177 protein-coding genes and 4 tRNA genes (1 of these 181 only partly in view) are annotated in these 204,738 nt (G+C 32.3%); 106 read left to right on the plus strand and 75 right to left on the minus strand.

Annotated elements, in window-relative coordinates:
• Positions 1-2,316 carry the 5' portion of a TonB-dependent siderophore receptor gene (locus GKZ86_RS02780; protein ID WP_154781584.1) on the minus strand. The gene continues 531 nt to the left of window position 1, outside the view, so the window shows 2,316 of its 2,847 coding nt (coding positions 1-2,316); its start codon is at positions 2,314-2,316; the stop codon falls past the left edge of the window.
• 529 nt (positions 2,317-2,845) lie between these two features.
• On the opposite strand from GKZ86_RS02780, the gene metK reads away from it, so the two are divergent.
• Both metK and GKZ86_RS02790 read left to right on the plus strand, forming a co-directional pair.
• The gene (metK, locus tag GKZ86_RS02785; protein WP_154781585.1) at positions 2,846-4,096 is read left to right on the plus strand and encodes a methionine adenosyltransferase; all 1,251 of its coding nucleotides are present in this window, start codon (positions 2,846-2,848) and stop codon (positions 4,094-4,096) included.
• 157 nt (positions 4,097-4,253) lie between these two features.
• A complete protein-coding gene (locus GKZ86_RS02790; RefSeq protein WP_154781586.1) occupies positions 4,254-6,023 on the plus strand; it encodes a DUF4153 domain-containing protein in 1,770 nt (589 codons plus the stop codon).
• A 61-nt stretch (positions 6,024-6,084) separates the two neighbouring features.
• On the opposite strand, the gene GKZ86_RS02795 is transcribed toward GKZ86_RS02790, so the two are convergent.
• The 3 genes from GKZ86_RS02795 to GKZ86_RS02805 all read right to left on the minus strand — a co-directional run bounded on the left by GKZ86_RS02795 (position 6,085) and on the right by GKZ86_RS02805 (position 12,058).
• On the minus strand, positions 6,085-8,319 hold the full coding sequence (locus tag GKZ86_RS02795) for a hypothetical protein (RefSeq protein WP_154781587.1): 2,235 nt from the start codon (positions 8,317-8,319) through the stop codon (positions 6,085-6,087).
• A 95-nt stretch (positions 8,320-8,414) separates the two neighbouring features.
• On the minus strand, positions 8,415-11,108 hold the full coding sequence (locus GKZ86_RS02800; protein ID WP_154781588.1) for a carboxypeptidase-like regulatory domain-containing protein: 2,694 nt from the start codon (positions 11,106-11,108) through the stop codon (positions 8,415-8,417).
• Positions 11,109-11,152: 44 nt separating this feature from the next.
• On the minus strand, positions 11,153-12,058 hold the full coding sequence (locus GKZ86_RS02805) for a GLPGLI family protein (RefSeq protein ID WP_154781589.1): 906 nt from the start codon (positions 12,056-12,058) through the stop codon (positions 11,153-11,155).
• A gap of 222 nt (positions 12,059-12,280) precedes the next feature.
• On the opposite strand from GKZ86_RS02805, the gene GKZ86_RS02810 reads away from it, so the two are divergent.
• Both GKZ86_RS02810 and GKZ86_RS02815 read left to right on the plus strand, forming a co-directional pair.
• Positions 12,281-13,096, plus strand: a complete 816-nt coding sequence (locus tag GKZ86_RS02810; RefSeq protein ID WP_154781590.1) for a hypothetical protein — start codon at positions 12,281-12,283, stop codon at positions 13,094-13,096.
• On the plus strand, positions 13,096-13,710 hold the full coding sequence (locus GKZ86_RS02815; RefSeq protein ID WP_154781591.1) for a deoxynucleoside kinase: 615 nt from the start codon (positions 13,096-13,098) through the stop codon (positions 13,708-13,710). Before GKZ86_RS02810 ends, GKZ86_RS02815 begins: the two co-directional genes overlap by 1 nt.
• A 183-nt stretch (positions 13,711-13,893) precedes the next feature.
• Here GKZ86_RS02815 and GKZ86_RS02820 read toward each other — a convergent pair whose 3' ends face one another.
• The 5 genes from GKZ86_RS02820 to GKZ86_RS02840 all read right to left on the minus strand — a co-directional run bounded on the left by GKZ86_RS02820 (position 13,894) and on the right by GKZ86_RS02840 (position 21,609).
• Positions 13,894-16,464: a sodium-translocating pyrophosphatase gene (locus GKZ86_RS02820; protein ID WP_154781592.1), complete on the minus strand. Its 2,571-nt coding sequence runs from the start codon at positions 16,462-16,464 to the stop codon at positions 13,894-13,896.
• Between the two features lie 113 nt (positions 16,465-16,577).
• Positions 16,578-17,108: an inorganic diphosphatase gene (locus tag GKZ86_RS02825; RefSeq protein WP_055097158.1), complete on the minus strand. Its 531-nt coding sequence runs from the start codon at positions 17,106-17,108 to the stop codon at positions 16,578-16,580.
• A 108-nt stretch (positions 17,109-17,216) separates the two neighbouring features.
• A complete protein-coding gene (locus GKZ86_RS02830; RefSeq protein WP_154781593.1) occupies positions 17,217-17,816 on the minus strand; it encodes a DNA-3-methyladenine glycosylase in 600 nt (199 codons plus the stop codon).
• Between the two features lie 246 nt (positions 17,817-18,062).
• Positions 18,063-20,567, minus strand: a complete 2,505-nt coding sequence (locus tag GKZ86_RS02835) for a DUF5686 and carboxypeptidase-like regulatory domain-containing protein (protein WP_154781594.1) — start codon at positions 20,565-20,567, stop codon at positions 18,063-18,065.
• Positions 20,568-20,631: 64 nt separating this feature from the next.
• Positions 20,632-21,609 (minus strand): pyruvate dehydrogenase complex E1 component subunit beta, encoded by a 978-nt coding sequence (locus GKZ86_RS02840; RefSeq protein WP_056244882.1) that lies wholly within the window; start codon positions 21,607-21,609, stop codon positions 20,632-20,634.
• Between the two features lie 490 nt (positions 21,610-22,099).
• On the opposite strand from GKZ86_RS02840, the gene GKZ86_RS02845 reads away from it, so the two are divergent.
• The 4 genes from GKZ86_RS02845 (at position 22,100) to GKZ86_RS02860 (ending at position 25,710) form a co-directional block, all read left to right on the plus strand.
• Complete coding sequence (locus tag GKZ86_RS02845; protein WP_154781595.1) at positions 22,100-22,846, plus strand: electron transfer flavoprotein subunit beta/FixA family protein; 747 nt, start codon at positions 22,100-22,102, stop codon at positions 22,844-22,846.
• A 138-nt stretch (positions 22,847-22,984) separates the two neighbouring features.
• On the plus strand, positions 22,985-23,953 hold the full coding sequence (locus GKZ86_RS02850) for an electron transfer flavoprotein subunit alpha/FixB family protein (protein ID WP_154781596.1): 969 nt from the start codon (positions 22,985-22,987) through the stop codon (positions 23,951-23,953).
• Between the two features lie 164 nt (positions 23,954-24,117).
• A complete protein-coding gene (locus tag GKZ86_RS02855) occupies positions 24,118-24,741 on the plus strand; it encodes a bifunctional nuclease family protein (RefSeq protein WP_154781597.1) in 624 nt (207 codons plus the stop codon).
• 117 nt (positions 24,742-24,858) lie between these two features.
• Complete coding sequence (locus tag GKZ86_RS02860; protein ID WP_154781598.1) at positions 24,859-25,710, plus strand: thymidylate synthase; 852 nt, start codon at positions 24,859-24,861, stop codon at positions 25,708-25,710.
• Positions 25,711-25,745: 35 nt separating this feature from the next.
• Here the strand turns inward: GKZ86_RS02860 and GKZ86_RS02865 are convergent, their stop codons facing one another.
• Positions 25,746-26,042 carry an isoamylase early set domain-containing protein gene (locus GKZ86_RS02865; protein ID WP_154781599.1) on the minus strand — a complete coding sequence of 99 codons (297 nt, stop codon included), beginning with the start codon at positions 26,040-26,042 and terminating at the stop codon, positions 25,746-25,748.
• 241 nt (positions 26,043-26,283) lie between these two features.
• On the opposite strand from GKZ86_RS02865, the gene GKZ86_RS02870 reads away from it, so the two are divergent.
• The 4 genes from GKZ86_RS02870 (at position 26,284) to GKZ86_RS02885 (ending at position 29,151) form a co-directional block, all read left to right on the plus strand.
• Positions 26,284-26,631: a 2TM domain-containing protein gene (locus GKZ86_RS02870; protein WP_154781600.1), complete on the plus strand. Its 348-nt coding sequence runs from the start codon at positions 26,284-26,286 to the stop codon at positions 26,629-26,631.
• Between the two features lie 11 nt (positions 26,632-26,642).
• Positions 26,643-27,125 (plus strand): dihydrofolate reductase, encoded by a 483-nt coding sequence (locus GKZ86_RS02875; RefSeq protein ID WP_154781601.1) that lies wholly within the window; start codon positions 26,643-26,645, stop codon positions 27,123-27,125.
• Between the two features lie 573 nt (positions 27,126-27,698).
• Entirely contained in the window at positions 27,699-28,430 is a 732-nt protein-coding gene (gene ubiE, locus GKZ86_RS02880; protein ID WP_154781602.1) for a bifunctional demethylmenaquinone methyltransferase/2-methoxy-6-polyprenyl-1,4-benzoquinol methylase UbiE, read from the plus strand.
• Between the two features lies 1 nt (position 28,431).
• Entirely contained in the window at positions 28,432-29,151 is a 720-nt protein-coding gene (locus GKZ86_RS02885; RefSeq protein WP_154781603.1) for a porin family protein, read from the plus strand.
• Between the two features lie 9 nt (positions 29,152-29,160).
• On the opposite strand, the gene GKZ86_RS02890 is transcribed toward GKZ86_RS02885, so the two are convergent.
• Entirely contained in the window at positions 29,161-29,889 is a 729-nt protein-coding gene (locus tag GKZ86_RS02890) for an RNA methyltransferase (protein ID WP_154781604.1), read from the minus strand.
• Between the two features lie 37 nt (positions 29,890-29,926).
• Between GKZ86_RS02890 and GKZ86_RS02895 the strand changes: the two genes are divergently transcribed.
• From GKZ86_RS02895 to GKZ86_RS02915, 5 genes are all read left to right on the plus strand, one after another.
• Positions 29,927-32,482: a BamA/TamA family outer membrane protein gene (locus GKZ86_RS02895; RefSeq protein WP_154781605.1), complete on the plus strand. Its 2,556-nt coding sequence runs from the start codon at positions 29,927-29,929 to the stop codon at positions 32,480-32,482.
• A gap of 59 nt (positions 32,483-32,541) precedes the next feature.
• Positions 32,542-33,609, plus strand: coding sequence for a class II fructose-bisphosphate aldolase (fbaA, locus tag GKZ86_RS02900; RefSeq protein ID WP_154781606.1), 1,068 nt, complete (start codon positions 32,542-32,544; stop codon positions 33,607-33,609).
• A gap of 111 nt (positions 33,610-33,720) precedes the next feature.
• Positions 33,721-34,575 (plus strand): acetyl-CoA carboxylase, carboxyltransferase subunit beta, encoded by an 855-nt coding sequence (gene accD / locus GKZ86_RS02905; RefSeq protein ID WP_059114903.1) that lies wholly within the window; start codon positions 33,721-33,723, stop codon positions 34,573-34,575.
• Between the two features lie 82 nt (positions 34,576-34,657).
• Entirely contained in the window at positions 34,658-35,278 is a 621-nt protein-coding gene (locus GKZ86_RS02910) for a hypothetical protein (RefSeq protein WP_154781607.1), read from the plus strand.
• 197 nt (positions 35,279-35,475) lie between these two features.
• Complete coding sequence (locus GKZ86_RS02915) at positions 35,476-35,868, plus strand: helix-turn-helix domain-containing protein (protein WP_154781608.1); 393 nt, start codon at positions 35,476-35,478, stop codon at positions 35,866-35,868.
• Between the two features lie 184 nt (positions 35,869-36,052).
• Here the strand turns inward: GKZ86_RS02915 and GKZ86_RS02920 are convergent, their stop codons facing one another.
• Positions 36,053-37,300 carry an ABC transporter permease gene (locus GKZ86_RS02920; RefSeq protein WP_154781609.1) on the minus strand — a complete coding sequence of 416 codons (1,248 nt, stop codon included), beginning with the start codon at positions 37,298-37,300 and terminating at the stop codon, positions 36,053-36,055.
• Between the two features lie 164 nt (positions 37,301-37,464).
• Here GKZ86_RS02920 and purH point away from each other — a divergent pair, with 164 nt between their 5' ends.
• From purH to rodA, 6 genes are all read left to right on the plus strand, one after another.
• A complete protein-coding gene (purH, locus tag GKZ86_RS02925; RefSeq protein WP_154781610.1) occupies positions 37,465-38,991 on the plus strand; it encodes a bifunctional phosphoribosylaminoimidazolecarboxamide formyltransferase/IMP cyclohydrolase in 1,527 nt (508 codons plus the stop codon).
• A 55-nt stretch (positions 38,992-39,046) separates the two neighbouring features.
• Entirely contained in the window at positions 39,047-40,075 is a 1,029-nt protein-coding gene (locus GKZ86_RS02930; RefSeq protein WP_007804822.1) for a rod shape-determining protein, read from the plus strand.
• Between the two features lie 102 nt (positions 40,076-40,177).
• Entirely contained in the window at positions 40,178-41,002 is an 825-nt protein-coding gene (gene mreC, locus GKZ86_RS02935; protein ID WP_154781611.1) for a rod shape-determining protein MreC, read from the plus strand.
• On the plus strand, positions 40,995-41,501 hold the full coding sequence (locus GKZ86_RS02940; RefSeq protein ID WP_154781612.1) for a rod shape-determining protein MreD: 507 nt from the start codon (positions 40,995-40,997) through the stop codon (positions 41,499-41,501). Before mreC ends, GKZ86_RS02940 begins: the two co-directional genes overlap by 8 nt.
• Positions 41,498-43,465: a penicillin-binding protein 2 gene (gene mrdA, locus GKZ86_RS02945; RefSeq protein WP_154781613.1), complete on the plus strand. Its 1,968-nt coding sequence runs from the start codon at positions 41,498-41,500 to the stop codon at positions 43,463-43,465. The genes GKZ86_RS02940 and mrdA overlap by 4 nt, the downstream gene beginning before the upstream one ends.
• A gap of 15 nt (positions 43,466-43,480) precedes the next feature.
• Entirely contained in the window at positions 43,481-44,716 is a 1,236-nt protein-coding gene (rodA, locus tag GKZ86_RS02950) for a rod shape-determining protein RodA (protein ID WP_154781614.1), read from the plus strand.
• A gap of 331 nt (positions 44,717-45,047) precedes the next feature.
• On the opposite strand, the gene GKZ86_RS02955 is transcribed toward rodA, so the two are convergent.
• The 6 genes from GKZ86_RS02955 to xrtF all read right to left on the minus strand — a co-directional run bounded on the left by GKZ86_RS02955 (position 45,048) and on the right by xrtF (position 49,791).
• The gene (locus GKZ86_RS02955; protein WP_154781615.1) at positions 45,048-45,728 is read right to left on the minus strand and encodes a DedA family protein; all 681 of its coding nucleotides are present in this window, start codon (positions 45,726-45,728) and stop codon (positions 45,048-45,050) included.
• A gap of 134 nt (positions 45,729-45,862) precedes the next feature.
• Positions 45,863-46,228, minus strand: coding sequence for a heavy-metal-associated domain-containing protein (locus tag GKZ86_RS02960; RefSeq protein ID WP_154781616.1), 366 nt, complete (start codon positions 46,226-46,228; stop codon positions 45,863-45,865).
• Between the two features lie 34 nt (positions 46,229-46,262).
• Positions 46,263-48,269 (minus strand): TonB-dependent siderophore receptor, encoded by a 2,007-nt coding sequence (locus tag GKZ86_RS02965; RefSeq protein WP_154781617.1) that lies wholly within the window; start codon positions 48,267-48,269, stop codon positions 46,263-46,265.
• A 105-nt stretch (positions 48,270-48,374) separates the two neighbouring features.
• Positions 48,375-48,773 (minus strand): hypothetical protein, encoded by a 399-nt coding sequence (locus tag GKZ86_RS02970; RefSeq protein WP_154781618.1) that lies wholly within the window; start codon positions 48,771-48,773, stop codon positions 48,375-48,377.
• A gap of 45 nt (positions 48,774-48,818) precedes the next feature.
• Positions 48,819-49,265, minus strand: coding sequence for an exosortase F system-associated protein (locus GKZ86_RS02975; RefSeq protein ID WP_154781619.1), 447 nt, complete (start codon positions 49,263-49,265; stop codon positions 48,819-48,821).
• Positions 49,255-49,791: an exosortase family protein XrtF gene (gene xrtF, locus GKZ86_RS02980; RefSeq protein WP_154781620.1), complete on the minus strand. Its 537-nt coding sequence runs from the start codon at positions 49,789-49,791 to the stop codon at positions 49,255-49,257. The genes GKZ86_RS02975 and xrtF overlap by 11 nt, the downstream gene beginning before the upstream one ends.
• A 71-nt stretch (positions 49,792-49,862) precedes the next feature.
• Between xrtF and GKZ86_RS02985 the strand changes: the two genes are divergently transcribed.
• The 9 genes from GKZ86_RS02985 (at position 49,863) to GKZ86_RS03025 (ending at position 61,840) form a co-directional block, all read left to right on the plus strand.
• Positions 49,863-50,318: a GAF domain-containing protein gene (locus GKZ86_RS02985; RefSeq protein WP_154781621.1), complete on the plus strand. Its 456-nt coding sequence runs from the start codon at positions 49,863-49,865 to the stop codon at positions 50,316-50,318.
• A gap of 35 nt (positions 50,319-50,353) precedes the next feature.
• Complete coding sequence (locus tag GKZ86_RS02990) at positions 50,354-51,049, plus strand: hypothetical protein (RefSeq protein WP_154781622.1); 696 nt, start codon at positions 50,354-50,356, stop codon at positions 51,047-51,049.
• 217 nt (positions 51,050-51,266) lie between these two features.
• Positions 51,267-51,533, plus strand: coding sequence for a 30S ribosomal protein S15 (gene rpsO / locus GKZ86_RS02995; RefSeq protein ID WP_055097227.1), 267 nt, complete (start codon positions 51,267-51,269; stop codon positions 51,531-51,533).
• Between the two features lie 163 nt (positions 51,534-51,696).
• A complete protein-coding gene (locus GKZ86_RS03000) occupies positions 51,697-53,832 on the plus strand; it encodes a polyribonucleotide nucleotidyltransferase (protein ID WP_154781623.1) in 2,136 nt (711 codons plus the stop codon).
• 179 nt (positions 53,833-54,011) lie between these two features.
• Positions 54,012-54,782: a hypothetical protein gene (locus GKZ86_RS03005; protein ID WP_154781624.1), complete on the plus strand. Its 771-nt coding sequence runs from the start codon at positions 54,012-54,014 to the stop codon at positions 54,780-54,782.
• Position 54,783: 1 nt separating this feature from the next.
• Entirely contained in the window at positions 54,784-57,558 is a 2,775-nt protein-coding gene (locus GKZ86_RS03010; RefSeq protein WP_154781625.1) for a TonB-dependent receptor domain-containing protein, read from the plus strand.
• A gap of 10 nt (positions 57,559-57,568) precedes the next feature.
• Entirely contained in the window at positions 57,569-58,792 is a 1,224-nt protein-coding gene (locus GKZ86_RS03015) for a DUF4249 domain-containing protein (protein WP_154781626.1), read from the plus strand.
• Between the two features lie 46 nt (positions 58,793-58,838).
• Positions 58,839-60,062, plus strand: a complete 1,224-nt coding sequence (locus tag GKZ86_RS03020; RefSeq protein WP_154781627.1) for a DUF4249 domain-containing protein — start codon at positions 58,839-58,841, stop codon at positions 60,060-60,062.
• A 20-nt stretch (positions 60,063-60,082) separates the two neighbouring features.
• Complete coding sequence (locus GKZ86_RS03025) at positions 60,083-61,840, plus strand: hypothetical protein (RefSeq protein ID WP_154781628.1); 1,758 nt, start codon at positions 60,083-60,085, stop codon at positions 61,838-61,840.
• 93 nt (positions 61,841-61,933) lie between these two features.
• Here GKZ86_RS03025 and GKZ86_RS03030 read toward each other — a convergent pair whose 3' ends face one another.
• The gene (locus GKZ86_RS03030) at positions 61,934-63,004 is read right to left on the minus strand and encodes a fatty acid desaturase (RefSeq protein WP_154781629.1); all 1,071 of its coding nucleotides are present in this window, start codon (positions 63,002-63,004) and stop codon (positions 61,934-61,936) included.
• Positions 63,005-63,109: 105 nt separating this feature from the next.
• Between GKZ86_RS03030 and GKZ86_RS03035 the strand changes: the two genes are divergently transcribed.
• The 3 genes from GKZ86_RS03035 to rpe all read left to right on the plus strand — a co-directional run bounded on the left by GKZ86_RS03035 (position 63,110) and on the right by rpe (position 66,014).
• Positions 63,110-64,072, plus strand: a complete 963-nt coding sequence (locus tag GKZ86_RS03035) for a hypothetical protein (RefSeq protein WP_154781630.1) — start codon at positions 63,110-63,112, stop codon at positions 64,070-64,072.
• Positions 64,073-64,154: 82 nt separating this feature from the next.
• Complete coding sequence (locus tag GKZ86_RS03040; protein ID WP_007804760.1) at positions 64,155-65,018, plus strand: RNA polymerase sigma factor RpoD/SigA; 864 nt, start codon at positions 64,155-64,157, stop codon at positions 65,016-65,018.
• A gap of 333 nt (positions 65,019-65,351) precedes the next feature.
• Entirely contained in the window at positions 65,352-66,014 is a 663-nt protein-coding gene (rpe, locus tag GKZ86_RS03045) for a ribulose-phosphate 3-epimerase (RefSeq protein ID WP_154781631.1), read from the plus strand.
• Here rpe and GKZ86_RS03050 read toward each other — a convergent pair.
• Positions 65,991-66,800 carry a DNA/RNA non-specific endonuclease gene (locus tag GKZ86_RS03050; protein ID WP_370456748.1) on the minus strand — a complete coding sequence of 270 codons (810 nt, stop codon included), beginning with the start codon at positions 66,798-66,800 and terminating at the stop codon, positions 65,991-65,993. The two genes, rpe and GKZ86_RS03050, sit on opposite strands and share 24 nt — an antisense overlap.
• A gap of 85 nt (positions 66,801-66,885) precedes the next feature.
• Positions 66,886-69,069 (minus strand): carboxy terminal-processing peptidase, encoded by a 2,184-nt coding sequence (locus GKZ86_RS03055; protein ID WP_154781632.1) that lies wholly within the window; start codon positions 69,067-69,069, stop codon positions 66,886-66,888.
• A 216-nt stretch (positions 69,070-69,285) separates the two neighbouring features.
• Here GKZ86_RS03055 and surE point away from each other — a divergent pair, with 216 nt between their 5' ends.
• The 6 genes from surE to GKZ86_RS25415 all read left to right on the plus strand — a co-directional run bounded on the left by surE (position 69,286) and on the right by GKZ86_RS25415 (position 74,096).
• Complete coding sequence (gene surE, locus GKZ86_RS03060) at positions 69,286-70,065, plus strand: 5'/3'-nucleotidase SurE (RefSeq protein WP_154781633.1); 780 nt, start codon at positions 69,286-69,288, stop codon at positions 70,063-70,065.
• Entirely contained in the window at positions 70,058-70,330 is a 273-nt protein-coding gene (locus tag GKZ86_RS03065; protein ID WP_154781634.1) for a hypothetical protein, read from the plus strand. The genes surE and GKZ86_RS03065 overlap by 8 nt, the downstream gene beginning before the upstream one ends.
• A 68-nt stretch (positions 70,331-70,398) precedes the next feature.
• Positions 70,399-71,514 (plus strand): lipid-A-disaccharide synthase, encoded by a 1,116-nt coding sequence (gene lpxB / locus GKZ86_RS03070; protein ID WP_154781635.1) that lies wholly within the window; start codon positions 70,399-70,401, stop codon positions 71,512-71,514.
• A gap of 9 nt (positions 71,515-71,523) precedes the next feature.
• Positions 71,524-72,012: a C40 family peptidase gene (locus GKZ86_RS03075; RefSeq protein WP_154781636.1), complete on the plus strand. Its 489-nt coding sequence runs from the start codon at positions 71,524-71,526 to the stop codon at positions 72,010-72,012.
• A 45-nt stretch (positions 72,013-72,057) separates the two neighbouring features.
• On the plus strand, positions 72,058-73,317 hold the full coding sequence (locus tag GKZ86_RS25410) for a ComEC/Rec2 family competence protein (RefSeq protein WP_228526513.1): 1,260 nt from the start codon (positions 72,058-72,060) through the stop codon (positions 73,315-73,317).
• A 269-nt stretch (positions 73,318-73,586) separates the two neighbouring features.
• Positions 73,587-74,096: a hypothetical protein gene (locus tag GKZ86_RS25415; RefSeq protein ID WP_228526514.1), complete on the plus strand. Its 510-nt coding sequence runs from the start codon at positions 73,587-73,589 to the stop codon at positions 74,094-74,096.
• A 10-nt stretch (positions 74,097-74,106) separates the two neighbouring features.
• Here the strand turns inward: GKZ86_RS25415 and GKZ86_RS03085 are convergent, their stop codons facing one another.
• The 6 genes from GKZ86_RS03085 to GKZ86_RS03110 all read right to left on the minus strand — a co-directional run bounded on the left by GKZ86_RS03085 (position 74,107) and on the right by GKZ86_RS03110 (position 81,402).
• Entirely contained in the window at positions 74,107-74,556 is a 450-nt protein-coding gene (locus GKZ86_RS03085) for a thioredoxin family protein (RefSeq protein ID WP_154781637.1), read from the minus strand.
• A 272-nt stretch (positions 74,557-74,828) separates the two neighbouring features.
• The gene (locus GKZ86_RS03090; protein WP_154781638.1) at positions 74,829-75,287 is read right to left on the minus strand and encodes a thioredoxin family protein; all 459 of its coding nucleotides are present in this window, start codon (positions 75,285-75,287) and stop codon (positions 74,829-74,831) included.
• A gap of 224 nt (positions 75,288-75,511) precedes the next feature.
• Positions 75,512-75,979 (minus strand): thioredoxin family protein, encoded by a 468-nt coding sequence (locus GKZ86_RS03095; protein WP_154781639.1) that lies wholly within the window; start codon positions 75,977-75,979, stop codon positions 75,512-75,514.
• A gap of 52 nt (positions 75,980-76,031) precedes the next feature.
• Entirely contained in the window at positions 76,032-77,516 is a 1,485-nt protein-coding gene (locus GKZ86_RS03100) for a peptide MFS transporter (protein ID WP_154781640.1), read from the minus strand.
• A gap of 1 nt (position 77,517) precedes the next feature.
• The gene (locus tag GKZ86_RS03105) at positions 77,518-79,194 is read right to left on the minus strand and encodes a peptide MFS transporter (protein ID WP_154781641.1); all 1,677 of its coding nucleotides are present in this window, start codon (positions 79,192-79,194) and stop codon (positions 77,518-77,520) included.
• A gap of 36 nt (positions 79,195-79,230) precedes the next feature.
• The gene (locus GKZ86_RS03110; RefSeq protein ID WP_154781642.1) at positions 79,231-81,402 is read right to left on the minus strand and encodes a S9 family peptidase; all 2,172 of its coding nucleotides are present in this window, start codon (positions 81,400-81,402) and stop codon (positions 79,231-79,233) included.
• 181 nt (positions 81,403-81,583) lie between these two features.
• Between GKZ86_RS03110 and GKZ86_RS03115 the strand changes: the two genes are divergently transcribed.
• Together GKZ86_RS03115 and GKZ86_RS03120 are read left to right on the plus strand one after the other, a co-directional pair.
• Complete coding sequence (locus tag GKZ86_RS03115) at positions 81,584-82,897, plus strand: hydroxymethylglutaryl-CoA reductase, degradative (protein WP_154781643.1); 1,314 nt, start codon at positions 81,584-81,586, stop codon at positions 82,895-82,897.
• An 18-nt stretch (positions 82,898-82,915) separates the two neighbouring features.
• The gene (locus GKZ86_RS03120) at positions 82,916-83,830 is read left to right on the plus strand and encodes a GYDIA family GHMP kinase (RefSeq protein WP_154781644.1); all 915 of its coding nucleotides are present in this window, start codon (positions 82,916-82,918) and stop codon (positions 83,828-83,830) included.
• Positions 83,831-83,844: 14 nt separating this feature from the next.
• On the opposite strand, the gene GKZ86_RS03125 is transcribed toward GKZ86_RS03120, so the two are convergent.
• The 7 genes from GKZ86_RS03125 to GKZ86_RS03155 all read right to left on the minus strand — a co-directional run bounded on the left by GKZ86_RS03125 (position 83,845) and on the right by GKZ86_RS03155 (position 90,913).
• Positions 83,845-84,282, minus strand: a complete 438-nt coding sequence (locus tag GKZ86_RS03125; protein ID WP_154781645.1) for a hypothetical protein — start codon at positions 84,280-84,282, stop codon at positions 83,845-83,847.
• Positions 84,283-84,683: 401 nt separating this feature from the next.
• Positions 84,684-86,783 carry a peptidylprolyl isomerase gene (locus GKZ86_RS03130; protein WP_154781646.1) on the minus strand — a complete coding sequence of 700 codons (2,100 nt, stop codon included), beginning with the start codon at positions 86,781-86,783 and terminating at the stop codon, positions 84,684-84,686.
• Between the two features lie 108 nt (positions 86,784-86,891).
• Positions 86,892-88,151, minus strand: a complete 1,260-nt coding sequence (locus GKZ86_RS03135; RefSeq protein WP_154781647.1) for a hemolysin family protein — start codon at positions 88,149-88,151, stop codon at positions 86,892-86,894.
• Between the two features lie 3 nt (positions 88,152-88,154).
• Positions 88,155-88,349, minus strand: coding sequence for a hypothetical protein (locus GKZ86_RS03140; RefSeq protein ID WP_154781648.1), 195 nt, complete (start codon positions 88,347-88,349; stop codon positions 88,155-88,157).
• A 10-nt stretch (positions 88,350-88,359) separates the two neighbouring features.
• A complete protein-coding gene (gene lptC / locus GKZ86_RS03145; protein ID WP_154781649.1) occupies positions 88,360-88,911 on the minus strand; it encodes an LPS export ABC transporter periplasmic protein LptC in 552 nt (183 codons plus the stop codon).
• A 51-nt stretch (positions 88,912-88,962) separates the two neighbouring features.
• Positions 88,963-90,186: a hypothetical protein gene (locus tag GKZ86_RS03150; protein ID WP_154781650.1), complete on the minus strand. Its 1,224-nt coding sequence runs from the start codon at positions 90,184-90,186 to the stop codon at positions 88,963-88,965.
• A complete protein-coding gene (locus tag GKZ86_RS03155) occupies positions 90,179-90,913 on the minus strand; it encodes a type III pantothenate kinase (protein WP_154781651.1) in 735 nt (244 codons plus the stop codon). Before GKZ86_RS03155 ends, GKZ86_RS03150 begins: the two co-directional genes overlap by 8 nt.
• A 99-nt stretch (positions 90,914-91,012) precedes the next feature.
• Between GKZ86_RS03155 and GKZ86_RS03160 the strand changes: the two genes are divergently transcribed.
• The 4 genes from GKZ86_RS03160 (at position 91,013) to GKZ86_RS03175 (ending at position 93,538) form a co-directional block, all read left to right on the plus strand.
• A tRNA-Phe gene (locus GKZ86_RS03160) sits at positions 91,013-91,088 on the plus strand.
• 50 nt (positions 91,089-91,138) lie between these two features.
• On the plus strand, positions 91,139-91,483 hold the full coding sequence (locus tag GKZ86_RS03165; RefSeq protein WP_154781652.1) for a GIY-YIG nuclease family protein: 345 nt from the start codon (positions 91,139-91,141) through the stop codon (positions 91,481-91,483).
• 315 nt (positions 91,484-91,798) lie between these two features.
• A complete protein-coding gene (locus GKZ86_RS03170) occupies positions 91,799-93,298 on the plus strand; it encodes an MFS transporter (protein ID WP_154781653.1) in 1,500 nt (499 codons plus the stop codon).
• Between the two features lie 12 nt (positions 93,299-93,310).
• Positions 93,311-93,538: a DUF6814 family protein gene (locus tag GKZ86_RS03175; RefSeq protein WP_154781654.1), complete on the plus strand. Its 228-nt coding sequence runs from the start codon at positions 93,311-93,313 to the stop codon at positions 93,536-93,538.
• A gap of 72 nt (positions 93,539-93,610) precedes the next feature.
• On the opposite strand, the gene GKZ86_RS03180 is transcribed toward GKZ86_RS03175, so the two are convergent.
• The 4 genes from GKZ86_RS03180 to GKZ86_RS03195 all read right to left on the minus strand — a co-directional run bounded on the left by GKZ86_RS03180 (position 93,611) and on the right by GKZ86_RS03195 (position 101,975).
• On the minus strand, positions 93,611-96,487 hold the full coding sequence (locus GKZ86_RS03180) for an alpha-amylase family glycosyl hydrolase (protein WP_154781655.1): 2,877 nt from the start codon (positions 96,485-96,487) through the stop codon (positions 93,611-93,613).
• 78 nt (positions 96,488-96,565) lie between these two features.
• Positions 96,566-97,315, minus strand: a complete 750-nt coding sequence (locus GKZ86_RS03185; RefSeq protein ID WP_154781656.1) for a SusE domain-containing protein — start codon at positions 97,313-97,315, stop codon at positions 96,566-96,568.
• Positions 97,316-97,333: 18 nt separating this feature from the next.
• Positions 97,334-98,962 carry a RagB/SusD family nutrient uptake outer membrane protein gene (locus GKZ86_RS03190; protein ID WP_154781657.1) on the minus strand — a complete coding sequence of 543 codons (1,629 nt, stop codon included), beginning with the start codon at positions 98,960-98,962 and terminating at the stop codon, positions 97,334-97,336.
• Positions 98,963-98,999: 37 nt separating this feature from the next.
• Positions 99,000-101,975, minus strand: a complete 2,976-nt coding sequence (locus GKZ86_RS03195; protein ID WP_154781658.1) for a TonB-dependent receptor — start codon at positions 101,973-101,975, stop codon at positions 99,000-99,002.
• 235 nt (positions 101,976-102,210) lie between these two features.
• Between GKZ86_RS03195 and GKZ86_RS03200 the strand changes: the two genes are divergently transcribed.
• The 12 genes from GKZ86_RS03200 (at position 102,211) to GKZ86_RS03255 (ending at position 117,974) form a co-directional block, all read left to right on the plus strand.
• On the plus strand, positions 102,211-103,242 hold the full coding sequence (locus tag GKZ86_RS03200) for a LacI family DNA-binding transcriptional regulator (RefSeq protein ID WP_133507574.1): 1,032 nt from the start codon (positions 102,211-102,213) through the stop codon (positions 103,240-103,242).
• A 178-nt stretch (positions 103,243-103,420) separates the two neighbouring features.
• Positions 103,421-104,941, plus strand: coding sequence for an MFS transporter (locus GKZ86_RS03205; protein WP_154781659.1), 1,521 nt, complete (start codon positions 103,421-103,423; stop codon positions 104,939-104,941).
• Positions 104,934-105,593 carry a beta-phosphoglucomutase gene (gene pgmB / locus GKZ86_RS03210; RefSeq protein WP_154781660.1) on the plus strand — a complete coding sequence of 220 codons (660 nt, stop codon included), beginning with the start codon at positions 104,934-104,936 and terminating at the stop codon, positions 105,591-105,593. Before GKZ86_RS03205 ends, pgmB begins: the two co-directional genes overlap by 8 nt.
• A 43-nt stretch (positions 105,594-105,636) precedes the next feature.
• Entirely contained in the window at positions 105,637-107,940 is a 2,304-nt protein-coding gene (locus tag GKZ86_RS03215) for a glycoside hydrolase family 65 protein (RefSeq protein ID WP_154781661.1), read from the plus strand.
• A gap of 29 nt (positions 107,941-107,969) precedes the next feature.
• Positions 107,970-110,084 carry a glycoside hydrolase family 97 protein gene (locus GKZ86_RS03220; RefSeq protein WP_154781662.1) on the plus strand — a complete coding sequence of 705 codons (2,115 nt, stop codon included), beginning with the start codon at positions 107,970-107,972 and terminating at the stop codon, positions 110,082-110,084.
• An 82-nt stretch (positions 110,085-110,166) separates the two neighbouring features.
• Complete coding sequence (locus GKZ86_RS03225) at positions 110,167-110,994, plus strand: hypothetical protein (protein ID WP_154781663.1); 828 nt, start codon at positions 110,167-110,169, stop codon at positions 110,992-110,994.
• Between the two features lie 12 nt (positions 110,995-111,006).
• Complete coding sequence (locus tag GKZ86_RS03230; protein ID WP_154781664.1) at positions 111,007-111,552, plus strand: hypothetical protein; 546 nt, start codon at positions 111,007-111,009, stop codon at positions 111,550-111,552.
• 28 nt (positions 111,553-111,580) lie between these two features.
• Entirely contained in the window at positions 111,581-113,455 is a 1,875-nt protein-coding gene (locus tag GKZ86_RS03235; RefSeq protein WP_154781665.1) for a glycoside hydrolase family 13 protein, read from the plus strand.
• A 132-nt stretch (positions 113,456-113,587) separates the two neighbouring features.
• On the plus strand, positions 113,588-115,174 hold the full coding sequence (locus GKZ86_RS03240) for an alpha-amylase family glycosyl hydrolase (protein WP_154781666.1): 1,587 nt from the start codon (positions 113,588-113,590) through the stop codon (positions 115,172-115,174).
• A 144-nt stretch (positions 115,175-115,318) separates the two neighbouring features.
• A complete protein-coding gene (locus GKZ86_RS03245) occupies positions 115,319-115,996 on the plus strand; it encodes a glycerophosphodiester phosphodiesterase family protein (protein WP_154781667.1) in 678 nt (225 codons plus the stop codon).
• A 117-nt stretch (positions 115,997-116,113) separates the two neighbouring features.
• Positions 116,114-117,322: an NAD(P)/FAD-dependent oxidoreductase gene (locus GKZ86_RS03250; RefSeq protein ID WP_154781668.1), complete on the plus strand. Its 1,209-nt coding sequence runs from the start codon at positions 116,114-116,116 to the stop codon at positions 117,320-117,322.
• Between the two features lie 4 nt (positions 117,323-117,326).
• Positions 117,327-117,974, plus strand: coding sequence for an HAD family hydrolase (locus GKZ86_RS03255; RefSeq protein WP_154781669.1), 648 nt, complete (start codon positions 117,327-117,329; stop codon positions 117,972-117,974).
• A gap of 39 nt (positions 117,975-118,013) precedes the next feature.
• On the opposite strand, the gene GKZ86_RS03260 is transcribed toward GKZ86_RS03255, so the two are convergent.
• Both GKZ86_RS03260 and GKZ86_RS03265 read right to left on the minus strand, forming a co-directional pair.
• A complete protein-coding gene (locus tag GKZ86_RS03260; RefSeq protein WP_154781670.1) occupies positions 118,014-119,006 on the minus strand; it encodes a tetratricopeptide repeat protein in 993 nt (330 codons plus the stop codon).
• A 53-nt stretch (positions 119,007-119,059) separates the two neighbouring features.
• Complete coding sequence (locus GKZ86_RS03265; RefSeq protein ID WP_154781671.1) at positions 119,060-119,536, minus strand: TspO/MBR family protein; 477 nt, start codon at positions 119,534-119,536, stop codon at positions 119,060-119,062.
• A gap of 163 nt (positions 119,537-119,699) precedes the next feature.
• Here GKZ86_RS03265 and GKZ86_RS03270 point away from each other — a divergent pair, with 163 nt between their 5' ends.
• From GKZ86_RS03270 to GKZ86_RS03295, 6 genes are all read left to right on the plus strand, one after another.
• Positions 119,700-120,782 carry a diphosphomevalonate/mevalonate 3,5-bisphosphate decarboxylase family protein gene (locus GKZ86_RS03270; RefSeq protein WP_154781672.1) on the plus strand — a complete coding sequence of 361 codons (1,083 nt, stop codon included), beginning with the start codon at positions 119,700-119,702 and terminating at the stop codon, positions 120,780-120,782.
• A gap of 46 nt (positions 120,783-120,828) precedes the next feature.
• Positions 120,829-121,083, plus strand: a complete 255-nt coding sequence (locus tag GKZ86_RS03275; RefSeq protein ID WP_154781673.1) for a hypothetical protein — start codon at positions 120,829-120,831, stop codon at positions 121,081-121,083.
• Positions 121,084-121,132: 49 nt separating this feature from the next.
• Positions 121,133-122,071 (plus strand): mevalonate kinase, encoded by a 939-nt coding sequence (locus tag GKZ86_RS03280; RefSeq protein ID WP_059114834.1) that lies wholly within the window; start codon positions 121,133-121,135, stop codon positions 122,069-122,071.
• Positions 122,072-122,132: 61 nt separating this feature from the next.
• Positions 122,133-122,723 (plus strand): DUF502 domain-containing protein, encoded by a 591-nt coding sequence (locus GKZ86_RS03285; protein ID WP_154781674.1) that lies wholly within the window; start codon positions 122,133-122,135, stop codon positions 122,721-122,723.
• A gap of 63 nt (positions 122,724-122,786) precedes the next feature.
• On the plus strand, positions 122,787-123,743 hold the full coding sequence (locus GKZ86_RS03290; protein ID WP_154781675.1) for a geranylgeranylglycerol-phosphate geranylgeranyltransferase: 957 nt from the start codon (positions 122,787-122,789) through the stop codon (positions 123,741-123,743).
• A gap of 331 nt (positions 123,744-124,074) precedes the next feature.
• Entirely contained in the window at positions 124,075-124,983 is a 909-nt protein-coding gene (locus GKZ86_RS03295) for a pseudouridine synthase (RefSeq protein ID WP_154781676.1), read from the plus strand.
• A gap of 80 nt (positions 124,984-125,063) precedes the next feature.
• Here the strand turns inward: GKZ86_RS03295 and GKZ86_RS03300 are convergent, their stop codons facing one another.
• Positions 125,064-125,660 carry a DUF937 domain-containing protein gene (locus tag GKZ86_RS03300; RefSeq protein ID WP_154781677.1) on the minus strand — a complete coding sequence of 199 codons (597 nt, stop codon included), beginning with the start codon at positions 125,658-125,660 and terminating at the stop codon, positions 125,064-125,066.
• 280 nt (positions 125,661-125,940) lie between these two features.
• The gene (locus GKZ86_RS03305) at positions 125,941-126,441 is read right to left on the minus strand and encodes a DUF456 domain-containing protein (protein WP_154781678.1); all 501 of its coding nucleotides are present in this window, start codon (positions 126,439-126,441) and stop codon (positions 125,941-125,943) included.
• Between the two features lie 47 nt (positions 126,442-126,488).
• Between GKZ86_RS03305 and GKZ86_RS03310 the strand changes: the two genes are divergently transcribed.
• Entirely contained in the window at positions 126,489-126,872 is a 384-nt protein-coding gene (locus tag GKZ86_RS03310; protein WP_154781679.1) for a hypothetical protein, read from the plus strand.
• A gap of 37 nt (positions 126,873-126,909) precedes the next feature.
• Positions 126,910-127,395: a hypothetical protein gene (locus GKZ86_RS03315; protein WP_154781680.1), complete on the plus strand. Its 486-nt coding sequence runs from the start codon at positions 126,910-126,912 to the stop codon at positions 127,393-127,395.
• A 55-nt stretch (positions 127,396-127,450) separates the two neighbouring features.
• Here the strand turns inward: GKZ86_RS03315 and GKZ86_RS03320 are convergent, their stop codons facing one another.
• Together GKZ86_RS03320 and GKZ86_RS03325 are read right to left on the minus strand one after the other, a co-directional pair.
• Positions 127,451-128,554, minus strand: a complete 1,104-nt coding sequence (locus tag GKZ86_RS03320; RefSeq protein WP_154781681.1) for a glycosyltransferase — start codon at positions 128,552-128,554, stop codon at positions 127,451-127,453.
• Positions 128,551-129,495 carry a lysylphosphatidylglycerol synthase domain-containing protein gene (locus tag GKZ86_RS03325; protein WP_154781682.1) on the minus strand — a complete coding sequence of 315 codons (945 nt, stop codon included), beginning with the start codon at positions 129,493-129,495 and terminating at the stop codon, positions 128,551-128,553. Before GKZ86_RS03325 ends, GKZ86_RS03320 begins: the two co-directional genes overlap by 4 nt.
• A 142-nt stretch (positions 129,496-129,637) precedes the next feature.
• Here GKZ86_RS03325 and ruvC point away from each other — a divergent pair, with 142 nt between their 5' ends.
• The 10 genes from ruvC (at position 129,638) to GKZ86_RS03375 (ending at position 136,292) form a co-directional block, all read left to right on the plus strand.
• A complete protein-coding gene (ruvC, locus tag GKZ86_RS03330; RefSeq protein ID WP_029271706.1) occupies positions 129,638-130,192 on the plus strand; it encodes a crossover junction endodeoxyribonuclease RuvC in 555 nt (184 codons plus the stop codon).
• 75 nt (positions 130,193-130,267) lie between these two features.
• Positions 130,268-131,152: a DUF6252 family protein gene (locus GKZ86_RS03335; RefSeq protein WP_154781683.1), complete on the plus strand. Its 885-nt coding sequence runs from the start codon at positions 130,268-130,270 to the stop codon at positions 131,150-131,152.
• Positions 131,124-131,345, plus strand: coding sequence for a hypothetical protein (locus tag GKZ86_RS03340; RefSeq protein WP_154781684.1), 222 nt, complete (start codon positions 131,124-131,126; stop codon positions 131,343-131,345). The genes GKZ86_RS03335 and GKZ86_RS03340 overlap by 29 nt, the downstream gene beginning before the upstream one ends.
• 34 nt (positions 131,346-131,379) lie before the next feature.
• Positions 131,380-132,240: a hypothetical protein gene (locus GKZ86_RS03345; protein ID WP_154781685.1), complete on the plus strand. Its 861-nt coding sequence runs from the start codon at positions 131,380-131,382 to the stop codon at positions 132,238-132,240.
• Between the two features lie 60 nt (positions 132,241-132,300).
• Positions 132,301-133,458, plus strand: coding sequence for a radical SAM family heme chaperone HemW (hemW, locus tag GKZ86_RS03350; protein ID WP_154781686.1), 1,158 nt, complete (start codon positions 132,301-132,303; stop codon positions 133,456-133,458).
• 87 nt (positions 133,459-133,545) lie between these two features.
• Positions 133,546-134,313 (plus strand): cyclase family protein, encoded by a 768-nt coding sequence (locus GKZ86_RS03355; protein ID WP_154781687.1) that lies wholly within the window; start codon positions 133,546-133,548, stop codon positions 134,311-134,313.
• 59 nt (positions 134,314-134,372) lie between these two features.
• Positions 134,373-134,771, plus strand: a complete 399-nt coding sequence (locus tag GKZ86_RS03360; RefSeq protein ID WP_154781688.1) for a GNAT family N-acetyltransferase — start codon at positions 134,373-134,375, stop codon at positions 134,769-134,771.
• Entirely contained in the window at positions 134,771-135,121 is a 351-nt protein-coding gene (locus GKZ86_RS03365; protein WP_154781689.1) for a DUF4260 domain-containing protein, read from the plus strand. The genes GKZ86_RS03360 and GKZ86_RS03365 overlap by 1 nt, the downstream gene beginning before the upstream one ends.
• A gap of 8 nt (positions 135,122-135,129) precedes the next feature.
• Positions 135,130-135,501, plus strand: coding sequence for an MmcQ/YjbR family DNA-binding protein (locus GKZ86_RS03370; RefSeq protein WP_154781690.1), 372 nt, complete (start codon positions 135,130-135,132; stop codon positions 135,499-135,501).
• A gap of 71 nt (positions 135,502-135,572) precedes the next feature.
• Positions 135,573-136,292, plus strand: coding sequence for a PH domain-containing protein (locus tag GKZ86_RS03375; RefSeq protein WP_154781691.1), 720 nt, complete (start codon positions 135,573-135,575; stop codon positions 136,290-136,292).
• 120 nt (positions 136,293-136,412) lie between these two features.
• Here GKZ86_RS03375 and GKZ86_RS03380 read toward each other — a convergent pair whose 3' ends face one another.
• Entirely contained in the window at positions 136,413-137,513 is a 1,101-nt protein-coding gene (locus tag GKZ86_RS03380) for a DUF4407 domain-containing protein (RefSeq protein ID WP_154781692.1), read from the minus strand.
• A 232-nt stretch (positions 137,514-137,745) separates the two neighbouring features.
• Between GKZ86_RS03380 and GKZ86_RS03385 the strand changes: the two genes are divergently transcribed.
• Both GKZ86_RS03385 and GKZ86_RS03390 read left to right on the plus strand, forming a co-directional pair.
• The gene (locus GKZ86_RS03385; RefSeq protein WP_154781693.1) at positions 137,746-140,556 is read left to right on the plus strand and encodes a TonB-dependent receptor; all 2,811 of its coding nucleotides are present in this window, start codon (positions 137,746-137,748) and stop codon (positions 140,554-140,556) included.
• Positions 140,557-140,629: 73 nt separating this feature from the next.
• A complete protein-coding gene (locus GKZ86_RS03390; protein ID WP_154781694.1) occupies positions 140,630-141,688 on the plus strand; it encodes a phytase in 1,059 nt (352 codons plus the stop codon).
• A 123-nt stretch (positions 141,689-141,811) separates the two neighbouring features.
• Here the strand turns inward: GKZ86_RS03390 and pckA are convergent, their stop codons facing one another.
• On the minus strand, positions 141,812-143,416 hold the full coding sequence (gene pckA / locus GKZ86_RS03395) for a phosphoenolpyruvate carboxykinase (ATP) (RefSeq protein ID WP_154781695.1): 1,605 nt from the start codon (positions 143,414-143,416) through the stop codon (positions 141,812-141,814).
• Between the two features lie 206 nt (positions 143,417-143,622).
• Complete coding sequence (locus GKZ86_RS03400) at positions 143,623-144,009, minus strand: DUF423 domain-containing protein (RefSeq protein ID WP_154781696.1); 387 nt, start codon at positions 144,007-144,009, stop codon at positions 143,623-143,625.
• Positions 144,010-144,201: 192 nt separating this feature from the next.
• On the opposite strand from GKZ86_RS03400, the gene GKZ86_RS03405 reads away from it, so the two are divergent.
• Positions 144,202-145,566, plus strand: coding sequence for a saccharopine dehydrogenase family protein (locus GKZ86_RS03405; protein ID WP_154781697.1), 1,365 nt, complete (start codon positions 144,202-144,204; stop codon positions 145,564-145,566).
• 165 nt (positions 145,567-145,731) lie between these two features.
• On the opposite strand, the gene GKZ86_RS03410 is transcribed toward GKZ86_RS03405, so the two are convergent.
• Both GKZ86_RS03410 and GKZ86_RS03415 read right to left on the minus strand, forming a co-directional pair.
• On the minus strand, positions 145,732-146,406 hold the full coding sequence (locus GKZ86_RS03410) for an energy transducer TonB (protein ID WP_154781698.1): 675 nt from the start codon (positions 146,404-146,406) through the stop codon (positions 145,732-145,734).
• Positions 146,407-146,544: 138 nt separating this feature from the next.
• Positions 146,545-147,933, minus strand: a complete 1,389-nt coding sequence (locus GKZ86_RS03415) for a dipeptidase (protein WP_154781699.1) — start codon at positions 147,931-147,933, stop codon at positions 146,545-146,547.
• A gap of 108 nt (positions 147,934-148,041) precedes the next feature.
• Here GKZ86_RS03415 and GKZ86_RS03420 point away from each other — a divergent pair.
• Positions 148,042-148,123 (plus strand) — tRNA-Leu (locus tag GKZ86_RS03420).
• A gap of 125 nt (positions 148,124-148,248) precedes the next feature.
• Positions 148,249-150,294 (plus strand): ATP-binding protein, encoded by a 2,046-nt coding sequence (locus GKZ86_RS03425; protein ID WP_154781700.1) that lies wholly within the window; start codon positions 148,249-148,251, stop codon positions 150,292-150,294.
• A 209-nt stretch (positions 150,295-150,503) separates the two neighbouring features.
• Here GKZ86_RS03425 and GKZ86_RS03430 read toward each other — a convergent pair whose 3' ends face one another.
• The gene (locus tag GKZ86_RS03430) at positions 150,504-150,737 is read right to left on the minus strand and encodes a hypothetical protein (protein ID WP_154781701.1); all 234 of its coding nucleotides are present in this window, start codon (positions 150,735-150,737) and stop codon (positions 150,504-150,506) included.
• 86 nt (positions 150,738-150,823) lie between these two features.
• Between GKZ86_RS03430 and GKZ86_RS03435 the strand changes: the two genes are divergently transcribed.
• From GKZ86_RS03435 to GKZ86_RS03450, 4 genes are all read left to right on the plus strand, one after another.
• On the plus strand, positions 150,824-151,054 hold the full coding sequence (locus GKZ86_RS03435) for a helix-turn-helix domain-containing protein (protein WP_154781702.1): 231 nt from the start codon (positions 150,824-150,826) through the stop codon (positions 151,052-151,054).
• 11 nt (positions 151,055-151,065) lie between these two features.
• Entirely contained in the window at positions 151,066-151,821 is a 756-nt protein-coding gene (locus GKZ86_RS03440; RefSeq protein WP_154781703.1) for a hypothetical protein, read from the plus strand.
• A 117-nt stretch (positions 151,822-151,938) separates the two neighbouring features.
• A complete protein-coding gene (locus GKZ86_RS03445) occupies positions 151,939-152,412 on the plus strand; it encodes a YcxB family protein (RefSeq protein WP_154781704.1) in 474 nt (157 codons plus the stop codon).
• Between the two features lie 404 nt (positions 152,413-152,816).
• Entirely contained in the window at positions 152,817-153,233 is a 417-nt protein-coding gene (locus GKZ86_RS03450) for a hypothetical protein (protein ID WP_154781705.1), read from the plus strand.
• Positions 153,234-153,324: 91 nt separating this feature from the next.
• On the opposite strand, the gene GKZ86_RS25420 is transcribed toward GKZ86_RS03450, so the two are convergent.
• From GKZ86_RS25420 to GKZ86_RS03505, 12 genes are all read right to left on the minus strand, one after another.
• Complete coding sequence (locus tag GKZ86_RS25420; RefSeq protein ID WP_228526516.1) at positions 153,325-154,017, minus strand: hypothetical protein; 693 nt, start codon at positions 154,015-154,017, stop codon at positions 153,325-153,327.
• A gap of 138 nt (positions 154,018-154,155) precedes the next feature.
• Positions 154,156-154,908: a hypothetical protein gene (locus GKZ86_RS25425; RefSeq protein WP_228526517.1), complete on the minus strand. Its 753-nt coding sequence runs from the start codon at positions 154,906-154,908 to the stop codon at positions 154,156-154,158.
• A 1-nt stretch (position 154,909) separates the two neighbouring features.
• On the minus strand, positions 154,910-155,962 hold the full coding sequence (locus tag GKZ86_RS03460) for an HlyD family secretion protein (protein WP_154781706.1): 1,053 nt from the start codon (positions 155,960-155,962) through the stop codon (positions 154,910-154,912).
• A gap of 93 nt (positions 155,963-156,055) precedes the next feature.
• The gene (locus tag GKZ86_RS03465) at positions 156,056-157,447 is read right to left on the minus strand and encodes a TolC family protein (RefSeq protein WP_230328234.1); all 1,392 of its coding nucleotides are present in this window, start codon (positions 157,445-157,447) and stop codon (positions 156,056-156,058) included.
• Between the two features lie 230 nt (positions 157,448-157,677).
• A complete protein-coding gene (locus tag GKZ86_RS03470) occupies positions 157,678-158,499 on the minus strand; it encodes an AraC family transcriptional regulator (protein WP_154781707.1) in 822 nt (273 codons plus the stop codon).
• A 368-nt stretch (positions 158,500-158,867) separates the two neighbouring features.
• On the minus strand, positions 158,868-158,963 hold the full coding sequence (locus GKZ86_RS25590; protein ID WP_154781708.1) for a GIY-YIG nuclease family protein: 96 nt from the start codon (positions 158,961-158,963) through the stop codon (positions 158,868-158,870).
• A 62-nt stretch (positions 158,964-159,025) separates the two neighbouring features.
• Positions 159,026-159,099, minus strand: a tRNA-Asp gene (locus GKZ86_RS03480).
• A gap of 600 nt (positions 159,100-159,699) precedes the next feature.
• Positions 159,700-159,773 (minus strand) — tRNA-Asp (locus GKZ86_RS03485).
• Positions 159,774-159,859: 86 nt separating this feature from the next.
• Positions 159,860-160,786 (minus strand): DUF58 domain-containing protein, encoded by a 927-nt coding sequence (locus GKZ86_RS03490; RefSeq protein ID WP_154781709.1) that lies wholly within the window; start codon positions 160,784-160,786, stop codon positions 159,860-159,862.
• On the minus strand, positions 160,783-163,359 hold the full coding sequence (locus GKZ86_RS03495; protein ID WP_154781710.1) for a M1 family aminopeptidase: 2,577 nt from the start codon (positions 163,357-163,359) through the stop codon (positions 160,783-160,785). Before GKZ86_RS03495 ends, GKZ86_RS03490 begins: the two co-directional genes overlap by 4 nt.
• Before the next feature lie 215 nt (positions 163,360-163,574).
• Positions 163,575-164,165, minus strand: coding sequence for a DUF4082 domain-containing protein (locus tag GKZ86_RS03500; protein WP_154781711.1), 591 nt, complete (start codon positions 164,163-164,165; stop codon positions 163,575-163,577).
• A gap of 46 nt (positions 164,166-164,211) precedes the next feature.
• Complete coding sequence (locus GKZ86_RS03505; RefSeq protein ID WP_154781712.1) at positions 164,212-164,739, minus strand: hypothetical protein; 528 nt, start codon at positions 164,737-164,739, stop codon at positions 164,212-164,214.
• Positions 164,740-164,941: 202 nt separating this feature from the next.
• On the opposite strand from GKZ86_RS03505, the gene GKZ86_RS03510 reads away from it, so the two are divergent.
• Together GKZ86_RS03510 and GKZ86_RS03515 are read left to right on the plus strand one after the other, a co-directional pair.
• Positions 164,942-165,649, plus strand: a complete 708-nt coding sequence (locus GKZ86_RS03510) for a LytTR family DNA-binding domain-containing protein (protein WP_154781713.1) — start codon at positions 164,942-164,944, stop codon at positions 165,647-165,649.
• Entirely contained in the window at positions 165,646-167,721 is a 2,076-nt protein-coding gene (locus GKZ86_RS03515) for an ATP-binding protein (RefSeq protein WP_154781714.1), read from the plus strand. Before GKZ86_RS03510 ends, GKZ86_RS03515 begins: the two co-directional genes overlap by 4 nt.
• Before the next feature lie 251 nt (positions 167,722-167,972).
• Here the strand turns inward: GKZ86_RS03515 and trxA are convergent, their stop codons facing one another.
• On the minus strand, positions 167,973-168,290 hold the full coding sequence (gene trxA / locus GKZ86_RS03520; RefSeq protein ID WP_041516662.1) for a thioredoxin: 318 nt from the start codon (positions 168,288-168,290) through the stop codon (positions 167,973-167,975).
• Between the two features lie 262 nt (positions 168,291-168,552).
• Here trxA and GKZ86_RS03525 point away from each other — a divergent pair, with 262 nt between their 5' ends.
• Positions 168,553-171,015, plus strand: coding sequence for an AsmA-like C-terminal region-containing protein (locus GKZ86_RS03525; protein WP_154781715.1), 2,463 nt, complete (start codon positions 168,553-168,555; stop codon positions 171,013-171,015).
• Between the two features lie 260 nt (positions 171,016-171,275).
• Here GKZ86_RS03525 and GKZ86_RS25430 read toward each other — a convergent pair whose 3' ends face one another.
• The 4 genes from GKZ86_RS25430 to GKZ86_RS03540 form a co-directional block, all read right to left on the minus strand.
• Complete coding sequence (locus GKZ86_RS25430; RefSeq protein WP_317173540.1) at positions 171,276-172,310, minus strand: DNA/RNA helicase domain-containing protein; 1,035 nt, start codon at positions 172,308-172,310, stop codon at positions 171,276-171,278.
• Positions 172,297-173,256 carry a DNA/RNA helicase domain-containing protein gene (locus tag GKZ86_RS25435; protein ID WP_230328235.1) on the minus strand — a complete coding sequence of 320 codons (960 nt, stop codon included), beginning with the start codon at positions 173,254-173,256 and terminating at the stop codon, positions 172,297-172,299. Before GKZ86_RS25435 ends, GKZ86_RS25430 begins: the two co-directional genes overlap by 14 nt.
• Positions 173,249-173,455 (minus strand): helix-turn-helix domain-containing protein, encoded by a 207-nt coding sequence (locus GKZ86_RS03535; RefSeq protein WP_089477728.1) that lies wholly within the window; start codon positions 173,453-173,455, stop codon positions 173,249-173,251. Before GKZ86_RS03535 ends, GKZ86_RS25435 begins: the two co-directional genes overlap by 8 nt.
• A gap of 302 nt (positions 173,456-173,757) precedes the next feature.
• Complete coding sequence (locus tag GKZ86_RS03540; RefSeq protein WP_154781716.1) at positions 173,758-173,991, minus strand: hypothetical protein; 234 nt, start codon at positions 173,989-173,991, stop codon at positions 173,758-173,760.
• A 443-nt stretch (positions 173,992-174,434) separates the two neighbouring features.
• Here GKZ86_RS03540 and GKZ86_RS03545 point away from each other — a divergent pair, with 443 nt between their 5' ends.
• Positions 174,435-174,749, plus strand: a complete 315-nt coding sequence (locus tag GKZ86_RS03545) for an HPF/RaiA family ribosome-associated protein (protein WP_154781717.1) — start codon at positions 174,435-174,437, stop codon at positions 174,747-174,749.
• A 195-nt stretch (positions 174,750-174,944) separates the two neighbouring features.
• Here GKZ86_RS03545 and GKZ86_RS03550 read toward each other — a convergent pair whose 3' ends face one another.
• Positions 174,945-175,607: a hypothetical protein gene (locus GKZ86_RS03550; RefSeq protein WP_154781718.1), complete on the minus strand. Its 663-nt coding sequence runs from the start codon at positions 175,605-175,607 to the stop codon at positions 174,945-174,947.
• 365 nt (positions 175,608-175,972) lie between these two features.
• Here GKZ86_RS03550 and GKZ86_RS03555 point away from each other — a divergent pair, with 365 nt between their 5' ends.
• The 5 genes from GKZ86_RS03555 to GKZ86_RS03575 all read left to right on the plus strand — a co-directional run bounded on the left by GKZ86_RS03555 (position 175,973) and on the right by GKZ86_RS03575 (position 180,127).
• Positions 175,973-176,464, plus strand: a complete 492-nt coding sequence (locus GKZ86_RS03555; protein ID WP_154781719.1) for a nuclear transport factor 2 family protein — start codon at positions 175,973-175,975, stop codon at positions 176,462-176,464.
• A 262-nt stretch (positions 176,465-176,726) separates the two neighbouring features.
• Positions 176,727-178,109 carry an ammonium transporter gene (locus GKZ86_RS03560; RefSeq protein ID WP_154781720.1) on the plus strand — a complete coding sequence of 461 codons (1,383 nt, stop codon included), beginning with the start codon at positions 176,727-176,729 and terminating at the stop codon, positions 178,107-178,109.
• 138 nt (positions 178,110-178,247) lie between these two features.
• On the plus strand, positions 178,248-178,925 hold the full coding sequence (gene trmB, locus GKZ86_RS03565; protein WP_059114995.1) for a tRNA (guanosine(46)-N7)-methyltransferase TrmB: 678 nt from the start codon (positions 178,248-178,250) through the stop codon (positions 178,923-178,925).
• Between the two features lie 41 nt (positions 178,926-178,966).
• Complete coding sequence (locus GKZ86_RS03570) at positions 178,967-179,605, plus strand: LysE family transporter (protein WP_154781721.1); 639 nt, start codon at positions 178,967-178,969, stop codon at positions 179,603-179,605.
• Between the two features lie 195 nt (positions 179,606-179,800).
• Positions 179,801-180,127: an MGMT family protein gene (locus GKZ86_RS03575; protein WP_154781722.1), complete on the plus strand. Its 327-nt coding sequence runs from the start codon at positions 179,801-179,803 to the stop codon at positions 180,125-180,127.
• A gap of 142 nt (positions 180,128-180,269) precedes the next feature.
• Here the strand turns inward: GKZ86_RS03575 and GKZ86_RS03580 are convergent, their stop codons facing one another.
• Together GKZ86_RS03580 and GKZ86_RS03585 are read right to left on the minus strand one after the other, a co-directional pair.
• Complete coding sequence (locus GKZ86_RS03580) at positions 180,270-181,595, minus strand: PAS domain-containing sensor histidine kinase (protein WP_154781723.1); 1,326 nt, start codon at positions 181,593-181,595, stop codon at positions 180,270-180,272.
• Positions 181,596-181,735: 140 nt separating this feature from the next.
• The gene (locus GKZ86_RS03585; protein ID WP_154781724.1) at positions 181,736-183,091 is read right to left on the minus strand and encodes a sigma-54 dependent transcriptional regulator; all 1,356 of its coding nucleotides are present in this window, start codon (positions 183,089-183,091) and stop codon (positions 181,736-181,738) included.
• Between the two features lie 158 nt (positions 183,092-183,249).
• Here GKZ86_RS03585 and GKZ86_RS03590 point away from each other — a divergent pair, with 158 nt between their 5' ends.
• From GKZ86_RS03590 to GKZ86_RS03600, 3 genes are all read left to right on the plus strand, one after another.
• Positions 183,250-184,494: an efflux RND transporter periplasmic adaptor subunit gene (locus GKZ86_RS03590; protein ID WP_154781725.1), complete on the plus strand. Its 1,245-nt coding sequence runs from the start codon at positions 183,250-183,252 to the stop codon at positions 184,492-184,494.
• Between the two features lie 107 nt (positions 184,495-184,601).
• A complete protein-coding gene (locus GKZ86_RS03595) occupies positions 184,602-185,309 on the plus strand; it encodes an ABC transporter ATP-binding protein (RefSeq protein WP_154781726.1) in 708 nt (235 codons plus the stop codon).
• Positions 185,310-185,438: 129 nt separating this feature from the next.
• Positions 185,439-187,874, plus strand: a complete 2,436-nt coding sequence (locus GKZ86_RS03600; RefSeq protein WP_154781727.1) for an ABC transporter permease — start codon at positions 185,439-185,441, stop codon at positions 187,872-187,874.
• A 91-nt stretch (positions 187,875-187,965) separates the two neighbouring features.
• On the opposite strand, the gene GKZ86_RS03605 is transcribed toward GKZ86_RS03600, so the two are convergent.
• The gene (locus GKZ86_RS03605; RefSeq protein ID WP_154781728.1) at positions 187,966-189,591 is read right to left on the minus strand and encodes a murein L,D-transpeptidase; all 1,626 of its coding nucleotides are present in this window, start codon (positions 189,589-189,591) and stop codon (positions 187,966-187,968) included.
• Positions 189,592-190,003: 412 nt separating this feature from the next.
• Here GKZ86_RS03605 and GKZ86_RS03610 point away from each other — a divergent pair, with 412 nt between their 5' ends.
• The 4 genes from GKZ86_RS03610 (at position 190,004) to GKZ86_RS03625 (ending at position 192,537) form a co-directional block, all read left to right on the plus strand.
• Positions 190,004-191,134 carry an Mrp/NBP35 family ATP-binding protein gene (locus tag GKZ86_RS03610; protein ID WP_154781729.1) on the plus strand — a complete coding sequence of 377 codons (1,131 nt, stop codon included), beginning with the start codon at positions 190,004-190,006 and terminating at the stop codon, positions 191,132-191,134.
• Positions 191,135-191,219: 85 nt separating this feature from the next.
• Complete coding sequence (locus tag GKZ86_RS03615; protein WP_026982674.1) at positions 191,220-191,459, plus strand: NifU family protein; 240 nt, start codon at positions 191,220-191,222, stop codon at positions 191,457-191,459.
• Positions 191,460-191,674: 215 nt separating this feature from the next.
• A complete protein-coding gene (locus tag GKZ86_RS03620) occupies positions 191,675-192,160 on the plus strand; it encodes a hypothetical protein (protein ID WP_154781730.1) in 486 nt (161 codons plus the stop codon).
• 59 nt (positions 192,161-192,219) lie between these two features.
• Positions 192,220-192,537 (plus strand): 2Fe-2S iron-sulfur cluster-binding protein, encoded by a 318-nt coding sequence (locus GKZ86_RS03625; RefSeq protein ID WP_154781731.1) that lies wholly within the window; start codon positions 192,220-192,222, stop codon positions 192,535-192,537.
• 182 nt (positions 192,538-192,719) lie between these two features.
• Here GKZ86_RS03625 and GKZ86_RS03630 read toward each other — a convergent pair whose 3' ends face one another.
• The 3 genes from GKZ86_RS03630 to GKZ86_RS03640 all read right to left on the minus strand — a co-directional run bounded on the left by GKZ86_RS03630 (position 192,720) and on the right by GKZ86_RS03640 (position 196,798).
• Entirely contained in the window at positions 192,720-193,709 is a 990-nt protein-coding gene (locus tag GKZ86_RS03630) for an aspartate-semialdehyde dehydrogenase (protein WP_154781732.1), read from the minus strand.
• A gap of 171 nt (positions 193,710-193,880) precedes the next feature.
• Positions 193,881-194,261 (minus strand): large conductance mechanosensitive channel protein MscL, encoded by a 381-nt coding sequence (gene mscL / locus GKZ86_RS03635; protein WP_154781733.1) that lies wholly within the window; start codon positions 194,259-194,261, stop codon positions 193,881-193,883.
• Positions 194,262-194,329: 68 nt separating this feature from the next.
• On the minus strand, positions 194,330-196,798 hold the full coding sequence (locus GKZ86_RS03640; RefSeq protein ID WP_154781734.1) for a bifunctional UDP-N-acetylmuramoyl-tripeptide:D-alanyl-D-alanine ligase/alanine racemase: 2,469 nt from the start codon (positions 196,796-196,798) through the stop codon (positions 194,330-194,332).
• Positions 196,799-197,182: 384 nt separating this feature from the next.
• Between GKZ86_RS03640 and GKZ86_RS03645 the strand changes: the two genes are divergently transcribed.
• Positions 197,183-197,788: a hypothetical protein gene (locus GKZ86_RS03645; protein WP_228526518.1), complete on the plus strand. Its 606-nt coding sequence runs from the start codon at positions 197,183-197,185 to the stop codon at positions 197,786-197,788.
• On the opposite strand, the gene GKZ86_RS03650 is transcribed toward GKZ86_RS03645, so the two are convergent.
• Positions 197,783-198,517, minus strand: a complete 735-nt coding sequence (locus GKZ86_RS03650; protein WP_317173534.1) for a porin family protein — start codon at positions 198,515-198,517, stop codon at positions 197,783-197,785. The two genes, GKZ86_RS03645 and GKZ86_RS03650, sit on opposite strands and share 6 nt — an antisense overlap.
• A gap of 184 nt (positions 198,518-198,701) precedes the next feature.
• On the opposite strand from GKZ86_RS03650, the gene GKZ86_RS03655 reads away from it, so the two are divergent.
• The 3 genes from GKZ86_RS03655 to GKZ86_RS03665 all read left to right on the plus strand — a co-directional run bounded on the left by GKZ86_RS03655 (position 198,702) and on the right by GKZ86_RS03665 (position 203,666).
• Positions 198,702-199,055, plus strand: a complete 354-nt coding sequence (locus GKZ86_RS03655) for a hypothetical protein (protein WP_154781735.1) — start codon at positions 198,702-198,704, stop codon at positions 199,053-199,055.
• Positions 199,056-199,212: 157 nt separating this feature from the next.
• The gene (locus GKZ86_RS03660) at positions 199,213-201,423 is read left to right on the plus strand and encodes a TonB-dependent receptor (protein ID WP_154781736.1); all 2,211 of its coding nucleotides are present in this window, start codon (positions 199,213-199,215) and stop codon (positions 201,421-201,423) included.
• A gap of 134 nt (positions 201,424-201,557) precedes the next feature.
• Complete coding sequence (locus GKZ86_RS03665) at positions 201,558-203,666, plus strand: prolyl oligopeptidase family protein (RefSeq protein ID WP_154781737.1); 2,109 nt, start codon at positions 201,558-201,560, stop codon at positions 203,664-203,666.
• The last annotated feature ends 1,072 nt before the right edge of the window (positions 203,667-204,738 follow it).

Here is a 204,738-nt window from a genome sequence, read left to right on the forward strand (position 1 = left end):
ATTATAACTTAAAGCAAAGTCATTTCTAATAGTGAAATCCGGGATTACATTATATTTTTGAGAAATTACAACATCAACTCCTTTTGTTTCAGAGTTAATTCCGTTTGTCCAGAACGAAGCTCTTTCTACACCTTTTAAGTCAAATGCTTCCTGAAACAAAGTCAATGCATTTGCTTGTTCAGGCGATGTTGCTGCTGTTATCTGTGCATCTGTTGGTCTTGCATATTGTCCTGTTAAAACAATTCTGTCGTCGATTCTTGTAAAATAAGCATCTGTAGCAATTGTGATGTTTGCATCTGGAATTTTGAATGTAAATCCTGTACTGATACTTTTAGATTTTTCTGGTTTTAAATTTTCTACACCAATACTTTTTGCTGCCTGAGAATCGTTTGTAAAATAACCAACCTGATAAGGCGAACCGTTGATAAATTGTGTTGAGCTTGCTTCAAAATATTTTTGCTGCAATGATGGCGCTCTAAAACCTGTTTGCCCTGAAATTCTCCAGTTGATGTTGTCTGTCAATTTTAAAAGAGAAGCCAGTTTAAAAATAACCGTGCTTCCAAAATCAGAAAAATTCTCGTAACGTGCCGCTCCATTCAAAAGCCATTTTCCAGTAACATTTAATTCTAAGTCAACATAAGCCGCGCCACTTTTTCTGTCTTTTTCTTTGGCATCAGTTGGTTGAAATCCAGAAAATCCCTGCGCCCCTGCTCCACGTTTGTTGCCAAAAAAGTCCGTTACAATTAATGGTGAATTACTTGGTAAAATTCCTGAAACTAAAGCGCCGTTTGTATCATATAAACCGTATGAAGCTTCGTCGCCTTGTTTTATCTGATAATTTTCATATCTAAATTCTCCACCAAAAGCTACGTTCAAACCTCCCAAAACATCAAGTTTTTTGCTTAAATCTAAATTGGTTGTACTTTGTAGAAACGAAACTTTACCAGCATCAAAACCGTTTGGAGAATTGGTTCCTAAAGTAGCATTAATCGAATTGTTTACATCATATTGAAATGAATTTGTTCCGAGATTTGAGCTGATATCAGTATCAAAACCAAATAATTGAGTTGTAAGCCCTAAAGCCGCAGACGCATCTAATATTTTAGATTCAATTTCCGGTAAAAATCCGTTTGCATACACTTCCGTGAAAGTTCCTGAACCATTTGGAAGTCTGTTAAAAGCATACGATTTTCCGTTTCTATACGAAAGTCCACCAAAAGAATATAAAGCTGTTGTTTCTGTTAACGGATATTTAGTATTATAATATAGTTGTCCCGAAGCCAGCTCTGACTGACCAACACTCATATTATAATCGCTTCTTTCCTGACCTCTAAAATTGATTTCATTATTAGTAACATCAAAATTCAAAGCGGTTTGCAATTGCCCAATTGTCGTTGCAGATGAAATTGCTGTTTGCTGAGCCGGCGTAAAATAGCTTACTTGTGGTGCGTATTGCTGCAATGAACTAATAATTTGAGCAGAATTTGGCGTACTATTAATATTTCCAAATAATGAATTTATACTTACTCCGTTTTGTGCCGCTCTGTATTCTACAGCATTGTAGGCATTAAAAATACCATTGTTTCTAATTCCTGCCCTGCTTGTTGCCTGTCTTGTTACGACACTTCCGGTTAGGTTTAAAAAACTTCCTTCTTTACCCAAAGAAGTTCCGTAGTTTAAATCGGCCTGCACCGTTTGTCCGTCAGAACCACCTTTAAAATTATTGGAACCCGAAGATATGTTGGCGCCATATTGAACATCTCCGGTAAGATAATTGGCGTTCTTTTTTAATACAATATTAATAACGCCTGCAATGGCATCAGAACCGTACTGTGCTGCTGCTCCATCTCTTAAAACTTCGATTCTTTCGATCGCAAAAGACGGAATGGCATTTAAATCTGTCCCAACAGAACCTCTTCCCGGAGATCCGTTTATGTTTACTAACGAACTGGTGTGTCGGCGTTTTCCGTTTACTAAAATCAAAACCTGATCTGGTCCTAAACCTCTTAATTGTGCCGGATCTACGTGATCTGTAGCATCTGCTGTTGATGTTGCATTACTGGTAAAAGATGGTGCTACATAATTTAATATTTGGGTTACACTGGTTTGCGGTGCGCCTTTTGTGATTTCAGAAATATTAAAAACATCAACCGGAACTGGAACATCCGTTTTTACTCTGTTTTTACTTCTTGATCCAACTATGGTAACTTCTGATAATTCGTTATTCTTTAAAGAGTCCTGCTCGGTTTTATTATCCTGAGCATAAAGGCCTGAAAATGTCAAAAGACCTAAAACTGCGAGTACATTTTTTTTCATTTGTTCTTTTTGATTCGTTAATATCTGGCTTAAAATGGTTTTATCGTTTGTTATTTTTTGGCATAAAAAAAACCTCTGCGGTTAGCAGAGGTTTCTATATATGTGTTTGAAAAAAAACTACAATAGTGTCTCTGCGGAAGATTCCGGCATCATACAAGACATATTGCAAATTGTTAATTTCATTTTTTTCTTTCTATTTTGGTGAGGCAAATGTGCAAACTATTTTTTAATCGACCAAACAAAAACAGAAATAATTTCTATTACCCTATCAAAATAGTATATTATGTTAAATTTCTGCCTTTAAAAATAAAAAAAGTTAAAGTTTAATTTGCAAATCAAAATGGTTTTATACCTTTGCACGCGAATACAGAGGAAAAATTTGAACTGATTGCAACCTCTTCATAATGAAACGGTTCGTTATGAATACTGAAAGATTGATTTCAGTAGTAAAAAATGCTAAAGCAGAAACTCTCCTTTAGCCTTTTTCAGCAATTATTTTCCTCGCTTAATTTTAATTTAATAAATTATTATGGCTTATTTATTTACGTCAGAATCTGTTAGTGAAGGGCATCCAGACAAAGTTGCAGATCAAATTTCGGATGCATTAATTGATAACTTCTTGGCATTTGATGCTGACTCGAAAGTAGCATGCGAAACTTTAGTTACAACTGGTCAGGTTATTTTGGCTGGTGAAGTAAAATCGAATACCTATCTTGATGTTCAACAAATTGCTCGTGAGGTAATCCGTAAAATTGGATATACTAAAAGTGAATATATGTTTGAAGCGAATTCTTGTGGAATTCTTTCAGCTATTCACGAACAATCTGCAGATATTAATCAAGGTGTTGACAGAGCTAAGCCAGAAGAGCAAGGTGCAGGAGATCAGGGAATGATGTTTGGTTACGCAACTAACGAAACTGAAAACTACATGCCATTGGCACTTGATTTATCTCATAAATTATTACAAGAGTTAGCTATTTTAAGACGTGAAAACAAAGAAATCACTTATTTACGTCCAGATGCTAAATCTCAGGTAACTTTAGAATACAGCGACGATAATAAACCAACTCGTATTGATGCAATTGTAATCTCTACGCAACATGATGATTTTGAAGAAGAAGCTACAATGTTGGCAAAAATCAAAAAAGATATTGTTGAAATTTTAATTCCAAGAATCATTGCTAAAAATCCTGCTCACGCACATTTATTCAATGATAAAATCAACTACCATATTAACCCAACAGGAAAATTCGTTATTGGAGGACCTCACGGAGATACTGGTTTAACAGGAAGAAAAATTATTGTTGACACTTACGGTGGAAAAGGAGCTCATGGTGGTGGTGCTTTCTCTGGAAAAGATCCGAGTAAAGTTGACAGAAGTGCTGCTTATGCTACACGTCATATCGCTAAAAACTTAGTTGCTGCAGGTGTTGCTGACGAAATCTTAGTTCAGGTTTCTTACGCAATTGGTGTTGCTCAACCAATGGGAATTTTCATTGAAACTTACGGAACTTCTAAAGTAAATTTAACTAACGGTGAAATTGCTAAAAAAGTAGAAGAATTGTTTGACATGCGTCCTTACTTTATCGAACAACGTTTAAAATTAAGAAACCCTATTTATAGCGAAACTGCTGCTTACGGACACATGGGACGTACACCAGAAGTTGTAACAAAAACTTTCCACGCTCCGGGCGGGCACGAAAAAACGGTTACTGTTGAGTTATTTACTTGGGAGAAACTTGATTTTGTAGACAAAGTAAAAGCTGCATTTGGCTTATAATTATTGATTCATACGATTATTAATTCTTAGATCTCAGGATCAATTTCTTTTTAATCTTACTTAATATTACCCCGAATTCTATTCTTTAGAGTTCGGGGTTTTTATTTGGTTATTTGGTTGCATTTGCTTTTCTTAGTACAAAATAACTGACCAAAAAATGAGTAAACTTCCTTCGTTACAAAACGTGCTAAATGCCACAAAAAAAACTATTCTGAGATTTCCGTTAGAAATTATAGCTGCTATTATCGGAACCGTTTCTGCCATTATTCTTATCGAATTAAAATACAACGATCCTAATCAAGAGTTTTATCAAAAAACGATAATGAGTTGTTCATTATGCCTGGTTTGGTTTCTCGCTGTAAGTTTGTTTTTTGCTTCTAAACAAAAAAACAATATAATACGATATCTTATTAGTTTAGCTTTTGGAGTTCTACTAACTGCTTTTGTATTCAATTTTAGAGAAAGAATTTCTGATGTTGAAGCACAAGAGTTTTTTGTACTCAATCTTGCATTACATCTGCTTGTTTCGTTTGCAGGGTTTCTGCCAAAAAAATACAATCAGGAAGAGTTTTGGGAATTTAACAAACAGCTTTTTTTGCGAATATTAACTTCGGGCTTATACAGTATTGTTCTTTACGGTGGTTTAGCATTAGCCATATTAGCCGTTGATCAATTATTTAAAGTTGAATTTGATAGTAAAATCTATGGCTATTTGTTTTTTACAATTGCAGGAATCTTTAATACGATTTTCTTTTTAAGCGGCGTTCCTGAAATCAATAACGAAGAAATTCCGTTACGTTTAAATTATCCTAAAGGGCTTAAAAATTTCACACAGTATGTTTTATTGCCATTAATAAGTATTTATTTGGTGATTTTAATTTGTTATGAAGCCAAAATCCTTGTCACACTTTCATTACCTGTAGGTTGGGTTTCTTATCTTGTTTTGGCATTTGCCATTGTCGGAATTCTTTCTTTTTTATTGGTTCTCCCAATTGCGAATGAGAACGGAAATTTATGGATGCGAACTTTTAATCGCTGGTTTTATTTCTTATTAATTCCATTATTGCTATTATTATTTTGGGCGATTTTATACCGAATCAATCTTTACGGATTTACGCACGAACGTTATTATGTTTTATTATTATCAATTTGGTTAGCGGTTGTTGTGGGGTATTTTTTAATCTCAAAACATCCAAAAATAAAATTCATTCCTATAAGTATGTGCCTTGCGGGATTGTTTTCTATTGTTGGTCCACAAAGTGCTAATTCTGTCTCAAAATATAGTCAATTATCTAGATTTGAATCTTATATACAAAAAGGAGATGGTAAAAAACTAACTTTTGAACAGGAACAGGAATTAAGCAGTATTGTTCATTTTTTAGATAAAAATTATGGTTTTGAGGTTATGCTTCCGTATGCGCATAAAAAATTAGATGCTCTTTACAAAAAAGATAAAGATCCAGGATCAAGCATAATAATGGAAAACTTAGGTTATGAATATCGATCTGAATATGATAGAAAAGATGATATAAACAGTTCTTTTAATTATTATTTCTATCAAAATAATCACAATGAAGTAACTAATATTCATGGATATGATTTCATATTCACAATATCTGATAATGATAGTTTTGATGCGACTACAAATATTGATAATACTGTTTATTCAATTAAAACAAAAGCAAGAGATTATGGTCAGGATCTAATAATCAATCAGGATATAGTTCCTCTTAAAATAAACGACTTTATCATTACAAATTCTGATTTTAGAAGAGATTATGATCATAAGAAAAAAATTGAACAAAAAGTAGAGAATTCAAAATACACTATTTTAATGACTTATATAAGTGCTATTGGTTCCATAGAAAACAAGAAAAAAATTCCTGAAAATTACCAAATCAAAGTAATGGTAGGCATCAAAAAATAAAATAAAAAACCCGACAAGATTTTAAATTTTGTCGGGTTTCTTTTTATATAAATTTTGGAGCCTAATACGTTCCGTTTTGCATTTTGCTTAATGTTTCTCGTATTTCAGTAGCGGTTTGTTCTTCAACTTCGGCAGTTAAAAATTTTACTGCTAATTCCTGAGTTGCGATTGCTTTATCTTTTTGACCGTCTTTATAATACAACTGCGCCAACGTATCTAAATAATACGGATTGTTTTTAGTAACAACCAAACTGTATTCTGACCAACTTATAGCATCTTTTATAAAACCATTATTTGCTGGTTTTAATACTGTTGCCCAGGCAGCTGTGTTAACAAGATTAGAATGATAATCTTTAAAAGAATTCCATCCGTTGTACGAGTAATCAGAATCTGTATCTAAACGTGTAAACATCTCGTCTAGTCTTTCAATTGCATTTCCTTTTTCAGTTGATAAATACGTATTAAAATAAGATTTAAACTCTTTTAAGAAAGCAATATCATCAATACTATTTTCGCTGTCTGCATTCAAATAATCGAAATAATTTTTATAGCAATCAAAACTTCCTTTACCGGTTGCAATCAATTTTTTATAAATCGCAATTATTTTATTTTGATTTGCTTTTCCTGCAACACCTTCTTGCGTTACATAACTATTTTGTTGCAAAGCAGATGAAATTTCAAAACTTAAGCTTCCTTTTAATAATGCCAAAGCGTTTCCGTTTTCATCTTCTATATTCATTTTCTCTATCGCATCGTAATGTTTTAACAAATAATCAATTGCTAAGAAATCGGTATCATTAAAAACGCGCTCTTCATTAAAAAACTGCTTCGTAAAACCTACGTTTTTAATTTCTCTCAAAATAGTTTCTACCAGCTCTCTGTTTGGTTTTGTGTCTTTTTGATGTGTCTCGATTAATTTTTTCCAGATTTGGGCAACTTCTTTTTTATCCAAAGTAACTTTTGCAATTTTAAAATCTGCCGGATTTACTTCTGGCGTAACGGTAACGGCATCAGTTGTTTCATAATCATAAGGTATGTCAAGTATCGAAGCTTTATAAAAAGCTGAAACAACCTCAACATCTGTTACTTTTTTATTTTTAGCTGCTTTATTAAAAGCGTAAAAAGCACTTGCTCTTTGCAGTTTTTTGGTAAACTCGTCATAATAGGTAAACTCTGATTTTTTATCTATTAAATTCGATTTTGCAGTTGCTAAAACATCTCCGTCTCCGTTTAGTATTATCAAACCTGGACTATCTGATATTTTATTGGTTTTAAGCCATTTTTTATCATCGGCTGTAGCCAAATAATAATTAAAAACATCATATTGCGCATTGTAGGCATCATACATATAATAGCCAACTTGTGTTTCAAGATCTTTTAAAACTGCATCAAAATCAGCTTTTGCTGTTGGATTTTTACTATCGGTATAAACTACCAAAAATTTACTTTTGGCAATTTTAGTGGCGGCAATAGCACTTTTTAAATTATTTTCTGTTTTAAATTTAAAATTATATTGAGATGTAATAACGGCAACAGCGGTATCAACAGTTACATCTTGTCCAAAATCTTCGTTAATTAAAGCATCTTTTCCAGGATAAGTCCAGTTTAAAACACTTTTATTTTCAATTGGTTTAACTGTTGGCTCAGCGTCAGGCTGCGCCTCTTTTGCATTTACAAATACTAACGGATTTTTTCCTCCTTGTTCAGAAATTTTTAGCTCATTTGTGCTTTTATCCAAAAAACCGGCGAGGTTTAAATTGCCTAAAGCATCAAGTTCATATTTTATGGTTATTTCTGAAACATCTTTGGGCAAAGCATATTTAGAAATTTTACTTTCAGTTTCATATCCTTCGTATACCAGATATAAATAATCTGCACGGTCTATTTCGAAATCGACATTAATATTGATCCAATCAGGATCTACTTTAGTTTTAATATCGTTGAGTTTTTGGTATTGAACCGGCTCAGAACCATTTTGTGTTCCTATGTAAAAAGAATAAATTGAAGGTTCTAAAAATTTAATTTTAATTTTTTGAGCTTTTTTATCGTTTTTGAAACTAAGATTAAATGAGTTTTCGGCTTTTTCAGTTTGAACAAATAATAAAGAATCGCCTTTGATTTTGTATTCGCCAGAATAAAAAACCAATTCGTATTTGTTATTTTCGAGTAAGTTTAACTTGATTTTTTGACCTTTATTCGTCGAAACATAGGTTCCTTTTTCTAATGTTTTTGTTTGCGAGAAAGAAACAAATATCACACAAAAAAACAATAAGAAACTCCATATATAATTGCGCATAATATAAATTTTGGCTTGTTAATATTAAACGTAAAGATATTCGATTATTATCGAAATCAAGTCCCTTAAAATCCAAAATAGATACTTAATAGATACTATAAATTGTATTTCATCGAAAAGATAATATAACGCGGCTGAACGGTATATTGCGAAACTCTTGTAGAGAACTGCGAAAAACTGTCGTCGTTAAGGTATTTTGTATTTAGTAAGTTTGTTGCTGAAACTTTATACTCCCATTTACTATCCTTTTTTTGATAAATCAAGCTTGCACTTAAAAAATCATATTCATTATTAACCGTTTTGCTGGTATTGTAATAATGGTAAAATTCATATTCTGAAACAAACGAAAAACTATTCAGAAAGTAATAATCTATTCTTGCAAAAGGTTTATCTGTATAATAGGTAGAGCCACTATATTTATTAATTAAGGCATTGTAACCTAATTCAAGATTAGGCATATTTTTGTAGTTTGTTGATGCTTTTACGGTGTAACTCTGCGTAAAACTTTCTGTAGTTGCTAATTTATCATTTTGAATATTATTGAATTTTGACCAATTTAAACTGGCATTTGCAGAGGCTTTATAATTCTTTAAAAAAGAGCGGCCGTAATTTCCCATTCCTGAAAAAGTTTCATCGGCCAAATTAGAATTATAAGGATTTGATTCCTGATTAATTCCGGTAAAATCTGCGCTGGTTTTTATAGCGTCAACTTTTTTCGTGTAAACAGCATTCGCAAAAATATTCTCGAAATTGAACATATTATATTTGAAGTAACGCAATGTATGCACTTGAGAAGTTGCATTTTCTAATAAACGATTTCCTCTGAATAAACTACTGTAATCTGATAATACATAACCCGAAGCCAATTGATTAACATCTGTAAAATCATTTGATAAAGCGAAATTATACGTCAGTGTTTCTGATTTTTTGATTTGATAGAGCGCAAAAAAATCAGGCAAAACTTTGGTAAAATTCTGCGAATAATCTGTTCCCAATTGTGCATTTGTCATTGTGTACGAATGCACGCTAAAACCTGGCGTTAAAGTAAATTTACCTGTTAATATTTTATAATGAAAGCCCAGAAATACATCATTAAAATTATACTTTACCTGATTATTATTTTCAGGATCATTTAAATCATTTCTGTCTCCATTATCCAAGATTTGAAAAATATGAGAGTTGAAATCCTGATGTGAATATGTATTTCCTAACGTAATATTGATATTACTTTTTGGCGTTACCATGTAGTAATAATCCAATTTTGCATCTATTTTATTGGTTTTTACAAATCGATCCTGATTTAGGTCGTTTCTTTCATTTACCTGAACTGGAATATAACCTGACAAAATAAAAGGTTGTGTTCTTAAATTGGCATTATAAAACGGATTTTCGTCCTGATATAAATGCTGCATTTCAAAAGCAAAAATGTTTTTATCGCTTTGCGTATAATACAAACTAACGTTTTGATTTATTGATGTTGGATTTTGCTTTTTGGTAGTAAAAATGGTTTCTGTATCTGAAATATTGCTTACCACAGATTCGCGTAACAAATCTGTATCTTCATTTTGTTTCGATAATTTCGTTAAGATGTCGTAATCAAACTGAAGTTTCGTGTTTGGTTTATAACTCGAACTCAATTTAAACAATCCTAAATTATTTTTTTGATGTGTTAATTCATCTCGTTTTTGTTGATCGCCAGAATCCAGAATAGTAGTCTGCGATTTGGTTTCAAGATCTGTTTTTGATGTAGAAAGAATTCCAAAACCACTAATATTCCAATTTTTTGTTGGCGAATATGCGAAGTTTGTGGCTCCAAATTTTGTTTCGATTTCTTTGGCGCGGTTGTTTCTCAAAATCGAAATTCCTAAATCATTTGATGAAACATTAAAATTGCTTCCGCCCTTTTTCATCATGTTTTTAAACCCGCCCGTAAACTTAAAATAATCCTGCGCCGTAAGTGGCAATTCGCCAATATTATTAAAATTGGTAATTACGTTAACGCTGTATTTGGGACTATAATAAAACAATTTCGGATTAATAATATATCGGCTATCAAGTTCTGCAACGCCAATTCCTGCGGTCATGTCTCCAAACCAAAAGTTCTTTTTTCCTTCTTTCAGTTTAATATTCATGGCAACATTATCCTGATCATTTTCAAGACCTTTTAATGCGCTGACTTCATTATAATTTCTTAAAACCTGAATTTTGTCAATAGCATCAGCAGGAATATTTTTAACGCCTAATTTGGTATCTCCATCAAAAAAATCTTTGCCTTCGACCATCAACTTACTGACTTTTTTTCCTTCAACTTCAATTTCTCCATCGGCATTTACCTCAACGCCGGGCAATTTTTTCAAAACATCTTCCAGTTTTTTTTCTGTTCCGGATTTAAAAGAATCTGCGTTGTATACAATGGTGTCTCCACTTATCGAAACAGGCATTTCCCGAACAATTTCAACGCCTTCAAGCTCGATTCCGGTATCATCCATGACAATATTCTGAATAATGTTCGTCGTTTGTGTTGCAATCGAAATCTCTTTTGATTTCATACCGAGATAACTTACTTTAACCGTATAAGCTGTATTCGGTTTTAAAGTCAGTTGAAACCTTCCTTTATCATTGGTAATTCCATAAGAATCCATTGCTTTTGTAGCATTATTTACAGCCATAATATTGGCCATCTCTAACGGATTTTTTTGTTCGTCCTGAATAAATCCATCAAAACGTACACTTTGAGAAAAGGTAACTGAAGTGCATAAAATAGCGAAGAAACAAAGGATCTTGTTCATTAAGGAAATGATTAAAATAAGTGAATTTTAGAATTAAGAATCTATTATCTTCCCATCATTGGCGGCGGTCCGCCGGCACGACCGCGATTCATTTCTCTAAATTCTTCCATCTTTTTAATTACGGTATCATCATAATCTTTTTGCGAAATTACTTTTCCTTTTTTAGATGGTTTTATCTCGACCTTATCTTTGGCATTCAAAACAATTTTCGAGCATAAAATAGTGGTTCTTCCGTCATTTACTTCTAAAATTAAACCTGGTAAGCCCCAATAATTTTCAGGCCCTTGATTTACCGGAACTTCAGGCGTATACCAGGCAATTATGGCAACTTCTTTTGGCATTTCAAAATTATCTTCAAAATTGGTTTTTGTTTCTCCCGAAGTTTTTTTGGCTTCGTCCTTTTTATCTTCAGTTTTTTTGTCGTCGTTATTTTTAGGCCTGAAATTTCTAAAGTCGGTTTTACTCGCTGGTTTTACAGCCGTTGCTTTATAGCAAGTATAACCTCCAATTTGTTTCGTTTCCTGTTCTAGTTTCCAGTTTAATTTTGGCAGAGAATCTACAACCAGAAATTCTTTTCCCATAAACTCTTTATCAACTGTATACGATTTGCTTTTTACATCTTTATAAAAAGTTCCGCCTCCGCCCATAAACGAGTTCATCATAACACGCATTCCACCGCCTTGTTGTCCGGGAGTTTCCAGTTTTTCTTCTTCTTTATAAATAGAAGCTGATTTATCAAAATTCAGAATAAAGGTTTTCTCCAGCATTTGTTTCATACGCTCTTCCATGTTTTTCTGCATTTCGGGCGTAATATCGCGGTTTCCACGCATCCCTTCAAATTTAGGCGCTTGGGTTTTTGACTCATAAACAGCCATTCCCTGAAAATCTTTTTGTGCTTGTGCCTGACTAAAAGCAAGCATTAAAAGCAAATAATATGATAGTTTTTTCATTAGATAGTTTTTAAATAAGGTAAGTCTAAAAAAACTTACTCTCAAATGTATTATTAATTTTAAAATCCTGAAAGTTAAATATATCAATACCGATAAGCTATAGACAAAATTGCTAATAAACTAGACTATTGCAATTTAAAGGACAAAATCGCTCTAAATCTTTAAATTGAATCGTTCCTAATTTAGTTTTTTGTAATTTGGCTCGTCAAAAAAGCTATTATTATGAACAAAACAGTGTGCAAAATTTTCTTCTTACTTTTCATCGCCTGTTCTTCTTCAGCTATTTTTTCACAAAATCAAAAAATAAGCGCGACTTCTCTTTCTCATTTTAAACTTGATGCTGATGACTTTTTAGGTTATGATTCTTTTGGATATTCGTATCAAATTAAAAACAATGTCTTTAGTAAAACCAAAGGAAATGAGGTTTTTGAATACAAAAGCATTTCTCTGGGAAACATTACTAAAGTTGATCTTCAAAATCCGCTTAAAATCGTTTTGTATTATGACGACTTTAATACTGTTTTGTTACTCGACAATCAGTTAAATAAAATTACGGAGATTAATTTTTCTCAAAATGCAATTCCAATTGTAGTAAATGCAATCGGAATGTCGACTCAAAACCAATTATGGGTTTATAATGCTTTGAACCAGCAAATAGGTCTTTTTGATTATTTAAAAAATGAATATAAAACGGTTTCTACGCCATTAACAGAAACGATAAAATATTACCAAACTGATTTTAATACTTTTTATTGGATTGATAAAAAGAACAATTGGTTCTCTTGTAATATTTTTGGAAAAACAACTTCGTTAGGAAAAGTATCTGATTTTGATACCATCGAAATTATTAATGCACATCAATATATTTTCAGCAAAGGTAATTTGTTGTATTTTAAAGACATTACTGACACAAATTCAAGTACAATTTCTGAAATTGAAATTTTAGAAAAAACCTTTGATAAATTCTGCTACAAAGACCAAATTTTATCTATTTTTACAGCTAAAGGAATTACAAATTATAAAATCGTAACACCGTAATGCACATAGCAATAGCAGGAAATATAGGCGCAGGAAAAACTACTTTAACTAAATTATTAGCCAAACATTTTAAATGGGAGCCTCATTATGAAGATGTAGTAGATAATCCGTATTTAGATGATTTCTACCACCAGATGGAGCGTTGGTCGTTTAATTTACAGATATATTTCCTAAACAGTCGTTTTCGTCAAGTATTACAGATTCGTGAAAGTGGAAAGAAAATTGTTCAGGATAGAACTATCTATGAAGATGCTTATATTTTTGCTCCCAATTTATATTCGATGGGATTAATGACGAGCCGTGATTTCGAAAATTATACTTCTCTTTTTGAATTAATGGAATCTTTGGTTAAAGCTCCGGATTTATTGATTTATTTAAGAAGTTCTATTCCGAATTTAGTTGGACAAATTCACAAACGCGGACGTGATTACGAAAACTCAATTTCGATCGATTATTTGAGCCGTTTGAACGAAAGATACGAAGCCTGGGTTCAGACTTATACTAAAGGAAAATTATTGATTATTGACGTTGACAATATCAATTTTGTTGATAATCCGGAAGATCTTGGAAATATCATTAATAGAATTGATGCTGAATTGAATGGGTTGTTTTAGAAACACGAATTTCACAGATTTGCACGAAATAAAAAAATGCCTCTAATATATTAGAGGCATTTTTTGTTATTTCCTAACAGGTTTTCAAAACCTGTTAGGAAAAATATTCTTTTTTATTCTGTGATCCAAACAATACCTAACAGGTTTTGAAAACCTGTTAGGATAGATCTAGAATAGCTAAAATTATTTCGCAGCTTCAATTTTTGCTTTTACTTCTGCTTCGGTTCCTTCGTAAACTTCTGTAGTTGTTTTTCCGTTTTCAGTTTTGGTTACAGTTCCTACGGTAACGCCATTAGTTGTTGCTAAATTAACTTCAAGTCGGTTTTCATCATGTTTGCTTGTATCAAAACAACTTGTTTTTTGATTTACGTATTTTCCGTTCGCGTCATAATGAGCTAAACATTTTGCAGTTTCTTCGGCTGTACATCCTTTTTCTTTGCACATTTTAACGCATTCTTCTTTGGTCATTTTTGAGATGTCTCCACATTTAGAATGAACATCAGTACTCATTTCAGTCTTCATGCAACACTTCATCTCTTTAGGAGGCAATCCACAATGCGGAATATATGTTTGAGAAGCACGACCTTCTCCTAAAATTGGAGCAATCACTAAACCAATTAAACAGGTTAATTTGATTAAGATGTTCATTGATGGCCCGGAAGTATCTTTAAACGGATCTCCAACAGTATCTCCGGTTACGGCTGCTTTGTGTGCATCTGAACCTTTATACGTCATTTCGCCGTTGATTAAAACTCCGGCTTCAAAAGATTTCTTGGCATTGTCCCAAGCTCCTCCGGCATTGTTTTGAAAAACTGCCCAAAGCACTCCTGAAACTGTAACTCCAGCCATATATCCTCCCAACATTTCAGCGATTAACTGATTGTTATCTCCGTAAACTAATTTACCTAATAGTACAATTGCAATCGGAAAACCAATTGTCAGGATTCCCGGCAACATCATTTCGCGTAAGGCGGCTTTTGTTGAAATTTCAACACATTTACCGTATTCCGGTTTTCCGGTTCCTTCCATAATTCCCGGAATTTCCTTAAACTGACGACGAACTTCGTAAACCATATCCATTGCGGCTTTTCCAACAGAATTCATGGCTAAAGCCGAGAAAACTACCGGAATCATTCCACCCACAAATAACATGGCTAAAACTGGCGCTTTAAAGATGTTGATTCCGTCAATTCCTGTAAAAGTTACATAAGCAGCAAATAAAGCTAAAGATGTTAAAGCAGCTGATGCAATCGCAAATCCTTTTCCGGTTGCTGCGGTTGTATTTCCTACTGAATCTAAAATATCGGTTCTTGTACGAACTTCTTTTGGCAATTCGCTCATTTCTGCAATTCCTCCGGCATTGTCTGAAATTGGTCCAAAAGCATCAATTGCTAACTGCATTGCAGTTGTCGCCATCATTGCCGAAGCTGCTAAAGCAACTCCATAAAATCCTGCCAAAGCATACGAAATCCAGATTGCTGCTGCAAATAATAATACGGTTGGAAAAGTAGAAATCATTCCCGTTGCCAAACCTGCAATTACGTTTGTTCCTGCTCCGGTTGATGATTTTTGTACAATCGCCATAACAGGTTTTGTACCTAATCCTGTATAATATTCTGTAACTGATGAAATAGCTCCACCAACAACTAAACCAACTAAAGTCGCGTAGAAAACACGCATTGACGAAATATCTTTAGAACCTTCTCCAAAAAACGTCATTTGCATTGTTTCCGGCAACATATATTGTACTAAAAAGAAACAGGCAATTGCTGTTAAAACAATCGAAACCCAGTTTCCTATATTTAATGCTTTTTGTACTTGAGCTTCTTTGGCATTATCATCTGATATTTTTACCAAAGTAGTTCCTATTATTGAAAATAGAATTCCGAAACCGGCAATTGCCATTGGAAGTAAAATTGGACCAATCCCGCCAAAGATATCCTGAATGTTTCCACCCATATCTTTGATGACGTAGTTTCCTAAAACCATTGCAGCTAAAACTGTTGCTACATACGAACCAAATAAATCGGCTCCCATTCCTGCAACATCTCCAACATTATCTCCTACGTTATCTGCAATTGTTGCAGGATTACGAGGATCATCTTCCGGAATTCCTGCTTCTACTTTACCTACTAAATCAGCTCCAACGTCAGCAGCTTTTGTGTAGATTCCTCCACCAACTCTGGCAAACAAAGCAATTGATTCTGCACCAAGCGAAAAACCTGCTAAAGTCTCTAAAACTTTAGTCATATCTTCAGATGAAGTCCAAACCCCATTCATGAATATTTGAAAGAAAACAATAAAGAATCCTGTTAACCCTAAAACTGCTAAACCTGCAACGCCTAAACCCATTACGGTTCCGCCGCCAAAAGAAACTTTTAAGGCTTGCGGTAAACTTGTACGTGCGGCTTGTGTTGTTCTAACATTTGTTTTAGTGGCTATTTTCATTCCCATATTCCCAGCCAAAGCCGAAAAAAATGCTCCAAAAATAAATGCTACTACGATTAAAATATGTGTGGTTGGAACAATAAAAGAAATTCCGGCTAAAGCTAAACTGGCACCAATTACAAAAAAAGTCAGCAATCGGTATTCTGCTTTTAAGAAGGCAAGGGCGCCTTCGTAAATGTGATCTGAAATCTCTTTCATTTTGCCATCACCAGCATCTTGTTTTAAAACCCAAGTCCTTTTTATTCCCATGAAAAGTAATCCTATAATTGCCATAACGATTGGCAAGTAAATCATAAATGCATTCATAATGTTTTAATGGTTTTGGTTAATAGTCAATAAACTAACTAAAACGAATTTAAACAAAAAAGCAATACTCCTGACGGGAGTATTGCTTTTTTTATAATAGAATAGGGTTAAAATTATTTAATACTAAATAATCCCTCTGGTTTGTTCTCAATATCATTAAAACGCTTTGTACACTCTGCAATAATTGCGAAAGCTTCGTTTACGTCTCCCCATCCTTCTACATCTACTTTTTTGTTTTCAAGATCTTTATAAACCTGGAAGAAGTGCTCGATTTCTTTTACTAAGTGCGGGTTCATATCTGAAAGGTCAGTTAATGAATTCCAGATTGGATCAGAAACTGGTACACAAATAATTTTTTCGTCCGGTCCTTTATCATCTGCCATGTGGAAAACACCAATTGGTTTTACTTCCATAACACATCCAGGGAAAGTTGGTTCGTTTACCAAAACCAATACATCAAGAGGATCACCATCAAGAGCTAAAGTTTCAGGAATAAATCCGTAATCAGCAGGGTACATCATTGAAGAGAATAACATTCTGTCGAAACGCATTCTTTTGATTTCAAAATCGTACTCATATTTATTTCTGCTTCCTCTTGGTATTTCGATTAATACATCGAAAGTCGTTAGTTTGTCTGCGGTCATTTTCGTTTTTTATTATATCTATAATTGCGACTGCAAAAGTAACCAAAGAATCCTTTTTTACAATAAAAAACAATGTAATATCTTCATTAAGTTTTCAAAAACAAGCAATTAATATGTGATTTTTCGATTTCGCTTATTCAAATAATAATGCCAGAGCAAATATGTAGCATAAGATCGATACGGACTCCATTGTTCTGCATGAATTTCCATCTCTTGTTTATCATGGATATTGAGTAATTCTTTGATGGTATTTATGACAGCAATATCTCCAAGTGGAATTAAATCCGGTTCTTGTAAACAAAACATTAAGTAGATATCAATTGTCCAATTTCCGATTCCTTTTAACTTTATAAGTTCTTCCCGAACTTGTTTTGCAGATTTTACGGCTAAACTTTCTATATCTAAATCTTTGTTTAAAACGGCTTCTGCCAGGATTTTAATGTATTTTGTTTTTTGGCGGCTGACTCCAAGATTTCTGTATTCTTCATCGGACAGAATTACCATCGATTCAGGAGTACAGGTTGTATAGGCTTTTATTTTTAAGAATGTGGCTTTCGCCGAATCTACAGAGACTTGTTGCTCGAGTATTAACAAAACTAAAGTTTCAAAACCCTGAGGACGTTTTGGGATTTGTGGTAATCCGTATTTCTCTATGATTTCCTGAAATATTGGATTTTTGGTTGATAAATAGTCGATGGCTTCTTGCATTGCTTTAGTTTTTGATACTGAATCAAAATTAAGAAAAATGAAGTCAACTCTCACAAAGTTGCAGAGATGCAAAGTTTTGTTTCTCGCAGATTTGGCAAATTAAGCAGATTTATTCTTTTCAAATGGTAATTAAAATCTCTTTAATCTGCCAAATCTGCGAGAAACAAAACTTTAAACTACAAAAAAAGTCGCAAAGATTTTAAACCTTTGCGACTTTGTAACTTTGATCCTTTGTACCTTATATAATTAGAAATAGAATCCGAACGATCCTTTTACTGCAAATTTATTAGCATCAGGAGTATTTAAATAACTTCCTCTCCAGGAGAAATCGATTCTGAAAACTTTGAAGATATTTCCAATTCCGGCGTTATATTCCCAATATACATTCTCTGGAGCATTGTAAACCTGATCAGAAGCATTGATAGCTCTGTTAGCATCAGAAATTGTTCCGTAAACTCCTTTTACACCAACAAATTCTCTCCAATTCAGTTTTCTCATAAATGGAATTCTGGCGAATAATCTTCCTCCAAAATCATGGTTCCATTGTAAAGTGGTATATTGATCGGTTATGAATTCGTAGAAATTCAGGTTACTAAACGTATTTTCGATTGTAAAATAAGTTTGGTTTCCAGGAATTACACTCATTAATCCTAACGGAATTGTTCCGAAAGTTTTTCCGGTTTCCAGAATGATATTTGATCTTCCTAATGGCCCAATAATAATTGGCTGCTTGTAATATAATTGTATTTTTTCATAAGCAAAATCACTTTGCATTACACCTTTTAGTCCATAACTAAAATTGACAAAGAAATGGGTGAACGGACTATCAACAAGATCACGTTCTACACCAAAGCCAATCGTTTTACGTTTTGGCATCAATTCGAACTGAACATTGGCTTCAAACTGTTTTACTTCGCTTGCAATAATTCCCGCAGGATTTGTTGGAGTTGGCAAAGTGGTATAATAATCTAAACTAAACGTTGGCGATGCTGATGCTAATGTTCTATAAGATATACCAGCCGAAACTACAAAGTTTTTAATTGGCTCCATTTCTACGGAAACGTTGCTCAAATTAATATTGGTTAATTTCCCGTTACTTCCCGTTGTAAACAAGGCAGATGAAGCAAAACTTCGTCCTAAAATATCGTTTGTTGTGGTTAAACTGGCTCCAATTTGCTCAATGTCACGCCTGTTTCCTCCAGAAATAATAACTCGGTTTTTCTTATCAACCATCCATTTTCCTGAAGCTCCGTATTTGAATTTATTATCATCAAAACCGTAAGCCGTGTATGCTTGTAAACGCCAAGGATCATTTGGTCCAAAATACGTCCTTCCTCCTACCCTTAGTCGTAATCCTTCGACTTCATTATAACCAAATGTTGAAAAAATAGGTCCGTAATCGAAGTTTTTAAATTCGACATAGCCGCTTCCTAAAATCGAGACGAGACTATACAATTGTTTAAATCGCTTGACGGTTTGTAGCGTGTCAAGCATTTTATAAATTCCTTGTTCGTCTTTGTTTAATTTCTCAAAACGATTTTCTTCCCAAAATTCATCCGGCCGTTCATAAACAACATTGTCTATAAAATTGACTTCTTCTTTATAAAACTTATCCGGTTTTGGGATATTAAATTTATGATTTCTAAATAAGGTTGTTCGTTTTCCGTAAACTCCTTTTGATTTTTCTTTTTTATTCAAAGCAAAATCAGACATCATATAATCTCTTGTTAATAGAAAAACAGAATCGTTTTCTACTTCAAATTCCTGTTCGATATAAATATCTTTTACCCAGTTAATATTGGCACTTTTGGTAACGCCCATATTAATTTTTTTGATAGCAAAAGTGGTGTCATTTACCCAGAAATCTCCTTTAAAGGTTAATTCGTTTTTTCGCCTCGGATAAAAAACAATATTATAACACCATTTTTTGTCGATATAAGCACTGTCTTTCAGAACATAATTATAAACATCAATTCCGGTTCTTGAAAGTGGGCTTGTAAAACTTTTATCAAAAAATTTAAGGTGATTATCGTAAATATTATAATCTGAATAAAGATCTTTTACAAAAGCCAAAATCTGCTGATTTCCGTTAAATCCGGATGTTTTGCTTCCGTTAAGATTTTCTTTTACTTTCTTTAATTTATTATCTCCGTAAACATCATATACTGATTCGTTGATAAAAATTGGCAAATATGTTTTTCCCGTAACATCTGATGTATCAACATGATCAAACACAAACTCCATTCCTTTAAAGAGTTTGTTTTTCATAAAAGCACTGTCGATCGTGTTCATGTCGAACTCGACTTTCTCGTACTTTTGCATCTGATATTGATTGAATTGGTAAAGTCCGTTTTTACGCTTTCTTTCCCAAATTTTTCTCAAAATATCCAATGCCGGATTATTTTTCTTAGATGTTTTTCCGGTAAAAATTACAACTTCGTTTAGTGCTTCGGCTTCACTTAAAACAATTTTAAATTCATAATTAACTGCTTTTTCTAACGGAACTTCTTTATCTGAAAATCCTGCCGATGTAACTAATAAAGCGGTATAAGTATTTGGCGATTCCAGATAAAAACGCCCGTCTTCGTTAGAAACGATTCCGGTATTTGAACCTTTGAAAACAACATTTGCAAACGGAATTGGCTGATTCGATTTGTCCAAAACAATTCCACTCACTTTAGTTTGTGCAGTAGCAATATTTGCGAGTGCAAATACAAAAAATAGGCTAAGTAAAATTAGTTTTTTTATCATCTGGCAAAAAAAAACTTCATCAATTAATATGAATGATGAAGTTTTATATATATCGTTTAATTTACTATTTGTACAATACTTTCTTAACTGCTTTTACTACATCAGCTGCATTTGGCAACCAATCTTTTAGTAAAACAGGAGAGTAAGGTGCAGGCGTATCTGCAGTTGTAATACGTTGAATTGGCGCATCAAGAAAATCAAAAGCTTGTTCTTGTACGATATATGTGATTTCAGATGAAATACTGGCAAATGGCCAGGCTTCTTCTAAAATTACTAAACGGTTTGTTTTTTTAACCGATTTAAGAATAGCATCTTTATCCATAGGACGTACTGTTCTTAAGTCGATAATTTCGCATGAAATTCCTTCTTTAGCTAATTCATCAGCAGCAATAAAAGCTTCTTTGATGATTTTTCCGAAAGAAACAATAGTAACGTCTTTTCCTTCACGTTTAACATCAGCAACTCCAAGTGGAATTGTGTATTCTCCGTCTGGTACTTCACCTTTGTCACCATACATTTGCTCAGATTCCATGAAAATTACAGGATCATTATCGCGAATTGCAGATTTTAAAAGTCCTTTTGCATCGTAAGGAGTTGATGGTACAACTACTTTAAGACCCGGAGTATTAGCAAACCAGTTTTCTAAAGCTTGAGAGTGAGTTGCTCCTAATTGACCTGCAGAAGCAGTTGGCCCACGGAAAACGATTGGCACATTAAATTGTCCACCAGTCATTTGGCGCATTTTAGCAGCATTATTTATAATTTGATCAATACCAACTAAACAGAAGTTGAATGTCATGTACTCTACAATAGGACGACAGCCGTTCATTGCTGAACCTACTGCAATTCCTGTAAAACCAAGCTCAGCAATTGGAGTATCGATTACTCTTTTTTCGCCAAACTCAGCAAGCATTCCTTTTGAAGCTTTGTATGCTCCGTTGTATTCTGCAACTTCTTCGCCCATTAAATATATGGATTCATCGTGACGCATTTCTTCGCTCATCGCTTCACAAATGGCCTCTCTAAATTGTATTGTTCTCATATTTATATTGTATGTTGAATTTTCTGAAGAGCAAAAATAAATATTTTAAATAACTTAAAAGCATAAATTGAATTTAAAATCACATGAACTTCTTTCCGGATTTAGGTTTTAACTTTTTAATCTTTATTGTACTATTTACGAAATCGATATAATACACAATATATGGCTTAAAAATCATTTTACACAAATTCTACTTTATTTGTGTAAATGTAAAATTTAATGAAATCGGGTTTTAAAACAAACTAACTTAAAAATTGGCGCAAATAATATCAACTTTACCCTTCTTATAGCTTTTCAAAAATTGCAAATTTCCTAAGAATCAGTTGAAATGACTGCATTTTCATTTTTGTTTTACGATAAAATACCAGTAAAAATCCACAATCTTCGAAAACGTAATAGTTTTTAAAAAATATTATGCATGCATAGTATATTATTCCGATTTTAATTTCTAAATTTGTAAAAGAATATTATAAATATAAAATATATACTTATGAAAATATTAGTTTGCATCAGTCATGTACCTGATACTACTTCAAAAATCAACTTCTCCAATGGTGATTCAGAATTCGATACCAATGGTGTACAATATGTAATTAATCCTAATGATGAGTTTGGTTTAACTCGTGCCATTTGGTTTCAGGAACAACAAGGTGCTACTGTAACTGTAGTAAATGTTGGAGGTCCTGATACTGAGCCAACTTTGCGTAAAGCATTGGCAATTGGTGCAAATGAAGCAATACGTGTAAATGCTAATCCAACTGATGGTTTCTTTGTTGCAAAACAACTTGCTGAAGTAATTAAAACAGGCGGTTATGATCTTGTAATTGCAGGAAAAGAGTCTTTAGATTATAATGGTGGAATGGTTCCGGGAATGATTGCAGGAATTTTAGGTTCTAACTTTTTAAACTCTTGTACAAGTGTAACTATTGATGGAAACAATGTAAAAGCAGTTCGTGAAATTGATGGTGGAAAAGAAACTGTAAGTACTACTCTTCCTTTAATTATTGGTGGACAAAAAGGTCTTGTTGAAGAAAAAGATTTACGTATCCCGAACATGAGAGGAATCATGACTGCGAGAACTAAAGCTTTAACTATTCTTGAGCCAGTTGACGCTCCGGTAAACACAAAAGCGGTAAAATTTGAAAAACCAGCTCCAAAATCAGCAGTAAAATTAATTTCTCCTGATAATTTAGATGAGTTAATCAATTTATTACACAACGAAGCTAAAGTTATTTAAGATTGTAGAGTTTAGATTTTAGATTGCTGAATTGCAATACGAAATCTAAAACCAACTTAAATCGTTAATTTAAAATAACAATCATTTTAGTTCAGATTTTCGAAATCTGAAATCTAAAATCTAAAATCTAAAATTATCATGTCAATATTAATATATGCAGAATCTGCAGAAGGAAAATTTAAAAAAGTTGCTTTTGAATTAGCTTCATACGCTAAAAAAGTAGCTGAAACATTAGGAACAACAGTTACAGCTTTAACTGTAAACATTAGCGACGTAAGCGAATTATCTAAATACGGAGTTGATAAAGTATTAAAAGTTACAAACGATAAATTAGCAGGTTTTACAGCTAAGGCTTATGCTGACGTTATCAAACAAGCTGCTGAAAAAGAAGGTACAAAAGTAGTTTTACTTTCTTCAACTACAGATAGTATTTATCTTTCATCATTAGTTGCAGTTGCTTTAAATGCAGGTTTTGCTTCTAACGTTGTTGGATTACCATTGAGCACTTCTCCTTTTCAGGTAAAAAGAAATGCTTTCTCAAACAAAGCTTTCAATATTACTGAAATCAGTACAGATGTAAAAGTTCTTGGTTTGGCTAAAAACTCTTATGGAATTTTCGAAAGCGCAGGATCTGCAACTGTAGAAGATTTTAATCCATCAATTGGAGATAATGACTTTGGAGTTAAAGTAGAATCTGTAGAAAAAGTAAGCGGAAAAGTTTCTATCGCTGATGCTGATGTTGTAGTTTCTGGCGGACGTGGACTAAAAGGTCCTGAAAATTGGGGATTAGTTGAAGATTTAGCGGCTGTTTTAGGCGCTGCAACTGCTTGTTCTAAACCAGTTTCAGATTTAGGATGGAGACCTCACAGCGAGCACGTTGGACAAACAGGAAAACCGGTTGCTACTAATTTATATATTGCAATTGGAATTTCCGGAGCAATTCAGCATATTGCAGGTATCAACTCATCAAAAGTAAAAGTGGTTATCAATAGTGATCCTGAAGCTCCTTTCTTTAAGGTTGCAGATTATGGTATTGTTGGAGATGCATTTGAAATTGTTCCTAAATTAACAGAGAAATTAAAAGCTTTTAAAGCACAACATTCTTAATTTAAAAATCTCTATAAAAATATAGCTGCCTAAAAATAAGATAATCGTATCTTTGCTTTAGGTGGCTTTTTTGTTCCATATTTTTTGATTAAAATTGCACCTTTATTTTTTAATTTAAAAAAGTACTAAAATGTGGCATTAATTGCCCTTTTTTACCCTTATATATGAGTCTAGTAAAATTATCCATAAAAGGAATATCATACAGCCAAACTCAAAATGGCGCCTATGCCTTGATTTTGAATGAAGTTGATGGCGAAAGAAAACTGCCAATTGTAATTGGTGCTTTTGAAGCTCAGTCAATTGCTATTGCCTTAGAAAAAGAGATAAAACCTCCTCGCCCGTTAACGCATGATTTATTCAAAAACTTTGCAGAAAGATTTGATATTGTTGTCAAACAAGTCATTATTCATAAACTTGTTGATGGTGTTTTTTATTCAAGTTTAATTTGCGAAAGAGATAAAATCGAAGAAATTATCGATGCCAGAACTTCTGATGCGATTGCATTGGCTTTACGTTTTAATGCTCCGATTTTTACTTATAAAAACATCCTGGATAAAGCCGGTATCTATTTAAAATCAAATACTGCCGAAACAGATCAGGGATCTCAGGAAATTGATGATGTGCTTTCGAATCCGGAAACTTTTGGTCATGAAGAAGAAACAAATCAATCCGGAGATGTTTATGCCAAGCATAGTTTAGAAGAACTAAACGATCTTTTAGATCAGGCGGTTTCTCAGGAGGATTATGAAAAAGCAGCTAAAATTAGAGATGAAATCTCGAAAAGATAGTTATAAGGCTGTAAGCCGTAAGCTTTAGGCAATAAGCTTAAAGCGCAAACATAAAAAAACAAGCTGAAAGCATTAGGAAAAAAGCCTAAAGCTTAAAGCCTAAAGCTTAAAGCAATAATGAAACAATACTTAGATTTAGTAAAACACGTTTTAGAAAACGGGAATCAAAAAGGAGACCGAACAGGAACCGGAACAAAAAGTGTTTTTGGTTACCAGATGCGTTTTGATTTAAGTGAAGGTTTCCCAATGGTTACAACCAAAAAATTACACTTAAAATCTATTATATACGAACTGCTTTGGTTTTTAAAAGGCGATACCAACATCAAATATCTTCAGGAAAACGGAGTTAAGATTTGGGATGCCTGGGCAGATTCTAACGGGGATTTAGGACCGGTTTACGGACATCAATGGCGTAACTGGAATAGTGAAGAAATTGATCAGATTTCTGAATTGATTACGGAACTAAAAACAAATCCGAACAGCAGAAGAATGCTTGTTTCAGCATGGAATCCTTCAGTTTTACCGGATACCAAAAAATCATTTGAAGAAAATGTTGCGAATAATAAGGCTGCGTTGCCTCCTTGTCATGCTTTCTTTCAATTTTATGTAACAAGTCCGGATCTTGAAAAAGGTGAGACAAAAGGAAAATTATCTTGTCAATTGTACCAACGAAGTGCTGATATATTCTTGGGAGTTCCTTTTAATATTGCTTCTTATGCGCTTTTAACGATGATGATTGCTCAGGTTTGCGATTTAGAATATGGTGAATTTATTCACACTTTTGGAGATGCGCACATTTATAACAATCATTTTGAGCAATTAGAACTTCAATTAACCCGTGAACCAAAACCATTACCAAAAATGATTTTAAACCCAGCGATTAAAAACATTTTTGATTTTGATTATAATGACTTCACTCTTTTAGATTATGAACCGCATGCGGGCATAAAAGGAAGTGTTGCTGTATAAAACATAGAAATCCGCTTAAAATTTAAGCGGATTTTTTATACTACCAAAACACTATTTTCACTTCCTGCAAAATCATTCCATTTGTATGAATCTGCTTCAGGGTCGTTCACATAACTTCCGTCAATTACATATTTAAATTCATAAATAGCATCTTTAACTAAGTCATAAGTAGCTTTAAAAGTTCCGTTTTTTAGTTTGCTCAAGGTTCCTTCTTCAGCATTCCAATTATTGAAATCTCCCACAACAGCTGCTGAATTTGCTTCTTTAGCTTCTACAGAAAATGTAACTTTAACCACTGGTTTCGTTTTAATAAATTGTTTCCTCAAAGACATAACTGTTTAATTTTTAGATTTATACAATAAAATTACAGAATAAATCTTACACTTTAATATTGCAATAATCGATTTGCGATAATAGCAAAAAGGCAATATCATTTTAGCTATATCCATAATTAAATGCACTAAAATTTTTACAATTCAAATTCAAAACTGTTTCTGAAACAAATATTGTGATTCTAAAACAGTGTGGTTTTCAAAATAAATTTTAACTTTATAAACTCATTATTTAGATGTTATGGAAAAAGAAGTGCACGAGCAATACGAATATGCCCGAAGAAGATTAAGACAAAAAAAAATACTCTATTTTCACTTTGTACTTTTTCTTATAGGTAGTTTATTTTTATTTATAGCAAATAAATTTTTTGGCTTTGGCGTTAGCGAAACTGAGCCAAACTGGTGTATCTGGGCTATAACAATATGGCTTTTTATCTTTATTTTACACTTTATAAAAGTTTATATTACTGATAGATTCATGAATAAAAAATGGGAAAGAGAACAAATTGACAGACTTGTTGCTTTACAGCAAAAAAGAATCAGTCAATTAGAATCGAAGATAAATGAGGATACCGATAATAAAATTTAGTTACCATTACCATGATTATAATGATAGCGGCTGTTGCCGAAAATAATGCTCTTGGAAAAAACAATGAATTAGTTTGGCACTTACCAAATGACTTTAAAAGATTTAAATCGCTTACGACTAATCATCACATTATTATGGGAAGAAAAACTTTTGAAAGTTTTCCAAAACCATTACCTAACAGGGTTCATGTTGTGATAACACGTCAAACCGATTATCATCCTGAAGGTTGTATTGTAGTAGACAGTATTGAAAAAGCCATTGCTGTATGTCCTGAAAATGAAGATTCATATATTATTGGTGGAGGCGAAATTTATAATTTAGCTTTACCGTATTCAGATATTATTGAAATTACCAAAGTGCATCATGCCTTTGAGGCCGATACATTTTTTCCTGAAATTAATAAAAATGAATGGCAGCTTGTAGAAACTGAAGAAAATTTTAAAGATGAAAAACATCTTTATGACTACACTTACGAAACTTACATTCGATTATAAAACAAAAAACATCCTCTAAAGAGGATGTTCTTAGTAAAAATGATTTTTAGCTTAGGACTTATTCAAGAAATAGTTTTGGTAAACTAAAGCTCCAGTTATTAAAACAACTGAAACTAATTTATATATTAATTCTTTTGAGAGACATCTCAAAAAAGGCCTTTAATACCAAATACCACGAAGGTATTAAAGGCAAAGAAAATTAAAATTTCCAAAAACAAATTTAATCCTAAGAACGTATTTTGCACTTTAAAATAGTGTTGATATCACTACAACACTTTCAAAACTACTTTCAAGAACAAATGAAATACCAGCGCAAAAAAAGCAATCATTTGATTTAATCCTAAAGCCGCTATCAATCATTAAAATTTAAAATATTTAACAGGACAAAATTGACTAAAAAATCTAACTGTCACAATACCCACTTTCCGTGATTTTTTCAAAATACCTGTTTTCCGTGATAACTTAAAAACAAATCCGGATCAAAAAAATATTTTCTAAAACATTTGATTTACAATTTAAAAAACCCAATTACAGTTACGTTGGATTATACTATATTTGCGTAAATTAAAAGTAATGAGCGAAAAAGTAACTCCGTATAAAGATTCAACATTAGGCAAAAAAGAACAAGTTGCCCAAATGTTTGATACTATCTCTGGAAACTATGATAATTTAAACCGTGTAATTTCATTTGGAATTGACATTAAATGGCGTAAAAAAGTATTAAAAATAGTTTCTGACACGAAACCAAAAATCATTCTTGACATCGCAACAGGAACAGGAGATTTGGCTATCTTAATGGCAAAAACAAATGCTGAAAAAATTATTGGTTTAGATATTTCGGCAGGAATGCTTGAAGTTGGAAAAAAGAAAGTAGAAGAAAGAAAACTATCGAATGTTATTGATTTAGTTTTAGGAGATTCTGAAAATATACCTTTTGAGGATAATTATTTTGATGCCATAACAGTAGGTTTTGGAGTTCGAAATTTTGAGAATTTAGAAAAAGGTTTTTCTGAAATTTTAAGGGTTTTAAAGCCAAATGGTGTTTTTGTAATTTTAGAAACTTCGGTTCCGGACAAAACTCCATACAAGCAAGGTTATAAATTTTACACCAAAAATATACTTCCAATAATAGGAAAATTGTTTTCTAAAGATAATTCAGCTTATGGATATTTGTCTGAATCTGCTGCTGTTTTTCCATACGGAGAAGCTTTAAACAATATTTTGAGAAAAATTGGGTTTATAGATGTTGTGGCTATGCCTCAAACTTTTGGAGTTGCAACCATTTATTCTGCTTCTAAAAAATAGTATGAAAAAAACAGTAATCTTACTTTTATTAGTCTTAACGACAAACGGATATTCGCAATTTGCTAAAAACATGTTTAGCAAAGATCCTATTATTAACCTCGAAAACTGGCAAAAACAACGCCTTTATTTTGGCTATTATTTGGGCTTTAATAGTTTCGACTTTAAATTTGATTACAAAACTCCTGTACCTCAAGATATTCAGGTTAAAAAAACAACTGGCTTTAATGTTGGTGTTGTTGCTGATTTAAGATTACAGGAATATATTAATTTACGTTTTGAACCGGGTTTATATTATACAAAACGCGATTTATACTATCCAGAATTATTTGAGCAAGGTAAAAATGCTTATTTAAGAGAAGTAAGCAGTACCTATATTCATTTTCCTTTATTATTAAAATTCTCCGCTTTACGAACCGGAAACATCCGTCCGTATTTAGTTGGTGGAATGTCTACTACGCTAAATTTATCTGCCAACTCAAAATCTAAAGATGATAATTTTGAAGGCAAGTTTAGAGTAAAACCGTGGACTTCAGCTTACGAACTTGGTTTTGGAATTGATATTTTCTCAGAATATTTTATTTTCTCTCCTTCTATTAGAGGAATGTTTGGTATTACTGATGAATTAATTCGCGATAATCCTGCAAATGGACCTAGTGGATGGACGGATAATATTGATTCTATGAAATCCAGAGCGATTTTAATAAATTTTACTTTCCATTAAAACAAATTCTTAACTATTTCGTTTAAATTCACTAAGAATAATTGCTGTTGCAGTAGCTACGTTCAGACTTTCAGTTTTTTGTAGCTCTCCAAACCTTGGAATTGTGAGTCGGCTTGTAACCATTTTTTCAATTTCTGCAGAAATACCATTGGCTTCATTACCCATAATAATGATTCCATTTTGAGGCAGATTTGACTGATAAATGTTTTCTCCGTCCATAAAAGTTCCAAAAACCGGTAATTCTGTTTGTGCGATAAAGGTTTTCAAATCCACATAATTTACATTTACTCTGGTAATTGATCCCATTGTGGCTTGCACTACTTTTGGATTATAAATATCGACGGTTTCTTTAGAACAAATAATTTGTTTGATGCCAAACCAGTCGCAAAGACGTAAAATCGTTCCTAAATTTCCGGGATCACGAATATCGTCTAACGCTACAATTAAACCTGAGTTGATTATTTTATTTTCTGATGGAATTTTAAAAACCGCTAAACAGGTATTTGGAGTTGTTAAAGCACTTATTTTTTTAAGGTCTTGCTCATTAATAAGCGTTCGTTTTGAAGATTGAACGGTTTCAAAATCATTTTGCGTGGTGTATAAATGCTCTAATTCAAAATTGGATTGCAACAGTTCTTGAATTACCTTTACTCCTTCGGCAAAAAATAATTGATTTGCAAAGCGTTGCTTTTTTTGATGTAAACCTGTTATAAGTTTTATTTGGTTTTTACTAACCATAAAATAATGTACTTTTGAATTAAATATTTAAAAACACTTGAAAAAGAATTCCACAAAAATAGTAGCATTTATTCTAATAGCAATATTTATTTCTGCTTGTAATGCCGTAAAAAGAGTTCCGGATGGAAAAAACCTTCTTGTAAAAAATAATATTCTTGTAAATGGTAAGTCTACAAATGACGAAACCGCATCAAACCAAATGTACCAAAAACCAAATGGTACTTTATTAGGCTACAAATTACGTTTGAACATGTATAACTTAGCCAATCTAAATCCAGATTCTACTTATCAGGCAAAGTTTAAAAATAATCCGGGCTTATATGAACGCCAGTCTAAAATATTATCTGCAAAACAAGTAGACCGACTTGGACAGTCTTTTTTATATAAAGGAATTCATGAATTTTTAAAAAACACTGGTGAACCACCTGTAATTATTGATACCGTAAAGACACAAAAATCTTTAGTACGTTTAAAATTCTATTATTTCAACAATGGTTTTTTTAATGTAAAAACAGATTATACGATTGACAGTATTGGCAGAAAAAAAGCACAGGTAAATTACAACATTACTACCGGACCAGGTTATAAATTAGATTCGATTAAAACGAATATTTTAACTCCGGTATTAGATTCTTTGTACAAAACAAACAATGAACCTTCTCTTTTAAAATCCGGAAATCAATTTAAAACTTCTGATTTTGAAGAAGAAAAAGCCCGTATTACGACTTATTTCAGAAATCATGGCGCTTACTTTTTTCAACCTACTTATATCAATTATAATATTGATACAATTGGCAAACAACACAAAGCTGATGTAACTTTAATTATCAATAACAATAATATTCAGGAAAGAGATTCAAGCAGAACTGAGCCTTTTAAATTGTATAAAATTAGCGACGTAAATATCTATACGGATTATTCGCCTACTAATGCAAAAACAAAAATTAACGATAGTACCACTTATAACAACTTTAATTTATACAGTTATAAAACCTTAAAATATAAACCGCGCGCCATTACCGACGCTATTTTTATTACAAAAGGAAGTACTTTTTCAGATACACGTACAACGCTTTCATCCCGATATTTAAATAACCTGAAAATTTTTAATTATCCTTCGATACAATATGAAGTCGATAAGCGAGATTCTACAGCACAATCTTTAATTGCGAATGTTTATTTAACGCCCAGAAAAAAATACAGTTTTGGAGCCACTTTAGATTTTACACACTCTAATATTCAGGATTTTGGAATTGGAGCCAGTATTTCTGAAACCATTAGAAATGTCTTTAGCAGGGCTGAAACCTTAGAAATTTCGGCACGTATGAATATTGGTTCATCAAAAGACATGGCCAATCCTAACAATAATTTCTTTAATGTTTCGGAATATGGAATTGATACAAAACTTAATTTCCCTAGAATATTAATGCCTTTTGGCACTGAAAAAATTATTCCGAAAAGGATGATTCCATCTACAAGTATTGCTGCCGGTTTTTCAAAACAACGAAATATTGGTTTAGATAAAGAAAATTTTACAGGCGGAATAGCTTACAATTGGTCTCCAAAACGTCGTAATACCGTAAAACTTGATTTACTGAATGCGCAATTTGTTCGTAACTTAAATCCTGATAATTATTTTAGAGTTTATACTTCTTCTTATAATGAATTAAATAATATTGCCAGTACTTATAATACCGTTCCGGCAAATGTTGATGGTGATGGAAATTTAGTTATTTCGCAAGGAACAACTGATTTTACCCGAGAAGTTTTAACCGGAAATACAGCACTAACACCTGCAAATCCGGAATATAAGGATGTTGAAAGTATTGAAGAACGAAGAATTCGATTGACAGAAAACGACTTTATTCTAGCAACGAGTTATACGTTTACTACAACAACAAAAAAAGATCTTGCTGATAATACTTTTTATCAATTTAAAACAAAAATAGAATCTGCAGGTAGTTTATTATCTGCCATTTCAAATGTTGCAGGTTTATCTAAAAATACCAGAGGAAATTATGAAATATTTAATCTGGAATATTCAGAATATATTAAAGCGGAGTTCGATTATATTAAACACTGGGATTTTGGTAAGGAAAAAGTATTAGCATTTAGAAGCTTTTTTGGAATCGCAATTCCTTTTGGAAATTCAGATTATATTCCGTTTTCACGAAGTTATTATTCAGGAGGTTCGAATGATAATCGTGCGTGGCAACCTTATTCATTAGGCCCGGGAAGTACCAATGCAATGAACGATTTTAATGAGGCCAATATGAAGATAGCATTGAGTGCAGAATTTAGGTTTAAAATTTTTGGTGATGTTAAAGGAGCTATCTTTGCAGACGCCGGAAATATCTGGAATGTGCTCGATAATGTGATTGATACGAAAGCAAAATTTGACAACGTAAACGATTTAGCTGAAATTGCTTTGGGTTCAGGATTTGGTTTACGATACGATTTAAGCTTTTTTGTAGTTCGGCTCGATTTAGGCTTCAAGACCTATAATCCGGCGCATGAAGAAGGAGATCGTTGGTTCAAAGAATACAATTTTGGTCACTCGGTTTTAAATTTTGGAATAAATTATCCGTTCTAATGCTAATTAATTCTTATTTTTGCAACCTAAAAACTAAAAACAACTATAAAAAAATTACAATGGCACACAACATTAAACCCGGAGTAGCTACAGGAGATCAAGTTCAGGAGATTTTTAATTATGCAAAAGAAAAAGGTTTTGCTTTACCAGCTGTAAACGTTACTGGTTCTAGCACAATCAATGGAGTTCTTGAAACTGCAGCGAAACTAAACGCGCCAGTTATCATTCAATTTTCAAACGGAGGAGCACAATTTAACGCTGGAAAAGGATTATCTAACGCTAACGAAAAATCAGCAATCGCTGGTGGAATCGCAGGAGCAAAACATATTCATACTTTAGCAGAAGCTTACGGTGCAACTGTAATTTTGCATACTGACCACTGTGCAAAAAAATTATTGCCTTGGATTGATGGTTTGTTAGATGCATCTGAAAAACATTTTGCAGAAACAGGAAAACCATTATTCAGTTCTCACATGATCGATTTGTCTGAGGAGCCAATCGAAGAAAACATTGAGATCTGCAAAGAGTACTTAGCAAGAATGAGTAAAATGGGTATGACATTAGAAATCGAGCTTGGTATTACAGGTGGTGAAGAAGATGGTGTTGACAACTCTGATGTTGATAGCTCTAAATTATATACACAACCAGAAGAAGTAGCTTATGCTTATGAAGAATTATCTAAAGTAAGTCCTAAATTTACTATTGCTGCAGCTTTTGGAAACGTTCACGGTGTTTACAAACCAGGAAACGTAAAATTGACTCCAAAAATCTTAAAAAATTCTCAGGATTTCGTTCAAAACAAATTCAAAACTGGTCCTAACCCGGTAGATTTCGTTTTCCACGGAGGTTCAGGTTCTACACTTGAAGAAATCAGAGAAGGAATTAGCTACGGAGTTATCAAAATGAACATTGATACAGATTTGCAATTTGCATATACTGAAGGAATTCGTGATTATATGGTTAAAAACATTGACTATTTAAAAACGCAAATTGGTAACCCAGAAGGTGCTGAAGTTCCTAACAAAAAATATTATGACCCAAGAAAATGGGTACGTGAAAGCGAAGTGACATTCAATACAAGACTTGAGCAAGCTTTTGCAGATTTAAATAACGTAAATACGCTTTAAATTTTAGATTTTTGATTTTAGATTTCAGACTTCTAAAAAAAGCCTGAAATCTAATTTTTTGAATCAGATTGAAAATCTAAACTTTAAAATCTACATTCTAAAATTAAAAAAATGGCTTGGTTTAAAAGACAAGAAAAAGGAATTACGACCGCTACAGAAGATAAGATGGACGTTCCGAAAGGATTGTGGTACAAATCTCCTACCGGAAAAATTATTGATGCTGACGAATTAGCCCGAAACTTATTTGTTAGCCCTGAAGATGATTTTCACGTTCGAATTGGAAGCGCAACCTATTTTGAAATTTTATTCGACAACAACGAATTTGTTGAGTTAGACAAAAACATGACATCAAAAGATCCTTTGCATTTTGTGGATACAAAAAAATATGCAGAGCGATTGAAAGATGTAATGGAAAAAACTCATCTTAAAGATGCTGTTCGTACCGGAGTTGGAAAATCTAAAGGAAAAGAACTTGTAATTTGCTGTATGGATTTCGCTTTTATTGGTGGATCTATGGGAGCTGTTGTAGGTGAAAAAATCGCAAGAGGTATTGATCACGCGATCAAAAACAAATTGCCTTTTGTTATGATTTCTAAATCTGGTGGAGCTCGTATGATGGAAGCTGCTTATTCATTAATGCAATTAGCAAAAACATCTGTAAAATTAGCGCAGCTTGCTGAAGCTGGTTTACCTTACATTTCTTTATGTACAGACCCAACTACAGGAGGAACAACTGCATCTTACGCCATGTTAGGAGACATCAATATCTCTGAGCCAGGCGCTTTGATTGGTTTCGCTGGTCCGCGTGTTGTTCGTGATACTACAGGAAAAGATTTACCAGAAGGTTTTCAAACTGCTGAGTTTCTTTTAGAGCACGGTTTCCTTGACTTTATTACACCAAGAAAAGATTTAAAAGACAAAATCAACTTATATATTGATTTGATTCAGAATAGTACAATTAGATAGTTTTCGAACTTCTTAACATATAAAATCCCATTCGCTTCGGCTGATGGGATTTTTTTATATCTTTATTTTAAATCTTATTTCTATGACGAGAATTTTTATTGGTATTATGATTTGTTTGCTCCTTATGAGTTGTGGCAAGAAAGAAGAAAAAACAACTGAACAAAATTTTACTTATATTATTTCCAAAGAGAATGAGAAATACTTAAAAGAATTAAAAATAAAAAAGATTCCTCCGCCTCCTCCAGGATTCTACGGATACAATCAAATCATAATAGATACAAACAATAACTTCTATTTCTATCAAAAAGAAACTATAGGCTGGCATTGTGTTCAATCGCCGTCAGATACAATTCCGGATTTCATCAATATTGAACCTAATGATATTATTAAAATACCTAATCATAGTTTAAGCGATTTCATTAAAGAAAACATTGCCAACAAAGATGAACGACATACAATGCTTGTATTTGCATCTCAAAACGACACAATTAAAAATAAAGACTTCGAAAAGACTTTAGACTTTTTAAATAATCCATCAGCTAGCAAAATAAAATATTTCACTATAAGAAGATCTACACAGGAAGAAGATACTGTTTTAAAGTATAAAAAAAACAATCAGCCTTACTACTCAGATAATATAAAATGGGATAATAAAAGAATCACATTCCCTTTCATAAAACCGAAATTGAATCGTTCAAACTAAGTAAAAAATATTTCTTAGCTTTTAACTTTAGCTAAACACATTCATACTTGTCTGAAAAATTGTATTTTTGTTTATAATATAACAGTAAATAATAGTTTTGCACCCCAGTTAAGCTATTAGAAAATGTATTAAACATAAATTCACCTGTTTTTTACTAAGATCGATTTTCTTTGAAGCAATATAAATATCTTTGAACTATGAGCATAGCAACAAAACCAAATCATATAGGACGAAAAATTAGCCGTATTCGTGAACTTAAAGACATGAAGCAAGAAGCTTTGGCTCAGGCTTTAGGAACTAATCAACAGGCAATTTCGGCTATTGAAAACAGCGAAACAATAGAGGATGGAAAACTCGCCGATATAGCAAAAGCACTTGGAGTAAGTGTTGAAGCTATAAAAAACTTTACTGAAGAAAATATGATTACTTATTTCAATAATTTTTACGACAATAGTTTTGCACATGGAATGACTAGTCCACACAATTGTACATTCAACCCATTAGACAAAGTAGTTGAACTTTATGAACGTTTAGTTCAGGTAGAAAAAGAAAAGAATGAATATTTGGAAAAATTATTAAAAGAGAAATAATCTTTTTTAAAAATATACTAACTTAAAAATCCTAAGGAAAATATTCTTGGGAATTTTTTTATATAAATTTCAAAGGAATAAATTCCCATTGCTACAAAACAAATCTCTCCTACGAAACATTACATGTATAATCAAAAACCTTAGAACCTTAACAACTCAGCATCTCGGAACCTTGAACAAAAACCTACATTCCTGTTCGAATTGCTTCAACAGGGTCAAGATTTGCGGCTGAAATTGCTGGCAAAATCCCTGAAATTAATCCGATAAGTGCGGCAAGAGTTGTTCCTAAAACAATATTTCCAAAACTTAAAACAAATTCAAAATCGAGTACTTTAGTTAAGATCAGGGCAATTCCCCAAACCATTATCAAACCTATAACTCCACCAATTACAGAAAGTATTATTGCTTCAAACAAAAATTGAAATAATATAAAACGATTTTTAGCTCCAAGTGATTTTTGAATTCCAATTAAATTCGTTCTTTCTTTTACGGAAACGAACATAATATTAGCGATTCCGAAACCTCCAACCAAAAGAGAAAATCCGCTAATAATCCACCCTACAACATTCATCTGACCAAGAATTCCATCAATAAAATCAGTAAATCCAGAAAGTACATTGATGAAAAAATTATCCATCTCCCCTGCTTTCATTCCGCGAATTGCTCGTAATTTTTGTGCAACTTCGGCTTTATAAGCATCCATATCAATACCTTTTACAGGTTTCAAAACAATTACCGGCGTCATGGCATCGTTGTCACCGTACATTCTGCGTAAAAAATTTGCCGGAAAATAAACCGAAGTATCATTACTGTCTCCAAAAAATCCTGCACCTTGTTTTTTCATTACACCAATAACGGTAAAACGTTGTCCGTATAAACGAATACTTTTTCCAATTGGATCGCTTGCACCAAAAAGTCCATCGGCAATATCATATCCTAAAACAATCACCGCAGTTCCTGAATTTGATTCTGATTCATTGTAAAATCTTCCTTTATCAAAACTTAAACCGTCAATATCGACCATTTCAAAAGAAGACGGAACCATATTTACATCGGCAACGGTTTTTGAATCGTATTTTAAACTTTCTCGGTTTACAAAAAGCTGATAACCTACCTGATCTGTATTATTTAGTGAGTTTTTTAAGTTGATATACTCATCATATTTTACGTTTGGAAATTGCTCTCTTTTCCATTGTGGAATTTCAGATGGCCCGAAGCAATATTTCATTAAATAAATCGTATTTTTATCTAAGCTGCTCAAATCTTTAGAAATTTTTCGGTCTAAAGAATCAACGGCAGCTAATACGGCAATAATCGAAAAAATACCAATTGTAACGCCCAATAATGATAATAAAGTTCGTAACTTATTATTTCGTAAAGCGTTTATGGCAAAGCTCAAACTTTCTTTTAATAATCGTAGATAAAGAAGCATATGATAGTATTTTTCAATAAAGTAAAATTCAATAAATTAAAATCAAAAACCTAATAAAAGTTAACTTACTCATCAGTAGATTTTTTTAGCATAATGTTACATTAATTTCTTTAAAATAATATTTAAAAAAACTACTTTTGCAGTCTGAAAATCATAACTACACAATGAGCACAACTAAAACAATACAATCAGCATTAATATCAGTTTTTTCGAAAGATGGATTAGAACCAATCGTTAGAAAATTACATGAACAAAATGTTACACTTTATTCGACCGGAGGAACTGAAGATTTCATTAAAAACCTTGGAATTCCTGTAGTTCCTGTTGAAGATATTACTTCTTTTCCTGAAATTTTTGGTGGAAGAGTAAAAACATTACACCCGAAAATTTTTGGCGGAATTTTAAATCGTCAGGATAACGAAAGTGATGTTCAGCAAATGAAGGAATTTGATATTCCGCAAATTGATTTGGTAATTGTTGATTTGTATCCTTTTGAAAAAACAGTTGCTTCTGGTGCAAGCGAACAAGATATTATTGAAAAAATTGATATTGGTGGAATTTCATTGATTCGTGCCGGTGCAAAAAACTTTAAAGACACTGTAATTGTGGCTTCGGTAAACGAATACAGTTTACTTTTAGATTTGATTACGGAGCAAAATGGAGCAACAACTCTTGAAAACAGAAGATTGTTTGCAACTAAAGCTTTTCATGTTTCATCTCATTATGATGGCGCAATTTTTAATTATTTTAATACAGACGAAACCATTTACAAAGAAAGTATTGCAAATGGTCAGATTTTAAGATATGGAGAAAATCCTCACCAAAAAGGATTCTTTTTTGGAGATTTTGATGCAATGTTTAAAAAAGTTCACGGAAAAGAGTTATCTTACAATAATCTATTAGATGTTGATGCTGCAGTAAACTTAATTAATGAGTTTAAAACTGACGGACCAACATTTGCAATTTTAAAACATAACAATGCTTGCGGTTTAGCTTCAAGAAAAACAATTAGTGAAGCTTATTTAGCAGCTTTGGCTTGTGATCCTACATCTGCTTTTGGTGGAGTTTTGATTGCAAACACTAAAATCGATTTGGCTACAGCTCAAGAAATCAACAAATTGTTTTGTGAAGTTGTAATTGCTCCAAGTTATGATGATGATGCAATTGAGGTTTTACAAGAAAAGAAAAACAGAATTATATTAGTTCAAAATGAAGTTGAATTACCGTCAAGACAAGTAAGAACATGTCTTAATGGTTTGTTAATTCAGGACAGAAACAATATTACAGATAATAAAGAGCATTTAAAAACCGTTACTATCACAGAGCCTACTGCTCAAGAAATAGAAGATTTGATATTTGCTTCAAAAATTTGTAAAAACACAAAATCTAATACGATTGTTTTTGCAAAAAACGGAACATTAATTTCTTCAGGTACTGGCCAGACATCAAGAGTTGATGCTTTGGTACAAGCTGTAGATAAAGCTAAAGCTTTTGGATTTGATTTAACAGGCGCTTCAATGGCAAGTGATGCATTTTTCCCATTTCCGGACTGTGTAGAATTAGCCAAAAAAGTAGGAATTACCGCAGTAATTCAGCCAGGAGGTTCAATAAAAGATGAATTAAGCATAAATTATTGCAATGAAAATAATGTTGCAATGGTATTTACAGGAACACGTCATTTTAAACATTAATTTGTTTAACTTTGTTCAAAATAATTTTTTAACATTTTAAACCCCTAAAAAACTTATGGGATTTTTTGATTTCATGACCGAGGATATTGCGATAGACCTTGGTACCGCAAACACTTTAATCATACATAATGATAAAGTTGTTATTGATAGTCCGTCGATCGTTGCACGTGATAGAATATCAGGCAAAATCATTGCTGTTGGTAAAGAAGCTAACATGATGCAGGGTAAGACACATGAAAACATCAAGACCATAAGGCCATTGAAGGATGGTGTAATTGCAGATTTTGATGCTTCAGAAAAAATGATCAATATGTTCATTAAAAGTATTCCGGCATTGAAAAAAAGAATGTTTACTCCAGCCTTAAGAATGGTAGTATGTATTCCGTCTGGTATTACTGAGGTTGAGATGAGAGCTGTAAAAGAGTCTTGTGAAAGAGTAAACGGAAAAGAAGTTTATTTGATTCACGAGCCTATGGCTGCAGCAATTGGTATTGGTATTGATATCATGCAACCAAAAGGAAACATGATTGTTGATATTGGAGGTGGTACAACTGAAATCGCCGTTATTGCATTAGGCGGAATTGTATGTGATAAATCTGTAAAAATTGCAGGTGACGTTTTCACAAATGATATCGTTTATTACATGCGTACACAACACAATTTATTTGTTGGAGAAAGTACTGCAGAAAAAATAAAAATTCAAATTGGAGCTGCTATCGAAGATTTAGATGGACCTCCTGAAGACATGTCAGTTCAAGGTAGAGATTTACTTACGGGTAAACCAAAACAAGTTGATGTTTCTTATAGAGAAATTGCTAAAGCATTAGACAAATCTATTCAACGTATTGAAGATGCTGTAATGGAAACTTTATCTCAAACTCCTCCTGAATTAGCTGCTGATATTTATAACACAGGTATTTATCTTGCAGGTGGTGGATCGATGTTAAGAGGTTTGGACAAACGTATTTCGCAAAAAACTGATTTACCGGTTTATATTGCTGAAGACCCTTTAAGAGCAGTTGTTCGTGGAACTGGAATGGCGCTTAAAAATATTGCAAAATTTAAAAGCATCTTAATAAAATAAGATCTAAAAATAATTCTTTATTAGAGTTGAATTGAATCATTCAACTCTAATAAAATTTGAAACCCAAAAGCATATCCTGAAACAAAATAACCCGAACAAGAAATGCAGCAAATTTTTAATTTCATTATAAAAAACAGTAATCGATTGCTGTTTTTGCTGCTTTTAGGTATTTCGTTGGTACTCACAATTCAATCTCATTCATTTCATAGAAGCAGAGTAATCAATTCCGCCAATTTTTTAAGCGGAGGTGTTTATGAAAGAATCAATCGCGTAAACGAATATTTGAATTTAAGAACTGAGAATGACGAACTGGTACTTGAAAACGCAAGATTAAAAAGTCTTTTATTTAATAAAGAAGACACTACAAAAATACCTTTGAGTGATAGCATAAAAGGAGTAAAACCTGCTGACATCATTGTTTCAAAAGTTATTCATAATTCATACAGCACACACGAAAACTATATTACTTTAAATTCCGGATCAAAAGAAGGAGTTAAGCAAGATATGGGCGTTATCAACAGTTTAGGAATTATTGGTGTTGTAGATAATACTTCGCCAAATTACTCAACTGTAGTGAGTATTTTGAATATGAAATCTCAGATTAATGCGAAAATTAAAAAATCAAATCACTTTGGTTCTTTAACCTGGGACGGAAAAAGCACAGGATTTGTTCAGTTAGAAGATGTTCCTAGATTAGCTTCTATCAAAAAAGGAGACACTATTGTTACCGGAGGACAATCTGTAATTTTCCCTGAAGGAATAAATATTGGAACAGTAGATGTTGTATACAAAAAAGAAAATACAAGTTTTTATGTTATAAAAGTTAAACTATTTAACGATATGACGAATCTTGGACATGTTTATATCATCAAAAGTAAAGACAGAGAAGAACTTATTAATTTAGAAAAAAAGGAGAAAGATGAATAGCGCATTGTTAGTCAATATTTTTCGATTTATTGTATTACTGGCAATTCAGGTTGTTATTTTTAATAACATGAATTTTTTAGGATACATAAGTCCTTTTCCTTATATTCTATACATCATACTCTATCCGGTAAACAGTAACAGATCAGGATTAATAATCTCGAGTTTTTTACTTGGTCTTACCATGGATATGTTTTGTAATTCTGGCGGAATCCATGCAACAGCTTGTGTTATTTTAGCCTATTACAGACCTTATATTTTCAAATTCTCTTTTGGACTGAGCTACGAATATCAAACTATTAAATTAAATGAATCACTTACACCTGAACGTTTTTCATTTATTTTAGTATCTGTTTTGCTTCATCACATCATACTTTTTGTACTTGAAGCTTTTCAATTTAAATTTGTCTGGGATATCTTATTGCGAACATTATTTAGTTCGATTTTTACGATAATCATTTCAATCATAATAATATATCTTATTAAGCCTAATAGAAGATGAGAAAAGTCCTGCTGCCCTCTTTAATTATTATTGCAGCATCTTTGCTAGTGATCAGGATCTTTTATTTGCAAATTATTGATGATTCTTTTAAATTAAAATCAGAAAATAATGCAATAAAAAAAGCGTATGACTATCCTGAAAGAGGATATATATACGACAGAAATGGTAAGTTATTAGTAGCAAATCAGGCTTCTTATGACATCATGGTTATTCCGCGAGAAATTAAGAAAGATCTAAATGTTACTGAATTCTGCAACTTACTAAGTATTGCTCCTGAAGAATATTATAAAAGAATTGCAAAAGCTAAAGTATATAGCCCACGATTACCATCAGTTTTTCTTGCACAATTAAACAAGTCAGAATTTGCTGCTTTTCAGGAAAAAATCAGAAAATACGATGGTTTTTATTTCCAGAAAAGATCTCTTCGTGATTACGAAGTAGATTATGGCGCTAATATTTTTGGTTTTATCACACAGGTAAATGAAAACTTGATTGCTAAAAACCCTTATTACAACAGTGGGGATTTAATTGGAAAACAAGGTGTTGAAGAAAGTTATGAAGAAATTTTACGCGGTATAAAAGGTGTAAAATACATTCAGAAAGATAAATACAACCGAGAAATTGGTTCTTATAAAGATGGAAAATATGATACCATTGCCGTTGCCGGAGAAGATATCAATTTAACTATAGATGCTGAACTTCAAAAGTATGGCGAGGAATTAATGATTAATAAACGAGGAGGAATTGTTGCCATTGAGCCTAAATCAGGTGAAATTTTGGCATTAGTAACTGCTCCGTCATACGATCCGGGCATTTTGGTTGGAAGACAACGTTCTAAAAACTACACGCTTTTATATCACGATTCTATTGCGAAACCTTTATATGACAGAGGACTTCTGGCGGAATATCCTCCTGGCTCTCCATTTAAAATATTGACTGGTTTAGTTGCTTTACAAGAAGGCGTTATCAATGAACAGACTACTTTTATGTGTCACCATGGATTTAGTTATGGTGGTGGTCGTTTTATGAAATGTCACGGCTTTGGCCCACATCAATTGCATAACGGTATATACAATTCCTGCAACACTTATTTTGCAAATGCTTACATGCTAACCATTAATAAATATTCTGATCCGGGTAAAGCAGTTGACGTTTGGAGTGATCACGTAAAAAGTTTTGGTTTGGGCCAGTTTATGGGATATGATTTACCAACTGGTAAAAAAGGAAATATTCCAACATCTAAAACATACAAAAAAATATACCCTAATGGAGGCTGGAGAAGCACAACAATTATATCCAACTCTATTGGTCAGGGAGAAGTTTTGATGACGCCTATACAATTAGCGAATATGATGGCGACTGTGGCCAATCAGGGTTACTATTATACGCCTCATATCATTAAACAGATTGAAGGCAAAAAAATAGATGCTAAATTTACCACTAAACACGAAACGACTATTGACAAAAAATATTTCCCTCCAGTTATAAGCGGACTATTTGATGTATATAACAAAGGAACAGCTTATGCTCTTAGAGTAGAAGGCATCGATATTTGTGGAAAAACAGGTACCGCAGAAAACTTTGCTAAGATTAACGGAAAAAGAACTCAGCTTAAAGATCACTCTATTTTTGTTGCCTTTGCTCCAAAAGATAATCCTAAAATTGCTATTGCAATTATGATCGAAAACGGAGGTTTTGGTGCTACAGTTGCAGGGCCAATTGCGAGTTTAATGATTGAGAAATATCTAAGAAAAAAGATTACAAGAAATGACTTAGAAGTGCGTGTTTTAAACAAAAGTTTAGCAAGCGAATATGCCAAATTAGGAGGAATGAATGATGCAAGTGCTATCGAATCGACTCCTAAAGATTCTGTTTTAAAAGCTAAAATTGTTGTTCCGAAAGTTCCAACAGCACCAAAAACAGAAGTTAAAAAAACAACAGTAGACACTACTAAACAGAACTAACAAGGATTATTTCAAATGAAAAATCAAAGTGTAAAAAATAATATTGACTGGATAAGTGTCTTTATCTACATTGCCTTAGTAACATTAGGGTGGTTAAATATTTATTCCTCTTCATTATTATCAACTGACGGAACGTATCAGAAACAATTAATTTTTATTGGATGTACTATTCCTCTAATTTTTGTTGTGCTGTTTGTTGATGGAAAATTTTACGAAAAGTACGCCAGTATTATCTTTGGAGTAGCCTTATTATCGTTAGCCGGATTGTTTCTTTTTGGAAAAACTATTGCCGGTCAGAGATGTTGGTATGCCATTGGAGGCTTTACAATACAACCATCTGAATTTGCAAAAGCAGCAACATCATTAGCATTAGCAAAATATCTGAGTGATACTCAAATTAATTTAAAGGAAACAAACAGGCAAATTCAGGCATTAGCTATTGTATTTTTACCCGTTATTTTGATTCTTCCTCAACCCGATCCCGGAAGTGCATTAATATATAGTATTTTTATCGTCGTTTTGTTTAGAGAAGGTTTGCCTTCATGGTATGTCTGGACAGGTTTTATTACTATATTATTATTTGTATTAACCCTTGTTTTAGAGCCCTATGTCGTAATATTAATCGCACTGGGAGTTTTAATCATTATACATTTTAAAGGTAGGGCGGTTGATCGAAATTTACTTTTAAGTGCAATACTTTTAGCATTAATTTCCGGTTTCGTTTTATCTGTGGATTATGTTTTTGATAATGTTTTCAAGCAACACCATAGAGATCGTTTTAATATCTTATTAGGAAAAAGTGTCGATATGAAAGGTATCGGATACAATACTAATCAATCTGAAATTGCAATTGGATCCGGTGGCTGGATAGGAAAAGGTTTTCTGGAAGGAACTCAGACTAAAGGAGGTTTTGTTCCTGAACAACATACCGATTATATTTTTACAACCGTTGGTGAAGAATGGGGCTTTGCAGGATCTCTTGTTGTTATTCTTCTTTTTGTTGGATTACTTTTAAGAGTAATTTATTTAGCGGAAAGGCAAAAGACAAAATTCAGTAGGGTTTATGGTTATTGCGTTGCAGGAATTCTCTTCACGCACTTTTTTGTAAACATTGCCATGGTGGTTGGAATTTTTCCAACAATTGGAGTCCCCCTACCTTTCTTTTCATACGGAGGTTCCGGACTTTGGGGATTCACAATTTTGTTGTTTATTTTCTTAAAAATGGATGCTAATAAGGTAAATGAATGGTAGTTTAGTTTAATAATTTATTATTTACAGAATTATTAAAAACTTTCATCTCTCATCTCAGATAATTAAAATTTAATTTTGAAGCTCAGCAGAATTTTCAAGATTAGATTATGTTTCCTGATTAAATAACATAGAAAATCATTCTTATAATTTCATTCTAAAAACATAGCCCACGGTTTCAACCGTGGGAAGGCAATATATTATTATCGCTCCATATCCTACTTTGAGATATAAATTAAAAAACATTAAGTACACGGATTTCAAACCTGAATACCATAAAAAAAGTCCGAAGCTTAAAACTTCGGACTTTTTTTATTTTATATTTTTTTACTCATTATATTTTTTCAACTGGTCTTTTCTTTAATAGTTTAAGTAAAACCGGGAATGTAGAGATTATAACTATAATGATTATAATATATTCTATATGTTCTTTTAGATCTATACCTTGTTTAAGGAATACTCCATATAAATAATGTCCTGAAAAAATTAATATGAAAGACCACAAAAATGAGCTCAAAATATTATAGAACATAAATTTCTTTTTATCCATAGAAACTATACCGGCAATAATTGGTGCAAAGGTTCTGAAAATTGGTAGAAAACGAGCATAAATAATTGCTTTACCACCATACTTTTCAAAGAAATCTTTTGATTGTAAAAGATATTTCTTTTTAAACAAGAAAGTATCTTCTTTTTTAAATAAGTAATATCCGCTTTTAGCACCGAACCAATAACCTGTCATGTTTCCAAAAACTCCCATAACGGCTACCAAAACGGAAAGTATAAAAACGTTTAGAAAATCATTAGGAATATAAACCACATTTTGAATTAGGTCACGACTGTAGATACCTGCTAAAAAAAGCAAACTATCTCCTGGTAGAAAAAAACCTGCGAAAAGCCCTGTTTCAGCAAAAATTATAAACAGAACAATATACAAACCAATTTGAAAACCTCCAATACTTAAAGTAATATAAAATTCAGGGTTGATTAATTGGGTCCAATCAAAATTATTCATAAAATGGTTTGGTTACATTTATAGTGTGTGAAAGTAACAATAATTTACTTTAACCACAATAAAATACGGTTTTTTAAAGATAAATTAACTATTCAAAAAAGGCCCGGACATTAAAATCCGGGCTATAAAAATAGCTATCTCTCATACTTACAACACGTATGCAAATTATCATAATCTTCCTGAGATGCTTTTACTTCTTTGGTATCATGACCTACTTTTGCAATCGCTTTATTTAAATCAGTTGGCGAACATTTCTCTTCGTTTAATATAACGGTCAGCTGATGAGAATTAATATCCCAATTTGCAGTTTTTACGCCTGGAACGCTAAAAGCAGCTTTTTCGATTCGCTTTTTGCATTGCTCACAGTTCCCGTTTACTTCTGTCGTGTATTTTAAATTCTTGTTCTTTTTAGTTTGAGCCTGAGCTGAAAATCCTAAAAAGGTGATCATTAGTATTAAAGCTATATTTTTACTTATGCTTTCGTGAATCGCTGATTTCATTTTGTTTATTATTTATTGTTATTGAAATTGATTTCTATTTTATTTTAAATCGCAATCCTGCGTAATACATCTGTCCAAAAATTGGAGCATAAGCTACAGAAGCATCAAAGTTAGGGCCAAAAGGATCATTGGCTCCTAAAATTGCTTTTTCTTGTTTATAATTCCCGATATTTTCGCCACCAATATAAACCTCAAATACAGAAGAAAAAACTCTTGTAACCTGTAAATTCATAACAGCATAAGAAGGTGAAAAATCGGTAAACTGATCTTCTACAGGATTTGTTGCGGTGTAAGGTAATTGTTGTTTTCCTGACCAATTAAACGTGTAATCAAATTTCCATTGCTTATCATTATTCAAATTGGTTTCATATTCAAGATTCCCTAAAAAACGATGTTTCGCCTGTAAAGGACGTTGGAATGTTCCTCTTAAATAATCGGTTTGAATATCATAATATTTATAAGCTGTTCTTAAATTCAAATTATGAATTAACTCATAATTAAATTCTATCTGCAAACTGTTTGCAAACGAATTTCCTTTTAGATTATAGAACAAAACTTGCTGTGGACTTTGCATTACATCGACAACGGCCTGATTTTGAAAATCGGTTCGGTAAAGATCGAAACCTGCTTCGGCATTTTTATTGAAAATTTTGAATTTCTGAGAAAAGCTAATGCCGTAATTCCAGGCTATTTCAGGATTTAAACCATAAATTTTTCCATTATTATCTAAAATCGAAAAAGTTCTTGAACTTGCAAAAAGCTGTTGATTTTCTGCAAAAATATTAGCAGAACGTTTTCCTCTTCCTGCAGAAAAACGAAGAACCCCATCCTTCCAAGGATTGTATCGTACATGCAAACGCGGTGTTACAAAAAAACCTAATCTATTATGATTATCAACTCTTCCGCCTAATATCACACTGAAATTATCGGTATTATCGTAAGTGTATTCAAAAAATGCTCCAACCGAATTATCAATTCTGCTATAATCATTTACATTCACAAACTCTTGGTATTGATCATACGTAAAATTTAATCCCGTTGTAAATTTATGCATTGTATTATTGATAATCGAATTGAAAATTAAGTTCGAATAAAAACTGTTCTGCTTAATATCATATTGGTTTAAACCAAAGTAAGAATCTTGATTATGGCTATTAAAAGCATTTTGAAAGCCAATACTCTGATATGGCATATCTTTAAAAACATATCCAATTTTTGTAGAAACTTCAAAACGTTCTGTATTTATTTCTGAACCCCAATGATTGGTTGTTCCACGATCTCTGTCTTTATCAAAATCAACTTCGCCAGTTTGTTTTTTATCATTCATATATCTAAAATTGATAAAACTTACCAAGCCACTTTCGGGATTATAATATTGATATCGATTTAAAACATTAATTTGTTTCCCTAATGGATTATCCAGAAATCCGTCGTTATTCATATCGTTTTTTGCCACGCGTGTATTTCCGTGAACAAACAAACTTGTGGCCCATTTATCAGATAATTTTTTATTGAAATGGGTATTAAGTTCAAAACGAGAATCTGTAGATCCGTAAGCGTTTAGAAAAAACGGAATATCACTTAAAGGTTTTAAAAGTTCTGTATTGATTTGGCCTGAAATACTTTCGTAACCATTAATAACGCTTCCGGCACCTTTGGTAATCTGAACACTTTCGATCCAGGTTCCAGGCGTAAAAGATAATCCATATGCTTGGGAGGCACCACGAACGGAAGGAATATTTTCTTCGGTAATCATCAAATACGGACTTGTTAAACCCAGCATTTTTATTTGTTTGGTTCCTGTTAAAGCATCTGAGAAATTAACATCTATTGATGGATTGGTTTCGAAACTTTCGGCCAAATTACAACATGCAGCTTTAAGTAGTTCTTTACTTGTAACTAAAGTTGTATTAGAGGTAAGTGTATAGGATTTTTTAAGTCCTTTTTGTTTTTTTGTAATCTTTACTTCTTCCAAATCTTCTTGCGAAAACACAGAAACAGATAGTAAAAGCATAACAAAAAGTGTTATATTTTTTTGCATAGAAAATGATTTTAATATTATTTAGAATATCTGAAGTTTTCAATAAGTGAAAAACATTCAAATAAGTAATACAAGCCATATATGGCTTGATTCTAAATATTAAAATCAGGAATAAAAAATATATTGATGGTATAACTTGAATAAGGGGGGCGCATTCGCATCAGAATAATACGAAATGATTTGATTGCTCTTGAAATTCGGAATTGATAAAAAAGCAATTGGCTTAAATTCCTGAATTACTGCAGGAAAAGCAATCTGAAAAAAGAATATTTTAAAAGTAGCATCATCTGATTTTTTTTCAAAATGAACCACTTTGTCTTTACAACAAGAAGATTTTTTTTCGGATGCGCCACAGCATTTTTTTTCTGGTGCGGCAGAAGCTGTTGTATTTAAAGAAACGGAAGCAATTTTACCTCCACAATAATGCACATCAAAAGCAAACCCAATGTTGGAAACCAACAATAGGAACGCTAAAAATAATCCGGTGCACTTTCTTAACTTCATATTGCAAAACTATCTAAAAGACTTGAAAAAAGATGTAATAAAATGTTATTTTTTAAGATTTTGCTGCTGATAATAAAATGCAGGAATAAAAAGTAAGACAAATATGGGCTGAATAATAAATCTTCTAACATAAAAAAGAAGCCAGCTCCCATCAGGATAATAATTAAGAATTGCCAAAAACATTCCTAAAAGAAATATTAAAAAAAACACATATAAAAAAATGCTAAACTTAACAATATCAATATCCTGAAATAAGGAATAAATCAATAACACTGACAAAATAGTGTTTAAAAAATATCGGAATAAAAGTCCTTCAAAGAGTTTTAAAGCATCAACTTGCGGAAAAGCCATATCTTTAATTTCACCACTAAAATAAGGCAAAAAAGGATCATAAAACAATTCTCTTTCAAAAGCCCTAATAATGGCAAAACACAGAACAACTATGATTGCAATTATTATTTTCAACTTATGTTCCAGAATTTTATTTAGCATATTTTGAAAATTTATTCACCCAAATAATCCACAAAAGAAAAACTAATCCGTAAATTATTAACGGAAACAGAACTCCGTGCAAAATATGTTCTTTTTCAGGAAAATGAAATAATAAAATCGTTAATGACGCAATTCGAATAACATTTAATACATATATAATAAGGCCTCCAAATAGAATAAAAATTAACGTTGTTTTAATTTTTCCGGAAAAAGCAATTACGAAAGAAATAAATAGAATAATAACACTTACAGCATTACAGCCTTCAACAATTCTAAGTGTGTACTTTTTATTATACCAAACCTCAAGACAAGGATTCGAAATGCTTTTAAAAATATTTACATCAGAATTAAATAAGTGCATTAGCTGATCGACATTACGACCAACAATATTGCTTATTCCGTCGATATCATTTGTTTCAAAACTATTTAGATAATATCTATAAGCCACTGTAAGTAAGATATAAGCAGCAAAAAATGTGCTTATGAAAATTAAAAACGGCTTAAATTGAAGTAAATATTTTCTCAAAGGATTTTTTTTTCAAATTTATGCTTTTTTTGAGTTCAGCTTTAAATACTTTTGTATAAAATTTTTATACTATGACATTTCAGGAATTACAACCAAAAATAAGTGCTATTGTAGCCGACACAAATCTAGTTAGAGACGAAAAACTATTAACTATCTGCCAATTACTAAACGAAAACGTTGAATATTATAACTGGGTTGGTTTTTATTTTGCCAATCACGAAAACAAAACTTTGCACTTAGGCCCTTATGTAGGTGCTGAAACCGACCATACTGTTATTCCTTTTGGAAAAGGAATTTGTGGACAGGTTGCTGAAAGCAATGCCAATTTTGTTGTGCCGGATGTAGCTGCTCAAGACAATTATATTGCTTGTAGCTTTACTGTAAAGTCTGAAATTGTGGTTCCTTTATTTGTAAATGGAGTGAATATTGGCCAAATTGATATTGATAGCCACGTTATAGATCCTTTTACAGAAGCTGACGAAAGATTTTTAGAGTTTGTGAATCAAGAGGTTGCTAAGTTATTCTAAAAGACCTTTTTTAATGTATAAAAAAATAGATCTGAATGAAAAAAAATGTATTCATTATATTTCTTCTTATAAGTTCAGTCAATCTATTTGGGCAAATTAATCTTGTTTCAAAGAAAATTTTCCTTGACTCATTAAATCGTGAAGCTACACCCGAAAACTATGTCTACACAAGAGTAATAACTAATTATTCTCAAAAAAGCGCGCGCTACGTTGTAACCGATTTTTACAAAAACGGAAGAAAAAAAATGACGGGCTGCACTTTAGATAAAGGCATTTTAAAAAAGGATGGAGAGTTTATTTATTATTTTAAAAATGGATCGAAAGAATCTGTTGTAAATTATTCTGAAGATCATAAAGTTGGCAAAGAAATTAATTGGTACGAAAACCAAAGTAAAAAATCTGAGAAACAGAATTCGTGGAATCCTAAAACCAAAACATCTCAAACTTTAATTCTTAATTTTTGGGATGAAAATAAAAATCAAACCGTAGTTGATGGAAATGGCGAATATGAGGAAAATGATGGCATTATAACTCAAAAAGGAATTATTAAAAACGGTTTAAAACAGGGTGTTTGGATAGGAAATGATGCTTTACGCAAAGTTTCATTTACAGATAATTATGATCAGGGAATTCTAATTTCGGGAACAAGTGTAGACGAGAACAATATAAAACTTTCCTATTCTTCTTTAGCAGAAAAACAAACTGGTAAAAAGGTTCTTAAATTAAAATAAGTTTTAGTTTGATAATTAGCCTCGAAACCAATCATAAATAGCTATATTTAAAACCAAACTACTTTAAAATCAGCAAAAAAGGATTATTTACACCTGAATTTGATTAATTATTAAAATTTTCAAAGTTTAAATTTATTTTTTCGGAAAAAAGATGTAATTTTGCACCCGTCTTACAAAGGATGTATGACATACATAAAAATCATTAAATAATATTGGAATGTATTTAACTAAAGAAAAGAAGGAAGAGATTTTTGCACAACACGGTGAAGCAACAAACACTGGAAAAGCAGAAGGTCAGATTGCATTGTTCACTTACAGAATTTCACACTTAACTGAGCACTTGAAAAAAAATCGTCACGATTACAACACTGAGCGTTCACTTGTACTATTAGTAGGTAAAAGAAGAGCTTTGTTAGATTACTTGAAAAAGAAAGAGATCAACAGATATCGTGAGATTATCAAAGTATTGAATATCAGAAAATAATCAATATAGAAAAGAGGTGCGAAAGTGCCTCTTTTTGTTTTTACATTACAAGCATTTTATAAGAAAAAAAGTTTGGTTTTTCATTGGGTTTTAGATTAACAACAACTACACACAACAACTACAACACAACTAAAACCCATTGTATAACCAATAAGGAAAAATTATGATTCCACAATTATTTGTAGAAAAGATCGATTTAGGTGATGGAAGAAGCATCACAATCGAGACGGGTCGTTTAGCTAAACAAGCTGACGGTTCGGTAGTAGTAAGAATGGGCGACACGATGATACTTGCAACAGCAGTTTCAGCTCGTAGCGCTAACCCAGCGGTAGATTTTTTACCATTAACGGTAGATTATCGCGAAAAATTTGCAGCAGCAGGTCGTTTCCCTGGTGGTTTCTTCAAGAGAGAAGCTCGCCCAAGTGATAGCGAAGTATTAACAATGAGATTAGTAGACCGTGTTTTACGTCCGCTTTTCCCAGACGATTACCATGCTGAAACGCAAGTTATGATTCAATTAATGTCTCATGATGAAGAAGTTATGCCAGACGCTTTAGCTGGTTTAGCAGCATCTGCAGCATTAGCAGTTTCAGACATTCCTTTTTATAACTTAATTTCAGAAGTACGTGTTGCACGTATTGACGGAAAATTTGTTATCAATCCAAGCAGAGAAGATTTAGAAAAATCTGATATCGATATGATGATTGGAGCTTCTATGGATTCTGTTGCAATGGTTGAAGGAGAGATGAAAGAAATCTCAGAAGCTGAAATGGTTGAGGCAATTAAATTTGCTCACGAAGCTATTAAAGTTCAAATTCAGGCACAATTACGTTTGCAAGCTGCTTTTGGTAAAAAAGAAATTCGTACTTACGAAGGTGAAAAAGAAAATGAAGAAATTTACAAAAAAGTAAAAGCTGCAGCATACGATAAAATATATAATATTGCAAAAGTTGGTTCAGCTAAACATGAAAGATCCGCTGCATTTGCTGAAGTAAAAGAAGAAGTAAAAGCTTTATTTACAGAAGAAGAATTAGCTGCTGATGGAGATTTAGTTTCTAAATATTTTTACAAAACAAACAAAGAAGCTGTTCGTAATGTAGTATTAGAATTAGGTGTTCGTTTAGATGGTAGAAAAACTACAGATATCAGACCAATTTGGTGTGAAACTGATTATTTACCAAGAGTTCACGGTTCATCTTTATTTACACGTGGAGAAACTCAAGCATTGGCTACAGTAACTTTAGGAACTTCCAGAGAAGCAAACCAAATCGATTCTCCATCTGAGCAAGGTGAAGAGAAATTCTACTTACACTATAACTTTCCTCCTTTCTCAACTGGTGAAGCAAAACCATTAAGAGGAACTTCAAGAAGAGAAGTTGGTCACGGTAACTTAGCTCAAAGAGCTTTAAAAAACATGATTCCTGCTGATTGTCCTTACACAATTCGTATTGTTTCTGAGGTTTTAGAATCTAACGGTTCTTCTTCTATGGCTACAGTTTGTGCCGGAACAATGGCTTTGATGGATGCTGGAGTTCAAATGGTAAAACCAGTTTCTGGAATTGCTATGGGATTAATTACTGACGGTGAGAAGTTTGCTGTATTGTCTGATATTTTAGGTGATGAAGATCATTTAGGAGATATGGACTTTAAAGTAACCGGAACTGCTGACGGTATCACTGCTTGTCAAATGGACATTAAAATTGATGGTTTACGTTACGATATTATGGAGCAAGCTTTAGGGCAGGCACGTGAAGGACGTTTACACATTTTAGGAAAATTGACTGAAACTATTGCTGCACCAAGAGCTGATGTAAAAGCTCATGCACCAAAAATCATTACCAGAACTATTCCTGGAAACTTTATTGGAGCATTAATTGGACCTGGTGGAAAAGTAATTCAGGAATTACAAAAAGCTACAGGAACAACTATTGTAATCAACGAAGTTGATGAGCAAGGTGTTATCGAAATCTTAGGTACAGATCCTGCTGGAATTGAAGCAGTATTGGCTAAAATTAAGTCAATCACTTTCAAACCTCAAATGGGAGAAGCTTATGAAGTAAAAGTAATTAAAATGTTAGATTTTGGAGCTGTGGTTGAATATACTGCTGCACCAGGAAATGAGGTTTTATTACACGTTTCTGAATTAGCTTGGGAACGTACTGAAAATGTTACTGATGTTGTAAACATGGGTGATGTATTCGAAGTAAAATACTTAGGTGTTGATCCTAAAACGAAAAAAGAAAAAGTGTCAAGAAAAGCGCTTTTACAAAGACCTCCACGTGAGGACAAAAAAGAGTAATCAGATCTTAGTTTACTAAAGGTTTATTCATAGAAAACCCCAATTCATTTATTTGAATTGGGGTTTTTCGTTTAAACCATAAACATTATATTACAATTTAACACCTTAACTCAATTTTTGTAACATTTTTTTGATACTTTTGAAATTACCAAAACAAAACATTAAAACCATACAATCCTTTGAAAAATTATCAAAAAAAATCTGCATTCCTTATTTTATTTGGATTATTCATAAATATTTACTCTATACACAGCCAAACAAATAATGACGTCGCTTTGTACAATTGGTTTGATAAAGCTGTTGGCAAAGAAAACTTAGAGCTTTATAATGGACCACGTCATATAAACTTTTACAGAACATTTGACAAGAGCCATAGTTATTACATTTCAGAAGATTACAGCAATGGTAATCTCAATTATCAAGGTCAAAATTATTACAACCTCAACCTCAAATATGATGTTAATAATGACCTTTTAGTTTTGAAATCTGTTGGCGAATACGAATATTTAGGCATAAACCTAATCAAAGAAAAAACTGCTTATTTTACTCTTCAAAACAAAAAATTCATTAATATCGAAATTAATAATCCTGAACATCCTGCTTACATGACTGGTTATTATCAGGAAATTGTTTTTTCGAAGAACAACACACTTTACATAAAACATCATAAAAGAAGAGAAAAAGTTATTGATGCTCAAAAAATCTCTGATGGAAGTAATGCAAATTCATCAGATAGATTTAAAGAAAAAAACGAATTTATACTGAAGTACAAGAATGAATACTACAAAATAGGTTCAAAAAGCGATGTTATAAAAATTTTCCCTGAATATAAAGGCCAAATAAAAAAATATTATAACAATAACAGTCAGTTAGAGGAATCAGATAATAAACTTTTTATTGAAAATTTAATAAAAGAAATAAACAATCTTCTTCCTAATGCTTCCAATTAAAATGAAAAAAATTATACTCGCCCTATTTTTATTAACTTTTCATGCATTATCATTTAGTCAGGAAAAAACAAATAAAATATCAATCGAATTTAATAATGCTGACATAAAAACAGCTTTAGAAAACATTGAAAAATCTACAGGTTATAAATTTTACTTTGATCAGAATTGGTTTAATACTAATCCTATTATAATTAATAAAAGTTATAATAATATCTCCGTTGAAGATTTATTGAATAGTATTTTCGAAAAAACTGATTTTAATTATTTTTTTTCTGGTAAAAAAATAATTTTAACAAAAAACAGTATAATCTATGATACGTTGCCGAACGATTATTTTGAAACTCCAACAATTTCTCAAACTAATAAAACGGAAAACAAAACTTCAGCAAAACCAATATTTAAGCAGCAATATGATACAATAAGTAATAATGTTGCTTCAAACGTAACTTACATTGGAAAAGAAAAAAAGTCAGGAGAATCAAAATCATACACTATTTCAGGTTTTATAAAAAACAAAAAAACAAATAAAGTACTTTCTAATGTAAGTATCAAGGTACGTGATAAAAACACGAGCACAATTACTAATGATGAAGGTTATTATACTATTGAAGTACCGTATGGCCTTAATTATATTGAAGTAGAATCAATAAATCATAAAAAAGACATAGAAGCTATTATGGTTTATGATAATGGTAAGTTAGACATAAGTCTTTATGAAAATATAAATGAATTAGACGAAGTAATTATAAAGAAAAATGCAGATAAAAATGTCAAAAACGTTATTGCAGGAGTTTCAAGTATTGATGTTGAAGGGATAAAAAACATTCCTTTAGTGCTTGGTGAAAGAGATATCTTTAGAGTAGCTACAACTTTACCCGGAATAAAAACAACTGGAGAAGGTTCTGCAGGATTTAATGTCAGAGGAGGAAAAGACGATCAAAATTTAATACTTTTAGATAATGCTGTTCTATACAATACATCACATTTTCTGGGATTTTTCTCTGCTGTTAATCCATACACTACAAGCAAAGTAGATATTTATAAAGGTAGTATTCCTTCAAGATTTGGAGGAAGATTATCATCTGTTTTTGACATTACAACAAAAAATGGCAATCCTGAAAAATTTTCCGGAGAAGGAGGAATTGGATCTGTAACCAGCAATCTTTCTATCGGAACTCCAATAATAAAAAATAAATCAAGTTTATTGGTTGGCGTAAGAACTACGTATTCTGAATGGATTTTAAAAAGTCTCAAAGATGAATCTTTAAAAAATAGTGAGGCAGCATTTTTTGATGGAATTCTAAAATACAATCACAAGATAAGTCCTAATAATAATATTGAATCTACATTCTATTACAGTAAAGATCGTTTCAGCATCTCTTCAGATTCGGTTTATAAATATAGTAATGCATTAGTTTCATTAAAATGGAACCATTCATTTAACTCCAAAAGCAAATTAGACTTAATATTGACAAATAGTGAATATAAATTCAATATTGATTATGACAATGGCGGATTAAATTCCTTTGATTATGGATATAAATTAAATGAAACTCAATTTATTATAAACGGAAATTACACGTTTAATAATAAACATGCATTTAATTATGGTGTTTCAAGCAAGCTTTATAATGTTTCTCCGGGTTATTTAAATCCTAAAGACCCTGCATCGACCATAATTCCAATAAAAATAGATGATGAAAAAGCTTTAGAATCTGCTATTTATTTTGCAGACAACTATACTTTAACCGAAAAAATATTAATCAGCCTTGGATTGCGTTATTCAACATTTTCAGCTCTAGGTGAATCAACACAGAGAATTTATGAAACCAATGCTCCGATTAATGACAATACAGTAATTGGAAGTCAATATTATAAAAAGAATGAAGTTATTAAGACATATGGTGGTTTTGAACCAAGAATAGCTATGCGTTATTTATTTACTGATGATTTTTCTGTAAAAGCAAGTTATGATAAAACTTTTCAATACATTCATTTGTTAACAAATAATACTACCCAATCGCCCACAGATTCATGGAAGTTGTCTGACTTGAATATAGCTCCACAAAATGCACAACAATTTTCGTTAGGATTTTATAAAAATCTGGATAATGATAATATAGAATTAAGTATTGAAGGTTACTATAAAAAATCTGACAATATTCTGGATTATAAAGTAGGATCTGAATTATTATTAAAGGAAAACACTGAAACACAACTATTACAAGGCGAAGGAAAAGCGTATGGAGTTGAATTATTGCTTAAAAAAAATGCAGGAAGACTTAATGGCTGGCTTGGATACACTTATTCACGTACATTTATAAAATCAGACAGTCCGTTTAACGAAGAAAAAGTTAATAACGGCAAGTATTTTCCAACGAATTTTGACAAACCTCATGAAGTGAGTGCTGTGTTAAATTATAAATTTACAAAAAGGTATAGTTTATCAAGTAACTTTGTCTATCAATCAGGAAGACCTATTACCTATCCTATTGGTAGTTATGTTTACAACGGCTTAGAATATACATTGTATAGTGACAGAAACAAATTTAGAATACCAGATTATTATCGATTGGATGTTGGTTTTAATATCGAAGGAAATCACAAAATTAAAAAGTTATCACATAGTTTCTGGAATATATCAATCTATAATCTGTTAGGAAGAAACAATCCGTACTCTATATTTTTTGTTACAACAAATGGTGAGATAAAAGCATATAAAACGTCGATTTTTTCAGTGCCTATCCCAACCATAACTTACAATGTTAAATTTTAATATAAAATAAATGGAATTTATAATTAGACATACCAAACTTTTATATAAAACATTTGTTTTAATACTTTTCTGTCTTACCGTTGGTAGTTGTACAGAGCAATATGTCTTTCAAAATAGCAAAACATTCGAAAGTATACTGGTAGTTCAGGGAAATATTACAAATGAATTAAAAAAACAGGAAATTAAGATTACCAGAACCTATCGTCTTGAAGAAAATGGTCCAGCTTTTGAAAAAGGGGCAATCGTTTATGTAACCGATAGTGAAAGTAATACTTATGAATTTGAAATTGAGGATTTTTCCGGACTTTATGTTTCAAAAAACCCTTTTCAGGCAGTTTCTGGAAGATCTTATCAATTAAACATTACAACTACAGACGGAAAATCATATTCTTCATCATCTGAAACTTTAACTACTGTTAATGAGATTAATGTAGAACCAAAAATTGAAACTATTGATGGTAATAAAGGAGTCCAAATAGTTGTTAGCAGCAATGATCCAAGTGCAAAATCGCGATTCTACAGATACGAATATGAAGAAACATATAAAATAGTATCTCCCTATTGGTCACCAAACAAACTCATAGTAGACCCTAATGACTTAAGCCAAATGCCAAATTTCTTAAGGGTTCCAAGAGATAAGGAAACAAGAGTTTGCTATTCAACAAAAAAATCAGACGATATAATCTTATTGAATACAGTAGGCTTAAGTGAGGATAGAATTAATTTGCCAATACGTTTTATAGATATTAAAAACCCTATTATTAGTGAGCGATATAGTATTTTAGTACGCCAATATGTTCAAAATTTAGAATCATATACTTTTTACAAAACATTAAAAAGTCTTTCTACTTCTACAAGTCTCTTTTCACAAGTTCAACCAGGGTTTAATTATGGAAATTTAAAATCAACTGACGATCCTAACGAGAAAATAGTAGGTTATTTTGAGGTATCATCTATTTCATCAAAAAGAATTTTCTTTAATTTTAGAGATATCTTTATTGATGACCCCAACTTTCCTCCATTTTTTGTTGATTGTACACCAGTTGAGTTAGCTAACTGCTGGGTTCAGTATTGCTCAGGATATACAATTCTGGCCTTAGTAAGATCATCTAACCCATCATTTGTATATTACTCAGACAGAGATAATTTGGCAACGATTATATTTGTTCCTCCACCTTGTGGAGATTGCACTTCAATTTCATCTAACATTAAACCTTTATTTTGGATAGATTAAAAAAGTAGTATCAATAAATTATATTGTTAAAAATTTACGGAAATTAATGAAATTTATAATTCGACATATCGACCGCTCGAAATTTGTTTTTGTACTTCTTTGCCTTTCTCTTGGCAGTTGTACAGAACAATATATTTTTCAAAATAGCGCTACATTTGAAAGTATACCCGTGGTACAGGCAAATATTACCAATGAATTAAAAAAACAGGAAATAAAGATCACCCGAACATATCGTCTTGAAGAAAACGGACCAACTTTTGAAAAAGGAGCAATTGTTTATGTAACCGATAGTGAAAATAATACTTATGAATTCGAAGCAGAAGATTTTTCTGGACTTTACATTTCAAAAAAACCTTTTCAGGCAGTTCTGGGAAGAACTTATCAATTAAACATTACAACTCAAGATGGAAAATCATATTCTTCGTCATCTGAAACTTTGACTCCTATTAATGAAATTCAGGTTGAACCAAAAATCGAAACAATAGACGGAGAAAAAGGAGTACAAATAGTTGTTACTAGCTATGATCCAAATGGAAAATCACAATTTTACAGATTCGAATATGATGAAACCTATAAAATAGTATCTCCCGATTGGAAGCCAAATAAACTGATTTTAGATCCAAGTAATCCGGGTCCGGACTTCACTTATCTTAGTGTCCCTAGAGATAATAGCGAATCAAGAATATGTTTTACGACAAATAAATCAGACGATTTGATGTTAATAAGCAATGTTGGTCTCAACGAAGATCGTATCAATTTGCCAATACGTTTTATAGATATAAAAAGTCCGATGCTTTATGAGAAATACAGCATCATAGTTCGTGAATATGTTCAAAATTTAGCATCTTACACGTACTACAGTACCTTAAAAAAACTTTCCTCTTCTGAGAGTCTATTCTCACAAGTTCAACCGGGGTTTAATTATGGTAATTTAAAATCAAATGACAATTCTGACGAAAAAATAGTTGGTTATTTTGAAATATCATCAGTTTCATCAAAAAGAATCTTTTTTAAGTTCAGAGATATATTTATTGACGATCCATATCCTCCGTTTATTGCTGATTGCAGTCAGACAATAGAATTATCAAATTGCTTTACAACTAAATTTTGCAGAGGCCCGCAAATATACTTGATAGTTACTGGGTCTGGAACAGAATATGTCTATTATGCAACTCTTAATAAAGGTGCTTCTTATGTTTTTACTCCTGCACCTTGTGGCGACTGTACTAAAATTTCCTCTAACATTAAACCTTTATTTTGGATAGATTAAAAAAAATAACCAGTATCATAATGCTAATAGCAATTCATACATTCGCTATTGCACAAAATCGTTTGCCGAACAAAAATGAAATTATAAGTAAATCTACTAATGAAAGTATTTTTGTTCATTTAAACAATACGACATTAATTGTGGGCGAAACATTACACTGTAAATTGTATAGTCTAAACCCAGTAAACAATACTTTCAGTAAAATAAGCAAAATTGCATATGTGGATCTTGTTAATAATGAGAACCAGATTATTTTTACGAATAAAATTTATCTGGATAACGGCAGAGGACAAGGTAATTTTTTTATACCAACAACAATTGAAACAGGCAGTTACAAGCTTATAGTTTATACAAATTGGATGTTAAACAAGATTGACAACAAAGTCAATACGACTGATCTTTTATTAATTAATCCATACATCGTTAATAAAAAAGCAACCTCTTCAAAAGATTCTCGCTCGCAAAAGAGTCAAGCAGAAACTTTAGGAAATAATTCAGTTGCTGAAAATTCAGATAAAGACAATGGTTTCGCAATAGAAATTAATAAAAGAACGTTTCAGGAAAGAGAACAAGTTTCCTTAAAAATAAAATCATTTATTTCTAAAGATTTTAAAGGAAGTTACTCTATCTCTGTAAAGAAAATTGATGATCTTCCGTTTAAAAAACAAATGACTGCTTCTGAATTTGTAAAATTTAAATCTACTAACGAACTAACAAATGCGTTAAAAGATTCAATCCTATTTCTTCCCGAACTTCGAGGAGAAATAATATCAGGTACTATTATAAACAATAAAGACCCAAAACAGGTTGCCGGTAAAAATATAGCATTGTCATTACCTGGTAAAGATTTTGCATTTAAAATTGCTAAAACAAACCAGTTTGGAAGATTTAACTTTATTCTGGATAAAGATCCAAACTTCACTAACGCTATTTTTCAGGTCTTCGAAAATGATAAAAATGACTATAAAATAGAGATTGACAATAACAGAGGTTACAATAAGTTGTCTGAGTTAAAAATTGCTGATGAGCTTAACCTAACTGCTGATTATAAAAACAGCATCGAACAAAGATCAATAGCGAATCAAATTGAGAATGCTTATTATTCTTTAAAAAAAGACAGCATACCTACTAATTCAAAAGCAATCCCATTTTACCAGCCTTTATCAAAAGAATATATACTAAGCGATTATACCAAGTTTCCTAGTTTGAAAGAAACAATTACAGAAGTTCTAAAAGAAGTATATTACCGTGAAAAAGACAATAATTACTCTTTAGGGGTTAGGGATGTGAATTATGATATGAATTATTTTTCTGAACCAGCATTGGTGTTAGTTGATGGGTTATTAATTCAAAATGTCAACGAGTTATTTAATTATAAAACAGAAAACATATATAAAGTTAATATCGTTCCGGGTATATATTTTTATGGCCCAAAGGCTTTTAACGGAATTATAAACTTTACGACCAAAAATAATGATTACATAACTTCAGCTAAAGGAGATTATATTTTAAAAACAGAAATCCAAAGGCCTCAGAATACTATATCAGCATTCAAGCAAGATTATACTGACAAAGAGAAATATGACAGAATTCCGGATTATAGATATCAGTTGCTTTGGCAACCGGAAGTATCTTTAGAAAACCCGGAAACTACAATTACTTTCTTTACTTCTGGTGTGTCAGGAACATTCGAAATAAATTTAGAGGGATTTACAAATGAAGGAATCCCTGTATCGTTAAGAGAAACTTTTGAAGTAAAAGATTCGACAGCAAATTAAAATTAAGTTCTAAAAAGAAAATCTCATACTTAAAAAAGCCCAATTCAAATAATGAATTGGGCTTTTCCATTTTTATAAAGTTATTCATCATAATTAAGCTCTACCCATTTTATGAAGATGTTTAAAATGAGAAAACATCATTTCAAATAGTGTTTTATGATGATAAGGCTGCTTATACTCTTTTGTAGTTTCTTCAATTATTGCATTTATCTCGCTATAATTAGTATGGCAGATATTAGGAAAAAGATGATGAGCTGCATGACAATTTGAGCCACCACTTAAAAATCTTGCCCAACCTTTATTTGCATCCCAATCACAGCTCGTATGAAGTTGATGAACGGCCCAAGTATGTTCAAGAAACTCTCCTTCTGGTTGAGGATAATCTGCACCATCAAAAAAATGCGTACCAACAAGCATAATAATAAATACCATAGATGTAAAAGCGCTGGCAGTAAGATAAGTTACAACTATAAAACTCCACGAAAAGTTAGCATACCATAATGGAAGAACGAGAACTAAAGAAAAATAAAATATTTTATAAAGTATAAACCTGATATACAAATCAATTTTAGAAACTCCTCTTTTCATCCAATTATATTCGTTTGAAAATAAATAAACCCAATCACTCATAAAAACAGAATGCAACAAAGTGAACATATAAACAAATGGCGCATAATAAGCCTGATATCTATGCTTTGGTTTCCATGGATGAGTTGGACTCAATCTTAAAAAAGGATTTTTATCTATATCAATATCACTTCCTTCTACATTTGCATATAAATGATGCGATCGAATATGTCTTAATCCCCAGAGTAACGGATCGATTCCTACAGTAAGAAAACTAAAAAAATGCAAAATCGAATTTGCCTTTTTACTTTTGAATGCAGTGTTATGAGATGCATCATGGCCAAAACTAAAGCCTATTAACAATCCCGATAACTGAAAAATTACATATAAGACCCAAAAATTTATTTTGCTTATAGAATCCAAAAATAGCATCCCGTAAGACAGATAGCAGATTAGTGTCCAAAATATACCTTTGAACCAAAATTTCGTATCTCCATAAGAAACTGTTTTAGTCTTAAGTTTTTCATTTACTCTTTGTTTTAAAGTAGAAAAAAATAGTTTTTCCTCTTCAGATTTATTGAAATATTTAGCTTTCATATTTGTTCTCTTTTTAAAATTACAGAACAAACCTATTGCAATTATCACATGTAAAATTGCTAAAATCAATAAACATATTTATTATATTTGTGATTATCGCAAATTATGAAATATCAAGAATTATTTTTGAAGGCAATTAGAAGCAAAATTTCAAAGTCAGCTTCTTTAATTGATGAAATAGCAACTGTTCTGGAAATTAGCTATGATGCTTCGCATCGAAGAATATCCGGAAAAAGTAAGTTTTCTATAGACGAAACAATTAGATTGGCTAATCATTTCAGTATCTCTTTAGATAACTTATTCATGAAAGAAGAAAAAGTTATTGTCGAAAAAACAATAGAAATCGAAACATTGAAAGACATGTTACAATACTTCAAAACATCGGCAGAACAAATTCAGATACTGACCAAGAGTCCAGACACCGTGCTCTATTATTCTGCAAAAGATATTCCGTTATTTTATTTTATGGATGGAACTATTTTATCAAAATTTAAAGCTTTTGTATGGATAAATCTTTTAAATACAAACCAGAAGAAGGTTGCTTTTGAAAATTTTATTATTGATGAATCTTTTACAGAATACATGGAGAAACTAAAAAATGTATATGAAAATGTAACTGTCAATGAAATCTGGAATGACACAACCATCAATAGTAGCTTACAACAAATATTATATTTTCACGAAGCCGGATTATTAAATCTTAAAAACGCCAATGCATTGTGTAAAGATTTAAAGAGAATAATAAATTTAATTCAGGAAAAATCTAATCAGCCACAAAACAAGTTTACAATTTATTATAATGAGCTTATTTTATTAAATAATAATATGCTGATTGAAACCGGAGAAAAATTAATGATGTTTGTTCCTTATACTCTTTTGGGCTATTTTATTACTGATAATGAAGATAGTTGCAAAAATGTGCATCAGTTTTTTAAACAGCAAATTATCAACTCAAAACCTTTAAATCAGTCTGGAATTAAGGAGCAAAACATGTTTTTTAATAGAGCTATTCGAAAAATAGACTATTATATGGACAAAATAAATACACAAGTAGATTTACTTTTTTAAAAAAAAATCATTTTGTTGTAACTTTTTCGTAACTCTTTACGTATAACCATTTGTACACTTTAAAAAATAAGGAGACAATACAATGAGACAACTTAAAATCACCAAGCAGGTAACTAATCGTGAAACTGCATCGTTAGATAAATATCTACAAGAAATCGGAAAAGTTGACCTAATTACCGCTGATGAAGAGGTAGAATTAGCACAAAGAATAAAGGCTGGTGATCAAAGAGCTTTAGAAAAACTTACAAAAGCCAACCTACGTTTCGTAGTATCGGTTGCTAAACAATATCAAAACCAAGGTTTAACACTTCCTGATTTAATTAACGAAGGAAACTTAGGTTTAATTAAAGCGGCTCAACGTTTTGACGAAACTCGTGGTTTCAAATTTATCTCTTACGCAGTTTGGTGGATTCGTCAATCGATTCTACAAGCTTTGGCAGAACAATCACGTATCGTTCGTTTACCATTAAACAAAATTGGTTCTATCAATAAAATCAACAAAATGTACGCATTATTAGAGCAATCTAACGAGCGCCCACCTTCTGCTGAAGAAATTGCAAAAGAACTTGACATGACTGTAAATGACGTAAAAGAGTCTATGAAAAACTCTGGTCGTCACTTATCTATGGATGCACCTCTTGTTGAGGGTGAAGATTCTAACCTTTATGACGTTTTACGTTCTGGAGAATCTCCAAACCCGGACAGAGAGTTAATTCACGAATCATTACGTACTGAAATTGAGCGTTCATTAGAAACATTAACTCCTAGAGAAGCTGATGTTGTTCGTTTATATTTTGGTCTTGGAGATCAACACCCAATGACTTTAGAAGAAATTGGAGAAACTTTCGACTTAACTCGTGAGCGTGTTCGTCAGATTAAAGAAAAAGCAATCCGCAGATTAAAACATACTTCAAGAAGTAAAATTCTTAAAACTTATTTAGGCTAATTTAGTCTTAAAGTTAGAAAGTTCATAAAGTCCAAAAGTCTCTTTTAACTTTAAGACATTTGACTTTCGGCTAAACAGTAAACAACAGTTTGATTGACTGTTCGTTTTTTGATTGATGATTGAAACTCCGGCTGATTACCGGAGTTTTTTATTTTCTTTTTCAAGCATTAAGATATTAAGAGTCATTGAAGAAAACATCTTTAATTATCTAAAAAACAAGCCAATTAAGCATTCAAAGCTTAATTTTCTTAATACTTAATGGTTCGAAAAAATTTCATTTTAAGCAAACTAAAATCTACCTTTGCAAAAAAACAACACACATAACTACACACAATGAAGAATACACTTATTGCTCCTTCTGTTCTTGCAGCTGATTTTGCCAATTTACAACGTGACATCGAAATGATCAATAACAGTCAGGCTGATTGGTTTCATATTGATATTATGGATGGAGTTTTTGTTCCCAATATTTCTTTTGGAATGCCAGTTCTTGAAGCTATTTCAAGACATGCAAAAAAAACAATCGATGTACATTTAATGATCGTTGATCCGGACAAATACATTAAAACTTTTGCTGATTTAGGAGCAAATATTTTAAGCGTACATTATGAAGCTTGTACACACTTGCACAGAACTTTACAAGCCATTAAAGCGGAAGGAATGAAAGCTGGAGTTGCCATTAATCCACATACTAATATCGATTTATTAGAAGATGTAATTAATGATATTGACTTAGTTTGTATTATGAGTGTAAATCCTGGTTTTGGAGGACAATCATTTATAGAGAATACTTACGATAAAGTTAAAAAACTAAAAGCTTTAATAACACGCAAAAACGCTTCGACAATTATTGAAATTGATGGCGGTGTAACCAACAAAAATGCAAAACAACTAGTAGAAGCCGGTGCAGATGTTTTAGTAGCAGGAAGCTTTGTATTTAAAGCCGAAAACCCAACACAAACTATCGCTGACTTAAAAGTCCTTACTACTTTTTAAGTTTTTCAAATTCGGAAAGAAATCAATTCCGGTCATTTTTTCTAAAGTTTCAATAGGAACAACGAAGTCATAAAGTGACTTATCGCTATCTTCATTCGGAATTAAAAAAGCGATTGCTTTATGTTCTTTACCTGATTTAGCTAAAATGATTTTATAAAAATATTTAGGAACAGATACTTTTTCTGTTCCTATTTTTTTATCCGAGTCTTTCAAAATTCCTCCCGTTACAACATACACATCATTGTACTTTTCTGCCCAATAACGGGTTTTCTGCTCCAATCTATTCCAGATTCCACTATTAAAATCATGTTTTTGAGGAGAAATATTCGATGTGTAAAAAGTGTCATTATAAGCATCTTTATCAAACTCCATATCTCCGGCTGGGCAAAGATGGCCTTTATCATAACCTGATTTTTTATAATTTCTCCAATCAGCAGAACCTGTGGTTACTTTTGGATCTTCAATAAAATATGGCCTTTTAAAATCGTTGTTTTTTAAATATTCTTTCTTTAACTCATACGCAACCCATTCCGCCTGCTCGAATTTCTCGTTGTATGATAATGTGTAATACTTGTGTTTTACAATTTGATTTGTTGTCGATGTAGGCAAATAAGTAACATTATATCCTGAATCTGTATTGTTTTGATTGTATACAAAACCAGATGACGCATCTTTTACAGAATCATCTTTTACAATCTCTTCCTTATCCTCTTCCTTATTTTTTATTTCATTTTTACAAGAAAACAATGCCAAACCAATCAAACTAAATACAAAACTCTTCATCATATTATTTTAACTTAAATTCATAAAAAAACGCTCCGTAAATATAAACTTTCGGAGCGTTCAAATAACAAATTAATTTTCTGAGAAATTAAGATTTTACTAATTTATCTTTTTTCATTTTTGTTGGAGCACCTTTAACAGCGCTGCTTCCAGATTGCAAATCATCTAAAACATTCAATGCTTCTTCAACATATACATCTTTAGATAATGCCTGGTGCCAAGCTTCTCTTTTTTCTTTTAAAGTAGCATCATTTTTAATTTCAAGTTCTTCGTAAGGCAAAGATTTAAAAACCAAATTATTTTTATAATCTGAAATTGGTTTGTATTTTTTACCTTCATTTTCAACCTGCTCCTGAGTAGCTTTAAAACTATTGATATTTAAGCTATAAGTATTCTCTTTATTCTTAACATCAATCCATTTTGCGTTGTCTTCAATTAATTTAAATTGAGCACTTTGGGCAATTCTTGTTGTACTATTTGCAATTGCCTGATTGAATTTTTGATTTCCTGACCAAGTATTATAATCTGCCTGATCGATTTTATCCCAAGGCATTGCATTATCAATATCACGTTCTCCCATTTTTAAATAAGCATAACGATCCGGCATAACAACATCACTATGAACTCCTTCTAATTGAGTTGAACCTCCATTGATTCTGTAAAACTTTTGACCTGTAATTTTCAAAGCTCCTAAATCACCATAATTCGTATTACGAACAAATTGATTTAAATCAAGAACATTTTGAACAGTTCCTTTTCCATAAGTTTGTTTACTACCAATGATAATACCACGTTTGTAATCCTGGATTGCAGCAGCCAAAATCTCTGAAGCCGAAGCTGAGAAACTGTTTACCATAATCACTAATGGTCCGTCCCACTCTATTTTTTTATCTTTATCGTATAAAACTTCTTTCTTTTTTCCTGCAGATTTTACCTGAACAATTGGTCCTTCTTCGATAAATAAACCGGCAATATCAACAACTGTAGATAAAGATCCACCACCATCATCACGAACATCAAGTACGATTCCGTTAATATCTTCTTTTTTCAATCTCTCTACTTCAAGAGCGATATCTTTTCCGGCATCACGACCGTCTTTATTTTCAAAATCGATATAAAATTTAGGCAAATAAATTACTCCGTATTTTAAACCATTCTTTTCTACAATACTAGATTTAGCATACGTTTCTTCAATTTCAACAACGTCTCTTATTATTGAAATAACTTTAATACTTCCGTCAACTTTTTTAACGGTAAGTTTTACTTCAGTTCCTTTATGACCTTTAATTTTTTTCACAACATCATCCAAACGCATACCTACAACATCTACAGGCTCTTCGTTTCCTTGTGCTACTTTCAAAATTAAGTCTCCGGCTTCTAATTGTTTTCCTTTCCAAGCTGGTCCGCCAGAAATTAATTCATCAATTTGAGTAAAATCATTTTTCTTGGTCAATCTCGCTCCAATACCTTCTAGTTTACCACTGATATTTACATCAAAACGATCTTTTTCCTCTGGAGCAAAATAGCTTGTATGAGGATCAAAACGTGTCATGATAGAGTTTACATATACAGAAAACCAATCTTCTTTATTTAAATCTTTAATAAGACTGAAATTATCATCTAAAGATTTTAATGAACTTTCGCGTGTTTCTTTTTCTAAAGTTTCAAACGATTTTACTTTATAAGCAGGATCTGTTTTCTTTTTATCTTCTTCTAATTTTTGTTTTGTTACCAAAGATGAAAGAGTAGATAATTTAATTTGTTTTCTCCATCTTTCATTAATTTCGGTTAGATTTTTCGCATAAGGAATCGCCTCATAATCTGCATTAAAAGTCTCATCAACAGTATAATTGAAAGGTTGTGCTAAAATAGTTTTATAGCGTTTTTTACTTTCTTCCATACGTTTCATCAATCTTGTATAAGTAAGATTGAAAAAGGTAAGATCTTTATTCAAAAACTGATCATCTAACTGCAATTCATATTGCTTAAATTCATCAATATCTGATTGTAAAAAGAACCTTTTTGAAGGATCAAGTGCATCGATATAATCTTTAAAAATTCCTTTCGAAAACTCATCATTTATTTCAGCAGGACTATAGTGTCCTTTTTCAATAACAAATGCAAGTAATTCTAAAAGTGTTTTATCTCTATTTGGGTCCGGATCCTCTGATTTATCAGCGTTTATTTTAAAAGCAAACAACGTCAAAGACAAGCATAATACGGCTATAAGTATTTTATAATTTCTTTTCATAAATTTAATAATAGCATTCATCAATTTTTTAATCTAAGTTACGGTAAAAACTATGCCACTAAAGCCAAGTTCACTATAATTTTTTGTTAAAGATATAAAAATGTTTGAAGTACCAAAGACAACTTAAGTTAAGTTGACAAATTTTATTTTATTTGTTACTATTCTACCAAAATCTGTCAGTACATTTGTCTTTTTAAGGCTGCAAAAACAGTCCTGAAATGTTACTATTTTTAAATTATGGAAAAAGAAAAACCTCTTATATTAGTCACCAATGACGATGGTATTCTGGCACCCGGAATCAGGGCTTTGATAAGTGTTATGGAAACTATTGGCGATGTGATTGTTGTAGCGCCAGACAAACCTCAAAGCGCCATGGGACACGCTATTACCATCAATAATACTTTATATCTTGATAAAATTTCGAAAGAAGAGGATATTATTGCAGAATACAGCTGCTCCGGAACTCCTGTTGATTGTGTAAAACTGGCAGTAAATGAAATTTTAAAAAGAAAACCGGATTTGTGTGTTTCCGGTATTAATCACGGATCCAATTCTTCTATAAATGTAATTTATTCAGGTACAATGAGTGCTGCTGTAGAAGCTGGAATTGAAGGAATTCCTGCCATTGGTTTTTCGTTATTGGATTTTGACTGGAATGCGGATTTTGAACCTGTAAAATCTTTCATTAAAAAAATTACATTGGAAACACTTGAAAATAAATTACCTAAAGGTGTCGTTTTAAATGTCAATTTTCCGAAGTTAAAAGAAAATGAAATTAAAGGAATAAAAATTTGTCGTCAGGCAAAAGCATATTATGCCCAGAAATTTGACAAACGACAAACTCCTTTTGGCAAAGATTATTACTGGCTTACCGGAAAATTTGTAAACGAAGATCAGGGCGAAGATACTGACGAATGGGCTTTAGAAAATGGTTATATTTCTGTAGTTCCCGTACAATTTGATTTAACTGCTCATCATACTATGCAACAACTTAATACTTGGAAATTAAATGAATAAAAAAGATTTAATCATTGGTTTTATCATCGGGATTTTTACTTCGATGTTAGGAAGTTATTTATTCATTACTCTTTTTACACCTTTTGACGTTTCAACAGGACTTCAAACGATTAGACAATATGGTTATTTAGGAAAAGTGATTACTTTAGGTACTGTTTTAGATTTGGTTGTTTTTACAATTCTTTTAAAAATAGATAAAGAACTTATGGCGAGAGGCGTTATTTTGGCTGTGATCATTTTGGCGATTTCGACTTTGTTTATTTAAATCTTATCTTTGCATTGCAAAAAAAATGTTGTGTTTAAAAATTAAAACGCACTTTCAAAAAAATCTATATGAAATATTACATTATAGCTGGCGAAGCTTCTGGCGATTTACATGGTTCAAATTTAATGAAGGCATTGTATCAAGAAGATCCTCAAGCCGAAATTAGATTTTGGGGCGGCGACTTAATGCAAAAAACCGGAGGGACTTTAGTAAAACACTATCGCGAATTGGCTTTTATGGGTTTTGTTGAAGTTATTTTTAATCTAAAAACCATTTTAAGCAATATCACTTTTTGCAAAAAAGATATTAGCGAATTCAAACCGGATGTTTTGATTTTTATCGATTATCCTGGTTTTAATATGCGTATTGCAAAATGGGCCAAAGCTTTAAATTATAAAACCCATTATTATATTTCGCCTCAAATTTGGGCGTGGAAAGAAAACAGAATAAAAGCCATTAAACAGGATATTGACAGAATGTTTGTGATTTTGCCTTTTGAAAAAAGTTTTTACGAAGACAAACATCATTTTCCGGTAGATTTTGTTGGACATCCTTTAATCGATGCCATTCAAAATCAGCCTTCATTTGATGAAAGTACTTTTAGAAAAGAAAATCAGTTGGGCGAAAAACCAATTATTGCTGTTTTACCGGGAAGCCGCAAGCAGGAAATCACCAAAATGCTTATTGTAATGCTTAGTGTTGTAGATGATTTTCAGGATTACGAATTTGTAATTGCTGGTGCTCCAAGTCAGGATTTTGAGTTTTACCAACAATTTATAAGTAATAAAAACATCAAATTTGTTTCGAACAAAACTTACGATTTACTTCGTTCGTCAAAAGCTGCCTTGGTTACATCCGGAACGGCAACTTTAGAAACAGCTCTTTTTAAAGTTCCCGAAGTTGTTTGTTATAAAGGAAGTTGGGCTTCATATCAAATTGCAAAACGTATTATTACTTTAAAATACATTTCTCTTGTCAATTTAATTATGGATCAGGAAGTTGTAACTGAATTAATTCAGGATGACTGTAACACGAAACGTATTAAAGAAGAATTACAAAAATTACTGGAATCTGATTACCGTGAAAAGCTGTTGAAAAATTATGACATTTTAGAACAGAAATTAGGCGGAGTTGGTGCTAGTAAAAAAACAGCAAAACTTATTGTTGCTGACTTAAAATCATAATTTTTTGTTTTGAAAAAAATACTCCTTTTATTGCTTGTTGTTGTGATTTTTACTTCTTGTAAATCAAGCTCAGTTGCAGTAAACAAAAGTGAATCTAAACGAGAAAATAAATATGTTGTTAAGAACTTAATTGAAAAAGCAACAGATAATATTGGCGTGCGCTACAAAGCCGGAGGAACAACAAAAAGTGGTTTTGATTGCTCTGGTTTGGTTTTCACTACTTTTGAATCTGAAAATATAAAATTGCCGCGAAGTTCATACGAGCAATCTAAAATCGGAAAAATAATTAGATTTGAAGATGCTGAAAAAGGTGATTTAATTTTCTTTAAAACCAACAAAAGCAAGCAGATTAATCACGTTGGTTTGATTACAGAAGTAAATTCAAATGAAATAAAATTTGTTCATTCATCAACTTCAAAAGGTGTTATCATTTCATCTACTAAAGAATCTTATTATCAAAATTCTTTCGCACAGATCAACAGAGTTATCGATAATTAATAATTAAATATTATTTTTCTTACAAATTTTTAATACTTTTAGATCATGAAAGTATTAGATTTCCCTTTGATTAAAATTACGATTGGCTTTATTTTAGGTGTTTTAGTTTGCTATTATTATAAACCAACAATACCGATTACTGCAATTGTATTGATTTTCAATTTAATACTTCTTCTGATCTTATATTTCTCTTCTAAGAAAAATAAAAATTTGAATCTATTTTTCGGAATAAGTACTTATTGCACTTCTTTTTGCATCGGAATAATTAGCTTGTTAGTGAATACCGATTCTCTTCAAAAAGCTAATTATTTATATTTTAAAAAAACATTTGAGAAACCACATACCATTACTTGTACACTGCGCGAAAAAATAAAAGGCAATGATTATAGTGATCGGTTTATTGCCGTTATAAATAGCATTGATAATAAGAGTTATAGCGGAAAAATCATTGTAAACGTACAGAAAGAGAAATCGGCAAACCTACTTATAACAGGAAATGTAATTCGGGCAAAAACAGTTTTGCAAGCCAATAGTTCTGCCAAAAACCCGTATCAGTTTGATTACGGTAAATATTTGTCTAACAAACAAATATATGCACAAATTTACATTTCACAATCTGAGATTACAGTCAATAAAAAAATCAAAAAAGACATCTGGTTTTATGCTTCACGCTTAAATACCAGAATAGTTAAGAATCTTGAAAAAGCTAATTTTAATAAAGCCGAAATGAATGTTGCAATGGCATTAATTTTAGGACAGCAACAAGATATTTCGGCAGATATTATTCAGGATTACCAATATTCCGGAGCAACGCATGTTCTATCTGTTTCAGGATTACATGTTGGTTTCATTATGCTATTTATCCTTTTTATTTTGAAACCAATTCCGAATACGCGAAAAGGTTCGTTTATAAAATTAATGGCAATTTTAATTTCTTTGGGATTATTTGCAATCGTATCAGGACTTTCTCCTCCGGTTTTACGTTCGGTTGTTATGTTTTCATTTATCGCTATAGGAAATCATTTGCGCAGAAGCACAAATACGTATCACACTTTATTAGTTTCTGTTTTATTGATATTACTTTTTGAACCTTATTTTTTATTCGATGTCGGATTTCAGTTGAGTTATATAGCGCTGTTTTCTATCGTTTGGCTTCAACCCTTATTAAAAAATATAAGTCATCCAAAAAATAAGATTGTAAATTATCTATGGGAAGCCCTGACCGTTTCGTTTGCAGCACAAATAGGTACTTTCCCTATTTGTTTGTATTATTTCCATCAGTTTTTCCAGGGCTTTTCTTTGTAACCAATATTCTAATTTTGCCTGTTTTATCTTTTATAATGATAGCCGGAATTATTGTTATGGTTATTTCTGTATTTCATAGTTGTCCCGTATTTATAGTTATAATTTTTGAAAAGAGTATTTATCTTTTAAATCTCATCATACATTATGTGGCTTCATTCGAGTCATTTGTAATTCGGGATATCAGTTTCAATTTTTATTATTTAATAACTTTTTATCTATTGACTATCACGTCTATAATTTGGCTTAAAAAACCTAATTATACCAAATTGGTGGTATTCTTATTAACTATAATTCTTGTACAACTTTCGTTTATTTATACTAAAAAGGAAATTGAAAACCAGCAAGAATTAATTGTTTTTAACGCCAGAAAAAAAACAATTATTACTACGAGATACGGAAAAAACATTTCACTTTTTACAAATGACAGTCTCTTAAAAAATGAACCAAAAAACAGTATTCTTGATGCTTATTTAGTGGGGAATTTTGGAAATTTAAAAGAAATTAATCCAATTAAAAACACGTTGTTTTTTAATAATAAAAAAATTCTCCTGATAGACAGTGGCGGTGTTTATGAAAACAAAATTAAACCGGATATTATTATACTTACTCAGTCTCCAAAAATAAACTTAAACCGTTTATTAGAAGAAGTACGACCAAAAGTTGTTGTCGCAGATGCAACAAATTCATATTCTTTTCAAAAGTATTGGGAAGCAAGTTGTTTGCAAAAAAATATCCCTTTTCATTCGACTCGTGAAAAGGGATATTATAAAATAAATTGAGGAATTGAAATTATTCGGGATTTAAAATTAAATCAGATTCATATATCCATGCTTGTACATTTCCGGACTTATAGCCCAGTTTTCCCAATAAACCAAAATTGGTTTTTCCTTTTCTAATAGAGGCTGTGGCGAAACAAACCTGAGGCAATTGATCGATTCCAAAGGCATCTTTTAAAGAGAGATTTTGGTCTCTAACGCTATCAGAAACTGAAGTATCAGACAAGTCCAGTTTTACTAATACAACATTTTTAGCCGACCACGATTGAAAATCAGAAGTTTTAAATATTTCATTCTGAATTTTATCTGATGTCTCTTTAGTTGTAAAAAAGATCAATAACGGTTTTCTCTGTTCATTACTAAGTGCTATTGCAGTACTCACGTCTGTATTCCACGTTAGGTTTTGGGATTCTACCAGTAATGAACCTAAAAAAAATAGTAGGATAAGTAGTTTTTTGGTCATAATAATAAGATTTGGTTAAATATTTTGAACCAATTTAACATAATAACACTAAAAAACAAGCGTGATCGAGTTAAAAAAATAAACAAAACCCAATAAAAGCAGATTTGATATTTAAAATAAAAAAAAATGTGATAATGAAAATTAATACTACGTTTAAATAGCAAAACGATTGATACTTAACATTTAATAATTTCAAAAAAATATCCCTTTTCATACAGTTACTGAAAAGGGATTCTACAAATTAAACTAAGAAACTTAATTTAAATTTTTAGTTATTCGCTATCTACCGGATGTAGAATCGCATTTGATTCATTAATCCAGGATTTTGCACCTCCAGGCTTGTAGGCAAGTTTGCCCAAAGCGCTAAAAGTTGTCTTGTTTTTTTTAACAGATGCATTGGCAAAACAAACTTCAGGCAGCTCAACAACGCCAAAAGCATCTTTAAGCCTTACATTTTGATCTTTATCACTGTCAGAGGCATTAATGTCAGACAAATCAAGTTTAACGAGAATTACATTGTCACGCGACCAAACAGCAAAATCTGGTGTTTTAAAAATTTCATTTTGAAGATTTTCCGGTACACCTGCAGAGGTGAATAAAATCAACATCGGTTTTCTTTGTTCGTTACTTATTGCGATAGCATCAGTCATATTTGTTCTCCAAACTAGATTTTGAGCATGCAACAGGTATGAACCAAAAAAAACAAGTAGGATAAGTAGTTTTTTAGTCATATTAATTTGGTTGGGTTAGATTAGCACGACTAAATTAACATAATATTTTAGTTTTACAAGTTTTATTAATATAAAAAATAAATTATATGTTTTTTTAATACCAATAAAATATCAAAATAATAATTACCAAAAACATAATTGAAAAATTTTTCTTACTAAACAAAAAAACTCCTTACATTGCTGTAAGGAGTTTTAGATATATTTAATGAAAAATGTCTTTTTATTTAAGACTTTTTAGGATGTACAATTCCTTCAGCTACTGCTAACCAAGCAGATGGCCCACCGGCAACATATCCTGTTTGCCCAAGCCCTTTAAAGTTGATTTTTCCATCTTTAGATTCTGCACTCGTAAAAAATACAGTTGGAAAACCCTGAATTCCAAAAGCCTGTTGCAATTCATTGTTTTGGCTTTTTATTTCCGGAGTTTGCGGGGTTCTTCTAGGATAATCTAATTCTACTAAAATAACATTATCAGTTGCCCATTTTTGAAATTCAGTCGTTTTTAGAACTTCATTTTGCAAACGAATACACCATCCGCACCAATCGCTTCCTGTAAAAAACATCAGCATTGGTTTATTTTCTTTATTACTTACAGTAATAGCTTCTTTTACATCAGTATACCATTTTAATTCCTGTGCTTGAGAAGCAAAGGCGCCAACTATAAACAAGGCTATTAAAAATATTTTTTTCATGGTCGTTTTAATTTTTTACAAAGCTAAACAAAATTTAAATTGCAAAATGCGTCTACTTTACTTCTTGCATTAATTTTTTTATCAAAGGCGTTGCTATAATCAAAACAACACCTGCAATTAAAGAATATAGTGCTAATTGATAATATCCGCCAGTGTAAGCAATAAGTTTAGACATTAGTGTTGTACCTGTATTCGCATTCGACATTTCTGAACCAAGTTTTCCAGCTGCAAATTGTCCAAAAGCGCTTGATAAAAACCAAAGCCCCATCATCATACCAAATAATCTTTTTGGAGCTAATTTAGTAATTACAGACATTCCAATTGGTCCAATACATAATTCACCAAGTGTATACAGTAAATAACCCAAAGCAAATACATTTAGAGAACTTAGTCCTTTTTCATCAACAAAAAATCTGGCACTATAAAAAATAAAGAAACCGGCTGCTAATAATATAAAGGAGAATCCGAATTTAATAACGGTATTAGGCTCAATTTTTCTTTTAAAAAGATAAATCCATAATATCCCAACTAAAGGACTAAAAATAATAACATATAATGAGTTTATACTATTATTAACCACGTTTGGATCTATATGAAAAAACAACAATTTATTTGTTAAGTTATCTTTTGCAAATAATGATAACGAACCTCCTGATTGCTCAGAGATTGCCATAAACATGAAATATCCAAAAATAAAAACGAAAGCTGCCAAAAGTTTGTATTGCTGGCTTCTATCTTTTATTCTCAATAATTCAAACAAGAAATATCCTAATGCCGCAATACCAATTGCATACATAAAATACTCTGTAAAATCAGAATTGATAACCATGATATAAACCAATGGAATCACTAAAAAGGATCCTACATACACCGCTATTTCATAAACGTTACGTTTTTTTGGTGTATGATTTTCTAAAGGAGAATTTCCTATTGGTGCTAAATGTTTTTTCGTTAAAAGAAAAGTAACAACTCCAATAATCATAACGATCGCTGCAGAAAGAAAACATAAGCTCCAGGAATAATTTTTTCCTAAATAAATAGGAATAGCGCCTCCCAGCATTCCCCCTATATTAATTCCGGCATAAAATAATCCGTAACCAGCATCACGTCGCCCGTCTTTTTCATGATATAATTCACCAACCATTGAAGAAACGTTAGGCTTAAAAAAACCGGTTCCGATAATAGAAAGTGTTATTCCGTAATAAAAGAAATCATGCGGATTTGCAGCAATAAGTAAATTACCCAAAATCATTACGATTCCTCCAAAAAGAAGTGACTTTTTAAATCCTAAAATTTTATCGGCAAAAATTCCTCCAATAAAAGTAAAAGCATAAACGAAAGCCTGAATGGCTCCGTATTGAAGATTCGCTTTTCCTTCAAGCAAACCTAATTGGTCTACCATAAAAAAAGCTAAAACACCTCTCATTCCGTAGAAGCAAAAACGCTCCCACATTTCAACTAAAAATAAATACCACAATTGTTTTGGATATTTACCCTTAAAATTTTGAATTTCCTCTAAAGCTATATTGTTTTCCATATTATCTAACACCGTGCATCATTTTTTTCAAGAACGGAGTCAAAGCAAATAATACTATTGCCGCGATACCTGTAAGAACAACAAAGACCATAAAAAACTCATATAAATTATGAATTTCGAATCCGGCAAAAAAGTGATTGTGTGCACTGATCTGATGTTTCTCTAAAAGAGATAGTTGCTCTGCTGTTGGTGTTATTTTGTTATCTAAAACCGCCTGAAGATCAATTCCTAATTCTTTTGCTTTTACGAATTTATCACCAGTAGCAGGCAAGATAGAACCTAAAGTTCCTCCTAAAGCATAACCAGATGCATTCGACAAGAAAAATACTCCGTATAATAATGATGCAAAACGTTTTGGTGATAATTTACCAACCAATGATAAACCAATTGGAGACAAACATAACTCAGCACAAGTATTTAAGAAATATAATAAAATAAGCCATTTTACCAATAACAATCCAGATGTTCCGATATAAGAAACCTGAGTGGCGATCATAAAGAAACTCACACAGATTATTACTAAACCGGCAGCTAATTTTACCGGAGAAATTGGTTCTTTATCTTTTGCTCTTAGAGTATCCCAAAGTATACTAAAAGGCACTGCCATTACAACCACAAAAAGTCCGTTAAAAATTTGAACCATCGATGGTGGCATTAAGTACCCAAAGAAGTGTCTGTCTGTTTGGTTATCTGCAATAAACGTTAATGAAGAACCTGCTTGTTCAAAAGCGGCCCAAAAGAAAATAATAAAGAACGAAACGATATAAATTACAATAATTCTGTCTCTTTCGATTTTTGTCAAAGAAGTATCAGAAATAATTAATCCGGCCAAGGCCAAACCACTAGAATAAATCAAAGTATAAATTAAATTCTGGCCTACTACATAATGAAAAAAGAATCCTAATGCAACGAATGCAATACCGGCAACAATTAATGCTTTATTAGAGAAATTAGCTTTTTGCGATTCTCCTTCTTCAAAATCTGCTGCAACATTTTTAGAAGGTAAACCTCCTAATGGTCTTCCTTCCGGAGAAACCACATATTTATTTTTTAAGAAATAGAAAAGAACAGTCCCGATAAGCATTGCACCAGAAGCAGCCATAAAACCCCATCTAAAAGCGTGAATATCTCTAATTCCTCCTGAATCTTTAACATCTCCCAACAAAGGACAAATAGACTGGCCTAAGAATGCACCAATATTAATTCCCATGTAAAAGATAGTAAAAGCAGTATCCAATTTTGTTTTTTCCTGTTTTGGGTACAAACTTCCAACCATACTTGAGATGTTTGGTTTAAAAAATCCGTTACCAAAAACAATAACTCCTAATCCGCAATACATAATCGCTTTGGCCAAAGCCAGATTAGACTCAAAAATACTACCACTGGTAAATAACAACATTTGCCCAATAGCCATTAGCAATCCGCCTAATAAAATACAATTTCTATTACCTAAAAAACGATCGGCAATAAATCCACCCAACATCGGTGTTAAATAACAAAGCCCAAGAAAACCTCCGTAAATTAACGAAGCTTCTTCTTCCTTCATCAATAATGAGTTTACAAGAAATAAAGTCAATAAAGCCCGCATTCCATAAAAATTGAACCTCTCCCACATCTCCGTTCCAAACAAAACCCACAGTCCTTTTGGGTGCGCCGTTTTCACTTGAGTTTCTTCCATATTATTCACTATTTATTTAAGGTTGATAAAGTTATATTATAAATTTTCTTTTATAAAATTAGTCATTTTATTGTAGAGCTGAATTCTCGTTTTTCCACCATAAATACCGTGGTTTTTATCAGGATATATCTGAGAATCAAACTGTTTGTTTGCCTGAATTAATGCTTCCATCATTTGCATTGAATTTTGCACATGAACGTTGTCATCACCAGATCCGTGAATCAATAAAAATTTACCTTTCAATTTATCAACGTGATTTATTGGAGAGTTTTGGTCATATCCGCTTGCATTTTCTTGTGGAGTCTGCATGTATCTTTCTGTGTAAACACTGTCATAAAATCTCCAGTTTGTTACCGGAGCAACAGCAATTGCCATTTTGAATACATCGTTTCCTTGAAAAATACAGTTTGACGCCATAAAACCACCATAACTCCATCCGAAGATTCCAATTCTTGAAGCATCAACATAAGGATAAGCTCCTATTACTTTTGCTGCATCAATTTGATCTTCAACTTCGTATTTTCCTAATTCTTTTTGAGTTACTTTTTTGAAATCACCACCTTTATAACCTGTTCCTCTACCATCAACACAAGCTACAATATAACCTTGTTGTGTAAGCGAAAGAAACCAATAATCGTCTGCATTATTCCAATCGTTATTTACTTGTTGAGATCCCGGACCAGAATATTGGTACATGAAAACAGGATATTTTTTTGAAGGATCAAAATCTTTTGGTTTCAAAATCCACGCATTCAATTCGTTTCCTTTTGCAGTTTTTAGAACAAAAAATTCTTTTGCAGGAAGATTATACGCTTTCAATTTATCAGCAAGAACCTGATTGTTTTCGATAACCTGAATTTCTTTTCCAGTTTTAGCCTCATTTAAAGTATACGTTGTAGGCACTAAATTACTAGAGAATGTTGTAATGAAATATTGGAAATTTGGACTGAAAGTTGCTGCGCTTGTTCCAACTTTTGTAGTTAAACGAACTTTATTTTTTCCGTCTAAAGCAATGCGGTAAATATCTCTATTGATTGAACCATTTTCTGTAGATTGGTAGAAAATAGTTTTTGTTTTTTCGTCGAAACCGTAGTAAGATACTACTTCCCAGTTTCCTTTTGTAACCTGATTTTTAAGTTTTCCTGTTTTATCATATACATAAATATGATTAAAACCGTCTTTTTCGCTTGTCCAGATAAAACTGTTATCTTTTAAGAATGTCAAATTATCTGTAACATCAACATAAGCTTTGTCTTTTTCATTCAAAACTACTTTTGCTGTAGCCGTTGTACCGTCGATAAATAATAAATCTAAGTTATCCTGGTGACGGTTTAGAACCTGAGCAGACAATGTGTTATTATCATTTGTCCACTGCATTCTTGCAATATAAAAATCATTATAGTTTCCTAGATCAACTTTTTTAGCAGCATTTCCTGCAACATCATAAACGTGTAATGAAACTACTGAATTTTTTTCTCCGGCTTTTGGATATTTGAACGTTTCAATTGTTGGATATAAATCTTTCTTGAAAATTGACATTGAAAATTCCGGAACGGCACTTTCGTCAAAACGAATATAAGCTAGTTTTTTACTGTCTTTACTCCAGTCAAAAGCCCGGACAAAAGCAAACTCTTCTTCATAAACCCAATCCGTAATACCATTTATTATGGCATTTTTCTTTCCGTCAGTAGTAACTGCTGTTGATTTTTTTGAAGCTACATCGTAAACATATAAATTGTTTTCTTTTGCATAAGCAATTTTAGTTCCGTCAGGAGAAAAAGTCGGCTCCTGAACCTGAAAGTCAAAAAGCTTCGTTAACGTTTTAGATGTAATATCATACAAAAAATAATCTGCAGTAAAAGAGTGGCGGAAAATTTGGTTTGAATTACAAGCAATTAAAATCTTTTTTTCGGAAGCATCAAAAGTATAACTATCGATTCCGTCTGCAAGTGCTGCGTGATTTTTTGTATCTATTAAATTTGATACTTTTTTCAGTGTTGCAAAGTCATATAAATCTATTTGCATGCTTCTGTTAGCCTGATCAACATTCAGAACCGTATATTGATCTGTGTTTTTTAGCGATTGCAATTCATCCATTCCTTTAGCACGAAATGCTCCACTATAAATATTTTCGACTGTAATTTTTTGTTGCCCAAAAACGGTTGCAACTAAAAACAAAAATATAACAGTAAGTTTACTTGTATTCATTTGAATTAATTTAAATATAAAAAGAGCCCAATTTTAGTGAAAAAAATAAACATAATACACATTTTAAGTGTTAAATGTTAAAAAAAATAACGATTGCGTACTTTTCATTTTTTAAATAGTTTACCAACAAAACCCTTAAATTGGTATATTTGCCGCAACATTACTATTTAAAATACTGAAAATGAACAACGCTGTTGCCGGATTTTCTAAATTATCCAAAAAGGAAAAAATAAACTGGATCGCTAACGAATATTTTTCAACGCCTGACGAAGCGCTTAATATAATAAGAAATTACTGGAATTCAGACGAGAAGCTTCAACAACTGCATGATGATTTCATAGAAAATACAATTACCAATTTATATATTCCTTTAGGAGTTGCGCCTAATTTTTTAATCAACGGAAGTTATAAAACGATCCCAATGGCCATTGAGGAAAGTTCTGTTGTTGCAGCTGCTTCAAAATCTGCAAAATACTGGGCAACACGCGGCGGATTTAAAGCTACTGTTATTGATACAGAAAAAATTGGCCAGGTACATTTTACTTTTAATGGAGATACAGCAAAACTGCAATCTTTCTTCGAAAATATAAAATCTAAATTTTTCTCCGACACGCAAAGCATCACCAAAAACATGCAGCAACGTGGCGGAGGAATTTTAGATATTAAACTTAAAGACAAAAGAAGTTTACTTGAAAATTATTTCCAGCTTCATGCTACTTTTGAAACTAAAGATAGTATGGGAGCAAATTTCATCAATTCTTGTCTGGAGCAATTTGCCACGACTTTAAAAGAAGAATTTCAAAATTCTGATTTATTTTCTGAAGATGAAACGCTGAAAGTAATTATGAGTATTTTGTCTAATTATGTTCCGAATTGTATTGTAAGAGCAGAAGTTTCCTGCCCAATTGAAGATTTAACTGAAAAACATATTTCAAATCCACAGGATTTTGCCGAACGTTTTGTGCAAGCTGTTCAGATTGCCGAAGTTGAACCTTTTAGAGCCGTAACGCATAATAAAGGTATAATGAATGGCGTTGACGGAGTTATTCTGGCAACAGGAAATGATTTTAGAGCAATTGAAGCAGGTGTACACGCTTACGCTTCACGAAATGGTCAATACTCAAGTTTATCGCACGCTAAAATCGAAAACGGAATATTTACTTTTTGGCTGGAAATCCCGTTGGCTTTAGGAACCGTTGGCGGATTGACTTCTTTACATCCTTTGGTAAAATTATGTTTAGAGATTCTGGAAAAACCATCTGCTGCTGAATTAATGCAAATTGTTGCCGTTGCAGGACTAGCGCAAAATTTTGCTGCTTTGCGTTCGTTAACCACAACCGGAATTCAGGAAGGTCACATGAAAATGCATTTAAATAATATCATAAATCAGTTTGAAGCTAATGAAGGTGAACGTCATTTAATTAAGGCTCATTTCAAGAAAAATGCTATTTCACATAGTGCCGTAGTTGAGTTTATTGAAAATTTAAGAAAGTAATTGAAGAGCTAAATAAGAATGAAAACAACCTTTTACAGTAACGGAAAACTCTTAATTACAGGTGAATATTTAGTTTTAGATGGTGCAAAAGCTTTTGCTTTACCAACAAAATTTGGTCAAAACCTAATTGTAGAAAATGGCTCGAATCAGGAAATTCAATGGAAGAGCTATAATTATGATAATCAAGTTTGGTTTGATGACACTATTCTCTTTTCTGAAATTGTAAACAATGTGCAAGATAAGATTGAAACTGTAAAAACAACTTTGATCAACATTTTGCACGAAGCTTATCTTTTAAATCCGACTTTCATAAAAGACGGTGAAGGATATAAAATTAGTACACATCTTACTTTTCCAAAAAACTGGGGTTTAGGGACTTCATCTACATTATTAAATAACATAGCGCAATGGACTAAAATAGATGCCTTTATACTGCTTAAAAACAGTTTTGGAGGTAGTGGTTACGATATTGCGTGTGCGCAAAATGACACTGCAATTACTTATCGTCTGGAACAGGGCTTGCCGATAGTTGAGACTGTTGATTTTAATCCGGATTTTACACAAAATATTTATTTTGTTTACCTTAATAAAAAACAAAATAGTAAAGCTGCTATAAATGCTTATTATAATAACAAAAATGAACATTTAGCCAAAAATATTTCTGACAACAATAAAATTACTGAAGCAGTTTTAAATGCTAAAACTTTAAAAGAATTTGCTTTCGATCTTCAAAAACACGAAATTCAGTTGAGCAATATTTTGGAAATTCAAACGATTAAAGAAATTGCTTTTCCTGATTTTAATGGCGTAATAAAAAGCCTTGGTGCATGGGGCGGAGATTTTGTAATGGTAATTTCAAAAGATGATCCGACAGCTTATTTTGTTTCAAGAGGTTATGAAACTATTCTTTCGTATGAGGAAATGATTTTATAAAACAAAAAACTGAATTAGTAATTATTTACTTTTTTATTGTTTTGTTTTGTTTCAAGACGTCGAACTTTTTCATTTTCCTGCTCATTCGATTCTATTAGTGTATTGTGTAATCGCTCTGCCATTTTTTCTATACTATTTGTTATAGAATCATATACGAGTTCCATTCTGCGATGTTTTTCTTCTTTTACTGCTTTCAAAACATCTTCAACAAAAAATTTATCGTACTTTTCAGCAACAGAATCACGAGTATTAGTAAGTCTGATAACATAATCGTTACTCAATATAGTAACTTTAAAATGTTGCTCCTCATTACTCAAATAATATTTGCCACCCAATTCATCAACGTTGATGTCAGTGCTGCTTACTTTTAAAAGTTCAGTAATTATCCCAAAAATATGATTTTCAATTTTGGTATATACTTTCGCTTTTCTTCTAAACAAAAACTTAAACATTAAATTCCTGATTATTAAAGTTATCGATCATCGGTATCCTACAATAGTGGTTAAATTTGTTTTCAAAAAACTGAACAAATAAACTGTAATAATTTGAATATCACAAATATTTTAGATTATATTTCTATTATTCCTATATGTCTAAAGAAAAATAGAGCGAATTTTATTATGAAATTACCGTGAATTTACTTAACAAATAGAAAAAGAAAAAACAATTATTTCAAATAAAACAATTGCTAATAATTCAGTTCTTGTTCAGAATTATATACGAGTTATTCTTTATTATAGTTTTAAATTTTGATAAAAAATTACGTTGAAACTTAAATTCATAAAAAAAACCGAAACATTCAAATGAACGTTTCGGTTTTTTTTATTTTGTATTACTAAATTACTAAAAAAGACTAGTAATTAAATTGCAATCTGTTATCTTCAATTTTAGCATTGTTTTTCAACGCTGGTAAAATTCTGCTTGCATCAGATGCACTTTGTGTTTTTAATTTAGCAACATATTCAGCGTGATTTGCAATTGCCGGAGCTTTTACAGTACTAATGTTTTTAACAACATATACACCTGTATTTCCTTCAATTGGAGCAGAAACTTTATTTGCTGCTAATGCATATGCATTACCTACAACTTTAGGCTCTTGACCAACTCCACCAGGTAAAACCGGATTATCTAAAGTTACATTTGTAGCTTGTTGAACTGCAACACCTGCGCTTTTAGCAATAGCTTCAAGGCTTGAACCTGTCATTTTAGCTTTTAGCATTTCAGCTTTTTTCTGGTTTTTCAAGATTGGCTCAACATAAGGTCTTGCTACTGTAACAGATACTAAACCTGATTTGTTTTCGCTTTTGTATTGCGCAATTACGTGCCCAATATTAGCTAATTCAAAACGTTTTACATCTCCTGCATTAGTTTCTTTATCAAATGCCCATCTTACAATGTTACGTTGGTTTCCTAAAGGACCAAATGCTTCATCCATTGCTTTTGCAGTAATTGGCGCAGCAACTTTTAAACCTAATTCTTTTGCTGTAGCAGCAAAATCTTTATCAGCAGCTTCCATTTCGAATTTGGTTGCCAATGTAAATACTTTATCAGAAGTCGCTTCAGATGGCTCAATTTTTTGAGCAATTGTAGCTAAACGAATACCGTCTTGTTTATCTGTAATTTTGATAATGTGAAATCCAAAAGGAGTTTCAACTAAACCAACTTTTCCAATTCCGTTATTGAATACAAAATCATTGAATGGTTTTACCATTTGGCCTTGACCAAAATATCCTAAATCACCAGCTTGTTGTGCAGATGAGTCATCAGAGCTTGTAAAAGCCAACATCATAAAACTATCTGGATTTGCCTGAACCTGAGCTAAAATTTCTTCTGCTTTGGCTTTAGCTTCTTCTTTAGTTCTTTTTTCTTTAGCATTTGGAGTTTGAGATCCTTCGTAACCAATTAAGATATGACTTGCTTTTGCGTTAACTCCAGCTTTAAATCCTAAAGATTTAGAAATAGCATAGTATCTTCCGTAAACGTATGGTCCGTAAATTGCTCCTGCAGGTAAACTAAATAATTTATCTGCATCAACTGCAGGCAAATTGTTTTTAGGTACGTATGTAGAATCGTAAGGAACATCAGAATTTGAGTTTACAAATTCAGCAATGTTAGTTGCGTTTCTAAATCCTGGCAAAGTATCGTTTTTACCTGTTTTTGCGTTATATTCTACTCTTCCGTTTAAAAGAGCAGTGATTTTTGCTTTAATATCAGCTTCGTCTTCTTTTGAAGCTTTGTCTTCAACTAAAACATATTGAATTTCACGAGTTGCATCCGCTTTGAATTTTTTCTCGTTTTTCTTCATATAAGCTACAATTTCATCATCAGAAATTTTTACATCGCTGTCTTTAATTGAAGAATATAATGCAGCAGCATAAGCAAAGTTTACTTTGTTAGCTTCCATTTCATATTTCATTTTTCCTTCACTAGCAGTAGTGTAAAGACCTGATTTTACTAATGTATTGTAGATTTGAAATTTTGCGTTTAATTCAGCATCTTTTTCTTTTGCAGAAATGTATTGTGCTGCTTCTGGGTTTGTTTTAAAGTATTCTTTAAATTTTGCTACGTCAAAAGCGCCAGCAGCATTTAAGAACATTGGATTTTTACCAATATTCGGATCTGTTTTTAAAACTTCCAAAAGGTGTTTTTCACCAACTCTCAATCCTAATTTGTCAAACTGAGATGACAATAAAGCGATTGAAACCTCTTGATCCCAAACTCTGTTTGCAGCTTCAGTGGAAGAAATTCCTTGACCACTTTTTTCAACATTACTAACTTTAACTCTAAAGTCTTCAAATGAAATATCTTTTCCATCGATGCTTCCTACATCTTTTGAACTTTGACCGAAGCTTCCTCTTGTGAATAGATCTTGTATTATAAATGCAAATAATGCAAGTGCAATAACTCCTATCAATAAAGCGGAACGCTGTCTAATTTTTGCTAAAACTGCCATTTTTATTATCGTTAATTTTATATTCAGTTTGCGAAAATACAATTATCTAGCTAATAACAATACAACTAGTGTTTTATTTTACACATTTTTTTTTAATTCCTAAAAAAATTACTCTTTTATCGTCATTTTTACCAATTCAATTTTCTTATTGGATGCTTCTTCTATCACAAAATGATAGTGATCTATGACTATTTCATCTCCTTTTTGCGGGATTTCTTTAGTAGAATTCACAATGAATCCGCCTAAAGTTCCGTATGAATCCTCTTCAGGAATATCCAGCTTATAGGTTTCATTTAAATATTCTACATCTAAACGGGTCGAAAACAAATATTTTCCTTCTCCTAACTCCTGCTCTATCAATTCTTCGTCTAAATCGTGCTCATCTTCAATTTCTCCAAAAAGTTCTTCGACGATATCTTCGATAGTTATAATGCCAGAAGTACCTCCGTGTTCATCTAAAACTACAGCAACGTTTTTTCGTTTTTTAATCAAAAGATTAAGCGCGTCTTTTATCGAAATTGTTTCCGGAACAAACTCTACTGTCATTAAAACCGATTTAATGGTTTTGGGCTTTTTAAACAGATCAAATGAATGCACATATCCTACAATATCATCGAGTGAATTTTGACTCACTACAATTTTCGAATATCCTGTTTCTATAAACAATTCTTTTAACTCTGAGATATTTGCGAATAAATCAATGTCTACAATTTCTGTTCGCGGCGTCATAATATCACGCGCTTTTACGCCTGAAAATTCTAATGCATTTTGAAATATCTGAATTTCAGAATCTACTTCTTCATTATCTTCTACAGAACTCATTTGTTCTGTAATATAATTTCCTAATTCGATTTTACTAAAATACAATTGAACCTGATCTCCTTCTGTTTTGAAAAACTTTCGCAAAATGAAATCTGAAATCCAAATGAAAAAAGTCGAAATATAGTAGAACAACCTATAAAAAAGATAAGCTGGAATTGCAAAAATCTTAATTAAAGAATTGGCATAGATTTGAAAAAAAACTTTCGGGAAAAATTCTGCAGTAATCAAAACTACAAAAGTCGCGATTGCAGTTTGTACCAATAAGCTTGTAATGTCTGAAAATTGATATCCGAGAACGGCGAAACACTTCAGAATTAACTCACTCATATAAAATCCGTAAACAACCAAAGCAACATTATTACCAATAAGCATTGCTGCAATAAACTTTGATGGGTTTTCGGTAAGTTTAGTAAGGATCTGGGAAAGAAAATTATCTTGTTTTTTTTCTATTTCAAGATAAATTTTGTTGGAGGAAATAAAAGCTATTTCCATTCCTGAAAAAAAGGCTGATAGTATTAAACATAGTATTATAATACTAATTTCCATTTTTTATTGTTTTTTATAATGATCGTCAAATTTCTTAGAAAATTTCCTTCTGAAGAAAAACATAAAAACACTTACTCCGGCAATCACGAAACTTAACCACGGATTAGCCGTAGGATCATTCAGCTTTGTAATTCCGTCATAAATAAACGCAACTGCAATTAATATGTAAACGTATTGTGTATATTTTAAGTAATTCATGATCTTGTTTTTATTCTTCGGCTTCTAATTCGCCTGTTATTCGTTGTGAGTTTATGACTTTAAAATCTTTACTAAAATCAATTCCTTGTCCGTATGAAACTCCTTTAGCATCTGTAAGCTTAAATTTTCTTTCGGTATAAAACCATTCATTTTTCTGATCGAAATATAATTGTTCCGTTTCAAGCATCTGACCGGTTTCTGAAGTAATTTTTACTTTTCCCTGCAAATCAATGATTCCGGTTTGTTTATATGAAACAGCATAATTTGAGGTTATAAAAGTACGCTTTTGTTTTTTATCATATAAAGTAACATCAATTCCTTTAGGGAATTCTGTAAACGGAAAATCAAGATTAGAGAAATCAAGCATTTTACGACTTTTTAAAACGCCGGTTATTCTTCCCGAATCCGTATATTTTATGTCGACCGTATCAGCATCACTTCCCGGAACAAATTCTGAAAAGTTAATTTTCTGAACTTCTTTAAAATTGCTTTCGCATCCAAAAAACAGTGTCACAGCAAGAACTGTGACAACGTTTATAATATATCTCTTTGGTAAATTCATTTGCCAAATGTAGTAAATTGTAATGAGCTTAAAAAAACAGCAATTTTATGTTTAATTGAATTTACTTTTCACAAACCATTTATCGTTAAAAGAAAAACTCAAACTAAAGTTTAAATAATTTTCCTGAACCAAACCTGCAGATGTAGTTCCTTTTTTACCAAATTCGATTCCGAAGTTTACATTTGAAAAAGTTCCTGTAATTGGAAATCCAGCACCTAATGTCATACCAACATCATTAATTGATTGGTCATTAACGATTAAACCTGTTTTTTCGAATTTAAGACCTGCTCTATAAGTGATTCTGCTGAAATAGTTTGTAAATGAAGCATAATTAGGAACATAATATCCACCAACTGCATATTTTGCATATTTTTCATAACGAACATTATCGCTAGTATTATAATAATTAGCCAGTTGCCCATTGCCTTGAAAAGCCAATGTTGTACCTACTAACCATTTTCTTGCTTGTCCTATACCGGCACCTAAAGTTATTTTGTTTGGTAATTTTAATGTAATACTAGACGAAGGATATTCATAAGGATCCGCATCACCGTCAACTTCAATAATTCTTGAACTATCTGATCTTAAGTTACTTTGAAAAGTGTAACTTAAACTCGTATATAAATTTAATTTTTTATCGATCTTAGTTTGATACATTGTACCAATATTAAAACTTGTTCCTGACAATACAGATGAGCTTGTTTCTCTTGTTGCACCCTGAACATCTGGAATACCTTCTATAGTTGTTGTAGAAATTTTACCAAAGTTATATTGTACATCAGCACCAATATTCCATTTTGGAGTAATTTTATATCCTAAACCAAAAAATACTCTATTTACACCACCTTTTCCTTCAAGTTGACTATTTACTGAATTTCCTTCGTTAATATCAGAAATTTTATATCCAACAGAAGACAAAGGAATCAAACCAAAAGCAGCTCCAAATTTACCCATAGGAATTCCTACTGCTAAATAATCAAAAGTAGATCTTTGAGCTTTTGATGATTCTGTATCGCTTTTTATTGTATTACCTCCAAAAGTTCCACCAACACTAAAAGTGGTTTGTCCAAGGCTGGCATAACTTGCCGGGTTTTCAATATTCAAGTGAATACTATCCTGTTCTACCGCAACTCCACCCATAGATCTGTTTTCGAGGGTTCCTTTAAATCTTGCCTCTCCAATTCCGTAAAAAGAATATGGCGATGAAGTACCTTGCTGAGCAAATGAAACGAACGAGATAAGTAAACAAGCACTTATTATAATTTTTTTAATCATTGTCGGTTTTATATTGAAATGTTTGGTTCAAACTTTCCAAAAGGAAATTTGAATTGGCAAATATGGTATTTTTTAATCGTTTAGCCAAAAATTCTGCATCACCACCCGTTAAAATTATTATAAAATTTGAAAAGTTTGCCCGATATTCATCTATAAAACCGTCAATCTCATAGACGAACCCATTAACAATTCCTGAATGAATCGCCTGTTTCGTAGAGTTTCCTATATATGAATCGGGAGATTCTAAAGTTAGTAACGGCAAGCGGGCTGTGTAATTATGCAAGGCTTCATAACGTAATCTCAGGCCCGGAGAAATTGCTCCGCCCAAATAATTGTCATTTTCGTCGATAAAATCGTAGGTTATGCAAGTTCCCGCATCTATCACTAATCTATTTTGTTTGGGAAATTGTAAAGTTGCTCCTGCAGCCAAAACCATTCTGTCGATCCCTAAAGTTTTTGGCGTTGCGTATTTATTTATGAAAGGAAAAACATCTTCATGAGTCAAAAAATGAATATTAAGTTGGTCTTCGAAGGCTAAAAAAGATTGCTTTTCAATATTTCCGACTGATGCAACGACCAAATCAGAACAATTTTGAAATTTTTTTAAAATATTTTTAATTTTTTTTTCGAGTTCATTTTTCTCAAAAACAAAATTTTCAAGAACAGTACTCCCCTCAAATACAGCCGCTTTAATTCGAGTATTACCAACATCAACAGTTAAAACCATATTTTTTTATTTACAAATGCGAAGGTACGAATTGATTTTTTTAAAAAAATGTTTTGGATAAATGAAAAATGATTCTATCTTTGCACCCGCAATCAGCACGGTGCCTTAGCTCAGATGGTAGAGCAATGGACTGAAAATCCATGTGTCCCTGGTTCGATCCCTGGAGGCACCACCAAAACCCGAATAGCAATATTCGGGTTTTTTGTTTTTTAATACTTTTTATAAATGCATTACTTATATATCATTTATTCTGATTCATGTCAAAAATTTTATATTGGAGAAACTGCAAGTATTGAAAATCGAATTTCTAAACATCATGATCATTTTTATTCAAATTCTTTTACCAAGATAGCTAACGACTGGAAAATTGTTTTACTCTTTAATTGTATCAATAAAGATGAAGCTGTTTATTTGGAAAAGTTTATCAAAAGAATGAAAAGCAAAATTTTTAATACAAAAATAATTGATGACCCATCTATACTAAAAGATATTCTTTCTAAAAGAAAATCTATAATTGTCCCTGGTTCTCCCGAAGCCTCGGGACTGGAGGCACCACCAAAACCCGAATAGCAATATTCGGGTTTTTTGTTTTTAATACTTTCCTGAAAGTCAATAGCTAAAATTTTACATCAAAGGTTCCCTTAAAATATCTTTTATACTTCTGTTTTATTTGATGCTATATAAATCTTATTAAAATTTCACCTCTTTTTCTCCAAAATTCTTTCTTTTAAAAAGATACATCAGCTATTTCTTATTTAAATTTTAGAAAGCAAATAAATTATAAATATTTGTTAAAAAAGTATCAAATAATTAAAAAATTATCTTTTATATTAGTCAAAAAATATTTAATAGTTTTATTTACTAACAAGTCTACAACACTAATTTATGAACGAAACTTCTACTAAAGGTATTTGGAAAGTAATTTCAGCGTCTTCGATGGGAACTATGATAGAATGGTACGATTTCTATATTTTTGGAAGTTTGGCCGTTGTTATTTCAACTAAATTCTTTCCAAGTGATAATCCAACTGCGGCATTTTTGTCAACTTTAGCCACTTTTGCAGCAGGATTTGTTGTTAGACCTTTTGGAGCTTTGTTTTTTGGAAGACTTGGTGATATTATTGGCCGGAAATATACTTTTATGGCTACCTTATTATTAATGGGTGGTTCTACTTTTTTAATAGGCTGTATTCCGAGTTATGAAACTATCGGGTTTTTAGCTCCTTTATTAGTCTTAATTCTGCGTTTATTGCAAGGATTAGCTCTTGGCGGAGAATATGGCGGTGCAGCTACTTATGTTGCCGAACATGCTCCTGAAGGACAAAAAGGATATTGGACATCATGGATTCAAACTACTGCAACTGTGGGATTATTTATTTCATTAATGGTAATTCTTGCAACAAAAAGCATTCTTTCACCTGAAGATTTTGATACTTGGGGATGGCGTGTACCTTTTTGGGTTTCTATTGTGATGGTTGGCGTTTCTTATTTGATCCGAAAAAACATGGATGAATCTCCTGTATTTGCAAAAGCAAAAAAAGAAGGAACAACTAGTGCAAATCCGCTGAAAGAAAGTTTTGGCAACCGATATAATTTGAAATTCGTTTTATTGGCTTTATTTGGTGCAACAATGGGGCAAGGCGTCGTTTGGTACACGGGTCAGTTTTACGCGATGAGTTTCATGAAAACAGTAATGAATATCGAGTCATCTCAGGTTGATGAATTACTGGGGATTGCTTTATTATTAGGAACTCCGTTTTTTATTGTTTTTGGATGGTTAAGTGATAAAATAGGTCGAAAACATATCATGATGGGCGGAATGTTACTGGCTATTTTATTCTACAGGCCTATTTATAAAATGATGTATGAAACAACAGATTTAAATCATAAAACTGAAATTGTAGAAAAAACCACGCAAAACATTGAAACAACAAAAAATAATGACATAATAACCACAGTTTCAAAAACCTACACGGACGGAACTACGTATGTAGGGAAGAAGAAGGATTTTAATGATAAGAAAAAAGAATCTCAAAGTACTGTTTCAATCAATATAAATACCAGCGATGAATGGACTATAATTTTTCTGGTTTTCATTCAGGTTTTATTTGTTACAATGGTTTATGGTCCAATTGCTGCTTTTTTGGTTGAGATGTTTCCAACTAAAATTAGATATACCTCAATGTCGTTACCTTATCATGTAGGTAATGGAATTTTTGGAGGATTGCTTCCGGCCATATCAACTTATTTTGTAACGCATTCTAAACAAGCGGGTAAAACTGATTTTTATCTTGACGGACTTTGGTATCCTATAATTATTGCTTCAGTCTGCTTTGTAATTGGAATGGTTTATATCGATAATAAAAACAAAACGAATCACCTTTAATATTTAATAAACATGACGAATAAGATTAAACAGGTTTTAGGTGTTTTATGGGCTGTATTAGCCATTGCCGCAGCATACTTTTGTGTATTTGAATTTGGATTACCTAAATTGCTCTCAGACCAACAAGATGATCTTGTCTTTGGCATTATAATCCTTTTTATCCTCACCCCGCTTATTGTTTTGGGTTTGGGTACATTTGGATATTTTGCGATGATAGGTGAATATAATAATGAGAAATAGTTTCAGGAAAAATTACAAAACAAAAAGGGCTGCCAATAATTAGGCAGCCCTTTTTGCATTACTAACAAAACCTTATTTTTTAATGAACTTCATTACTTGTATTTCATTATTTGCATTTAATGCTTTAACTATATATAATCCCGTTTTTAAGTCACTTACTCCAAACTGAAACTCCGGATTTCCATCTGTAACAAAACTTTTTACCAATTGTCCTGACATTGCATAAACCTGAACTTTAGTTGTTACAATATTTAAGGTAAAATAATTTGAAACCGGATTTGGATGTAAACTAACTGAATTTCCTTTTTCGAAATCTTCGATTGCTAAATTAGCTTGTTTGTTTCCGTAAATCCTGTATTCTCCAGGCGCTAAATTTATCGGAGCATTTACATCAGCAACATTTATTGTTGTATTATCCATTAGATTATACCAGATTCCTATATATTGAAAACCAGTAGCAATATTTTGAGCTGTAACATCAAAATTGGCTAAAATCAAAACATCTTTCAATTGTGTAGAAACCAAATTGCTATTGGTGATTTTTATGTTTACTGATAATGAATTTGCATTTGCAATTGTTGGCGTTCCTAAAAATACAGGTTCTGTAGTTTTAAGTGTGATCATTTTTGCCCAATCGTTGTAAATTTTATTTCTGTTTGAATCTCCCAGCCAGTTTTCTGCCCATTGAGGCTGTGGCTTGGTATCTAATTTACAATCTCCCGAAATCGCATCTCCATCTGTATTTACTGTACCATTATTACACGTAAAAATAGAATCGTCCCAACCTAATTCTCCAAAATGCCAAATCATTTTTGGCCCCGGAACCAGTAAAGAAACTGCTCCAATAGCAGACATTCTTGATAATGCTGTGTTTAATGTTTTTACATTATAAGATCCGCTTGAGGCTCCGTATTGTACATTTTTATACATTAAACGCTCTTCATCATGACTTTCTGCATAACCCATTAATCGATTTGCTGTAAAACCATGACTTGTGCTTGACATTCTCGAAATATTACTGTCTGATGCATATCCCATTGATAACTGATTGTATGCTCCGGTCATTTTTCCCCACATCATAACACCTTTACTTGGTGTTTCATTTACTCTGTAATTTGCCCATTGCTGTTCTTCGGTATCATCATTACCTAAATGTTCAAAAATGGTATAATGTGTAGGATCTAAACTCCACGAATAATCAGCATATTTTCTCAATACATCTACTCGATCCTGTTGATATTTATCTGTACAAGCTCCATCATTAGCTGTACAGTTTTGCGTAAATCCTTTGGTTAAATCCCAACGGAAACCATCAATTTTATATTCATCAATCCATTGTTTAATCACACGATCTACATAATATTGCGTTTTTAGCGATTGATGATTAAAATCTTCACCTACATTATAAGCATGTTTTGCTACGGTATTAAAATATGGATTTTCGGCAGTTGGCGAACCAAAACCATCTCCGTCAGGATCGTTCATCCACATTCTCACCATTGGATTTCTTCCAAAAGCGTGGTTTAGCGCCACATCAAGAATAACAGCGATTCCGTTTTGATGACATAAATCGATGAATTCTTTTAGCTTATCCGAAGTTCCGTAAAATTTATCCAAAGCCATGTGAAATGAAGTGTTATAACCCCAGCTTTCATTGCCTTCAAACTCCATTACAGGCATTAATTCAATGGCATTTATTTTAAGATTTTTAAAATAGTCTATTCTATCAATTAAACTTTGATAATTTTTATTGGCATCAAAATCACGAACCAAAACTTCATAAACTACTAATTTTTCCTTTTCTGGTTTTGCAAAATTAGTTACTTGCCAATTGTAGGGTGTTTGCCCTGTTTTAAGAACTGTAACTTCAAAATTTTGCCCAACAGGATAAGTTGGTATATTTGGATATGAGTTTGAAGGAATCGTAGGATCATCAAAAGGCGACAAAACCAAAGTAGAATATGGATCTGCTGTTTTTACCAATGAAGGAGAATTTGCAAGTGGCGTAGCGTCTACAACCCAATATTGATATGTATTATTGACTCCCGAAACCAATCCTGTTAATTCTAACCAGAATTTGCCCGAAGTTGGGTCTTTTTTCATGGCATACGCCGAAGTTGGTTGCCAATTATTAAAACTTCCGGCAACGTAAACAAAATCTTTTAATGGTGCATCCAGAACCAAGGTTGCTTTTGTAGCATCGGCAGTATTGTAATTGATTCCGTCAACTAATCCCGCTGGCATTGCCTGAGAAACTGCGTTTGGATTTACAATAACAGAGAACTTTTTTACAATTGTTGTTGCTCCCTGAACAATACTCAACTCATAGCTTTGATTACTTGTAATATTAGTATGAGAATAAGAATAGTTCGATGTACTTGTATTGGTATTGATTGTCGTTCCGTTTGCTTTTAATGTATAACTTGCTGTACCATTTGTGTTTGTTGCTGCAATAGCAAAGTTTGCTCCTGAAGCTATAATCGTTGTGCTGTTTTCAGCCGGCGCAGTTAATGTTGCCTGAAAAGAGCCTACTTCAACTAAAATATCTTGTGATTTTTTATCCCCTGTTCCATTTTTTGCTTTAACCAAAAAACCTATTTTACCAATTCCTGTAATATTATAATAGGTTGTTGGCGTAATAACTTTAGTATAAGTATCTGAAACTGCATTATAGGTTAATTTACTGGCATCACTTGAAGCTTCCCAGGTTCCATTGTTTGGAGTTCCTTTTTGAGTGGTATCATTAATATCAAAAGCCCATGCCCATAAGTAAAGCGAATGATCGGTAACTCCCCAGTTTGCCTCGTTAATACTGCTTCCGTTAATCGTAATAGTGATAGAAGTCGTTTCTTCAAAAGTAGAAGGACTTACAGAATAACTAGCTGTTTGCTGTTGCGCAAAAGAAATTGCGGACAATAAAAGAAATAGGATTAGTATAGTTTTTTTCATAATATGTGGTTGATTGGTTAGTATGATTAAAAAAGGGCTATCCTTAAGACAGCCCTTTTTTTAATTTCAAGAAAAATATTAGTTTTTCTTAATAGTGTATTTTTTATTAGCGATATCTACTTCAACTGTATAATTTCCAGCTACTGGAACAGGAATATTAGCACCTCCAAGATCTAATGATAAGTCATTACCATCATCTCCATAATTAGTAGCCCAACCATCATCTAATCTAAACTTAATTTCGCCCACTACTAATGGTCCAACATAAGAATATTTTTTAGTAGCCAAATCATAATTTAAATCAGTATCTGGATCATTCCATCCATTTGGAGTTGCAGAACCAATTAAACCCCAGTTTGCCCAAGCAGCATAAGGAGTTGCTTTAATTGTATATGAATTTGAATATTGAGGAAGTCCTGTAGCTCCTACAACAGACTTAATACGAACATCAACATTATTTTCCTGGTATGGAGTAAAACCTCCATTAAGCACCGCAGAATTTAATTCAGCAACTGTTAATTCTTTTGAAAGCGCAGTTGTATTTGATACCGTTGTTGGGCTGGCAAAGTTTGTACCTGCTTTTGCAATTTCAATAGTATAATTTACAATTGTTTGAATTCCGGTATAAGTTGCCTTATTCCATGTTACTGTTGTAGCAATGTCTTTTTCTGTATCTTTTGTAAGTACAATACTAAAATCAGATTTTGGTGTTAATAATACCGGAGCAGTTCCTGCATCAATAACGGGTCTATTGTCTACATCATCAGCATTACATGAAACAGCCAATACACCAATAAATGCGATTAAAATTTTATATATATTTTTCATTTTAATGTTTATAAGATGTTAGTACCCTGGATTTTGCTTTAATGTTGGATTTGCCTGAATGTTTCTTGCAGGAATTGGCATTAAATCTCTGGTTGCATCTGTAGAGTTACCATTTATAGATCCACCTTTCCATTGCCAGATTTTAGATCCTCCAGTAAATTTTCCAAAACGAATCAAGTCAGTTCTTCTGTGGCATTCCCAGAATAATTCTCTTCCTCTTTCATCTAAAATAAAATCAAGTGTTAATTGAGGAAGTGTAATTGTTTGTGCGTTTGCTCTTGTTCTAATTTGATTGATGTAACCTAAAGCAGTATTAATATTTCCTGTAGTAGCTCCTCTAAGAGTTGCTTCAGCGTACATTAAATAAGCATCTGTTAATCTAAACATTGGGAAATCAATATCCGGCATATCATTTCTTTGCGCTGCAGAACCATCTGAATTTACATTGATGTATTTTGTTACAGCGTAACCATCTGTAAAAGTTGCAATATTGTTGATATCTTTTGACTGACCAGCTGTGTAAAATGTACCTCTGTTATCTGCAGTTGCAGTTTCGTCTGGAAAAAGGTTTACAAACTCTCTACGAGTTCTGATTCCTTGCCATCCACCGTCCATTCCTCTGGAAGCCGCATTCATGCTACCTCCAATAGAAGCGTGCATAATAAAGCTCATTCCACCACCGATAGCTCTAATCGCATTACCATCTCCAATAATTGGGAAAATAAATTCACTTTCAGCACCATTTCTGTTATTATCCGCAGAAAATAAGTAACGGTAAGGAACATTTGCAAAAGTATATCCTGAACCAGTAATGATTTCACTACATAATGTAGCCGCTTCATTGTTTCTGTCTACACCTGTATATACTTTAGAATTCAAATAAATTTGTGCTAATAAAAATTTAGCTGCAGTTTTATCAACTCTTCCGTATTCATTTGCTTTTGAAGCCACTAAACTATTGTCTAAGTCTTTCAATTCAGATTCTACATAAGCAAAAACTTCTGCTCTTGATTTTTGTACCGGATAATAGAATCCAACAGGATCATTTTCTGTTGTAATTGGCACATTTCCGAATAAATCCATTAAGTTATAGTATGAAAAAGCTCTTAAGAAACGAGCTTCAGCTCTAAATTTCGCGATATCTGCTTTTAAACCTGCATCAACACCTCTTGCCGTTAATTTCTCATCAGTAGTTTGTCTTAAAAACTCATTAGCAACACTAATGTGATAAAATGCTCTTGAGAATGCTCCTGCTAAAAATTCATTATCCGCAGACCATGTTTGAGTATTTAAAGTTGGTAAAGTACCATCAGCCCAAGCAATAATAGCTTCATCTGTTGTAAATTCCTGTGTTACAAAAAGTAATCTTAAGTAACTACTAAAATCACCTCCAAGTCCTGCGATATCAGGATTTTGTCCAGGTTTTGTAGCATCTCCATCACCATCATTTCCTCCAACATATAAACCTGCATATAATTTAGCTAATACTTCTTTATACGATGCCGGATCTTTAAAAAAGGCTTCAGATAGAAATTCATCATCATCCTTTGGCGTCACGTTTAAATCGTCAGTACACGAAGTAAGCGTCATACTTATTCCTAAAATGAATAGGAAAAAATAAGATATATATTTAAATGATATTTTCATTTTGTTTGTTTTTAAATTTTTGATTTTCAGTCTACTATTAGAAATTCGCATTCACTCCAAACAAGAATGTTCTTGCTCTTGGATACACATTATTATCAATTCCGTTGAATTTCTCCGGATCTAAACCATTGTATTTTGTAAGAACAAATACATTTTGAACTCCAGCTGTAAATCTTAAAGAAGCAGCTTTAATGATCGTTTTATCAAAAGTATATCCAAGCGTAACATTATCTAATTTGATAAAAGAAGCATCTTTTACAAAATAATCAGACAAGTAACGTTGTGTTCCGTTATCTTCAAAAGTAAAACCAGTATTATAATAATCTGAACTTACGTTAGACAAATCAGTCTGTCTTCTTAATCCAGCATCAGAATAACCTAAATTAGAACTTACGTTATCGAAAATATGATTTCCAACACTTGCTCTCCAGTTCATTGTAAAATCAAACTTTTTGTAGTTTAAAGTAGAGAACAAACCAAAAGTATAATCCGGTGCTGCTTTACCAGCTCTGTAACGGTCAGCTGTATCAATTTTTCCATCTCCGTTTCTATCAGCATAAGCTCCGGCAATTGGTCTCTTGTTAGCATCATACAATTGCTCGTATACAAAAAATGAATTTGGTGCATATCCTACTGAGTTAATCAGGATTTTGTTTCCACTTCCACCAGCGATATTATCTCCGGCTAAATAACCTTGAAAACCTGGAACCGTGATTCCTAATTCAGAAATATTTTGATCGATATAAGTAGTATTAAAAGCTACATTCCAAGTCAAATTATTCGTTTTAACAATATCAGAAGCAATACTAAATTCAACTCCTTTTGTTCTTACACTACCAATATTAAAGAAACCTTGGTTTCTAAGATTCGCACCATCAGGAACTGCAATATCTGCTAATAAATCTGTCGATTTTTTATCAAAATAGTTAATAGTACCTGTAATTCTATCGTTTAAGAATCCGAAATCGACACCAACGTTAGATTCAGCCAATTCTTCCCATTTGATATTTTCGTTATATCCTTCTGGTCTTGCCGTAGAATAAATTGTATTACCAAAAATATATTGCGAATTAATGGTTCCTAAAGTAACTCTTTGTAAATAATCATATTGTGGAACAATATCTTGCTGTCCAGTTGTACCGTAACCAACTCTTAATTTTAAAGTCGAAAGAGTATTGTTTCCTTTTAAGAAACCTTCTTCAGATACATTCCATGCAAAAGCTCCTCCTGCAAAATTCCCCCATCTGTTATCTTCAGAAAAACGAGAAGTTCCGTCTCTTCTATAATTAACAGTTAATAAATATCTGCTGTCATATCCTAAATTCAAACGTCCGAAGAACGATTGTAAATTAACATCCGGATCTGTAGCAACATCCTCATTAGGATTTGGTTGTCTAACCTCTCCTGAAGAGTATTTTTCTTTTTGAAACAATTGGTAGTTATAACCTGCAGTTGCATCAATTTTAATTTTTCCTAAATCTTTAGTATAATTAAAATAAGCATTTAAGTTTTTATTTTGAAGCGCATCTGTATAACTATTATAGTTTCCTAAGTTTACATAAGCTGGATCAGTAAATGGTTTTGGCTGATATCCTAAAGCACTTTGAGTACTTACTTCTGTATATCCGCTACTGTCAAATCTATCAATACCTGCTTCTACAACAGCTCTTAAATCTTCAAAGAAATGAAGTTTATAATCTAATCTAACATTACCCCATTTTCTTGTAGAAGTTGCTCTTCTATTATCTTGGTTTAATCTTGCAACAGGATTTCTTGCCGGCAATAATGGTAAGTTTCCAGTTGGCTCTAACCATTCGAAATATCCTCCGTAACGAGAACCAGCTTGATAAACAGGTTGTGTTGGATCAAATCCGATAGCACTTCCAATTATTGCACCTTCGTCCTGAAATTGGTTTTTACCGAAAGATAAGTTTCCGCTAATATCAATTTTTAAGTGATTATCAAATAAAACAGGATTTAACGATAACGATGTCGTAGTTCTTTCAAAAGAAGTGTTTCTTAGGATTCCAGGATTATCAACATTTCCAACAGATAAACGAACTGGTAATTTATTAAATAAAGAACCACTTACAGAGATATTGTTGTTAGTTGTTAAAGCAGTATGAAAAATTTCATCTTGCCAGTTTGTGTTTGCATTTCCTAATAAAGCTTGTTGAGCCGGAGTACCTTTTGTGTTTACCAATTCACGGAATTGATCTGCACTCATTACATCAACTGTATTTGCTACAGTATTTACACCAACCTGAGAGCTAAAGTTTACTTTTACACCACCTTTTGCTCCTTTTTTAGTTGTAATAACAATTACACCATTTGCAGCACGAGAACCATAAATAGCTGCTGCAGATGCATCTTTAAGCACTGTAAAAGACTCAATATCATTAGGATCAATAGTAGATAAAATACTTGTTGCACCACTAGGAACTGCATTACTTAACGGAAGTCCGTCTAATACAATTAATGGCTCATTTGAAGCATTTAAAGAAGATCCTCCACGAATTCTAATATCAGCTTTTGCTCCAGGAGCTCCTCCACCAGTTACATTAACACCCGAAATACGACCGCTAATTAAACTCTCCGGAGTTACGTTGATTCCTTTATTAAATTCTTTTGAAGAGATTTGCGATACAGATCCCGTAGCATCCTTTTTCTTAACAGTACCGTAACCTACTTGTACTACAACTTCCTTAAGTTGGTTTGTATCTTCTTCTAAAGAAACGTTTAATGTTTTTTGTCCGGTAAAATCAATCGTTTGCGTTTTGTATCCAATAAAAGATACCACAATTTTGTTACCAGTTTTAACATTTGATAGTTGGTAATTACCATCAAATCCGGTCGATGCACCGCTTGGAGCACCTTGTACATTTACGTTTACTCCCGGTATTGGCTGTCCTGTTGCTTTATCAACGACAGTTCCGCTTAAAGTACTTTGAGCTAGTACAGTAAAAGGCAACAATAGGAATAAAAATAACAACTTTTTGTAAATTGTTTTCATACTTTTTGTTTAAATTAGTTTGAGTTTGTGATTGTTAGTTAAGTTTTTAATTTTACTTCGAATTTCAAAATTAGGAATTTATTAACATGGCCAACCACTTACAATTTTTATTACATTACGAAAACGTGATAGTGTTGAAAACTTTCTATTTTTTGTAATCTTTTAGCGTTTAAATTGTCAATTCTAAAAATATAAGATACCTTTATTAACAATTAGATTTTTTCCATATATTAGTATGAAACGTAAAATAACCTTAAAACAGATTGCAAGAGAACTCGACGTATCAATTTCAACTGTCTCAAAATCATTGAGAAACAGTCTTGAAATTGGAGAAGAAACACGATTAAAAGTGCAGGCTTTTGCAAAGTTTTACAACTATAAGCCAAACAATATTGCCCTTAGTTTAAAAAATCGAAAAACCAAAAGTATTGGTATTATTATTCCGGAAATTGTACATTATTTTTTCTCTACTGTAATCAACGGAATTGAGCAGGTTGCCAACGAAAATGGTTATAGTGTTGTGATTTGTTTATCTGATGATTCTTTCGATAAAGAAGTATTAAATATGGAAATGTTAGCCAACGGAAGCATCGATGGTTTTATCATGTCACTTTCTAAAGAAACTCAATACAAAGGTGATTTTCACCACATTACAGAAGTTATCAATCAAGGAATGCCAGTTGTCATGTTCGACCGTGTAACCAACGATATTTTATGCGACAAAGTTATTATCGATGATAAAGCTGCTGCTTATGAAGCCGTTCAGAGTTTGATTGACAATGGAAGAAAAAAGATTGCCCTCGTAACAACTGTTGATTATGTAAGTGTTGGAAAATTGAGAACTGACGGTTACGAAAAAGCCTTGTTAGACAATGGATTACCTTTTAACGAAGATTTAATCATTAAAATTGAAGATGTAGATACTTGCGAAATCACAATTAGTCAGTTATTACACGATAGAGCTTTTGATGCTGTTTTTGCTGTAAACGAGCTTTTTGCGGTAACAATTATCAAAACTGCATCAAAAATGGGACTTAAAGTTCCTGAAGATTTAGCCGTAATTGCTTTTACTGACGGAATTATCTCAAAATACTCAACACCAAGTATTACAACCGTAAGCCAAAGTGGGGAAAAAATGGGAAATAAAGCTGCTAAAATGCTTATTGAAAGACTGGAAGCTGAACACGATGACGATGAAGAAGAAAATGAAAATTACACGACAGAAGTTATAGAAACGCATCTTATAAAAAGAGAATCTACTGACTAATTTTCTTAAAATCAACATATTCTAAAGCCATAAATAATATTTATGGCTTTTTTGTTAGTATATATCTAAAATTAATTTATACTTTTACGGCCGTCAAAGCTTTTACTTTTACTTCGAAAAAACAGTAAGTTTTGATAAGCATAGCGCTTATCGTCTAATTAATTTTTTAATTACGATAATGGAAAAGCGTAAATTAAGTTTCTGGGAAATTTGGAACATGAGTTTCGGTTTCTTGGGAATACAATTTGGTTTTGCACTGCAAAACGCAAATACTTCAAGAATTTTTGAAACCCTTGGTGCTAAAATAGATGACATTCCAATTTTGTGGATTGCTGCGCCTGTTTCAGGTTTAATAATTCAGCCCGTTATTGGTTATTTCAGCGACAGAACCTGGACTCGTTTAGGCAGACGTCGCCCCTATTTTTTAATTGGAGCCATTTTGTCTTCAATTGCATTATTCGTTATGCCAAACTCTCCAACTTTGTGGATTGCAGCAGGAACTTTGTGGATAATGGATGCTTCGATAAATGTTTCAATGGAACCTTTTCGTGCTTTTGTTGGCGATAAATTACCCGACCACCAACGTGCATTAGGTTTTGTAATGCAGAGTTTTTTCATTGGTACCGGCGCCGTTGTAGGTTCTGTTTTACCTTATCTTTTCACAAATGTTTTTGATGTAAGCAACGTTGCTCCAAAAAGAATTATTCCGGATGCAGTAAAATGGTCTTTTTATATTGGCGGAATTGTTTTCCTGCTTTCTGTTTTATGGACTGTTTTTAAATCAACCGAATATACTCCCGAAGAACTTCATGCATTTGAAGCCAACAGCAAAAAAGGTTTAGATAAAGATGCTCTCAATTCAGAAACAGAATCAGGTGTTACAATTAAAAAACAATTGTTTTTAGGATTAGTCTTTTCTGCTATTGGAGGATTAATTTCATTTCTGATTTTTGAAAATAACCTGGCAAAAGAATTGTATATTTTATTCATCGGATTGATTTTTATGGGCGTTTTATTTGTAATTGCATCTCAATTACGAACTAAAAAAGTTCAGAATGGTTTTACCATAATCATGACCGATTTATTGAATATGCCAAGAACAATGCAAAAATTAGCCTGGGTTCAGTTTTTCTCCTGGTTTGCCCTTTTCTCCATGTGGATCTACACAACTCAAGCTGTTACACAACATATTTTTGGTACCACAGATACAACTTCAAAAGTATATAACGATGCTGCTGACTGGGTTTCTGTTTTATTTACGGTTTATAACGGAGTCGCTGCAGCCGTAGCTTTCTTATTACCCGTTATTGCAAAAAAAGTAGGCGTTAGAGCAACACATTTATTAGCCTTATGTGCTGGAGGTGTTGGTTTAATTTCGATTTATTTTATTGGTGATAAACAAATGCTAATCCTGCCAATGTTAGGCGTTGGTATTGCGTGGGCAAGTATTTTATCAATGCCTTATGCGATGCTTTCCGGAGCTTTACCAGCCGCAAAAATGGGATATTACATGGGAGTTTTTAACTTTTTTGTCGTAATACCACAAATTGTAGCCGCCACAATCTTAGGATTTGTAATTAAACAATTCTTTCACAACGAACCTATTTACGCCTTAATAATTGGAGGTGTATCGATGATATTTGCCGGATTACTTACGCTTAGAGTAAATAGCAGAACTAAAATTGAAATTCATGAATAATAAAAAAGCATTCATCTTCGATCTTGACGGAGTGATCGTTGATACCGCTAAATACCACTTTTTAGCTTGGCAAAAAATTGCAAAAGCATTAAATATAAATTTTACACACGAAAATAACGAATTACTAAAAGGAGTAAGTCGCGTACGTTCGTTAGATATAATTCTTGAATTAGGAAATGTTCAGGCTTCGCAGGAAGACAAAGACAAATGGTTAATTCAAAAAAACGAAGATTATTTATCTTATTTAGTTGACATGGATGAAAGTGAGATTCTTCCAGGAGTTTTTAAAACGCTGCAACTATTAAAAGATAATAATCAAGGAATTGCATTGGGTTCTGCCAGTAAAAATGCAAGACCAATTTTAGAGAAAACAGGAATCATTTCGTATTTCGATGTTATTGTTGACGGAAACGACGTTACCAATGCAAAACCAGATCCTGAAGTTTTCTTAAAAGCGGCTCAATTATTAAACATTGATCCAAAAAATTCAATTGTATTTGAAGATTCTGTTGCCGGAATTCAGGCAGCAAATATTGCAGAAATGGTAAGTGTGGGAATTGGTGAGGAAACAATTTTGCATGAGGCTGATTTCATATTTAAAGATTTCACAGTAATAGATGAAAGCTTTATCGAATCATTAATCACAAAATAATCAATCATAAATCAATCAATCACGAAAAACACTGTAAAAACAAATGAACCAAGATTATATAAAACCAGACAATTGGTCAATTATAGAAGAAGGATTTGATGCCGAGAGAGTAAAATCGTCTGAAAGTCTTTTTAGTATCGGGAACGGTGCTATGGGACAACGCGCCAATTTTGAAGAAACATATTCAGCAGAGACTTTTCAGGGAAGTTACATCGCTGGAATTTATTATCCGGACAAAACAAAAGTAGGCTGGTGGAAAAACGGATATCCGAAATATTTTGCCAAAGTATTAAACGCTCCAAACTGGATAGGAATTGATATCGAAATCAACGAAGAAAATCTTGATTTAAACACTTGTACCGAAGTTAGAAACTTCCGCAGAGAATTGAATATGAAAGAAGGATGGTACAATCGTTCTTTTGAAGCAATTCTAAAAAATGGAACTGAAATCGCGGTTAATGTTCGTCGTTTTCTTTCCTTAGATTTAGACGAAGCCGGAATCATTAAATACGATATTACACCTTTAAACAAAGATGCAAAAATCGTTTACAAACCTTATGTTGACGCAGGTGTAACCAATGAAGATGCAAACTGGGAAGAGAAATTCTGGGAACCACTTGAAGTTAAAAAAGGGACAAACGAAGCTTTTGTAACCGCTCAGACTTTTAAAACGCATTTTAAAGTTACGACTTTCATGCACAATACGATTTTGGCAAATGGTGAGGATATTCATGTTTCGCCATCTACAATTGATTCAACAACTGATAAAGTTCAATACACCTACGGAACTATTATTGCAAAAGGACAAACCTCATCAATTCAAAAAATTGGTGGATATACTGTTTCTTTAAATCATGAAAACACTTTGGCTGCAGCCGAAAAAGTAATAAAATCGGCAGTAAATTCAGGATACGATGCTTTACTTCAAAATCAAATTGAAGCTTGGGCAAAAATTTGGGAAATGTCAGATATTACCATTGATGGCGACGTTAAAGCACAACAAGGAATTCGTTTCAATATCTTTCAATTAAACCAAACGTATTTAGGAAAAGACAGTCGATTAAACATTGGGCCAAAAGGATTTACCGGAGAAAAATACGGCGGATCTACTTATTGGGACACTGAAGCCTATTGTATTCCGTTTTACATGGCAACAAAAGATCAGCAAGTTGCACGTAATTTATTGACATACCGTTTCAATCAATTAGATAAGGCGATTGAAAATGCAAAGGACAATTTAGGTTTCAAAAACGGTGCAGCATTGTACCCAATGGTAACCATGAATGGAGAAGAATGCCACAACGAATGGGAAATCACACACGAAGAAATTCACAGAAATGGTGCGATTGCTTTTGCAATTTATAATTATTACCGTTTTACCGGAGATTACTCATATATTCCTGAAAAAGGGCTTGAAGTTTTAATTGGTATTGCACGTTTCTGGCACCAAAGAGCTTCTTTCTCAAAAGAGAAAAATCAGTATGTAATTCTTGGAGTTACAGGTCCAAACGAATACGAAAACAACATCAACAATAATTTCTACACCAATTATATTGCAAAATGGTGTATCGATTTTGCCGCAGATCAAATCAATAAAGTAGCGCTGGAATATCCTGCAGATCACAAACGTATTTTAGAAAAAGTAAATCTTGCTGCTGCTGAAATTCAGGAATGGAAAAAAGTAGCTAATGATATGTATTTTCCAACTTCAAAAGAATTAGGAATTTATCTGCAGCAAGACGGTTTCTTAGACAAAGATTTAGTTCCTGTAAAAGATTTAGATCGTTCACAACGCCCAATTAACCAAAAATGGTCTTGGGATCGTGTTTTACGTTCTCCCTATATTAAACAAGCCGATGTTTTACAGTGCTTCTATTTCTTCGAAGATCATTTTTCAAGAGAAGAATTAGAAAGAAACTTTGATTTTTATGAATCATTTACCGTTCATGAAAGTTCACTTTCGCCTTGTGTACACTCTATTCAGGCTGCCGTTTTAGACAAAATGGATATGGCTTATACTTTCTACTTAAGAACTTCTCGTCTGGATTTGGACGATTATAATAAAGAAGTTGAAGAAGGTTGTCACATTACGTCAATGGCCGGAACCTGGATGAGTATTGTTGAAGGTTTTGGCGGAATGCGTGTTAAAAATGATCAATTACATTTTTCTCCAAAAATTCCAAAAGAATGGAAAGGTTACTCTTTCAAGATAAACTTTAGAAATCAAATTCTAAAAGTTGATGTAAATCATAATGAAACCAATTTTACTGTAGATAGTGATCAAGATTTAACAATTGTAGTGAATGGAAATTCTATAATTGCAAGTAAATTTGTACAAATAAATTAAATTACAATACCCTTAAAAAACTAAAAAACATGAAAAACTTATTTTTCGCAAGTTTAATCTTGTTTGCTTTTAGCTCTATTGCAGAAGCGCAACAATTAAAATCACCCGAAGGCAAGTTCGTAATGGAATTTTCTCTTCAAAACGACGGAACTCCAACTTACAATTTAAAATACAAAAACAAAGAAGTTGTAAAAACCAGTAAATTAGGTCTTGAACTTAAAGATGATAAAAAATCTTTATTGAATGACTTTACAGTTGTTGATACGAAAACATCCACTTTTGATGAAACCTGGAAACCGGTTTGGGGAGAAGTAGACAACATTAGAAATCATTATAATGAATTGGCTGTAACTTTAAACCAAAAAGGAACAGACAGACAAATCATTATCCGTTTCCGTTTATTTGAAGACGGACTTGGATTTAGATATGAATTTCCAGCTCAAAAGAATCTTACTTATTTCGTAATCAAAGAAGAAAGAACACAATTTGCAATGGCGGGCGACCACACTGCATTTTGGATTCCGGGAGATTATGACACACAGGAATACGATTATACAAAATCGAAATTATCTGAAATTAGAGGTTTATCTGAAAAAGCATATACAGCGAACGTTTCTCAAAAATCTTTTTCACCAACAGGAGTTCAGACTTCTTTGATGTTAAAAACAAACGATGGAATCTATATCAACTTACACGAAGCTGCTTTGATCAACTATTCTTGTATGCACTTGAATTTAGATGATAAAAACATGACTTTCACATCTTGGTTAACACCAGATGCAAAAGGAGACAAAGGATATATGCAAGCGCCAAGTCACTCTCCTTGGAGAACAATTATGGTAAGTGATGACGCGAGAGAAATCTTAGCTTCAAAAATGACTTTAAACTTAAATGATCCATCAAAAATTGATGATACGTCTTGGATTAAGCCAGTAAAATACGTTGGTGTTTGGTGGGAAATGATTACAGGAAAAAGTACTTGGTCATACACAAATGATTTTCCAACAGTTCAATTAGGAGTTTCTGATTTCTCAAAAGCAAAACCAAGCGGAACTCACGGCGCAAACAATGCTAACGTAAAAAAATACATTGATTTTGCTGCTGCAAATGGTTTCGACGCTGTTTTGGTTGAAGGATGGAATGAAGGTTGGGAAGACTGGTTTGGTCACTCAAAAGATTATGTATTTGATTTCGTAACGCCTTATCCGGATTTTGATGTAAAAGGTTTGCACGAATATGCAAAATCTAAAGGAATCAAAATTATCATGCACCACGAAACTTCAGGTTCTGTTCGTAACTACGAGCGCCATATGGACAAGGCATACAAATTCATGAAAGACAACGGATATGATGCTGTAAAAAGCGGTTACGTTGGAGATATTTTACCTCGCGGTGAAAATCATTACGATCAATGGATTGTAAACCATTACCAATATGCAATTGAAAAAGCAGCAGATTATAAAATTATGGTGAATGCTCACGAAGCAGTTCGTCCAACAGGAATTTGCAGAACTTATCCTAACTTAATTGGAAACGAAGCTGCAAGAGGAACAGAATATCAAGCTTTTGGAGGTTCAAAACCAAATCACGTTACTGTTTTACCATTTACACGTTTAATTGGAGGTCCAATGGATTACACGCCTGGAATCTTCGAAATGAATATCAGCAAAATGAATCCTGATAACAAATCGCATGTAAACAGTACAATTGCAAATCAATTGGCGTTATACGTTACAATGTACAGCCCATTACAAATGGCAGCAGATACTCCGGATAACTACAATCGTTTTCCAGATGCATTCCAATTTATTAAAGATGTTGCTGTAGATTGGTCAGAAAGTAAATATATCGAGGCTGAGCCAGGCGATTTTATTACTGTTGCACGTAAAGCAAAAGGAACAAACAATTGGTTCGTTGGAAACGTAAACGGAGAAACTTCCCGTACTTCAAACATCGATTTCAGTTTCCTTGAAAAAGGTAAAAAATACACGGCAACAATTTATGCAGATGCAAAAGATGCGCATTACAAAACGAATCCGCAAGCTTACACAATCAAGAAAATTACTGTAACAAGCAAATCAAAATTATCGCAGTTATCTGCTCCGGGCGGAGGATATGCAATAAGCGTTATTGAAACCAAATAACACCCTAAAAAGACAAGTAATTATCCCCAGAATTGCTTGTCTTTTTTTTAAATTGCAGAAAACATTTCCTAACCCAATTAACATGAAATATATCACAGGTTTCTTTTTAAGTCTTTTATTGATTTCCTGCAATCAAAAAAAAGAATCAGTTGTTGCAAAAGATGATGAAAATAAAAAATCAGATACTTTAGAAAAAATTGATATTGATAAAACACTTTATTCTGTTTATGATTTATCCAGAAAAACAACTGCAATTGTAGTCAATTTAAATGAAGAAGGAACTTATAAGGGAGCTGAATTTGACAAAACCTTTAATGACGTAAATGCTAAAGATTCCTTATTCAATGTTGTGGAAAATCCCAAAACTCATAAAATGAGAAACTTTGAATATTATGACACATTAGGAACATACAAACTAATTAGAAACAAAACGCTTGAAAACCAGATTAAAAAAATCATCCAGACCAGTTATTATGTTTATGGAACAAAAGGTTTTTCAAAAATAACAATAAACAACGTTGTTTGTGGACTTGATGAATGTCGTACAAACATTATTGCTTTTCCAATTGAGAATTTTGATGTGGCTAAAAATGGAAAACCAATTTTTTGTTCCAAACAACTGCTGGCAATAAATTATCAAAATAGCTATTTTGATATTCAAAAAAAAGTACGTGATTATGATGATCAGCAAAGCAAAAATTATGATTATAAAGACAATATCAAAACAAAGATATTTGCCAATCTTGGCGATGCCTATTTTTCCTATAATGATGATTTTATGTGGGGGAAAGATCATGGAAAAAGCAAATGTGACTTTCCGGGAAGAGCAATATATATTGTAACAAAGAATAAACCAATAACAAAATTCTGGGTTGACGGTTTAGATTTATTTGGGATTCCATGTGATTAAAAATTAGAAATCATGAAAAACTTATTTATAATTACTATTCTGAATTTATTGCTTTTAAGCTGCACTAAAAAAGAGAACGTCTTTGATTCATTTGACTATTCTTATGGAGATACATTCAGTGAACTCTATTCTATCAAATTTACTCAATCTGATACTGTCTACGTTCGATACCATTGGATTGGAAGAAATATTGATGATACTACTTCTGTTACAAAAGAAAATACAAACTATTACGGAATTTTAAATTCCGAAGAAAGACTGAAACTTTTTGACTACATAGAGAAAGTAAATCTTTTTAATTATAAATCTGAATACTTTGAGAATTATTCCGACGGAAGTAGCTATGGAATAAACATAAAAAAAAATTCCAAAAGCAAAACTGTTTTTGTTCATAGTCACAAAGCTCCAAAAGAAATTGATTCAATCTCACATTGGATTGGCAGAATAAAAACAAATTTAAAACTTAAGGAAATCCAAAAAAATGTAAATTTTGAAAGTTCAAAAGGAGTTTTACCTCCGCCTCCTCCACCTCCTCCAATCAAAAACATTAACAACTAATTCTTCAAGAATTTTTAAAATACAAACTATGAAAAACCTTAAAACATCGCTTATAAATCATTCGATCTATAAATTAATACTTTTGGTTTTGTTGTTTTCCGCTTCCGCGAAAGCGCAAATCCAGAAAGTAGAACCGCCATTTTGGTACGCAGGAATGAAAAATCCGGAATTGCAGATTATGTTTTACGGAAAAAATATTTCACAATATGAAACTTCGGTTTCAAACAATGTGGTAATTAAACATGTAGAAAAAACAGAAAATCCAAACTATCTTTTCGTAACCATTGATACGCAAAACTTAAAAACTTCTGAATTGGTTTTCTCTTTCAAAAACAAAAATAAAGTCGCTTTTACGCAAAAATATTCGCTTAAAGAAAGAAGAGCAAATTCTGCAGACAGAAAAAGTTACGATGCATCAGATATGATTTATTTAATCATGCCAGATCGTTTTGCTAACGGAAATACTAAAAACGACAGCGATCCTGTTCTAACTGAAAAAGGAAACCGTCAAGATCCAAGCGGACGTCACGGTGGAGATATCGAAGGAATCATCAAAAACTTAGATTATATTTCGTCTCTTGGTGCAACCACAATCTGGAGCACGCCTTTATGCGAAGACAACGACAAACAGCATTCGTATCATACATACGGACAATCGGACGTTTACAAAATTGATCCGCGTTACGGAACTAATGATGATTACGCTCGTTTGTCGGCAGAAATGCACAAAAAGAACCTAAAACTGGTTATGGATTATGTGACCAATCACTGGGGAATTACACACTGGATGATGAAAGATATTCCAACCAAAACATGGTTCAATCAGTTCGAAACTTTCACGCAAACACACCACCGTCGTGAAGTAATTACAGATATTCACGCTTCAAAAATAGATCAGGAAGTTTGTGTTGACGGATGGTTTGTGCCTTCAATGCCAGATTTAAATTTAAGAAATCCCCTTGTTGCCAAATACTTAACTCAAAATGCTATTTGGTGGATCGAATATGCAAATCTTGACGGTTTCAGAGTTGACACTTATAATTATTCTGACCAAACAGCGATGGCAAATTGGGCAAAATCAATTACAAATGAATACCCAAACTTTAATATCGTTGGAGAAATCTGGATGCACAATCAGGCGAATTTAGCCTATTGGCAAAAAGACAGTAAAATTGGCGCGATCGAAAACTACAATTCGAATTTGCCAAGTGTAATGGATTTTACGCTTCAAAGTCAGATAACTTCTGCTTTCAACGAAAATGAACCAAGCTGGGACAACGGATTGATTAAATTCTACAACAATTTTGCGATGGATTTTTTATATCCAAACACCAATAATATTTTGGTTTTTGCTGAAAATCATGACACAGACCGTATGAACGATAAGTTCAAATATGATTTACCAAAATACAAGCTGGCGATGACTTTATTGGCAACAATTCGCGGAATTCCACAAGTTTATTACGGTTCAGAAATTGGAATGGGCGGTGATAAAGGCAAAGGCGGTGATGCCGATATTCGTCAGGATTTTCCAGGCGGATGGGCAGGCGATAAAAACAATGCTTTTACAGCAGCAGGAAGAACGGCAGAGCAAGCAGGTTATTTTGATTTCACTTCAAAATTATTCAACTGGAGAAAATCGAATGAAGCCGTTCATTTCGGAAAAATGACGCATTATATTCCTGAAAATAATACGTATGTGTATTTCAGATATACTGATGCTAAAACCGTAATGGTAGTTTTCAATAACAATGCAAAAGAGCAAGTTGTAAAAACAAATCGTTTTAAAGAAAACATTAAAAACTTTAAATCAGGAAAAGATGTTTTGACTGGAAAAACATTCGATTTAACTACTGAAATTACTTTAGAACCAAAATCAGCTCTAGTTTTAGAATTGGAATAAATTTTTAAACACATAATTTCCGCCACGAATTCACGAATATTATAAAACAATAATTTGTGAATTCGTGGCGGTTTTTTGAATTATATGCTTTCCTTTCTTTATCTTTAATATTCTGGCTCAAAATCAGTTTCAATGAATAAAGAAGACACTTCGAAAACACCTTTCGTTTGGGAAGGCGCAAATATTTATTTTTTACTTACCGATCGTTTTTACAATGGCAATCCTAAAGATGTAAACTTTAACCGAACCAAAACTCCGGGAAAATTACGTGGTTTTGAAGGTGGAGATATCATTGGAATTATTAAAAAAATCGACGAAGGTTATTTTGATAAACTAGGAATAAATGCCATTTGGCTTACGCCGATTGTAGAGCAAATTCACGATAGCGTTGATGAAGGAACCGGGCTTACTTATGGCTATCACGGTTATTGGGCAAGAGACTGGACGGCTTTAGATCCTAATTTCGGAACCAAAGAAGATTTGGCCAATCTGGTTAAAAAAGCACACGAAAAAGGCATCAGAATTATTCTTGACGGTGTTATAAATCATACCGGACCAGTAACTCCCGAAGATCCTATTTGGCCCGAAGATTGGGTAAGAACAGGTGTTGTCTGCGATTATAAATCATTTGAAAATACGACAATGTGTACGTTGGTCGATAATCTTCCGGACGTGAGAACCGAAAGTAATCAGGAAGTAGCATTGCCCTCTTTTTTAATCGAAAAATGGAAAAACGAAGGTCGGTATGAAAAAGAAATTGCTTCGTTAGACGAATTCTTCAAAAGAACAAATTACCCAAGAACTCCAAAATATTACATCATAAAATGGCTAACCGATTATATTGTAGAATTTGGAATTGATGCTTACCGGGCTGATACCGTAAAACATACTGATGAAGATGTTTGGGCAGATTTTAAAAAAGAATGTGACTACGCTTTTGAAACCTGGAAAAAACATCATCCTTTACAAGTCCTGGATCAAAATCCATTTTACACGATTGCCGAAGTTTACGGTTACGGAATCAGCGGCGGACAATATTATGATTTTGGAGACAGAAAAGTAAATTATTTTGAGAATGGTTTTAACAACATGATCAATTTTGAATTTAAATTGGATGTCCAAAATGATTATGAATTTATATTTTCGAAATATTCAGTAAAACTTCAAAATGAATTGAAAGGTTATAGCATTCTTAATTATGTAACCTCGCACGATGATCCTGATCCTTTTGATGCGCATCGAAACAGAACATTTGAATCTGGAACCAAATTATTGCTTTCGCCCGGAATATCACAAGTCTATTATGGAGACGAATCTGGTCGTTCGCTAATAATTGAAGGTACAGAAGGCGATGCCACTTTACGATCTTTTATGAATTGGGATGACATTCAAAATAATTCGGAAACCAAAAAAATACTTTTGCATTGGCAGAAATTAGGTCAATTTAGACGAAATCATCCAGCCATTGGAGCAGGAAAACACGTTATGATTTCTGAAAAACCATATATTTTCTCCAGAAGTTATACTAATGGAAATTATAGTGATGAAGTCATAGTTGGCTTAGATTTGGGAATAGGAATAAAAGAGCTTTTGGTTGATTCTATCTTTAAAGATGGTACAAAATTAATAGATGCTTTCTCCGGAAAAGAAACAGAAGTTGAAAACGGAAAAGCAGTCATCGACTCTGAATTCGGACTTGTTTTATTGGAGATTAACTAACCTCAAAGTTTTTTGCCACGAATTTCTCGAATTATCACGAATATAATTAGTCCAAATTCGTGAAATTTGTGGCAAAACTTTTTTAATAAATCAATAGCGTACTTTGCGTAAAACTTTGCGACCTTTGCGGTTAAACTTCACAAAATGCTGAAAATTGCTCATCGCGGTGCCAGAGGATACGAGCCCGAGAATACTTTAAAATCGTTTCAGAGAGCCTTAGACTTAAATGCTGATGGAATTGAACTCGACGTTCACTTAAGTACTGACGGACATATTATTGTAATTCACGATGAAACTATCGATAGAACAACGAACGGAAAAGGCTTTGTAAATACTTTTTCTTTATCTGAATTGAAATCATTTTTGATTGATGAAAAATATCAGATACCAACTTTAAACGAGGTTTTTGATTTGGTTGACAAAAAATGTCTGATCAATGTCGAATTAAAAGGTTTAGGAACTGCGGGTAAAGTTGTCACCTTAATTGAAGAATATATTACTCACAAAAACTGGAATTACGAAAATTTCATTGTTTCGAGTTTTGATTGGACTTCTTTAGAAGAAGTTCATAATCTAAATTCAAATATTGCAATTGGAGTTTTAACAGAAGAAGATATCGATACCGCTTTGTCTTTCGCCAATTTAATAAAAGCACGTGCAATTAATCCTGATTATATTTTATTAAATCAGGAAAACACCAAAGAAATGCAAGAACAAGGATTTCTCGTTTTTCCCTGGACAGTAAATACACCAGAAGACATTCAAAAAATAAAAAGTTACAACGTAGACGGAATCATTTCTGATTTTCCGGATAAACTATAACGTTTAAAATTTCAACCACAGATTAAAAGGATTTTAAAATCTGTGTAAATCTTTTTAATCTGTGGCAAGTAAAAAAAATTAGTGCCAATTCGTGTAATTCGTGGCAAAAAATAAAATATGATCAAAAATTTCGATATAATCATTGTTGGCGGAGGCGCTGCAGGTTTTTTTACAGCGATTAATATTGCAGAGAAAAATCCAAAACTAAAAATTGCCATTTTAGAAAGAGGAAAAGAAGTACTTTCTAAAGTGCGTGTTTCCGGTGGAGGAAGATGCAATGTTACGCACGCATGTTTTGAACCAAATGAACTGGTCAAATTTTATCCAAGAGGCGAAAAAGAGCTTCGTGGTCCTTTTCATCAATTTTGTTCCGGAGATACAATAGAATGGTTTGAAAAACATGGTGTCGAATTAAAAATAGAAGATGACGGAAGAATGTTTCCTGTCTCTAATTCATCACAAACTATTATCGATTGTTTCTTAGAAGCAACCGGAAAATTAGGTATAAAAGTATTGACAGGTCAAAGCGTACAATCGATTTTTAAAGCCGAAAATCATTGGAAAATTGATACTCAAGACGAAAACTACGCTACAGAAAAATTAGTTCTTGCTACAGGAAGTAATCCGAAAATTTGGGAAATGTTACAAACACAAGGACACGCCATTGTTAGCCCTGTTCCTTCCCTATTTACTTTCAACATCAAAGATTCCCGTATAAAAGAATTACCCGGCGTTGCAGCACAAGTTACTGTAAACGTAAAAGATACTAAGTTAGAATCGACCGGACCTTTGTTAATCACGCATTGGGGAATGAGTGGTCCGGCGATTTTAAAACTTTCGGCTTGGGGCGCACATACTTTATTCGATAAAAATTATCAGTTTACCATTTTCGTAAATTGGTTAAATGATGTTGATACTGAAGATGCCGAAAAAATCCTGAAAGATTTAAAACAAGAGCATGCTAAAAAAGCCGTTTCAAAAAAATCTCCTTTTGATTTTCCAAATCGTTTATGGGAAAGTTTAGTTTTGGCTTCAGGAATTGATACCGAAACAAAATGGGCAGATTTATCTAAAATTCAATTGCAGAATTTAGCTTTACAGCTTACAAAAGCCAAATTTCAGGTCAACGGAAAAAGTACGTTTAAAGAAGAATTTGTAACCGCAGGCGGAATTGATTTAAAAGAAATCAACTTTAAAACCATGGAAAGCAAATTACATCAAAACCTTTATTTTGCCGGAGAAATTGTTAATATCGATGCGATTACGGGAGGTTTTAATTTTCAAAATGCCTGGACAAGCGGGTTTATTTTGGCGAATAATATTTAATAGAATGAAATTTAAAGGAATTATTTTTGATTTAGACGGAACGTTGGTAAATTCATTAGAAGATATTTCAGACGCAATGAATACGGTACTTACAAGTCTAAATTATCCAACTCATACTTACGATACGTATCAATATTTTATAGGAAGTGGTTTGCGTAATTTAGTAAGCAAAGCTTTGCCCGCATCAAATAATACAGAAATTGAAGTCGAAAACTGTTTCAATGCTATGGTTATTGAGTATCGTGAAGTTTGCACGCTTAAAACAAAACCTTATAACGGCATTGTCGAGTTATTAGATAACTTGACTTCTCAAAATATCAAGCTCGCGGTTTTCTCAAATAAAGCCGATGAACTTACCAAAAAAATAGCTGCAGAAATATTTCCTGATTATTTTGATTCTGCAGTTGGTTTAAGCACTGAAGCCCTTAAAAAACCAAATCCCTTTGAAGCAATAGAAATAAGCAAAAACTGGAATATAAAACCTGAAGAAATCCTCTTTGTCGGAGATTCTGATATTGATATGCAGACCGCAATAAATGCAAATATGTTTCCGGTTGGAGTTTCATGGGGTTACCGAACAGAAGAAGAATTAAAAGCTAGTGGTGCGAAAGTGGTTATAAATTCTCCCTTGGATTTGATTGAGGTTTTATAAAAGTTTTTTTAAGATATTGTAAAATCCAAAACAAAAATTCTATTTTGTAAAATCATTCAAAATGACATAATCCTTTAAATTCTTCCACTTAAAATAGATCACTATTAAACCGATCAATAAAAGCAAACCAAATATGGAAACAATGACCAAACTGGTTTCGATTTGATTTACATAATCTAAATCTACTCCATCTTTACTTTTTTTTAAAGCATTAATTTTTCCAGTTAAATCCCATGTCTTTTTTTGCAAATAATTAGTGTTACTTTCTGTACTATTAATCATTCTTGCAACTATTAAATCACCCTCATATCCATATGTTCTTGCAGTTCTATAAATTTGAAGCGCATTTTCATGCTCTCCCTTTAGCTCTACAAGATTTCCTAATTCGAAAAGTAAAATTGAAATAATTTTATCTTTTGGTTCAATGAATGACATTCGTTCATTTACTTGAAAGTAAACTGATTTTGCTAATTGGTCTATTTCTTCTTTCGATAAATTTGTTTTCGGAATCCCTGTAGTTCCGAAATTAGTATTAATAAGAAATTGACCTGGCACATCAGACAAATTCTTGATTTTAGCTTCTAATATTTTCAAATGAAGCCATTCAGAACTATTATGTGACTCAGGGTTAATTTCAATTGATTTTTTAATCCAATCGTATGCTTTCTGATTTTCCCCCATTAACTCATAAAGAGTTCCAATATTTGATGCAGTAGAATATCGATTAGGCTTTGTCTTTTCAATATTCAAATACAATTTCAATGCTTCATCATATCTTTTTTGAACAATCAAAACATATCCCTTATCAGATAAATAATCTATATTATTTGTTTTTTTATACAAACCATCAAGCTCCGAAATCAATTTTGGAAAATTATTTATAAAAAAATTATGTCCGTGAGGTACAAGTCCTCTGTAATCAACATAAATTGTAACTCCATTTTTCAATGTTTTAGTTTCACCATTTAAACAAGCAAAACTCTTAAATGAGATTAAAACAAAAACAACAACATAAGCCTTGAATTTATTCATAAAATAAAATGTATTGATTAAACTTGAAACTAAAAAAACCTGAAACAAAAATTCTACTTATTCAACCACCAAATACTGGCATTCAAAATCGTTGCAAATCCAACCCAAGCTAAATATGGAATCAATAAGTAACCAGCAATTTTATTGATTTTACCGAATTTTAGATACGTTTCATAAATCATTAACCATAAAATCGCGATTTCAATTAAAGCCAACATCGGGTTTTTTAATCCGAAGAATAAATACGACCAAACTGCATTCAATGTTAATTGAATCAAAAAGAAACCTAAAGCTTTTTTTACCTCTTCGTTTTGTTCTTTTATTTTATCCCAAACTAAACCTGCAGCAACCGCCATTAAAATATAAAGAGATGTCCAAACCGGCATAAAAATCCAATTTGGCGGATTAAAAATTGGTTTTTCAATTGTTGGATACCAACTCTCAACGCTTGGTCTCGTAACAATACTTGCAGAATATCCCACGATTAAACAAACGATTAAAGCTATTGCAATTTTGGCTATTTTACCCATTACTATTTTATTTTTTTAGTCAAAAATAGTCAAAAAGAAAGTTTAAACCATATAAGTTATATAAGTTCATTTTAGTAAGTGTGACTTAAATTTTCTTATATAACTTATATGGTAAAATACTTGGTTTAATTTTAAAAACTATCTTTGCCAAAATTTATAATTCATGTTTACAGCAGCTGATTTTATTCCTGAAAAATATACTTCGACTATCGAAAACGGAAACTTTGAGTGGAGCGCTCCCAGCAATATTGCATTAGTAAAATATTGGGGAAAAAAAGACAATCAAATTCCGGCAAATCCTTCCGTTAGTTTCACACTGAATAATTGCAAAACGATTACCAAATTAGGTTTTGAAAAAAGAGATAATCAAAATTCTTTTTCATTCGATTTATTATTTGAAGGAAAACCAAAAGAAGATTTCAAACCAAAAATTCAGAAGTTTTTAGAACGAATTGAAGTTTATTTACCTTTTTTAAAAGACTATCATTTTACGATTGACACACAAAATACGTTTCCGCACAGTTCCGGAATTGCTTCTTCGGCATCTGGAATGGCAGCTTTGGCAATGAATTTTATGAGTTTAGAGAAAGTTTTAAATCCTGAAATGACGGATGAATATTTCTATCAAAAAGCGTCATTCTTAGCGCGTTTAGGTTCAGGAAGTGCATGCCGAAGCGTAAAAGGAAATGTAGTTGTTTGGGGAAATCAGAAAAACATTGAAGGAAGTTCTGATTTATTTGGAGTTGAGTTTCCGCACACAATTCATGAAAATTTCAGGAATTATCAAGACACTATTTTATTAGTTGATAAAGGCGAAAAACAAGTTTCAAGTACCGTTGGGCATGATTTAATGCACAATCATCCGTATGCCGAAAGACGTTTTGCTCAGGCACATGAAAATCTGGATCAATTGATCACAATTTTTGAAAATGGTAATTTAGACGAATTTATTAAAGTTGTCGAAAGTGAAGCTTTGACTTTGCACGCCATGATGATGACTTCGATGCCGTATTTTATTTTGATGAAACCAAATACATTACAGATTATTAATGCAATCTGGAAATTTAGAAATGAAACGCAAATTCCGGTTTGTTTTACACTAGATGCCGGTGCAAATGTTCATGTTTTGTATCCCGAAAACGTTAGAGACAAAATCTTACAATTTATTCAGGACGAATTAGTTGTATTTTGCCAGAATCAGCAGTATATTTGCGACGAAATTGGAGACGGTGCAATTGCATTATAATTTTCCGTATCTTTAATAATTATAATATCTTTTTTGGTCAATAATTATGAATAGTGCAACTATAAAACTTTCCGATTTATTTAGAAAAGAACTTAATCTCGATGAGAGTAAGGCTAAGGAATTTGTTGAAGCTATTGACAGAACCATTAGTGAAGAAATTAGACAAGATAAAAATGAAATTGCTTCTAAAGATTTTGTAAAAAAAGAAATTACAGATGCAAAAAATGACATGATAAAATGGTTTGTTGGCCTATTTTTTGCTCTGGCCATGATGATTATTGGATTATACATTAAAGGTTAATTAAAACGAAGAAATATTCTCCTCAAATTAAGAAAGACATAAAATAAACATGAAAGGACCATTATTTTACTCAAAAATATTACTCTTTGGAGAATACGGAATTATCCGCGACTCTAAAGGACTTTCTATTCCTTATAATTTTTATAATGGTGCTTTAAAGAAAATCGAAGATCCTTCGGCCGAAGCTATTGCATCAAACTCAAGTTTAAAACGTTTTGCAACTTATCTTGAAACTTTACAAACAGAACAACCGGAATTGGTTGCTTTTGATTTGGTAACTTTAAAAAATGATGTTGAAACGGGTATGTATTTCGACTCAAGTATTCCGCAAGGTTACGGAGTTGGAAGTAGCGGTGCTCTTGTTGCTGCTATTTATGACAAATATGCTACGCATAAAATTACGGTTTTAGAGAATTTAACTCGCGAAAAACTGTTGAAACTAAAAAATATATTTGCTCAAATGGAGAGTTTTTTCCACGGAAAAAGTTCTGGTTTAGATCCTTTAAACAGTTATTTGAGTATTCCGATTTTAATTAATTCTAAAGATAATATTGAAGCAACCGGAATTCCGACTCAAAGTTTTGACGGAAAAGGGGCTGTGTTCTTATTAGATTCAGGAATTGTAGGCGAAACGGCTCCGATGGTGAACATTTTCATGGAAAACCTAAAAGACAAAGGTTTCCGTGCAATGCTTAAAAACCAATTCGTAAAATATACAGACGCTTGTGTAGAGAACTTTTTACATGGTGACATGAAATCGTTATTCACCAACACTAAAAAGCTTTCAAAGGTCGTTTTAAATAATTTTAAACCAATGATTCCTGAACAATTTCATGGAATCTGGCAAAACGGAATTGACACAAACGATTATTATTTAAAACTTTGTGGTTCTGGCGGTGGCGGCTATATTCTGGGTTTTACTCAGGATTTAGAACGTGCAAAAGCTTCTTTAAAAGACTATAAATTAGAAGTGGTTTATCAATTCTAATAATAAATAGCTTTAAGGCAGCTTTCAGTTCGCTGAAAATTATTACTCAAAAGCTATTTATATGAAAAATATTCTAAAAATCATCAAAGCAACTTTTTTGGGAGGAATATTTTTTTTAGCTCCTTTAATTTTATTGATTGTTCTTTTAGAGAAGGGATATAATATTGTTCAAAAAATTACGCTCCCACTTGTAAGCCTTTTGCCAAGAGTAAAAATTTTAGGATTGGCTCTTCAGGAACTTATCGGAATATTAATTATAATTATCATTTGTTTTCTAGCTGGTTTACTTGCCCGAAAAGCAAAAGCACAAAAATTAATACAAAAATTAGAAGATGGAGTATTAAGCTTTGTTCCCGGTTATTCTTTCATGAAAAAGATGAACGAAAACATAGTGGGTTTTGAGTCTAATGAAGAATTAAAAGTCGTTCTGGTTCCTACAGATGCCGGTTTGCAATTTGCTTTTTTAATCGAACAAATAGATGAAAATAATTTTTCAGTTTTCATTCCGGATGCTCCAAATCCCTGGAGCGGCTCTGTTTGTTTTGTAAATAAAAAAGACATCAAAGAGTTAGAAATTTCTCAAAAAGAAGCTTTAGCGTGTATACGAAAATTAGGGTATGGTTCTGCAGCATTATTAAAAAATAAACTTTGATTTTTCTTTTCCATCAATAAAAAAATCCTAATTTAGACCTAAATCCAAAAACTTAAATAAAAAATGTTAAGCAGACAGCACAAACTTTTAGTAATGAAAATTGTTAGTTTGTTCTCTGTGGTAAGAGGTTACAACATTCCAATTATTGTTTTGGCACAATATTTATCAGCCATTTTTATATTAGCTCCGGAAAAAAGAGCTCTTGACATTTTATTGGATTTCAATTTATTCTTGATTGTTTTTGCTTCGGCTATTACAATTGCTTCGGGTTATATTATCAATAATTTTTACGACAGCCAGAAAGATTTAATCAACAGACCCAACAAATCGATGTTGGATCGTTTGGTGAGTCAAAAAACAAAATTATCGGTTTATTTTAGTTTAAATTTCCTGGCTGTTTTAATGGCGTTGATTGTTTCATGGCGCGCTTTCCTATTCTTTTCGGTTTATATTTTCCTGATTTGGTTTTACTCTCATAAAATAAAAAAATACGCTATAATTGGCAATCTAACATCGGCGCTATTGGCTGTTGTTCCGTTTTTTGCCATTTTATTATATTTCTATAACAAGATTTTATTTGAGGAAATAGAAAATCACATGAATCATTTTGCAGTAATTTCAGCACATGCCATGTTTTTGTTTTTGCTTTTGCTAATACGCGAAATGATAAAAGATCTTGAAAACTTAAAAGGCGATTTAGCAAACGATTACCAAACTATTCCAATATTATATAACGAAACGGTTTCAAAACAAATTATTACTGTTTTAATCTTCATGACAGTAATTCCTGTTTATGTTTTAATCAACATTTATGATGTGGGTTATATGGATATTTACTTTTACGCCTGCTTTATTGCACTGTTATTCTTCTTGCTTTATCTCTGGAAATCAAATTCTAAAGAACAATATTTACTACTTCATAATGTATTGAAATTCTTGATTGTTTCTGGTGTTTTTTGCATTGTTTTGATTAATCCGAGTGTTTTATGGCACGGAAAGAATTTGCTTTCACGTTTTTAATATCTATTTCACAAAGATTCACAAAGATTCACGAAAATAGCACGGAGTTACACAAAATCTGATCAAAAATGCTTTGCAAATCTCTACGCAATAACTTTTCAAAATGTTTAAAAGAAGCCCATTTGTTTGATTCTAGCCCCGATAGCGTGGAAATCCTTTTATTTTTTGCCGTCAAAAAATAAAAGATTGGAACAATAGCGGGAAACCATGACCAAAAAAAGCTCATTGTGATGCTTCTGAAAGACTTAAAATTTATAGCTATTAATCTAAGAACAATGAACTTAGGATTATTTAGCAAGAATAAACTATCTTTGCACAAATTACAGAATTTATGAACAAAAAGGAAGGCAATAATAAAGGTGGTGGTTCTAGACCAAATAGCTCTAGGCCAAACTCTAACAAGCCAAAACCTGCCATGGCGAAGCGCGCTCAAGGGCCAAAAAAAGTGAAACCTGCTGTTAAGGCTGCTGAAGAAGAAAAGGCAGAAAAAATTAAAAAACAGAATCAGGCTCCAAAAAGACAAAAAGCTTCAGACGAAATTCGTTTGAACAAATACATTTCTAATTCAGGTGTTTGTTCTCGTCGTGATGCAGATATATACATTCAGTCTGGAAACGTAAAAGTAAATGGCGTTCCGGTAACTGAAATGGGTTATTTAGTAAAATTAAATGATGTTGTAAATTTTGACGGTGTTACTTTGACTCCTGAAAAGAAAGAATACATTCTATTGAACAAGCCTAAAAACTTTACAACGGCTCTTGATGAAGGTCAGGAATACCGTAATGTTTTGGAATTGGTTCGTGGTTCTACCAATGCAAAAATTGCTCCGATTGGAAGAATGGACAAAAACACAACTGGTTTGTTGTTGTTTACAAACGATACTGATATGATTCGTAAATTTACTTTACCGAGTCAGAAATCATCTAAAATTTATCAGGTTTCGTTAGATAAAAACTTGAAATATGAGGATTTAGAAAAAATTAGTAAAGGTTTAGTTCTTGACGGACACCGAGTGTTTGTTGAAGAAGTTAGTTATATTGATAATGAACCTAAGAGCGAAATTGGCCTAAAACTGCGTTCATCTAACGTAAAAGTGGTTCGTGCAATATTTGAACACTTTAGTTATGATGTGTTGCGTATTGATCGTGTATCTTTTGCTGGTTTAACCAAAAAGAATTTACCAAGAGGTAACTGGCGCTTTTTGACCGAACAAGAAGTTATCAATTTGAAAAACGTTTAAGAAACGCTTCAAATTAAACAATATAAATCCTGTTTTACAATTGTAAAATGGGATTTTTTATTTTAAAAAAATATGGAATACTAAAAAAAGTTATGTCCGAAAAGTGTAAAAACAGATCTGCCCATAGCTTGATTTTTATCTTCAACTGTTTCGTGGCATGAAAAACCAAGGATGATTTTTATTCCAGGCTGAATACTGTTAAGAATATCTCGCTTTTGCTCTTCTAACAATAATTTTAAACTTTTTAATAACTGAGCATTATTTTTAAGATATGAAACAACTAGTAGTGCTGAAAAATTAAGTATTTCTCTTGCTGTTTCACTTTTGATTCCTACTTCGTTTGAAATCATTTCAGAAATTCTTCCTTTTTTGTTGCTGAAGATCTCTTTTAACAACTCGTTTCCTTCGATACGGTAACAATCATCTACAGATAAAATTCTTCCTGAAGTAAAATCGACTTCTCCGTAAAACACAGAATCATCTGCAATTAATGAAGTGATATTTTTATAAAAACCCGACTCCTCGGCTTTATTATACAAGCCCATTAAAACTGTACCGATCGAGACATCGATTCCTTTAATTAACAGAGCATCATTTTCGAAATAAAATTTATTTAATTTTGAAACAACATTAGAAGAAATAAAACGTCTAAGTTCAATTTGTAGGTTAGGAGTCATATGTTATAGTTTTAAAATTTATTTAAATCCATTCTAAATAATCGACTAAGTGGGGCTTTTTGTCGTTTATCAGGATAAAAATATAAAATATTTTAACATTTCCAAAAATTAAGTTAAAAAGTTATGGGGTAATTTTGACCATTTCTGACATCAAAATATCAAAGTCCCAATAAATATAACACTTTCGTTCTCAAAATAAGATAAAAAAAATATTTTGAAAAACTGTTATTTTTTCAAAAAAAATCAAAATATAAGAAAAATATTAACATATCAGCATTCTTTAAAACAACAATAATCTGTTTTGCCACACAATAGTTAAGAAAATTCCAAGAAAAACTATACAAAACATAAAATTAATGAAGCTAGAGGCCAGAAAACCGAGCAACGAGCCAGTAGCTGCTTTTATTGCACGTGTATGGTTTTTAGAATCGTAAATCATTTCTCCCACAAAAGCACCTACAAACGGTCCTATAATTACCCCAAAAGGTATTGGAGAAAGAATACCAACGATTAAACCAATATTTGTTCCCCAGATTCCGTACGAACTGCCACCAAATTTTTTTGTTCCATGAGCGGGAATTACATAATCGAGAATTGTAATTATTATAGTAATTACAAGAGTTATACCCAAAACCCAATAATTATTTTCGACTGCTTTTGTGAGGTATAATAATAAAAGACCAACCCAACAACTGCTTAAACCAGGTAAAACAGGTAAAAAACTACCAAAAACACCAACAATTATGCATATAAAACCAAGTGTTAACAATAGTAAATCCATATATTTTTTTGTAATTTTGTCTCTTAAATCGTCAGAAAAATTAGACAATGCGAAACGTTTTAAAATTAATTCTTTTTTGCTCTTTGATCGTCGCGACCAATAGTTATACTTATGCTCAAACTAAAAAACTGTCTGTAGATGACCAATTGCTTCAGGACAGTATATATAAAAGTAATAAGAAAAAGGTATTAAATTTCTCAATGAAGGAATTTGATGCTCTTTTTTTTGAATACTTTACCCGTAAAAACAATCCGGATATTATGTTGAGCAAAACCGAGTTTTATAATTATACGGTGCAGATTGCAACTTTTTCTGATCGTTTGGCAAAATTATATCCGGATCAAAAAGAAGTTGCAGCCCAAAATAAAGAAAAATGGCTTGCTGAAAACTATGAAGAATATCTGGAATACAAACAAAGCCAAAAAAAATAATCGTATTTTTACAATAATCAGCCCTAAACAATAAATCTTGAAGCAGTTACTCTTTTTTTTAATTATATTACTTTTCAATTCTTGTCAATATTTTGAGAAGCAGGTCCCGTCTGAAAAAGAATTACTTCAAAAAGAACTTAAATCTATCAATTGGAAAGTGGTTGACGAATATCCGTCTGTAGTTGATTGCGAAAAAATTAATGATAAAAAACAACGTCAAAAGTGCTTTTTTGAGGTAATGTCACAACTTATTCAGGAAAAATTAGATATTGACAGCTTATCTATTATGTATCCGGAACTTGATACTATCGATGTAAAAGTTACCGTGTTTCCTAACGCTACAATGAAATTTGAACCACAATTTCCTAAAGATTCTGTAGATTATGATACCACAAAAATAGATAGTATTCTACGCGCACGACTGGTCGATTTTCCTAAAGTAAATCCTGCCATAAAACGTGGTGTTCCTGTAAAAACCCAGTTTATTTTGCCTGTAATTATTAAGGCAAAAGAAAATAAATAAACTTAATTTTCTGGTTTGAAACTTGAATTTTTCTTTTGAATTTTAATATTAAATCCTATTTTCCAAAACGTCTGTCTTTCCATTCATACGAACCAAAAAGACTATATAATGCTACTGACGAACTGAAAAAAGGATAAAATATACTGCTTAAAATCAAATATTTAATTCTTTCTTTTGTCAAAAACTGGTTTGTGTTATAAAGCAAAATAAAATCTACTGCAAACTTTAAAAAAACATATAAACCGAGAAATTGCCAGGAGAAAATTCCTGAAATAAAAAGCACAAAACCGATCACAAAAGTCAAATTTCCAAAGAAAACAACTAATCCTAAAAACTTACCAAAAGTACTTTGGTACGAACTTGTTTTGGCTGCCCAACGCACTCTTTGATAAAATAATGATTTCCAATCTTCGGTTGGTTTTGTTGCTACAATTGCTTCTTCCGATTTTAAATAATGAACTTCATTGGGAAATAATGCTGCTGCTTTTTGTAATAAAAAAACATCATCGCCGCTGGCAATTTTATTATTGCCTTCAAACCCGTTTAGTTTTTCGAATAATGATTTGGTGTATGCAAAATTAGCTCCATTGCACATAAATGCCTTTTTTAAACCAAAACTTCCAATTGTTGCTCCTTGTAAACTCGTTAAATCTAATTGTTGAAAATGATCTAAAAAAGAATTTTCGCATTTATAAGAAACAGCTCCGGCCAACATTGAAACTTTATTTTCCTGGATATAATTATCGAATGTTATAAGCCAGTTTTCAGGCACAATACAATCTGCATCTGTCGTAATAACCCAATTGAATTTTGCATGTTGCATTGCCGTTGAAATAGCATCTTTTTTAGGTGAACTTGAAATTCGAATATTATCAATTATCGAAACCTGAAATCCGAAATCTGAAACCTGAAACTTTTGCTTTGAACTATCATCAACCAAAATCACTTCAAATAATTCATTTGGGTAATTAAGCACTGAAAAACTGTTTAAAAGCTTTGGCAGATTTTCTTCTTCATTTCGAAACGGAACTATAATTGTAAAACTTGTTTTGGGTTTTAAATTCGGTTTTCGATATTTTTTCACTTTGGTAAAACCATAAATAAGTAAGCCAATACTAATGATATAAATGCTTAATATGAAGAAAAAAACCAAAATCATGTTGTTGGTTTAGTTTTAAAATTCAATACAAAATAACTTCCTAAAATGACTGGTAAAACCACATTTAGAAACCACATCAAAGTACTTATAAAAACTACAATCCATTCGTTTACACCAAGAATTCCGAAAAAATAAATCGCAACACTTCCTTTTACAGCAAAATCCAGAAACTGAAAAGTAGGCAAAGATGAAGCTAAAAAATAAACTACTGCAATTGTTGCAATCAATGTAAAATAAGGCAAATCAACATCAAAAGCCAAAAACAAAAAGTAATATTGATGCGAAAAAACAACGTAACGCAATGTGCCTAAAAAGATGTTTCGTTGATGAATTGGTTTTGGAATTCCATTAATTTTATGAAGCAATTTTTCAATGGAATATCCTTTGATTTTTATTTTCTTTAAAAAGAAGAAAACCACAAAGATTAAAACAAAAATTGCAAATAAAATCCCGACTGTTTTGGTTGTGATAACATTGAATTTTGCATTGAAATATAACAATCCGAAAATGCCAAAAACAACGGTTAAAATCATTTGGATTCCGTTGCAGATTAAATTCAGAAAAACTACTTTTTTAGCTTCAGATTTTGGATAATACAACGCTTTTCCGGCATACTCTCCTACTCCATTTGGTGTGAAAATTCCGGCGGTTAATGCTGCCAAAACTTCTTTTGTGGCTTGGTAAACGGAGGTTTCCTGAATTACTTTAGCAAGATTTTGCCATTTTAAAATTTCGAAATAACGATTTAAAACACTCAAAAGCAATATAAACCCAATTCCTAAAACCGATTGATTTTTACGAAACAACGTGATAAACTTTTGCCAGTCGAGTTTGTCGTTATTTGCCAATTGATTGTAAATAAAATAAAATGCGCCACCAATAATCAAAAGTTTGACTAGAAGAACAAGGAATTGTTTAGCTTTGTGAGGAATTGAAATCATGCTGCAAAGTAAAGGAAACTATTGCGAAAAAGCTATTTCACAAAGATTCGCAAAGGAGTCACAAAAATACACGAAGAGATTGAAAAAAACTTTACAATCTCTGTGTTAAGTTGGTGATACTTTGTGTAACCCACAATAAAAAATGACAAAAGAACGCATCATATTAGGTATTGACCCAGGAACCACAATTATGGGTTTTGGATTAATAAAAGTCATCAATAAAAAAATGGAATTTTTGCAGTTAAACGAATTGCAATTGTCCAAATATGACAATCATTATCAAAAACTAAAAATTATTTTTGAACGTACGATTGAATTAATTGAAACACATCATCCTGATGAAATTGCGATTGAAGCTCCGTTTTTTGGCAAAAACGTACAATCTATGTTAAAATTGGGTCGCGCACAAGGTGTCGCAATGGCAGCGGGACTTTCAAGAGATATTCCGATTACAGAATACGAGCCTAAAAAAATAAAAATGGCAATTACCGGAAACGGAAATGCCAGTAAAGAACAGGTAGCCAAAATGTTGCAACAACTTTTAGGTTTAAAAGAATTACCAAAAAATCTGGATTCTACGGATGGTTTGGCAGCAGCAGTTTGTCACTTTTTTAATTCAGGAAAAATTGTTGCAGGAAAAAGTTATACAGGCTGGGATGCTTTTGTGAAACAAAATGAAGATAAGATTAGAAAATAAAACATTTATTACTTTAAAAACCAATCCAAAAACATTTACAAACCAATGACAAAACTAAAATTTATTAGCTTTCTAATGCTTTCAGTATTAATTTCTTCATGTGCATCTGATTCCGATACAGATAATGATAAGCAAAAAGCAGAATATAATATTAATTTTAATAACACTCCTCTTCTCTTCCCGGACCTAAAGGCTACCAGAGATGGTGATTATTTCTTTATTGGTGAATCTGACGATTTTCCTCCAACTCCTCGACCTGAACAAATAGCAACGGATTTTACGTTATATTTTCATAAAGATGGGACTTTATTTACAGCAGGAATTCATGACAATTCATCGAAGAATGGTCTTTCTTCTCCTTTCTACTTTTCAAAAAACCTTTTTAAATTTAATATTGAAAATATTGATGAAACAAATAAAAAAATAAAAGTGAACTTTAGCGGGAATGTATATGAACATTATGGGAGCCAAATTTATCAATATAATAAAAAATTAGATGGTTCTATTTCGATAAGCTACTCTGAAAAAGGCGAGGTTAATTCATACAAAACAAATGGAACAACTATGAAAATAAACGGTCAAAACTGGAGAGGTTTAGGCTATGAAGAGTCAGAAGGTTATAGCAAAAACGGGCGTATTATAAAAATTAACGGAGATAATGAATATAGCATAGCTATTTTTTTTCCGAATAGCATACCAAAAAAAGGAAAGTATGTGTTTACTAAGAATTTAGAAATGGATGCATTATATACAGTAAACTTTTATAAATATTATCCAAATACAATTGGACCGGATGATTATTCAACTGGGCCAGAACAATTTATTACTACTGGAGTTTTAGAAATCACAGACTTGAAAGGAAGTAATATAATAGGAACTTTTTCATTTACAGCTGTTAACCCAACTACAAATGAAAGCATTGTAGTAACAAATGGGGTATTCACAGAACGATTATTATAGATTAATTACTGTCAAGAATCTTCATTCACATATCATTTTAGAAACAGGCTCGCCACTATTGCAATTTCACTTTTCGACTTCTATTAAAGACGAAATGCATAGCAACAGTGGCTTGTCACTTTTTAATTCAGGAAAAAGTTATGCAGGTTTGAATGCTTTTATGAAACAAAATGACGATAACATGCGAAAATAGCTATATTTGTTAAAATTAACCTAATATTTAACAAATGACAAAAATTAAATTCGTTGTATTATTTTTATGCGCAACGCTTATTACATCATGTTCTTCTGATGAAAACACTGAAGAAACCCAATCTACAGAAGCTTATTTTAACTTCACTTATAACAATAAAGCACAAAAGGCTAAAACCTGGGAAGCAATTAAACAAGGCGATCTTATAGAGGTTATGGGAACTTCTGAAGAAGGAGTTGTAATTGATTTCAAATTTAATGTTTACGGAAACGTGTATCAGGTTCTTACACATGGAGCTACAGTAACAAGCGAAATTCCTTACTTAGAAGCTTCAGAAAATTTTACTTCTAATACTTTTACCTTTACGATAGAAAATCTAAATACCACAGATAAAACAGTTCAGGTAAAATATTCAGGAAAAGTATATGACGATGCATACGATTATGAATCAGATTTTGTCAATGTAAGCGGTTCATTTAAAGTTTCGTACAAAGAAATTGCTCCAGCAATCGAAGGACAAGGTACTTTTGCTAAATTAGATGGAAAAGACTGGCATGGTTTAGTAATGAGCAGTACAGTTGAAAATCAGGAAACACAAATATTATATGCAGAAAACGATAGCGAATATACAATTGGTATTGCTTTTCCTGATTATGAACCAAAAACAGGAACTTTCAGTTTTACCAATAATTCTGCTAACAGAATTTCTTTTCAAAAATACGATGTTACAACACATGAAACTATAAATTATGATGTTTCTGGAACAATAACATTTACAACTATTAGTGCCTTTTTTGTAACTGGAACATTTAGTTTAACAGCTACACATCCGGTAACAAAAGCCAAAATTGTGATTTCTGGTGGTACATTCAAAGAAGGTTTACCTCTAAATTAAAAAAAGTACAATTTAATATTGATTATTGAAGAGCAAGATTTATCTTGCTCTTTTTTTATTATGTCAGGCATCTACATTCATATTCCTTTTTGCAAACAGGCTTGCCATTATTGCGACTTTCATTTTTCGACTTCAATGAAAAAGAAAGACGAAATGGTTTTGGCTTTGGCCAAAGAAATTGGCATGCGCAAAAATGAGTTTGCGTTTTTCGACTCCGCTCAAAATGACAGCCAAATTGAAACCATTTATTTTGGTGGAGGAACACCTTCTGTATTAACCAATGAAGAAATAAACTTTTTAATTTCTGAAGTTTATAAAAATTATAAAGTTGCAGAAAATCCGGAAATTACGCTTGAAGCAAATCCTGATGATTTGTCTGCAGAAAGAATTTTGGAGTTATCAAAAAGCCTAATAAACCGTTTAAGTATTGGAATTCAGTCTTTTTATGAAGAAGATTTGAAGATGATGAATCGCGCTCATAATTCGGCAGAAGCCATAAAATGTTTGCAGGAAGCCACTAAATATTTTGATAATATTTCGCTTGATTTAATTTATGGAATTCCCGGAATGACTGACGAAATGTGGAAACAGAATATTGAAACTGCTTTGAGTTTTGGTATTCCGCATATTTCGAGTTATGCTTTGACAGTTGAACCGAAAACGGCTTTAAAGAAACTAATTGATGCCGGAAAAATTGCTGAACCTCAGGATGAAGTAGCTTCAAACCATTTTACGATTTTGGTTGAAACACTTCAACAAAATGGTTTTATTCATTACGAATTATCGAATTTTGGAAAAGAAAATTATTTCTCCAAAAACAATTCGGCGTATTGGTTGGGCAAAAAATATATCGGAATCGGGCCTTCGGCACATAGTTATGATGGTGAGAAAAGAGGCTGGAATATTGCTAATAATTCATTGTACTTAAAATCTATTCAGAACGATAAACTTCCTATAGAAACTGAAATCCTAACTGTTTCAGATCGTTATAACGAATATATTATGACGGGATTGCGAACCATTTGGGGCGTATCTTTAGATAGGATTGAAAAAGAATTTGGATCGGAATATTTGAATTATCTCAAACAACAAGCTCAAAAATTCTTAAATGATGATTTACTTTTTATTGAAAATAATATTCTAAAACCAACTTCAAAAGGAAAATTTTTAACGGATGGAATTGCAAGTGATTTGTTTTATTTAAATTTGGAAGAATAAAAATTGGACGCTGATAAAACGGAGGCAAGCAACGCTGATAATTCCGTAAAATCTGCGTTAGAATATTCGTAAAATCCGTGTTCCATTATGCTAGCACTTATTGACAATAAATATCAAGTCGACTTATCAAAACCTATTGATATCTCTATTCCATTAACCAATACAGATGAAAACCCAATTGCCTGGTATATCGAAAAACCGGTTATTGAACCTGTGGTTTTTGGCGATTGGATCGGGAAAGTTTCTGAAGGAAAATCATCTACAAATTTTAATAACATTTTCTTTAATCCGCATGGGCATGGTACACATACGGAATGTTTAGGACATATTACGAAAGATTTTTACAGCATCAATCAATCGCTTAAACAGTTTTTCTTTTTTGCAAAATTGATTACGATTGAGCCTGAAAAAATTGAGGATGATTTGGTGATAACGAAAGAACAAATTGTAAACTTACTTACTGAAAAAACTGAAGCTTTAATCATTAGAACACTTTCAAATCAGCTAGAAAAAAAATCAAGAAAATATTCGAATACAAATCCGCCTTATTTGTCTGAAGACGCTGCAGTTTTCATCCGCGAAAGCGAAATTCAACATTTACTAATTGATTTACCAAGTGTTGACAAAGAACATGACGAAGGAAAATTATTAGCGCACAAAGCATTTTGGAATGTAAAAGACACAGTGAATCTAAATTCTGATGCGAGATTAAACGCGACAATTACTGAAATGATTTATGTGTCTGATGAAATTGAAGATGGAAATTATATACTAAATCTTCAAATCGCTTCGTTTGAAAATGATGCGAGCCCAAGCAAACCAATTCTATATAAAATTGCAGATTTTAGATTGTAGATTTTAGATTACTCTACTGCAAAAAATCTAAAATCTGAACTCTAAAATCTAAAATTAAAATGATTAGTGTCTCAACAGATAAAACCAAACTTGACGTTCCGTTTATACAAAACTTTTTGAAGGATATTTATTGGGCTGCAGGAAGAACTATCGAAGAAGTGCAAACAACAATTGATGCTTCGGTTTGTTTTGGAATTTATTTAAACGATAAACAAATTGGCTTTGCACGTGTTATTACTGATTATATTGTTTTTGCTTATTTAATGGATGTCTTTATTGCTGAAGAACATCGTGGAAAAGGTTATTCTTCTATTTTAATTGAAAATATGATGAACGACCCTCAGCTTAAAAATGTAAAAATTTGGAGATTGGCTACAAGTGATGCACATTTTTTATATGAGAAATTCGGTTTTACAAAATTAAACCATCCTGAAAAAATGATGGAAAAAATAGTATGATGAACACAATTATTAAACTCGAAGAAACGGCTTTATTTATTCTGGGAATTTATTTATTCAGCCTTTTAAATTTTGAATGGTGGTGGTTTTTAGTTTTAATTTTATCGCCAGATTTATCAATGTTGGGATATTTATTTGGAAATAAAAGCGGCGCTTTTTTCTATAATGTATTTCATCATAAAGGAATTGCGGTTTTAATATACATTTTAGGATGTTATTTAAAATTTGAAACATTGCAATTGGCTGGAATTATTTTATTTTCACATTCTGCAATGGATCGTATTTTTGGTTATGGATTAAAATATGAAAAAGGCTTTAAATACACGCATTTAGGTGAAATTGGTAAATAATAAATGATATGAATTTAGAAACATTTTACGAATATTGTCTTTCAAAAAAAGGCGTTAGTGAACATTTCCCTTTTGATGAAGATACTTTGGTTTTTAAAGTGGGCGGAAAAATGTTTGCACTTTCCTCTTTATCGCAATGGGAAAAAAATGAAGCTTCGGTAAATTTAAAATGTGATCCGGAGCGAGCACAGGAACTGAGAGCTGAATATGACGAGATAAAACCGGGATTTCATATGAGTAAAGTGCACTGGAATACGATTGCATTAAACGGAAATTTACCCGTGAAATTCGTAAAAGAACTTATTGACCATTCGTATGAATTGGTGTTCAAAAGTTTGACAAAGAAAATTCAGAATGAAATTATCGAATTAGAAAATTAGGCATTACATTTGCACCGTAAGATAAAAACTTAACAACTCAATTAATTTGCAACTTAGCAACTTATAGAACCATGAAAGAACAATTTAAAAAATTTCTGAACGAAGAACAAGATCCAAAAGCGATTGAAAAAATCACTTCAAAACTCAACGATTTATTGATGAAAGGCGAAGAAGTTGGATATATAGCAGTGCAAAAAAAACCTGCAATTACTGTTTTTCCAGATAGTATAGTTTTAACAAACAAACGAATCATCATCTGTAAACCTAAAAATTTAGGTCTTTCTATGGATTTTACAGATTATACCTGGGATGATATTGCGGGTGCTTTTGTAAAAGAAAACATTTTAGGTTCTGAATTCTCATTTAATACCAATACAGATTTATCTATTTCTATTGATTATATTCCGAAAATTCAAGCCAGAAAAATTTATACTTACGCTAAAGAACAATTAGATTTACTTAAAAATCCAGTTATAATATCAGCTCCAACTATAGAAGCTGCTGTTCCAGTTGAGGAAGTAGCTCCTATTGAAGATGAAATCGAAGAAGTAGAAACTGAAGAAGTAACCAATTATGCCGAAATTTTACCGGCAACAACTCCTTCATACGAAACTTATGAGCCAATTCAGCCAACTCAGACTTCTACTTCAACCGGAGATCGTAAATTAAGCGAATTATCTAAAGAAGAACTTTTTGATAAATTACAGAATTACAAAAAACTTCTTGATAACGGTTTGATTATGCAAGGTGAATATGATGCATATAAAAAAGAAATTTTAAGTTACATGTAATAAGTCTTAAAGTTGGAAAGTCGAAAGTCATAAAGTCATTCACTTTACATAAAATAGAAAAGCCAGAAATAGAAAAACTATTCTGGCTTTTTTTTTGACTTTCGACTTTTGACTTTATGACTAAAGCGTAGCCTTTTGTTTGTCTAAAAAGTTATGTGATTGCAATTCTAATAACTCCTTTGCATTTTTTCGCTGCAAATCATAAAGGCTTTTATCTTCTGCAATATCAGCATAAACTTTATCATGCATTTCGGCACTTGTTTTTACTAATAAATCGCGTTGGTATTTATTTTGCGTCAAAGTTGCCTGCATTGCTGTTTCGGCTTCTTCTTGTTTAAAATCGAATTCACCTTTTGGAGCCAGTAATTTGGCAATAATTGGAGACGTTTCAATCGCCAGAAACAATAACATAATAAAGAACGAAGGCAACCAAGGCAATTTATTCAATGCATTAATACGTGCCATTAAACCATCAAAACCTTCAATAATTGGTTGCGTTTGCAATACTTTTTTATCTAAATCGTCTTGCAATTGTTTTCCTGTTTTTTCTTTTTCGGCAATTTTAGCTTCGTTGATTGTTTTTAAAGCTGCTAATTCTTTTAATGAGGCATCGTGTTTTTCACGTTTTTCTTTATAAACCGGACCTTTTCCTAGTTTTTTAGTTCCTGCGGTTCCTTCTGCTTCTGTAATATAAGTTGAATAAAGTGCGTTTACTTCTTTTTCCTTTTTTAGGATATCAGCTTTTAAAGAAGCAATCTCAGCTTTATTTTTATCCAAATCAGATTTGAAATAGTTACCAACTTGCTTTTTATTGGCTAATTCCATTTCATTTTTTTCTTTCAATAAAACGGTATTGATCTCTTTTTCGAAGATTTTAATTTCCAGAGGTTTAGAAATTACAATAGCAATAATAACTGCCAGCATAATTCTTGGAGTCGCTTGCAGAAATTCATCCATAAAACGATCTCTTTTTTTAATGGTCGAAACGATAAATCGGTCTAGATTAAAAATAAGTAAACTCCATACAAAGCCAAAAATTAAAGCCGGATAAATAGAGTCAAAAACAGTAAAAAGCGCATAAGCACTGGCCAGAAAAGCCATAACTGCGGTAAAAAAAACGGTGGCGCCAATACCAACATATTTGGTTTGCTCGCCTTCTGAGCAGCCTTCGAGAAGATCTCTATCTGCTCCGGAACACAGGATAAAAAATTGTTTTAACATGATTGATGATTTTTGATTGTGATTGATAGGGCAAATTTAGCGCCAAAAATTTAATTCTGACGTAAATAGTTGATTTGTTTTTACTTGCGAATCAATTATTTAGATTTTAGATGTTATTTAAACATTAATCGCTTTTGATTTTAAGCCAGCAATCATAACACTATGTTAATTCTTTTTAATGGGTTTAGTAACACTTAGGTTCTAGTTTCGCAATTAAATCAAACCAAACACAATGAAAAACTTTTATTTAGTAGTAACATTCTTTCTATTAGCCGTTTCCGGTTATGCACAAAAAGCAATAATATCCGGAAAAGTGCTTGATACAGACGACAAATTGCCTTTACCCGGAGCAATGATTCAAATTGTTGGAGAAAACAAATACACTGTTTCTGATTATAACGGGCGTTTTGAATTACTTAATATCAATGTTGGAACATATCAGGTTTCTGTAAAATACATTGGATATACTGCAGTAACCCATGAAATAACAGTTGAACAAGGAAAAAACAATGTTCTTGATTTTGCTCTTAAAACTTCAGGAACTGAATTGAATGAAGTTGTTGTTGGAGACATTTTAAAAGGTCAGGCCAAAGCTTTGAATCAACAAAAAAATAATAAAAATATAGGAAACGTAATTTCTTCTGATCAGGTAGGTCGTTTTCCGGATGCCAACGTTGGTGACGCTTTAAAACGTGTTCCTGGTATTACCATGCAAAATGACCAGGGAGAAGCCCGTAATATCATTATCAGAGGTCTTGCACCGTCATTAAACTCGGTAACTTTAAATGGTGACAGAATTCCATCTGCCGAAGGAGACAACAGAAATGTACAAATGGATTTAATTCCATCTGATATGATTTCGACTATCGAAGTAAATAAAACGTTGACTTCAGATATGGATGCTGATGCTATTGGTGGTTCTGTAAATTTAGTAACAAGAGCAACACCAAACGGAGAAAGAGTCTCTGCAACGCTTGCAGGAGGATATATGCCAATACGTGAAAATGCAACTTATACAGCTGGTTTTGTATACGGAAATCGCTTTTTTGACAATAAATTAGGAGCCGTTTTCAGCGGATCTTATAACAATGTAGATTATGGTTCTGATGATGTTGAGAACGAATGGGTAAAAGATGAATTTGGAAACGAATTTGTTCAGGCATCTGAGGTTAGAAAATATGATGTGCAACGTATTCGCCGTAGCGGATCTGTAGCTTTAGACTATAAATTTGATGAAAACAATACGATTTTTGCAAATGCCATTTATAATTGGAGAGATGATAGAGAAAACCGTTTTAGAACTACTTATGATGATATTGAACCACTTTATAATGGTGAAGAAATTATTGGTTTTGAAGGTCGTGTAAAGCGCCAGACTAAAGGTGGTGTTGATAATAGCAGAAACAAAAACAGAAGATTAGAAGATCAGCGTGTGCAAAATTATTCGCTTCGCGGAGAACATTTAATCAACTCAAAATTAGATTTAGACTGGTCAGCAAATTATGCGAAAGCGAGAGAATATCGTCCGGGAGAACGTTATATCGAATATCGTCAGAAAGGTTTAGAAATGACCCAGGATTTATCTGATCTAAGATTTCCTTTGGTTACAACAACCGGAGAAGCTGTAGATCAATTCGAATTTGATTCAGTTACTGAAAATACAGATGAAACCAGCGAAAGTGAATTTGGTGCGAAAGTTAACATTCGTTTTCCTTTTACGATTATTCCATCTCAAAAAGGTAGACTTAGAACAGGGCTTCGCTTAAGAATGAAAGAAAAAGAAAGAAATAATAATTTCTTCTCTTATGAATCTGTAAATGGCGGAATGGATTTATTATCTGATGTTCCGACAAGTTATTTTGATGGAAAAAACTTTAATCCGGGGAGTAAATATGTTCCTGGAACTTTTGCTTCGGCAAGCTTTTTAGGAAGCCTTGATTTAAATAATTCAGCATTATTTGATAAAGAAGCTAATCCTGCAGAATTTTTAGCTGTAAATTATAATGCTAAAGAAAACATTTATGCCGCTTATGTAAGATGGGATCAGGACTTTAATGATAAATTATCTATGGTTTTAGGTTTCCGTGTAGAGAATACGCATATTGATTATACAGGAAATCGTGTTTTGGATGAAGAAGAATTAGAAAGCAAAATCAACACTACAAATGCTTACACTAATGTATTGCCAAGCATTTCATTTCAATATAATGCAACAAAAGATTTAGTTTTAAGAGCTGCCGCAACAACAGCTTTGGCAAGACCAAATTATTATGCATTAGCGCCTTATGTAAATAACATTGCTGCTGATAAAGAAATTACAGCAGGAAATCCTGATCTTGATGTAACTTACTCTTACAACTATGATTTTATGGCTGAGAATTATTTCAAATCAGTTGGATTAATTTCCGGAGGTGTTTTTTATAAAAGATTAAACGACTTCATTTACAATTATAGCGACAATCAATATACTGATGCTAAGTTTGCTGCAGATTTTCCAAATCAGGCAAACCCAATTCCGGCAGGAGAAAACTGGTCATTTGTACAATCAAGAAACGGAGATCAGGTTGATGTTTACGGTTTTGAAGTTGCTTTTCAACGTCAGTTAGATTTTTTACCTGGTAAATTTTTAAAAGGTTTTGGTATTTATTTAAACTATACGTACACGAAATCTAAAGCAAAAGGAATTGCCGATGAAGACGGAAACGAAAGAAACGACATTAGTCTTCCGGGAACAACGCCACATATGTTTAACGGATCTTTATCTTGGGAAAACAAACGTTTTTCTGCAAGAATCTCAACGAATTTCACTTCAGATTATTTAGATGAATTAGGTTCAGAATCTTATAAAGACAGTTATTATGACAAGCAATTTTTCTTAGATGCAAATGCTTCTTATAAAATTACGTCACATCTTCGCGTTTTTGCCGAAGCCAACAACCTAACCAACCAACCATTGCGCTATTATCAAGGAATTGAAGCGCATACCAAACAAGCAGAATATTATCAGGCTCGATACAATTTCGGTTTGAAGTTTGACTTGTAATAATTAATTTATAAAATTCTTAAATTAGACAGGACTTAACGGTTCTGTCTAATTTTATTAAATGAAAATCAGAATGAAAAACAATTCTATACTGGCACTTTTACTTTTAAGCGTTTTATTCACCGCTTGCAAAGACGATAAATTAGCTCCTGTTGCAACAAATGCAGTTAAACCCACAACTATTACTCAACCTTTACCTCACGATACCGATGATCCTTCTATTTGGATACATCCAACTGATGCTTCAAAAAGTATTATTGTAGGGACAGATAAAGATACAGACGGTGGTTTATATGCTTTTGATTTAAAGGGAAAAATCGTTGCAAAATCAGAAGTTTTAAAACGCCCAAACAATGTTGATATCGCTTACGGATTGTTGATAGATGGAAAAAAAACAGACATTGCTGTAACAACAGAAAGAGAAAGCAATAAAATAAGAATTTTTAGTTTGCCTGATTTAAAAGCTATTGATAATGGTGGAATTTCTGTTTTTGAAGGCGAAGCATTACGTGACCCAATGGGAATTGCTCTTTATACAAGAAAAAGCGATGGTAAAATTTTTGCTATTGTTGGAAGAAAATCAGGACCTTCAGGAAGTTATTTATGGCAATATGAGCTTTCTGCATCAGAAAAATTTGCAACCGGAAAAGTGGTCAGAAAATTTGGTGCTTACAGCGGAAAAAAAGAAATCGAAGCTATTGCAGTTGATAACGAATTAGGAACTGTTTTATACTGTGACGAACAATTTGGAATTAGAAAATACAACGCTGATCCTGCTTTAAATGATAATAAAGAAATCGCTCTTTTTGGAAAAACCGGTTTTAAAGCCGATAATGAAGGAATCGCGATTTATAAAAAAACAGATTCTACGGGATATATTTTAGTATCTAACCAACAAGCAAATACTTTCATGGTTTATCCAAGAGAAGGTATAAACGGAAATCCTAACAATTATCCTTTATTAGCCGAAATTCCAACTTCGACAATTGAATGCGATGGTGCGGATGTAACCAACATTAATTTAGGTGGACCATACAAAAACGGGCTTTTTGTAGCCATGAGCAACGGAATGACTTTTCATTATTATGCCTGGGATTTGATTCAGAAACGTATTGATGAGGCCGGAAAATAGTTATTTTCTTTGTTTCAAGTTTCAAGTTTAGTTTGAACTTGAAGCCTGAAACTTGAAACTTGAAACAAAAAAAAAGCTGTTCATCACTGAACAGCTTTTTTAAATTTGAATTAGTAACTTCCCTTATTCTGTTTTTGGCGCACCAGCTAAAATTTCAGCATTGGCAAACTCTTCAAATTTGGCAAAATTAGCTTTAAATTTCTGAGCCAATTCGATTGCTTTTATATCATATAACGCAGGATCTTCCCAAGTATTTCGTGGATTCAAAATTTCGCTTGGAACATTTGGGCAAGATTGTGGTTTTGCAATTCCAAATACAGCATGATTTTTATATTCTACATTGTCTAATTCTCCATTTAATGCAGCAGTAATCATGGCACGGGTATATTTAAGTTTCATACGCGTTCCTGTTCCGTAAGCACCGCCTGTCCAACCAGTATTGATTAACCAAACTTTTACATCTGCATCTTTCATTTTCTTAGTCAGCATTTCAGCATAACGTGTTGGGTGCAAAGGCATAAATGGCGCACCAAAACATGCTGAAAAGTTAGGTTGTGGTTCTGTAACTCCAGCTTCAGTTCCGGCTACTTTTGCTGTATATCCTGAGATAAAATGGTAAGCTGCCTGACCTGGAGTTAGCTTTGAGATTGGAGGCAAAATTCCAAAAGAATCTGCCGTTAAAAAGAATATATTTTTAGGATTATGTCCAATAGACCCTGGTTGAATATTATCAATATGAGAAATTGGATAACTTACACGTGTATTTTGCGTGATAGAAACATCGTCATAATCAACTTCTTTTGTTCCTGCTTTAAAAACTACATTTTCTAAAAGAGCTCCTTTTTTGATTGCTCTAAAAATGTCCGGTTCATTTTCTTCAGATAAATTAATCACTTTTGCATAACAACCACCTTCAAAATTAAAAACTGTATTTTCTGCAGTCCAGCCGTGTTCGTCGTCTCCAATTAATTTACGTTCAGGATCTGCAGATAAAGTTGTTTTTCCTGTTCCTGACAATCCAAAGAAAATAGCAGTATCTCCGGCTTCACCAACGTTAGCACTACAGTGCATTGGCAAAGTATTTTCAAAAACCGGTAAAATAAAATTCAGGGCCGAAAAAATTCCTTTTTTCATTTCCCCTGTATATCCTGTTCCGCCAATTAAGGCTACTTTTTTAGTAAAATCTAAAATCGCAAAATTAGACTGGCGTGTTCCGTCTACAGCAGGATCTGCCATAAAACTTGGTGCACAAATAACAGTCCATTCCGGAGTAAAATTAGTTAACTCAGACTCCTCTGGTCTTAAAAACATATTGTAACAAAACAAATTCGACCAAGCCGTTTCTGTTACGACACGAACATTTAATCTGTAATTTGCATCAGAGCAAACATAAGAATCACGAACGAAAACTTCTTTATTTGATAAAAACTGCGTTACCTTATTGTATAGTTTTTCAAAAGCTTCAGATGAAAACGGAATATTTACATTTCCCCACCAAACTTTGTCTTCTGTAATACTGTCTTTTACAATAAAACGATCTTGCGGAGAACGCCCCGTAAACTCACCCGTATTAATTGCTAATGCTCCCGTAGAATTTTCAACACCTTGTCCTGATTGCACCGTAATCGCATGCAATTCGTCTGCTGATAACTGATAGCGAACCTTGGCATTTTCAATTCCTAAATCTTTTAACGAAATCGATTGCGTGAAAAGTGTGTTAGTGTCCATAAATTTGTTGTTGTGTATGTTTTATTTTTTTGAGTGAAAAACATATTAAACTTTGATTTTTAAGCTCTTACTCTTAAATTCATGAATTGTTATATTTTTTACCAATACAGATAAAATCCAATAAAAATTCACATAACCAATGTTATATGTTATTTATGAGACAAAATTAAAGATTAATTTTTAGATAGAATTTTTTATTCTGTATTTTATGATTTTTGCTTCAAAATACTAACGAATAATGCCAGCCAACCAAGAATTAATAGAAATCCTCCCAAAGGTGTTGCGAATACGATAATTTTAGAGTCAAAAACAGTAATGTTTTTTGTAGCCAACAAATAGATCGATCCACTAAATAAAATTACCCCTGCTACAATTAAATTATAGATTGTTTTTAAAGTTTTTAAAGAAAATTCTTTTCTGGTTGAAAGAAAAAGTAAAAAGAGTGCATGATACATTTGATAACGAACTCCGGTTTCAAAAGTAACCAGTTGCTCTACAGATAACCATTTCTTTAGTAAATGTGCTCCAAAAGCCCCTAAAATAATAGCTAACATTCCAATAAAGGCACCTGTAAGGATAATTCTTCTTTTCATAATTTTCTATACTTTCAATTTGAAAACAAAAATACTTCAAAGTATTTAAAAAGCATTTTACTTTCTAAAAATCTTTTCAGGAAAAGGAAATCTTTATGTTTTTACCTGAAATAAAAAACATTTCATTTTTTTAAAACATTTCTATTGTTATATTTATAACATTTTAATACATTTGTGTTATATATTTAAAATATGAGAAGCGTTTTAATTATCGGAGCCGGAAGATCTGCATCTTCATTGATACGTTATTTACTATCAAAATCAGAAAGTGAAAATTTACATCTTGTTGTAGCCGATTTATCTTTGGCTTTAGCCGAGAAAAAAACACAAAAACATCCAAACGCAACTCCTATTGCTTTAAATATTTTTGATACCAAAGAAAGAAAGTCGGCTATAGAAAAAGCGTCGATTGTTATTTCGATGTTGCCGGCACATTTGCATATCGAGATTGCAAAAGATTGTTTAGAATTTAAAAAACATCTTGTTACAGCTTCATATATAAGTGATGCCATGCAGGCTCTTGATGAAGAAGCGAAGCAGAACAATTTAATTTTCATGAATGAAATTGGTCTCGATCCGGGAATCGATCACATGAGCGCCATGAAAGTAATTGATGAAATTAGGGCTAAAGGCGGCAATATGCTTCTTTTTGAATCTTTTTGCGGCGGACTTGTAGCTCCGGAATGTGATAATAATTTGTGGAATTATAAATTTACCTGGGCGCCACGAAATGTGGTTTTAGCAGGACAAGGCGGCGCTGCAAAATTTGTTCAGGAAGGCACTTATAAATATATTCCGTACGGAACTGTTTTTCGCAGAACTGAGTTTCTGGAAGTTGAAGATTACGGAAAATTTGAAGCATACTCGAACCGCGATTCGCTTAAATACCGTTCTATTTATGGTTTAGATGATATTCTGACTTTATATAGAGGAACAATCAGGAGAGTTGGTTTTTCGAAAGCCTGGAATATGTTTGTTCAACTTGGTATGACTGATGATAGTTATATTATGGAGGATTCTGAAAACATGAGTTATCGTCAGTTTACGAATTCATTTTTGCCTTATCATCCAACAGATTCTGTGGAAATTAAAACACGTTTGATCTTAAAAATTGATCAGGACGATATTATGTGGGACAAACTTTTAGAACTGGATTTATTCAATCCCGATAAAAAAGTGAATTTGCCCAACGCAACGCCTGCTCAAATATTAGAAAAAATACTTTCTGATAGCTGGACGCTTGAACCTGATGATAAAGATATGATTGTGATGTACCATAAGTTTGGTTATGAACTAAATGGTAAAAAAGCACAAATTGACTCTAAAATGGTTTGCATTGGCGATGATCAAACTTATACTGCAATGGCTAAAACGGTTGGCTTACCGGTTGCTATGGCAACTTTGCTGATTTTAAATAAAAAAATAACAACTCCGGGCGTACAACTTCCGATAAATAAAGAAGTGTATTTGCCAATTTTAAAAGAGTTAGAAGAATATGGGGTAATTTTTAACGAGCAAACCGTTCCCTATTTTGGTTACAATCCGGACCTTTTTTAGTTCTGATTTAGTTTTTTTTTGAGAATTTTTTTGAGAATTTTTTTTAGTTTTTAATTTATCCGCTTCATTTAGATGAAGCGGATTTTTTTATTTTTTTTAAACACAATAGAAATACGATATTTTACTTTTACAGAAACAAAAAAAATTCCCCTACTTCCTGTAAGCCTAATTAAGCTCCGAAATAGTAAAAGGTAAAGTATAATCAGCCGCAACTATTTCACCATGTATTTCTCCGGGAATCCATTTTTTAGACAATTTCAAAACCCTTATTAATTCCTGACCTGTACCATAACCTAAATCTCTCAAAACTCTAAAATCTGTCAAAGAACCATCTTCTCTTATTATAAAATTGACATATATTTTTCCTTTCAACAAAACACCATCCGGAGTTTCAGGAACTTTAAAAGAATTTCTTAAAGATGCGTAAAGTATTTCCAGTCCATCTGAAGGCATTGGCTTTACCGTTAGAAAGGAATTTATATATACTCCATTTACAGTACCTGCAGCTCTTTTAATTTTATAAATATCAATTTCTACAACATTAGGCCCTCCATCTTTAATCTTTTTATCAATTTGTTGTCTTGAATACAATTCTCTTTTACTAAGACTTTCTATCTCTTCATTAAAAACATTATCGAGCGTTTTTATTTCTCTGTCTGTCAAGTCTGCGAATTTCTTTTCGACAGCAGTATTCCCTTTTTCATCTAAAATTTTAAAAGTTGTCTTAACATAATAAGACTTTAATATCTGTTTCTCCTGCGAAAGACTTTTAAGACTAAACAAGAAAATCAAAATTAAAATCATCTTGATCCTAAACCCTGAACTAATTTTCACAATCATAAAAAGACTTTTTAGTTATTTTCAATTAAAAATACTAGATTAAAATTAAATTCTTCCATAAAAAAATCCGCTCATTTCTGAACGGATTTAATATTATTTCAAATAAAAATTTGTGTCTTAATGACTTCGTGGCAAACCTTACTTACTTAACTCTACAAAATACTTGTAAAACAACGGAATAGTTTCGATTCCTTTTAAGTAATTAAAGATTCCGAAATGTTCGTTTGGCGAGTGAATTGCATCGCTATCCAAACCAAATCCCATAAGGATTGTTTTGCTTTTTAATTCTTTCTCAAACAACGCTACAATTGGAATACTTCCTCCTGAACGAACCGGAATTGCCGGAACTCCAAAAGTTTCTGTATACGCCATATTTGCTGCTTTGTAACCAATACTATCAATTGGCGTTACATAACCTTGACCTCCGTGATGCGGCGTTACTTTTACGGTAACTCCAGCCGGAGCAATGCTTATAAAATGTTTTGTAAAAAGATCTGTGATTTCATGCCAATCCTGATTTGGAACCAAACGCATTGAAATTTTAGCAAAAGCTTTGCTAGCAATAACCGTTTTTGCACCTTCACCCTGATATCCGCCCCAAATTCCGTTTACGTCTAATGTCGGACGAATTGAGTTACGTTCGTTGGTTAAATATCCTTTTTCGCCATAAACATCGTTTAAAGCTAAAGCATTTTTATATTTTTCTAAACTAAAAGGCGCTTTTGCCATTTCGGCTCTTTCATCTGCAGATAATTCCTGAACTTTGTCGTAGAAACCAGGAATCGTAATATGATTGTCTTCATCGTGAAGTGAAGCGATCATTTTTGCCAGAATATTAATTGGGTTCGCCACTGCTCCACCATATAAACCAGAATGTAAATCACGGTTTGGTCCTGTAACTTCTACCTCAACATAACTCAAACCACGTAAACCTGTCGTAATCGAAGGTTGTTGGTTAGAAATCATTCCCGTATCTGAAATTAAAATAACATCATTTTTTAGTTTTTCCTGATTGCGTTCTACGAACCATGCTAAACTTGCAGAACCTACTTCTTCTTCACCTTCAATCATGAATTTTACATTACAAGGCAACGTATTGCTTTGCACCATATATTCTAATGCTTTTACGTGCATGTACATTTGTCCTTTGTCATCGCAGGCACCACGAGCGAAAATTGCTCCTTCGGGGTGAATATCGGTAGTTTTAATAACAGGTTCAAATGGTGGCGATGTCCATAATTCCATTGGGTCTGGTGGTTGAACATCATAATGTCCGTAAACTAAAACCGTAGGTAAATTTGGGTCGATTATTTTCTCTCCATAAATAATTGGATAGCCCGGAGTATCGCAAGTTTCGACAAAATCGCAGCCTGCTTTTGATAAACTTTCTTTTACAGCCTCTGCAGTATCGATAACATCTTGCGAATATGCAGTGTCAGCACTTACCGACGGAATTTTTAATAATTCGATCAATTCATTGATAAACCGATCTTTATGTTGTTGAACGTACGACTTTATATTTTCCATTTAAATTATTTTTATAGAAATTCAAAAATACAAAAAAGAGAATTAATATTTTTTTGAAAATTTTCTTTGAATATTCGAAAGTATGCTTATCTTTGCACCCACAATTGAGCGGATATGGTGAAATTGGTAGACATGCCAGACTTAGGATCTGGTGCCGCAAGGCGTGTAGGTTCGAGTCCTATTATCCGCACGAAAAAAGCTTCTGAGAAATCAGAAGCTTTTTTGTTTTTACTGCATTTTACTTTGTCATTTTTATTTTACAAAGCATAAGATTGGTTATTAATTTTTATATTTATAATCAATTCTAGCCACAAAATGAAAAAACACACAACCAAACTTACATCAAAGAGCATAGAAGGAAGTGGGCTTCCAACTGATTACAAAAGAGCTATCGCTGAATATATCTGGAATGGTTTTGATGCAAATGCTTCTATCATAAGAATTGATTTCACAGCTAATGAAGTGGGATATATTCATAATTTTTCTATATCAGACAACGGAACAGGGATAAATATTGCAAATATTTCAGAAACATTCGGGAACTTCATGGTTTCTTTAAAGACAAATTCATTTTCAGAAACTGGATTTGTTAAAGGAAAAAAAGGGAAAGGAAGATATTCCTTTTCACTTTTTTGCAATAAAGCAAAATGGGATACTACTTTTAAATCTGATGACGGACGTTTTTTAAATTATAATATTCAAATAAACAAAGACGAAATTCAGAACTTTGAAACTATTGATACAGTTATTACAAAAACTAAGCAAAATGGCACCGAAGTAATATTTGAAGACTTTTCTGCATTAACCGGTGATTTGCTTGACAATGAAGACTTCGAGAATTACCTAGCAAACGAATTTGGGTGGTTTCTTTATTTAAATAAAGAGCGAGACTATAAAATCCTTATAAACAACCATCTTCTAAATTATGAAACAGTAATTGCTGATTCAGATGATCAGGAAATTCAGTTCGGTAAATTCATTTTTAAAATAAGTTTTTTACGATGGAATGAAAAAATTGGAGATAAATACTATTATTATTTCTTGAATAGCAATAAGAAAGAAGCTTATAGAAAACACACTTCTTTTAACAATAAAACTGCAGATTTTCATCATTCTGTTTATATTGAATCTGATTATTTTGATTTATTTAAAGCCACTAAAAATGATCATCCCGTTCTAGATGATTCTTTTAATCAAAGTAACACAACATTTAAAGTTTTAATAGATCATCTTAACGAGTTTGTTAGCTCTAAAGAGAAAGAATTTATTAGAAATTTAAAAGCTGATGCTTTAATTGAAAACTATAATAGAAACAATATTTTCCCCGTTTTTAGTGATAATAAATATGACAAACTTAGAAAAGAGGATTTAGAAAATGTTGTAAAAGAATTATATAGTGTCCAACCCAAAATTTTTCAAAATCTTAGTATCCCGCAAAGCAAAACTATTGTAGGCTTTTTAAATCTATTATTAGATACTGATCAAAGAGAACATGTTTTAAATATTGTCGATAATGTTGTAAAACTTTCGGATGCAGATAGGCTCGAACTTTCAAATGTTCTGAAAACAACTAAACTTTCGCATATTACTTCACTGGTGAAATTTTTAGAAAATAGATTTAAGATAGTTGATATACTTAAATTACTAGTTTTTGATCTGAAAAAGTTTACTAATGAAAGAAATCATGTTCAAAAGATAATTGAAGACAATTATTGGCTCTTTGGAGAGCAATATCATTTAGTTTCTGCTGACAAAAACTTCGAAATTCTCCTGAATAATTATTACTCTCATTTAGAAAAAAACAAAAAAAAGCCTGAGAAAATAGATCATAAAAATAAATTACAAAGACCAGATATTTTTATTTCAAGAAAATCAGAGATTGTTGACGGTAGTGATACAGACTTGACAATTGAAGAGAATATCATTGTTGAATTAAAGAGACCTAACGTTATTATTGGCACTGAACAATTCCAACAAGTAGAAAGATATCTCAGATTTATAATTGAAGATGAAAGATTTAATAGCGTTACAAGAACTTGGAAATTCATTTTAGTTGGAATAAGACTAGACGAATACATCAAAGATTTACATGTTAGTCAAAAAGAAAAAGGAAAAAAATACTTAATACAGTCAATAAAAAATTATGAAATATATGCCATGACTTGGGATGATTTATTTCGAATTTTCGTAATTAAGCACAAACATCTAATAGACAAACTTGAATTTAAATCTGTAATTATTGAAGAATTAGAACAAAAAGGAATAAATTTAAACAAAGAAGCAACAGATTTTCTAACCAAAATTGCTCTTTCAAAAAATGAAAAAACACTTTCGGATGAGCCGGATGACTTACCGTTTTAATGAATATCCTTTGTTAAATAATCAACTAATTTCATAATTCCAATATCTAGAATTTAGTTTAACAAACCCTTTCAATCATCTTGAGGAAAGGAGATTTCAGCATCACGACGGGTGTACATCATGAAAAAATTATTGGTAAACATCTCAATTTTTTGTCGATTTGCTGTTTTAGTTTCTCCTTTCGTCGAAATGAAAATAATTTCTTTTGATTACTCAACATCCAAATAAGGATCAAGAACTTCTGCCAATTTATTCAGCCAATAAAAATTATCATCGACGTGGTTTAATTGAGATTCCAGAGTTTCGCAACCTCGCATAGAACACATCGAAAGAGCGTGATTTACTTGTCGTATTGTTTTTGCCAAATCTTTTGGCTCAATCGTATTAATTAAAAAATTGGTTAGTCTTGTTTCAACTTCTTTTGAAAGATTTTCCGTAGTCATTGTCTTATTTTTTTGGTTCGCCAAATATAGTAAATTACACCCATATATGGGTGTAATTGAAAAATAAATCTTATCACTTTTGAAATATGAATATTTCAGAAGAAACGTTTCTTGTAAACCTCGGAATTCACGTTAGACAATTACGGGAGAAAAAAGGTATGTCTCAACAAGACTTAGCTGATGATTGCAGCACCACCCAAAATCAAATTGGGAGAATAGAAAGAGCTGAAATAAATACTACCGTAAAAACTCTCCTAAAAATTGCAAATGCTTTAGATGTTGAACCTAAAGAATTGCTTGATTTTCCTTTAAAATAGAAATTAAAACTATGCTAAATTTTTTTTCTGGTTTTTTTGATGATTGGAAGAAGCCAATGTACTTTTGGTTTTTAACAATTCTGCTTTTAATTTTTTCAAATTATGCAAAAAGGCCAATCTTTCAAGACATTAGTTTATTCTCATTTGGATTAGGACTATTCGTTTTATTAATTTCAGGGATTTATCAGTTATCGCAAAGAAAATGGCTTAAAAGTCTGATTAGTTTCGGTTTATTTGGCGGGTCAATATTTTCATTTATATTTTACATTTTAATTTCTTTTTTTATTGATCAAATTATACCAGATACTTTTGCTATCAATTTAAAAATTCCAAAAAACATTAAAATTGACAATCCTATTAATATGGATTTTGATGATAATTTTAACGCTAAAAAACCAGACAGCATAACGAATAAAATAGTAAAAAATACAGAATTTCAACTTTACAACTCATTTCAACCCGGACTTTATGAATTTGATTTTTGGACAGGGAAAATTGAAAGCGGCATTATCTATATAAAAGCTTTCGAAATCACTAAAAACGAACAACTTTCAAGCAAAGAAATAATACGAAAAAGTTCGATCAAAGTCTTTAACCCTTCTGACAGCATAAAGAAATTTAGTACAAAAGATGATTTTACAATTTATGAAGGAGATTGGGGACAACCGTATGCTGCTAGATTTGAAGTTTGGTTCAAACCTGAAAATGGAAAAGAAGAAAGAAAACTATTCTCAAAAAATTATAAAATTGAAGGATGGATGAGATAGTATTTATTCGGCAAAAGCCTTTTCTTTTTAAAACTGTCTTGTTTATGAAAAAAATTGAAGTACTAATCTGATCACAAAATCTATTTTTAATTTTACACCAAACCAAAAAAAACACCAATGATTAAAACCAAAAAATTTCAACTTACCAAAAAAGAATACTTCTCGTTTATTATTAGAATTTTATTAAAAAAACGATGGTATTTTCTTGTATTTATGTTGATCCTTTCTATTGCTATTCTTTTTGGTGACAATAAAGATTATCTTAACTCTTCGATTATGGTTTTTGGATTTCTTTTTCCTCTTTATATGATTTTTGTTTATTGGAGATTTGTAAATTCAAAAGAAAACAAGATTTTTTATACCGAAAGACAGCATGAAATTTTCCCCGACAAAATTATTACTCGTATGGGAGAAATCTCTGAAGGCACAATGGATATGCGGAATTTCATAAAAGTTTTAGAATTGAAAGATCTTTATCTTTTATACGTTTCAAAAACTCAATGTATATACTTTCCAAAACGAGTTTTTGAAACTTCAGAAGATGAAAACTGGTTTAGAAATGAAGTGTTTTTGAAAATTAAAAATAAATAGTTTCAAATTACTTTACATTTCAATTAAGCCATTTTTTCAAAACAAAAATCCATAAAACGACATTGAAAAAATTTAAGAATCTTCATTATACTCAAAAGTTAGCAATTGCAATTCCGCTTTTGTTTGTATTAAGCTGCGCAGCAAGACCATATATTGAACGGTTTCGAATTTCTACTGAATTTCATTGGATATACGTTTATGGAAGCATGGGACATTTAATCTTGTGTTTTCTACTTTTCTTTTTTTCTTTAGCTAATTCTATTTCGATTCTTCGGGATTTGAAAACAAAGTTGTTTATAAAGGTTTTATGGCTTTTATTGAGTTCTTCTGTTTTTCTATATGTAATTATAATGCTCAATATAAGTAACCTTAGAACACATTAAACCATTAAAATAATTTTAGAGATGCAAATATCAAAACAAAGAAAAATAGAAATCATGATCTTTATTATTTTGATAATAATTGGTTCTGCATTTTATTTAAACTTTAAAAATTTACACATCAAGTTCTACAACAAAACCGGAAAAGACATTGATTCCTTAGTAATAGCAGGAACTTTTATTGAAAATCTGAAAAATGGAAATTCAACAGAATATATAGATTATAAGGAATTTCTTTTTGATAGCGGAATTCCGTATGAACAAATTAGCGGAATCGTAAATAAAAAAAAGATATCTCAACTTAATTGGAGTGACTGTGGCACAGAGAGAAATTTACAATCTGAGGGATCTTATATTTTTGACTTAAAAAAAGCAGAAGACGAGAAAGGTAATACTTGTTTGTACCTCACAAATCATAATGAAAAAGTTTTTTTCGAATAAATCACAAAAAAAGCCCGTGCAATCAACACACGGGCTTTCTCATCATCAATCAAAAAAGTTAAGGGCAATCAATCCTTAACTATACGTTATTTTAGCTTATCCAAATTTTCTTTTTAAACAAATTCGCCGTGTGTCTTAAATGCTGGTTGAAACCAATTAAAACAACTAAAATCAGTAAACCATATCCAACAATGGTATAAATTTCCATATTCGATAATAAAGTCGATTGTTTGGCAACGGTGCTAAAAACTTTTTTTAAAGCCAATGCATTCGAATCGTCAAGCGAATATCCTTTTGCCATAAAACCCTGCGCTGTTTTTGAAAGCGTTTCCTGAGCTTCGGGATTTTCGCCTGTTACGAATTGACTTAGTTTTAAAAAGTGTTTTTTATTCAGGAATACTTGTGCATTTTGCATGATACAAAAGCCAATTGTGCTTCCCCAGAAACGTCCCGAAACCCCAATAATTCCAGATGAAGTCATCATTTTTGTGGGAACCGCCGTAACGGTAAACAAAACCAAAGGCACAAATAAAATTCCAACCGCAATTCCTTGCAATATATACGGAATAATAATATCACTCAGCGAAACATCGGACACGAACAGAAACGTAAACCAAAAATGATAAACGGCCAAAAGCGCAAAACCAATCATAAATATGTATTTGGTCGACAAGGATTTCATCAGAAAAAATGCGGCTAAAACAAGTCCAATTACATTTCCGAGTCCGTTTATATATTGCACTCCGGCAACACGCGACGGATCCCAATTCCAGATCGAAAACATGGCGCTATGACAAAGGCTTAAGGTTGCTCTGGCGATGTAAAAAAGAAAGAACAGTAGAAAACCAATTCTTAGATTCGCATATTTAAAAACCTCAAAATCAAAACTTGGTCGTTTTACAAGTAGTTGTCTAAAAATGAATTATCCTCCTGTTATTAAACACATTATTAATGCCAGAATCAATTGTGAAGATTCGAACCAATATTTTTTTTCGGCATAAACAAAAAAGTAAGCGCCGGTTAAAATCGAAGTTAAAACCAAAACATAACTCAATAAATCGACTTGATACAATGGGATTTTCTTTGTAATTCTATGACTTCTAAACGTAACCAAAATCAGGAAAACATTAATAAGCTGCAGCATTCCTGAAACGTACAACATGTATTTCCAATCGTAATGATCCAGAAACCAAACCGCAATATTCATTATAAACGGCGTTGCCAATAAAAGCGATCCGTAATAAAACGAAAACCCAATAATAATGGCATTTTTAGAATTAAAACGTTCTACTAATAATTGTCTCAAAATCATAACCGGCAAAGCCATCAAGATTCCTTCGGCAACTCTTAACATAATGAAAACAGCAAAATTGGTTACATATGCTGATGAAATTATCGTTATAGCAATTAATATATAAAGCGCGATTAAATAACTTTTTGGAGGAAAGTAATTCGAAAATCGGCTTTCTATCAGAATTGTTGCCAGCAAAGTTCCGTAAGTTACACACATGGCAAACTGCAAATCTTCGGCTTCAATATCCAGAAAACTCGCTGCGTATGCCACGTTCGAACTGTAAACGCCCAACAAAATCATCGAATGCAATAAGCACACAAATAAGATAATGATGATTGCCCAGTTTGGAACCCAGGATTTAAAAATACTTTTATCTTCCATTTTATTGGTGTTCGGCAATAACGGTAATGTTCATTCCGGCTCTTAAAAAATCAGCTTGTTTATCAGTGTCTTTCAATTGAATTCTAACCGGAATTCTTTGTTCGATTTTTACGAAGTTTCCTGTTGCATTATCCGGAGGCAATAACGAGAATCGTGCGCCACTTGCAGGCGATAACGACATTACAATTCCTGTAAATTCTTTATCGTTTAAAGCATCAGCTTTAATTCTAACTTCCTGACCAACGGTTAAATATTGCAATTGTGTTTCTTTAAAATTGGCCGTAATCCATTTTTCTTTGCTTACTATAGAAAGCAACGATTGTCCTTCTTTTACCAATTGTCCCGGCTGTATGGTTCTTTTTCCGACCCAACCGTCATAAGGCGCCGTGATTATCGTGTACGAAAGAAACAATGCTGCATTATCTGCCACAGCTTGTTTCGATGCAATATTTGTTTGCATTGTAGGAACGTTTGCCTGCGCTTGAGAAGTACTCAAATTAGAGGACTGAATCCTGTCTCGCATTTCCTGAAAATGGGCTTGTGCCGATTCATAATCTGCTTTTACTTTTTCTAATTGTTGAGATGTTGCCGCTTCTTCCTGAACCAAAGCTTTGTAACGTTCGTATTCTAATTTCGTTTTCCAAAGATTGGTTTTGGCCGCAGCCAATTGCGATTCTCCAATTGCAGTTGAACTTGCCGTTGTTGCCACATTTTTCTCGGCCACAACGCTGCTTTGTTTCGCGCTTTGAACATCGGCAAGAGCCACATTTAGTTTCGATTTATATTCTCTATTGTCTATCACAACCAAAGTATCACCTTTATGAACGAACTGATTTTCATCAAAACGAACTTCCTGAACATAACCGGTAATTCTCGACATAATTGGCGTTACATATTGTTCTACCTGAGCGTCATTGGTTTCTTCGTGGTTTCTGTTGAATACGTAAAACCAAATTCCCAAAATAACACCGCTTACCACAAGCACACACGCAATAATTGTTATTAGTATATGAAACGATTTATTTGCTCTAGTTTCATTTTTTATCTTAACCATAAACTCTATATCTTTTTCTTGTCTATTTTCTATTCTCTATATTCTATTTTCTTGCCTCTAACTTCTTGCTTCTAATCTCTTAAATCTAACATTCTAGCCTTGCGGAAGTATTCCCGCCGTATGAAGCAATTCGTAATGTTTTAGAACTGCATCCAATCGGGTAGAAATTTTGTTATATTTTGCCTGAAGCAAAGCATTATCTGCATCGACCATTTCGGTTATTAAAACCAATTGGTTCAGGTATTTTAGTTTTACAATACGGTAGTTTTCATCGGCTAAATTCAAAGCTTTATCTACAACCACAAATTTTTCAAGGATTTCCTGATATTGTGTATGCTCTTTAAACAACTTATCCTGAATTTCATCTTTTATAATTTCAGACTGAATTTGCTGCCATTCGATTTTTGTATTAGCTTGCTCTACTTTAGTTTTATTTTTATACAAAGCCGAAATATCAAAATGCGCTTCGATACCCACTTGTCCCAAAGTGTACAAATAAGGATTTGGCGGAAAAAATTTGTAGTTTGGATAATAAAAACCATAATTACCAAAAAAGTTTACCGTTGGCAGATAATTTCCTTTAACCAATTTCAGTTCGGTTTTTTTGATGTTTAATTCCTGGCTCGCAATTCGCATTTCTTCATTCTGAAAAGCTTTTTCCAAATAAAAATCATACGGATCTAAACCTTTCATTTCATCAATATTGGCCGTTGTATCGATTGCTATTTCTTCATTTTCGGGAATCTGAATTAAAGTTTTCAGATCGTGAAGCGCAATTTTTATGTTTTTGGAATTTGTAAGCGCACTTAATTCACGATCCGAAAGCTGCAATTCGGCTCTAATGACTTCATTTTTTGTAATCGTTCCGTGTTTTTGAAGCGACTGAACTTCTTTCAATCGGCTTTTTTCTTCTTTAATGTTTTCTTCAAAAATCTTCTGAAGTTCCATCATTTTATAAATCGCCAGATAATTTGCTACAACTTCGATCTCAATATCATTTTGAGTTTTTTCTGTTTTTATTTTGGCAATTTCGCTTTCCTGATTGGCAATTTTGATAGCGTTATTAATCTTATTTCCAGCATAAATTGGCATTTTAAAGGTTGAATTAACCTGATAAATTTCAGGAATTGCCTTAGTTACTTCTTTGTCTTTCAGGAAACCGCTGCCTTTAAATTCAGTAATATTGGTAATTCTGGAATACTCACCGTTCAATTCGATATCCGGTAAGCGAAGTTCTTTTCTTTCTTTTACATTTTGCTCTGAGAGCGTAGTCTCTAATTGAGATCTAAGGATTTTTTTATTGTTTTCTTTAGCCAGTTTCAATGCTTCGTTTAAAGAAACCGAATGAATTTCCTGCGCTTGTAAACTATCGAATGCTAATACGATTAGAAATAATAGCAGGATTTTAAGAAAACAATCTTTTGTAGAATGTGTTGTTTTAAGGAACATGATTGCATAATAATTTATGTTGCAAAGTTCCTGCATTTTTCTGGTGACTGATAATTCTAAAAAGTCAATAACATATTCATTTCGGACAAATGTTAAAATCGTATTTCCCGAAAACGTTATATTAAATCGCTGAAAAACAATTTATTATAAAATTAAGTTTGTTTTTTGATTTTTTGATTTCTCTCGCAGATTTAGCAGATCAAGCAGATTATTAATGTATTAAATAAAATCCGCACAATCTGCTAAATCTGCGAGAGAAAAATAGATTATTTTCTTTCTAAAATCTCCTCACCATTTAAGTAGTCTGAAGGTCTTTGTCCTAAAATCTTGAAAAATGTGTTACTAAAAGTCGGAACACTATTATAACCAACTTCTTGGGCTACCTCTTTTACCGAAAGCTTTCTTTCTAATAAAAGTTCAATCGCTTTTAGGATTCTGCGAATAGTATAATATTGAATGAAAGACATTTTAAGATCTTTTTGAAACAAGCGATACAAAGAGCGTTCGCTGTAACCAAATTCATGAGCAACCTCAGCAAACAAAATTGTTTCGCCAAGGTTATTTTCGATGTAACGCAAAATTTTGCTAAGTCGTTTGTCTTTTGGTTGCGGTAATTCTAAAGGTAAATTATTAGTACAAATTTGAGGAAGAATTGCTTTTATTGCTTTAGCAATCGCAAAGTTTGGAGTTCCTTTTTTAAGATCGCCGTTCCATCGATTGGTGAAAAGCATCATTTGCAGCAGTAAATTATTTACCGGATAAATTCCTTCTGCTTTATAAAAGTCATCTTCATCTTTTTCGACTGGAAAATATAGATTTCGCATCATCACATGTTCCGACTTTGGTTCGATACTATGCTCTAAACCTGCAGGAATCCAAATAAAATGTCTGGCAGGCAAAAAATAAGATTTCGTTTCGGTGGTCACAAAAACTACATCTCCTTCCGCATATAGCATTTGCGCTTTTTCGTGTTTGTGGATTGGAACAAACAATTCTCCCATTATATCATGGTGACAATAAATGCTTTTTTTATCGGCATCTACTTTTGTAATGTAATATTGGTCTACTTTAAAAGTTGATTGTTCCATTATTGTGATTTCTTATTATAAAGATAAGAAAGAAATTTAAGCGCAAAGACGCAAAGCTTATATGCTTAAAAGTTTAGCCACAGATTAAAGAATTAAAAGGATTTTCAAAATTTGTGTCAATTTGTGTAATCTGTGGCTAAAATAACTTTGCTTAAATCTTAGTGTTGTGCGTAGTTAAATCTCAAATTGTTATAAAACAAAAAAGCCTTTCTTAACGGAAAGGCTTTTTTAAATTTAGTCTCGTTATTGAAACGAGAGGACTCGAACCCGTCTCGTCCTTAGACGAGATGACAGGCATGTTCCTAACCAACTCTACCTTTCTTATTTATGATCTTGAATCAAAGCTTCAAGTGATTTTCTATTTAATTTCATTTATGATATAATAATCTTTGAGGAACATTTTCACTAAAACCTTTGTAATAAACATCAAAAGTTTTACAATAAATAATATAAACGTAGAACATAAATGAAACTTTAATTATAAAAAAAATGCCTTTCCGTTAAGAAAGGCATTTTTAAATTTAAGCGGTCTGGACGGGACTCGAACCCGCGACCCCATGCGTGACAGGCATGTATTCTAACCAACTGAACTACCAAACCCACTGCTTTATTGTGACTGCAAAAATACAACAGAACTTGGATTCTGCAAGGGTTTTTATGAATTAAAATTGAGAAAATTTTAATTGGTTAAATTCCAATATTTTATCCCGAGGTATCGGGACCAAATTCTAATTGAATACGCAGCCCTTTGACAAAGTTCGAAATTTTATTAAAGTTTTTTCGTACATAATTATCCACAATCGGTTATAAACATAACCCGTGGTTTCAACCACGGGGACGCAACCACGGAGACATAATCATGAGACAATCCGTATCCGCGTGGTTGAAACCACGGGCTATTTTTTAAAATTTAATTCAATAAATCATATAAACGCAAAATCCGCAAAGCTTTTTTAAACTTTGCGGATTTTGTGTATCCCGAACTTTGGAATAATCTCTACGGTTAACTTCTCTTATATATTTCAAAAACAGAAAAGGCTTAAATCAAAAAAGCCATCCACAAAAGTGGAAAGCTTTTCATTGGTCTAACTACTAAACCAGCTACGAGTTACAAAGTCGTAGCAAAACAACACAACTAATCTTAGATACCGTATTTGGGCAAAAAAGCCTTTCTGTTACGAAAGGCTTTTCCCAATATTGCGGTCTGGACGGGACTCGAACCCGCGACCCCATGCGTGACAGGCATGTATTCTAACCAACTGAACTACCAAACCTCTGCGTTATTGCGGTTGCAAAGATAGTACAGAATTTCGTTTCTGCAAGTGTTTTGATAAAAAAAATTGAATTAATTTTCAAATTCTTAGCCAAAGTTTTGTTTTTCAACTAAATATGTAGTCAATATTTTTTCAAAATTATCTCCAACATTAACCGGAACGTACTTAATTTGGTTCTTTGCACACGTTAAAGCTAAGTTTTTAAAGTACTCTCCTGCTCTTTTTTCATATTCTACTTTTACATTATCTGCAAAAATCGATACCTCTTCGCCTGATTCTAAATCAATAAACTTTCTTGGTGTATTATCAAATTCAAATTTTAGCTCTGTTTCATTATCTATAACATGAAATAAAACTACTTTGTGTTTGTTGTGTTTTAGATGTTGTAGTGCATTAAAAAGCTTCTCATCGTCTTCAGACTGAAACATATCTGTAAACAGAATAATCATCGAACGACGGTGCATTTTTTCTGCAATTTGATGCAAATAGGTAATTGTATCAGTGCTTTTTTTGACTTTTGGCTTTTGCAGTAATTCTTCCAGTTTATTCAAAAGCATTCTATGATGACGATCGCTTCCTTTTTCGGGTGCGTAATATTCGTAATTATCTGAAAAAACACTTAAACCAACTGCATCGCGTTGTTTCTTCAAAATATTCATTAAAACTGCTGATGCCAAAACCGCAAAACCAATCTTTTTTTCATAAAATGGCTGATTCGATTTTAGTTCAGGATAGTGCATTGACGATGAATTATCGACAATAATATGACAACGTAAATTGGTTTCTTCCTCAAAACGTTTTGTATACAAACGATCTGTTTTGGCAAATAATTTCCAGTCGATATGTTTGGTGCTTTCTCCGGCATTATAGACTTTATGCTCTGCAAATTCAGCCGAAAACCCGTGAAACGGACTTTTATGCATTCCGGATATAAAACCTTCTACAACCTGATTGGCCAGCATTTCGAGGTGCTGAAAGCTTGAAACTTTCTCTATTTCCGATTCAATTTTCATTCGGTTTCTTTTTTAATATTTTGTGCCCGATATAATCCGTCTGTCGCCTGCAACAGTTTTCGTTTTAATATCGGACTAAAATTAGGGTTTTCTTTTAAGAATCTCTGTACTTCATCAAAAGCAAACTTAGAAGAATATTTTCCAATAGTATTACTTAACCAGTCTTTCGGAAAAAAAATATCTCCGGTACGTTGAATTTCTTCTGTCAAATCTAAGCAAAATCTAAGATACTTTTGCGCACTTTCCTGACGCAACGGATGATGAAAATTTGACAAACCAACAGAAACCCACGATTCTTTTTCTCTGTTTTTATCGTCTTTTAAAGATTCCATAAAAGCATTTCGAACTGATTCGTCTTTTGATAAAGACGGAATTAAAAACTCAAAACGTTTTTGTTTATCCGGATTTGTAATGGTTGTTTTTGTTTTTTCCAGAATTTTATCTGCTTTTTCATGTTTAAAAATGGCCAGATTCATTGCAATGTTTGTGTAATCGTCTTCGTTTAATTTTAAATTCTGAATTACAATTTCTTTATTCCAAATCTGGTATAATTTGGCTTTCGCCGAATCTGAATAGGCAATTGAACTGAATAAATTAAATAAAGTCTTTTTAATATTACTTGATACATTGGTTTGCAAACGTTCATAAATGACATCTTCCAAATGTTTTTGTCTTGGGTATTGGTCATTTTCGGTTAAGAATTTCCAAAAAACAGTACTTGTCTGATTGGTAATTATTTTCAGCACCAATTCGTTTTGTTCGTATTGAATTCCTTTTAAAAAACAATCAAAAGCTTTTTCGGCAAGAACATTTCCGATCAAGGCATTTTCATACAGATTGCTATAAGCAGAAGCTCTTGCAACTTCATCCTTTAATACCAAAAGATATTCTATATTATCCCAGTCAAACGGAAAAACACCGTATCCAAAACCATTATAATTGTAAATAATCGTAATCGGTCTTTCAAGTCCGATCGCTTCTTTTAAAATCAGTTTTTTGTCTTTTATATTAACGTTTAAAACCTTGACATTATCGGCATAAACCAAACCAATCTGAAAAACCTGAGGCCAGACATTTCCTGATTTATCTTCGGCTTTTTGAATAATTTCAAATTTCTTTATTCGGTTTTCAGCATCGTATTCTATTTTATCTGTAAAAATGGCGCGCCCGGATTTGTTTACCCAGACTTCGCTCCATTTTTTCATATCAAGTGGCGTTTCTGCATCCAGGATTTCTACGAGATTGTTCCAGTCTGCATTGTCGTTGGCGTATTTTTTTATGTATTTTTCTATACCTTTTTGAAAAGCTTCTTTTCCCATCGAAGCTTCTAATTGACGCATCATAATTGGTGCTTTATTGTAAATAATGTTTCCGTAAAGCGAGCCGGCATCTTTCAAATTGGCCAAATTTTGTTTTATCGGATTTGTTCCCAACGATCGATCTTCCGCGTAAGCGCTGGCATAATGCGCACTAAAAAACTGCAGATTATGATTGACTTTGGGAAAAATTGGATTCATGATTTTATCTGCCATAAAATTGGCAAATACTTCTTTCATCCAAACATCATCAAACCATTTCATGGTAACCAAATCTCCAAACCACATGTGCGAGGTTTCGTGCGCAATAAGTTTTGCACGATCAAGTTTTTCGCTGTCTGTTGCGCTATTATCCAGAAACAAAGTCGATTCTCTGTATTGAATTGCGCCAACATGTTCCATTCCGCCATATTGAAAAACAGGAATTGAAGCAAAATCTAACTTTTGAAACGGAAATTTATAATGGGTATATTTTTCTAAAAAGTCTAATGATTGTTGGTGTAGTTTAAAAATAGTATCGGTACTAATTTGTATTTTTTCGGGATTGTTTTCGCGATATAACATGTTCATTTCCAGATTGCCTGGTTTCTGCGTTACACTTTTGAATTTCCCAGCAACAAAAGAAAACAAATAAGTACTCATTTTATCTGATTCTTCAAACTCATATTTTACAAAATCGCCTTGTTCGACTTTTTCTTTTACATGGGCTCCAGCTAAAACAGACCAATCTTTAGGAACTGTTAAACGGAGTTTATATCTCCCTTTTATATCCGGCTGATCTAAACAAGGAAATAATGTACTTGCACGATCAGGAACCAATAAAGTGTATAGAAAATCATCGTTTCTATTTAAAGACAAATTTCCTCCGATAAAAGAAATGGTAATTGTATTTTTTCCTAAAATTAAATCTTTCTGATTTATAAAAATGTGCCCATTTTCATGGTTGATTACTGCATTTTTTCCATTAACCTGAATTGATTTTATGTTTTCAGATTTCTCTTTAAAATCAAGAATCAACGGCAAACTCAAATCAGTTAAAGTCAAATTTAAATCCAGTTTCGAATTAATATTTTCATTTTTCTGGTTCGGAATTTCAAATAAAAGTTCATAACCCAAATCTGAAATCTGATATTTTCTAAAATTAGCCAATTGTTCTGAAACGCCATTTTCTACTAAAAATTTTTCTTTTTGTTTTGATTGAGAAAACCCAATTGTCATCAACATAAAAAACGCAAGAAAGCTGTAGAAGATTTTCATTTTAGAGGAATATAAGATTCGTTAAAAATAAAAAAAGTTTGCCACGAATTACACTAATTTTCACGAATTCTATTTATTTAAAAATCTTTAATTCAATTAAAATTGACAAATAATTTGTGCTAATTCGTGAAATTCGTAGCTAAAAAAATAACACAAAAAAGGCCTGACTTTCGTCAAACCTTTTAAAACTAATTCAAAACTATCTAACAAATTACTTATTCAGTCTGTTGAAATTTAAAAGTTAAATCTCCTGCATAATATGTATTACGTGCGTTTGTTGGAAACAATGTTTCTGTTGCCAAACTAGAAATATAAGCATAACCTGTAATTGTAATATTTCCTGCTACAATAGGATAAGTAGCTGCAGATCCGTCTGTTTTTGTCCTGTTAATCCAGTCATCGCTGTTTACCGTAAAAAAATATTCTTTCCCTTTAGTAAGCGCAATTGATGTAATTGCTTTTTCTACCGTTACGTTTGCTGTGGCTACATTTAGAGTTTCAGATTTGATAACTGTTTTTGTTGCTGCATCCCATAAAGTAACTCTTAAAGCTGCATTTACATCTGGAATTTTCACTATTATCGCGTTTATTTTTCCGGTTACGGTTGGCTTAAAGCTAAAACCATATTCATAAATTCCTGCGTTTTTTTGATCTAACGCTTTCTGGTTGAATCCTGAACCTGCCAAATAAGCATCTAAAGGATTTTCTTCACTATATTTTACTGCATCGCTGTCGTTATCACTGCTGCATGAAAATGTAATAAGCGCAACTGATAAAACAGCAAAAAGTGTTTTTAAAGTTTTCATAATATTTTAATTTAACTGGTTTTTATTATTTGGTTTGTTTCAAAAACTACGGTTGAATATTAAAACGTGCACAAACTTCTTCGTAGCTCATTTTAGCATAATCCAGTTTTGCTGCTTTTGCTGTTTTAGCGGCAACACCGCCCGGAATCAAAATATATCTCCAGCTAAGTGTTGTTGGAAGACCTACTGTTCCTGATCCTGAATGTGTAAATCGGAACAACTTGATTTTCTTTAAAGTAGAAATGGCAGTAATTGTATTAACTGTTCCGCCTGCCAATGATGTATAAGGTAATGTAAAAGTTCCTGTGCCATAAGACATATACACTAATATGGTTCCTTTTGCAAGAATATCATCTGATAATTCCGGTGCATTAATACTGGTAGACATTCCTGAAGTTCCGTCTATTGTTTCTGCAACTGCTGTTGGAGCTGTTAACCAAGCGCTATAAATAACATTTGCTGTTCCTGTATCTCCTTTTTCTCCATCGACTCCGTTTGTTCCGTCATCGCTGCTGCACGAAATTGTAGAAACTGCGACTAATAAAATAGTAAAAATTGTTTTTAAAGCTTTCATAATAATTTAGTTTTAATATTCGTTAAATGGTTCGTATTTAATTCAATAACATTATTTTTGTAAAAGACAAAATGATATAAATGATCCTTTTTTTTGTGTGTTGAATTAATTCTGAGGCAAATTTGCAGGAATAAAACAGCCCTAAAAACAGCTAATAGACAGACGACATTTTAAATAGACAGACGACGTAAAATTGAATTAAATGACCAAAAAATACACCTGTATTATTATTGATGATGACGAAATTGACAGGTTAACGGTGGTATCGTTTGCCAAAAAATTTCCGATTCTGGATATTTTAGGTGTTTTTGAATCGGCTGAAGAAGCGCTTCCGTTTATCGAAAATCAAAAAATAGATATCTTGTTTCTTGATATTGATATGCCGGGTTTAAGCGGCATTGAATTCAGAAAAAAAGCATTAGAAGTTCCTGCTTGTATTTTTATAACCGCACATCCGGAACATGCAGTTGAAAGTTTTGAAATCGAAACTTTAGATTTTATCGTAAAACCTTTAAAATTAGATCGCTTTGCGCAAACCGTAAGTCGTATTGAAGAGTTTATGGAAATTAAACTCAAAGCTTCTCTTTTTGAGGCCAGTATTGGCGGTGACACTATTTATATTAAAGAAGGTCATGAACAAACGAAAGTAAAACTGCATGAAATTTTATATCTCGAAGCTTTAAAAGATTACACACTTATTATTACCAATAAAAAAAGACATTGTGTTTTGTCGAGTATTGGGAATCTTTTAAAAGAAGATCATTTTCAGTCTTTTATTAGAATTCACAGAAGTTATGCCGTTCAAAAACAGTTTATTCAGAAAATAAATTCAACCGAAATTATTTTAAACAACAACATTGCAATTCCTGTTGGAAGAAGTTATAAAGAAAACCTAAACCTGTTCTCATGAGAAAAATAGGTTTTTTGTTTTTACTTTTTACAAGTCTTTCTGCTTTTGCGCAACAAGAACCGAATTTAGGGCGATATCAAACTATTGATGAAAAACTCAAAGTCTGGTTAAAATACACCACTGAAATTTTAGACAAGGAAGATTATCCAAAATTAATTGCTGCCACACAAAAAGGAATTGAGATTTCTGAAAATCATCCCGCCTATTTAAGCCGATTCTATTTACAACGCGGAAGTGCGTATGAATTTAGTAATAATCAATATCAAAAAGCATTGGTTAATTATGAACAAGCCTGGAAATATGCCAGAAAAGCCAGAAATCTAAAAAATGAAACAACTGCTTTAATGCGGCTTAATTACATTTATTATTCTGTTCAGGATACTGCAAAAGGCAAATCATTGGCAAAATACATTAAACAAGTTGTTGATACTACAAAAAGCAATCGCACAAAATCTGTTCTAAACGGAAGTCTGGCCGAATACTATCAGAATAATTCGGAATATGAAACTTTTATTGGTTATCAATTAAAAGCAATTTCATATAAAAAACTGCTTAAAAAAAATAAAGTAAACGAGGAAAATATTGGCATATCTTATCTTCAAATTGGGAGCGCTTATACCAAAATGAAGCAATTTAGTAAGGCTATTGAATATTTTAATGAGGCAAAACCGTACGTAAAAAACTCTCCTTATGTTAGTGCCTTTTTAAGCAATTATTACTTGCACAGCTACGTTGCATTAAAGGAAAAAGACAGTGTTCGCAAATATTACAACCTAATATACACGTACCCAACAATAAAAGATTCTCTTTTTATCAATTTAAGTTTCGCTAACAGAAGTATGTCTGAGCATTCTACAAATGAAGGCAAAATAAACAAAGCCTATGATTATGCACAAAAAGCCGTTTTGTATGCACAAAAATCGAATGATGAAGATATCATAATGGAAGCAAATACTGTTTTAGGAAAGGTTTTGAATGAAAAAGGAGAACACAAAAAAGCAATCGAAGTATTAAAGAAAGCATCAACAAAGGCTTTAAAATACGATAAAGAATCTTTTGTAATCATTAATAAAAAATTATCTCAAAGTTATGCGGCGCTGGGGCAATGGAAAGAAGCCTATTATTACAACGAAATCTACAGCAAAAACAACGACGAAATGATGGCGCAATCTGCTAAGCAAAATATCGCCAATGCCGAAGCTCGTTACCAAAATAAAACCAAAGGGCAGGAAATAAAAAATCTTTCGACTCAAAATACCATCAAAAATATTCAGATTTCAGAGGCTAAAAAACAACGATTTTTTTTAATATCAGGAATTATATTGATTGCAATTATTGGATTATTGCTTTTTAGACAGAATCAAAACAGAAAGAAAACCAACCAAAAACTACAACTTTTAAATCAGGAATTAGACGAAGCCAATAAAGTAAAAGCTCGTTTTTTTGGTATTCTGAATCACGATTTAAGAAGTCCGGTTTCGAATTTAATTCACTTTTTACATCTTCAAAAAGAAAATCCTGAATTGATTGATGAAGCCACTGCTTTAAGAATGCAGACAAAAGTAATTTCGGGCGCAGAGAATTTATTATCGTCTATGGAAGATATTTTGTTGTGGAGCAAAGGTCAAATGGAAAACTTTAAACCTCATCTTCAAAAAATTTCGATTGCTGTTTTATTTGAAGAAAGTGAAAAGCATTTTTCAAGCGTTGAAGACATCCAAATCATATTCGAAAATCCGGAAAACATTAGTTTGATTACCGATGAAAATTACCTAAAAACCATCATCAGAAATTTAACCGGAAATGCCATAAAAGCACTCGATAAAACGCCTAACGGAAAAATAATCTGGAAAGCCTGGCAGGAAAACAACCAAACTTATCTTTCGATTACAGACAATGGCCACGGTGGAACTCAGGAACAATTTAAAGCGCTTTACGACGACTCAGAAGTCATCGGAATCAAATCTGGTTTAGGATTGCATCTAATTCGGGATTTGGCAACGGCCATTAATTGCAAAATCGAAGTAAAATCTCAACCTGATTCAGGAACAACTTTTACGATTATATTTTAAAAGGTTTGCTACAGATTGAATGTAATCTTTGTCTATAAATTTAAGTTTCACGCAGATTTTGCAGATTAAGCAGATTTTTTTGATTTACTTTTAATCCGCTTAATCTGCAAAATCTGCGAGAAAACAAATTTTACGTGTGAAATCTGTGACAAAAAAAACCACACAAACTATAATTCGTGGCAAAAAAACACCAAATAAAAAAGGCTTGACTTTCGTCAAACCTTTTTTAAATATAAATTATAATCTTACGATTACAACAAAGCGTCTAAACTATCAGCGTAGGTTTGTTTCGGAGCAACTCCTACTTGTTTTCCTACTACTTCACCGTTATGAAAAACCAAAACGGTTGGTATGTTACGCACACCATATTTTGCAGCGAATTCCTGGTTTGCATCAACATCAACTTTACCAACAACTACTTTACCTGCGTATTCTTCACTAATTTGGTCAATGATTGGTCCAACCATTCTACAAGGACCGCACCATGCTGCCCAAAAATCTACCATTACTGGTTTATCTGATTTCAAAACTACTTCATCAAAAGTAGCATCTGTTATTGCTAATGCCATAATATTTTATTTAAGTTATCCCTTTTGACTATGCTCAGGGTTACAGTTTTTAAATGTGTTTTTAACTGAGTACAAATTTAGAAATTAAAAACCAATCAAACGTCATTCGTAAATTAGTTTTAATTATAAATGTATTGTCAATAATTATATTAATACTAAAATTCTTATTTATAAGTTTTGTCTTACAACTATCTGAGTGTCATGTTTATGAAATGCCATTGTCTTTTTATTGTATCTTTAATAATCAGAAATTTTGATTCAGATGAAAGCAACTTTACTTCAAATAAAAAACGCATTGCAATCGGCACATTTTAAAAAGTATGCCAAACGTGCTGGTATTTTTATATTGATACTTATTGCATTGTTGCTTCTTGCATGTGGCGGATTATCACTTTATTTCAATCAGAATAAAACCGAAATCATTGCCAAAATAAACACTAAAATTAATGAAAACATAAACGGAGAATTTCATATTGGCGATGTTCATTATAAGTTTTTAACTGGTTTTCCAAACTTTACCCTTGCTCTAAAAGATGTTGAAATAAAAGACAAACAATGGCAAACCCACAAACATACGTTGCTAAAAGCAGAAGAAATCGAAGTGCGTTTGAATGTTTGGAGTTTATTGCAAAAAGACATCAACATTCATAAAATATTGATAAACGATGCTAATATTTATGTTTACAAAGCCGAAAACGGATATTCGAATGCTACTATTTTTAAACCAAAAAAGAAGAAAACACCCAAAAATAAATCAAAAACCGAAACTACAATTGATCAGATTGACCTCAACAATGTTCATTTTACGTTAGACAATCGCATTGGTCATAAATTATTTGATTTTGATGTTGAAAGCTTAAAATCGAAAGTAGATTTTGATGGAGACAATTGGCAAACCGATGTTTTTCTAGATACTCAAATTAGCAGTTTGGCCTTTAATACTGTTCACGGAAGTTTTGCCAAACAAAAAGAACTCATAGGAACTTTTTCAGTCGCTTATTCTGATGAAAAAGAAAGAATTGATGTTGTAACGAAAAACCTAAAAATAGGATCGGATGCTTTTGATATTATTGCTTTTTTCAATCTCGCTAAAGGAAATGCGCTTTTTGGAATCAATATTAACACTAGTATTTTATGGCAAAATGCATCGAATTTATTATCGGCAAACATAAGTTCTAAGCTTAACCGATTCGATTTAAAAAAGGAAATCGATGTGAATTGCGATATCAAAGGTGATTTTAATGCCGAAGGAGATCCGAGAATTGTCGTTCAGGCTAAAATTGAAAATAATGAATTGAGTATTCCCGACGGATTAATTACGGATTGTAATTTTAAAGGCATTTTTACCAATAATTTTAAACCAAAAGAAGGTTTCAACGATGCAAATTCGGCTATAATTCTGAGTCATTTTACGGGTAATTACCGCAATATTCCGCTTAAAATTCCGCAGGCTGTTATCAATAATTTAGAAAAACCAATCGCAACCGGAATCGTAAATTCTGATTTTGATGTTACAAAGCTAAACGAAATTAGCAGCGACAAATGGATTCAGTTTACGGAAGGTCACGCCACGGCCAACTTAAAATTTCAGTTTGATATTGTCGATTTATACATTACTAAACCACGTTTTATAGGAAATGTAAATGTTAACAATACCTCATTTCATTATATTCCAAATGATGTTCACGCTATAAAAACCAACGTTCAGCTCGATTTTACCGAAAAAGCGCTGGTGATTAAAAAAATCGCTTACAAACACAAAAAAAATACGATTTTCATTGACGGTAAGATCGATAATTTCCTGAATCTCTATTACGATGCTCCAGAAAAAATGATCGTAAACTGGAACGTTTATTGCCCAAATATTGATGTGAAACAATTGCTGGCAGTTTTGGCGGTTTCCCAAAAAAGAAAAACCACAAAACAACCCAAGAAAAAAAGTACGCTTTCGAATCAAATGCGAACTGCAATCGAAAAATGTTCTGTTGTAATCGACATCAAAGCAGATAATATTACGTATAATAAACTGACGGCAACCAATACCAAAGCCACGATTACGATGATAAATTCTCAATTGTTGGTCAAAAATGGTTCTGTGCAAACTTCTGGCGGAAATGTTATTTTTAGTGGCGCGCTAACGCCTCAGGGAAAAAACTATATTTTTACCTCAAACGCACAGGTAAATCGTGTTGATATTGCGAGCTTTTTACGCTCGTTTAATAACTTTGGCGTTCAGTCTTTTAATCCTAATAATATTCGCGGAAAACTCAGCAGCAATGCCAATGTTAGCGCTTTAATCAACAGCAAAGGCGAAATGATTACAAACTCGATGCGCGGAAATCTGAATTTTAATGTCACTCAGGGCGCTTTGCTTAATTTTGAACCTATTGTAAAAGTGGGCAAATTTGCTTTTCCGTTTCGCGATGTCAAAAACATTACATTCAGCGATTTATCCGGCAATCTTAAAATGCGTGGAGAACAAATAGATGTTGGTGATTTTACAATAAGTTCGAGTGTTTTAAATATGGATGCTGCAGGAATTTATTCTTTTGGCCGCGGAACCAATCTTGCGCTCACAATTCCTCTTCGAAATTCTAAAAATGACATTAATCTAGCTACCAAAGCCGAGCGCGATGCCGTTCGCGAACGCGGTCTTGTGTTGCATTTAATTGCTTTGGATGATGAAGGGAAAATGAAAATTAAGTGGGGGAAGAAGGATAAGTAGCTTTTTTTATCGCATTTTTTTTCATTTGGAGGAACGAGGAATCAGACTCGAAATTCGACAAAGATTGAGGCTTTGATTACGGAGTTACTCGCGGGAGATTCCTCGTTCCTCGGAATGACAAACTAACCGCATACGCTATCTAACAACTGTAAATTTTCCCCAATCTTGTCATTCCGAGGAACGAGGAATCTCCACAAGTAGCTCGACATAAATTACGCTTTTTTAAATTTACTGAATTAGAAATGTTTTAGAAATAGTATTTAAATCTCTTCAATTCCTAATGATTTAAAAAATTCAAAAGTCCCATCATACATAAACTCTGGCCTTGTAATATCTTCATTATTTCCAAAAGGAATATAAATTACCATTCCTTGTCTAGCTCTAGTCAATAAAACACGATAAGAATTAATTAAATAATTTGTAATTTCAAGACTATTGATGTTTTGCCATTTTGTTCCTTTAAATTTTCTATAATTCCATTGATTGTTGTGATAAAATAAATCTCCATCCCAAGCAACGCAAGTCCAATCTAATTCTAATCCTTGAATATCAAATTCAGTAGCTACTTCTTCAAGAAAATAAGAAGAACGAATATCATTGCTATCATTTAAAAACCAAATTGGAGCATCAATTTTCGCTTTTACGTTTAATCCAAAAGGTCTTAAGCGAATACCTCCAGATGAAGCCACAACTCCAATTCTTTCAGAGCCTTTTACCGATATTTTTAACCAATTTCTTGCTTGATCTAAATCACGAGTTATCTTAATTGGATAATCTCTTTTTATAAAATGCTCATAAACTTCTTTAGCTTTTTCAATATTATTATTGATAATTTCTTGAATGAAATTAGATAATTGAGCACTTCTAAATGATCTCAAAGAGATGGATAAATGCAATTCATCTTTCTTTATTGCTTTCCTTTTATTTAAAACATGTAATGCATCTTTATCTTTGATATAATTTTCGTCTTCAACAATTTTAGAAGAATAATAAATATCCCAATCTTCAAATTTATCAGAAAATGGTCTAATCCATTCTTCTAATCCTGCTTCTCCAGTATTAATTTCTTGTCCTCCTCCAATCAAACAAACTATTGTACACCAATCTTTATGTCTGTCCATTACTTCAATAAGAAATTCAGGTTCTGATTTATTAAAATCTGAAATTCCTTTGTTTCTCTTCATAAAATTTGAAGCTTGTTCTTTTGTCCATGCTCTTTGCGCTTCATCGAAAATTGTAACTTTTTCAATTGGCGCTTTTTCATCTTTTATAGAAGCATCTCTAAAATGATGAATATTTTTGAATGAATGATTTTACATGAGATTTAGCAAAAGATTTTGTTATAATCGAATTTTCTTCCCTAGAACTTTTAACTTTATCTCGCGCTAAAGCTTCTCTTAAAACATCTACCAGAGGACCATTACCTGAAAGAAAAACAGCATGTTCTTCCTGTTCATAATTTGAACGTAAATTAGCAATATTTAATCCTGCTAATGTTTTTCCTGCACCAGGAACTCCAGTGATGAAGCAAATTGATTTTCTGCTTTCATTTTTTGAATAATCTATAATTTCAGAAATACATTCTGAAGTAACAGATAAATTTTCTGCACCTGAGTCACTTCTTGATATTTCAGAAACATTATGTTTTTTATATAAAGCTGTAGCCGCTTCTATAATTGTTGGTGTTGGTTTATATATTGAATTTTCCCAAGTGTCAACATTTACAATTTCTAAATCTTTAAATTTTGCTAAAGATTCAGATATTACTTCTGATAAATTATTTTCATTAGCTACAATTGTTTCGTATAAATTATCCAGAGATTTTTTGTAAACATTATTTACATTACTTGCTTTATCAGCAATTAAAATTGGAATAATATTCTTAGCATGACTTCCTTCGTGAAAATTATTCAAATCTAATCCATAATCAAAAGCTTGGTCTTTTGCGTACTTGTCATAACTATTTGAATCAATCTTAAATTCTAAAACAAATATGCAATTATCAATAATTAAAATATTATCAACTCTTTTACCCATTATAGGAATAGTAAATTCAAAGTAAACTCTTCCCTTAAAATTTAAAATAGTTTGTTTTAGAATTTCAATTTGAGTTTTCCATGCATTAGATTGTTGAATGGTCAACTTATTCAAATCATAGTTGCCAGATATTTTCCCATAAATGCTATCATTATTTTCAACTATAAAATCATTAATGAAATTTGAGTAATAAGCCCTATTCATCGAATAAGTCTTTTACTTTAACCTCTAAAGCATTTGCTAATCGTTCAACAACTTCAATAGAAACATTTCTTTCACCTTTTTCAATAGTTGGTAAATAAGTGCGATCTATCTCAGCTAAATTGGCTAGCTTTTCTTGAGATAATCCTTTGAGTTTTCTAAGCTCCTTAATTTTGAGTCCAAATTTTTGCTTAATATCCATAGTAAACAAAAGTTGCAAAACGTAGACTCTAAAACAACGGAGTATAGTCGGCTTTTTATTTGCCTTTGAAATAAAATTCCTATGTTAAATAAAAAAAAATCTTGTGGTGCTTCTTTTAGTTTTATTCTCATTTTTGTCATCCTGACGGAGGAAGGATCACACTAGAAATTCCACAAAGTAAATCGCCAATCTTTACCGAGTTCCGTGTGTGATCCTTCCTCCGTCAGGATAACAAAGCAGGTGAAAATTAAGAACACAAAATAAAAAAAGCCACTTCACAGTGGCTTTTTCAATACTTTTAATTATTCAGTATCCAGATAAGGATTTAGAATTTCGGCTAATTCATTCAACAAATAGTAACCTTGTTCAACTGATTTTGTATCGATTTGCAAGGTTTCGCATTCTCGCATTAGAGATATAGCGAGAAGATAATTTACTCTTCGAATTGCTTTTGCAAAGCTTTTAGGATCGATCGATTGATTGAAAAATTCGTTTAACTGCAATTCTGTTTTTTTTGAAAGGCTGTTTACACTCATAATCTGAAAATTTAGGAAATATAAAACCCGTATGGGTTAGCTGTCCTACGCCTTTCAGAGCGTTGCAGTTGTTTCCAATACCGCCAGCGTACCACACGGGCAAAAATTTAGTCATGTTCATAATCTGAAAGTTTTAGGACTGCGAAGATATTAAAAAACACTTTGATTTGTGCGGGTTTTCTACATCAATTTAAAAGGTTTTAATTTTCAGTTTGCTTATTGTTGCGTGGACTTCGACTACGCTCAGCCTGACAATACGGGAGATTTCTTATTTACTGAAATCATATAGCGAACGGAGTTTCTAGTGCGATTCTTCGTTCCTCAGAATGACAAAATTGTGTTTCGTTATTCGCATAAAAATTTCACAATGTTTTATTAACTCGCTTGGCTTTTCAATCTAAAAAAAATAGCTTTGAGAAACAATCATTAAAATATAAACCAATATGAAGATTCAAATCAATACAGACAAAAACATTGAAGGACACGAAAGATTAGCAACTTATTTCTCTGAAGAATTAGAAAAAGGATTAGCCCGTTTTGAAGAAAAAATAACTCGCGTAGAAGTTCATTTTGGAGACGAAAACGGAGAGAAATTTAGCTTAAATGATAAAAAATGCGTGATCGAAGTTCGTACAGCAAAACTACAACCGCTAACCGTAACAGAACACGCCGATACGCTTGAAAAAGCTTTTAGTGGCGCTTTGGCAAAAGCAAAAAAATCACTTACTACCACTTTCGAAAAAATGAATGCACATTAAGTTTTTTAAAGGTTCAAAGTAACAAAGGCTCTAAGGTTTTCTTAGCATCTTTGTACCTTTGTTACTTTGTATCTGTGTACATTTTCTTTAAAATTTTGGCAGTGGCACTTTTACGGCAATATCGCTACAAACACACTAAAGGCTCTAAGGTTTTTTTCTTTGCACCTTTGGACCTCTGGACCTTTGAACCTTCCTCTAAGATTTTGGTAATGCAGCTCCAACGGGAATATCGCAACGATGTCCAGGTTGTCCGTGTGCAGGATTCATTCCTTCGGCAACGGTTGGGGTTTCGGTACTTAATAAAGCCGGAACATTATTATTTGCGGGCGGAGTTACTGTAAAGGTTTGCGAACTGCTTCCGCCTTGTGGCGCAGCAGCTGTTTGTTTTGCCGCTACAGGCGAATTTAAAGGCGCTCCAACCGGAATATCACATCGGTGTCCGGGTTGTCCGTGCGACGGATTCATTCCTTTTCCTACTTTTACAGGAGCAGCAATTGTTGTAGTTGTTGTAACTACATTTTGTTGCGGCGCATTTACCTGAACGCTTTGTGTTGGCTGTGTTGTTGTTGTTTGTCCTTGCGTTGGAGCCGAATTTAATGGCGCACCAACGGCAATATCACAACGGTGTCCCGGTTGTCCGTGTGCAGGATTTAATCCGGCATTTGAACTCAAAACCGTATTTGGATTTGTTGCAGGCTGTGTTTGAACTACAGAATTAACTTTCGTCGTATCTTTCATTAATCCTAGTTTTACCAATTCTGATGTTGGTGTGTTTTCCTGAGGTTCTAATTCTTTTTTGCAAGAAATAAAAAGTATTGAAGAAAGAACTAACGAACTGATAAGTATTTTTGAATTCATGATTGTAGATTTTAAAAGCTCTCAAATATAGTAATTAAACCATATAAGTAATATAAGAGATTTTAAGATTTAACTTATTATCTCTCGCGAAGTCTCGAAGTTTTGTTTCACACAGATTACACAGATTTAAGCAGATTTCTTTTTAATTAAAAATCACTTTTAAAAAATCATCTGCATATATCTGCTTAAATCTTTTAAAATCTGCGTGAAATAATTTGTAGCAAAAACTTTGCGACTCTGCGACTTTGCGAAATTAATTTATGGACAATAAACTTTAAAACATCCGCTTAAATCTGCAAAATCTGCGTGAAACTTTCTATCGTCTAAAAAATCATTCTTACCTTTAAACTCAAATAATATCACTCATGAAAAAATCAATTCTACTACTTTTATTCGTTGCAACATTCGCAAATGCACAAAATGCTGAAAAAGAAAAAATCAATCAAACCCTTGATACCTGGCACAAAGCTGCTGCCGATGTAAAATTTGAAGCTTATTTTGATGTACTGGCAAGCGATGCTGTTTATATTGGAACAGATGCCACAGAAAACTGGACAAAACCAGAATTTAAAACCTGGGCAAAACCTTTTTTCGACAAAGGAACAACGTGGAATTTTACGGCTCTTGAGCGTCACATTTTTTTTGATAAAAGCGGAAAAATTGCCTGGTTTGATGAATTGCTGAATACGCAAATGAAAATTTGCCGCGGATCCGGAGTTTTGATAAAAGTGGGCAAAGAATGGAAAATTCAACATTATGTTTTATCAATGACAATTCCCAATGATGAAGTTGATGCAGTAACCAAAATAAAATCGCCTGTTGAAGATGTTTTGATAGACAAGCTTAAGAAAAAATAAACATTTTCGGGCTTTCTTATTATAATCCTAACTTTTCTAGCACTTTACAAAACAACGTATCGATTTCATTTTAATATATTTAGCAATAACGGCTTGTTTTTGGAACTCAAAAATAACAAACTATCAAAAAAAGAAAGCAAAATCTAAAATATTGACTAAAATCACACGGCAACCTCTATTTTAACGGCACTGAAAATCAAAATCTGTATTTTTTTTTAACTTTGACCCCAAAAAAAATAGGGTTCTTTAAAGTATTTGAAAAATGAAAATAGAAAGACGCTGGATCATTTCCTTTATCATAATAAGCATTGTTTGCATTACTGGCGCATTTTGGCCAACGGTTACTGAAAATAGTTATGTTTTATCTGAATTTGGCACTACAGAACATATTGTTCCTGCCGATGTTGCCTGGATGTTAACTTCTTGTTGTCTCGTTTTGATCATGACTCCGGGATTATCCTTTTTTTATGGAGGAATGGTAGGCCGAAAAAATGTTATTTCGACTATGTTACAAAGTTTTATTTGTTTGGGCGTTGTAACACTTTTATGGGTTGTAGTAGGTTTTAGTCTCGCTTTTGGAGATCCTGTAGGTTTTGGTTCAGGAGAACATTTTTACAGTTTCTTTGGTAATCCAACCACTTTTGCTTTTATGGATTATGTAGGCGTTTTGCCTCATAAAAAATTGGCAAGTACGATTCCGTTTATGCTGTTTGCTTTGTTTCAAATGAAATTTGCCATTATCGCTCCTGCAATTATTACGGGTTCATTTGCAGAACGCGTTCGTTTTATATCGTATTTACTTTTCATCAGTTTGTTTACCATTTTTATTTATGCGCCTTTATGCCATTCAGTTTGGTATCCAACAGGCGTTTTAGGCAGTTATTTTGGCGTAAAAGATTTCGCCGGAGGAACGGTAGTACACATGAGTTCAGGATTTGCGGCTTTGGCCGGAGTTCTGGTTTTAGGAAAAAGAAAAAACAGCGATCATATTCCAACCAATATTCCGTTTGTGTTATTAGGAACAGGAATGTTATGGTTTGGCTGGTTCGGATTCAATGCCGGTTCTGCGCTTGCCGCGAACGGAACTGCCGCAATGGCTTTTGCCACAACAACAACATCATCGGCCGCAGCCATGTTAACCTGGGTTTTCTTTGACAGAATGAATGGCAGAAAAGTTTCCGCTTTGGGTGCTTGTATTGGCGCTGTTGTCGGTTTGGTTGCTATAACGCCTGCTGCAGGTTTTGTTTCTGTTCCTGAAAGTATGTTCTTCGGATTCATTACGGCTTTGGTTTCTAACTCGGTTGTAAATTGCCGTTTTTCTAAAAGATTTGACGATACTTTAGACGTTTTTGCCTGTCACGGTGTTGGTGGAATTATGGGAATGATTTTGACTGCAATATTTGCTCACGGCGAAGATGCGAGTTTATTACACGGCGGCTGGAACGTATTTGCACATCATATGATGGCATTGGTTTTGGTTTCTATTTTTACTTTCTTCGGAGCTTATTTCTTATTTAAAGTAACGAATTTCATTATTCCGCTTCGTGTTTCTGAGGAAAACGAACATATCGGACTTGATTTATCGCAACACGACGAAACACTTGATCCCAAATTAAAACCAATTACTGAACCGCATTACGGGTAAAAATATATTTTTTTAGCCACGAATTCACGAATTTTGTTTTTAAAATAATTCGTGAATTCGTGGCTAAAAATTTTAAAACCTAATTGCACTGTTTTCATTCGTTTATATTCCTTAATTTTGCTGAAAATTTTTGTAAAAGTGGGAAGTAAAAATAAACTAAAAAGATTCAGAGAAAACGAGACATTTCAAAACGTTTTTCAACCAACCAGAGAAGAAGTTGTAGGCGATTTAATGCCTCTAAAAGGAAAATGGAACTCTGATTTCTTTAAAAATGATAATCCTTTAGTTTTAGAATTAGGATGTGGAAAAGGAGAATATTCTGTTGGATTGGCAGAAAGATATCCTAACAAAAATTTTATCGGAATTGATATTAAAGGTGCCCGTTTTTGGAGAGGTGCTAAAACCGCTGTTGAAACCGGCCTGCATAATGTTGCTTTTATTCGTACTCAAATCGAATTGATCGATCATATTTTTAACGAAAATGAAGTAGACGAAATCTGGATTACTTTTCCGGATCCGCAAATCAAATACAAAAGAACAAAACACAGAATGACGAATTCTGAATTTTTGAAATTGTATAAAAAAATCCTTAAAAAAGATGGTGTTGTAAACCTTAAAACCGATAGCGAATTTATGCACGGTTATACTTTAGGTTTGCTGCACGGAGAAGGACACGAAGTTTTATATGCAAATCATAATGTATATACAAATGAAGGAAGTCCGGAAGAAGTTACTGCTTTTCAGACTTTTTATGAAAAACAATATTTAGAAATTAATAAGGCAATTACGTATATTCGCTTCAAAATTAAAGATTAATTTAATTTTGAAAACAATTTTCTAACCCATCAATCAACTGAATGGCATTACTTACTCCTTTACTTTCAGGTTTTATTGCCGCTTTCATCGGAATTATTCCGCCCGGTTTAATAAACATGACAGCTGCAAAAATAAATTTGAAAGAGGGAAAAAAGAATGCTTTATGGTTTGTAATCGGAGCGGTTTTAGTGATTTTTTTTCAGGTTTATGTGGCTGTTTTATTTGCTCACGTAATCGACAACAGACCAGACGTTGTAACTTTATTGCGTGAAGTTGGATTTGTTATTTTTGCCATTTTAACGATTTACTTTTTGTTTATCGCAAAAGAACCAAAAACCAAAAAAAAATCGAAGATTAAAAAAAGCAGCAAAAAAAGCCGTTTCTTTTTAGGCATGTTACTTTCGGGTTTGAACTTCTTCCCGATTCCGTATTATGTTGTGGTTAGCGTTACTTTGGCCTCATATCATCTTTTTGTATTTGAATCCAATGTTATTCTTACTTTTGTTTTGGGTTCTGTTTTAGGATCATTTGCTGTTTTATACAGTTATATTGCTTTCTTTGGAAGAATAGAAAAGAAAACCGATTATTTGATGCGTAATATGAATACTATTATCGGAAGCATTACCGGCTTAGTTGCTATCGTGACGCTTTTTAATATATTGAATTATTATTTCGGGTAAAAAAATATGCCACAGATTTCAAAGATTAAAATGATTTTAAAAATTTGGTTTCACGCAGATTTAAGCAGATTAAAATTAAATTGAAAATCCTTTTAGATCAGCTTAAATCTGCAAAATCTGCGTGAAAATTTCATTAACGAATCATTTTTAATCTTTTATCCCGATAGCTATCAGGAATGGCAAAAAATACAACGTATGGCTGAAGAGAATTTTTTTGAAAGAGTTTATGTGATCGCCAGACAAATTCCGTACGGAAAAGTAACTTCTTATGGCGCAATAGCAAGAGCATTAGGCACAGCGCGTTCTGCACGAATGGTGGGTTGGGCGATGAATGCCTGCCACAACATGGATGATATTCCGGCACACAGAGTCGTAAACCAAAAAGGACTTTTAACAGGGAAATTTCACTTTGACGGAACCAATTTAATGCAGCAACTTCTCGAAAGTGAAGGCATTAAAGTCGTAAACAATCAAATTGTAGATTTCGATAAACATTTTTGGAAACCTGAAGTTGAACTTTAAAATTTTCCCCATATAAGTGATATAAGTTCGTTTTAGCGGTTCCTGCAAGGTTTTCAAAACCTTGTAGGTTTAAATTCTTCAATCACAACGTGCAGAATACCTACAAGGTTTTGAAAACCTTGCAGGAATTGAGATGAAAAAATCAAATTAAGCAAATCACAAAGTCGGTTTTTTCTTCATCGGTTTGGTAGCTTAAATAACCGCCGTGTGCTTCTATAATATTCTTAGAAAGTGTCAGGCCAATTCCGGCGCCATCTTTTCTGGTGGTAAAAAACGGAAGAAATACTTTGTCTCTTATTTCAGGATCGATTCCTTTTCCGTTGTCTGAAATTATGATGAAAAAACGATTGTTTTCGGTATAACTCGACAGAAACATTTTCTTTTCTGCTTTGTCTTTTAAGGCATAAATACTATTTGTAATCAAATTGATAATCACTTGTTCCATTTGGTTTTTATCAATCAAAATCGAACGCGGACTATTGATTTCGTTAACCAACTGAATATTCTCAGATTTCAAAATCGGATTCATGATTCGGAGACAATCATCAAAAAGCGCATTTATAGGCGTCATTTGTTTGTTTGGTGTTGGCAGCATGGCCAGTTTTCGGTAATTCTCGACAAAAACCTGCAAATGATCACTTCTGTTTATAATGGTCGAAATACTGCTTTTAATGTCTTCAAAATCGTCTTTTTCGAGTTCTTCCTGATCTACAATTTGAAGTAAATTCTGCGAAAGCGCCCGAATTGGTGTTAATGAATTCATCAATTCATGCGAGATAATTTTCATCAGATTTATCCAAGCTTCTTTTTCTTTCTTTTCAATAACACGCTGAATACTATCTAATAAAATGATAAAATATTCTTTATTGTAGGTTTTGGTTAGCGATGTTTGCAACATAAAAGTCTGCAAATCCTGTTCTTCTATTTTTATAGAAATAGCCGATTTTAATTCGGTAAAACCAAGGCTTTCAATTTCATTACAAAGCGATGGAAGGTAATTTTTAAGATATTTCCAATGACTGACTTTTGGCACTTTAAACAAGTCTGAAAAACAATCGTTCATCAAAAAAATATTCCATTCTTCATTTTCTTTTTCCAATATTAGAGTTCCTGTATCAATACTGTTCAAAATAGATTGATAAACCACTTCTTTTGAGGTTTTTTCTTGTTGTTGCTCTTTTAGTGTTTCATATAAAAGATACAGCGTTTTAAAATTATCTTTTCTATTCTCCTCAGGAAAATTGGTCGAAAAATCATTTTGTAACATCGACATTAATGTTCTGTCGTAAAAAAGCACTCTGTTTTGGACATAAAAATACATTTCTGCCAACATGATAATGGCAAAAAATCCAACTAAAAATGCGTTGTAATAAAACATTTTGTAAATCAGAAAAACGCAAAAGAAAAAGAGAATCATTACAAACAAAACTCTCACGAACAAGGCGTTATAGAACTTCCAGTTTTTCATTATTATAATTTTATTAGCCACAGATTAAAGTGATTTTGGGCTTTGTCTTAAAATTTTAATCTCTCGCAGATTCGGCAGATTTAGCAGATAAAAAAATCTTTATTCTTTATTCTTTGTTCTTTATTCTTTATTCTTTATTCTCAGTTTTTCAAATCGTATTTTTCAATTCTTCGGTATAAAGCTGCTCTTGACAAACCTAATTCTTCGGCAGTTTTACTGATATTTCCGTGGTGTTTGAGCAATGCTTTTTCGATGGCACTTTTTTCCATTTCAGATAACGGATTATCATCGTTTTCCTGAATTTCTTCAAAATCAAGAATATCCAAATCGTTTACAGAAATTGTATTATTATCGGCTAAAATTAGAGCGCGTTCGATCTTATTTTCCATTTCACGGATATTCCCTTTCCACGGATATTTTTCTAAATAAGTCGAAACGTTTTCATCAAAACGCCATCCCGAAGCTTCGGGACCATGATTGTATTTTTCTGCAATCTGATCAAGAATAAAATGCGCCATTGGTACAATATCATCTTTTCGTTCGCGCAAAGACGGCAAATTAATTTCCATTGTATTAATTCGATACAGTAAATCTTCGCGAAAGGTTTTGTTTTTTACCTCAGCTTTAATATCGCTGTTTGTCGCCGAAATTATTCTGACATTTAAAGGTCTTGGTTTGCTTTCGCCTAAACGAGTAACAGTTTTGGTTTGTAAAACATGTAATAATTTGGCTTGTAAATGCAACGGAATATTTCCTATTTCATCAAGAAAAATAGTTCCGTTTGAGGCAGTTTCAAATCTTCCGGGCGTATCTGTTTTAGCATCTGTAAAAGCACCTTTTGCATAACCAAAAAGTTCACTTTCGAATAAATTATCGCTTAAAGAACCTAAATCTACATGAACAAAAGGTTCTTTTTTTCTTGCTGAATTTTGATGAATAAATTCGGCAAAAACATATTTTCCTGTTCCGTTTTCACCTAAAATTAAAACATTCGCATCGGTTTTTGCTACTTTTTCGGCAATAGAATAGGCTTGTTTTATTTTGGCAGAAGTTCCAACAAAATAGCGCTTTTCTATTTTTTCATCTTTACTTTTTTTGCTATTTTTTCTACTTTCGGCAACAGCCTTTTCAATGGTTTCGAGCAATTTTTCGTTATGCCACGGTTTCAAAACATAATCAAAAGCACCAATTTTTATACCTTCTACAGCGGTATCAATTTTGCCAAAAGCAGTCATTAAAATCACAACGGTTTGTGGCGAAAGTGTTTTTATTTCTTTGAGCCAGTGAATTCCTTCGCGTCCGTCTTCAAATCCAATTCGGTAATTCATGTCTAACAAAACCACATTTATTTCATTTTCATTCAAAATAGAAATAATCTTTTTTGGACTGTTTGTTGTAAAAATGGTTTCAAAATGTTTTTTGAGAATCATTTTTGCCGAAAAAAGAATTTCTTCCTGATCGTCAACAATCAATATTTGGGCTTGTTTTTTTCGCATGGTATTTATTTTTGTCCGATTTTGAACGATCAACTGTTCATTATCGAACACTCCTTTTTTTGAATGGTTTTAAAAGCTTCTTTAAAATCAATGCTTTACAAATAATAAATTTTGTGGCACAGTATTTACCTATTGGTTATCAGTAAATTATTTAAAAAATGGACAAGGTAATTCCTCGTAAAAATAGAAAATTTAGGTATCTGACAATAGCAATTGGAGCTTTTTTAGTTTTGGCTGTGATCATCTTTATTTCTTTTAACACTAAAAGAAGTTTAAATGTAAAAGCGGAAGAAATAACCGTTCAAAAAATCGAAAAAGATTTCTTTGAAGATTTCGTGGTTTTTCAGGCCAAAGTTGAACCATTGAATGTAATGCTTGTAAACGTTACCGAAGGAGGATCTGTAAAAGAGATTTTTGTAGAAAATGGTGCTATGGTTACTAAAGGGCAATCGCTGGCACGTTTATACAATCCAAATACTGAACTAAATTATCTAACTCAGGAAACGGCCATTATTGAGCAAATTAATAATTTGAATACGGGAAAACTGAATATCAGAAATCAGGAATTGAGCTTAACGAAAGATTTTGTGTTGATCGAACATGATTACAATGATGCAAAAAGGTTGTACGATATGAACTCGAAATTATTTGCTAAAGATGTGATTTCGAAAAATGACTGGAATACGTTTAAAGAAGGTTTACGTTTTCAGGAAGAACGCAAAAAAACGATTCAGCAAAGTATTCAAAAGGAAAAACAATCTAATCAATTGCAAATTTCTCAAATCAACCGTTCTATTCAGACGATGGAAATGAGTTTGGATATTTTAAGAAATAATAAAAAGAACTTTTTAATTACTGCTCCTGAATCTGGCCGATTAACTTCATTTGAACCTGTTTTGGGAAAAACATTTCAGGCAGGAGAAAGCATCGGAAAAATTGACTCGAAACAAGGTTATAAACTTGTCGCTGAAGTGGATGAATTTTATCTGGAAAAAATCAGAGAAGGTTTAAAAGGCCAAGTCGAATTTAAAGGAAAAGCGCTTGAAGTTTTAGTTACAAAAGTAATTCCGGAGGTAAAAAGCGGTCATTTTATTGTAGAACTGGCTTTTACTTCTAAAGAAAATATCACTTTGCAGGATGGTCTTAGTTTTGGTGTGAAGCTGATTTTATCGGAGAAAAACAAAACGCTTGTAGTTTCAAAAGGTAGTTTTAATCAGGAAACGGCAGGCAAATGGATTTTTGTTGTAAAAGGAAATAAAGCAGAAAGAAGGAATATAAAATTAGGTCGCGAAAATCCTTCATATTATGAAGTTTTAGAGGGATTAAAAGAAGGAGAATCTGTGATAACGTCATCGTATTCTGATTATAAGGATATTGAGGAGCTTTCTATTAGTTCGCAGTAACAGTTTTCAGTTCTGTAACTAACAATTAATCATTTACAATTAACAATTACAAAGTTTCAATCATCAATCAAAAAACATAATTAACAACAATTAAAACCTTAAAAAATATGATAACGATTCAAAATTTAACCAAAGTTTTCAGAACCGAAGAAGTAGAAACATCAGCTTTGAGCGGGGTTTCTTTAGAAATTAAAAAGGGTGATTTTTTAACGATCATGGGACCTTCTGGTTGTGGAAAATCTACTTTATTAAATATTATTGGTCTTTTAGACAGTGCTTCTGACGGGAGTTATAAACTGCTAGATCAGGAAATGATTGGTTTAAAAGAAAAAGGAAGAGCTAAGGTTCGTAAAGAAAATATCGGATTCATTTTTCAGAATTTTAATTTGATTGATGAGCTTTCTGTTTATGATAATATTGAGTTGCCTTTGCTTTACAATAACGTAAAAGCATCAGACAGAAAACAAAAAATCGAAGCTATTGCCGAGAAACTAAATATCTCACACCGATTAAAACATTTTCCGCAACAGCTTTCAGGAGGACAACAACAACGTGTTGCTGTTGCAAGGGCTTTGGTAAACGATCCGAAAATTATTCTGGCCGATGAACCAACAGGAAATTTAGATAGTAAAAATGGTAACGAAGTGATGGAACTTTTAACTGATTTGCACGCTAAAGGAGCCACAATTTTGATGGTTACACACTCTGATTACGATGCTTCGTTTTCGCAAAAAACGATTCACATGAAAGATGGTGTTATATTTTCTGAGAGATTAAATCAGAGAAATGTTGATGTTTTTATGGACGCTAAATAAAACAAAATGATAAAATTTATTGTAACTGCGATTGTAATTCTGATAGGATTCGTTTGCAAAGTATTGGCAATTATTTAAATCCTTAATTGGATTTACCAAAACAAATCAAATAACTAAAAAAATTACAAAATGATTTTTAACTGGTTTAAAATATTTATATATCATTTAAAGCAAAACAAATTGTTTTCGTTTTTAAATGTTTTGGGATTAAGCATTGGTGTTGCCGGTGTGATTTTCGCTATTTTATATTGGAATAACGAAAATGCATACGACCAATGGAATCCTGAAAAGGAAAATACATATCAGGTTCTTAATAAAATTGGAGGTACCGGAAACACCTGGGCATCAAATTCAATACCTTTTGCAGAAACCTGCAAAGCCACAATTCCTGAAATTGAATCTGTTTGTTTATTTAACAATACCTGGTATGATAATGCCCCGATAAAATACGGAAGTAAAAAAATAATGGGCGAAAAGATTACGGTTGCTGATAATGGCTTTTTTGATGTTTTTCCGTTTCCAATTGTAAAGGGAACCAAAACTAATATCCTGAAAGAAGATACTAGTGTTGCCATATCTGAAGAAACTGCTAAATTACTTTTCCCGAATGAAGATCCTATTGGCAAATCAATTAATTATGGCAGTAAGTTTTATACCGTAAAGTCGGTTTATCATATAATGAGGCCTTCATCTATCGAACCAAATTACGTTTTTGGTGGTATTCAGCGTGAAGGCGATAAAACGAGCTGGGGAAATTTTAATTATGGCCTTATGATTAAAGCCAAAAAGGGAACTGATCCTGTTGCTCTTTTAAAGAAAATGCAAAATGTAAATTTTGTCAACAGAACATTAAAAGATGCCAAAGAAAGTGGTCAGACTGTAGCACAATTCGTTAAGGAAAATGGTGAAACAACGGTTATAATCGATCAATTAGAAACTGCCCGTTTACATGGAACTAAATCTTCGCAGGGAATTAATTTTCCTGAAGGAAAAGGGAACTTGCAATTGCTTTATATCATGGTTGGCTTATCTATTTTGATCCTGGTTTTATCATTGGTAAATTATATTAATCTGGCAACAGCATCGGCAATAAAAAGAGCTAAAGAAGTTGGTGTCCGCAAAATAGTAGGCGCGAGCAAAGGACAAATTATTACTCAATTTATTTTTGAAACGGCTATAATTGTTATTCTGGCTATAATTTTTGCTTTGGCAATTGTTGAACTTTCCTTGCCGTATTATAATACTTTTTTGAAGAAGACTTTGACTATGAATGGCAGTGAATTTTACCTGCAGCTTATTTTTATATTTGGATTAGTAATCGTTCTTGCGGGTATTTTCCCTGCCATTTATATCTCAAATTTTGAAACTTTAAAGGTTTTAAAAGGTAATTTCTCAAGAAGTAAAAGCGGAATCTGGATTCGAAATTCGATGCTTATTTTTCAATTTGGTATTGCTGCATTTTTTATCATTGGTGCGTTGATTGTAAATTCGCAGGTAGATTATATGATGAATAAAGACCTTGGTTTTAGTGGCGATCAGGTAATTAGAGTTCCTTTTAATTATCCGGAACGCAAGCAAAGAACAGATAAATATCTTGCGATGAAACAGGAAATCAAGAAAATTTCAGGGGTTCAGGAAATATCTACTTTCGCAGGAACTTTTGGCAACAGTACCAATTCGAGTTCAGGATTTACTCATAATAGTATTCATGTACAGCCAAGAAATGTTGAAATGGATTTTGGTTTTCTTGAAATGATGAAAATTAAAATTGTTCAGGGCCGCGATTTATCTCCACAATTTGCATCAGACACGGTTAGTAGTATGTTGATGAATGAAACTTTGGTTAAAACTTTAAATCTTAAAAATCCGATAAATACAATTATAACATCTGGTTGGGGAGATGAAGGGGGAGAAAATTTAAAATTTAAAATCGTTGGTGTTGTAAAAGATTTTCACATTACGGGACTTCAGGACAATGTTCCTCCAATGGTTTTTATCAATCTTAAAACTTTAAAATGGAACAATTTTAATAATGTTTATTTAAAAGTTTCTCCAAATAATTTATCCCAAACATTGGCTAACCTTAAAACATATTGGGAGAAAAACGTAAATCCGGATTATCCTTTTGATTATGAATTTGTAAACAAAGGATTTGCAAAAACGTATCAGGAACAGGTAAAACAAAAGGATTTGTTTTTTATTCTGAACTTAGTTGTAATTATTATCGCCATTTTCGGGTTGTTTGCTCTGGCTTCATTTTCTATGGAAAGACGATTGAAAGAAATCGCTATCAGAAAAACGCTGGGCGCAGAAACTGATGTTTTGCTGAAAGAATTATCAAAACAATATATACTTTTTTGTTTAATAGGTTTCGCAATCGGAATTGTGCCTGCTTATATTTTATTGCAGAAATGGCTTGAAAATTTCGCCTTTAGAATTGGTGTTTCAGCTGTTCCGTTTACTGTTGCTCTAATATCTTTATTAATATTGACTTTAGTAATTGTTTCTGCCAAAGCTTATCAGGTAACCAAAATCGATATTTTGAAATATTTAAAATATGAATAAAAGCTTGTAGACCATTTTTTTAAATACCCGCCAGTTCCGAAGCTTTGGAACTGGCGGGTATTTTTATTTAAAATTGATGTAAATTTCTCTTTTATTCCATTACAACAGTATCTGAATAAAGCAATTTATCTAAACGTTTATCTCGTTCATATACATCCGGAAAAAAACTAATTTCGCCAGTTTCGTCGTTTACCCACGCGGTAAAATAACCAATATAGATGGGTATTTTATTTTTGAGCATACAGGTTGTTTCTTTTTCACCGCTCATTGCCTGATTTATTTTTTCTACAGGCCAGTCAGGATTGTCTTTTAAAATAGATAATGCAAGGTTTTTAGCTTCTTTTACATTAATACATCCGTGACTAAAAGTGCGTTTTTCAAACTCAAATAAGCTTTTAGCGGGCGTATCATGCAAATAAATATCATTAGGATTCGGGAACATAAATTTAACCAATCCCAACGAATTTTTCGGTCCGGGTTTTTGTCTCACGCGGCCGCCATTCCATTCCATATTATTCTCTTCCAGATAATTTTTATCTGCAGCCATTTTGAGTTTTAATTCATTATCAATTATACTTTGAGGAACATTCCAATAAGGACTAAACACAATTCTGTCAATCATTCCGCTAAAAATTACCGTTTCAGTCATTCTGGTTCCAACAAAAACATCTGAAACCAATTCATATTTGCCATTCTTAACATAAATCAATCTAAACGAAGGAATATTAACCATAACATATTCATTAGCAGAGGCCAATTTTGTTGGTATCCATCGGCAGCGCTCCATATTTAGCATTATAGTTTTAATTCTGTTGCCAATAGGTTCGTTCATTTGATTAATTTGTTCTCTCGTCCAGGTGTAATTCAATTTGAGTCCGTATCTTTTTTTATAATTTAATACGCCGGCCATTAATTCCTCATCATATTTATTGCTCTTCGAATCTTGTTTTAAATCTCCAACAACAAATAAGCGTTGTCTGATTTGACTTATTACAACGGCGCTATCCATTGGTTTCAATTCTTTATACGTTGCACTGTCGATATCAATTCTTTTCCATAAATTATTCTTTTCAATCTCCCGATATTTTTTTAATACTTCCTGAAGTTTGTAATATTGTTCAAATAAAAGATGTTCATCTTTATTGAGACGATTTGGATCAACAATAAGCGAATCTAATAATCTTGAATATGAAATATTTTTGGTGGGTAAATACCATCCAATTTTTTTTAATGTTACTGCATCTTCACCCGAAAAAACATTGCTTGCATAAAATACATACATGCTCGATAATAATAACTCTGTATCTAATTGAGATGGCTTTTCGGTTGCTGTTTCATTAAAAACTTCATCAATCACATCTTTATAAGGCATTTTTTTCTCAATACCTTGTTCTTTTAGTAAGTCTACTTTTTCATACAGCAAATGCCCAAATTCACTAATACTTTTCTCATCATACCAAATGGTTCGGTGTTCTCTTTTTCGGTAGAGATCTAAAACGTCTTTTTGATATTTTTTTAGTTTAGAATATTTTTTAAAAAAAGTAATGATTGATACACTATCAACAGAAAATTCGGTGATTGCTTTTTCAGGAAGACAAATATTTTCTGTTAAAGACATTCCATTTTTCAACAGCAACTTATCATGATCATTAAAATCGAAGGATGAAAGTAAAAAACCTGCTGCAAGAATTAAAAATAAGGAAGTAGAATTTCGCATGATTTTATCGTTTAAATTTTAAAAATAAAGCGTTTAAAAAATAGCGAAAAACCATAAAGACCCCTTTAATAAAAGCTTTCGCCTATTTTTTAAAATAGTAGAAATCAAAAATTTAGGGTAATTCAAAGATACAAAAGATTACGCTACATTATTTTATTAATTATCTGAAAATTCATACTTATTGCGTAAAAATCTTAATCAGTTATCTATAGAAACCAGCGTCTTTGCTTTTTTTAAGATAAAAGCTAAAAAATAAATTTGTGCAGTATCACTTTGAATAATTGTAATATCAACAAATCCAATCCAAAAAAGTTAAAATCCGAATAGAATCTGTTATCTTTGCAGTCTGAAATCAGTTTAAATAAAAACAGTTTTTAAATTCATTTCAATCAATTGAAACACGACAATAAAAATGAAATTAGACAGAAAAGAAATTCTTAAAGCTCTGGAAACAATTACCATAGCTGGAGAAGGAAAAAATATGGTTGAGAGTGGAGCTGTTGCCAATGTAATAACTTTTGGTGATGAAGTTGTAGTAGATCTTGTACTGCATACTCCTGCAATGCACATAAAAAAAAGAGCTGAAGATGATATTAAAAAAACAATTCACGAATTAGTATCACCTGAAGCAAAAATTAAAGTAAACATTAAAGTAGAAACTCCTGAGAAAAACGAAATTAAAGGTCGTGCTATTCCGGGAATTAAAAATATAATCGCCGTTGCTTCCGGTAAAGGTGGAGTTGGAAAATCTACAGTTACAGCAAATTTAGCCGTAACATTAGCTAAAATGGGATTTTCTGTTGGTATTCTTGACGCTGATATTTACGGACCTTCGATGCCAATTATGTTTGATGTTGAAAACGAAAAACCGATTTCGATTACTGTTGACGGAAAATCAAAAATGAAACCTGTTGAAAGCTACGAGATAAAAATTCTTTCAATCGGATTTTTTACAGCTCCAAGTCAGGCAGTAATCTGGAGAGGTCCAATGGCTTCAAAAGCATTAAACCAAATGATTTTTGATGCAGATTGGGGAGAATTAGATTTTATGTTAATCGATTTACCTCCGGGAACGGGAGATATTCATTTATCAATCATGCAATCATTGCCAATTACGGGTGCAGTTGTAGTGAGTACGCCACAAGCGGTAGCTCTTGCAGATGCTAAAAAAGGGGTTGCAATGTTTATGCAGGATAATATTAATGTACCTGTTTTGGGTATTATTGAAAATATGGCGTACTTTACACCGGAAGAATTGCCTGACAATAAGTATTATATCTTTGGACAAGAAGGTGCAAAAAACCTTGCTGAAGATTTAAATGTTCCATTTTTAGGAGAAGTACCAATTGTGCAATCTATTCGTGAAGCAGGAGATTATGGTCGTCCTGCAGCTTTACAAACAGCGTCTGTAATAGAAACTGTTTTTGAAGAGATCACTCGAAACGTTGTACAGGAAACAGTAAACAGAAACGATAGTTTACCAGCTACAGAAGCCATTAAAATTACAACTATGGCAGGATGTTCAGCAGTAGGCAAAAAATAAATTTTTAGATCATTAGATTTTCCGATTGTTTATAATAATCGGAAAATCTTAAGTCTAGTAATCTAAAAATCAAACAATTTAAATTATGACAACAGAAGAATTAACTAGTAACGTATTATTGGCTCTTGACGAAATCAGACCTTTTTTAAATTCTGATGGAGGAGACATTACACTTATTTCTATAGACGACGACAAACATGTTAAAGTTCGTCTTGAAGGAGCATGCATTAGCTGTAGTGTAAATCAAATGACGTTGAAAGCAGGAGTTGAAACAACAATAAAAAAATATGCTCCACAAATAGAAACTGTGGTCAACATCATGTAAACACATTAAGCTTTTTTCTGGATTTTGCAATTTCATCAATTAACAAGAATAATTGACCTTTAATCATTTTGGTTTCGAAATATTAAGGAAAACCTTCAAAATAAGACTGATTTTTGCGATTTTAATAAAAAAGTATCTAAAGATTTAAGAGATTTCGCATAGGATTGTTACATTTTTAAATTAAATTTGTGACGTAACCCCTTAATTCGAATTATATGAAGAATTTTTACGCTCTATTTTTTTTATTATTCTTTGTTTCAGCTAATTATGCGCAACAAAGCGGCCCTCAAACTTTAGTAGTTGACAAAGCCTGGCTAAACGAGTCAGAAGAATGGACTGATTTTAAGTATGCAGGACAAATTGTATTTTCTACTATTCCTACTGCAGAAGAAGGAAGTTTAAGAATTGGTAATTACGATTTCTTATATGACTTTTGCGACGGAAAAGCTAAATTTGCAAACAAAACAACTTACAGCGCAGCAGAGTTTTCACATCCTAGAAAAGTATCTGTTACTACAGACAAACAAGGTGTAGTAAATTCAACTTACGAAGGAACGTTAATTTTTCAAGCTGACAGAGATTATTATTCAATTATTGCTATAGTTGTAATATTAGAAAAAAACGGAAATATTCTTGGCGTAAAAATGCGTCCAAAAGATGAAACCAACAAAGAATATGCATTCAGCATAAAACCTAGCTAATATAAATAAGGGTTTTTTCACGTTATAAAATCCTAAATTAGAAAAATTCCAAAATTAAAATGGATGTATTAATAAAGATTAAAGATCGAGAAGGAGTTATACACGAGTTACAAGCTCCGACTGATATGGCAATGAATATAATGGAGTTATGCAAAGCATACGAACTTCCTGTTGAAGGAACCTGTGGAGGAATGGCAATGTGTGCCTCTTGCCAGTGTTATGTTCTTAATGATGTTGCATTACCGCAAATGGGAGATGAAGAAGAAGCTATGCTTTCGGAAGCGTTTTATGTTAAATCTAACAGTCGTTTAGGCTGCCAGATTCCAATTACAACAGAATTAGAAGGATTAGAATTAGAACTAGCTCCGGAATATTAAAAATATCAAAAAAAGCGAGAATTTAGGTTCTCGCTTTTTTGTTGTTAAGACTTCTAAACTCGACAGGATTTAAAACCTGTCGGGTTTCATAGTTATCAGAAGAATGCATTTTTACAAAAAAACCGTAATTACATCACTGCAATTACGGTTTTTTCTTTATAACAATTTTCTTTAATCTCTAATTATACCAAACCTGCTGCAATTAAATATTCAGCGATTTGAATCGTGTTTGTTGCAGCTCCTTTTCTTAAGTTATCAGCAACAATCCACATGTTTAAAGTGTTTTGCTGGCTTTCGTCACGACGGATTCTTCCAACAAAAACATCATTTTTACCTTCTGCATATAATGGCATTGGATATGTAAAGGTATCTAAATTATCCTGTACTACTACTCCATCAGTATTGTGCAAAATTTCGCGAACTTCATTTACATCAAAATCATTTGTAAACTCAACATTTACTGCCTCGCTATGCCCGCCTACAACCGGTACACGAACCGCTGTAGCTGTAACTCTAATGGTATTATCACCAAGAATTTTTTGAGTTTCACGAACTAATTTCATTTCTTCTTTAGTATATCCGTTGTCTTCAAAACTATCGCAATGTGGAATCGCATTTCTGTGAATTGGATATTTATAGGCCATTTCCCCCTGAATTCCTGCATACTCATTTTCTAATTGTCTTACAGCTTTTACACCAGTTCCGGTGATAGATTGGTAAGTAGAAACAATAATTCTTTTAATGTTATATTTTGCATGCAAAGGCGCCAATGCCAATACCATTTGAATAGTAGAGCAATTTGGGTTTGCAATAATTTTATCTTCTTTAGTTAATATCGAAGCATTGATTTCCGGAACGACCAATTTTTTTGTCGGGTCCATTCTCCATGCAGAAGAATTATCAATAACCGTTGTTCCGGCTGCAGCAAATTTTGGAGCCCATTCTAGTGATGTATCTCCTCCGGCAGAAAAAACTGCAATATCAGCTTTTAAATCAACTGCTGTTTGTAATCCTACAACCTTATATTTAGTACCTTTAAATTCGATTTCTTTTCCTATTGATTTTTCAGATGCAACAGGAATTAATTCTGTTACAGGGAAATTTCTTTCCGCTAAAACTTTAAGCATTATCTCGCCAACCATACCAGTGGCACCTACAACCGCTATTCTCATTTTTATATTTTTAGTATGAATTAATCTAAATTACTCTGCAAAAGTATACATAATAAAAGTCAAAACAAGGCGATTCACAAAAAATAACAAAATGTTACAAAACAAACAAAAGCAAAAAAAACCGCTCTCTTTAAAGAACGGTTAAGTTAGACTTAGTGTAGCGGTATTATATTATTTATTTTTTAATAGATCTCTAATTTGTATCAAAAGCTCTTCCTGCGTAGGACCTGCCGGAGCAGCTGGTGCCGGAACTTCTTTCTTTTTGGCATGGTTTATTCCTTTAATAATTAAGAACAAAACAAAAGCCACAATTACAAAGTTAATTACAGCCGAAATAAACAAACCGTATTTAACGCCGCCAAAAGCAACTAATTTGTCAATAGTGGCCAAATGTGCTGCGTCTAATGCTGGTTTTAATATTAATGGCGTAATTACATCTTCGATTAATGAGCTTACAATTTTACCAAAAGCAGCTCCGATAATAACACCGACAGCCAAATCGACCACGTTGCCTTTCATTGCAAATTCCTTAAATTCCGATAACATCCCCATAATTATTTATTTAAATTTATATTATTTGAATATCGAAAATACACAATTTTATCCAAAGTTACTTACAACTATCTAAAAAATACCCTTTTTACACGTTGCGAAATACTGGTCAGAATTTCATACGGAATTGTTTTCAATGCATTTGCAATTTCAGTTACGGTTGGGTTTTCTCCAAAAATAATAACCGAATCACCTTCTTTACAATCAATTTTGCTGACATCAACCATTAACATATCCATACAAATACTTCCGGTAATGGGCGCTTTTTGGTTTTTAATTATCACATAACCAACTCCATTTCCCCATAATCTCGAAATTCCATCGGCATAACCAATTGGAATTGTAGCAATTTTAGTTTCTTTTTCGGCCATAAATCTTCGGCCATAACCCACACTATCTCCTGCGGGAATAGTACGAACCTGAGAAATAATAGATTTTAAAGTTCCCACATTCTCCAGGTATTTCTGTTCTGACGGATCATTTGAAACTCCGTATAAACCAATTCCCAAACGTACCATATTATATTGTGCGGAAGGAAAATTGCTAATTCCGGATGTGTTCAAGATATGACGAATTGGGTTTATGTTTAATTCTGATATTAATTTTGAAGATAATTTTTCGAATAAATTAATCTGAGAAATCACAAAATCATAATGATTCATATCATCACTTGTCGCTAAATGCGATAAAACACTTTGAATACGAACGGTTGAATTTCCTTTTAAAGTCGCAATTAATTCATCAATTGTATTGGCTTCAAAACCCAATCGATGCATTCCGGTATCTAATTTTATATGAATAGGAAAATCTTTTAAATTCTTTTCGCGGGCAATTTTCAAGAAAGCATTTAATCCTTTTATGCTATAAATTTCAGGCTCTAACTGATATTGAATAATCGAAGCAAAACTGGTCGATTCAGGATTCAAAACCATAATTGGCAATTTGATTCCGCCGTTTTTAAGTGAGATTCCTTCATCGGCGAAAGCCACACCTAAATAATCAACTTTATGATGTTCAAGTAGTTTTGCAATTTCTAAGCCGCCATTTCCATAACCAAAAGCTTTTACCATAACCATGATTTTAACATCGTTGGCTAATTTCGATTTAAAGAAATTGAGGTTATGACTTATAGAATCCAGATTAATTTCAAGAATGGTTTCATGCGTTTTTTCTTCAAGCAAAGTCACGATTTCTTCAAACTGAAATGATCTTGCCCCTTTTATCAAAATAGATTCATTGGCAAAGTTTAAACTTTCAAAATTGGCTATAAATTCTTCCGTATTCTGAAACATAATACTTTTTGGGAATTTATCCTTAAAAGAAGAAATAGTCGCACCAATTCCTATAACACGGTTTATTTTATTATCAGTAATTAACTGTGCCACTTTAGAATATAATTCTTCATTTGAAAATCCGCTTTGAAAAATATCAGATAAAATAACCGTTTTTGAAGCATTCTTTTTCTGGCTTTCCAAAAAGTCTAAAGCAATTTTTAGCGATTGAAAATCAGAACTGTAACTATCATCAATAATACTGCAATTGTTGATTCCGTTTTTAACTTCCAAACGCATTTCTACCGGATACAACATTTGCATACGGTTTTGAATTGTTACAGCATCATATTGAAAATACAATAAAACCAATAAACATGAAATTGCATTTTCTATAGAAGCTGAATCCTGAAACGGAATTTCTAAATTGAAAACTTCGTCATTAAATTCATATTTAATAACGGTTATATCGTTTTTGGTTTCTTTATTTAAAATAAAAACATCAGCCGTTTCATCTGAAAAACTCCATGAAAAAAGTTTTCTTTCTTCTAAATAATTCTCTTTAGAAAAATCAATGAAACACTGATCAACAAGTTCGTTTTTTTGATAAATAATAATTTTTGATTTTTTGAAAAGCTGTAATTTCTCTTTGATTTTTTGCTCTAAATTTTCAAAACCTTCATCATGCGCAGAACCAATATTGGTTAAAACTCCTATATTGGGTTTAATGATTTTTTCGAGGTTGACCATTTCATTAACCGTAGAAATTCCGGCTTCGAAAATGCCCAAATTGTGCTTTTCGTTAATAGCAATTACAGACAACGGAACGCCAACCTGAGAGTTATAACTTTTAGGACTTCTGATAATATTATAATCGGGACTCAGTAAAAAATTGAGCCATTCTTTTACAATCGTTTTACCGTTACTTCCGGTCAATCCGATAATAGGAAAGCCGAAAAGATCACGATAATAACCCGCAAATTCCTGCAGCGCTTTTAGTGAATCATTTACAACCAAAAAGTTGGCCTTTTGTTCGTAATTATCCGGTATATATTGCACGACAAAATTTTGAACGCCTTTTTCTATAAGTTCGGGAATATACAAATGAGCATCATTATTTATGCCTGATAAAGCAAAAAATAAAGTCTGGGATCCGTTTTGCAATGAACGGCTGTCTATAGAAATATGATCGATAAAAATATCAGTTTCAGAGCCAATCCATTTGGCGTCGAGAACTGAAATAAGGCTTTTTAGGTTTATGCTCATTTAGAAAATTTCTTTTGTCAAATTTAAAAAAAGGTTTGCCACGAATCTCACAAATTTTCAGGAATTAAATACTTGAATTTTTAAATGAAATTCGTGAAAAATATTAAACACATAGAGACATAGTTTTTTGCTGTTAGTGAAAAGAGCAAAAAAGAAACTAGTTTCCACACATAGCTATGTGAATTAATGCAAGTGAAACGCCTCTTCAATACAAACTAAACTATGTTTCTATGTGTTAAAAAAAGTTTGCCTCGGATTACAGATTAGAATCTTTTTAATCCTTTAATCTGTGGCAAAAAATTAAAAAATAATTTAGTGGAAATTTGTGAAATTCATGGCAAAAAAAATTATTATATTTGTTGAAAGACCACAAATTTCTGCATTTTGAAAAAAATCCTTCCTGTTTTCTCTTATATTTTACATCCGATTTTTATCTCGATGTATGCTACTTTATTTTATTTGTTTTGTAAGGGAGATATTTTTACAAATCAGGAAAAATATTATGTTTTATTTCAAATCCTGATTATTACTATTTTAGTTCCAATCTTGTTTTTCTTATTGCTTCGCTCAACTGGACACGTAAAATCTGTTATGGTTCATGAAACTTCGCAGCGTAAAATTCCACTTATTTTGCAATGTTTTCTATATATATTATTGGTAAAACGAAGTATTATAATATCGCGTTATCCTGAACTTCATTTCTTTTTTCTGGGAGCTTTGTTCAGTACGATTTTAGCATTAGTTTGTTCACTTTTTAAAATAAAAGCAAGCTTGCATATGTTAGCCATTAGCTCACTTGCGATTTTTGTAATTGGTTTAAATATTCATTTACAAATGCAAAATCCTTATTGGGCAGCCTTTTTAATTTTATTAACGGGAATTGTAGCATCATCGCGCCTGGTAATGGAAGCGCACACTAATAACGAATTACTAATTGGTACTTTTATCGGAATATTTCCTCAGTTGCTATTTTTATATCTGTGGTTATAGAATATAAAATATCAAACCAATATTCATTGTTTTTACATCAAGACTAGATCCTGAAGCTGTTTTTACGTTGTTAAACAAAGGGTTTAAACCGTAATACATATAAACATTCCAGGTATTATAACCTGTTGAAATATAAGGTCCGTATTGAAACTTATTGACATCCGGATTGTTTGAGACTTTATAAATAGTTTCTCCGTCATCTAAAGTAGATTTAGTCGAAAAAGCATAACTTAACTTAATTCCGGCATAAATTCTCCAAAACTTAGTACTTTCATAAGTAGAATTTCTCCATCTAAATTCAATAGGAAGATCTACTAAATATTGACGGTATTTGTTGGAAACAATCTCATTATAATCGCTAACACCATACACCAAAGCTCCATTGCCATCTTTTGAAACACCAAGGTTTTGAAAAAAGTTCTGATAACTTAATCCTAAACCGGCAGCAATTGAAACTGTTCTTTTTTTATTGATGGGCATGTCGCGAAGAAATCCGCCGGAAAGTCCCACAGAAAACTTATCCTGTCTAAGTCCTTGCGGAATTGCGGATAAGAGATTATAGGTAACCGAGAAATAAAACTGGTCTTCACGATACAAAGAATCGATTTTTATAACTGGTTCTACTTTTGGTTTTACATCTTCCTGAGAAAAAACACTAAAAAAAGAAACTAAAAATAAACAACTAAAAAGGAATCGCATATTGTGTTTTGGTTTTAAGGAGTTTTTCAAGTAAACGTTTTTTAGAGTTGATTTATTTCACTTACAAATATAATATAATGCTAGTTCAAGATAGGATTAATTATGCTCTTTTTCGTGAAGAATAAAATCATTTACTGAATAATTTTCAATAAATCGGCAACAGAATCAAAAAAACGAATCGATTATTCATTGCTCTTTTATACCTTTGTCCTGCATGAAAAAAAGGCAGCTCATATTAAGTGTTTCTTTGGCACTGACAGTATTGTTCTCAATATTGTTTCAGTCCATACACAGTTATGAGCATATTGCAAAGCAGCTTTCAGAAAAACAATGTCATCACAATTATAATGATCCTAGTGGCGAAATAACACACCAGCATCATAATTATGATCTTTGTTATGTATGTCATTTTGCTTTTGGAAGTTATATTGTTCCTGAAGAATTTGACTTTCAATTTCATATTTTCAAAACAGAAATTCCTTATTTCTTCGCGCTTTCAGAAAAAGTCTTTTCAACTTCAGAAAGTGCTTATTTATTACGCGGCCCGCCCACAGCTCTAGTTTCTTAGATTTCGAAATACTCGAAATAAAATCAAACTCTTTTTATCGAAAAAAAACTTTGGGTTTCCCAATCTTGAATTGTTTCAGGATCGGAAAGCTTTACTGTTATTTTAATTTTTTATCTAAAAAGAAAAAAAATCCAATTAACTATAGCATCATTTTCAAATGAAAAAAATCATAATAGCCCTTATTTTAGGGTTTTCGGGCATTCTTTCTGCTCAAAATTCTGTTTCAGGAACCGTAACAAATCTTGAAAACAAACCTGTTCCGGGTGTTTCTGTTTATGCTCCTGAATTACACAAAGGCACAACAACTGACGAAAACGGAAAATACGAATTTAAGAATCTTCCAAACGGAAGTTTACGACTTGCTTTTGCTTTTGTTGGTTATACTACACAAAACAAAACTATTGCTAAATTATTAAAAGAAAACACTTTAGATGTTGTAATCTCTGAATCTATTTTTGAAATGGATGAAGTTGTGGTTTCAACTCCTTTCAACAAATTGCAATCGCAAAACGTAATGAAAGTAGAACATGAAAGCATTAAAACATTACAGCAAAAAGGAACTTCGACTTTAATTGAAGGTTTGGCTACGATTCCCGGAGTTTCGCAAATTTCAACAGGAACTTCTATCGGAAAACCTGTAATTCGTGGACTCAGCGGAAATCGAGTTTTAGTTTATTCTCAAGGCGTTCGTATCGAAAATCAACAATTTGGAGATGAACATGGTTTAGGATTAAATGATGCCGGAATCGAAAGTGTTGAAGTTATTAAAGGTCCCGCTTCTTTATTATATGGTTCTGATGCTCTTGGTGGAGTTTTATATTTTAATCCTGAAAAATTTGCTGATGCTGGTACTTTTAAAGCTAATTTCAGCCAAAAATATTTTTCGAATACTCAAGGAAGTAATTCATCAATTGGATTAAAAACTTCTACAGATAATTGGAAATTTTTGGCTCGCGGAAGTTTCAACACACATTCTGATTACAAAATTGGCGATAATGGCGAACGCGTAACAAATACACGTTATAATGAAACCGATTTTAAAACCGGAATTGGTTATAGTAATTCGACTTTTTCCAGTGTTTTAAGATATAACTACAACAAATTAGATCTTGGAATGCCTGACGATGGAATTGCAGAACAATCTACAAGCAAAGACACTCAATTTCCGAGACAGGGAATTTTTAATCATTTATTGAGTTTGAACAACGTTATCTTTTTTGAGAATTCAAAATTAGATGTTAATTTAGGATATATTGCCAATGACAGAAGTGAGTTTGAAGACAGTAACGATGCTTCGCTTCACATGAGACTGAATACTTTTAACTATAATGCAAAATATCATTTTCCTAAATTGGGTAAATTTGAAACCATTTTAGGGGTTCAGGGAATGCACCAAACGAATACTAATTCTGGTGAAGAATATTTGATTCCGGATGCAACTACAAATGATTTTGGTGTTTTTGGAACTGGAAATTACGAATGGGGAAACAGTGTTTTACAAGCCGGATTGCGTTTTGACAATAGAAATATTACTTCTATAGCACACGGAACTGAAGGTGAAGAAGGTTATTTTCAGGCTTTAGACAAATCGTTTGATAGTTTTAATGCTTCTTTGGGATATAAAACGAAACTTGCAGAACCGTTAACGCTTCGATTGAATGTGGCAACTGGTTTTAGAGCGCCAAATTTAGCAGAATTAACATCAAATGGTGTTCACGAAGGAACAAACCGTTATGAAATTGGAAATGCCGATTTGAAAACAGAACAAAATGTTCAGACTGATTTGAATTTAGAATATAAAAATTCGCATTTTGAATTTTTCGTAAACGGATTTTACAATCACATAAACAATTATATCTATACTTCGCCAACTGGAGAAACCCGTGATGATAATGATGTTTTTGCTTATGTTCAGGATAATGCAAAATTGTATGGTGGTGAAGTTGGATTCCACTTTCATCCGCATCCTTTGGACTGGTTGCATTTTGAAACTAGTTTTGAAACTGTAACGGGTAAAAAAGACAACAATGATTACTTGCCTTTAATTCCTGCCAATAACTGGAATAATACGCTTAGAACAGAATTTAACATCAAAAACTGGTTAAGCGAAGGTTTTGCTTCATTGAATGTATCTTCAACTTTCAGCCAGGATAATGTAAGTGGTTTCGAAACAGCTTCTAAAGGTTATACTTTAGTAAATTTAGGTTTTGGAGGAACAGTAAAACTAGGTAAAACTGCTTTTGATGTAAATCTAAACGGAAACAATTTATTCGATAAAACATACATCGCGCATCTTTCAAGATTAAAAACTGACGGGATTCCTAACATCGGAAGAAATATTGTTTTAGGGGTGAATTTCACCATATAATTTTTTTTCTTAAACCATATCAGTTATATAAGTTCATTTAATTTAAGCCTGCTTACATTTACTTATATAACTGATATGGTTTAATTTTTTTTGTACAAAAAGCGCTATTTTTGTTATAACCGACAATTTAAATTATGAAAAAAACAATTCTTATAATGGCTATTACTACTGCAGGAATTTCATTTGGGCAAACTAAAATTCAGTATCCGGAAACTAAAAAAGGTGAAACTGTCGATGTATATTTTGATACAAAAGTAAGCGATCCTTATCGTTGGCTTGAAGATGACAAATCTGCTGAAACCGGTGCCTGGGTAAAAGCTGAAAACGAAGTTACTTATGGTTATTTAGATAAAATTCCGTTTCGTTCAGCGCTTAAAACACGAATGGAAAAACTGTGGAATTATGAAAAAATAGGAGCTCCGTCTATTGAAGGAAAATTTACTTATTATTCTAAAAACAACGGACTTCAAAATCAATCTGTTATTTACAGAAAAGATCAAAGTGGCAAAGAAGAGGTTTTTCTTGATCCGAATACTTTCTCTAAAGACGGAACAACTTCTCTTGGCGGTTTAGATTTTTCTAAAGATGGAAATAAAGCAGCTTATTCGATTTCTGAAGGCGGAAGCGATTGGAGAAAAGTAATTATCATTGATGCTTTATCTAAAAAAGTGGTTGAAGATACTCTAGTTGATGTAAAATTTAGCGGTGTTTCATGGTTAGGAAATGAAGGTTTTTATTATTCTAGTTATGACAAACCGAAAGGAAGCGAATTATCTGCAAAAACAGATCAGCATAAATTGTATTTCCACAAATTGGGAACTTCTCAAAAAGAAGATAGAGTAATTTTTGGTGCCGATCAAAAAAGAAGATATGTTGGTGGTTATGTTACCGAAGACAATCACTATTTAGTAATTACAGCAGCGAATTCTACTTACGGAAATGAGCTATATATTAAAGACCTAACAAATCCAAACAGTGAAATTATTACCATTGTCGACAATTTTAACAGTGACAATTCTATTATAGAAAATGAGGGAACTAAATTGTTTATCGAAACCGATCTTAATGCCCCAAACAAACGTGTTGTTTCGGTAGATTTCAGCAATCCAAAACCTGAAAACTGGAAAGATTTTATCAAGGAAACTGAAAATGTTTTAGCGCCTTCAACCGGTGCCGGATACTTTTTTGCCAATTATACCAAAGATGCTGTTTCATTAGTATTGCAATATGATTATAACGGAAAACTGGTTCGTGAAATCAAACTTCCTGCCGTAGGAACTGCTGGTGGATTTGGAGGAAAAAAGCATGAAAAAGTATTGTATTACAGCTTTACCAATTATACAACTCCGGGAAGTATTTTTTCTTTTGATCCTGAATCAGGTAAGTCAGAAGTATATCAAAAACCAAAAGTTGATTTTAAAAGTGAAGATTACGAATCGAAACAAGTTTTCTACACTTCAAAAGACGGAACAAAAATTCCGATGATTATCACATATAAAAAAGGATTAAAACTAAACGGTAAAAACCCAACGATTCTTTACGGTTACGGTGGATTCAATATTAGTTTAACGCCTGCTTTTAGTATTTCGAATGCTGTTTGGATGGAAAACGGAGGTGTTTATGCCGTTGCCAACTTAAGAGGCGGTGGAGAATACGGAAAAAAATGGCATGATGCGGGAACGAAACTGCACAAACAAAATGTGTTTGACGATTTTATCGCTGCTGCAGAATATTTAATAGCTCAAAAATATACTTCATCTGATTTCTTAGCAATTCGCGGAGGATCTAATGGAGGTTTGTTGGTTGGAGCAACAATGACGCAGCGTCCTGATTTAATGAAAGTAGCTTTGCCAGCCGTTGGTGTTATGGATATGTTGCGTTATCATACGTTTACAGCCGGTGCAGGTTGGGCTTACGATTACGGAACGGCACAGGACAATAAAGAAATGTTTGAATATCTAAAAGGATATTCTCCGGTTCAGAATGTAAAAAGAGGAGTTCATTATCCTGCAACAATGGTAACAACTGGAGATCATGACGATCGTGTTGTTCCTGCACATAGTTTTAAGTTTGCTGCTGAATTACAAGAAAAACAAACGGGAGATAATCCAGTTTTGATTCGTATTGATGTAAAAGCAGGACACGGAGCAGGAAAATCTGTTGCGGCAACGATTCAGGAAAGTGTCGATATTCAGGCGTTCACGCTTTATAATATGGGATTTAAGGCTTTGCCTAAAAAGTAAACTTTAGTCTATAGTTTTTAATAGCCACGATTTTTTTATGAATTCGTGGCTTTTTTTTTGCCACAGATTAAAGGATTAAAATGATTTGTTTTTGCCACGAATTTCACGAATTAGCACGAATTTAATTAATATAATTCGTGACTATATATTTTTGTTTCACGCAGATCCTGCAGATTTAGGCTGATCTAAGCTGATTTAATTAATAAAAATCTGTGCGCATCTACTCAAATCTTTTTAAATCTGCGTGAAAATAATTCGTGGCTATATTTTTTAATTTAACTTAGTATTTACTCTCGCAGATTTTGCAGATTAAATAGATTTTTACACACAGAATCTGCAAAATCTGCGAGAAAAAATAATTCATGACTATATTTTTTGTATCACGCAGATCCTGCAGATTTAAGCAGATCTAAGCTGATTTAATTAATAAAAAATCTGTGCACATCTGCTCAAATCTTTTTAAATCTGCGTGAAAATAATTCGTGACTATATTTTTTAATTTAACTTAGTATTTACTCTCGCAGATTTTGCAGATTAAATAGATTTTTTACACACAGAATCTGCTGAATCTGCAAAATCTGCGAGAAAAAATAATTCGTGACTATATATTTTGTTTCACGCAGATCCTGCAGATTTAGGCAGATCTAAACCGATTTAATTAATAAAAAATCTGTGCGCATCTGCCCACATCTTTTTAAATCTGCGTGAAAATAATTCGTGGCTATATTTTTTAATTTAACTTAATATTTACTCTCGTAGATTTTGCGGATTAAACAGATTTTTTACACACAGAATCTGCTGAATCTGCAAAATCTACTAGAAGAAATAATTCGTGGCTATATTTTTTTGTTTCACGCAGATTCTTCAGATTTAGGCAGATCTAAGCTGATTTAATTAATAAAAAATCTTTGCGCATCTGCTCAAATCTTTTTAAATCTGCGTAAAAATAATTCGTGACTATATTTTTTAATTTAACTTAGTATTTACTCTCGTAGATTTTGCAGATTAAATAGATTTTTTACACACAGAATCTGCTGAATCTGCAAAATCTGCGAGAAAAAATAATTCGTGA

This window comes from Flavobacterium sp. LC2016-13, assembly GCF_009707955.1.
Lineage (GTDB): Bacteria > Bacteroidota > Bacteroidia > Flavobacteriales > Flavobacteriaceae > Flavobacterium.

Coding starts and splice junctions, on each gene's coding strand:
- GKZ86_RS03280 (WP_059114834.1), top strand. CDS start 121,133: ATGAAAGGACCATTATTTTACTCAAAAATATTACTCTTTGGAGAATAC.
- GKZ86_RS02865 (WP_154781599.1), bottom strand. CDS start 26,042: ATGTCTTTGAGGAAACAATTTATTAAAACGAAACCAGTGGTTAAAGTT.
- GKZ86_RS03590 (WP_154781725.1), top strand. CDS start 183,250: ATGGACAAGGTAATTCCTCGTAAAAATAGAAAATTTAGGTATCTGACA.
- GKZ86_RS03380 (WP_154781692.1), bottom strand. CDS start 137,513: ATGTTAAAACAATTTTTTATCCTGTGTTCCGGAGCAGATAGAGATCTT.
- GKZ86_RS02820 (WP_154781592.1), bottom strand. CDS start 16,464: ATGAATGCATTTATGATTTACTTGCCAATCGTTATGGCAATTATAGGA.
- GKZ86_RS03555 (WP_154781719.1), top strand. CDS start 175,973: ATGAAAAAATCAATTCTACTACTTTTATTCGTTGCAACATTCGCAAAT.
- mscL (WP_154781733.1), bottom strand. CDS start 194,261: ATGGGGATGTTATCGGAATTTAAGGAATTTGCAATGAAAGGCAACGTG.
- GKZ86_RS03535 (WP_089477728.1), bottom strand. CDS start 173,455: ATGGATATTAAGCAAAAATTTGGACTCAAAATTAAGGAGCTTAGAAAA.
- GKZ86_RS02840 (WP_056244882.1), bottom strand. CDS start 21,609: ATGAGAACAATACAATTTAGAGAGGCCATTTGTGAAGCGATGAGCGAA.
- GKZ86_RS02790 (WP_154781586.1), top strand. CDS start 4,254: ATGAGTAAACTTCCTTCGTTACAAAACGTGCTAAATGCCACAAAAAAA.
- GKZ86_RS03235 (WP_154781665.1), top strand. CDS start 111,581: ATGAAAAACCTTAAAACATCGCTTATAAATCATTCGATCTATAAATTA.
- GKZ86_RS03155 (WP_154781651.1), bottom strand. CDS start 90,913: ATGGTTTTAACTGTTGATGTTGGTAATACTCGAATTAAAGCGGCTGTA.
- GKZ86_RS25435 (WP_230328235.1), bottom strand. CDS start 173,256: ATGAATAGGGCTTATTACTCAAATTTCATTAATGATTTTATAGTTGAA.
- GKZ86_RS02965 (WP_154781617.1), bottom strand. CDS start 48,269: ATGCAAAAAAATATAACACTTTTTGTTATGCTTTTACTATCTGTTTCT.
- GKZ86_RS03445 (WP_154781704.1), top strand. CDS start 151,939: ATGATTAAAACCAAAAAATTTCAACTTACCAAAAAAGAATACTTCTCG.
- lptC (WP_154781649.1), bottom strand. CDS start 88,911: ATGAATTTACCAAAGAGATATATTATAAACGTTGTCACAGTTCTTGCT.
- GKZ86_RS03285 (WP_154781674.1), top strand. CDS start 122,133: ATGAAAAATATTCTAAAAATCATCAAAGCAACTTTTTTGGGAGGAATA.
- GKZ86_RS03525 (WP_154781715.1), top strand. CDS start 168,553: ATGAAAGCAACTTTACTTCAAATAAAAAACGCATTGCAATCGGCACAT.
- GKZ86_RS03120 (WP_154781644.1), top strand. CDS start 82,916: ATGAAAACAACCTTTTACAGTAACGGAAAACTCTTAATTACAGGTGAA.
- GKZ86_RS03035 (WP_154781630.1), top strand. CDS start 63,110: ATGAAATATCAAGAATTATTTTTGAAGGCAATTAGAAGCAAAATTTCA.
- fbaA (WP_154781606.1), top strand. CDS start 32,542: ATGGCACACAACATTAAACCCGGAGTAGCTACAGGAGATCAAGTTCAG.
- GKZ86_RS03425 (WP_154781700.1), top strand. CDS start 148,249: ATGAAAAAACACACAACCAAACTTACATCAAAGAGCATAGAAGGAAGT.
- GKZ86_RS02850 (WP_154781596.1), top strand. CDS start 22,985: ATGTCAATATTAATATATGCAGAATCTGCAGAAGGAAAATTTAAAAAA.
- GKZ86_RS03260 (WP_154781670.1), bottom strand. CDS start 119,006: ATGAATAAATTCAAGGCTTATGTTGTTGTTTTTGTTTTAATCTCATTT.
- GKZ86_RS03540 (WP_154781716.1), bottom strand. CDS start 173,991: ATGAGTGTAAACAGCCTTTCAAAAAAAACAGAATTGCAGTTAAACGAA.
- GKZ86_RS02960 (WP_154781616.1), bottom strand. CDS start 46,228: ATGAAATCAGCGATTCACGAAAGCATAAGTAAAAATATAGCTTTAATA.
- GKZ86_RS03430 (WP_154781701.1), bottom strand. CDS start 150,737: ATGACTACGGAAAATCTTTCAAAAGAAGTTGAAACAAGACTAACCAAT.
- GKZ86_RS03460 (WP_154781706.1), bottom strand. CDS start 155,962: ATGGTTAAGATAAAAAATGAAACTAGAGCAAATAAATCGTTTCATATA.
- GKZ86_RS03055 (WP_154781632.1), bottom strand. CDS start 69,069: ATGAATGCTATTATTAAATTTATGAAAAGAAATTATAAAATACTTATA.
- GKZ86_RS03205 (WP_154781659.1), top strand. CDS start 103,421: ATGGAAAAGCGTAAATTAAGTTTCTGGGAAATTTGGAACATGAGTTTC.
- GKZ86_RS03240 (WP_154781666.1), top strand. CDS start 113,588: ATGAATAAAGAAGACACTTCGAAAACACCTTTCGTTTGGGAAGGCGCA.
- GKZ86_RS03090 (WP_154781638.1), bottom strand. CDS start 75,287: ATGACTAAAAAACTACTTATCCTACTTGTTTTTTTTGGTTCATACCTG.
- GKZ86_RS03130 (WP_154781646.1), bottom strand. CDS start 86,783: ATGGCAGTTTTAGCAAAAATTAGACAGCGTTCCGCTTTATTGATAGGA.
- GKZ86_RS02940 (WP_154781612.1), top strand. CDS start 40,995: ATGAATAGCGCATTGTTAGTCAATATTTTTCGATTTATTGTATTACTG.
- GKZ86_RS03335 (WP_154781683.1), top strand. CDS start 130,268: ATGCTTTCAGTATTAATTTCTTCATGTGCATCTGATTCCGATACAGAT.
- GKZ86_RS03215 (WP_154781661.1), top strand. CDS start 105,637: ATGAACCAAGATTATATAAAACCAGACAATTGGTCAATTATAGAAGAA.
- GKZ86_RS03125 (WP_154781645.1), bottom strand. CDS start 84,282: ATGTTTAAGTTTTTGTTTAGAAGAAAAGCGAAAGTATATACCAAAATT.
- GKZ86_RS03365 (WP_154781689.1), top strand. CDS start 134,771: ATGAACACAATTATTAAACTCGAAGAAACGGCTTTATTTATTCTGGGA.
- GKZ86_RS03270 (WP_154781672.1), top strand. CDS start 119,700: ATGTTTACAGCAGCTGATTTTATTCCTGAAAAATATACTTCGACTATC.
- GKZ86_RS03040 (WP_007804760.1), top strand. CDS start 64,155: ATGAGACAACTTAAAATCACCAAGCAGGTAACTAATCGTGAAACTGCA.
- ruvC (WP_029271706.1), top strand. CDS start 129,638: ATGACAAAAGAACGCATCATATTAGGTATTGACCCAGGAACCACAATT.
- GKZ86_RS03255 (WP_154781669.1), top strand. CDS start 117,327: ATGAAATTTAAAGGAATTATTTTTGATTTAGACGGAACGTTGGTAAAT.
- GKZ86_RS03390 (WP_154781694.1), top strand. CDS start 140,630: ATGAAAAACAATTCTATACTGGCACTTTTACTTTTAAGCGTTTTATTC.
- GKZ86_RS03150 (WP_154781650.1), bottom strand. CDS start 90,186: ATGATTAAAAAAATTATAATAAGTGCTTGTTTACTTATCTCGTTCGTT.
- GKZ86_RS02885 (WP_154781603.1), top strand. CDS start 28,432: ATGAAAAAAACAGTAATCTTACTTTTATTAGTCTTAACGACAAACGGA.
- GKZ86_RS03050 (WP_370456748.1), bottom strand. CDS start 66,800: ATGATGAAGAGTTTTGTATTTAGTTTGATTGGTTTGGCATTGTTTTCT.
- GKZ86_RS03505 (WP_154781712.1), bottom strand. CDS start 164,739: ATGAAAGCTTTAAAAACAATTTTTACTATTTTATTAGTCGCAGTTTCT.
- surE (WP_154781633.1), top strand. CDS start 69,286: ATGGAAAAAGAAAAACCTCTTATATTAGTCACCAATGACGATGGTATT.
- GKZ86_RS03000 (WP_154781623.1), top strand. CDS start 51,697: ATGATTCCACAATTATTTGTAGAAAAGATCGATTTAGGTGATGGAAGA.
- GKZ86_RS03295 (WP_154781676.1), top strand. CDS start 124,075: ATGAACAAAAAGGAAGGCAATAATAAAGGTGGTGGTTCTAGACCAAAT.
- GKZ86_RS02875 (WP_154781601.1), top strand. CDS start 26,643: ATGATTATAATGATAGCGGCTGTTGCCGAAAATAATGCTCTTGGAAAA.
- GKZ86_RS03290 (WP_154781675.1), top strand. CDS start 122,787: ATGTTAAGCAGACAGCACAAACTTTTAGTAATGAAAATTGTTAGTTTG.
- GKZ86_RS03605 (WP_154781728.1), bottom strand. CDS start 189,591: ATGCGAAATTCTACTTCCTTATTTTTAATTCTTGCAGCAGGTTTTTTA.
- GKZ86_RS25410 (WP_228526513.1), top strand. CDS start 72,058: ATGAAAGTATTAGATTTCCCTTTGATTAAAATTACGATTGGCTTTATT.
- GKZ86_RS02800 (WP_154781588.1), bottom strand. CDS start 11,108: ATGAACAAGATCCTTTGTTTCTTCGCTATTTTATGCACTTCAGTTACC.
- pgmB (WP_154781660.1), top strand. CDS start 104,934: ATGAATAATAAAAAAGCATTCATCTTCGATCTTGACGGAGTGATCGTT.
- GKZ86_RS03265 (WP_154781671.1), bottom strand. CDS start 119,536: ATGGGTAAAATAGCCAAAATTGCAATAGCTTTAATCGTTTGTTTAATC.
- GKZ86_RS02915 (WP_154781608.1), top strand. CDS start 35,476: ATGAGCATAGCAACAAAACCAAATCATATAGGACGAAAAATTAGCCGT.
- GKZ86_RS02830 (WP_154781593.1), bottom strand. CDS start 17,816: ATGCAAGAAGCCATCGACTATTTATCAACCAAAAATCCAATATTTCAG.
- GKZ86_RS25425 (WP_228526517.1), bottom strand. CDS start 154,908: ATGGAAGATAAAAGTATTTTTAAATCCTGGGTTCCAAACTGGGCAATC.
- GKZ86_RS03275 (WP_154781673.1), top strand. CDS start 120,829: ATGAATAGTGCAACTATAAAACTTTCCGATTTATTTAGAAAAGAACTT.
- GKZ86_RS03440 (WP_154781703.1), top strand. CDS start 151,066: ATGCTAAATTTTTTTTCTGGTTTTTTTGATGATTGGAAGAAGCCAATG.
- GKZ86_RS03435 (WP_154781702.1), top strand. CDS start 150,824: ATGAATATTTCAGAAGAAACGTTTCTTGTAAACCTCGGAATTCACGTT.
- GKZ86_RS03450 (WP_154781705.1), top strand. CDS start 152,817: ATGCAAATATCAAAACAAAGAAAAATAGAAATCATGATCTTTATTATT.
- GKZ86_RS03220 (WP_154781662.1), top strand. CDS start 107,970: ATGAAAAACTTATTTTTCGCAAGTTTAATCTTGTTTGCTTTTAGCTCT.
- GKZ86_RS03625 (WP_154781731.1), top strand. CDS start 192,220: ATGGATGTATTAATAAAGATTAAAGATCGAGAAGGAGTTATACACGAG.
- GKZ86_RS03665 (WP_154781737.1), top strand. CDS start 201,558: ATGAAAAAAACAATTCTTATAATGGCTATTACTACTGCAGGAATTTCA.
- GKZ86_RS03570 (WP_154781721.1), top strand. CDS start 178,967: ATGGCATTACTTACTCCTTTACTTTCAGGTTTTATTGCCGCTTTCATC.
- mreC (WP_154781611.1), top strand. CDS start 40,178: ATGCAGCAAATTTTTAATTTCATTATAAAAAACAGTAATCGATTGCTG.
- GKZ86_RS03490 (WP_154781709.1), bottom strand. CDS start 160,786: ATGAAAATTGAATCGGAAATAGAGAAAGTTTCAAGCTTTCAGCACCTC.
- GKZ86_RS02910 (WP_154781607.1), top strand. CDS start 34,658: ATGACGAGAATTTTTATTGGTATTATGATTTGTTTGCTCCTTATGAGT.
- GKZ86_RS03030 (WP_154781629.1), bottom strand. CDS start 63,004: ATGAAAGCTAAATATTTCAATAAATCTGAAGAGGAAAAACTATTTTTT.
- GKZ86_RS02860 (WP_154781598.1), top strand. CDS start 24,859: ATGAAACAATACTTAGATTTAGTAAAACACGTTTTAGAAAACGGGAAT.
- GKZ86_RS03115 (WP_154781643.1), top strand. CDS start 81,584: ATGAACAACGCTGTTGCCGGATTTTCTAAATTATCCAAAAAGGAAAAA.
- GKZ86_RS02805 (WP_154781589.1), bottom strand. CDS start 12,058: ATGAAAAAACTATCATATTATTTGCTTTTAATGCTTGCTTTTAGTCAG.
- accD (WP_059114903.1), top strand. CDS start 33,721: ATGGCTTGGTTTAAAAGACAAGAAAAAGGAATTACGACCGCTACAGAA.
- GKZ86_RS03615 (WP_026982674.1), top strand. CDS start 191,220: ATGACAACAGAAGAATTAACTAGTAACGTATTATTGGCTCTTGACGAA.
- GKZ86_RS03360 (WP_154781688.1), top strand. CDS start 134,373: ATGATTAGTGTCTCAACAGATAAAACCAAACTTGACGTTCCGTTTATA.
- rodA (WP_154781614.1), top strand. CDS start 43,481: ATGAAAAATCAAAGTGTAAAAAATAATATTGACTGGATAAGTGTCTTT.
- GKZ86_RS02825 (WP_055097158.1), bottom strand. CDS start 17,108: ATGACCGCAGACAAACTAACGACTTTCGATGTATTAATCGAAATACCA.
- GKZ86_RS03595 (WP_154781726.1), top strand. CDS start 184,602: ATGATAACGATTCAAAATTTAACCAAAGTTTTCAGAACCGAAGAAGTA.
- GKZ86_RS03025 (WP_154781628.1), top strand. CDS start 60,083: ATGCTAATAGCAATTCATACATTCGCTATTGCACAAAATCGTTTGCCG.
- GKZ86_RS02870 (WP_154781600.1), top strand. CDS start 26,284: ATGGAAAAAGAAGTGCACGAGCAATACGAATATGCCCGAAGAAGATTA.
- GKZ86_RS03195 (WP_154781658.1), bottom strand. CDS start 101,975: ATGAAAACAATTTACAAAAAGTTGTTATTTTTATTCCTATTGTTGCCT.
- GKZ86_RS03015 (WP_154781626.1), top strand. CDS start 57,569: ATGGAATTTATAATTAGACATACCAAACTTTTATATAAAACATTTGTT.
- GKZ86_RS03515 (WP_154781714.1), top strand. CDS start 165,646: ATGAGAAAAATAGGTTTTTTGTTTTTACTTTTTACAAGTCTTTCTGCT.
- GKZ86_RS03630 (WP_154781732.1), bottom strand. CDS start 193,709: ATGAGAATAGCGGTTGTAGGTGCCACTGGTATGGTTGGCGAGATAATG.
- hemW (WP_154781686.1), top strand. CDS start 132,301: ATGTCAGGCATCTACATTCATATTCCTTTTTGCAAACAGGCTTGCCAT.
- GKZ86_RS02835 (WP_154781594.1), bottom strand. CDS start 20,567: ATGATAAAAAAACTAATTTTACTTAGCCTATTTTTTGTATTTGCACTC.
- GKZ86_RS03200 (WP_133507574.1), top strand. CDS start 102,211: ATGAAACGTAAAATAACCTTAAAACAGATTGCAAGAGAACTCGACGTA.
- metK (WP_154781585.1), top strand. CDS start 2,846: ATGGCTTATTTATTTACGTCAGAATCTGTTAGTGAAGGGCATCCAGAC.
- GKZ86_RS03345 (WP_154781685.1), top strand. CDS start 131,380: ATGACAAAAATTAAATTCGTTGTATTATTTTTATGCGCAACGCTTATT.
- GKZ86_RS03600 (WP_154781727.1), top strand. CDS start 185,439: ATGATTTTTAACTGGTTTAAAATATTTATATATCATTTAAAGCAAAAC.
- GKZ86_RS02970 (WP_154781618.1), bottom strand. CDS start 48,773: ATGAAGTTAAGAAAGTGCACCGGATTATTTTTAGCGTTCCTATTGTTG.
- GKZ86_RS02930 (WP_007804822.1), top strand. CDS start 39,047: ATGGGATTTTTTGATTTCATGACCGAGGATATTGCGATAGACCTTGGT.
- GKZ86_RS03550 (WP_154781718.1), bottom strand. CDS start 175,607: ATGAATTCAAAAATACTTATCAGTTCGTTAGTTCTTTCTTCAATACTT.
- GKZ86_RS03300 (WP_154781677.1), bottom strand. CDS start 125,660: ATGACTCCTAACCTACAAATTGAACTTAGACGTTTTATTTCTTCTAAT.
- GKZ86_RS03020 (WP_154781627.1), top strand. CDS start 58,839: ATGAAATTTATAATTCGACATATCGACCGCTCGAAATTTGTTTTTGTA.
- GKZ86_RS02845 (WP_154781595.1), top strand. CDS start 22,100: ATGAAAATATTAGTTTGCATCAGTCATGTACCTGATACTACTTCAAAA.
- GKZ86_RS03245 (WP_154781667.1), top strand. CDS start 115,319: ATGCTGAAAATTGCTCATCGCGGTGCCAGAGGATACGAGCCCGAGAAT.
- GKZ86_RS03355 (WP_154781687.1), top strand. CDS start 133,546: ATGCTAGCACTTATTGACAATAAATATCAAGTCGACTTATCAAAACCT.
- GKZ86_RS03185 (WP_154781656.1), bottom strand. CDS start 97,315: ATGAAAAATATATATAAAATTTTAATCGCATTTATTGGTGTATTGGCT.
- GKZ86_RS03500 (WP_154781711.1), bottom strand. CDS start 164,165: ATGAAAACTTTAAAAACACTTTTTGCTGTTTTATCAGTTGCGCTTATT.
- GKZ86_RS03140 (WP_154781648.1), bottom strand. CDS start 88,349: ATGAATTACTTAAAATATACACAATACGTTTACATATTAATTGCAGTT.
- GKZ86_RS03230 (WP_154781664.1), top strand. CDS start 111,007: ATGAAAAACTTATTTATAATTACTATTCTGAATTTATTGCTTTTAAGC.
- trxA (WP_041516662.1), bottom strand. CDS start 168,290: ATGGCATTAGCAATAACAGATGCTACTTTTGATGAAGTAGTTTTGAAA.
- GKZ86_RS03110 (WP_154781642.1), bottom strand. CDS start 81,402: ATGAATACAAGTAAACTTACTGTTATATTTTTGTTTTTAGTTGCAACC.
- GKZ86_RS03655 (WP_154781735.1), top strand. CDS start 198,702: ATGAAAAAAAGGCAGCTCATATTAAGTGTTTCTTTGGCACTGACAGTA.
- GKZ86_RS02920 (WP_154781609.1), bottom strand. CDS start 37,300: ATGCTTCTTTATCTACGATTATTAAAAGAAAGTTTGAGCTTTGCCATA.
- GKZ86_RS03250 (WP_154781668.1), top strand. CDS start 116,114: ATGATCAAAAATTTCGATATAATCATTGTTGGCGGAGGCGCTGCAGGT.
- GKZ86_RS03225 (WP_154781663.1), top strand. CDS start 110,167: ATGAAATATATCACAGGTTTCTTTTTAAGTCTTTTATTGATTTCCTGC.
- GKZ86_RS03510 (WP_154781713.1), top strand. CDS start 164,942: ATGACCAAAAAATACACCTGTATTATTATTGATGATGACGAAATTGAC.
- mrdA (WP_154781613.1), top strand. CDS start 41,498: ATGAGAAAAGTCCTGCTGCCCTCTTTAATTATTATTGCAGCATCTTTG.
- GKZ86_RS03495 (WP_154781710.1), bottom strand. CDS start 163,359: ATGAAAATCTTCTACAGCTTTCTTGCGTTTTTTATGTTGATGACAATT.
- GKZ86_RS03405 (WP_154781697.1), top strand. CDS start 144,202: ATGAGAAGCGTTTTAATTATCGGAGCCGGAAGATCTGCATCTTCATTG.
- GKZ86_RS03305 (WP_154781678.1), bottom strand. CDS start 126,441: ATGGATTTACTATTGTTAACACTTGGTTTTATATGCATAATTGTTGGT.
- ubiE (WP_154781602.1), top strand. CDS start 27,699: ATGAGCGAAAAAGTAACTCCGTATAAAGATTCAACATTAGGCAAAAAA.
- GKZ86_RS03470 (WP_154781707.1), bottom strand. CDS start 158,499: ATGGAACAATCAACTTTTAAAGTAGACCAATATTACATTACAAAAGTA.
- GKZ86_RS03100 (WP_154781640.1), bottom strand. CDS start 77,516: ATGGAAAACAATATAGCTTTAGAGGAAATTCAAAATTTTAAGGGTAAA.
- GKZ86_RS03190 (WP_154781657.1), bottom strand. CDS start 98,962: ATGAAAATATCATTTAAATATATATCTTATTTTTTCCTATTCATTTTA.
- GKZ86_RS03400 (WP_154781696.1), bottom strand. CDS start 144,009: ATGAAAAGAAGAATTATCCTTACAGGTGCCTTTATTGGAATGTTAGCT.
- GKZ86_RS03410 (WP_154781698.1), bottom strand. CDS start 146,406: ATGATTGTGAAAATTAGTTCAGGGTTTAGGATCAAGATGATTTTAATT.
- GKZ86_RS03560 (WP_154781720.1), top strand. CDS start 176,727: ATGAAAATAGAAAGACGCTGGATCATTTCCTTTATCATAATAAGCATT.
- lpxB (WP_154781635.1), top strand. CDS start 70,399: ATGAAATATTACATTATAGCTGGCGAAGCTTCTGGCGATTTACATGGT.
- GKZ86_RS03660 (WP_154781736.1), top strand. CDS start 199,213: ATGAAAAAAATCATAATAGCCCTTATTTTAGGGTTTTCGGGCATTCTT.
- GKZ86_RS03105 (WP_154781641.1), bottom strand. CDS start 79,194: ATGGAAGAAACTCAAGTGAAAACGGCGCACCCAAAAGGACTGTGGGTT.
- GKZ86_RS02955 (WP_154781615.1), bottom strand. CDS start 45,728: ATGAATAATTTTGATTGGACCCAATTAATCAACCCTGAATTTTATATT.
- GKZ86_RS03180 (WP_154781655.1), bottom strand. CDS start 96,487: ATGAAAAAAACTATACTAATCCTATTTCTTTTATTGTCCGCAATTTCT.
- GKZ86_RS03135 (WP_154781647.1), bottom strand. CDS start 88,151: ATGGAAATTAGTATTATAATACTATGTTTAATACTATCAGCCTTTTTT.
- purH (WP_154781610.1), top strand. CDS start 37,465: ATGAGCACAACTAAAACAATACAATCAGCATTAATATCAGTTTTTTCG.
- GKZ86_RS02890 (WP_154781604.1), bottom strand. CDS start 29,889: ATGGTTAGTAAAAACCAAATAAAACTTATAACAGGTTTACATCAAAAA.
- GKZ86_RS02810 (WP_154781590.1), top strand. CDS start 12,281: ATGAACAAAACAGTGTGCAAAATTTTCTTCTTACTTTTCATCGCCTGT.
- GKZ86_RS03585 (WP_154781724.1), bottom strand. CDS start 183,091: ATGCGAAAAAAACAAGCCCAAATATTGATTGTTGACGATCAGGAAGAA.
- GKZ86_RS03370 (WP_154781690.1), top strand. CDS start 135,130: ATGAATTTAGAAACATTTTACGAATATTGTCTTTCAAAAAAAGGCGTT.
- rpsO (WP_055097227.1), top strand. CDS start 51,267: ATGTATTTAACTAAAGAAAAGAAGGAAGAGATTTTTGCACAACACGGT.
- rpe (WP_154781631.1), top strand. CDS start 65,352: ATGAAGAATACACTTATTGCTCCTTCTGTTCTTGCAGCTGATTTTGCC.
- GKZ86_RS03085 (WP_154781637.1), bottom strand. CDS start 74,556: ATGACCAAAAAACTACTTATCCTACTATTTTTTTTAGGTTCATTACTG.
- GKZ86_RS03325 (WP_154781682.1), bottom strand. CDS start 129,495: ATGATTTCAATTCCTCACAAAGCTAAACAATTCCTTGTTCTTCTAGTC.
- GKZ86_RS02990 (WP_154781622.1), top strand. CDS start 50,354: ATGAAAAAAAATGTATTCATTATATTTCTTCTTATAAGTTCAGTCAAT.
- GKZ86_RS03175 (WP_154781654.1), top strand. CDS start 93,311: ATGACGAATAAGATTAAACAGGTTTTAGGTGTTTTATGGGCTGTATTA.
- GKZ86_RS02975 (WP_154781619.1), bottom strand. CDS start 49,265: ATGCTAAATAAAATTCTGGAACATAAGTTGAAAATAATAATTGCAATC.
- GKZ86_RS03580 (WP_154781723.1), bottom strand. CDS start 181,595: ATGAAAAACTGGAAGTTCTATAACGCCTTGTTCGTGAGAGTTTTGTTT.
- GKZ86_RS03320 (WP_154781681.1), bottom strand. CDS start 128,554: ATGATTTTGGTTTTTTTCTTCATATTAAGCATTTATATCATTAGTATT.
- GKZ86_RS03340 (WP_154781684.1), top strand. CDS start 131,124: ATGGGGTATTCACAGAACGATTATTATAGATTAATTACTGTCAAGAAT.
- GKZ86_RS03375 (WP_154781691.1), top strand. CDS start 135,573: ATGAAAGAACAATTTAAAAAATTTCTGAACGAAGAACAAGATCCAAAA.
- GKZ86_RS03640 (WP_154781734.1), bottom strand. CDS start 196,798: ATGAGCATAAACCTAAAAAGCCTTATTTCAGTTCTCGACGCCAAATGG.
- GKZ86_RS03310 (WP_154781679.1), top strand. CDS start 126,489: ATGCGAAACGTTTTAAAATTAATTCTTTTTTGCTCTTTGATCGTCGCG.
- pckA (WP_154781695.1), bottom strand. CDS start 143,416: ATGGACACTAACACACTTTTCACGCAATCGATTTCGTTAAAAGATTTA.
- GKZ86_RS03095 (WP_154781639.1), bottom strand. CDS start 75,979: ATGAAAAAAATATTTTTAATAGCCTTGTTTATAGTTGGCGCCTTTGCT.
- GKZ86_RS03385 (WP_154781693.1), top strand. CDS start 137,746: ATGAAAAACTTTTATTTAGTAGTAACATTCTTTCTATTAGCCGTTTCC.
- GKZ86_RS03465 (WP_230328234.1), bottom strand. CDS start 157,447: ATGCAGGAACTTTGCAACATAAATTATTATGCAATCATGTTCCTTAAA.
- GKZ86_RS03010 (WP_154781625.1), top strand. CDS start 54,784: ATGAAAAAAATTATACTCGCCCTATTTTTATTAACTTTTCATGCATTA.
- GKZ86_RS02795 (WP_154781587.1), bottom strand. CDS start 8,319: ATGCGCAATTATATATGGAGTTTCTTATTGTTTTTTTGTGTGATATTT.
- GKZ86_RS25420 (WP_228526516.1), bottom strand. CDS start 154,017: ATGTTTTCGATCTGGAATTGGGATCCGTCGCGTGTTGCCGGAGTGCAA.
- GKZ86_RS03165 (WP_154781652.1), top strand. CDS start 91,139: ATGCATTACTTATATATCATTTATTCTGATTCATGTCAAAAATTTTAT.
- GKZ86_RS03620 (WP_154781730.1), top strand. CDS start 191,675: ATGAAGAATTTTTACGCTCTATTTTTTTTATTATTCTTTGTTTCAGCT.
- GKZ86_RS03545 (WP_154781717.1), top strand. CDS start 174,435: ATGAAGATTCAAATCAATACAGACAAAAACATTGAAGGACACGAAAGA.
- GKZ86_RS02815 (WP_154781591.1), top strand. CDS start 13,096: ATGCACATAGCAATAGCAGGAAATATAGGCGCAGGAAAAACTACTTTA.
- GKZ86_RS03065 (WP_154781634.1), top strand. CDS start 70,058: ATGAATAAAAAAGATTTAATCATTGGTTTTATCATCGGGATTTTTACT.
- GKZ86_RS25590 (WP_154781708.1), bottom strand. CDS start 158,963: ATGTTCTACGTTTATATTATTTATTGTAAAACTTTTGATGTTTATTAC.
- GKZ86_RS03415 (WP_154781699.1), bottom strand. CDS start 147,933: ATGGAAAATATAAAGTCGTACGTTCAACAACATAAAGATCGGTTTATC.
- GKZ86_RS03575 (WP_154781722.1), top strand. CDS start 179,801: ATGGCTGAAGAGAATTTTTTTGAAAGAGTTTATGTGATCGCCAGACAA.
- GKZ86_RS02985 (WP_154781621.1), top strand. CDS start 49,863: ATGACATTTCAGGAATTACAACCAAAAATAAGTGCTATTGTAGCCGAC.
- GKZ86_RS02855 (WP_154781597.1), top strand. CDS start 24,118: ATGAGTCTAGTAAAATTATCCATAAAAGGAATATCATACAGCCAAACT.
- GKZ86_RS03170 (WP_154781653.1), top strand. CDS start 91,799: ATGAACGAAACTTCTACTAAAGGTATTTGGAAAGTAATTTCAGCGTCT.
- GKZ86_RS03610 (WP_154781729.1), top strand. CDS start 190,004: ATGAAATTAGACAGAAAAGAAATTCTTAAAGCTCTGGAAACAATTACC.